The following is a 164,277-nucleotide window of genomic DNA, read 5'->3' as shown; positions in this document are numbered from 1 at the left end:
CCCGAAAAAGAAGTAGCCCCGGCCGCGTGACGGGCCGGGGCTACGCAGGATGAACCCGCAGGCTCTCCTCAAACGAGCCCCAAGGTAAAAAACTGCTCCTGTTTCTTGCTTTCCATCACAGTATCTAACCCCTCTTCGCGGAGGAAGGAAACTAACTGTAGCGCTAAACCGCTTTGCGCCGCTCGGCTAAGAAAACAAACGGGCCGCCCCAACCGGAGCGGCCCGCTGTTTCCCATAAACCGTAGGGCCGAAGCCTACTTCATAAAGCGCCGCATCACCGTCTGCCCGTCGCGGCTGACGACGGTGAGCGTATACACGCCGGCCGGCAGCTTGCTCACGTCCACCGTGCCTTCCGCCGCCAGCGGCCCGCTGGCCAGCGGCCGGCCGTGCTGGTTCAGGATGCGGTACTCGGCCCCGGCCAGGGCCACCTTGGTATCGAGGTGCAGGCGGTCCACTGCCGGGTTGGGGTACAGCCCCGCCGCCTGCAGGCTGGCCGGTTTCGCGTCGCCCAGAACGGCCGTTTCACCGGTAAACAGAGCCGCTGGCGCCGCCGCTGCTTCGCGGGCCGCATTGCGGGTGATGCGCACCCAGTTGATGTTCCAGCCGCCCGACTGGGCGTAGATGCCGAAGTTGTAGGTGCCCGCGTTGATGGTGACCGTGCGCGAGACGGTGGTCCAGGTTTGCCAGCCGCCGGTGCCGGGAATGGCCGTATTGCCGAACTGGATGGTGCCCGCGTTCAAATCGGAGGAAATGGTGCCGCCGCTGCCGCCGCTGGCCACCCGGTACTCGATGGTGTAGCTACCCGTTGAGGGGAAGTTGATGTTGTTCCACACCAGATAGTCGCCCGCGTCCACGTAGCCCATGTTCTGGCCGCCGCCCGCGTCGGTGCAGGTTTCCACCGTCATACCGTTGTTCACGTTGGCCGCCTCCGCCTGCAAGGTCACGCTAAAGGCCGAGCCGCCGGCCGCCCGCACCCGCAGCGAGGTAGCCTTGTCGTTCCAGTTGCTGGTGCCCAGGGCGTTATTGACCAGGCAGCTGTTGCCGGCGCTGCCCACCGTGAGCGAGCCGCCCGTGAAGTTGTCATTCTCGTAGAGCACCACCTCGTAGCCGCTGTTCACGCGCAGCGAGGAAATGTCGTCGTTCAGGATGCCGCGGCTCTGCAGGGCGGCCAGGTTGTAGTCGCCCGCCGGCAGGGCCGTGGCGGTGCCGGTGTAGTTGCAGTCTTTGTACATGGTGGCTACGCCGGTGGGCTGGGGCTGCCCGATGCCCGCGAAGCCCCCAAAGGTGGCCACCACCTTGGTCGGCTGCGGCGTGTGCAGGCTCGACGACTGGTCGTTCACGTCGTCGTAGGCAAAGCCGTAGTTCAGGTTATCCACGCTGATGCCGCCCTGGTGCCAGAAGCGGGCGTAGTAGTTGGCCGGCGCGGTCAGGTAGTACTGGCTGGCGTTGTACCAGTTCTGCTGCCCGGGGTTGGTGGTCGTCGTATTCACCACGTGCCGGTTGATGGCCGCGCACAGCTGCGACTGGATTACCAGGTCCAGGTCCCCGTCGCCCACGCGCTGGTCGAGCACGCCCTTGCCTTCCAGCACTTCCTGCGTCGTCGGTTTGCGCGACACGATGCCCGTGCGCCCCGTGAAGCCCCCCGACTGGCCCACCACCGTCAGCCGTCCGTTGCTGATGCGGCCCTTGAATACGCCCGCGTCGCCGGCGTAGAAAATCAAATCCTCGTTGACGTACTTGTTCCAGATGGCGTCGATGTACGAGCCGAAGTAGTTCACGTACGCCCCGCCCGTCTGAAACTGCGGCGACTTACCCGGGCAGGTGATGGTGCCCAGCGTGGCGTTGCGCAGGCCCTGAAACTCCGTCGGGGCGAAGCTCTGGTAGGCGGCCAGGATGTCGGCGTGGCTTTTCAGCTCGCCGGCCCGCTTGTAGTAGCCGCCGTTGCCCCATAGCTCCAGGCCCATGGGGTAGTGGTAGGAGTCCACGCGGGTGTGGTTGCCAAAGAAGCCGTACTGGTTGTTGGTCAGCTCGATGAACTCGTAGCGGATGCCCTTGTTCGGGTCGTTCGGGTTCTGAAAGTCCGGCGCCGCGTAGCCCTGCGGCGCCCCCGAGGCCCCGAAGAAGTACAGGTACAGCTGCTGCCCCTGCGAAATAAACACCCGGCAGCCCGCAATGTAGGGCAGCGTAAACGTCTTGTTCGGAATGTTGCTCAGCCGCGTGAAGCAGGCCGCGTACTTCGAGTTCTGCCCCGGCCCGGTGTTGCCGTTGTAGGTCGGCCCCGTCACCGTGTTGTACGACGAGGACATGGGCAGCACCTGCCCGTTGGCGGCGTTGATCCACAGGTGGTTGCCATTCGCGTCCTTGCCCACGATGGCCACGTACAGGTCCGAGTCGGGGAAGGGCGAGTTGTTGGCAATGGTAAACGGCACGCTGCCCTGCGCCCAGGCGCCGAGCGGCAGCACCGCCAGCAGCAGCAAGGTCAGCACCGACCAGAGAGTAAGCTTTTTCATAAAAGGAGTTGGTTGTGGTGGGAAATGGACACCCGCCGGAAACCCGGCGGAAACGAGCAGACGCAGCCAGCCGCTTGGCCGCCCAAAGGGGCCGCCGAGCAGGAGTAAGCCAGGAAAAACAAGGAGCCGCGGCGGCGCAAATGGGGGCGAGAAAGAAGGGAAATGCCCGCCCGGCCACGGCTTCGGAGCCTAAGCTAAAAGGCTTTCAACCAGAAATAAAAGTCCTATTCGTCCGCAGATAGTACCACGGCCCACCCGTTTGCACGCTTAGCGCACACGTAGCGTCCACGGTTGCCCGTCCCGCCAGCAGCAGCTTTTAGGGGCCCGTAAGTCCCTTGCTCGCCAACGCTGCCCGCTTAGCGCACACCCCGCGCCCGGATAAAAAACAACGCCCGGCCACCAACTTTTTTGGGGTCTACCGCCCCGGCTGCGGTGGAAACGCAAACGCCCGCGTAGCCGTGCTCATTTCGTCGCTGCCATAAGAGCAGCCGCTACAGGTGTTGATGCGGCCGCGTTTGCGTTTGATAAACAGAATGAGCCGCAACTGGCCCGGCGTGAGGCGCAGGCCCTGCTGCCGGAGCTGGTAAAAGCCCTCCACCCCGTACACCTGCTTCTCGGCGGTGGCCGAGCGTAGCCAGTCCCGCAGCAGCGTCGCCGTGTCGCGCCGCGCCACCAGTTCGCGCACGGTGCGCCGCTCCCGCGGCCCGCTTCCCGACAGGCTGCAGCCTGCCCCGTAAGTAGCGGTGCGGTCGAACAGCGCCGCCAGGTCGGGCGCCACGCCGAAGGTGCCCCGGTAAGCGGACGTCAGGCGAGCAAAGGCCGCCTCGTCCTGGTATTGTTTCACCGGCTCGTGGTACGGCTGCCACCCATCGGCGACGCGCTTGTTGCGCTGCGCCGCCAGCACGTAATAGATAATCTTGTCGCCCTCGGTAATCAGCGTCACGCGGTAGGGGTACAGCACGCCGGATTCGGGATGGTCGGCAGTCGGTACCGTTACCCTAAATCCGAAAACGTACTCCCGAAAGCCCCGCACCACGTCCCGGCCCGAACCTTCCGTCGTTTGGGCCTGGGGATGCTGCCGCGAAAGGTTCGCGTGAAACTGCTGGAAGCTGGAGAGCCGCCGTTGCGTCAGCACCCGGCTGGCATCGTCCACCACCGGATACGACTCGGGCGGAAATAGCAGCAGCGCAGCAAGCAGTAGGTGCATCTGGGAAAGGGGCGTAGATGGCTCTAAAAATACCCGCCCACCGCCTGGGGTGCAAGGCCGCCGGCTGAGCTGCCGGATAACGCAAAAGGCCAGCCCGGAATTACCGGGCTGGCCTTCGTAAGTGCTGAGCTTCCGGCGTTTACTCCGCCGCCGGAGCAGCCGGGGCCGCAGGCGCAGCCGGCGCCTCGTAGCGGCGCACCGATACGGCGTTCAGGCCCTTGGGCCCGCGCGTCACTTCAAAGTTGACCTTGTCGCCCTCGCGCACCTTGTCGATGAGCGCGTTGACGTGCACGAAGATGCTTTCCCCGCTCTGCTGGTCCTTGATAAAGCCGTAGCCCTTGGCCGTGTTGAAGTTGGTAACCATACCAGTGCGCACGTTGTCGGCGGCGGCATCGTCATCGTCGCGGCGGCGGGCTCCCAGCTGAATGTCCTCCAGGTTTACTTCCGCGCGCTTTTTCGTGGGGTCGGGCGGGGTGGAGGTGATGTTGCCGAACTCGTCGACGTAGGCAAGCATGTCCTCCAGGTTCTGGCCTTTCTTGGCGTTGGCCTGGCGTTCCTCGCGCTTCTCCTCCTTCTCCTTGCGTTTCTGCTGTTTACGTTTCTCGTTATCCTTTTTGCCGAAGCTTTCGGGTCTGGCCATTGTGTTGTTAGCGGTGATATCCGCGCCGCTGATGGGGCCAGCCGGCACGGACGAATGGGTTGAGCTACGCTAAAGCTACAGAAAATTAAGCGGGTATTCGCAGGGGTGCCCGGTTTGGGGCCGCCCGGGCCTACCAGCTGCTGCCCGCGCCACCCCCGCCCGAGGAGCCCCCGCTGCTGCTCGAAGAGGAGGAGCTGGACGACGAGGACGATGAGGACGAGCCCGACGACGAGCTGCCCGACGACTCGGAAATGCGCGGAATGGTGTACCGCTCTTTTTCCTCGTGGCCGCAGTGCTGGCAGCACTTCCGCTCCCAGCCCCAGCCCGAGGCGTGCTTGGTGGCCGCCTCCATCACCTGCACGCCGATGTCCTTGAAGGTGAGGTAGTGGCAGCTGGGGCAGGGCTGCAGGTCGGTGGCGTGGTTGCGGTAGTCGAGCTGCAGGGTGTGGTGGCAGGCCTCGCAGCGCCACACGTCGTAGTCGACGCTGCGCAGGCGCTCCTCCGTTTGCTGGCCTTGGTCGAGGAAGGCGGTTTCCTCGTCTGTGCCCAGGCGGCGCATGGGCTGCCCGCAGTGGGGGCAGGGGTAGGGCGCCTCGCGCAGCTGCTGCATGCGCTTGTGGTGCCAGGGCCAGTACCACACCAGCGGCAGCGCAAACAGCCAGGCCGTGAAGCCCAGCCCGTGGTGGGCCCGTTGCAGGTAGGTGTGCTGGGCGTGCCGGCTCTGGGCGGCGTACTCCTGCCGGAACGTGCGGCCCACCTGCCCGAAATAGCCCAGCACGTACAGCAGCGGCAGCCCGTACGCCACCGCGGCCAGCACCCAGCCGCTGCCGCCCGCCCCCGAGAGGCTGAGCGTGTACACCGTGGCGCCCACCGGCAGCAGCAGGGCCATTAGCAAAAACGGCCGCAGCGGGTGGTCGGTGGTGGTGTAGTGCCAGAGCACCGCGTAGAGCACCACGCCCAGCAGCCCGGCCAGCAGCACCGCCACCAGCCCCAGAAACGAGTCGTTCGACTCGGCCGCCAGGGGCACGGCTTCGATGGCCGCCGCCGCCTCGGGCACCACCAAACCGGCGGCCGAGTCGGCGGCGCTTAGCTCGATGCTGCCGGTGGCGAGCTGGCGCATGAGGGCCGCCACGCCCTGGCGCACGGCTTCGTCGGTGCGGTCTTGGCGCAGCAGGGGCACCATGTAGCGCTGCTGAATGCGGAAGCAGACCACGTCGGGTACGTCGGCTTCCAGCCCGTAGCCGGTTTCAAATTCCACCCGGCGCTGGTCCATCACCAGCAGCATGAGCAGGCCGTTGTCCTTGCCCTTCGCCCCGATTTTCCAGCGGTTGAACAAGGCCGTGGCCGCCGTCTTGGGCACCGCCTCGCCGATGCTGCGGGCCACTACCACGTCGATGTGGGCCCGGCCGCTCTGGTCGAGGGCGCGCAGCGTGGTGTTGAGGTCCTGCACGGTGCCGGCGTCGAGCACGCCGTCGGGGTTGCTCACGTAGGCTTCGCCCAGGCGCTTGGGGTCGGGGATGCGCGTGAGGTAAGCGTCGGCGGGTTGGGCCAGCAGCGGCAGGTGCAGCAGCAGCGCGGGCAAAAGCAGCAGCCACCAGGGGCAGGAGCGACGACGAAGCAGCATAGGCGACGAATAAATGGCGGCAAGGTAAACTTCGGCCGCCGCCTGCATCTTTACGGACGGGCTCGGCCTCAGTCGCGCCGCCCACCCTATTCCATCCGCTTTAGCCTAGCCGTGCGCCCTGTTCCGTTACTTTTTCTGGCCGCCGGCCTGCTCGGCGCCTGCACATCCGCCAGCCGCGAATCAGCTGCCGAGTCACCTCAGGCTCCGCCGGCCGCCGCCCGGCCCCCGCGCCGCCCGCCGGTAGCGCCGCCGCCTGACTCCGCCGCCCGCGCTACTGCCGCAACTTCCGATTCTGTTTCGGCCCCCGCCGGGCCCGGGCGCCTCGTGCGGCTGCCCGTTGGGCCCGATATCGGCCCGCACCCGCTGGAATGCCCGGGCTTCAACCAATCGGAGCTGCCCCGCGCAAAGGATGGTCAGCTGCGTGGCACCTTCTATTGGGGCGGCCGGCTGCTGCTCACCCGCCTCGACGACTACGAAGACGCCCTGCTGCTGCGCGACACGCCCCGCGACACCACCTGGCTGCACCTGCCCGTCGATGTGCCCGCGGGCTTCGAGTGCAGCGCGCCGGAAGAGGCGCAGGTGCAGCTGGTCAACCTCGACCGGCAGGGCCCGCCCGAGGTGCTGTTCTATTTCAAGAACGATGCGCACGGGGCCGGCGGCGGTACCACGTTGCGGGTGCTGAACGTGTTCAGCCTCGCCGGCGAGCAGCCCCAATTGCTGCTGCGGACGCTGCAGTGGCAGGAAGTGGAAAGCTGGTCGGGCGGCACGGAAAAGAACGGGAATGCCGAACCGACCCTGCACCAAGCCCGCACCGAGCGTCGCGTCCGGCTCCGGGGCCGCGACATCGAGCTGGGAGCCTTTGCCTCTGAATACGGCGCAGGAATAGGCGTGGACAGGAAAACCCTACCCGGCCCGCTGCCCGGTCGTTACCGCTACCAGGGCGGCCGCCTGTACCGCGTGGAAGCCAGCCGCTGACCGGGGCATCAGTTAGCCCAACGCCCCAAAATCGGCTACTTCGCGCACCTCCCCCGGGGCCAGCTCGCCCAGGTGCACCTCCCCGATGCGCACGCGCACCAGGCGCAGGGTGGGGTGACCCACGGCGGCCGTCATCTTGCGCACCTGCCGGAATTTACCCTCGGTGAGCGTGATGGACACCCAGCTGGTGGGGCCGTGGCGCGCGTCGCGGATGCGGCGGCCGGGCGGCAGCGCGGGCGGCTCATTCAGGCGCCGGGCCCGGCAGGTATCGGTCTGGTATTTTACCTCCCGCAGGCCGATCTGCACGCCCTGCTGTAGCTGCTGCACCGCCGCATCCGTTATCAGCCCGTCGACCTGGGCGTAGTATTCCTTCTCCACGCCCCCGTTGCGGATTTGCTCGCTCAGGCGGCCGTCGGTGGTCAGCAGCAATAGCCCTTCGCTGTCCTCGTCGAGGCGGCCGATGGCCATGGTGCCGGCCGGAAAGGCGTGCAACTCGCCCAGGAAGCGTTTTTTGCGGGCCTCACGGGCGTCGTCGCTGCGAAACTGGCTGAGGTAGCCGCAGGGCTTGTACAGGATGAAGTGCCGGTGGGCGGGGCGGGCCGATTCGGGCGGGAGCATGCCGCGGAAGCTGGGTGAACGGGCGCAAAGGTAGGCTGGGCCGCCGGCTCAGGCTTCGGCCCAGCCGCCGGTGAAGCGGAAGGTGCGCACGATGGCGGCCATTTCGGTGAGCTGCTGGTGCGGGTCGGAAACCAGGGTACTGCGCCCGATGCCAAACCAGAGCTGCTCGTGCAGAATCTTGTAGAAGCGCAGCCGCACCGCGCCTTCGGGCCGCTCGTAGGGCGTTAGCTCGTAGTCGATGTACAGGGCGGGCCGGCCGGCAAAGGTGGTTTTGCGCACGGACAGGATGCGGGTCCGGGCCTCTGGCATCTGCTCGAACTCGGCCCGGAAGCGCGCTTCGCCGATGGTGTCGTAAGCGTGCCAGGCGTCGGTGTAGGGCATTGGAACCGGGTCGGTGGGCAGCAGGCAGCGCTGAGCGCCCACGGTAATAAACGCGAAGGCCGGGCCGTTGTAGCGGGCTTTAAACTTGGTGACGAACTTATTGGCCGGCACCACGTCCCAGTCGGCGGGCAACTCGAAGGTAAAGGCGGGCCAGCGGTGGGCCGCGGCGCTGACGGGCGCGGGCGCCGGGGCCGGGCGGCCCAGCAGGCGGGCGAAAAATGAGGAGAGGCTCATGCGGGGCGAAGCAACTCAGCGCGGCGAGGTAATGCGCCGAAACCCGCCCTCGGGCGTGACCTGGTAGCGCAGCCGGCCCACGTCGAGGGTGGCGCCGGGGGCCAGCTCGCTGAGGTTGGTCAGATCAAGCTCCAGGGTGTGCAGGGAGTAGCCGAAGTGGCGGGCCAGGGCCAGGTATTTGGGGTTGATGTAGTCGGCGGCGCCGCAGAGGATGATGCGCACCGGCAGGCGGGTGCCCACCAGCAGGCGGGTGTCGCGGGGGAAAGTGTGGTTGTCGGCAATGAGGATGAGCTCCTGGGCGTCGGGGGCCAGCTGTTGGGCGCGCAGCAGGGCTTCGCAGTCGTTTTCGGGGGCGTCGCCGCCGCCGCCGGCCAGCATGGCTTCCAGCACTTTGCCGCGCACCTGCTCGTAGTCGTTGGTGCGCACCTCGTACAGCCCGCCGGTGCGCCCGATGGCTTTGTCGCGGTCGGGCAAATCGTTGCCGTCGTTGAAGAATACAAAGGTTTTCTCTTCGGCGCCGGTGCTCAGCTGCAGCCAGGTCAGCAGGTCGGCCGTGTAGGGGTACATGCTGCCGGTCACGTCGGCCACTACCACCGAGCGGCGCCAGGCGGGGTGCCGGTCGAGCACGCGGGCCACGGCGCGGGCGTCGGGCGTGGGAATGGGGTCGTCCTCGGCCGGGTCGCCGGGGCGCAGCAGGCGGGCCTGGCAGCCGTCTTTGTTCAGCTTGATGCGGTGCTTGCGCATGAGCGAGTCGGTCAGAAAATAGCCCGTCACGCGCAGGCTGCCGGCGCGCACCGGCAGGGTCACGAGGCCCGTCACGGTGAAGGGGTAGCGGTTTTTACCCAGCGCGAAGCCCGAGGCAAAGGCAAACCCCTCGCGCACGGCCGCGGCCAGGTCGTCGGGGCAGGGCGGCAGCTGGCCGGTGGAGTCGGGCAGCAGCTGCACCGTCTGCAGGGCGCCGGTCTGGGTCACGTCGGCGCGGAAGGCTACGGTCTGGGCGGCTTTGTCGGGGCAGCGGTAGCCCTTGCGGATGCGGCGGGCCAGCTGGCGCAGCTTGTAGTAGCTGCGCGGGTAGCTGCAGCTGAGCGGCACGCCGGGCTTTTTGCGCAGGGTGCGCACCTTATCGATTTTCTTGTCGGCCGCACTGAGCAGGGCGGTGAGGCGGGCTACTTCACCGCGGCTGTCGGCCTTGGTGTAGCGCTTTTCGATGTAGAGCACGAAGCCGTGGAAGTACCCTTCGCACTCCGCGGGGCTGTTGCAGCCGGTTTGCTCGATGAGGTTCCAGCTCAGCGTTTCGTCGCGCAGGATACCGGGCATGAGGTTTTCCAGGTTGCGCAGGCGGCCCAGGTTCAGCTGCCGCTGGTCGAATTTGGGGTCGAAGCGGTAGGCCGAGTACACCAAATCGACGCGCACCAGCTGCCGCTCCCGCAGCTTCAGGGCGGCCAGCTCGGGCCCCGAGAAGGTGGAGGGCAGCGTGAGAATCTGGTAGCCGCTGTCGGGGCGGTAGCGGCTGAGCTGGTAAGCGCTGAGTTGGTCGTAAAACGACTCCAGGGCCCGCTCAGACACGGGTGCCTGGGCGCGGCCGGGCAGGGCCAGCAGGCTCAGCAGCAACAGAAGTAGCAGTGGACGCACGCGCAGCGGGGCTAGGGAAGGGCGGGTAATATACCCAACGCGGCCCGGGGTGGTTGGCGTATGCGGGTTCGAAGAGCGGATCTGGTAAGAACGTCATCCTGACGAAGGAACCGAAGGTCGACGTAGTCAAGGACCTTCGGTTCCTGCGTCAGGATGACGTGCTATTTCCTCGTTCTTTTTTCGCTTCTGCTATTTCAGCCGGGCGTTGCCTTTGTAGTGCACGTCGCTGGCGCCGGAGCGGTGGGCGGTCAGCTCCCCGTCGACGTACACGAAGGCGTCGCTGGCGCCGGAGGCCTGCACGTCGGCCTGCTGGCTGCGCAGCTCGTAGGCGCGGTAGTCGCTGGCGCCGCTCACGTGCACCTGCTGGCTTTCCACGCGGCCGGTGAGGCGGATGTCGCTGGCGCCGGAAGCCGTGGCGGTGAGCTGCTTGGCGGTGAGCTGCAGCGTCACGTCGCTGGCGCCGCTGGCCTTGATGCTAAAGGCGTCGGCCGTCAGCGGCGATTCGCCCTTCACGTCGCTGGCCCCGCTCACGCTCAGGCCCGTCAGGCGCGGGCAGGTCACGTACACGGTCACTTTCTCGGCCTTGCCCATACCGGTAACGCGGCCTTTCTGCCGCTCGCGGTAGAGCTTCAGGGTGCCGCCCTCCACCTCGGTGCGCACGCGGGCCAGCACCTCGGGCTGGGCTTCCACTTTCACTTCGGTGGTAGCGCCCTGGCGCAGCACCACGTTGATGGCGCCGCTGGCTTCCACGCGCTCGAAGCTGCCGACAGGGCGCAGCTGGCCATCCTGGGCCCAGGCGGCGGTGGCGGATACGGTCAGCAGGGCTGCGGCGGCAAACGTGCGGCGGAGGGTAGTGAGGGTGTTCATAGCGTCAGAAAGGGTTCAGTGGGGTGTCTGAGGCGCTAGATGCGGGCCGCAGCGGCACCGTTGCCCGGACTTTTATAATTAATAATTAACAATTAAGAATGAATAATTGGGGTGGTTGCGCCAGTAGGCAGGCGTCGTCTCACGGCTGTAATTATTAATTACTAATTGTTAATTATTAATTCATCCATGCCGCCGCTCGTCCAGCCAGCGTAGCATCACGGTCATGAAGTCGAAGTTCAGCGGGGCATTGCCGGTTTCGTCCAGGCGCATGGCTTCGTGCATGTCGCGGGCGCGGTTGAAGTGGTGGTCCACCTCGGGCAGCAGCACGAAGCTGGCGCGGCCGGGGTGGCGCTGGTTCACGATGTCGGCAATGAGCTGGTGGTCGACGGAGTAGGAAATGTAGTCGGAGGCGCCGCGCAGGGCCAGCACGGGCGCTTCCACGTGCTGCCAGGCGGCGGCCAGGTTGGTGGCCTGCCACTGCTGCATGTAGCGGTAGTGCTGCGGAAAGCGGAGCACGGGCCGGGCCTGCGGGTATTGCTGCAAGACCTGCTCGGGCGTCTGCCGCTGCTCCAGCAGCAGGTGCAGGGCGGCCGCGTAGGTGCGCATCAGGCTGTTGAGCGAGTCGTAGGGCAGGCCGGCCAGCTGGCTCTGGTTGCGCTTGTTTTCCAGTAGGTACTCAATAAAGGTGCGGCTGACCGTGCCGTACACCACCACGCCCTTCACCGCCTCGCCGCGGGCCACCAGCGGCGCCATCACCCCGCCGATGCTGAAGCCGGCAATGAACACGTTCTGCTGGTCCACGAAGTCGAGGCGGCGGATGGCAGCCAGCCCGGCCCGGTAGCCGGCTGCCTCGCTCTCGAAGTCGGCCTGCAGGCAGGGCGTGCCCCGACTGTCGCCCATGCCGGTTTTGTCGACGCGCAGGGTGGCGTAGCCGTGGCGGGAAAGGGAGTCGATGATGCGGTTGGTGGGCTCGGCCCGGCTCAGCGGGTTGTCGACGGAAAAGCACCCTACGCCCTGGATGAACAGCACCATCGGCACCTTGCCCTGGGCGCCGCGCGGCCGCGTGACGATGGTGCGCAGCTGGTTGCCGGCCGCCGTGACCGAGGCGTACGTGGCTTCGTAGTACGGGCTCTGGTCCTTGGGAAAGGGCATGAAGGTGAGCCGGCGACGCAGCTGCTTGCCGTTGCGCAGCACCAGAAACGTGGCCTGGTCGCCCACCTGGTGCTGCTTGAGCAAACTCACGAACGGCCCCACTTCCGGCCCCAGCACCGTCTTATCCACCTGGCGGATAACGTCGCCGGGCTGCAGACCGGCGGCCTGGGCCGAAGACTGCGCCCGCACGCCCTGCACGAGGATACCGTTCTGGTCGGGCAGGTGGTGGCGCTGCTGAATGCTGTCGTTGATGGCGCGCAAGTCGATGCCCACGTAGGGCCGGCGCGGCAGCTCCTGGGCCGGGGCGGCAGTTGGGGTGGCGCCGAGCAGCGTCAGCAGCACCCCGAGCAGGGGAAGGCTGGTTTTCATAGCGGAGTCAGTAAATCCTAAAGACCGTGCGGGCGGCCCAAAAAACGCCCAATAGATGCCCGGGAAGCCGGTTCGTTGCACTGCGGCGGGCCGGGGCGGCATCACATATTTGGGTGATGCCGCCGGGCCGCTGACTGGCAAAGCTGCCCGGCGAATCGTAGGTTGCGGCCCCGCGCCAACCTGCCCGTGCCGTGAACCTCCGCCGCTACCTGCCCGCTTTGCTGCTCCTCGTCGGCCCGCTGTCGGCCAGCCGGCACACCCCGCCGGCCGCCGGCCCGTTCCGGGAGGACGCGGCGTTTTTCTGGCAGACGGTGCACGACGACTACGCCTACTTCGACCAGAAGCAGACCGACTGGGACCGGGTGCGGGCCCGCTACTTGCCCCAGGCCGACACCGTGCGCAGCCGCCGGGCCCTGGTGCGCCTGCTCGAACAGATGCTGCAGGAGCTCTACGACCACCACGCCGCCCTGGGCACCAACCGCCCCGACTCGCCCCGCCTCGTGCCCTCGGGCGCCGACGTGTACGCCGAGTGGGAGGGCGGCCGGGCCGTGGTGCGGGAGCTGCGCCCCGGCTTCGGAGCCGAGCGGGCGGGCCTGCGACCCGGCGTCGAAATTCTCAGCGTGGGGGGCGTGCCGGTAGCCCAGGCCCGGCAGCCCTACCAGCCCCAGTGCCTGCGCGCCCCCGATGCGGCGGCCGATAATTACGCGCTGAACACCCTGCTAGCCGGCCGCCACGACCAGGAGCGGCGCTGGCGCATCCGCAGCGGCGGCGCCGAAACCGACGTGCAGCCCGACCAGCCCCGCAACCTGCTGGAAAATCCGCCGCCCCGCCGCCGCCTCGACAGCCGCCGCCTCGGCCGCGTGGGCTACATCCGCATCAACAACTGCCTGTTCGACCACGGCCTCATCCCGGCTTTCGACAGCACGCTCACGGCCCTGGCCGACACGAAAGGGCTGGTGCTGGACTTGCGCGACACGCCCAGCGGCGGCAATACCACCGTGGCCCGCGCCCTGCTCGGCCGCTTCATCACGCAGGAGCAGGGCTACCAGCGCCACGAGCTGGTGAACGAGCAGCGGCAGTACGGCATCCGGCGCTTCTGGCTGGAAATGGTAGCCCCGCGCCCCGCCGCCTACCGCCGCCCCGTGGTGGTGCTGGCCGGGCGCTGGACGGGCAGCATGGGGGAGGGCATTACCACGGCCTTCGACGGCATGAAACGCGCCACGGTGGTGGGCAGCCCGCTGGCCCGGCTGCGCGGCGGCATCTATTCCTACCGCCTGCCCGCCTCCGGCATCAGCTTCAGCATCCCGGTGGAAAAGCTCTATCAGCTCGACGGCACGCCCCGGGAGCAGTTTGAGCCCAAAGTCACGGTGAAGCCCGCCGCCGACCCCGCCCAGGACCCGGCGCTGGACAAGGCCCTGCAGCTGCTGCGGTAGGGGAGGGCAGGAATGGGATGAAAAAGAACGTCATCCTGAGCGCAGCGAAGGACCTTCCTCTAACCCTGCACCGCCGCCACAGTCATGGCTCAGACGCTATATTAGCCGGACATTACTTCTGAACTTATGTACTACATCTACATCGTTACCAACCCTGCCAAAACCGTCCTATACATCGGCGTGACGAATAACCTGCGCCAACGCACCGAGCAGCATTACGCCAACCGTGGGCAGCGCGGCACCTTCGCCGGGCGTTACTACTGCTACAACCTGATCTACTACGAATCCTTCCCGGATGCTACGGCCGCTATTGTCCGGGAAAAAGAGCTAAAGGGCTGGACCCGGGCGAAGAAGGAGGAATTGATTGCCATGATGAACCCGACGTGGCTGAGCTACAATTATAGCGTCTGAGCATTGGTATCAGCGGCGGTGCAGGGTTCGAGGAAGGTCCTTGGCTACGCCTTCCTTCGGTTCGCTTTGCTCAGGATGACGTTCTGTTATTCAACGTCAACTATAACCCCGGCCGGAGCCGGTCCGTTAGGCTTTAGCTCACAACCAATCGTTTGAGCCATGTCCGACGACAACAAGCCGACCCTCTTTCCGCCCCAGCACCAGGACCAGCAGCCGGGGCTGGAAAGCGAAATGACGCCCCAACCCGAATACATCCGCCCGGGTTACAAGGGCGCCGACAAGCTGCTCGATAAAGTAGCCCTGATTACCGGCGGCGACTCCGGCATCGGCCGGGCCGTGGCCGTGCACTTCGCCCGCGAGGGCGCCGACGTGGCCATCAGCTACATGCCCGCCGAGCAGGAAGACGCCGAGAAGGTGCAGGAGCTGGTAACCGGCCACGGCCGCCGCTGCCTGCTGCTGCCCGGCGACCTGCGCGACCCGGAGTTCTGCAAGCAAATCGTGGAGCGCACCGTGCAGGAGCTGGGCCGGCTGAACATCCTGGTGAACAACGCCGCCGAGCAGCACTGGCACGACTCGCTGACGGAAATACCCGACGAGGAGCTGGAATCGGTGTTTCAGGTGAACATCCTCTCGTTTTTCCGCGTGACGCGCGCCGCCCTGGCCCATCTGGGCGAGGGCGACAGTATCATCAACACCTCCTCCGTCAACGCCTTCCGTGGCAACGAGCAGCTTATCGACTACAGCTCCACCAAGGGCGCCATTACGGCCTTCACCCGCTCCCTGGCCCTGCAGCTGGCCGACAAGAAAATCCGCGTCAACTCGGTGGCGCCGGGCCCGATCTGGACGCCCTTCATCCCCAGCACCGCCAGCGCCCTGAAAGTGGCCACCTTCGGCCGCGACTCCACCATGGGCCGTGCCGGCCAGCCCTCCGAGGTGGCCCCGGCCTACGTGTTCCTGGCCTCCGAAGACGGCTCCTACTTCACCGGCCAGAGCCTGCACCCCAACGGCGGCGCCGTGGTGAATGCGTAAGACGACTGGACAAATAGGACGGAAAACCCGAACGTCATCCTGAGCGCAGCGAAGGACCTTCCTCGCCCCCTGCACCGCCGCCACCTACGAAGTGCGGACGCTTTTTCGGTATTGCGCAAAAGAAGCGCAGCTACCACCGGGTTTCGGTTGGTGGCTGCGCTTCGGTGTTTCTACCGTGGCCTGAAAAGGCGTTTGCTCATTGGCATCAGCGGCGGTGCGGGGTGCGAGGAAGGTCCTTCGCTGCGCTCAGGATGACGTTCGGGTCTTCCCACGCTCTGGCAACGTTGCCGACAACGTTTGCGCAAATAAAGCCCGGGGCAAAAGCGGCCTTCCGGCGAGCGGCGCGCTAATATCAAGCTGCCGCCCGCCCGCTCCACCCGTTCTGCCGATGCTTTTGCGCCCCGCGTTTTCCTCTTTTTGCCTGGCCCTGCTGGGCCTGGCCAGCCTGCCCGCCGCCGCCCAGCAACTGGCTTTTCCGGGCGCCGAAGGGGCTGGGCGCTTTACTACCGGCGGACGGGGCACCGCGGCCCAGCCCACCACCGTCTTCGAAGTCACCAACCTGAGCGACGACGGGCAGCCCGGCTCCTTGCGCCACGCCCTCACGGCCCCGGCCGCGGCCCGCACGGTGGTGTTCCGCGTCTCGGGCACGATTCACCTGAGCAAGCCGCTGAGCATCAGCAAGCCCAACACCACCGTGGCGGGGCAGACCGCGCCCGGCGACGGTATCTGCCTGGCCGACTACCCCGTGGGCGTCAGCGCCAACAACGTGGTGGTGCGCTTTGTGCGCCTGCGCATGGGCGACAAAAACCAGAACCAGGGCATGGTCGACGGGGCCGGCGGCGACGACGCATTCAGCAGCATCGGCCGCCGGCGCATCATCCTCGACCACTGCTCCATGAGCTGGAGCACCGACGAGGTGTGCTCCTTCTACAACGGCGACTCGCTGACGGTGCAGTGGTGCCTGATGAGCGAGCCGCTGAACTACTCCTACCACTTCGAGAAGGGCGACAAGGACTTCGAGCGGCACGGCTACGGCGGTATCTGGGGCGGGCAGCGCGCCTCGTTTCACCACAACCTGGTGGCCCACTGCAACTCCCGCACCCCGCGCTTCAACGGCAGCCGGCAGGCCAAGCAGGCGGGCTGGGAAAACACCGACCTGCGCAACAACGTGTTCTACAACTGGGGCGAAAACAACGTGTACGGCGGCGAAGGCGGCAACTACAACGTGGTGGGCAACTACTACAAGGCCGGCCCGAGCACCAAGGCCTCGGTGCGCTACCGCGTGGCGAATCCCTACAAATCGGGCACGCTGCCCTACGGCAAGTATTATCTGACGGGCAACTACGTGGACGGCTCGCCCGAGCGCACGGCCGACAACTGGCGCGGCGTAGACTTGCAGGGGGGCACTGACGCCGACTTGCCCCAGGCCCGCGCCGACAAGCCCTTCGACATCGGCCCCGTAACCACCCAGCCCGCCGCCGAAGCCTACGAAGCCGTGCTGCGCGGCGCCGGCGCCACCCGCCCCCGCCGCGACACCCTGGATGAGCGTATCGTCCGCGACGTGCGCCAGGGCCGCGGCCGCCTCATCGACGTGCAGGGCGGCTACCCCCACGGCACCCCGTACGAGGTGTCGCAGCGGGCCTGGCCGGTGCTGAAAGCTGCCCCTGCCCCCGCCGATACCGACCACGACGGCATGCCCGACGCCTGGGAAAAAGCCCACGGCCTGAACCTGAACGATGCGGCTGACCGCGCCAAAGTGGGCAAGGACGGCTACACCATGCTGGAAGCGTACCTGAACGAGCTGGCGGCGGGGAAGTAGGGTTGTCGGGGTGGATTGGGCGTGGTAAAACAGAACGTCATCCTGAGCGCAGCGAAGGACCTTCCTCGTACCCTGCACCGCCGCTGATGCCAACGTGCCGACGTTCTTTGCAGACCACCGTAGAGACACCGAAGCGCAGCCACCAACCGAAACCCGGAGGTAGCTGCGCTTCTTGTGTGCAGTAGCAGAAAAGCGTCCGCGCTTCGTAGGCTGCGGCGGTGCGGGGTGCGAGGAAGGTCCTTCGCTGCGCTCAGGATGACGTTCTGTTTTACCCAGTCGACACAACCCCGACTATACCCGGCCCGTACCTATGCCCCATAACATAGCCGCCGGGCTATGCTGCATTCCCCCTCCTACGAACCACACTCACACCATGAAACGCAACTTCCTGTTGCTCGCCGCTGCCGCCAGCTTCGCGCTGACCACGGCCTGCAACCAAGATAAGCCGGCCGCCGTCGACGCGGCCACCACGCCCTCGGCCGATACGGCCGTGGTCGTTGATAACGACGGGGCTGATACCACCGTGTACCAGGACCAGGCCTACCGCACCGCCGATCAGGTGGCCGCCGACCTGGGCTACACCAGCGACACGATGCGCGTGCGTCGCCTGCGCACCACCTACTACACCCGCGCCCAGCGCCTCGGCGACCTGGATGAGGCTACCGACACCGTCGGCCGCTACGCCACCGTGCGCCAGATTAATACCGACACCGACGAGGAGGTACGCACCATCGTGAACGACGACGCGAAGTACCGCACCTACGAAACCAACCGCTCGCGCTACTACGGCGACGGGTACGTGACGACGACCACCACCACGACCACCGAAACCGCCAGCCGGCCGCGCCGCCGCGGTCCGCGCATCGTGAAGTACGAGCGTAAGGGCGGCGACGTGAAAATCGTGTACTCGAACGGCACCACCGTCAAAATCGACAAGGACGGCGACCGGAAAGTGGAGTACGCCGACGGCACCAAAGTGAAGCGCGACGCCGACGACGGGCAGGTGAAAATCAAAGACTAGCCCCGGCTCTGACCAAATTAGACCGCCCCGGTTTCCGCAAGGAAGCCGGGGCGGTTTGTTGGTGGGAGGTTCTCTGTCCAAAACCGTACGCCGGCCGCATTCGGGGGGCGCCGGTCGGGCCGGGAAAGTTCTAAGGGGCACCACAGCTGTTGCGCAGCACCCGAAAAGCTCCGGTCATGCCGGCAGAGGTCTGTTGGGGCAACCGAAGTTTTCACGTTGCTCCAACAGACCTCTGCCGGCATGAGCGGGGTTTTCAGGTCGGCCTGATATGGTTGTTGGGTCCGCCGGGGTATCAATAGGTTGAAGCAGCCTGTTTGTGGGGGACACCACCCGCCCAGCCGGGCAGCTGACGGCCAGGCGGCCGGCTTGGGCCGGCTGCCCGGTGCCAGACCCGACAACGGAACCGATTCAGGCTACCAGTCCCGCGGGCCCGGCTACTCCAGTACCAGGGGCGTAGGCTCCGGTTTGGCCGGCGCCGCGGTGGGTTCCGGCCGGGGCAGGCGGCTCACCAGCGCGTACAGGGCCAGGCCCAGTGTGGCCATCAGCCCGAAGGCCCAGCGCAGGCTGGCCGCCTCGGCCACGAAGCCCACCAGCGGCGGCACGATGAGAAACCCGAAGTAGCCCACCGTGGATACTGCCGCAATGGCCGGGCCGCCGCTCAGCCGGGCCGAGCGCCCCGCCATGCTGAACACCAGCGGCACCACGCAGGCCACGCCCAGCCCCACCAGCGCGAAGCCCAGAGCCGCCACCAGGGGCCGGGGCACCAGGGCGGCCAGCAGCAAGCCGCCGCTCATCAGCAGTCCGCTGCCGCGCAGCAGCGTGGGCACGCCGAAGCGGTTAGTCAGCGCGTCGCCCAGGAAGCGGCCCGTTGTCATGGCCACCATGTACACCGCAAAGCCCACCGTGCCCACCGGCACCCCGGCCGCCTTGGCGAAATAAATGGCGCTCCAGTCGTACATGGTGCCTTCGCAGGCCATGGAAGTAAAGGCCATGAGTCCGAACTTGACCAACTCCCGGTCGGGCCACACGAAGCCGGGGCGGGCCGCCGTACCGGCCGCGGGCTGCAGCGGGAGGGTGCCGGGGTAGAAAGCCAGGGCCAGCACCGTCAGCAGCAGGGCCACCCCGAGAAAGTGCCCGCCCGGGGCCACGCCCAGGGCCACCAGGCCCGCGCCCACGGCCGCCGCCGCGAAGCCCGCCACGCTCCACACCCCGTGGAAACGGGCAATGATGGCGCGCGGGTACAGCGCCTGCACGCCCACCGACTGCGCATTCACCGAAATGTTGAGCAGGTTGCGCGAGGAGCCGAAGCAGAACAGCAGCAGCACCAGCTGCCAGGTGTGCTCGGCAAAGCCCAGCAGGGCCAGGGCTACGTTGTAAAGCACCGCCCCCACCAGCATCACCTGCCGGGAGCTGAAGCGCTGCAGCAGCAGCCCGGTCACGGGCAAGGTCAGCATCAGCCCGGCCGGCAAGGCCAGCAGCACCGAGCCCAGGGCCGCTTCGCTCAGCCCGAGCTGCTGCTGAATGGTGGGAATGCGCGAGGCCCAGGTAGAAAACCCAAAGCCCGATACCAGAAAAAACAGCGTCACCGCCACCCGCGCCCGCCCGGCCGCGGCCGTATCCGTCGTTACAGTACCCATAAGTCGATTTGCCCCCGCAAAGCTAGCCCGCACTGCTGGCGTCGTCCGCATCGTAGCGCGAAGTTGTACTTCGCGTATCGTGGCACGAGCGGCAACGGCCGTCATGTTAAGCCTCAAGCATAGAAAATAGCTGCGCACTCGCTCGGCTATTGCCGAGTGAGGCCTATTATAGCTCGGCTATGCCGAGCGCGGTACCGCGCCGTCTGCGCGCTGATAAATCAGCTTGCTCGCGCAGGTAGGGCTGGGACGAAGCCTTCGGGCGTAGCTGTTACAAATCCATCTTCGCGGCGCGGGCCGGTGCTCGGCGCAGCCGAGCGACGCAGGCCTCACTCGGCAGTAGCCGAGCGAGTGCGCAGTGGGCATGCCCGCTGAACCAGTTCGCCTTACCGCACTCCGTAGCGGCGCAGCTCGGCCTCGATGCGCTGGTCCCAGCGCTGCTGGGCGGCCTGGTCGCGGCCGTGGTTGGTTTCGGCGTCGTACTGCTCCTGCAGGGCGGTCATTTCGCGCCAGGACTGCAGAAACTGGAACTGCATGCGCGCGTCGTAGTTGTCGAGCGTGAGGCTGTCGGGGGTGACTTTGCGCTTAAACCGCTCGGCCACCAGCTTTACCACGTCGAAGTGCCGCTGCTCGTGGTTGAGGGTGTACGCGTCGCGGGCGGCGGGCAGCACCCAGGAGGAGCTGCGCACCACGAACACTTTGGTTTGCACGGCCAGGTGCAGCACGCCCGCCCGCAGCTGCGCTTCGGCCGTGTAGGCGAAGCTCGGAAACACCGAACCGGCAAAGCCGCTGGCCGGGCGCGGGGCGGCGTGGAAATCGGCCAGCGTGAGCGGGTGGGCGGGGGAGTAGAACAGCGTGTCGGGCTCGGGCACGTACGGAAAATCGGCGTGCTGTACCCGCAGGGCGGTGGCCAGCTTCACGTTGGCGGCGGCTTCGCGACTCATCCAGTGGTTGAGAAACTTCAGTCCTTCCACCAGCGCCTGCCGCAGCACCGGCTCGGCCGCGTCGAAGCGGCTGTTGAGCGGCCGTTGGTAGCGCGCCGCCCCGGTGTAGGTGGTCAGCTGAATGCGGCGCCCGTCGCGCTGCCAGTCGAAGCTCAGGGCCAGGGCCAGCTGCCCGTTGGCCCAGCCGGGCGCCCCGTTGGTTTCCTGAATGCGGCACTCGCGCAGCCGGATGGTGAGCGGGCGCAGGCGGCGGTTGGCGGGCACGCTCTGCTGCACAAACTGCTGCAGGGCCGCCGGCACCCCGCCCTGCAAATCCACCGCCTGCACGGTGTTCGAGGTCAGGCCCCCCGGGGCCGGGCGCGTGAGCAAGAATGCCACGGGACGGCGGTCGGCCCGCTCGTCGCGCACGGCGGCTACGTAAAACTGCGTGGGCACGATGGCCGCGGGCACGGGCTGCAGGCTCAGCGTTGGAGCAGGTGTTGAGGCTGCCGGGCGGGGCGTCTGGGCCGGTAGGGGAGAGGTCAGCAGCAAGGCCGCCCCGAGGGCGCCGCGCAGCAGCCAGCCAGGAAAAAAGCGTAACACCGGAATGCGGAAAGGAATCGGGTAGAACGTCGGGCGGCACTACCCAACGCCGGCTGGGGGCCAGCAAGTTCAGGCCGGGGCGGCTTAGCCTCGCGGTTGGGTCAGCAGCCAGGCTTCGGCCTCGGGGCGCTGCTCGAAGCGCCGGAATTGCATACCGGCCGGCGCGGCGGCCAGCACGCCCTGCGTTGAGAGCCGGTGCACCGGATTCTGCCCCTCCACGATGGCAACGTGGTGCACCCCGGCCAGCCGGATGGCCCGCGGAATCCAATCGGTGACCAGCCACTGCTGGGCGGCCACCGACAGGGGCTGGCGCTGGCCGTGCTCGGAGAGGATGCGGCCCACGCCCACGCCGATGAGCAAAGTCAGGGCCTGCTCGTAGAACGCCTGCAGCTCGGGCAGAGTGATGCGCTCGGCCGACCAGGCCAGCCGCACGTAGCCCACCGAATGAAACACAACGCTCCCTACGGTATTGCGGAAATAGACCGTCTCGCGGTCCGTCGGCGGTGGCGTCATCAGGGCAAGAGGGCGCACGGGGCGACTCGGATGGATAGATTCAGGGCTTCGGGGCGGCGGAACGCGCCAAAACGGCCCGGCAAGGGCCCAGGCCGAATAACCCAACAAACATAAGCGCGCCGCGGCAGAATACCGACGCCGAAAACCGGCTGCTGACCGGGAAATACACAGTCTGTGGAAAACTTTGTGGATAACCGGGCCCGCTACACCGGCCGCTGCCGCTCCATGTGCAGCCAGCGCACCTGGTTGTGGGTAACCTCGCGGGCCAGTCGGAAGCCGGCCTTCTCGTAGGTGCGCACGGCGCGGGTATTGGAAGCCGCCGGCACGATGGTGCACAGCTCCACGCCGAGCTGGGCAAACAAGTAGTCGACCAGGGTATTCAGCGCATCGGTGCCGTAGCCGCGGCTGGTATCGGTGCGGCTGGCAATCCAGATGTCCAGCTCGGTGGAGTTGTCGAGCGGATCGATGCTGTCGTAGTTGACCTGCCCGATGGGCTGCCCGTTCACCACGATGCCGAAGGACTGGCCCAGGGCCGGGTCAGAGCCGTCGAAGTAATGGGGCTGGTAATCGGCAAACAGCTGCTCCCAGGTGGGCAGCGCGGCCCCGCCTTCGCCCTCGAAGATGAACGGCGTGGCGTCGGAGCGCACGGCCCACTGGTAAAACAACTCCTTGTCGGCCGGGGTCAGCGGGCGAAGCGTCACCAGGCTGCCCTGCAGCAGCGGCGGATTGGTAGTCATGCGCAAAGGAAAGCGGAGAGAGGAGCGGATGAAGGCGTAAGATACGCCGGCGGGGGCCTAAATACCGCCTTTGCCCGGCAGCGGTAGCCGGCTATTTCCGCGTACTTTAGCCAGGAGCCGCCGCCGCGGCTTCGTCCGTGCCCCCTATGCCTGACCCTGCCGTGCCGCTCCCGCCCGCCCCGCTCCCCGCCACCACCGAGTCCCTGGCCGACCTGCTGCGTCGCCAGCAGGCCCGCAGCGCCGTGCTGCGCCGCGAAACCGTGACCGAGCGGGCCGCCCGCCTGCGGCGCCTGCACGAGTGGATAACCCGCAACCGCGCCGCCATTCAGGAGGCCCTGCGCCAGGATTTCGGCAAGCCCGCCCTGGAAACCGACGTGACCGAGGTGTACGCCACCCAGGCCGAAATCCGCCACGCCCTCAAGCACCTGAAGCAGTGGATGGCCCCGCGCCGGGTGGGCACCCCGCTGGCCTTGCTGGGCACCACCTCCTGGGTGCAGTACGAGCCCAAGGGCGTGGCCCTCATCATCGCGCCCTGGAACTACCCCTTTTACCTGGCGGTGGGCCCGCTGGCCTCGGCCCTGGCTGCCGGCAACTGCTGCGTGCTCAAGCCCTCCGAAATGACGCCCGCCGTGGCCGCCCTGCTCGCGCGCATGGTCGGGGAGCTGTTCGACCCGGCCGAGGTGGCCGTGGTACCCGGCGACAAGGAAGTAGCCACCGCGCTGCTCGCGCTGCCCTTCGACCACATTTTCTTCACCGGCTCGCCGCAGGTGGGCAAGGTGGTGATGCGCGCCGCCGCCGAGCACCTGACCAGCGTGACGCTGGAGCTGGGCGGCAAAAGCCCGGCCGTGGTGGATGCCTCCGCCGATTTGCGCGACGCGGCCGAAAAGCTGGTGTGGGGCAAGTGCGTCAATGCCGGCCAGACCTGCGTAGCCCCCGATTACCTGCTGGTGCACGAAAGCATCCGCGAGGCGCTGGTAGCCGAAATCCGCGCCGTGCTCAGCCGCTTCTACGACGCCGAAGGCGCCGGCGTAGCGGCGTCGAAGTCGTTTGCGCGCATCGTCAACGGGCAGCATTTTCAGCGCCTGGCCGGCCTGCTCGAAGACGCCCAGCAGCGCGGCGCCACCGTGGCCCTGGGCGGCGGCGTCGACCAGGCCCAGTGCTTTATCGAGCCCACCGTGCTCGTCGACGTGCCCCTGGACGCGCGGCTGATGCAGGAGGAAATCTTCGGGCCGCTGCTGCCCGTCGTCACCTGCGCCAACCTGATGGAAGCGGCCGACTTCATCAACGCCCGGCCCCGGCCCCTGGCCCTGTACCTGTTTGCCCGCAGCACGGAAGCCCAGCGCTACCTGCTGGCGCGGGTGCCCGCCGGCGGCGCCTGCCTGAACGATACGCTGATTCACCTGGGCCACCCGGAGCTGCCCTTCGGCGGCTCCGGCAACAGCGGCATCGGGCGGGCGCACGGGCACTACGGCTTCGTGGCCTTCTCCAACGAAAAAGCCGTGCTGCGCCAGCGCACCGGCCGCACCGGCATCAAGCTGTTCTACCCGCCCTACACGCCCAAAGTGCAGGGCCTGGTGGACGTGCTGCTGAAGTACCTGGGTTGAGGTAGAACGAGTCGGAAAGCCCGCTTTATCAGGCATCATGGCGGCCCTACAGCCGCAGCGCGGCGCCATGTTGGTAGCATTTCAAAGTCGAACACGGACTTGAGCTGCAGCGCAGCGGCATGGCCGTGCTGAGGTTGCTGATGTTGCACAGCCGTTGACGCGCACGCGGCGCCGGTACCATGCCGCTGCCCTGCAGCTCTGATTTCTTCTGTCCGTTCGGTTCTACCAATATGGCGCCGCGCTGCGGCTGTGGACGAAACCCAGCATCAGCAGGCGAGTACGCCTCACTAACTCACTAACTCACTAACTCACTAACTCACTAACTCACTAACTCACTAACTACTCGGCATGCCGACTTTATTTGGGGAAATGCTTACCTTTTCTGACCCGTAGCGGCCCGCGGCAGAATGCCCGCCGCGCTCCGGTCCGAACCGCCCCGCATGAACCTCACCGCCTCCCACCGGCAGCTCTTGCTGCAGCTCGCCGATACCTTCATTCCCAGCCTCTCTGAGCCCACTGGTGCCCCCGAGTTCTGGCGGCGCGCCGGCTCCGAGGGCCTGCGGCTGGAGCTGCTCGAAGCGGCCCTGGCGGCCCAGCCCGCCGCCGCGCAGGCCCAGTTCGGGCAGTTGCTCACCTTGCTTGAAAACCCGCTGCTGGGCCTGAGCTGGCTCGGGCCGCTCAAGTCCTTCGGCCAGCTGACGGCGGCCCAGCGGGAGCAGCTGCTGCAGAGCTGGGCCGACAGCCCGCTGCCGCCGCTGCGCCAGGGCTTCCAGGCCCTGCGCAAGCTGCTCACCTTCCTCTACTACGCCGATTCGCCCGCCGGCGAGGCCAACCCGGCCTGGGCCGCCGCCGGCTACCCCGGCCCTACCGGCCTCACCGACGGCCAGCCCGTCGATACCGTGCGGCCCCTGCCCACGCTGCAGCCCACCGCCGACGTGACCTACACCTGCGAGGTGCTGGTCATTGGCAGCGGGGCCGGCGGGGGCGTGGTGGCCGGCGAGCTGGCCGAAGCGGGCCACGACGTGCTGGTGCTCGACAAAGGCCCCTACTGCCACGGCTGCGACTTTACCCAGCGCGAGGCCGACATGATTGGCCGCCTCTACGACGCCCGCGGCACCCTCGGCACCACCGACGGCGGCGTGACTTTGCTGGCCGGCTCCTGCCTGGGCGGCGGCACCACCGTCAACTGGGCCGGCTCCTTCCGCACCCCCGATTACGTGCTCGAAGAGTGGGCGCGGGAGCACGACGCCCCGCATTTCACCCAGCCCGCCTTCCAGGCCAGCCTCGACGCCGTGGCCCGGGCCCTGCACGTCAACATCGACTACGGGCGGCACAACGGGCAGAACCAGGCCCTGCTCGACGGCTCCCGGCGCCTGGGCCAGCATACGCGCCTGATTCCGCGCAATGAGCTGGGCCTCGACGACTCCGATGCGCACTTCCGCGGCTTGGGCTTCAGCACCTTCGGCGACCGGTACGGCGTGAAGCAGGGTACGCTGAACACCTACCTGAAAACCGCCGCCCGGCACGGGGCCCGCCTGCTGCCCGACACCGAGGTGACGCGCCTCACCCAACAGGCCGGCCGCGCCACCGGCGCCGAAGCCTGGCATACCAGCGCCGACGGCCGCCGCCTGCGCATCATGGTGCAGGCCAAGCGCGTGGTGGTAGCTGGCGGGGCCATTCAGACGCCCACGTTGCTCTTGCGCAGCGGCCTGAGCCACGCGCACCTGGGCCGGCACCTGCACCTGCACCCCACCGTGGCCGTCACGGGCATTTACCCGGAGTTGATTGAGCCCTGGTACGGCCCGAGTATGTCGGTGGTAAACGACAGCTGCACCCGGCTGCACGGCACCAACTTCGGCGCCAAAATCGAGACGCCGCCGGCCCACCTGGGGCTGATGGCCATGACCCTGCCCTGGACCTCCGGCACCGAGCACAAGCAGCTCATGCAGCAGGCCGCCCACCTGGGCTCCTTCATCGTGCTGACCCGCGACCGGGACGGCGGCCGGGTACGCCCCGATGCCCAGGGCCAGCCGCTGATTGACTACCGCCTCAGCCGCTTCGACCGCGGCAGCCTGCTGGCCGGGGTGCGCACCGCCGCCGAAATCCACGCCGCCGCCGGAGCCCATACCGTGCTGCTGCCCCACGGCACGCTGCCCCGGCTGCGGGCGCAGGACGGCCGCATCCTGAACCCAGCCGTGCTCGACGGCCTGCCCGCGCTGAACTGGGGCCCGAACCGCTTCAACCTCTACAGCGCCCACCAGATGAGCACCTGCCGCATGGGCGGCCGCCGCCACGACCACCCCACCAGTCCCACAGGCGAAACCTACGAGCTGCGCGGCCTCTACGTGGCCGACGGCTCGGCCTTCCCGGCCTGCAGCGGCGTCAACCCCATGCTCACCATCATGGCGTTGGCCCACCACACCGCCCAGCACCTGAAAGCCGACCTGGCCGCCGACCGTCCCGACCGCGCCCCGGTCGGGCTGGGGCAGGATGTGGTAGGAGCGCGGCCTTAGCGGGGCGGGTTACGCGGAAACCTTCCTGGCCAGGCTATTCTGCGGTTCGGCGTGGCGCCGCGGGCGCCAATCCGGTGCCGGGTGGGCCCTCATGCCCGCCTCGGTGCGGCGCGAAACCGCAGAACGGCGCGGCCAGGCAGGCTTTCGAGCGTCGGTTGCCCGGGGCTGCCGACCCCGCTCACCCGGTAGTCCGCCAATACCGGGCCCGGCCTTATTGATTGCGTAGTAGTTTCTTTGCGGGCTTTTGCCGCTTTCCCCTCGCTCCGATGCCCGACAGCTTGCCCGCCTCCGCCGAATTTCGTACCGATACCCTCGTCATCGGGGCCGGGCAGGCCGGGCTGGCGGCGGCCTACTACCTGCAGCGGGCCGGCGTGGCCTGCATCGTGCTGGAGCGGGCCGGGGCCGTGGGCCAGCAGTGGGCCACGCGCTACGACTCGCTGCGGCTGTTTTCGCCCGCCTGGGCCAGCGGGCTGCCAGGGCTGCCCTGGCCCGGCCCGCCGCGCCGCTACCCCACCAAGGACGAGGCCGCCGACTACCTGCGCCGGTACGCCGCGCATTTTGCCTTCGATATCCGCCTGAACCAGCCGGTGGTGCGCCTCGGCGGCATCGGCGGCAGCGGCTTCGAGGTGCTGACGGCCGACGGCACGCGCTACATTGCCCGGCGGGTGGTGGTGTGCACGGGCGGCTTTGCGGCGGCCAAGGTGCCCGCCTGGGCTGCCACGCTGCCGCCCGAGGTGCAGCAGCTGCACAGCAGCGTCTATCAGCGGCCCGAGCAGCTGCCGGGTGCGGGACCGGTGGCCGTGGTGGGCAGCGGCAATTCCGCCGTGCAGATTGCCGCCGAGCTGGCCGCCACCGGCCGCCCGGTGTACGTAGCCTTCGATGAGCGCATCAAGGCCGTGCCCAACAACATGGCTATGTGGACCACCATGAGCCTGCTGGGCCTGTTTCGGGCTTCGCGGCACGGGCTGGTGGGGGGCTTCATGCACCGGCAGCCCGAGCCCGTGGTAGCCGGCCCTTACTACGCCCTGCGCCGGCTGCCCACTGCCCATTTCATCGGGCGGGCCCGGCAGGTGCGGGGCGCGGCGCTGGAAGGCCTCCGGGCTACCACGCCGCCGCTGCAGGCCGTGGTGTGGGCCACCGGCTTCCGCCCCGATTACGGCTGGATTGATCTGCCCGTGCTCGACGCCCAAGGCCACCCCCGCCACCACCGCGGCCTGAGCGAGGTGCCCGGCCTGGCTTTCCTCGGTTTGCCCTGGCTCGACAGCCGCGGCTCGGCCCTGATGGGCGGCGTGGCGCGCGACGCTCAACGAGTAATAAAGCAGCTTCTGACGGCGCCAGCTACGGTTGAGCGAAAAAAAGGAAACCAGAGTTAGCCCCGATGGGTTAAACTACGTACTTTGGTCTGTAGGCTTTCACTTTTTTTGTACTCTTCCATGACGCTGAATTCGCTCGCCGAACAACTGGCTGCGCTGCTGAACCGCCTCCTGGGCGGCCGCAAACCTCAGCTCCAGCCGGTACCGGTTCGCGCCCGTCGCTAATCCCGGGTTTTCGTTTCGCACTGTCAGCCCTTCCGGTTCGCCGGAAGGGCTTTTTTGCGCCCGGCGGGTTCGGGGCGGCTGTCCCATGGCTCCGGCGAGTCTGGAGCCCGGGCCCGCGGCCGTCGAGCCAGCCGCTATCAAACGAAGCGGGCGGCCTCCCCAGAAGGAAGCCGCCCGCGCGGTAAGCTAGAAGTCGGAATTGCTAGCGAATTACCAGCTTGCGCATCACGCTGTTGTTGTCCGCGTCGATTTTGACGTAGTACAGGCCGCTGGCGAAGCGGCTCAAATCGAGCGTGCGGGTGAAGCGGTTATCCAGCTCCGTAATGGTTTCGCGGTACACCACCGTGCCGATGACGTTGAGCACGCGCAGCTCCGTTTTGCGGCCTTCGAAGCCAGTAACGGAGATGTGTACCACGCCCGAGCTGGGATTGGGGTACACCACGATGTTTTTCTCTTCAGATGCCACGGCCGGGCGCGGCGCCGACTGGCGCGCGGCAGCGGTAGCGGGTAAACTGCTTGGCAGGGCGCATAGGCTAACAGCAGTCACCAGAACAGCGTAAAGTAGTCGTTTGTACATAAGCAGGATGCAGGTAGGTCGGGCGTCGTGTGTGGGAGGGTGATGCGGACGCCGCGTGACAGCGCAAATCGTCAGCAAAATTAACGGCTTATTCTGAAATAAGTTATCAAAATATAGGGCTTGTCTGGTAGCTTTCCGATAATCGTATACTAAATGCCCGCCAATGGGCGTTTTTTCTCGCTTAATCACCCGATTGTGTGACCCTCGCCGCCCGCGCTGATTGTGATATTCTGATTATTGGCGGCGGCCTGGCCGGCCTCACGGCGGCGCTGGATCTGGCCGGGCGCGGCCGGCGGGTGACGCTGGTGGAGCGGCGGCACTACCCCTTCCACCGCGTTTGCGGCGAGTACGTGTCGAACGAGGTGCTGCCCTACCTGCGCCGGCTCGGGGCCGACCCGGAACCGCTCAGTCCGGCTCGCATCCGGCGTTTCCTGCTTTCGGCACCGGGCGGGCGCACGCTCACGGCCCCGCTGGACCTGGGCGGTTTCGGCGTGAGCCGCTACGCCCTCGACGAGTTCTTGTACCAGCGGGCCCGGGCGCGGGGCGTGCAGTTTCGGCTGGGCGCTACGGTGGCCGGGGTGCAGTTTGAGGCGGCTGCCGACCAGTTTCGGGTGCGCCTGGCCGGGGGCGAGGAGCTGACGGCCCGCGTGGTGCTGGGCACCCACGGCAAGCGCGCCACCCTCGACCGGCAGCTGGGCCGGGCGTTTTTCCGGCAACGCTCCCCATACGTGGGCGTCAAGTACCACCTGCGCCTCGACTTTCCGCCCGACCTGATTGCCCTGCACAACTTCCCGGACGGCTACGCGGGCCTCTCGGCGGTGGAACACGGGCGCTACTGCTTCTGCTACCTCACCACCCGGGAGCAGCTGCGCGGGGCGGGCAGCATTCCGGCCCTGGAAGCCGACGTGCTGGGCCAGAATCCGCACCTGCGACGCATTCTGGCCGAATCGGAGCGGCTGTACGCGGCGCCGGAGGTCATCAACGAAATTTCCTTCGCCCCGAAAACCTGTGTGGAGCAGCACGTGCTCATGTGCGGCGACGCGGCCGGCCTCATCACCCCGCTCTGCGGCAACGGCATGGCCATGGCCATGCACGGCGCTGCCCTGGCCGCCGGCCACATCGACGCTTTTCTGGGCGGGCAGCTCCCGCGCCCGGCCCTGGAAGCGGCCTACACCCGGGCCTGGCAGCGCGAGTTTGCCGGGCGGCTGCGGGTAGGGCGCTGGGTGCAGGGCTTGTTCGGCGGCCCCCGGCTCACCAATGCCGTGGTGGGCACCCTGCGCCACGCCCCGGCCGTGGTACAGGCCCTGATGCGCCAGACGCACGGGAAGGCGTTCTAGAAAAAAAGAAATCAGAACGTCATCCTGAGGCGTAGCCGAAGGACCTTCCTCGAACCCTGCACCGCCGACACAGTCCAAGCGCAGACGCTTCTTTGCAGGTGTCGACATGAACAGTTACCCCAATGGCCAGACGTTAGAGTAACTATTATATCATTCTGGCTGGATAGCGTTGGCATTTCATAGGCAGTGGCAGTGCAGGGGGCGAGGAAGGTCCTTCGGCTGCGCCTCAGGATGACGTTCTTTTTATTCCTCCCTCCTCATTCTTCATTCCTCCTTCCCGATTTCCGTATACTGCCCCTGCATGACCACCAGCTTTATCAGCGCCATCGGCACGGCAACGCCGGCGCACCGGCTGCCGCAGCCGCAAATTGCCGATTTTATGGCCCGCGCCCACGGCATGGATGAGGCTGGCACCCGCAAGCTCCGGGCTATTTACCGCATGTCGGGCATCGGCTACCGCCACACGGTGCTGCCCGACTACGGCCGCGCGGAGGGGGCCTTTACCTTCTTCCCGAATACGGTCGATTTGGAGCCGTTCCCGACCGTCGGGGCCCGGATGCGGGTGTACCGGCGCGAGGCCCTGCCGCTGGCCGCCGAGGCCGTGCTGGACTGCCTGCACCAGGCCCCCGACATCGACCCGCTGAGCATCACGCACCTCGTGTCGGTGAGCTGCACGGGCATGTACGCCCCGGGGCTCGACATTGAGCTGGTGCAGCACCTGGGCCTGCGCCCCGACGTGCAGCGCACCTGCGTGAACTTCATGGGCTGCTACGCGGCCTTCAACGCCCTAAAGTTGGCCGACGCTTTCTGCCGCGCCGACCCCGGCAGCCGGGTGCTCATCGTGTGCACCGAGCTGTGCACCCTGCACTTTCAGAAGCGCACCGAGGAGGACCACTTGGTGGCCAACGCCCTGTTTGGCGACGGGGCCTCGGCGGCGCTGGTGCTGGGCCAGCCCGCGCCCGGCCGGCCCAACCTGGAGCTGACGGCCTTTCACTGCGGGCTGGAGCCCGACGGGCAGGCCGACATGGCCTGGCACGTCAACGACTTCGGCTTCGAAATGACCCTGTCGAGCTACGTGCCGCGGCTGGTGAAGCAGGGCATCCGCAAGCTCACCGACGGGCTGCTGCGCCAGCTGCCCGTGCGCCTGCCCGACGTGCGCCACTTCGCCATTCACCCCGGCGGCCGGCGCATTCTGGAGGCCATCGAGCAGGAGCTGGGCCTCACCCCGGCCGACAACCGCCACGCCTACCGCGTGCTGCACGAAGTCGGCAACCTCTCCTCGGCCACGGTGCTGTTTGTGCTGCGGGAGCTGCAGCGTCACCTGCAGCCCACCGACGACGGCGCGCCCGTGCTCAGCTTCGCCTTCGGCCCCGGCCTGACGCTGGAAGCCATGCTGCTGCGGGTGGTGTATTAATAGAAGGGCTAAATGGTTGAATGGCTAAATGGCTGGTCGTTCAACATCAGCAACGGTCAGTCATTTGACCATCCAGCCATTTAACCATTTAAACCATGCCCGACTTTGCGCGCCGCTCCGATGCGCCGGAGCTGATGGACGATTTGACCTTGGCCTCCGATGCGCTGCGCCGGAACCTGGACGAGCTGGAAATCATCAACACCCGGCTGGGCGGCTACTCGGTGGTGACGCAGGCGCTGGGGCGGCTGGTGGGGCGGCGGCAGCGGCCCCTGCAGGTGCTGGACGTGGGCAGCGGCGGCGGCGACACGCTGCGCTACCTGGCCCGCTGGGCGCGGCGGCGCCGGCTGCCGGTAGAGCTGGTGGGCGTCGATGCCAACGCCTTCATGGTGGAGTACGCCGCGGGCCGCAGCCGGGAGTATGCCGAAATCAGCTTCGAGCAGCAGGATATCTTTTCCGCCGATTTTGCCGCCCGCCGGCCCGACGTGATTACCAGCAGCCTGTTCTGCCACCACTTCACCGACGAGCAGCTGGTGCAGATGCTGCGCCAGTGGCAGCGGCAGGCACGAGTGGCCGTGGTGGTCAACGACCTGCACCGGCACCCGCTGGCCTACCACAGCATCCGCTGGCTCACGCGGCTGCTCGGCGGCTCCCACCTGGTGCAGCACGACGCCCCGCTGTCGGTGCTGCGGGCCTTCCGCCGCCGCGACTGGCAGCGGTTGCTGCGGCAGGCCGGTATCGGCCGCTACCGGCTGCGCTGGCGCTGGGCCTTCCGCTGGCAGCTGGTACTGCCCGCCGATTCGGCCGCCGGCTGATACTTTTGGGCTCCGCCACCCGCTTCCGTTATGAAAAATACCCTCGCTGCCTTAGGCCTCACCCTGCTCAGCCTCACCGCCTGCCGCCCCGACAAAACCCCGCAGGGCGAAATCGTCAGCCGCCAGACGCCCGAAGGCCCCGTACTGGGTTTGAGCGCCGACTGGTTGTTTGAGGATGGCCGGCCGGAGCTGAAGCCCACGGCCGAGCCCGCGCTGCAACAGCTGGCCCAGCGGGTGCGCGCGCAGCCCCGCACTCTGCTGCTGGTGCGCTGCTACACCGACAGCCGCGGCGACGACAACGAAAACGCCCAGCTCGCGCAGGTGCGGGCCGAAGCCGTGGCCGGCTGGCTGCGGCAGCACCAGGTGACGGTGCCCATGGAAGTGCAGGGCCTGGGCGAAGCCGATCCGCTGGTACCCAACGCCAGGCCCGACGGCTCCGACGACCCCGAAGCCCGCGCCCGGAACCGGCGCGTGGAAATAGTGCTACGCTAAAAACGACCCGTAGCCGCTTCAGCCCCACAGGTCGGCCGCTACGCGGAAGGTGTTGGCGTGGGCTTCCACGATGTCGGCCACCCGCTCGGAGTAGCCGCCGCCCATGCACACTACTACTGGCAGCCGGTGGCGGTGGCACAGCTCCAGCACCAGCTGGTCGCGCCGGCGGCAGCCTTCGCGCGTGAGGGCCAGGTGGCCGAGCTTGTCGGTAGCCAGCACATCGACGCCCGATAGGTAAAACACGAACTCGGGCTGCACCTCGTCGAGCAGGCGGGGCAGGGTGGCGCCGAGCAGCTGCAGGTAGGTCGCGTCGTCGGTGCCGTCGGGTAGGGGCAGGTCGAGGTCGGAGTGCTCCTTGCGGGCGGGGTAGTTGCGGGCGCCGTGCACGGAGAAGGTGAATACCCGCGGCTCGTCGCGAAACAGCGCCGCCGTGCCGTTGCCTTGGTGCACGTCCAGATCCACGATGAGCACCCGGCCGATGCCTTCGTGGCGCAGCAGGTAGTTGGCCGCCACGGCCTGGTCGTTGAGCAGGCAGAACCCCTCGCCGCGGTCGGCAAAGGCGTGGTGGGTGCCGCCGGCCACGTTCAGGGCCACGCCGGTGTGCAGGGCCAGCTTGGCGCACTGCACCGTGCCGCCCAGGATGGTCACCTCGCGCTGCACCAGCTGCTCCGACCACGGAAAGCCCGTGGCCCGCTCCTCCTGCCGCGTAAGCTGCCCCGCCACAAGCCGCTGGTAGTAGCCCGCGTCGTGGGTTTCGAGGATGTATTTCTCGGGCAGGGGCATAGGGGCGAAAAGGCTTTCCTCCGGAATGGTGCCCTCGCGCACCAGTTGCTCGGGCAGCAGCTCGTACTTGAGCATGGGGAAGCGGTGGCCCAGCGGCAGGGGGTGGGCGTACAGCGGGGCCCAGGCCACGGGCAAGTAGTGCGAATGAAGGGGAGCAGGCAGCGTCACAAGGGCAGTCAACCGCAAAAAGCGGCGCGGGGTTGCGCTAGGCGCAGCTTAGCAGCCAGGCGGTGGCGGCCGCCTCGTCGTCGAAGTAGCGGTAGGTCATCTTGCTGTTGCGCGCCTGGGTGAGCACCGTGGCGGTGGCCAGGCGGGCAAATACGTCCTGGGCCTGCACCACGGCCCCGTAGCGGTAGCCGTTTTCCTCGATGGCCAGCGGCAGCCACTCCTGGCGCACCAGTTGCTGCTCGACCGGCGAGTAAGGCTGCATCAGGCGCTGATCCACCAGCATGCGGCCGTGGTGGCGGGCCAGCAGGTGGCGGGAGTGGGTCAGCAGGGCGCCCTCGGCGCGCGGGCCGGGCTTGTAAACGAGGCGGGCGAAACCGGCCGGATCGGCGTACACGCCGCCGGCGCGATTTTCAAAGTACAGGCGCACAATGAAAACGGGGCAATCGGTGAAGGGCAAGCCGGCCGGGCCCCGGCGGCCGGACAAAAAGAAAGCTCCTGCAGGCGCTGCAGGAGCTTGGGCTTGTGAAGCGTACTGGACTCGAACCAGTGGCCTCCACCGTGTCAAGGTGGTGCTCTAAACCAACTGAGCTAACGCTCCGGACTGGCTAATGCCGGAAGTGACAAAGCTAATCCAGCAATATAATCTGTAGCAAGCACTGCGTCAAGTTTTTTTTCGGAGAAGGCCGGCCGGGGCGTAACCCGGGGCGGGCTGCCTTAGTATAGAACCCTGCTAATGCCGCTGTAATCTTCCCCTGCAAAACCGCGGCAAGGCCTAACCCTCAAGTCTTTTCGTCATGAAAAAAATTGCACTCATCCTTTCGTTGCTGGCCGTGTGCGGCGGCAGCGCCTACGCCCAGCGCGGCGTCGAAGGCATTCGTAAGTCCTCGGATTACCAGACCACGCCCGACTCGCGCAACAATGGTTTCGGCATCAAGGGCGGCTGGAACGCCTCCAATATCCGCGGCAACGACAAAGCCAACTACAGCGACGTGTCGGCCCGCAACAACTTCCACGCCGGTGTATACGGCCAATTTGGCTTCTCGCCCCAGACCTCGCTGCAGGTAGAAGCCCTCTACAGCCGCCAGGGCTACAAAGCCGCCTCGGCGCTGCGCCCCGCAGGCATGCAGAGCACCTACGAAACCCAGCTCGACTACGTGCAGGTGCCGGTGCTCTTCGTCTACAACTTCGTCGACAACGTGAGCATCCACGTGGGGCCGCAGGTGTCGCTGCTGGTGAATGCCAAGGAAAACAAGCGCGCCGTGAACCTGTCGAACAACAACTACAACTCGCTGGACTACGGCGCCGTGGGCGGCATTGAAGCCCGCGTGGGGCCGGCCCGCATCGGGGGGCGCTACGTGCTGAGCCTGGCCGACATCTACAACGACCCGAAGATGGAAAACGGGGTGATGACGCCCAACAGCGGCCTGGACAACATCAAGAACAGCGTGGTGCAGGTATACGTGGGCTTCGGCTTCTCGCAGTAGTCCGCCCCGCCCGTTCGCTTTTGCTGACGCCAGGAAGCCAGTCCTCCCCATGGGCTGGCTTCCCTGTTTTTTGGCCATTCTGCCATTCCCCGCTTACTTCGCCGCTCCACCCCGTTTTGCCGCCCCAGCCATGCCCGCCGCCTTCCAGCCCGCCCTCGATGCCCTCAATCAGCAACGCGAGCTGCTGGCCCAGCAGGGCATGGGCGTGCTGGGCGCCTGGGCGCTGCTGAACCTGCTGCTAAGCGGCTGGCTGGTGACGCGCACTCCGCGGCAGCTGGCCCGGCACCACTTCCACCAGATGAACATCGGCTGGGGTGCCATCAACGCCGGGCTGGCCACCTGGGGCCTCATTCAGGCCCAGCCCCTGCACGCGGCGGGCTTCACCCTGGCCGCCAGCCTGCAGGCCCAGTTCGATTTCGAGAAGCTGCTGCTCGTCAACGCCGGCCTCGACGTGGCCTACCTGGTGGTGGGTGCCTGGCTGCGGGCCCGGGCCGCCGCGGCCCTCGACCCCGAGCAGCGGCCCGAGCGGCTGCTGGGCTTCGGGCAGTCGGTGGCGGTGCAGGGGGCGTTTCTGCTGGCGTTTGACGCGGGGCTGTACCTGCTGTACCACCGCTTCGCAGCGCAGCTGTTGGCGCTGGTGGGCTGAGAAAGTAAAAATTATCCCGGGGTCGAAAAATTACTCAAAACGAATATCTTAGAAGCGCGCTCCGCCTTTTCTGCTTACACACCTATTAATGTTGTCATGATTCCCTTCACCAAACCATATTGCCCATGTTGTCATTCTACTCCGGCCGGGTGTGCGCACCCTGCTTCCTTTACCTGTTGGCTGCTCTGCTGCTGTTGAGTCGCCCAGCCGTTGCCCAGGAGCACCCCATCTCAACGGTGCATCCGGCGTTTTTCAATCAGTTTGACTGCTTCCCGTACGGCGTGCCCCGCACCCAGAGCACTGCTGCCGCACTACCGGGCGGCGGTACGGGCAGTCCTACGCCAAAATCATTCAACGGCAATTGCTTTACCCCGAAAGGAGTGCTGAAGGTGCTGGTGGTGTATGCCGGGTTTGATAATGATAATGTACTTACTCCACAAAGTGACAATTGATTTATCGGTACCCAATAGCAACAACTTGCCAAGTAACTCTTGGCCGCAAGGCACCCCGGGAGTTGATTATGGCTTAACTCTACCCCGCAATTCCGCTACCAGCTTCTATACCAGCTTGTCCCAATTTAGCGCTACCGCTACCGACCGTACGCTGTCGAACTTCTACTACCAAATGTCCCAGCACAACGGGGCGCCGCTGAAAATGATGGCGGTAAACTTCCCGGTGCGGGTTAATATCCCTTTCGCCAGCGCGGATACGATGCTAGGTTGGTGGGGCCTCACCGAGCGAGTATTCAACCGCATCCGCACCAGCTACCAAGCTGAGCTGCAGAGCCTGAACTGGACTGACATCGATGCCCGGACCAATCAACCCGGCTACCTTCGGGACAACTCCAACTCGGCGCCGGACGGGCAGATAGACTACACGGTTGTTATCTGGCGCTACGCGGGCGGCAGCCCGGCCGGAACAAGGGGGCTGGATAACGTTCTGGGCAGCGGCGGCGGTTATGCTTCCGTACCGTACGCACAACTCGCCGCGCCTGCTGGCACCTCATTGGGACTGGACGTGACCAATGGCTTTACCCAGTGCCTGGGCTATGGCGGCGTCGATAAGGAGCTGTTTACGCACGAGGTAGGCCACACGCTGTATGGTGCGCCGCACTACCTGGGAGCCAACGGCGTGGTGGGCAGTCATTTTTACCTCGTCAACGGCTACGGCATGATTGGCGGGCCCATGCGCATGTGCGCCAACGGCTGGGAGCGGTGGTACCTGGGCTGGATACCCACGCTGCAGGCCAGCGGCGTGGGCGCCGACCTGGCCGACGCCGCGTCGCTGACCAACGGCGGCGAATACACCCTGCGCGACTTCATCACTACCGGCGACGCCGTGCGCATCCGGCTGCCCAACACCTACGAGCCGGCCACCGGCACCTGGCAGTATCTGTGGCTGGAAAACCACCAGGGCCGCAGCGTGTGGGACCGGGGGGCCTACACGGTGGACGGGCGCACGCCGCCGCAGCCGTTTCCAACGATTCCCAACGGTATTCAGGCCTACGTGGAGAACATGCGGGCCACCCGGGCCAAGCTGACAAACTACCAAGACGGAGCCGGCGGCATTCAGTTCCTGTCGGCCCACGGCAACTTCGATGCAGCGTGGGACGGCACTTCTTCCTTGTTTGGAATGCATTTGTGGCGCCCGCAGAACCTCATCTACAACTTCGTGAACGAGCGGGCTAATCCCACGGGCGGGCACAACGACCTGGCGGCTTTTCGCGGCGACAAGAACAGCAACGGCGTAATCGGCTACACGGATTACTGGAACAACACCAACTGGCAAACGGAGGGCTTCGATTTCTGGAGTCAGAACGGTCAGCTGGTCGACGGCTTCCTGGGGACGCGCTCCGTGTTCAATCAGGTGGAGCAGAAAATCGGCTGGAACGAGAAGTCGCCGCCGCTGCCCTTACAGGACTACAACCAGTACACGTATCAGCTGTCGCCCATACCCCTGAGCGGCGTGTCGGTTACGGTCACGCACGTAGCCCCCAACGGCGACATCACGGTGCGGGTGCGGTTCGATGATTTGATCATCGGCCGCAATACCCGCTGGACGGGCAATCTGGAGCTGCATCCCGGTCCGAGCGCTGCTACGGGCTATTCGCTGGATGTCTTCGAGAATACCGAACTGCTGCTCGACAAGAGTGGCACTCCCAACCGCCATACACTTACCGCGACGGGAGACTTTATCAACCCCACCGTTTTACGCTGCCGAACCGGGGCCACCATTCGTGTAAAGCCCACCGGTAAAATACTGGTTGCTCCTACCTCGACGCTGTTCATCGAGGCGGATGGGCAGTTGCTACCGGAGCCAGGCTCGGAAATCGTAGTGGACAACGGCGGTTTGGTGAGCGTGCAGACGCAAGCCGATGCCGACCAGCTCAGGTACGCCGGGCAACTCACGCTGAAGCAAGGCGGACGCCTGGAAATCCGCGAAACCGGCACCGTCATCGTCGGCCGGCCAGCACCAAACCCGCTATTGAGTGTGTACCCTAATCCAGCCAATGGGCCGGCCAGCTTCGTGCTTGCGGCAGCCGGCAACCCGGAAGCGAGGTACCAGTACCGGCTGCTGAACCTGTACGGCCGCCCGGTGCGCGAAGGGAGCTGCACGGCCGCCGAGGCACAAACCGGCGTGCGGCTGCCGCAGCTACCGGCCGGCCAATACGTATTGGAAGTGCTCGGGGCTGATGGCAAGCAGCGCAGCACCCGGCAAGTAGTCGTAAATCCTTAAATCCCCGGCGTATGCTTCGCTTCGCACTTCTTGGCTGGTGGCTGGTTACGCTGCTGGTCAGCGCCCCGGCTGCCCGGGCGCAAATCTTATGGCAGCGCGCTTACGGCACCGCCACCACCAACGACTTCTGCTCCGACATGCTGCCGCTGCGCGCCGGGGGGTATCTGCTCGTCGGTCGGCAGGAAGCACCGGCCCGGGTCTTGCTCATCCGCACCAACACGCAGGGCGACACTTTGTGGACTCGTAAGTACGCCATCCGGGGGTTTGGCCTTCTATACACGGGTCGCGCCTGTGAGGACAACGCTGGTCGAGTGCTGGTTACTGGAAATGGGCTCCTGGATTTGAATAACCCATTCGACTCGGATGCATTTCTGCTGATGATAAATACGAACAGCCGCGGAGATTCCCTGTGGAGCAAGAAATTTCGTGGCCCTACCAATGATAGATTCTACGACATGACATTGGGTGTGAGCAACGATTTTGTCTTAACAGGCGAGATAAATACACACTGCCAGATGTTGCGCCTCACTGCAAACGGGCAAACGCTGCAGCAAAGCATTACAGCCTTCTGCGCGCAGACAATCTTGAAAGTGCCTGGGGGATTCTGGTTGGGTTCCCCGAGTTATAATCCAGCAACATCCAAGATCTATTTCATGGATGATACAGGGAATATTATACGTTTTAAGCAATGCCCCGCAAACATCACCGGGTTTTACTCCCTCTCACTAGCTGAGCCTGGCTATATCTTAGCCTGCGGCGGACGCTTAGCCAAGTTCGACCTGAACATGGATACGGTCTGGACGCGGCAGCTGCGCTACTACCAGCTGCTGCCCACGGCCCGGCTGGTGCGCCTGACTACCGACAACCACTACGTAATGCTGGGCGAGAACTACACCAACGGGGCCCGGGAAATATCGGTGCACAAGCTGGACCCGCAGGGGCGGCAGCTGCGCGACACCCTGCTGCAGCGCGGCTACCACACCGATATCGGCGGACTGGCCGTAGATGCTGCCACTGGTGCCTACGTAGTGGCCGCCTCGGCCTGGCAGGGACCCATCGGACGCACCGACGTGGGACTACTGGCCCTGCGGCCCTGGGCCACCGTAACGGCGACATCGGCGCCGCGGCGCCCGGCAGTGGGCCCGCTGCAAGCCTGGCCCAACCCTGCGGGAGCGGGCCAGATGCTGCTGCGCGTACGGCCGCCCCACCCTTCGGCTACCACCGCCGAACTGCTGGACTTGACCGGGCGCCTGGTGCGGCGCTGGCCCGCCACGGCTACGGTGGCCGGGGCAGCCACCTGGGAACTGCCGCTGGCCGGCGTCGCGCCGGGAGTGTACCTGCTCACCGTGTACGACCGGGCCGGGCAACGGTACGTGGCCCGGCTGGGCCGGGAATAAACTACTGTCTGGCAAGATGTCTCGCAGGGCTATAACGTTCGGAGGACCTCCTGAACAGCCCCAAAACACAACCGCCCGGTCGCTAAAGGGCGGCCGGGCGGTTGCTTTACAGAGTGAGGCGCTCGGGGCAAGGGTTACTGGCCGCCGATCTTCTCGATCAGTTTATTGTTGAACGCGGGGATGTCGCTAGGGTTGCGGCTGGTAATCAGGTTGCCGTCGACGACGACCTCCGCGTCTTCCCAGCGGCCGCCGGCGTTTTTGATGTCGGTCTTGAGGCTGGACCAGCTGGTGACGTTTTTGCCGCGCACCACGTCGGCCTCCACCAGCAGCCAGGGGCCGTGGCAGATGGCGCCCACCACTTTGCCGGCCCTCACGAAATCGGCGGCGAACTGCACGGCCTTGGGCTCGGTGCGCAGGATGTCGGGGTTCATCTGGCCGCCGGGCAGCACCAGCGCGTCGTAGTCGGCGGGGCGGGCTTCGTCCAGGGTTTTGTCAACCTGCACTTTGTCGCCCCAGTCTTTCTGGTCCCAGCCCTTGATGGAGCCGCTTTTCAGGGACACGATGTGGACGTCGGCGCCGGCGTCTTTCAGGGCCTTGACGGGTTTTTCCAGCTCGGATTGCTCGAAGCCGTCGGTGGCCAGCACGGCCACGTGTTTGCCTTTCAGCGGGTCATTGCCGAAGATGCTCATGGTAACGGGGTGTTTTGGGGTGGTGTGGAAACGAAAAACCGGAACCACCCGCGGGGGGTGGTTCCGGTTCTGGCTTAACGGCGGCCGCGGCCGCGGGGTTATCGGCAAAAGGCTATTCTTCGACCTGCCCGGCGGCCCGGCGCTGCTGCTTGAAGTGGCGGCGCAGCTCGGCGCTGCGCTCATCGAAGCCGTCGGGGTGGTAGTCCACGTCGTCCACGTCGACTTGCTCCAGCAGGTCCATCAGGGCGTCGGAGTGCTCGGCGCGCTTGCCAGTGGTCAGGTCCACGAAGGCCATTTCCGACCACAACAGGGCTTTCAGGCGCAGGCCGTCGGCGTCGAGCATCTGCATTTCCACCACCAGGCGGGAGTTGTCGAAGTGAATGAGCTGGGTACGGATGAGCACCTGCTCGCCGTGGTTAGCGGGCTTGAGGTAGCTCAGGTGGTGCTTGGTGATAACCCAGGCGGCGCGCTGCTCCCGGGCCAGCTGCCCCATATTCAGCGCGTAGTGGCGGATGACGTGGTCCTCGCGGGCGTTGAGGAAGTAGTCGAGGTAGCGGACGTTGTTGAGGTGGCCCAGCTGGTCGCAGTCCTGAAAATAGATGCGGTGCCGGGACTCCGGGGTGCGAACCAAAGCGGTATCGGCCATAACGAAAGGCAGTAGGTGTGGGCCGAAAGGTACGCGAAACGCCGCCGTTCGGGCCGGCCTAGCCCTTCTGCCCGCTGCACTGCCGCCGCACCGCGCCCAGGCGGCGCACCACGTCGGCTACGGCTTTTTCGTCCTGGGTGTAGAGCGGCAGCGAAATGGCGTCGAGGCCCGAGGAGTTGCCGCCCGCGGCGGCCGGGCGGCGCAGCAGCTTCAGCTCGTAGTACGGCCGGCCCGATTCCTCGTCGGTCCTGGGCTGGTAGCTCACCGCCCCGATTTCGCTCCAGTCGAGGCCCAGGTTCAACTCCAGCTCCACCTTGTCGTTGGATTTCACCCCCCAGTTGCTGCCGTTTTTGCTGTTGCTCACCGAAATGTTCAGGCTGCCGTCGGTGCCGGGGCTGCGGTACTTGCGCACCGTCTGCCGCACGCCGCAATCGGCCAGCGACACCAGCACTTCGGTGTGCTCCTTGGCATTCGGGTCGCGTAGCAGCTCGTTGAGGCGCTTGGTAAGGGCCTGGACCTCGGCGGCCGGGGCCTGGGCGCTGGCCGGGGCGGCCGTCAGCAGCGCGCCGGCCAGCAGCAGGGCGGGGAGGGGTTGTTTGATCATAGCGGTGGCGAAACCGTGCAGGGAAGGCAACAGCAGCCGCCGCGCACGAAGCAGCGGCCACGCTGCGCCAGATGCCGGGGCAGCGGCAAGCGTTGCCTGACACGCCGAAATTCCCGCGCCGCCGGGGCTGGTGCAATTATTCCAGACCGTCCTTCGGGTCTTCGCTGCGCTCTGAAGGACGTTCAAGTACAGTATGCTACCGGCCGCTCATGGTGTACACGTCGGCCACCACGGCGTCGGCGGTGGGTTTGCGCGTGTCGGCGGGCGAGTCGAACACCAGCAGCAGGTGGTGGGCATCCAGTACGGCCATACCCTCGGCTTTGTCGCGGCCGGGGCGGTGGGGCACGTCGAACAGCCGTTTCAGGCTGTTGGGCGGGTGCAGCACGTGGTCGGTGTGCGAGCGGGTGGCCCCGGCCCAGCGGTACACGGCAATGGTGCCGTCGAGGTCCATGGTGGGGCCGGCCAGCAGGTACAGGTCGGGCCCGACGAGGCGCAGCTCGCGCAGACCCATGCCGTGCAGGTCGAGGAAGTGCTTGTGGTAGCGGTTGGGGGTGCCGGGCAGCTTGGCCAGGCGCAGGCGGCCGTGCTTGTCTTCGCGCAGCTTGATTTCCAGCACCACCGCCCAGCCCCGCAGCACCGGCCCGCGCAGGCCCAGAAACAGCCGCCCGTCGGGGGCCGCGGCCAGCCCTTCGATGTCGAAACCGTTGTCCTTGCCCGGAATACTCAGGAAGGGGCCCAGGTGCTCGTCGCGGCGGAGCAGGCGCAGCAGGTCGTTGGTGGCCGCGTCGCCGCGCAGCTGGGCAGCGCGCAGGGTGTGGCCGGGGCGGGTGGGGTGCGGGGCGTGGCGGTGCAGCTCGTAGTTGCCGGTGGCCGGGTCGGGCAGCAGCGGAATGCGGGCCAGCAGGTAGCGGTTGGCGTCGGACTCCACCTGGGCCAGCTTCTGCAGCTGCTTGGCCGGGTCGGGGTGCTCGGGCTTGGGCTGCCGGCGCTTGCGGCTGTGCGAGCCGACCACCCAGAGGTAGTGGTCGGCCTCGGCAATGCCCTCGATGTCGACTTCCGCGTCGGGGCCGGCGGGCAGGTCCAGGAATTCGCCCAGGGCAAAGGTGACGTGCTGCCCGAAGGAGCCATCGGGCTGCCGGCGCAGGCGTTCCAGGGAGGCGCACTCGTCGCCGGCCAGCCAGAGGTTGTCGCCCACGCGCAGCACCGACGACAGCGCGTCGCGCACGTGGGTGCCGGAGGCGCCGGTGCTGTGGGCCGGCTCGAAGCGCAGCAGGCAGGGCGTAGGGCGTTTCATGGCCGGAGCGCGGTTAGTTGGTGGCCCGCTGCTCGCGCAGCTTCTGCTGAATCTGGGGCTTGCGCTGCTGGTAGAGCTGGTACTGAGCCGGGGTCATGATCTGCCGGAGCTGGGCTTCCGAGGCGGCGTTGATGCGCTTGAGGGCGGTGGTCAGGGCCGCTTTGTCGGTGCCAGCCTTGGTCTGGGCGGCGTTGACCTGCTCCACGGTGGCGGCCAGCACCCGGCGGATGCGGGAGGTCTGGTCGTCGGTCAGCTTCAGCTCCTCGGCCATGACGGAGGCCAGGTCGCGCACGTTTTCGCGGCGGATTTCCTCGGGCGTGCGGGTTTCGGTGGGCGTGCTGACGGCGGTATCGGCCTTGGCGCGGCGCCGCCGGGCGCAGCTGCTGGCCAGGGTGGCTACCAGCAGCAGGGCCAGCAGCCAGAATCGGGGGGAAGACATAGGAACGAGCAAAGGAGTGTGGCCCTGCATACGCGAAAACGGCGTCGGGGTGGCAGGCCCGGTACGCAGGCCCGCCCAACCCCGAAACCCCAGCTCAGCTCAGGTACTCGCGGCGCATCTGCTCGACGGCCTGGGCAAATACCCCGCCGACCTGCTCCACCAGCGGGCGAAGCTGGGCCGCATCGGGCGCGGCCCCCGACTGGCCGGCGGCTTCCAGCTGGCGCAGGCTGGGCAGCAGCGCCTGCAGCCCGATGCCGCCCACCGAGCTTTTCAGGAAGTGGGCGTCGGCCGACAGTGCGGACCAGTTCTGCTCGTCCAGGTGCCGGCGCATCTTTTCCAGCGTAGGCGGGGTGGTACGCACAAACAGCTCGGCCAGCTTGCGCAGAAAGCCCGGGTCGTCGTCGGCCAGGCGGCGTAGCGGGGCCAGGTCCAGGGGCGGCGGCTCGGCGGCGGCGGAGGCCGGGGCGGGTGGCGCGGCCGGGTAGGGAGCGGGAGGGGCCGGCACGTCGACGGAGGGCGTGAGCACCTGCTGCAGCACGCTGAGCAGCTTTTCCTCCTGGAAGGGCTTCGACACGTAGCCCACGAAGCCGGCCTGCCGGGCGCGGGCTGCCTCGCCGGGCAGGGCGTGGGCCGTGAGGGCCACCACGGGCGTGCGGGCGCGGGTAGGGTCGGGGTGGCTGCGCATCTGCCGGGCGGCCGTAATGCCGTCCATGCCCGGCATCTGAATGTCCATCAGCACCACGTCATAGTGCTGCTCGTCGAAGCACTCCAGGGCCTGCAGGCCGTTGACGGCGGTGTCGACCTGGGCGCCCCAACTGCGCAGCAGCGTGGCCGCCAGCAGCTGGTTGACGGGGTTGTCTTCGGCCAGCAGCACCCGGCAGGGCGGCAGGTGCGGCGCCAGGGCGGGCGTGGCGGGGGCGGCGAGGGCCACGTTCTGGGCGGGCGGCAGCGGCAGCTCCACGTGGAAGGTGCTGCCCGCACCCGGGGCGCTTTCGGCCCAGATGTGGCCGCCCAGCAGCTCCACCAGCCCCCGGCTGATGCTCAGGCCCAGCCCCGAGCCGCCGTACTCGCGCGCCGTGCTGGCCGAGGCCTGGGTAAACGGCTCGAAGATGGTGGCCAGCTGCTGCGGGTTGATGCCGATGCCGGTGTCCTGCACGGCCAGGTGAAAGGTGACGGCCGCGTGCCCGTCCGTCACCCAGTGGCCGCTGAGCGTGACGTGGCCCTCGGCGGTGAACTTGATGGCGTTGCCGAGCAGGTTCAGCACAATCTGGCGCAGGCGGTGCGGGTCGCCCAGCACCAGGGGCGGGGCATCCGGGGTGGCGGGCAGCTCCAGGTGCAGGCTGATGTGCTTTTCGGCGGCGCGCAGCTGCTGGGCCTCCAGCGTGTCGCGCAGCAGGGCGTACAGGTCGAAGGGAATGTACTCCAGGCGCAGCTTGCCCGAGCCCAGCTGGGCCGCCGCCAGCACGTCGTTGATGACCACCAGCAGGTGGTCGGCCGACTGGCGGATGAGCGTAAGGTAGTGGCCCTGGGTGTCGTCGAGCGGACTTTTGGCCAGCAGCCCGGCCATGCCCAGGATGCCGTTGAGCGGGGTGCGCACCTCGTGGCTCATGTTGGCCAGGAATTCCTGCTTGACGCGGGCGTTTTCCTCGGCCGCCTCCTTGGCCGTGTGCAGGGCCTGCTGCACCCGCTTCAGCTCGGTGATGTTGCTGTCGACGCCGAGCACCAGCACCTGCCCGTCGTCCTGCACGAAGGGCCGCTTGATGCTGTGGAAGCAGAGCACCTCCCCGTCGGTGCGCACGAAGGTTTCTTCCAGCGCCAGGTGGCGGCCGGTACGGATAACTTCCTGGTCCTGGCGGCGGTAGCGCTCCACGTCCACCGGCATACGGTGCAACTCCTCCAGGCGCCGCCCGATGAGGTCTTCCACCGAAATACCGAACAGGTCGGCCGTGGCCTGATTGGCCAGGATGTAGCGCCCGGCCACGTCCTTGAGGTACACCAGGTGCGGCACCGAGTCGATAACCTGGCGCACGAGGCGGCTCTGCTCGGCGGTGCGGGCGCGGGCGCGTTGGCGCTCGGCCTCGTCGAGCTTCTGCTGGGTCACGTCTTCGGCCGAGCCGATGATGTCGCGGGGGCGGCCCTCCTCGTCGCGGGCAAACACGCTTTCGCGCAGCCGCAGCCAGCGCCAGGAGCCATTTTGGTGCTGCACACGGTACTCGGTGGTGTGCAGCACCCCGGGCTGGGCCCGGCGCAGCCGGTCCTGGTGAGCCTGCAGCACGGGCTGGTCATCGGGGGCTACTATTCTGCCGAACATAGCGGTGCCCATGGCCTGTATCTCGCTGACTTCGTAGCCCAGCAGGGCGTGCAGCTGCTGGTTGCAGTAGAGGTTCTGCCCTTGCTGGATGTCGTAGAGGTAAATCAGGTTGGGCACCGTATCCGATACCTGGGCCAGGAAGCGGCGGCTGTGGGCCAGCTCCTCCACGGCCTGGTGGCGCTCCGTAATGTCCTCGGCCGAGCCTACCACCTGCCGCACCCGCCCGAGGTCGTCGCGGTCGAACACGGTAATTTTCAGCAGCAGCCAGCGCCAAGTGCCGTCGCGGTGCTGCAGGCGGGCCTCGGCTTCGAGCAGGCTGCCATCGGCCAGCTGGGGGTACTGGCGGAAGCGGGCGAGCAGGCCGGGCAAATCGTCGGGGTGCACCAGCTGGCGCAGGGTGGCCGCGTCGCGGTGCTGCAGCTCGGCAGGCAGGTAGCCCAGCACGGCTTCCACCTGGTCGTTGCAGTAGAGCAGGCGCTGCTGCAGGGTGTCGCTCAGAAATACCAGCGTGGGCAGCGTATCGTTGATGCGGGCCAGCAGGTGCTGGCTGCGGCGCAGCTCGGCTTCGGCCCGGCGCCGCACGCTGATGTCGGTCAGGTACACGTTGGCCTGGCCCTGGGCGGGCAGCGGCACCACCGTCCAGATGTAGAAGTGCCCGTCGATGGGGTACTCGGTGGTGCGGGGGCGCTGCGCGGCCACGGCCTCGGCGATGATGCGGCGCAGAAAGTCGGCCGATTCCCGGTTGCCGGGCGCGGTCAGGGCCTGCCACACCGGGCCGGCGGCGGTGTTGGCGTACTGCAGCCGGCCCTGCGCGTCGGCCGTCAGAATGGGGTTGGGGCTTTGCGCGGAGAGGTTGGAGAGCTGCCGGATGCGGCGCTGGGCCAGCTGCTGCTCGGTCACGTCCTCGAAGTTCCACAGGTGCAGGGCCACGGCCGGGCCCTGGTGCAGCGGCAGATAGTGGGGCTGCACGATGCGGCCGTCGGGCAGCTCGAAGGTGGGCAGGTCGGGGCTAGGCTGGCCAGCCACGGTCTGCTCCATCCAGGCGGCAAAAGCGGCCGCGTCGTGGGGGGCATTGGCGGCGCGGGCCAGCACGGCGGCGGTGTGCTGGCCGGGCAGCGTCAGCGGCGCCTCGGGCAGGCCCAGCAGGTCGCAGAACAGCTGGTTGACGAGCACCACCTGGCGCTGGGGCGTCTCGGCCAGCACGGCCGAGGGCAGGGTTTGCAGCAGCAGGTTGAGCTGGGCGGCCGTGGCGGCGCGCTGCTGCTCCATCTGCTGCTGCAGCGCCCCGAATTCGGCCTGCACGGCGGTAAGTTGGTGCTCGGCCGCGCGGCGGCCCTGGCGGTCCAGCAGCCAGCGGCGCGTGCGCGCCGACTGGTGCCGGTCGTGTCTTGCTACTTCAGAACTCATAAGTCACGCGTAAAAAAAGCCACCCGGGCGGGGCGCCTCAGCGTACGCGCACCTCCTGGCTCTGAATCATACGGTAAATGGTCGACTTTCCGATTTTCAGCAGCTTGGCTACGTGCAAAATATTGCCGTTGTGGGCGTCCAGGTGAGTTTGCACAATGCGGGCTATCTGCTCGCGCAAGGACTCCGGCTCGGTGCTTTCGCCCTCGGGCACGATGCTGTTGCGCAAGGACAAATCCTTGGGCTGCACCGTTTCGCCGTCCGACAGCACGGCGGCCAAATCCATCACGGCTTTCAGCTCGCGCACGTTGCCGGGGAAGGTGTACTGCAGCAGCTTCTGGCGGGCCGCTTCGGACAGGCGCATCTGGGGCAGGGAGTTTTGCACGCAGAACTCGCGCAGAAAGGCCTCGGCCAGCAGCACCGTGTCGGCACCCCGCTCGCGCAGGGGCGGCAGCACGATGGGCAGGCCCAGCAGGCGGTAGTATAAGTCTTGGCGGAAGCGGCCCTGCTTGGCTTCCTCGCCCAAGTCGCGGTGGGTAGCCACCATCAGGCGGGCGTCGAACTCGATGGTTTTGCTGCCGCCCACGCGCGTCAGCTCCCGCTCCTGCAGCACCCGCAGCAGCTTGGCCTGCAGGTTCAGGTCCAGCTCGGCAATTTCGTCGAGAAACAAGGTGCCGCCGTGGGCCTGCTCGAAGTAGCCGATGCGCCGGTTGGTGGCCCCGGTAAAAGCCCCCTTCTCGTGCCCGAATAAGTCCGACTCAATCAGCTCGCGCGGAATAGCGGCCACGTTCACGGCCACAAACGGCCCGTTGCGCCGCGCCGACTGGAAGTGAATGGCTTTGGCGGCCAGCTCCTTGCCGGTGCCCGTCTCGCCGCTGAGCGACACGGTAATATTGGTGCGGGCAGCTTTTTCGATCAGGGCCAGCAGCTCTCTCACTTTGGGACTGGCCCCAATGATGGAGCGGGCCGGGTCGAATTTCTGCTCCACCTGCTGGCGCAGCTGGGCGTTTTCGCGGCGCAGGGCCAGCTGCTCGCGCACCTTCTGGGCGCTGAACCAGAGTCGCTCGGCTGTTTCCTCGTCTTTCACGAAGTAGTCGTAGGCACCCTTCTTGAGCATGCCGATGGCCGTGCCAACGTCTTCCTGGGCCGAAATAACGATGATAGGCACCTCCGGCAGCCGCTCGCGCAGTTGGGCCATTATCTGCTCGCCCGAGCCATCGGGCAGGGAGTAGTCCAGCGTTATCAGGTCCGGGGTTTCCTCGGTCAGGTGCTTGAGGCAGTCCCGGCCCGAGGCGAACTGCCGGACTGCGTAGTCCGGGTTCTGGGAAAGCTTATACGCCAGGATTTCGCTGTACCAGGCGTTGTCTTCGACAATGAAAACGGTGAGGGAAGGCAAGGGCATCGGGGAGAAAAATTCGGCCGGTTGCTTGGTCAAAGACCAAACCGCGGGCATGGGAATTGGCATTCCCGGTGTGGTTTGTTTTCGAAGGTTGCAATAGGAGCAGAGCGGCGCGTGCCGCTAGTATAGGGCATTGTAAGATGGTACACAACTATTCCCAAAATGGGACAATAATTCCTGGCTTGGGAACATATTGCAAAAGTTATATGATGGTAATTATCTGATAGACAACGCTAAAAGTGCCGTTGGCACGACTGGGCCAAAGAATTGCCTAAGGTGAGTTGGTCGGCGGAAAGTCGTCGGCAACACACCTGCGCAATTATGAAACACATTGTCTCACTGCTGACTACCTCGGCCCAAAGCCTGCTACTGGGAGTAGTAATGGGCTTGCCCTGTCTGAGCCTGGATGCCGCCGCTCAGACTGCCCCGAATCCGGCATATTCCAAATTTGCGACGCCCACTAGCCCCGATCAATACAGCGTGCAGCGTAACGGAGTCGTGTGCGTGGGCTGCGGCGTCGACAATGCCGTACGGGCCGCCGATAACACCCTGACCAACTACGCCACGGTGCAGCAAACCGTGGGCGTGGGCAACCGCGCCGCCCTGCGCCTGACCCTGAATACCCCGGCCCCGGCCAACTACCGCGTGGGCGTGGTGGTGAGCAACGGCCGCACCCTCGACGCATCAGCCCTCAGCGCCATTGTGCTGCGCACCTACGCGGGCGGCGTGCTGCAGGAAACCCGCTTGGCCAACGCCACCGGCGTAACCGCGGCGGGCCTGGAAGACGGCCGCACCCAGATCAGCTTTATTGCCGACCGGCCCCTGGACCAGATTGAGGTGGAAGCTACCATTACGGCCAGCGTGCTGACCACCCTCGACGTGTACTACGCCTACGCCGTGCCGGCCAACGTGGTAACCACCGCCACCGGCTACCTCTCGCGGCTGAGCAGCCCCTCGGCTGCCGATTACACCACCTCGGCCTCCACGGGCGGGCTGTGCCTGAACTCGGGCGTGGCCAATCCGCTCAACGCCGTCACGGCCGGCCTCACCGATTACGCCACCATGCACGTGACGGGCGTGGGCTGCACCACCTCCCTGCAGGTGAAGCTGGAAGGCAGCTCCCCGGCGGGCTACCACGCCGGCTTCGTTATCGGCAGCAGTAGCTTGCTCGATGCGAGCGTGCTCAATAGTCTTAAAATTAAGACCTACAAGAACGGCGTGCTGCAGGAAACCGGTTCGGCGGCCAACCTGCTGGAGCTGCAGCTGCTGCCCGACGGCAAGTACCAGGTGAGCTTCAAAACCAGCCAGGCCTTCGACCACGTGGAGCTGGAGAAAACCGGCGTCTTGGGCCTGCTCGACGATTTGAACGTGTACTACGGCTTCGGTATCGAGCCGCGGGCGTTTGAAGATCAGGAACCGCTGCTGTCGGACTTCGCCGCCAATCAAACCAGCGGCAACTACCAGGTGAGCGGTACCTGCAACAGCAGCAGCTGCGTGGCCAACCCCAGCTTCGCCGCCGATGCCACGCTGAACAACTACGCCCAGATGAATTTCTCGCTGCTGGGTGGCACGCGTCGCCTGAAGCTGCGCGTGAACGGTGACGCCAACGCCGGCAACCGCGCCGGCGTGGCCCTGACGTACAACAATGGCCTGCTCAGCACCAGTCTGCTCTCCAACGTGACCATCCGCACGTACGCCGCCGATGGCACCACCGTGCTGGAAAGTGCCAGCGGCGCCAGCCTGCTGGCCACCGGCCTGCTGGGCAGCAGCGTGCAGGAAATCGGCTTCATGACCACGCAGGACTTCGAGTGGATTGAGGTGGAAATCGACAACGGCATCGGTCTGGGCAGCAACGCCCAGATTTACTACGCCTTTGCCGACGACCCGGTGCAGGGTTTCCCCACCACCATCAACGCGCCCACGCCGCTGCCGGTGGAGCTGGTGAACTTTCAGGCCAAAGCCGTGGCCTCGGCTGTGGAGCTGAGCTGGGCTACGGCTATGGAGAAAAACAGCGCCTACTTTGCCGTGGAGCGCGCCCTAGCCGCCGAAGCAGGCTTCACGGAAGTTAGCCGCGTGCAGGCCGCCGGCACCAGCACCGTCACGCGCCGCTACGCCGCCCGCGACGCCGAAGCCGCCCAGCTACCGGCCGGCACGCTCTACTACCGCCTGCGCCAGGTCGACCAGGACGGCACGACTACCTATTCCGAAGTGCAGGCCGTGCGCTGGCAGCCCAAGGGTGAACTGGCCCTGAATGTGTATCCCAACCCCGCCACCGAGCAGGCCACCGTGCTGCTGGGTACGCCCACCGCCGGTAGCGTGCTGCGCGTGTACACCACGCGTGGGCAACTGGTGCGCAGCCAGGCTCTGGCCCCCAAAGCCGAAAAGCTGACCCTGCAGGGCTTGGCCGCCGGCCTGTACCAGGTGGTGCTGTTCGATGCTCAGGGCCAGCGCCTGGCTAGCCAGCGCCTGAGCGTAACCCGCTAATCCACCGTTTGCAGCTCACATAAACAGGCAACGGCCCCGGTTTCCACTACGGAAGCCGGGGCCGTTGCCTGTCAGGGCGTAGCCTATGCCGCTAAGGCGCCACGCGCACGAGTCGGACGGTGTGCTGTCCGTCGGCAAAGCGGGCGGAGTAGATGCCGGCGGGCACGCTGGCGGCGGGCGTCCAGGTGAGCTGGGCCTCGGTGCCGGCCGCGGCGGGCACGGCGAGGCGGTCGACGAGGCGGCCGACCTGGTCGAAGACGAGCACCTGCGCGGCCCCGGCTTTCGGGCGGGGCAGGGCGAAGCGCACTTCATCCGTGAAGGGCGTGGGGTAGGCCGTCAGCTGCTGGCGCTTGGCGGCCGTGTGCGTGGCCGTGACGTTGCGCGGCAGGGCCTGCAGCACCAGCACGTAGTACTGGGCCCCTTTGATGGGGCAGGCGTTGTCCTCCACTTTCACCGGGATGCGGTAGGTGCGGCCGGCCAGGTACGGGTCCGGGCGCAGGCGCACCTTCAGGGACGGGGTGGCCGTGCCGTTGTTCAGCACCGTCACCGGCGCGGCGGGCGCGTTCAGGTTGATGTGCATGTCCGCGTACGCCGGGTCCGTGGGCGGTACGATGGACACGGTCAGGCGGTCGGCCGGATTCGGGTCAGTGAAGAAGTATTCCGTTTCGGCGTAGGTGCCGGCCACGGTCGACAGCTGCAGCGAGCGGACGCTGGTGGTGGGGTTGCCGGCCGTGGTGGTCGGGCTGGCGGGCAGGGCATTGGGGCCGCAGTCGATAACGATAACCAGCATCTCGCGGCGCACCGTGCCGATTTTGTAGTACTGCCCGTTGATTTTGCGGTACTCCGTCACTTTGCCTACCAGGGCGTACTTGTTGTCGCCATCAGCCGAGGGAGTGGTAGCGTAAACGGCCGGCGTAAACGTGACGCTGCCCACGAACGGGTCGAAGGTGAAATCCGGCACGGCCGTCTTCACCGGGCAGGAGCCGGTAACGGTATAAGAAGGCAGCGGATACGTAGGCGAGTACGCCGTCGGGAACCCGGTTTGCATGTTAATCACGCAGGGGTTGGTCGGCGTGTTGCTCGGGTCAAGAATGACGGGCACATTCTGGTTAATGGCGGCGTAGGTCGAGTACTGGTTGCAGGCTTCCAGTGGCCGGTCCAGCGAGTATACCAGCGAGTCGCCGTCGGGCTCGAAAGTGGAGAAAGTCAGGGTGTTCTGCTGCTTCCAGCCCGCAAAAGGCACTGGCGAATCCTGGTCCTGGTACTGGGGCGAGGTGTTCTGCGCCACGTATTGGGTGCCGTTGGACAAGGTAACCTGATTGTTCAGAGTAGCCTCGAAGCGCAGGGTAGTGTTGCCGCCGATGTTTTCAACGGACGGCCGGGCGTTGATTTCCACGCTCAGCGTCCACTCGGCGGCCGGGGGCAGAGTGATGTCGGCGGTGTACTTGGCCGTTTCGTAGTTGGCGTACGGGCTGGTGGTGTTACACGTGTTGGCACCGGGGACGCTGGGGCAGTAGGGGCTGCCCATTACCAGTATGCCGCGTACCAGGGTGGTGGTGAAGTTGCGCGCGTCGTTGCTGTTGCACGAGGTGGTGGGCGTACCCACCCGGCAGTTGAGCGTGAGCGAGGTTTCAGCCGCGATGCCCGAGCAGTCCCGGAAGTAGCGGCAGGTCACCCGGTAGCGGTTGTTGCCGAGGGCCTCGTAGGTGAGCTGCCCGCCCTGGGCGTGCGAGGCCCGGACGGGACGGCTGCCAAGCAGCAGCAAGCTGGCCAGCAACAGGAGTAAACAACGGTTCATAGGCATTTGGTAAGATGAAAAGGTGAAAAAGAATGAAAGCGGGAAAAGGTACGAAGAGTAGGCTACGGATGTAGCAGGTTGTGTGGCAGTTTGTAGGCCGACACAAAGATTAGGCGCTGCCTGGCTGTCAACCCGGAGCTTGACGTCGGCATGCTTACGCGGCCGCTTGCTAACCGAGTAGCGGGAAAAGCGGTGCCGACGCAGTCGTAGGGTAAGCGCACCCGAACCTGGGAGGGACTAAAAAAATTATAGGTTGACCCCTTCCCTAGGCTTTGCGCAAGCGCGGCCAAGGGAAGAAGCCAACCAGGCATAAGCAGCCGAAGCCAACGGGGTAGGGTTGGGGGCATGCAGTAAGGATTAAAGAAGCAGGATAAAAGAAGGCTGCACCGGGGCTACGGGGGGAGGATATTGCCCGTTACCGAGGTGCATTTCTCAGCTAGCAAATCACAGGCCAAAAAGACCTCGGATTAGTTTAAATTTTAACATTTGGATATTTCTTAGATACTCGCTTGCTTAACAGCACGGTAACAGTAACACAATCTGGGAATAACACCCTGCGGTGCGGCTCTTACCAATTTTGCTCCCCAATTCTCCACCAACAACACCTACTGCTTCGATGAAAGCAACCCTTACCCGCCTCGGGACCCTGCTCGTGCTGGGCGCCCTCGTCTTCTCCTGCGCCAAGCACGAGGACATCCAGCCCGACGCCTCGCTGGAAGCCACCAGCCAGAGCGCCGACGCCACCCGCGACAGTCACCTGACCATGGGCAACCCCAGCGGCGCCGTGGCCAGTACCTCGTACCCCACCAACTACCTGCTGAGTAAGTCGCAGTACGCCATGTCGTACCACCGCGACCGGGGCATTCCGAACTGGGTGTCGTGGCACCTGAGCTCGGCCTGGGTGGGCAGCACCCCGCGCCAGGACAACTTCGCCGCCGACGCTACCCTGCCCTCGGGCTGGTACCGCGTAACCAGCAGCAGCTACACCGGCTCGGGCTTCGACCGCGGCCACAACTGCCCTTCGGCCGACCGCACCGGCTCGGTGGCTGATAACTCGGCCACTTTCCTGATGACCAACATGATGCCCCAGGCGCCCTACAACAACCAGCGCGCCTGGGCCAACCTCGAAAACTACTGCCGCACGCTCATCAACGCCGGCAACGAGCTGTACATCATCTGCGGCTCGTACGGCACCGGCGGCACCGGCTCGGCCGGCTACAAAACCACCCTCGACGCTGGCCGCGTCACCGTGCCGCGTCGCTGCTGGAAGGTCATCGTGGTGCTGCCCGAAGGCTCCTCCGACGCCAGCCGCGTGACGACCAGCACCCGCGTCATTGCCATCGATACGCCCAACGACCAGAGCGTGGGCACTACCTGGGGCTCCTACCGCACCTCGGTCGACGCCATCGAGTCGGCCACGGGCTACAACATCCTCTCCGCCGTGTCGTCTACCGTGCAGAGCACCATCGAGGCCCGCGTCGACAACGGCCCGACCAGCTGAGCCGGCGGCTAATGACCCGGTTAACAACGGAAAAGGCTGCCCTCAGACGAGGGCAGCCTTTTCTATGAACGTTTATGTGAGCGAGTGAAGAAATAAGGGAACGGTAACGCGGCAACTTTAGCGTGCGGGGCACTAGAAAGTGTAGTTCAGGGAGGCCTTGATGACGCGGTTCTGGGCGTCGAAATTGTTGTTTTTGTCGAGCGACGAGAGGCCGTAGTCGTAACCGGCGCTCAGGCCCAATCCGTTCCCGAACTGGTAGCCCGCGCCGCCCGTCAGCCCGAAGTCCAGCTCCCGGAAGTACTCCTTCACGTCGAAATCCTGCTTGTAGGCGCTGAAGCCCAGGGCGCCGGCCTCCAGCCGGGCCTTGCCCGACACCAGGTAGGAGGCCTGCGGGCCGGCGTACAGGTACAGGCCGCGCGTGAGGTAGCCCTTCAGCAGCACCGGCACGTCGATGTAGCTCATGCGGGCCGTGGCGGTGGCTTGGGCGTTGAGGAAATCCAGGGCTTCGATGGGCAGCTTACCGCTCATCACCATGCCCTTCTCGGAGTACTGCACGCCCGGCTCGATGGTAAAGCGCGGCCCCAGCGGCAAGCTCACGTAGGCCCCGGCGTGGAAGCCCGGCCGCTGCTGCCGCGTCACGGCGCCGTCGGTTAGGTCGAGCAGGCTTTGCAGGCTCTGCACCGCGTCGCCCGACCAGTCGGCCACGTTCACGCCGGCCCGCAGGCCGAACCGGACGCCGTCGGCGCCGTTGGCGGCCACGGCGGAGCCAGTGTTGGAAGGAGCCGGCACGTAGGTGCGGGAGTAGGCCGGGCGCTGGGCCTGGGCCACGGAGGTAGTAGATGCGCCGAGCAGCAGGGCGGCGGAAAAGGCAATAGCGAGGGTAGCGCGGTTCGTCAGCATGACCACGGGAGGTTGAAAATCGGAAGGGAATGGAAGGGACGAGGCAGCCACTCACGCGTCCGTCGGCGCATCGTCGGGAAGGGCTAAAACAAAACCGTGCCAAACCGCTCGGGCGGTGATTGATGCTGCGGCTTGTGGTAAGATTATGAATGTATTATGATTGAAAATTTCCTCATCTGGTAGAGAAATATGCGCTACTTTTGTGGCGGTGAGTGAGTGAAGAATCACCAAAAGTGAGTGTCAAAGGACCGTGCTTCGGCGCGGTTTTTTGCGTTTGGGGCGCCTTGGTGAAAAGTCAGACGAGGGGCGGTTTTGGTTTGAGGGCGCCTGGATTTCGGGCCTACTTCGGCAGCAGATAACGATATGATAATCCGGTCATAACGCCGGACTAACCTCTGCGCCCGATGTTTGAACAACTGCCCACCGCTGCGGCCCCTGGCCCCTTCGCGCTGCTTGATATGATTTCCGCCAACCTTCCGCTGCCCGCCGGTTTCGGGGCCCGCTCCCGGGCCGCCCTGCGCCCCGTGCTGCAGCGCTTCACCCACCTGCGCGAGCTGCAGCAGCTCTACGAGCAGGCCGCCGACCTGACGGGCCTGGAGTTCGTGGCCGCCATTCTGGAGCGCCTGCAGATAACGGTGGAATACGACGCGGCCGAGCTGCGCCGGGTGCCCGCCAGCGGCGCCTTTATTGCTGTGGCCAACCACCCCAGCGGCATGCTCGACGGGCTGGTGCTGCTGCACGTACTGGGCCAGGCCCGCCCCGAGCTGCGCACCGTGGCCAACGAGCTGCTGGCCCCGCTGCTGCCCCAGCTGCACCAGCAGTTCGTGCTGGTGCGCCCCGACGCCACCGACGGCCCGCGCAACGTGCCCGGCCTGCGCCGCCTGCTGCAGTTCTTGCACAACGACGTGCCCCTGCTGCTGTTTCCGGCCGGCGAAGTGGCCCACCGCCCGGCCCCGTTCCGGCGGGTAGAGGAATCGGCCTGGCACCCCACGGCGGGGCGGCTGATTCAGGCGGCGCGGCTGCCGGTGCTGCCGGTGTGGGTGAGCGGCAAGAACAGCACTTCCTTTAACTGGCTGGGCCTCGTGCACCCGCTGCTGCGCACGGCCCGCCTGCCGGTGGAGCTGCTCAACAAGCGCGGCCAGACGGTGCAGGTGCGCATCGGGGCGGCGGTGGCGCCGGCCGAGCTGCATCAGCTGCCCGCCGCCGAGCAGATGCCCTACCTGCGGGCCCGCGTGCACGCCCTCAGCCCGCTGGAAGTGCGCAGCAAAACCGAGCGGTTCGTGGCCCCGCTGCTGCAGGCGCCGGCCGCTGCGCCCGTGCCGGTTATCGGCGAGACGCCCGCTGAATTGCTGGAAGCCGATCTGGCCGCCCTGCGCCCGGCCCGGAAACTGGTGCAGACGCGGCAGTGGGAAGTGTACGTGGCCAAGAAATCAGAAGTGCCCCACGTGCTGCGCGAAATCGGGCGGCTGCGGGAGCTGACCTTCCGCCGCGAGGGCGAAGGCACCCTGCAGGCCACCGACCTCGACCAGTTCGATGACTACTACCGCCACCTGTTCCTCTACGACCGCGCCGCCCGCAAGCTGGTGGCCGCCTACCGCATCGGGCCGGGGCGGGCCATTCTGCGCCAGCACGGCCGCCGGGGCTTCTACCTGAACTCGCTGTTCCGGCTGCGGCGCGGGCTGAAGCCCCTGCTGCGCCAGTCGCTGGAGCTGGGCCGGGCCTTCGTGCGCGAGGAGTACCAGCGCCAGCCGCTGCCGCTGGCTTTGCTCTGGAAGGGCATTGCCGCCTACCTCGACGCCCACCCCGAGTACCGCTACCTCATCGGGCCGGTGAGCATCAGCAACCGGTTTTCGCCGGCGTCCAAGGCGGCCATGCTGGAGTACGTCACCCGCCACTGCTTCGACGCGGAGCTGGCCGCCCAGGTGCGCCCGCGTAAGCGCTACCGCTACCGCCCCCTCGACGCCCACGAGCAGCCCGGCGTGCTGCAGGCCGGCGTCGACAGCCTGGAGGCGCTGAACCGGCTGGTAGCCAGCATCGAGCCCCGGGGGCTGGGCATTCCCACGCTGCTGCGCCAGTACGTGCGCCTGAACGCCCGCTTCATCGGCTTCAACCTCGACCCGGCGTTCTGCAACTCCCTCGACGGCTTCATCGTGCTCGACGCCCGCGAATTGCCCGAGCGCACCCACCGTTTGCTGGACCGGGTGCAGGGCAAAGGGTAGGTGGCGTGGTAATACTGCAATTGTAGAGAAGTCATCAGCCCGTCGTGTCGAGCGAAATCGAGACATCTCGCGTGCTGATGACAGGTAGTAACTCTATCGTTCAACGAGAAGAATACTATCGAGCGAGATGACTCGACTTCGCTCGACATGACGGGCTTACCCAAAATTATCCCCGATACCATGTGCTGAATAGCTGGTTTGCTGATAATTAAGCAAGAAAAAAGGCGGCTTGTGGGAAGCCGCCTTTTTCGTTTATGGGGGTGCCGGAGCCTAGTTGCCGGCACTGCTGCCCGCGGGCAGGCCCACGCTGCCGTCCTCGGCCGTCGGAATCTGGCTCATGTAGCCGCGGAAGCTCATGGCAATTTCGCTGGCCAGGGAGTTGGCCTGGGCGCGCACGCGCTTGTCGTTCTTGGTTTTGTCGACGTTCTTCTCCGCGGCGAGCTGGGCCAGGTAGGCCTCCATCGGCACCAGCTGGTCGAGCTGCTGCGGATCGGCAATGACCTGGAAGTGGCCCACCGAGTAGTTGTAGCCCTGGTCGGTGGCGGTGAACGTGAATTCGAAGCGGGCGGTGCGCTCCAGGTTCTGGCCCTTGTTGTCGACGGGCTTCACCTTCACGGTGCCCTGCACGCTCACGGTGCCGGCTTCGGCGTTGGTCTTCAGGTTGGTTTTGGGGCCGTAGGCGAAGTGGTGCTCCACCCAGTCGGCGGCCCGGGCCTGCAGGGTTTGGCGGCTGAAGTTTTCCGTGGGCACGCGCTCGGCGTACTCCACCGCGTCCTGCGCGGCGGCCGTGAAGCCGGACAGCAGCGCTACCATCAACCAGAGCAAGGGTAGTGTTTTCTTCATAGCGCAGAAAGGCAAGGGTGAAGGCTTGGAAATGTGCTGTGCAAAGTTCTGGCAGGCAATTGACGCTGGCGTTACGAATCTGTTACCGAAACAGCACCAAATGCCGGGCTTACGTTGGCAAACTGCATTAGTTTCAAGGAAAGTTAAGAAGCGGTTTTGGATTATTCTAATCAATGTAAACTTTCAGAAAACTATCCAGTTCTATCCTTGATAAATAAAAAATGCAATCCATTGCGGAACTGAAGCCGCAGGCCTGATAAGCTGGCTAATAGCTTAATGCGTTGGCCTACAAAGCAATGTAAAGGTCATGCTGGGCCACTTGTGCGTTCTTTAATAATATAAGAGCCGGGTTGGCATAACATTTTCCCAGCAGAAAAAATCTTGCGGCGGGTGCTTGTGCTGTGTCCGGACTTGGATACTTTTGCGACGTGCTTCTCCACAATCAACATAAGATGAAGCGCAGAACCGCGGCTCCGCCGGTTCTGCATCAGGGTCGCAGCCCGTTCATTGCCGTTGATTTCGTTTCGTTTTCCTGCCTTTCCCCTTGCCTGCCGCCCGGTTGTTACCGGAGCGGTTTTTTTGTGCCCGCTCCCGGCGGATGCCAGGGCAAACCACGGGCTTAGCTACCACTTCAAACTCTCGTAAACCCTGCCTTCATCAGTGATGGAACACTCTCTGGCACCCGCCAAAGCGCAGCGCTCCAACCCGGTCATGACGCCCGGGCGCCCGGCCGTGGTTGGAGCAATGCGCCGCTGCGTGCCCTTCCTGATCAACCACCACAACGCTATTTAAGGTAGCGCCCCGCGGAGGGCCCGGTGCATTGCCGGGCCTTTTGTTTTTACCGGGCGGCCGACTGGTTGCGGCGCCCCAAACGACGTGGCCCGGCTGTGCCAGCCGAGGCATCTTTACCGAAAGTAGCTCAGCTGCCGTTGCGTTGGTGAGTGAATGGTGGCCGATGAAACGGTAAAGGTGCTTCGGCCGGCGCAGCCGGCCGCCGGGCGACGGAACAACTCCGGCCACCCGTTTTCAAGAATTCCACAGCGAACCGGAAAACAGACTCTTTTATGCAAATCGGACCCTCGCTGACGCTGCAAACCCCCGTGTGCCTGGCCGCCGCCCCCTGGCAGCTGCCCGACGGCCTGGGGTACGAGCGCCTCGGCGCCATCTTCACCAAGACGGTCATCATGGAGCCCCGCCCCGGCCGGGGCGAAGGCATTATCCGCGTGGCCGACGCCTCCCTGCTGAACACCACCGACCGCCGCACCGACGGCGCCGAGCAGCTGGTGCAGGAACACCTGCCGCAGCTGCGCCGCCACAACGTGCCCGTGCTGGTGAGCATCACCGCCCCCGGCATCCCCGGCTTCCGCAAAATTGCCCGCTACCTGGCCCGCGAAGCCGCCGGGCAGATTGCCGGGGTGGAGGTGTACATCAGCAGCGCCACCACCGAAAAGGGCTTCGAGCTGACCCCGCGCTTCGTGCGCGAGGCCGTGGAAGCCGTGCGCAACGAGCTGGGCCCCGACGCGGCCCTGGTGGTGAAGCTGCCCCCGTGGCCCGACCACGTGCGCGCCCTGGCCCTGGCCGCCCAAGACGCCGGCGCCACCGCCCTGGCCGCCTCCAACACCCTGAAAGCCCTGCACCTGCCCGAAACCGGGGAACCGCTGCTCGGCGGCCTGTCGGGCGAGGCGCTGCGGCCCATTGCGCTGCGCTGCGTGTACGAGCTGGCCCACGACGAAAACATCAAGCTGCCCGTCATCGGTACCGGCGGCATCTTCACCGCCCAGCACGTGCGCGACTACCTGCGCTGCGGCGCCACGGCCGTGCAGGTAGCCACCGGTGAATGGCTGGAACCGGGCCTGACCGGCCGCCTGGCCGCCGAATGGGAAGAATCTGCTTCGCTAACTGAAAACCAAGCCGCCGCATGGAACAGCTAACCCGCCGCGCCCAAACGGCCAACTCCCTGCTCTGCGTGGGCCTCGACCCCGTTGAGTCAGCCCAATGGGGCAACGTGGAAGCCCGCCTGCAGCAGGTGGTGGAACAAACCGCCGAATACGCCGCCGGCTTCAAGCCCAACCTGGCCTTCTTCCTGGCCCGCCCCGACGGCGTAGCCCTGCTGCAGCGCCTGCGCCAGTGGATTCCGGCCGATGTACCGATGATTCTCGACGGTAAGTTCGGCGACATTGCCAACACCGCCGAGCGGTACGCCGCCTTCGCCTACGACGTCATCGGGGCCGACGGCGTGACGGTGAACCCATACATGGGCGAAGACGCTATTCTGCCCTTTGCCCGGCCCGGCAAGGCCGTGTTCGTACTGGCCAAAACCTCGAACAAGCCCACGCACTCCTGGCAGGATCAGGAACTGGTAAGCGGCGGCACCGTCAGCGACTATTCGGCCGACGTGGTGCAGACGCTCACCTACGAACACCCCGGCCTCGGCCTGGTGGTGGGCGCCACCAACCCCACGGCCCTGGGCCACCTGCGGCAGCGCTGCCCCGAGCTGTGGTTTCTGGTGCCCGGCGTGGGCGCGCAGGGCGGCGACCTGGCCGCCACCGTGCAGGCCGGCTGCCGCGCCTCCGACGGCCTGGGCGTGCTCATCAATACTTCCCGTGCAATCTGGCAGGCCGCCGACGCCGGCGCCGCTGCCCGAGAACTTACCCAACAAATCAATGCCCTACGCTCCGAGCGACTTTCAGCAGCAATTTGAGCAGCAGCTGCGCGGCGAAGACGCCCTGCTCAGCGGCCACTTCCGCCTTTCCTCCGGCCTGCACTCCGATACCTACGTGCAGTGCGCCCGTTTCCTGCGCCGCCCCGACTTGGCCGCTCCGGCCCTCGGTGTACTGGCTGACCTGATCCGCGAAGCCGGCCTGCAGCCCGACGTGGTAGTCGGCCCGGCTATGGGCGGCGTGGTGGTCAGCTACGAGCTGGCCCGGCAGCTGCAGGTGCCCGGCATCTTCACCGAGCGCGACGCCGACACCAAAATGACCCTGCGCCGCGGCTTCACCCTGGAGCCTGGCCAGAAGGTTATTATCGCCGAGGACGTGGTGACGACTGGCAAATCGACGATGGAGGTGGCCGTGGTGCTGCGCCAGATGGGCGTGGAAGTGCTCGGCGTGGCCTGCCTCATCGACCGCACCGGCGGGCAGCACGGGCTGGACTTCCCGCTGTTTGCCCTGCTGCCGGTGCAGGCGGCCACCTATCAGCCGGAAAATTGCCCGCTGTGCGCCAAGGGTATTCCGGCCGTGAAGCCCGGCAGCCGGCCCGATGCGGTGCCCGCCGTTGGGTAAGGTCCGCCGGAGTCCTTACCTTTGCATCTCCTTCGCTACTCTGTGCAACGAAGTCTCTCCCATACCAACCCCTCGCTGACCCGAACGACGCTGCTGGCCGACTTCGACAGCATGTGGCGCGGCAGCGCGCTCTTCAGCATTGCCGCGGGCCATCGGCTCGACGTGCTGCGGGGCGAGGCGGAAGAGCGAATAGCCGAGCGGCAGACGCAGCAACGCGCTGCCCTGCAACCCGGGCACAGCGAATCTGCGGCGGGCATCTCCGACTTACGAAAGCAGCTGCGAAAACCCGTAGCCGCGCCGTTCGGGACGCCACTGGACTGCATTTGCGAAGACCATTCTGCTGATTCTGACCGGAGCCAAGCTCCGCAACCTCGTGTAAGCCGCCTCGTGGCCCGCAAGTCGGGCGCGGGGCGGCTTACCGCGTTTTTGGGCCGTAGCGCGGGCCTGGCCGATGCCTTCCTTCGGTTTAGCCCGCGTCCTTCTGATAGCAACTCTAATCCTCCGTGCGGCCGTCGTTCTGCGGCCGTCGTGCGGGCACACGCGGGCTGAAGCCCGCGCTACACGCTTTGAGTAACACCGCCTCCCATACCATCCAGTTGATTCCGCGCCCCGGCCAGCACGACGGCGAAGGCGCCCGCGTGGCCGAGGCCGCCCGGCGGCATCTGCACCTGCATACCGGCGCGGTGCAAACCAGTGCCGTGTACACCGTGCGCTACCCGCTGACGGCCGAGCAGCTCGAAAGCTTCGCCGCCCAATGCCTGCAGGACCCGCTGCTCAACGACGCCGCGCTGGACCAGTGGGCTATAGCTCCGGAGTTCAAGAGCTACATCCTCGTCGCCAAAGGCCCCGGTGTGACCGACGACGAAGGCACCTCGGCCCAGAACGCGCTGCAGGACTTCCTCGGGCTACAGCTGGACATCCGCACCCAGCACATCTTCAGCAAGCGGCTGTATTTGCTGGAAAACGAGCTGCCCGAGGCTGACCTGCGCCACCTGGCCGAAGAGCTGCTGGGCAACAAGCTCATCAACCGCTTCGTGGTGGGCCACACCGCCCAGGGCATCCGCGACTTCACGCCCCAGCCCGGCGGCGGCGCCGACTCGACCACGCATACCATCCGCCTGGAAAACCTGACCGACGAGGAGCTGCTGCAACTGTCGAAGGAAAACGTGTACGCGCTGAACCTAGAGGAAATGCGCGCCATCCGGGACTACTACTATGCGCCCGAAACGCAGATTAGCCGCGCCGAGGCTGGCCTGACGCCTGACCCCACGGACTGCGAGCTGGAAATCCTGGCCCAGACCTGGTCGGAGCACTGCAAGCACAAGGAATTCGCGGCCGTCATCCGCTACCGCAACGGCGTGACCGGCGAGCAGAAGGAAATCGACGGGCTGTTCAAGACCTACATTAAAGGCGCCACATCGGAAGTTGACCGGCTGCTGCGCGAGAACGGCAACGACTGGCTGATCAAGGTGTTTTCGGACAACGCCGGCGCGGTGCGCATCAACGAGGAGTCGTTGTTTGTCTGGAAGGTCGAAACCCACAACTCGCCCTCGGCCATCGACCCCTACGGCGGGGCCATTACCGGCATCCTGGGCAACAACCGCGACCCGCTGGCTACCGGCATCGGCGGCGCCCGGCTGCTCTTCAATACCAACGTGCTCTGCTTCGGCCCGCCGAACTGGCAGGGGCCGCTGCTGACCGGGCAGCTGCACCCGCGCCGGGTGTTCGAGGGCGTGCGCAAGGGTATCGAGGACGGCGGCAACAAGTCGGGCGTACCGACGGTGAACGGCGCCATCGTGTTCGATGAGCGTTACCGCGGCAAGCCCCTGGTGTACTGCGGCACCGGCGCCGTGCTGCCCATGCAGCTGGCCGGCCAGGACGCCTGGGAAAAGAAAATTGACGCCGGGGACCGGATCATCATGGCCGGCGGGCGCGTCGGCAAGGACGGCATCCACGGCGCTACCTTCTCGAGCATCGAGCTGGACGAAGCCGCGCCGGCTACGGCCGTGCAAATCGGCTCCCCGATTACCCAGAAGCTGGCCATGGATTTCCTGCTGCTGGCGACCCGCCGCGGCCTGATCAAGTGCAGCACCGACAACGGCGCGGGCGGCTTGTCCTCCTCGGTGGGCGAACTGGCCGGCATCAGCGGCGGCGCCACGGTGGAGCTGGAGAAAGTACCCTTGAAGTACCCCGGCCTGCGCCCCTGGGAGATTTTCCTGTCGGAGTCGCAGGAGCGGTTTACGCTGGTGGTGGAGCCGAGCAAGCTGGCCGAGCTGAACGCCCTGGCCGCCGAGATGGAAGTGGAGCTGTCGGACATCGGGCAGTTCACCGACAACGGCCGCCTCGACGTGACCTTCGACGGGCAGCCGGTGGCTTCCCTGTCGCTGGAGTTCCTGCACGAGGGCGTACCGCGCAAGGTGCTCGACGCCGAGTGGCAGCTGCCGACCCTGCACGAGCCCAAGCTGCCCGCTTCGCTCGACGCCACCGACCTGCTCATCAAGCTGCTCGGGGCGCTGAACATCTGCTCCCGCGAGGCGGTGATTCGGCAGTACGACCACGAGGTGAAGGGCCGCACGGTGGTCAAGCCGCTGATGGGCCGCACGGGCCAGGCCCCGCAGGACGCGGCCGTGGTGCAGTTCAATTTCGAGTCGTGGGAAGGCGTGGCCGTCAGCAACGGCATCCTGCCCCGCTACGGCGACATCGACCCCTACCAGATGTCGGCGGGCGCCTTCGACGAGGCCGTGCGCCAGATTGTGTCGGTGGGCGGCAAGCTGCCCAACCTGACGCCCGGCGACGGGATTTTCTGGTCGGTCAACGACAACTTCTGCGTGCCCGACTCGGTGTACGACCCCGTCACCAACCCCGACGGCAAGCAGAAGCTGGCGGCCCTGGTGCAGCTCTGCGAGGCCCTGCGCGACATGTGCGTGGCCTACCACATCCCGCTGACCTCGGGCAAGGACTCGATGAAAAACGACTTCAAGGCCGACGGGCAGAAGATTTCGGTGCCGCCCACGGTGCTGTACTCGATGACCGCCCTGATGCCCGACGTGCGCCGCGCCGTGACGTCGGACTTCAAAGCTGCCGGCGACGTGGTCTACCTGCTCGGCGACACCTACGACGAGCTGGGCGGCTCGGAGCTCTACCACCTCTTCGGCGAGCTGGGCCAGAACGTGCCCCGCGTGCGCCCCACCGAAGCCAAAGACCTGTACCAGAAAGTCGGCCGCGCCCACGAGCAGAACCTCATCCTGTCCTGCCACGACCTTTCTGACGGCGGCCTGGCCGTAGCCGTGGCCGAAAGCCTGTTCGGCGACGACAACCTGGGCGCCGAGCTGGCCCTGGAAGGTGAGCTGCCGGCCCTGACGGAGCTGTTTTCGGAAAGCCACTCGCGCTTCGTAGCCACCGTGGCCCCGGAGGACGTGGTAGCCTTCGAGGCGCTGATGGCCGGCCGTGCCACCCGCCTCGGCGTGGTGACGGACGGCGGCCGTTTGGTGATTCGTCACCAGGACAAAACGGTGGTGGACGCCGCCACCGCTGACCTGCGCGAAGCGTGGTCGAACGGCCCGGTGAACCGCGTAATGGCCGGCGAAGAACTAACCCTGCAAGCTTAGGAGAGTGGAGACGATGAGCAATCAAGCAGAAAACCTGACGACGCAGATGGCCGACAGCACCGCTGCCGAACAACGAGAAACGAATAACGAAAAACGCGTTCATGCCCTGGTCCTGACGGGCTTCGGCATCAACTGCGAAGAAGAACTGGCCGCCGCCTACCGCTTGGCAGGCGGCGAAGCCACCATCGTGCACTTCAACCAGGTGCTCAATGGTGAAACCAGCATCCACGACTACGACGTGCTCAACTTTCCCGGGGGCTTCTCCTTCGGCGACGACCTGGGCTCGGGCGTGGTCATGGCCAACAAGGTGCGCTTCCGCAAGCTACCCTCGGGCCGCACGCTGCTGGAGGAAATCGGCGCCTTCATCAAGGCCGGCGGCTACGTGGTGGGCATCTGCAACGGCTTCCAGATGCTGGTGAAAATGGGTTTGCTGCCCGATTTCGCCGGCCAGCAGGAGCGCGAAGTGACGCTGACCCACAACGCCTCGGGCCGCTACGAGGACCGGTGGGTGCGCCTGGCGGTGAACCCCAACAACCGCTCCCCCTTCCTCAAGGGCCTGACTTCGCTCGAAGTGCCCGTGCGCCACGGCGAAGGCCGCCTGGTTATCCGCGATGAGGCCATCCGCAGCCGCATCCTGGCCGAAGGGCTGAATTGCCTGACCTACTGCGACAGCACCGGCTGCGAAACGGCCGAGTACCCGCTGAACCCCAACGGCGCCGAGCTGAACTGCGCCGGCCTCACTGACACCACCGGCCACGTCTTCGGCCTGATGCCGCACCCCGAGGCGTTCCTGTCGCTCTACAACCACCCCGACTGGGCCCGGCGCAAGCGCCTGGACCCCACTCTGTCGGAGGAAGGCGACGGGCTGAAGCTGTTCCGCAACATCGTGGAGCACATCAGCCAGCGCCGCGAACCTCACCCCCCGGCCCCCTCTCCAAAAGAGAGGGGGAGCCTGACACACTGGACTTCTAACGAGTTTGTGGAGGCGGGGCAGGTGACAGCGCAAGGGTACGTGTTTACGACTGATGCGGAGCGGTGGAAAACTTCCAAAGGCTTTGCGCGGGAGAACCGGCAGAACCCGACGCCGGCGGAAGACCACTTGTGGCAGGAGCTACGCAACAGCAAGCTGGGCGCCAAATTCCGCCGCCAGCACGCCATTTCGCAGTTCATCGTCGACTTCGTTTCCATTGCCGACAAGCTGGTGATTGAAGTCGATGGCAGCGTACACAATCAGCCGGAGCAGGCTGAGTACGACGGCGGCCGCACCTACGAGTTGGAGCAGATTGGCTACCGCGTCCTGCGTTTCAGCAACGAGCAAGTGCTCAACGATACCGAGTCCGTGCTGGCCACCATCCGTCAGCACGTGCAGCCCACCGAAACAGCAACCCCCAACTCCTGAATAATGCCGCCTGGCTCCCCCTCTCTTTGGGAGAGGGGGCCGGGGGGTGAGGTTTTCGTATGAACACGCTCCCGCAATTCAACACGCCCCAGCTTGAGCTGCTGCACCGCGGCAAAGTCCGCGACTCGTACCGCGTCCCCTCGGGCGAGCGGCTTATCGTCGTGACGGACCGCCTCTCGGCCTTCGACTCGGTGCTGGAAACCGCCATTCCCTACAAAGGCGCCGTGCTCAACGGCCTGGCCGATTTCTGGTTCGACAAGACCCGCGACATCGTGCCCAACCACGTCATTCGGGTGGTCGACCCGAACGCCATGCTGGTGAAGGAGGCCGAGCCGATTCGGGTGGAAATGGTGGTGCGCGGCTACCTCACCGGCTCCATGCTGCGCGGCTACCTCAGCGGCCAGCGCACCTTCTCGGGCGTTTCGGTGCCCGACGGGCTGACCAAGCACCAGCGCTTCCCCGAGCCCATCGTGACGCCGACTACCAAGGAGGAGTCGGACCGCGAAATCACCCCGGAAAACCTCGTTTCCGAGGGCTGGGTGTCGGCCGAGCTGTACGAGCAGATGCGCGTGGTGGCCTTGCAGCTGTTCAACTTCGCTTCGGCGTGGATGGCGGAGCGTGGCATCATCCTGGTCGACACCAAGTACGAGTTTGGCCTGCTGAACGGGGAGCTGATTCTCATCGACGAAATCCACACGCCGGACTCCTCGCGCTTCTGGGACGCGGCCGACTACGCCGCCAACCCCGAAGGTGCCGCCCAGATGGACAAGGAGTACATCCGCCAGTGGCTGATTGCCCACAAAGTCGACGGCAAGTACCCCACGGCCCTCACGCCGGAAGTAACCGCCGAAGCCAGCCGCCGCTACCTCGACATCTACCAGCGCATTACCGGGCAGCCCCTGGCCGGCGCCGCCGACGAGGGCGTGAACGTGCCCGCCCGCCTGGTGCAGAACCTGGTGAAGGAAGGCTACATGCAGGATGAGCCGGTAGAGCAGCTGAACGGTTAAATTTGGAAGCGCCCGGAAGCCGATGCACGCCTAAGCTGATAGCTGAATGGAAATAGAAGTGGCCGGTGTGAAGTATGCTCTCTACACTGGGGAGGTACACGCCATCGAGCTGGACCTACGCTACGGTACGCCGGCCACCTCTACTGCTTTCGTGCAGCTGAACGTGCGCAAGCGAATAGCGTCCGGTGCGTACGAAAGCTGCCGCTTGAATCTGACGTTTGGTGGAGTTACGAAGGCTGTAGTGCAGGAAGAATTCATTGGTGGCACCAGCTATGCGTCCATCGTGCTGAATAAGCGGCCCGATAACTCCTACTACTTTGCCATCGGCACCATCGGAGATACCCACAACCCTGCTTACGACTACGACAACCTAGTACTGGTAGCCCAAAACCTCACTCTCCACGAAGAATGACCCGCCCGCTGACCCTAGTCGCCTCGCACCCCGCCGCCCCACAGGCCCGGCCGCTGCTCGATGAGCTGTCGGCCCAGCTCGGCGCGCGTTTCGGCGGCGACGGGCGCGACTCGTTTCAGGACTGGTCCGACGACGAGCGGCACATCTTCCTGCTGGCGCAACACGGTGACGAAGTTGTGGGCTGCGGGGCCGTTCGACCGATTACTGACGCGGTAGGGGAGGTGAAGCGCATGTATGCCAAGCACCCCGGCCAGGGCATCGGCCGGGCGGTGTTGGCCGGGTTGGAAGCTTCGGCGCGGGCGGCCGGCTACGACGAATTGTGGCTGGAAACCCGCGTGGCCAACGCGGAAGCCTGCCGCTTCTACCAGCGGCACGGCTACCAGCGAATCGACAACTACGGCCGCTACGTCGGCCGCGACAATGCCGCCTGCTTCGGCAAGCAACTTGGCCCGGTGCCAGCCACTTTTCCCAACTAGCACCCCTCGACCCTTGGCAACTCCTCAGACCAATATCGTCCTTCTCGGCAGCGGCGCCCGCGAACATGCCCTAGCCTGGAAAATGACCCAGGACGGCGCCCGCGTGCACGTGCTGCCCGGCAACGCCGGCATTCCCGGCTCGGTGCCCGGCATCAGCGCCACCGATTTTCCGGCCATCCAGCAGTTCTGCCAGGAGCAGCAGGTGAAGCTCATCGTGGTGGGCCCCGAGGCCCCGCTGGCCGCCGGCGTGGCCGACTACTTCGAGGGCTCCGACATCCGCGTGTTCGGTCCGCGCAAGGCTGCGGCGGTGCTGGAAAGCTCGAAGGTGTGGTCGAAAGACTTCATGCGCCGCCACGGCGTAGCTACTGCCCGCGCCTGGACGTTCCGCTCCGATCAGCTCGAGCAGGCCCGCGCCGCCGCCGCCGAGCTGCAGGGCCACGCCGTGCTGAAATACGACGGCCTGGCCGCCGGCAAAGGCGTGTGGGTATGCGCTTCGGAAGCCGAATTCGACGCCGCCCTAACGGAAATGCAGGCGCTGGCCCCGGTCGGCCACCAGTGGTACTCCTTCCTGGTGGAGGAAAAGCTGACCGGCCCCGAAATCAGCATTATCGGCCTGACCGACGGCAAAACGATGCGCCTGCTCAGCCCTTCGCAGGACCACAAGCAGCTGCTGGCCGGCGACCAGGGCCCCAACACCGGCGGTATGGGCGCCTACTGCCCCGTGCCCTTCGCCGACGACAACGTGCTGGCGCTGGTGCGCGAGGTCATCATCGAACCCACGCTGCGCGGCCTGCGCACCGAAGGACTGCCCTTCCTGGGCTTCCTCTACTTCGGCATCATGCTCACGCCCACCGGCCCGAAGCTGCTGGAATACAACGTGCGCCTCGGCGACCCGGAAGCCCAGGTGCTGCTGGCTTCGATGAGCAGCAGCCTGGTCGAGCTGATTACCGCCGCGCTGGATGGCCGCCTGGCCGAAGTGGGCGTGCGGCAGAAGCCCGGCGCCTTCGTGGGCGTGGTGCTGGCCTCCGGCGGCTACCCCGCCGCCCAGTTCCCGACGGGCTTTGCCATCGAAGGCATCGACGCCGTGGCGCCGGCTACGCTGGTGTTCCAGGGCGGCACCAAGCGCGACGAGGCCGGGCAGCTGGTGACCAGCGGCGGCCGGGTGCTGACCGTAGTAGCCGGCGGCCCCGACCTGGAAGTGGCGGTGGAGCGGGCCTACGCCGAAATCAAAAAGGTAACGTTCCAGGACGCCTATTACCGCACCGACATCGGCCAGCGCCCCGCCCCGGAGCTGGTCGGCCAAGCTTACTAATGATGACCGACGTAGCCCAGCGCGAATCGTTGAACAACGGTGGTGCCGTATCCGCATCGTCTGGCTCCCCCTCTCCCACGGAGAGGGGGCCGGGGGGTGAGGCGCAATCGTCCGCGCCGAAAGCCCGCCTCGCCATCCTGCTCTCGGGCCGCGGCTCCAACATGCTGGCCCTGACCCGCGAGGTGCGCGAAGGCGTGCTGCAAGGGCTGGCCGAGGTAGCCGTGGTGTTCAGCAACATCCCCGAAGTCGCCGGCCTGCAAGCCGCCGCCGAGCTGGGCTACCCCACCGCCAGCATCGACTCGCGCGGCCGGAAGCGCGCCGAGTTTGATGCCGACGTGGTAGCCAAGCTGCAGGAGTTTCGGCCCGACTACATCGTGCTGGCCGGCTACATGCGCATTCTGTCGCCGACGTTCATCCGCGCTTTTGCGGGTCGGATCATCAATATTCACCCGGCCGACACCCACCAGCACCAGGGCCTGCACGCCTACGACTGGGCCTGGGAAAACCGCCTGCCCGAAACCAAAATCACCGTGCACCTGGTTGACGAGGGGCTCGACACCGGCCCCGTGCTGGCCCAGGCGCCCGTCGACCTGCGCGGTGCCGACTCGCTCCCGGAAGTGGAGCGCCGCGGCCTGGCCGTGGAGCACCGCTTCTACGCCGACACCCTGGCCCGCTTGCTTCGCAAGGAATTAAAAATTGAGAATTAAAAATTAAAAATGGGCGCGCCATCGGAGCGTGTTCGGTTTTGATTTTGCCTGACTCTCAAATTTTTAATTCTTCATTTTTAATTTTTAATTCCCTCCCACTCATGTGCGGAATCGTTGGTTTTTTCGGCCCGGATGACGTCGTCGGCGACATCGTAATCGGCCTGACCGCCCTGCAGCACCGCGGGCAGGACGCGGCCGGCATTGCCTCCTTCGACGGCAATTTCCATTTGCACAAGGGCAACGGGCTGATCAACGACGTGTTCAAGCCCAAGCACCTGAAGAAGCTCAAGGGCAACATCGGCATCGGCCACGCGCGCTACACCACCCAGGGCTCCGGCGACGCCGAGCTGGCCCAGCCCTTCACCACCAGCTACCCCTTCGGCTTGGCCATGGTGCACAACGGCAACGTCATCAACTTCCGCTCGGCCGCCAAGCGCCTGCACGAGAAGTACCACGTGCTGCCCAAGACCAGCAACGACCTGGAGCTGATCATGTACACCTTCGCCTCGGAGCTGCGCCTCAAAAACCTGGACGCGCTGTCGGTGGTGGACATTTTCGACGCCGTGGAGACGACGCAGGAGCTGGTGAAGGGGGCCTACGCCACCATCACCATCATTGCCGGCCACGGCCTGCTGGCCTTCAACGACCCGCACGGCATCCGTCCGCTCGTGATGGGCCGCCGCGACACCCCCGACGGGCCGGTTTTCGCCTTCGCCTCCGAGTCGACCTGCTTCGACTACCTCGAATTCGACCTGATTGAAAACATCGGCCCCGGACAGGCGGTGTTTATCGACCAGAACTTCCAGGTGCACCACAAGAACCCGCCGGCCAAGCCCAAGGCCTTCTGCGTGTTCGAGCACATCTACTTCGCCCGCGAAGACTCCGTTATCCACGGCCGCCTGGTGGCCCGGGAGCGGGTGCGCCTGGGCAAGATCCTGGCCCGCAAAGTGCGTGAGGCTGGCCTGGAGCCAGATATGGTTATCGACGTGCCCTCCTCGGGCTACTTTGCTGCTTCGGGCCTGGCCGAAGCCATCGGCGTGCCCTACCGCCGCGCTTTGGTGAAAAACAACCATATGGGCCGCTCCTTTATCGTGAGCAGCCAGGCCGGGCGCGAAGACGTGGTGAAGAAGAAGCTGAACCCCATCCGCGAGTTTGTGGCGGGCAAGAAGATTGCCGTCGTGGACGACAGCATCGTGCGCGGCACCACCTCGCGGCGCATCGTGCGCATTCTGCGCGAGGCGGGGGCCAAAGAGGTGTACTTCATTTCCTCGGCCCCGCCCATCATCTCGCCCTGCATCTACGGCATCGACATGGCCATGAGCACCGAGCTGATTGCGGCCAACTACTCGGAGGAGGAAATCTGCCGCTACATCGAGGCCGATAAGGTGATTTACCAGTCCTTGGAAGATTTGCAGGCGCTGTTCGGCGAGGACAAAGGCCACGGCGGCAGCTGCTTCGCCTGCTTCTCGGGCAAGTACCCAACGGGTGACGTGACCAAGTACCTGCGCCACATTCAGGAGGAGCGCACCAGCCACCGCAAGGAGGAAAAAACCACTTCCGTCAGCGCCAAAGCCCCGGCCCCGACGGAGCACTAACGCACGACCACTCCCCTCCTCAGTTGAGGAGGGGACGCTTTGGCGTCAGCCAAAGCTGGGGTGCTTGCGTCGTTGCTGATGTCAGATAGTAACTTCTGATTATCGCACGAATCAGCGCCATCCGCGAAACCTCACCGTCATCGGCGGTCCAAACAACGTCAGCAACGACGCAACCACCCCAGCCAAGCCTGCGGCTTGGCATCCCCTCCTCACCTGAGGAGGGGAGTTTCGTTCAACCACTCGCATGAGCCAGACTACCGCCGCTTCCGACCTCAAAGCAACCGCCGGCTACTCCATCGAAGAAGGCAACGCCGCCTCGCGCAACGCCTACAACTGGGCCAAGAAAACCTTCAGCACCCGCGCCGGCAAGCCGGGTGAGCCGGCCCAGGACCTGGAAGGCGGCTTTTCCAACGAAATCCGCTTCGGGGCGGAGCGCCTGGGCATCGGTTCCGACGGCATCGGTACCAAAATCGAGGTGGCCGAGCGCGTGGACCGCTACGACACCCTGGGCCATGACCTGATTGCCATGGTGGCCGACGATTTGGTGGTGGCCGGCTTCATTCCGACTAACCTCTCGAACATCATCGACGTGAACACGCTGAACTACGAGGTGGTCGATGAGCTCATGCGCGGCCTGCACGACGCGGCGCAGTTCAGCTCCATTGCCGTGACGGGCGGGGAAATTGCCGAGCTGGGCAACCGCATCGGCGGCTACCCCGGCGCCCGTATGAACTTCAACTGGTGCTCCACCGCCGTGGGTGTATTGCACCCCAGCCTGAAGCGGCCGCTCAGCGGCGCCAACGTGCGCTCCGGGCAGGCCGTGGTGGCGCTTCGCTCGCCCTCGTTCCGTTCCAACGGCTACTCCCTGGCCCGCCGCACCCTCACCAAAGCCTTCGGCGAAGAGTGGCACAAAGCCCCCTACACCGGCGCCGACGCCGCCGAAATGGGCTCGACCTGGGGCGACGTAATGCTGGCGCCCTCGCTCATCTTCGCCCCCGGCGTCACGGCCATTCTCGATGCGGGCCTGCCCCTGCACGCGGCCGCGCACATCACCGGCGGCGGCGTGGCCGACAACTTCAAGCGCGTGCTGAAATCGGGCGTCGGGGCCGAGCTGGACAACCTCTTTGCACCGCTACCGGCCATGAGCCAGCTGGCCGAGCTGGGCGGCATCAGCCCCGCCGATGCCTACCTGTACTGGAACATGGGCAACGGTATGCTGCTCGTCACCGACGCCGAGCAGGCCGAAGCCGTAGCCGCCGAGCTGACTGCTAAAGGCTACCAAGCCCAAGTGGCCGGCCGCATCATCAGCGAGCCGACGATTACGCTGAAAGTGGGCGCTGGGGAGTTGAAATACGAGTTGTAGCGCGGGCTTCAGCCCGCGTCCGTCCGATAGTAATTTCACTCGTTGAACGACAGTTGTTCTGGTAGAGAAATTACTATCTAGCGGACGCGGGCTTAAGCCCGCGCTACATGCTCGTGCCCGATTCTGTTTTCTACCAGCGAAACCTGCCGCACCGCTTGGTGCCCGATGAATATTTATTCATCACTTTTCGCCTCGCGGGTACGCTGCCGCGCACGGTAGCTGAGCAGCTACGTGCTCAGTTGCAACAGCTGGAAACCGCCGAGAAGCGCAGCGGGCCTGACGAACTTAGCCTCCGCCGCCGCCGGTATTTCAAGCACTTCGACCAGTTTCTGGACGATGCGCGTACCGGTCCGACCTGGCTGGCGCGGCCTGAAGTAGCTGGGGTGGTCAAAGCGGTTCTACACGAGCTTGATGGAACGGCGTTTGACGTGGTTTGCTACTGCCTGATGCCGAACCATGTCCATCTGTTGGTGTACCTGCCGCAGTCGGCGCCGCCGATGGTTCAGGCATTGCGCACCGTGAAAGGCCGCTCGGCCCGGGAGGCTAACTTGTTATTGGGTCGCGAAGGAGCATTTTGGCAAGCCGAGAGCTACGACCATGTAGTGCGCAATGCGGAGGAGATGCAACGCATCATTGCCTACATTCTCGAAAACCCGGTGAAAGCCGGACTTGCTGCTGATTGGCAACAGTGGCCGCATACCTACTGGCGTGATAAGTAGCGCGGGCTTCAGCCCGCGTCCGCTAGATAGTAATTTCACTCGTTGAACGCCAGACGTTCTGGTAGAGAAATTACTATCTGGCGGACGCGGGCTGAAGCCCGCGCTACATTATGGCCTTACGCCGGCCGTTGCGGGCGCCGCTCCAGAATCAGCTGGGTGCGGAAGTCGTGCAGGCCTTTTTCCAGGCCCACCGGGTAGGTGTGCGGGTTCAGGAAACGGCGGATACTCGGGTCGAGGCTGGTGACTTCCTGCCGGGCTTTTTGGCGGCTTTCCTGCAGGGGGGGCAGCTCCAGCACCCGCCGGCCCTGCCGGAACAGCGGCTCCAGCAGCTCCCGGAACTCCGCCGACTGCACCGGGCGGCGGCGGGTGGCGTCGAGCGGGTCGACGATGGTGAGCTGCTCGGGCAGGGGCTCGGCGGTGTTGTAGAGCATGTCGGCTACGGGCTTGCCGTCGTGGTAGAAGCGCCGTACTTGCAGGATGCCGGGGATGCTGGTCTTGGCCAGCTGCTCGGAAAGCTTGATGGTGTAGTCCCAGCCCCCGGAGCCGTCGGTTTTGCGCATGGCGGCCAGCTTGTACACGCCACCGAGCGCCGGCTGGTCGTAGGCCGTGACGAGCTTGGTGCCGATGCCCCAGGTGTCGATGCGCGCCCCTTCGAGCTTGAGGGCGGTGACGAGCTGCTCGTCCAGGTCGTTGCTGGCCACGATGCGGACCTTGGGGAAGCCGGCCTCGTCGAGCAGCTTGCGGGCCTGCACGCTCAGGTAGGTCAGGTCGCCGGAGTCGAGGCGGATGCCGCCCAACTCGTGGCCCTGGCTGCGCAGGCGCCGGGCCACCTTGATGGCGTTGCGCACGCCTTCCAGCGTATCGTAGGTGTCGACCAGGAACACCGAGTCGTCGGGGAAGGCAGCGGCGTACTTCTCGAAGGCCTCCTCCTCGTCGTCGAAGGCCATAACCCAGCTGTGGGCGTGGGTGCCCTTGACGGGAATGCCGAACTGCTGCCCGGCCAGCACGTTGGAGGTGCCGTCGGCGCCGCCGAGGTAGGCGGCGCGGGTGGCCGAGAGGCCGCCGTCGAAGCCCTGGGCGCGGCGCAGGCCGAACTCCAGAATCTGGTCATTCGGCCCCACGGCTTCGCGGATGCGGGCGGCTTTGGTGGCAATAAGCGTCTGGAAGTTCACCAGCGTGAGCAGGGCCGTTTCCACCAGCTGGGCCTGAATCAGCGGGCCCTGAATGCGCATCAGCGGCTCGTTGCCGAACACCACCGTGCCCTCGGCCACCGCGTCCACGTCGCAGGTAAAGCGCAAGTCGCGCAGGTAGTCCAGGAAGCCTTGCTCAAACAGCACGCCGCCCTTGCTGCCGCGCAGGGAGCCGAGGTACGTGAGGTCGTCCTCCGAGAAGCGCAGGTTTTCCAGCCAGTCGACGGCGTAGGCCAGGCCGGCGGCCACGGCGTAGCCGCCCTGGAACGGGGCCTTGCGGAAGTAGAGGTGAAACACGGCCTCCTGATCCTGCATGCCCTGCCGCCAGTAGCCGTAGGCCATGGTCAGCTGATACAGGTCGGTGAGCAGGGTGAGGGAGGGGCGGTACAGGGCCGAAAGCGGCTGCTGGGGCTGTTGGGACATAAGGCAGAATAGTGGCTGCGGACGCGGTAAGGTACGCTGACCAGCCTGGACGGTTCTTAAACAAGCCCGGGCTTGCATTAGCCGCGCCGAATACAGTATTTTTTACCTGCGCACCGCCCGCCGGTCGGCCGGTCGCATCGGCCCGCCGCCCGGGCCGGACGTTATCCGGCCCCTAACCCCCCTCCCGCTTATGCTCCGACTGCTCCTCCCGCTGCTGCTAAGCGGCCTGCTGCTGGCTCCCGGCCTGCGTGCCCAAACGACACCCGCCACCCCTTCGGCCCAGGAATTGGAGCAGCAGCGGCTGCGCTGGAACCGCAGCCTCGTGCACGACACGACCTATAAGTTCAACCGCCAGCCCAACGCTCTGCTGGTAGAAACGGTGAAGGGCCGTAAGCCCGGCCGGGCGCTGGACATCGGGATGGGCCAGGGCCGCAACGCGCTGTTTCTGGCCCGGCAGGGCTGGCAGGTCACCGGCCTCGATGTGGCCGACCAGGCCGTGGCCGTGGCCCGGCAGCAGGCCCAGCGCGAAAAGCTGCAGCTCGACGCCCAGGTGGTCCCCATGGAAACCTTCGACTTCGGCACGGCCCGCTACGATTTGATTACCTACGTCTACGAGGGCTGCTTCGAGGAGCGCAACGGGGTGCTGGACAAGATCAAAACCGGCCTGAAGCCCGGCGGCCTGCTGGTGTTCGAGTTCTTCCACCGCGAAGCCGGCCAGGAAATGAACCGCCCGGACTTCGGCTGCCCCAACGGTGCCATCAAAGCCCTGTTCGAGGGCGACAAACGGTTCCGCATCCTGCGCTACGAGGAAAAGCCCGGCCGCCCGGACTTCGGCGGCACCCAGAACGGGCAGATGAAGCCCCAGAAGCTAGTGTATTGCGTGGTGCAGAAGCTGTAGCCGGGGCGCTACGACGCGGACGATGGGCTGCAGGTGTGCAACGCTCCGCGCCGCATCCGCTACTTTGCGCCTATGAAACGACTCCTCCTGGGACTACTGCTGGCCGGGGCCACGCAGGCCGCCATCGGGCAAAAAGCGGCCAAGCCCGCCAAAACGAAGATTGACGCCAAAACCATTGAGCGCGTCGAGAAGACGCTGGCCGACGACAAGCTGCGCGGCCGGGCCCTGAACACCGGTGCGGCCGAAGCGGCGCAGTTTCTGGCCGGCGAGTTTCAGCGCATCGGGCTGCAGCCGCTGCCGGGGCTGACTTCGTTCGAGCAGAAATTTCCGGCCTGGGAAGTGCGCGTGGGCCGCGTGCAGGCCACCCTGAACGGCGCCCCCGTAGCGGCCGAAAACGTGGTGGTGATTTCGGGGCAGGAGCAGGTGAGCTGGGCCAGCGGGCAGGCCGGCGCCCCGCGCGTGGTGGTGATTGGGCCGCAGGCGGATTTCCGCAAGGAAGTCGGGCCGCTGCTCTGGGCCAAGGACAACGTGCTCATTCTCATCGACCCAGCCCACGCCCAGCGGTTTAAGTCCTTGGCGCACCGCTTCGGCGAGGGCAGCCAGTTTCACCCCGAGCGGCCCGCGGCCAACACCATTGCCGCCATTCTGGCCCCGGGCACGCCCGCCGAAACGGCCACTTACCAGCTCAGTGCCGCTACCAGCATCAAGCAGCTGGAAATCAAAAACATCGTGGGCGTGCTGCCGGGCCGGGATAAGGATAAAGCCGCCGAGCAGGTCATTTTCTCCGCGCACTACGACCACATCGGCATCCTGCCCGCCGTGGCCGGCGACTCCATTGCCAACGGCGCCGACGACGACGCCTCCGGCACCACGGCCGTGGTGGCCCTGGCCGAGCACTTCAAGAAAACCAAGCAGAACGCCCGCACGCTCATCTTCGTGGCCTTCACGGCCGAGGAAATCGGCGGCTTCGGCTCCCAGCACTTCAGCAAGCAGCTCGACGCGGCCAAGGTCGTGGCCATGTTCAACATCGAGATGATCGGCAAGGTGTCGAAGTTCGGCCCCGGCGCCGCTTTCATCACCGGCTTCGACAAATCCGACTTCGGCCCCATCCTGCAGCGCAACCTGCAGGGCAGTACCTTCAAGTTCGAGCCCGACCCCTACCCCGAGCAGCAGCTGTTCTACCGCTCCGACAACGCCACCCTGGCCCGCCTGGGCGTGCCCGCCCACAGCATCAGCACCGACCAGATTCCCACCGACAAGCTCTACCACAGCGTCGACGACGAGGTGGAAAGCCTGGACCTGAAGAACATGACGGCCGTTATCGAAGCCATTGCCGTCAGCTCTCGGGGCATTGTCGCCGGCACCGATACGCCCACGCGCATCAAGGACGCGGGGGAGCGGAAGTAGTTTTTGGGGGGCAGGGGCCCGGAAACAAATCGTCTGTCATCCTGAGCAGAGCGAAGGACCTTCCTCGCACCTTGCACCAATTGAAAAGCGCAGCCACCAACGCCCATTCGTCCGGGCATGGTGGCTGCGCTTTGCTGCTTTAGCCGATTAGCGTTGGCATCGGCGGCGGTGCAGGGTAAGAGTAAGGTCCTTCGCTCTGCTCAGGATGACGTTCTTTACTTACCCGCTCAGCCGTTCATATCCTCATCCAACATCAGCTCTTGATCTGCCGGGTAATAGTTTCGTCGGTGATTTTATCGTCGTCGGCCAGCATGAGGGCTTTGCTGAGAATGATGCTCAGGATGGCGTCGCCCTCGAAGGGCAGGAACACGTCGGTAGCGCCGGCCTGCTTGGGGCTGCGGTCGGGCACGATGCAGAGGTACTGGTCGTTGGGCTCCATCAGGATGTTGCCCGAGCCCATGTGAATCTTGTAGGTGCGCAGCTTGCCTTTCACGACCAGGAACTTGTCCTGCACCTCGGCCACCTTGGCAATGCGCAGCCGCGGCACCAGCCGCTGCAGGGCCAGCTTGCGCGTCTTGGCCACCTCCGACAGCTCCCCGAACGAGTAACTCTCCCAGTAGTTGCGGTACTGCACCAGCCCGCCGCCGTCGCGCCAGAGCGGGTCGTTGCCCACCGAGGCCACGCCCACGAACAAATCCACGTCGCGCATGACTTCCGAGAAAACCAGCGGCGGAATGCTGGTCAGCTCCAGGGCTTCGTCGCCCTGCAGGCGGGTGAAGCGCAGCTGGTCGGTGCTGACGTAAAACCAGATGCCGGTGTCGTTGAAGGCGTGGTCGGCGTTGACTTCGCTCACCCAGAACTCGGCCCGCAAATCGTGCGCGGGCAGGCTGAGCTGGGCCGCGTCCGACTCGTAGCCCTTGTCGTAGGCGCCCATCAGGGAGTAGCGCCAGCCGCGCAGCTTAGCCAGGGAGTTGAACTGGTGCTGCTTGAGGATGTGGGCGGCCATGCGGTTGGAGTAGGTGCGGGTGCGCTCCTCGGGCGGCGTGAGCAGGTACACTTCGCGGAAGGCCTGCTTGAGCGGCTGCCGCAGCTCCCGGCGCTCCAGCAGGGCCCGCCAGGCCAGCACTTCATCGGTAGAGGCCAGCACCGGGTGCCAGAGCTGCACCTGCGCCTCGTCGGCGGGCGGGGCTACGGGCCGCTCCTGGGCGTCGTGCCAGCTGCCGGCCAGCCAGAGGGCGTCCTGGTGCGTGCCGTCGGCGTGGTAGAAGCGCCAGATCAGCCGCTCGGCCAGCTGACTGACCAGGCCGTGCTCCAGGTAGTATTGGCGAAACCAGCGGTAGGGCAGGCGGCGGCCCTCCACGAAGCTGCGGTCGAGCCGGTCGCGCTGGGTGGTGTAGGTTTGCTGGGCCTGGGTTTGGTCGGCTTTCAGCTCTTTCAGCTCCTCGGCGTGGCTTTGCTTCAGCGCCGCCGGGGCCGATTTCAGCGCCTTGTCGCCCTTGTGCCATCTCACCTCGGCCTTGCCGTCGACGAGCTGCAGCACCACGTGGTAGTCGCCGTAGTCGTAGTCGGCGCGGCCGTTGGTCAGCCCCGCCGTGGGCACGGCCATGTCCTCGATTTCGGCCGGCGTGACGCCCAGCTTCTCGGCACCCTTCTCAATGTAGCGGCCGATCAGCTCCTGGGTGTTGGCCTGCCGCACTTTGGGGCGCAGGCGCGAGAGCTGGGCCACGCCGGGCAGCCCGCCCTGCGAGAGGGCCAGCAGGCAGGCGTTGCCCAGGCCCACCGCCAGCGGCCCGCGGCCCGGAATCTTGCGGTAGCACTTCTCCGTGAGGGCCGCCAGGTGCAGCAGCACGGCCGTGTCGGCCAGCGGGCCGAGCGTCCAGGCCAGGGCCTTGCCCACGTTCAGGCTGGGCTCCTGCAGAAAATCCCAGCTGGAATAGGTGTAGGTATCGTTGTCGTTGTAGTGGTGCGTGTGCTGCCGCTCCTCCACGGGTATGGCGGCCAGCAGCTTCAGCCACTCGTCGCCCTGCCGGCGTACCTCGTCGGGGCCGATGGCCGTGACGGCGGCGTCGACCTCCTTCAGGTACTTGGCCGAGGGCTGCCCGCCGCTGGCTTTCTGCCAGATTTGGAGTAGCTGCAGCCAGGGCAGGGTGCGGGCATCGTCGGGGGCCAGGCCGTCCACGAATTCGTTGAGCGCCCGGCCGAGGGCGTCGCCGTCGGGGAAGCGCACGGTGGGCAGATCGGAGCCGCCCGCGCCGGTACCCAGCAGCTCCTGCAGCTTCACCTGAATCTTGACGGCCTGCGCGCTACCGTAGCCGCTGGTCTGGTCCTCGGTGGCATCTAGAATCTGGTGCAGGTACTGGCCCAGCTGCTCGTCGACGCCGTGCTTTTTCAGGTGCTTTTCCAGTTGATTAAGCGTCAGAAGGACGGGCATGGTGCGTAGCGCGTCGCCGATGTAGCCTTCCTTTTTGAATTCCAGCCCGTAACTCTGCAGCAGCCGCTGCCAGTCGGCGGGGCCCAGCTCCAGCGTGGAGCGCAGCAGTTGCTGCAGCAGGGCTTCGAGCAGGTAGCGCACCTGGTAATCCACCTGGCCGTGGTTGTCGCGGCAGAAGCGGATGGCCCCGGCCGTGGCCAGCGCCAGGCGGCCTTTGTAGGCGGCGTCCTGGTCCCGGATGCCCTGGGCGTAGGCCGGCACGTCCAGCAGCTTCAGGTTGTAGTAGCTCATGTGGCGCTCCTCGATGTCGGTGAGCAGCTGGCTGAGCACGGGCTTCATTTCCTGGGCTTCGGCGCTGCCGCCGTTCAGGGCTTTTTCAAACTGACGGGCTTTCTTCTGGGTAGCGGGCATGGGGGAGGGGTTGGGAGAAACATCGGCAAACAGCCGGGCCGCGGCGTCCTGCGCGCGTTGCCAGAGCTCAGTCCAGGCACTCATCGTTGGAGCCCCTGAAATCAGCCCCCGACCAGCGGGGTAAGCTTCACGAAGCTGGCCGTGGCGCCGGGCCCCAGCCAGATCTGCTCGTCGAGGCTTTCCACCTGCCGGTCGTTGACGAGGATAAAGTAGCCGTTCTGCTGAAAAGCCTCTAGCGCCCGGTACAGCTGCTTTTCGGCGTCGATGTGGTGGCGCTTGTTTAGCCGGTAGCCGTTGAGCACCCGCTCCGAATCGGTGGGCTGCACCAGGCCCGAGAAAACGTCGCCGTTGCGCTGGTTGTAGGCCGCCACTTCCTGGCGCACGCGCTGCTCAATCAGCTCGCGCACGGTAATGGTTTCCTGGCTCAGCTCCAGCGCCAGACGGTGCAGCACGGCCCCGGTGGCCGTTTCGTCCTGAATCAGCAGGGTGTTTGTCATGGCAGGTTTTGCTAAATGGGTTAGCTTGCTCTAAAATACGCAACGGCGGCTGGTTTTGATATATTTTTGGCTAAATTATTTAGTATTATCTGCTCATGCGAATGGCCTCATGTGCAAGAAATGTCAGCCTTACGCCTTTGCAATCGGGCCTGCAGCCGCGTAGCGGCGCCACGTCAATGGCTCCGAAGAACCGGAATAGAACCTAAGCTCCGTAGGAGCGGCACCCTGATTGCACAGTCGCAGTACCGCTCCGCCGGAGCTCCGCCGTTCTACGGCGGTTCGGGCAGGCTAGTGATGTGGCGCCGCTACGCGGCTGGGGTGGATTTAGCAACGAAGACCCTGGCGAATGGTCCTGCTCACCTCGCCTGTCCGATTCCAGAATTGCACCCCGGCAGAACCGAACACAGTGTCCAAAACCGGACAGCATTTGCCGAAGCTGATTTCAACAATCGGCAATCAACAATTTAACAATCAGCAATTTAAAACTTTGGCATTCGGCTTGGCTAGGCTAGGGCAGAACCGACCCCAAGCCGAACGAAAATGGACAGAGCTATATCCTCCGCCACCCACGCGCAGCGCCGCCGCCGCCGCTGGCTGCTGGCCGCCGCCGCCCTGCTGCTGGTAGCCGCCGGGCTGTGGGCCTTCCGCAGCGCGTTGCGGCCCAGCATTTCGCGCCAGGAATTGCTGACGGCCGTGGTGGAAACCGGCGACGTGGAAGCTTCCCTCACCGCCGCCGGCCTCGTCATTCCGGCGCACGAGGCGGTGGTGACCAGCCCTATCCAGTCGACCATCCGGCGGGTGCTGCTCACGGCCGGCGCCAAGGTGCAGCCGGGCCAGACCATCCTGGAGCTGGACAAGGAGCTGACCGGCACGGCCCTGGCCAAGCTGCAGGACGAGCAGCTGCAGAACCGGAACAAAAGCTCGGTGCTGCAACTCTCGCTGGAGCGCAGCCTGAACGATTTGGAGTCGCAGGAGCAGGTGCAGCAGGAGAAGGTGCGCAGCCTGCAGTCGGGCCTGCGCGACGAGCAGCACCTGCTCAGCATCGGCTCGGGGACACCGGAGGGCGTGCGGCAGGCCGAGCTGAACCTGAAGATTGCCGAGCTGGAATTGCAGCGGGTGCGCCGGCAGATTCGCAACCAGCGGCAGGCCAACCAGGCCGATGAGCGGGGCCTGGGCTACACCATGCAGATTCAGCAGCGCAGCATCCAGGAACTGGCCGGCAAGCTGCGCCAGGCCAACATCAGCGCCGACCAGGCCGGGGTGCTGACCTGGGTCAACGAGGACATCGGCGCCACGGTAAGCCAGGGCGCGGTGGTGGCCCGCGTGGCCGACCTCTCGGCCTTCCGCGTGCGCGGCACCATTGCCGACTCCTACGCCGATTCCCTGCACGTGGGCGACCCGGTGATTGTGCGCCTAAGCGGGACGGATTTGCGCGGCTCCATCAGCAGCATCAGCCCGGCCGTGGAAAAGGGCGTGGTAACGTTCTTCGCCCGCCTCGACCAGCCCGGCCACCCGGCCCTGCGCCCCAACCTGCGCGCCGACGTGTTCGTGGTGACCCGGGCCCACCGCCAGGTGCTGCGCGTGAAGAACGGCCCCTTCTTCCAGGGCGGCCGCGAGCAGACGGTGTTCGTGGTGCAGGACGGGCAGGCCCGGCGCCGCCTCGCGCGCCTGGGCGACTCCAACTTCGACTACGTGCAGGTCATCAGCGGCCTGCGCCCGGGCGAGGAGCTGGTCATCGGCGACATGAAGGAGTACGAAGCCGTGCCCGTGCTGACGGTGAAAGACTGACGGCAGTAATAGCTGGCGCCGGTTTAGCCGGCGCAAGTGGCGTAACCGGTGCCCCCCCATAAAGCAGGTTTTCAACCTGCGTGAAACGTTGCCGCAGCCGGTCCAGCACCAGTCGCCCGGGTGCCCTACGCAGGCTGAAAGCCTGCCTGATTTTAGGCACCGGTTACGCCCCCTGCGGCGGCTAAACCGGCGCCAGCTCCCCCGCTTCCTCTCTGCTCCCCATGCTTGCCCTTCGCCCCAACCTGTCTTTCTGCGCTATGAAAACCACGCTTACGTTCTACTGGGAAGTGCTCCGCCTCTGGCTGCTGATGGTCAGCATCGTGGCTCTGCTGCTGCTGATTTTTGCCCCGCGGGTGCTGGTGGCCCAGCCGTTGCCGGTCGGCCGGCCGCAGTCGGGGCTGAACCTGCCGCAGGTGATTGAGCTGACGCTGGTGCAGTCGTCGGTGGCCCGGCAGGCGGTGACCAACCGCGAAACGAGCTACTGGCAGTACCGCTCGTTCCGGGCCGACTATAAGCCCCTGCTGGCCGTGGAAGGCGTGCTGCCCGACTACTCGCGCACCATCCTGGCCGTGCAGCAGCCCGACGGCACCACCAACTTCCGCTACGTGCGCATCAACTCCTCCTACGTGGGCACCACCGTCACCCAAGGCATCGGGCTGACGGGCGGCAAAGTCACCGTGGGCTCGACGCTGCAGCGCTTCGACAACTTCGACGCCGGCGGGCAGCGGCTCTACAACAGCAACCCCATTGCCGTGGGGCTGACGCAACCCATTGGGGGCTTCAACCAGCTACGCTGGAACAAGCGCATCGAGCCGCTGCGCTACCAGGAGTCGCAGCGTCAGTACGCGGAGGAGCGCGAAACCATTGCCCGGCGCGTCACGGAGCTGTACTTCGACGTGCTGCTGCAGCAGGTAAATGCCCGGGTAGCCCGCCAGAACCTGCAGGCCAGCGAGGAGCTGCTGCGCACCGGCCGCGAAAAAGCCCGGCTCGGCCGCCTCTCCGAAAACGACCTGCTGCTGCTGGAGCTGAACCTGCTGGGCGCCCGCCAGGCCGAGGTGCAGGCCGGCGTCGACGCCCAGAACGCGGCCGTGCAGCTTAAGGGCTACACCGGCCTCACCCTCGACCCCGCCCAGCCCCTGGCCGTGCCCGCCGCCGCCCCGCTGCCGCGCGTGACGCCCGAAGTGGCCCTGCAGCAGGCCCGCCAGTACCGCCGCGAAACGCTCATGTTTCAGCGCCGCCTGCTGGAGGCCGACCGCGGCGTGGCCCAGGCCAAAGGCACCACCGGCTTCCAGGCCAACCTGACGGCTTCCTTCGGCCTGACCAGCAGCGCCGACCAGCTGCGCGGCTCCTACATCAGCCCCAACGACCAGCAGCAGGTGCGCCTGGGCTTCGCCGTGCCCATCGTGGACTGGGGCAAGACCCGCGCCGTGGTCAAAACCGCCGAGCTGACCCGCCAGCAAACCCGCCAGAACGTGGAGCAGGAGCAGCTGACCTTCGAGCAGTCGGTGCTCAGCCAGGCCGCCCAGCTGGCGGCCCTCGACCAGCAGCTGCGCCTCACCCAGCGCGCCGATTCCCTGGCCCAGCGCCGCTACGACATTGCCCAGGCTACCTACAAAGTGGGCCGCATCAGCCTCAACGACCTCAACATCGCCCAGGGCGAAAAGGACCGGGCCAAGCGCGCCTACATTGCCGCCCTGCGCGCCTGCTGGGTGGCCTACTACCAGCTGCGCACCCTCACGCTCTACGACTTCGAGCGGGAGCAGCCGCTGCTGGCGGCGGAGTAGGAGAGAAGCCGGCGTACCGCACAGCAGCCGTACACCCCGCGCCGCCCGCGCAGTCGCGCGGCTGTGCCGCGTGACGACCAGGTGGCTCGGCTGTGCCGAGCACGGCGGCGCACCGTCGGGCGGGGGCGTTCGGGCGGCGCGGCCGACTGCTCGGCATAGCCGAGCCACGTACGGCTCACTCGGCATAGCCGAGCGAGTGCGGGGAGCCCCGACGCGGATGCGCTATTGACAGCCCATCCGCGCCGGGGCCTCTGTTGTTTGTGGCCTTTGGTCGTAGTAGATGCTTAGGCGGCGCTGTTTGGCATAACAACGCCTACATTTGACTGTTTTCCTGCAAATACCTGCCTTATGTTGATCAGTTTCAGCGTCCGAAACTTCCGCACCTTCCGCGACAAAGTGGAGTGGAGCCTTATTGCTTCGCCGGACAAGACCAGGGAAGAGGATAACGTGATAGACGTGCCTGAATTTGGGCTGCGACTGTTGAAGAGTGCGGTGGTGTATGGGGCTAATGCTAGTGGCAAGAGTAAGTTAATAAAGGCGTTAGGCTATATGCAATGGTTTGTGATGGATTCATCAAAGAATACCCAGATTGGTGAATCAACCGGTGTTGAACCTTTTATGCTAAACGATATTTCTGTGTATGAATCATCAGAGTTTGAAATACAGTTTATGTGTAAAAATAAACTGTATCGTTATGGCTTTGAAGTATCAGCGCTGCATGTAGAAGCGGAATGGCTTTTTATGCGTAGTGCTAAAACTGTACGTAATAAGCCCGAAGTAGAGCTATTCTATCGTTCTGGGCAGGAGATAAACTTTAATTCGAAACAATTCGGAGGTATTGTAGGGGAACTAGTGAAAAATAATGCAGTCCGTGACAATGCATTGTTGCTATCAGTTGCAGCCCAGTTTAATCAAGTTCAAGCCAAGGTTATATTGGATTGGTTTTTCGGTATAACAATTCTTTCAGGTGATGACGAAGATTGGGAAAAAGCACTTACTCTTTTGTTAATCCGTAATCCTGATCAAAAACCAAGAATACTGGATTTTCTATCAAGCGCTGATTTGGATATTGAAGATGTGCGTCAAGGTAAACAAAAGCATCCTGATGATGGAAAGCCTGATGAAACAGGTGAGCGTTTTAGAAGATGGGCTAAGCGCGAACAATCAGATGTTAAGGTTCAACGTCGGCTATATTCGGATAATCGTGAATCTGTAGGATTTATTGATTTTAATTTGAACTGGCATGAATCGGCTGGTACAAGAAAAATGCTTGATTTGGCGGGGCCAGTCCTAAGTTCACTTAGATTAGGTTGGGTGTTAGTAATCGACGAACTAGACGCCCGCCTGCACCCCAACCTGGTCAGCAAAATTGTTCAGCTGTTCAACTCCAAAGAAACCAACCCCAACAACGCCCAGCTCCTTTTCAATACCCACGATACCAACCTGCTGACCTCCGGTAATTTCCGGCGCGACCAAATCTGGTTTACCGAGAAAAACCGCTACGGCGAGGCGACGCTGTACTCCTTGGCCGACTTCAAGACGGACGTAGTCAAGAAGAACGACGACTTCGAGGCCAACTACGTGCGCGGCAAGTACGGCGCGGTGCCCTACCTGGGCGACTTCAACGCCTTGCCCAAAGCCAACTCGGAAGCGGAACCCAAGCCGCAGGCCAGCCATGAGTAAGAAGCAGGAGGCAGAACAGCGGAAGCGGGACGAGCACAAGGCCCAGATGCAGGCCGCCAAGGAGCGGCGCCGGCAGGCCCCCGCGCTGCAGCGCGCGGCCCCCACGCGGGAAGAGCGGCCGGTGCTGCTCATTGTCTGCCAGGGTACGGTGACGGAGGTGGAGTACTTCAACCAGTTTGAGCTGGCCACCGCCGATATCAAGGCCCTGGGCCGCGCGTACGACCCAGAGAAGCTGGTGCAGGAAGCCCTGGACTGGCGCGAAGCAGCCCGGCGCGGAAAGCAGCCCTATGAACAGGTCTGGTGTGTGTTCGACAAGGACGACACGGAGCCGGGGCCCTTCCATGCGGCCATCGAAAGGGCCCGGGCGCACGGATTGCGTGTGGCCTATTCCAATCAAGCGTTTGAGTTCTGGTTTCTGCTGCACTTCGACGAGCACCAGGGTGGCGGCATGGACCGGCAGCAGTGCGGGCAGCGCGTGGAAGCGCTGATCCGGGAAGCCAATCCGCGCGTCAGCTACGACTCGCACAAAGGCAAGCACGTGAGCCGGGAGTTATTTGACCTGCTGGAGGGGCCATACCCCGGCCTGCCCGGGCGGCCCTCTCGCCGGGCAGTAGCGGTACGCCGGGCTAAGCGGATTGCCAAGGACTGGGCCGAATCAGGACACCCGCCCGCTGCGCAAGAATCCACGACGCTGGTTTATCAACTGGTGGAGGTGCTGCAACAGTACTTGCCGTAGGCAGCCGCGCTCTGAGGCGTGCGCCTGTTGGTTGGGTGAACAGGCTATACCTGTAGTAAGAAACTCGGGCGGGGGCGGCAGAAACTTACTAAGTTGTGGTAAGTTTCTGCCGCCCCCGCCCGAGTTTCTTACTAAGCTATTCTGCGTATGCCCCGCGCCCTTCCAACTGGTCTTACCCTGATGGCCCGCGTGCGCCGATATTACGGCCTACGCCAAGCCGAGCTAGCCGCCCTGCTGGGCCTGAGCGGAGCGCAGCTTAGCCGTCTAGAAGCCGCTCAGCAGAGTATTACCCCCGCCGTACGCGAGCGGCTGGCCCCATTCCTAGCCGTAATGGAAGCCGCTCCCGACACCCCGCCTCCAGCCGAAGACCCCGACACCCCACCGCCCGGCCCCGTAGCCCCCGGCCCGTTGGAGCGTCGCCGCCGCACCTGCCTCTACGAGGCCCACAACCTGCGCTGGCAGCTGCGGGAGCTGCCCGAGCGGGCCGCGGTGGCCGCCCGCTGGGCCGCGGCCCTGCCCCGGCTGCGCGCCGCGCTGCCGCCCCCGCCGCCCGCAGGCGAGGCCCCGGCTACCCCGGAGGCCGTGCGCCTGCGCTACGTGCACAGCTGGCTCGATACGGTGCCCCTGGCCCTGGAGCCCGAGCAGCTGGCCCAGTGGCATCTGCGCCACCAGCGCGCCCGCGCCCTGGAGGCCGAAGCCGCGGCCCTGGCCGCCCTGCTGGCCGGGGCCGCGCCGCCCGCCGGGTAAGGGGCAGTCGGGGCGTCGGATTGAAAAAATAGTTGGCTTCGGGGCTGAATCGTTGTTGCTATTGTATTGTCGGGCTTCTATGTTTAGTGGAAACCTAATTTCCACCTTCAAACCCCATTACGCTTATGGCAGACGTAAGAATGCTCAAGACCAAGGCCGACTGCGAGGCCGCCCTGACCGCCCTGCGCAAGGAGCGCGGCACCTACGCCCACCGCGACTACAACCAGTCGTACTCGGAGACGCAGAACTCCGACCGGGCCAGCACCCTGGCCGCCCAGCACGCCAAGGCCGTCGATGACGTGACGCGCTACACCGCCGACGCGGCCCGCACCGACCTCACCAAGCAGGAGATGACCACCGCCCGGCGCAACCTCATCACGGCCACTGCCCGCCGCGACAGCCTGGCCCTGAGCATGGAGGGCGTCAGCGGGGCCGACGCCTACCTGGCCGGCGTGGATGCCGACCAAGTCGACGCCCAGATTGCTACGCTCGACCGGGCCATTGCGGAAGTAACCGCCCACCGCGACACCCTGCCGGCTTAAACGCCGGCTGCCGACCCCACGACGCTACCACACCTGCTGCAACCGAAGCCAGTCCGTCAGGGCTGGCTTTGCTGTTTTGGGGGCTACTGCTGCGTCAGCCGCTGCTTGGCGGCCTGGTACCGCGCCGGGGTGTAGACGAGCACGGCGAGGTTGCCCTCCGGCCCGTGCGACACGATGACGCCGCAGTCGGGGCCGGTGTAAAACCGGTAGTGGTGCTTGAGCGGGCTTCGGACCCTGATGTTGCCGTCGGCCACGAAGCCGGCGGTATGCTGCACCTGGTCGAGCAGGGTGCGGAAGCGGCGGTTCGGCTTGCGGGGGCAATAGTCGACGCGGTTGATGCCGGGGCTGCCGGCGAGGGAATAGGTGAGGACGCTGGTCAGGCCGTTGTCGCGGCCAAACCAGCGGATTTTGTCACCGCTGACTTGGCCGTACGGGAAGTCCCGGCTGACCATGAACGGGTCTTCGTCGGCCAACGTGCGGCCCAGCAGGCTGCGCATATCCTGTAAGGATAGACACTGCGCGCGGGCGGCCAGACTTAGCGGCCAGAGGATGAGTAAGAGGATAAAGCGCATCGGGCGGGAAAGTAGGAGAGAAGGTAGTAGGATGGGAGGCCTAAGAATGCCAGAAAAAAGCTGGCAGCTAAAGCTAAAAGTTAGCTCCCCTCCTCAGATGATTCCGCGCATCAAGCGGCGTGGGGTTGGGGGTGGTTGAAGAGCTAGAGTTAGAAAAGCTAGAGCTAATAAGTAGTGCTGGCGCAAGGTCAACCACCCCCAACCCCTCCCTAGCTCTAGCTTTAGCTGTCTGGCTTTCACGGCGTAGCTCGGGCTGGCCGAAACGCTTGAAAATAAGCCGCGCTACCCAGCGGCGGCGGTAGCTCGGCCGTATCCGTACCGCCGGGTTCTGCGTACGCACCACTCGCCGCTTGCTTACCCTTCTTGTTACTCACCGCTCACCAACCCAAGCACCCCATGAAACTCACTTCCTCCTGGACACTGCGCGCCCTGGCCCTGGCCTTCTGCGCCGGCAGCGTCCTGTCGGCCTGCTCCAGCACCAGCACCGACTCGCCCGCCAACAACAGCGGCACCACCACCGACGGCTCGGAGCAGCCCATCGGCTCGAAGGCCGGCACCACCACCTCGGGCGTCAACGGCATCAACCAGTCGGGCAGCACCACCTCCACCTCGGGCGGGGCTACGGCCGGCACCACGGCCGGCAGCAGCACCGTGGGCACCGGTACCACTGGCACCACCGCCGGCTCCACCACCAGCGGCAGCACCACGCGCTAAGCGCCGCGGCTGCTTCGCCGAATTGATAACCCGCCGTCAGCAAGACTGACGGCGGGTTTTTTCGTGTCTGGCCGCCCGGCTATTTCCGAACACCGTGTCCGGTTATGGACAATATTTTCGGGCGGGCTTTTGCGGAATAGTTTATTACAAAACTGAATATTAGGGCGTTATCTGAATGGCACGCGGCTTGGCTACTACTACCCGGCCCGGTGCTGCTGCCGCACGGAAACGGACACCGCGCCCCGGCCCGAAACTCTCATCAGCCCAAGCTTCCGCAACCCTATGGAAACGACCCTGCCCGCCGCTACCGCCGCCCCGGCCCCAACCTCGCTGAAAAACGACCCGATGATTCGCCTCGTCGACATCGAGAAGGTGTACCAGACCGATACCATCGAGACGGTGGCCCTGAACCGGGTAAACCTGACCATCAACCGCGGCGAGTTCGTGTCGGTGATGGGGCCCTCGGGCTGCGGCAAATCCACCCTGCTAAGCCTGATGGGCCTCTTGGACGAGCCCACCCACGGCCGCATCGAACTAGCCGGCCGGCCCGTGACCAGCTACTCCGACCGGGAGCTGGCCCGGCTGCGCAACCACAAAATCGGCTTCATCTTCCAGAGCTTCCACCTCATCAACGACCTCTCGGTGCTCGACAACGTGGAGCTGCCGCTGCTGTACCGCGCCGGCCTCTCGGGCAAGGAGCGGCAGCAGCGCGCCCTGGCGGCGCTGGAGCGGGTGGGCCTGAGCGCCCGCACCCGGCACTTTCCTTCGCAGCTGTCGGGCGGGCAGCGGCAGCGCGTGGCCATTGCCCGGGCCCTGGCCGGCGCCCCCGAAATCATCCTGGCCGACGAGCCCACCGGCAACCTCGACTCGGTGATGGGCGAGGAAATCATGGACATCCTGCTGGGCCTGCACCGCCAGGAGGGCACCACCATCGTCATGGTCACCCACGACGAGCACATGGCCCACAAAACCGAGCGCCTCATCCGCTTCTTCGACGGCAGCCAGGTCAGCTAAGTGGTGAGATGGTGAGGTGGTGAACTGGTGAGTGCCGTTCCAGCTGCGCGAAATGCGCGGTGCCGGCCTCCCGAACATCAAAACTCACCATTTCACCACTTCACCATCTCACCGATATGAAGCGCGTTCTGCACACGGCCGGCCTGTTGCTGGCGCTGGTCCTGCTGCCGCTGCTCGGCGCCGGGCTCTACGATTTGACGGCCCCGGCGGCCCCGCACCCGGCTCCGGCGGCTCCCCGGCCGCTGCTGCGCCCGGCCTTGCTGCGCACTGCGCCTTCTCCCACGTCTTCTGCTCCCCAAGTCTATGCTGCTTAGCTATCTGAAACTCGCCTGGAAGGTGCTGCTGCGCCGCAAGTTTTTCACCTTCATCAGCTTGTTCGGCATCAGCTTCACGCTGATGATTCTGCTGGTGCTGGTGGCCGCCGTCGACCACGTCAGCGGCGCCCACGCCCCGGAAAAACGCCTCGACCGGATGGTGTTCGTCAATACCCTGCGCCAGTACTTCAAGGACGGCGGCACGATGAGTACCCCGGTCAGCCCCTACTTCATCGACACCTACGTGCGCCCCATGAAGACGCCCGAAAAGGTGGCCCTCTCGTCGGTGACCAGCAGCGCCACGGCCTTTGCCGGCGGCCAGAGCCTGACGCTCGACGTGCGCTACACCGACGGCAACTTCTGGCAGGTGATGGACTTTGATTTCCTCAACGGGCGTGCCTTTACGGGTGCCGAGGTGGCCCAGGGCGCCCGCGTGTGCGTGCTGAACGAGCATTCGGCCCTAGCCTTTTTCGGCACGACGCAGGGCGTGGCGGGCCGCGAGGTCGAAATCGGGCCCTACCGCTACCGCATTGCCGGCGTGGTGCCCGACGTGCCCGTCATCCGCCTCTACAGCAGCGCCGACGTGTGGCTGCCCTACACCCTGGGCAACACCGACTTCAAGGACCGGCGCTACGACGGCGAAATGATTGCCATTCTGCTGGCCTCCGAGGCCGGCGCCGTGCCCGGGATGCGGCAGGAGTTTGAGCAGCTGATGAAGCGCGTGCCCCTGGCCGACCCCAAGCGCTACAACCGCCTGTCTTCCCACGCCGACCCGGCCCTGGCCAGCCTGGTGCGCCAGCTGACCAACCAGCACGACAAGGAAAGCGACGGGATGCCCTTGTTTCTGACGGCCTGCACGGTGCTGGCCCTGCTCTTTATGCTGCTGCCGGCCCTGAACCTGGTGAACCTGAACGTGACGCGCATCATGGAGCGCAGCGGCGAAATCGGGGTGCGCAAGGCCTTCGGCGCCTCGCGGCGGGTGCTGGTGGGGCAGTTTATCGTCGAGAACCTGGTGCTGGCCCTGCTGGGCGGGCTGCTGGGCCTGGGCCTGGCCGCCGTGGTACTCACGCTGCTCAACGAGTCGCAGTTTGTGGCCTACTCGCACTTTGGGCTGAGCTGGCGGGCGTTCGGGCTGGGCCTGGGCCTCACGGTGGCCTTCGGGCTGATGAGCGGGGTGTACCCGGCCTGGAAAATGGCCCGCCTCAACCCCGTGGACGCCCTGCGCGGCAGCGGCGGCGGCCCGCAATAAGTTTTGGGCGACACCTGACAGGCAACACGTGACAAGTGATGGACAACAAGCGAACAGGCTGAGCCTGTCGGACTGCCCCGTCGCCTCATCACCTAAAACCTGTCACCTGTTCCGCGCCACCTGTCACCTGTTACCTCATCACCCAAACGCCATGCTGCGCCATCTGTTTCGCCTGATCTGGAACCGCAAGCGGAGTAATCTGCTGCTGCTGACCGAAATCTTCTTCTCCTTCGTCGTGCTCTTCGGCGTGGGCGCCCTGCTCATCAACTTCGGCCGCAACTACATTCTGCCCCGGGGCTTCACCCACGAGCAGGTGTGGCGCCTCAACATCGCCGCCGGCCAGGGCGAGAAAATGCCCCGCCCGGTACTCGACGACGTGCTGCGCCAGGTGCGCGCCCTGCCCGGGGTGCAGGACCTCTCGCTGGGCAGCCCCAACACGCCCTTCCGCTTTATCAACATGACCAGCGGCTTCGCCGCCGGCCAGCAGCGCATCGACGAGGTGGACCGCTACGACTCCGACGACCGGTACGCCGCCACCCTGGGCCTGCACCTGCGCGAGGGCCGCTGGTTCCGCAGCAGCGACGACGCCTCCACCCGCCGGCCGGTGGTCATCAGCCAGGACGTGCGCGAGCAGCTGTTTCCCGGCCAGACGGCCCTGGGCAAGGTCATTCGCTACGACAACGGCCCGGTAGACGGTACCACCCCCGAGGAGTTTGTGGTGCTGGGCGTAACCGACAACGTGCGCCCCCACGGCGACTTCGACGGCAACGCCCCCTCCATGTGGATGCGCCTGGAGCCCCACGACACCACCCGCTGGGAGGGCGCGGCCGTGCTGGTGCGCGTGGCCCCGGGCTCGGGCGCCGAGCTGCAGCAGAAAATCGTGCGCACGGTGGCCGGCGTCACCCGCAAGTGGAGCACCCAGGTATACGCCCTCGAAACCGACCGCATCGACAAGCTGAAAGTAACCCTGGCCCCGCTGGCGGCCCTGGCGGTGATTGGCCTGTTTCTGATTGTGAACGTGGCCCTGGGCCTGTTCGGGGTGCTGTGGTACAACATCAACCAGCGCCGCACCGAAATCGGGCTGCGCCGGGCCCTGGGCGCCACCGGCCGCGGCATCAGCTGGCAGTTTCTGGCCGAAATGCTGGTGCTCACGACGCTGGGCGTGGCGGCCGGGCTGCTGCTGGCCGCGCAGTTCCCCTTGCTCAGCGCCTTCGGCCTCGACCCGCAGGTGTACCTGGGCGCCATGCTGCTGGCCACGGTGGTGATTTTTCTGCTCACCGCCATCTGCGCCTGGCAGCCCAGCCGCCTGGCCGCCGGCATTCAGCCCGCCGTGGCCCTGCGCGACGAGTAAGGCCAGAGCTGGCGCCGGTTTAGCGAAACGAAGCGAGTGTAACCGGTGCCGAAAATAAGGAAGGCTTTCAGCCTGCGTGCCGAATCCTGCCGACGAGCGGCCCCGGCCAATACAACACCGTCCCACGCAGGTGGAAAACCTGCTCTATACCGGGCTCCGGTCTCGCCGCTTGCAGCGGCTAAACCGGCGCCAGCCTACCGCCCCGGCTTCCCTTTCCGCCCCGAAATTCCGTCCTTCGCCTACTCTCTCCCCCAACCATGATTCTCATTGTCGACGACGACGTAGCGGTGCGCACCTCGCTGGGGCTGCTGCTCAAGCAGGCCGGCTACGCCACCAAGGCCGTGGGCACCCCGGAGGAGGCCCTGCGCGTGGTGCGCGAGGCCGCGCCCCGACTGGTGCTCATGGACATGAACTACTCCCTGGCCACCACCGGCGAGGACGGCCTGCGCCTGCTCGGGCAAGTAAAGGAAGTGGCCCCGCAGCTGCCCGTCATCCTCATTACCGGCTGGGGCTCCATCAGCCTGGCGGTGGAGGGCATGAAGGCCGGCGCGGCCGAGTTCGTGACCAAGCCCTGGAACAACGACGCCCTGCTGCAAACCATCCGCACCGCCCTCAGCCTGGCCGAAAACGCCGGTCCGGCGCCCGAGTCGGCCGAGGTCAGCCCCACGCGCCGGCAGCTCGACAAGCAGTACAACTTCACCAATATCGTGGGGCAGGACGCGCAGCTGCTGCACGTGCTGCGCAGCGTGGGCCAGGTGGCCGCTACCGACGCCTCGGTGCTCATCGAGGGCGAATCGGGCACGGGCAAGGAGCTGATTGCAGAGGCCATTCATCTGAACTCCAACCGGCGCAGCAAGCCCTTCGTGAAGGTGAACCTGGGCGGCATTTCGGCCTCCTTGTTCGAGAGTGAGATGTTCGGGCACCGCCGCGGAGCCTTCACCGACGCCAAAGCCGACCGGCAGGGCCGCTTCGAGCTGGCCAACGGCGGTACCATCTTCCTCGACGAAATCGGGGAGCTGGATTTGGGCTCCCAGGTGAAGCTGCTGCGCGTGCTGCAGGACCGCACCTACGAGGTGCTCGGCGACTCGCGCAGCCGCTCCCTCGACATCCGCGTCATCTGCGCCACCAACCGCGACCTGGCCCAGGAAGTGCGCGAGGGCCGCTTCCGCGAAGACCTGTTTTACCGCATCAACCTGATAACGGTGCGCCTGCCCGCCCTGCGCGAGCGGCCCGACGACGTGCCCCTGCTGGCCCAGCACTTCGTGCAGAACCTGCGCGCGGCCTACCACCGCCCGGCCCTGAAGGTGAACACCCGCGCCCTGCACTGGCTGCGCGAACAGCCGCTGCCCGGCAACATCCGCGAGCTGAAAAACCTGGTGGAGCGGGCTGTGCTCGTCAGCGGCAAGGACGAGCTGGGGCCCGAGGACTTCCAGGCCCAGGCCCAGCGCCTGCCGGTGAAAGCCGAGCCCGGCGCCCTGCCCGAAGTCGGGCTGATGACCCTGGACGAAATGGAGGCGCAGATGATCCGCAAGACGGTGGATTTCTACGCCGGCAACCTCTCGCGCGTGGCCAAAGCGCTGGGTTTGAGCCGGGGCGCCCTGTACCGCCGCCTGGAGAAGTTCAACATCCCGTTCGATGCGGCGCAGTAAGGCAGTAGCGCGGGCTTGAGCCCGCGTCCGGCAGATAGTAATCTACAATCGTCCGGGCCTTCGTTGTGCAACGACAACCGCACGGACGGACGCGGGCTGAAGCCCGCGCTACATCCCGCATGACCCTTCGCACCCAGTACATCCTTTTCGTCGTCCTCATCCACGCGGCCATTGCGGGGCTGGCGTTCCAGTTTCGCGCCTCCAACCTGTACCTGTTCGTGGCGACGGAGGCGCTGCTCATCGTCACGGCCGTTATCAGCCTGCAGCTGTACCGCGGCTTCGTGCGGCCCCTGAACCTGATTGCGGCCGGCACCGAGGCCATCCGCGACCGGGACTTCACCATGAAATTTCTGCCCGTGGGCCAGACCGAAATGGACCAGCTCATCGACACCTACAACACTATGATTGACGAGCTGCGGCAGGAGCGCGTGAGCCAGCACGAGAAAAGCTTTTTGCTGGAGCGGCTGATTGATGCCTCGCCCGCGGGCATTCTGCTGCTCGATTTTGAGGGCCGTATTCAGGGAGCCAACCCGGCGGCCGAGAAGTGCCTGCAGCAGGCGGCGCCGCAGCTGCTCGGGCTGGCGCCGGCCGCCCTGCCCGGCGAGTGGGGCCGGGTGCTGGGCGGGCTGGAGCCGGGGCAGCCGCAGACGGTGCAGCTGTCGGGCCTGCAGACCTACCGGGCCAGCGCCTCGCACTTCCTCGACCGCGGCTTCACCCGGCGCTTCATAGTGCTGGAAGAGCTGACGCAGGAACTGATTCGGCAGGAAAAGCAGGCCTACGAGAAGCTCATCCGCATGATGTCGCACGAAATCAACAACTCCATCGGCGCCGTCAACTCCATTCTGCAGTCCTTCCGCTACTACGCCGGGCAGCTGACCCAGGACGACCAGGCCGACTTCACCGAGGCCCTTGACGTGTCGGTGCAGCGCAACACGCACCTGGCCAACTTCATTGCCGGCTTTGCCAACCTGGTGCGCCTGCCCCCGCCCCAGCCCCGCCCCGTGGACGTGCACGAGCAGCTGCGCGCCATCTGCCGCCTCCTGCAGGTGCAGAGCGAGAAGCGCCGGATCAAGTGGCACTGGCAGCTGGCGCCCGGGCCGCTGTTCGTGGCCCTCGACGCGCAGCAAATGGAGCAGGCCCTGCTCAACATCTGCAAAAACGCCCTCGAAGCCATCGACCACGACGGCAACCTGTGGGTGCGCACCACGGCCGAGCCCGCCGAAATCAGCATCGAAAACGACGGCCCCGGTATTGCGCCCGAGGTGCAGCCGTACCTGTTCACGCCCTTTTTCAGCACCAAGCGCGACGGGCAGGGCATCGGCCTGACCATGATTCGCGACATTCTGCTGCAGCACGGCTTCGCCTTCAGCCTGGCCACCGACGCGGCCACCGGGCGCACGGCCTTCCGCATCCGGCTGAGCCCGGCCGCGGGGCCGGCGTAGCACGCAGCAGCCCTTGGCGGCGCGTATCTTGGCAGCCGGTCCGCACCTGCGCGGGCCGGCTGCCGCGTTTATGCCCGCTTCTGCTTCTGCTTTCTGGTTTCGGCTGCTGCACCGCCTGGGCAGCCTGCCGGCCCTGCTGCGCCTGCTGGTAGCCGCCGCGCTGGCGGCCGTCACCTATGGCCTGCTGCCCGCCGGGCCGCACCTGCTCACCCGCGTGGTAGCCGGCTGGGACGCCTTTGCCCTTGTGTCGCTGCTGCTCTTGTGGGCCGCCATCGTCACGGCCGACGCCGACCATATCCGGGCCGTGGTGCGCGTCGAAGACCCTGGCCGGCGCTGGTCGTTCGTGTTTATCCTGCTGGCTTCGCTGGCCAGCCTGCTGGCCGTGGTGGCCCTGCTCGACGTGCTGCGCGCCCGCACCACCGGGCCGCTGGGGCCGTACGCGCTGCTGTCGGTAACGGGCGTCATGGCGGCCTGGCTGCTGGTGCACACCCTGTTTACCCTGCGCTACGCCCACCTGTACTACGACCCCGACCTCGACGGCGGCGAAGGCGGCCTGCTGTTTCCCGGCGCCGCCGCCGCCCCCGACTACCTCGACTTTGCCTACTTCGCCTTCGTCATCGGCATGACGGCCCAGACGGCCGACATCAGCATCAGCGGCCGGCTGCTGCGGCGCCTGGCCCTGCTGCACGGGCTGATTTCCTTCGGCTTCAACACGGCCGTGGTGGCCCTGACGGTGGGCGCCGTGGCGGGCGTGCTGTGAGGCGCGGCGCTGAGCAACCAAATAGCGGGAGAATAGTGGTGTTAAAGCAGTGAAAAGTTAGCTGGAATAAGTCCAGAGTCGTTTTAAATTCGCTCGCCTAACTCACGGGCGGCCAGCTGCGCGTACCGGGTGCCAAGCCCGGGCTGATGATGCATTGATCCAGCGGTTTTCGTCCATCAGCTTCCTACCCATCACCTTTCTTTTATGCAACATTCCTACCATCCCTGGGCGACGTTTCGCGCCCGCCTGCCGCTGCTGACCCTGGCGGCGGGCCTCTTCATCGGTGCTCCGGCGGCGGCGCAGCAGGCCGGTACGCTGGACGCAAGCTTCGGCACCGGCGGCCGCGTGCTCGGCACCTTTCTATCCACCAGCGGCTCCGACGTGGCCAAGGACGTCATCGTGCAGCCCGACGGCAAAATCGTGGTGGCCGGGCAAACCAACGCCGGGGCCGAACTGGCCCGCTTCAACGCCGACGGCACGCCCGATACTTCCTTCGGTACCGGCGGCAAAGCCTCCTACGCGTTCGGGGCTGTAACCGTCGGGAGCCTGACCAGCACGCTGCCCTCGCGGCCGCGCACCCTGCAGCGCCTCGCCAACGGGCAATACTACCTGGTGGGCCGCACGGGCTCGGCCGGCTTTGTGGCCCGCATTCAGCCCGACGGCACCCTCGATGCCACGTTCGGCACCGGCGGCGTGGTGAAGATGCAGCCCGGCTCGCACGGCCAGACCACCTACGACCTGGGCCTGCAATCCAGCGGCAAGGTGGTGCTGTTCAACACCGTGGCCAACAACAGCTCTTATTCGGCAACGATTAACCGGCACAATACCAACGGCAGCCAGGACCTGGGCTTTGGACCCACCGGCTCGGTTTTCATCACTTTTCTCAGCAATCAGCCCGCTATTGGTGGTTTGCACGACGCGGGCCTGACGGCCGGCAAAGTCCTGGACAACGACCAGCTGCTGGTGGCGGGCATGCAGTTTAACGCCGCCTACGGCTACTGCGTGGGCCTGGCGCGCCTGCAGGCCAACGGCGCCCTCGATACTTCCTTTGACACGGACGGCATTGCCACCCTGCCCCGCACGGTGGGCGGCTCCACCGTCAGCACCATTACCTACGCCCTGGCCGTGCAGCCCGATGGCAAGGCCCTGGTAGCCGGCTCGTACGCCGTCGACGGGTCGAATTTCGGGCAGTGCATGGTGGCCCGCTTCGGCACCGACGGCGCCCTGGATACTTCCTTCGGCACCGGCGGCATCGTCACGCTGAGCTTCCCTGGGAAAGTGGGGCAGACGTTTACCAGCCTGGCCCTGCAGCCCGACGGGAAGATGGTAGCGGCGGGCTACGTGCAAAACAGCGCCTCCAACAACTCCGACACGGATTTCCTGCTGGTGCGCCTGAACGCGGACGGCACCCCGGATAGCGGCTTCGGCACCAACGGGGCCGCCCTACTGAACGAAAATACCCAGGACATTTTCCGCACCGTGGCCCTGCAGGCCAACGGCGCCATTGTGGCCGTCGGCTACGCGGCCAGCGGGGGCGGCACGCTCAGCCAGGGCCTTTCGGATGGGGGCAGCAACGGCAGCTACTTCAACATCAACGACGACTATTTCAACAACCCGCAGAATAGCCAGTTTGGGGTGTACCGCTTCCGGGGTGCCGCCACGCCGCTGCCGCCGTTTACCTGGACTGGAGCGGCGTCCGCCGTCTGGACTGATCCGGCCAACTGGAGCAGCAACCAAGTGCCCGGCGCCGCCGACGACGCCACTATTCCCGGCGGCCTGACGCGCTACCCGGTGCTGAGCGGCAACCAGGCCGTGCGCGGGCTGAACCTGCAAACCACCGCCACGCTCACGCAGAACGCGGGCACGCTGACGGTCAACGGGGCATTTGTGAGTGCGGGCACGTTTACCCAAGCGGGCGGCACGCTGGCCCTGGCCGGCAGCTCCGCCCAGACGCTGGGCGCCGCCGCGCGCACCACTTCCCTGCTCAACCTGCAGGTGGGCGCCGCCGGGGCCGCCCTCAGCGGGCCGGTGCAGGTGCGCGGCCTGCTCACGCTGCAGGGCAATCTGACGGCTACCTTCCAGCAGCCCCTGACCCTGGTTTCCGACGCCAATGGCACAGCTTCGGTGTACAACAACGGCGGGGCCGTGCTCGGCCCCGTGACGGTGCAGCGCTACCTCAGCCCGGGCCTCAATCCTGGTCCGGGCTACCGGCACCTGAGCAGCCCGGTGGCAGTGGGCGGCCGCGTGGCCAACCTGGCCCCGGGCACGGCCGTCATCAACCCGACCTATAACTCGTCGGCCAACCCGGCCTTGGTCACGCCCTTCCCCACGGTGTTCACCTACAACGAGCAGCGGCTGACCGGCTCGGGCGCTACGGCCAGCTTCGACTACGGCTGGGAGTCGCCGTCGGCGCTGAGCGAGGCGCTGGTGCCCGGCCGGGGCTACACCTCGAACACGGCCCCGGCCACGCTGACCTTCGATGGGCAGCTCACCAACGGCCCGGTGAATATTCCGCTGGTGCGCAGTGCCGCCGGTCAGGGCTGGAACCTGGTGGGCAACCCCTACCCCTCGCCGCTGGACTGGGACCAGGTAGTGCTGCCCGCCACCATCGACGGCGCCGCGTACGTGTACCGTTCCACCGGCCCCTACACCGGCGGCTACCAGGCCTACGTGAATGGGGTAGGAGCCCCGGGCGCCCGCGTGCTGGCCATGGGGCAGGCCTTCTTCGTGCGCGCCAACACGGGCACCCCGACGCTGGCCCTGACCAACGCCGCCCGCCCCACGACCCTGCTGAATCCGGCCCTGAACCGCACCCTCGAAACGCGGCCCCTGCTGGCCCTGACGGTGCGCGGCGCGGGCAGCAGCCCCGCTGCGGATGACGTCTTCTTTGTCTACCAGCAAGCCGGCGCCACGCCGGGCTTCGACGGCCGCTTCGACGCGCTGAAAGTGCAGCTCAACGGTGGGCAGCAGCCCAGCCTCTACCAGCAGGTCGGGGCCGAGGGGCTGAGCATTCAGGGCCTGCCGACCGGAAACCAGCCCCTGAGCCTGCCGCTGACGGTGTATGCTCCCCAGGCCGGCACCTACGCGTTTGAGGCGACGCAGCTGCTCAACTTGCCCGCGGCTGGTACCTACCTGGAAGACCGACAGACTGGTGCCTGGCACGAGCTGAGCCAGGGAGCCTACAGCGCCCAGCTGGCTCAGGGCCTGACGGCCACGCGCTTCGTGCTGCACCTGCACGCGGCCCGCCCCCTGGCCACCGCCAAGCAGCTCAGCGCTGCCCTGGCTGTGTACCCCAACCCTGCCAGCGGCCGCCAAGCCACGGTGGAGGCCTCCGGCCTGCCCGCGGGCCCGGCCACGCTGCGCCTGCTCAATAGTCTGGGCCAGGTAGTGCGCGCAGAAACGCTGCAGGTGCGTGGTATCCTGCGTCACGAACTGCTGCTGACCGGCCTGGCCGAGGGCGTGTATTCGCTGCAGCTGAGCACGGCGGCCGGCACGGCTACCCAGCGCCTGGTCGTGCAATAAACCAGTCTTCCGAGCGGAAAACGGGCCGCTACGCCGCGCAGCGTAGCGGCCCGTTTTTGTTAGGGCCCGGCGCGTCCGTTAGCGGGCCAGTACCTGGTCGAGCACGTGCAGGGTGCCGTTGCTGGCGACTAAATCGGCGGTTGAAATGGTGGCCTGCCGGCCGGCTTCGTCGGTCAGCACCACGTTGCCGCCGCTGCGGCTTACCTGCAGCTTGGCGCCGGTGATGGTGCGCAGCACGCGCCCGTGGCTGAGGTCGGCCTCGCGCAGGTTCAGCGGCACGATGTGGGCCCCGAGCAGGGCGTATAGTTGAGCGCGGTTGGCCGGCTTCCACAGCTCATCGAGGGCGCCGGCGGGCAGCTGGGCGAAAGCCGCGTCGCCGGGCACAAATACCGTGTGGGGGCTGCTGCCCTGCAGCCGCTGCACCAGCACCGCCCGCTCAGCCGACTGCACGAAGGCTTTAAAACCAAGATCTTCCAGGTTTTCGATGATGGTGCGGTGGGGCGAGGCGTTGGGCCCGTTCACGACGCCCGGCAGCGTTATCGGGCCGGGCGTTGGGGTGCCCGGCTGCCGGGCCAGGGCGGCCGCCTTCACGTGCGCTACGGATTTGCGGAAAGGGCTGGTCGAGGGGCTTTGCTGGGCGAAGCTGGCCACGGGGGTGACTAGGGCAAGGAGGAGCAGAATGCGCTTGAACATGGGAGTCGGAGAATCAGAAGATGAGACAAAGAGGGCGGGCCGCAAAGGCCGGTCCAGCGGCCGGAAACGCCCCGTCGGGCTGGGCTGGCTGGGGAGGTAGTAGCTACAGCACAAAGGTAGATTGGTATTATTCCGGTTGTTAATGTGTATTATCGCATGATAATGTGCTGCCAGCCTCGCATAAGCATGTGGCAAACCCATACAACCAAGCGCCGCCGCGCCGCCACGCGCCGAGCCCTGGGACGATGGCGAATGGGCCCGGGGCGGGCAAAAACGCGGTTGCTGATGGCACCAAGGCCGCGGCTCCGGGCGCCGGACGCGGCGGGGCGGGGGCGGCTTTATCCCCCAAATAGGGTACACGCCAGGTTTGGCGCGTTCGGGCTGAAGTAGGATGTTTGTGCCGGGAAGTGGCTGCCGCCGGCCGTTCACTTACCCTTTTCTGTCGTTCACTTACCTAATCCGGCCGCTCCGCCCCGGAAAAGTGCAGACAGATATAGAATATGTGTCGGCTTACCTTACCTTCGTAAGGCTTAATGCTTTGGCTATGAAACACGCGTACGCACTTTGCACCCTGGGTCTGCTCGGCCTGGCAGCTTCCGCTTCGGCCCAAACCCTGACCAACAACGGCGCTACGCTGACCGTGGGCAGCGGGGCCACGCTCTACGTAAGCGGGGGCTTCGAAAACAAGAGCGGCAGCACCCTGCTCAACAACGGCACCCTGCAGGTCACCGGCGACGTAACCAACGCCGGGACCGTGGACGCCGCCGGCACGGGCACACTCAGCCTCACCGGCACCACCAACCAAGCCTTGAACACGGCCGGCGCTTCGTTTGCCAACATCACGGTGGATAAGGCCACCGCCGGCAGCAACGAGGTGACCGTGCCCACCGACGTTACCGTGACCGGGCAGCTGCTGCTGACCAACGGCGTGGTGCGCACCGCGCAGGCGGCGAAAGTGGTGCTGGGTACCAGCGCCACGCTGACGGGCGAAACCGCCGGCCGCTACGTGAAGGGCAACCTGCAGATGCAGCGCACCGGCGTCAGTGGCAACACCCTGGTGACCTTCCCCGACGGCACCCGGCTGGCGCCCAACAGCAACAACCTGGGAACCATCACCCTCACGCGCACGGCTGGCCTGAACATTCCGGACGTGAGCTACGGCACCAACAACAACGGCAACAAGGGCATCGACCGCATCTGGCGCTTCGTGGCCGATGGCACCCAGCCTTCGGCGTCCAGGCCCGTCACCATCACGCTGGGCTGGGTGTCGGACGACGACAACGGCAATACCAACCTCACCCAGTCGCGCGTGTGGCGCCGCGCGACGGTGCCCCTGACCGGACCCTGGGTAACGCAGCAGACGCCCGTCGACGCGAGCAGCCGGAGCATCAGCAGCCCGGCCGACGAGCTGGGCTACTTCTCCGTTTCGAACATTGCCAACCCGCTGCCGGTAGAGCTGCTCAGCTTTACGGCCGAGCGCCGCGGCACCGACGGCCTGTTGCGCTGGGCCACGGCCCAGGAAAAAGACAACGCCCGCTTTGAGGTGGAAGTCAGCACCGACGGTCAGCAGTTCCGCCGCCTGGGCACGGTGGCCGGGCAGGGCACCAGCACCACGCGCCACGACTACGAGTACCTGGATGCCCGCCTGGCCCGCTACGGCGCGCCCCTGCTTTACTACCGCCTGCGCCAGGTAGACACCAACGGCAAGGAAACCCTCTCGCCGGTGCGCACGCTCAGCGTCGAAGCCGGTAGCTTTGCCGCCCAGGCCCTGCCCAACCCCTTCGGCGGCGACGGCCTGAAAGTGACGGTGCGTACCGCGGAAGCCGGCCCCGCCACGCTGAGCCTGCACGATGCCGTGGGCCGCGTGCTTATCAGCCAGCAGAGCGAGCTGCCCGTAGGCGGCGCTACCCTGAGCCTGCAGGAAGCCGGTAAGCTGTCCATCGGCGTATACTTCCTGACGGTGCGCCAGGGCAAGCAGCAAGCCACCCTGAAAGTGGTGCGCGAGTAGTCAGCTGCTTAACTTCTGACGGTATATCGAAACCGCCCGGCTCGTCAGCCGGGCGGTTTTTGTTGGGGGCCGGCGCGGCAGGCGAAGGTGTGAGGGCGCGCAGCGCGCGGGACGGAGGGCTATTGTCACTATATTGGGTAGTTAGTTTCCGTTCCATCCGTTCTTCGTCCGATGACTTCCGCTCCCGATACCCTCGTGCCCCCGGCCGCCCCGGTTCACTTCGCCGCCGCGCCCAAACCCCGCAAGCGCGACCGGGTGAAGGAAGCCTTCTTCATGACCCAGAACGTGGTGCGCGGCAACCTGATTCACAACACCGGCGGGGCCCTGCACGTGATGCGGCTGCTCTCGATTCACCGCATGCCGGCCGGCCTGCTGAGCGCCGAGCACCCCTGGGTGACCGGCCTGATGCCCGGCACCGAGGAGCCGGTGTGGGCCCGCAACATTGCTTTCCGCACGCCGGTGGGCACCGAGTGGGCCCGGCCCGGCTACGCGCCCGAGTCCGACGAGGCCATTGTGGGCAAGGTGGGACGGTTTCTGGCCGCCATGGTGCGCAAATCGGTGCCGACGCCGGAAATAGCCCACGGCCCGCAGCGGCGCATGCCCCACGCCATCAACTACCTGCACGGCGCGGTGCACTACAATGGGCTGGTGCTGCTGTTCAACACCTTCGCCGAGGCCATGCACTACCTGGCCGATACGCGCTTCCGCAAGGAGCTGCGCCGCCTGATCCGCACGGAGCGGCGGGAGGTGACGCTGGTGTTCCGGGAGCGGAACTACGACCCGGCCGAGTTTGCCTACTTCTCGGCCTTCGTGATGTCGCACCTGCCCTGGTTTGCCAACGTGAATGGGGCCGGCCGCAAGGTCATGTGGGGCAACCCCTCGCCCTACCCGGCCTCCAACATCATCAACGGCGCCTGGGTGGCCGATATCAGCCGCCTGCGCCACGGCGACGCGGCCAGTATCGTGCGGCCGCCGCTCACGCCGGGCCTGTACTTCCAGGGCGACTACGGCGTGCCCACCCGCGGCTTTCACTCCCTGGAGCGGCTGCACGCGTTTCTGATCAACAACTGGGTGCGGCGGCGCGGCTTCCGCGGTGGCCTGTTCTTCGTCGACCGCCGCCGCATCGAGCCGGAGCGTTACCAGCAGTACCAGCAAACCCAGGGCGCCGACTGGACCGGCAACCTGCCCCTGGACAACCCGCTGCGCCGCCGCTGGACGCGCCGCCGCTCGGCCCCGCGCCCGTAAGCGGGCGTAGAGCCGAAGGTCGGCGTAGCCAACGATATTGTCAGCGAAACTGTGGGCTATGAATCAGCCCCAGCGAATCAGGGCGCGGTACACCTGCACCAGCCGCGGCTGCGAGGCGCCCAGGCGGTAAAGCACGCAGAGCAGCGCGAATATTCCCTGCAGCCGGAATACGCCGTTGACCAGGTACTTGCGCGCCGAGGTCGTCACCGTGGCTGGTAGCACCACGAAGCGGCCGTGGCGCCGCAGCCGCCCGATGATTTCCTGGTCTTCGAGCACGAGCATATCGGTGCGGAAGCCGCCGGCCCGCTCAAACACGGCGCGGTGCACGAACAGGCTTTGGTCGCCGAAGCGGATGATGTCGGCCGGGAAGCGCGTAAACCAGGCGTTCAGCCGCAGAAACCAGTGCGGGTGGTCGAAGCGCAGGCGGAAGCAGCCGCTGCCGTAGCCCTGGGCCGCGGCCCGGCGGATGCGCGCCAGAAAGTCGGCGGGCGGGAAGGTGTCGGCGTGCAGGAAGTACAGCAGCTCCCCGCGGGCCTGGGCGGCGCCGTGGTTCATCTGGGCGGCCCGGCCGCGCTGCGGGCACGGCAGCACCCGGGCGCCGGCCGCGGCGGCTTCGGCGGCGGTGGCGTCGGTGCTCTGCCCGTCGGCCACCAGGATTTCCAGCCCCTGCTCGTCCGGCCCCGCCGCCTCACGCAGGTAGCGCAGCAGCGGGCCGATGTGGCCGGCCTCGTTGTAGGCGGGGATGATGATGCTGACGGAAAGCAGACTCATGGCGGGCAGGGCGGGTAAGCGGGCATACGGAGGGCGCCACCGGCCGGCGAAAATAAAAAAGCCAACCAGCCCCAGGGCTGGTTGGCTTTTCTTCCACTAGAACGTTAGTGCACTAGACCGTCATGTCGAGCGAAGTCGAGACATCTCGCGTGCGGATGGCAGATAGCAACTCAATCGTTCAACGAGAGAATTACTATACAGCGAGATGTCTCGACAAGCTCGACATGACGTTCCTTTTGCTTTCAACGTCAGCCGAATGGACTACCAGATGCGGACCCGGGCCGAATCGGCGCGGTAGAGCTGCTGGCCGGGCTGCACGTTGAAGGCCTCGTAGAAAGCGGGCACGTCGGCCATGGGGCCGTTCACGCGGTACTTGGCCGGGGAGTGCACGTCGGTCATGATGCGCTGGGCCAGCTGCTCGTCGCGCTGGTGGCTTTGCCAGCCCAGGGCGTAGCCCAGGAAGTAGCGCTGCTGGGGCGTGAGGCCACCGATTTTCTCGCCCTTCTTGAACTGCTCGGTCTTTTTGAACGCGTCGTAGGCAATGACGATGCCGCCCAGGTCGGCAATGTTTTCGCCCGCCGTGGCCTGCCCGTTGATGTGCAGGGAGTCGAGCACGGTGTAGCCGTTGAACTGGCGCACAATCTGGTTGACGCGCTTCTTAAACTCGGCCCGGTCCTGCTTGGTCCACCAGTCGCGCAGGTTGCCCTTCTCGTCGAACTGGCTGCCCTCGTCGTCGAAGCCGTGGGTCAGCTCGTGGCCGATGGTGCTGGCCCCGGCGTAGCCGTAGATGGTCGCGTCGTCGGCGTCCTCATCCTTCACGCCCGGAATGGCAAAAATGGCCGCCGGCAGCACAATCTCGTTGTTCGAGGGGTTGTAATAGGCGTTGTAGGTCTGCGGCGTCATGTCCCACTCGGTGCGGTCCACGGGCTTGCCCAGCTTGCTGATGTTGTAGCGGTACTTCCACTCGTTGGCGCGCATCACGTTCTGCGCGTACGAGTCGCGCTTCACGTCCAGCGAGGAGTAGTCCTTCCACTTATCCGGGTAGCCGACTTTCTTGGTAATGCTGTTGAGCTTCACCAGGGCCTTCTGCTTGGTGGCGGGGCTCATCCAGTCGAGCTGCTGAATATGCTCGCGGAAGGCCACCACCACGTTTTCGGTGAGCTGCTCGTAGCGCTGCTTGGTGGCCGGCGTGAAGTACTCCTTCACGAACAGCTGCCCCAGCGCCTCGCCCATAGCCGATTCCTCGGCGTCGAGCACGCGCTTCCAGCGGGGGCGCTGCTGCTTGCTGCCCTGCAGGATGGAGCCGTAGAAGCGGAAGTTTTCCTGGTCGAAGTCCTGGCTGAGCGTGGGGGCGTAGGCGTGCACCAGTTGCCACTGCAGGTAAGCGCGCCAGTCCTCCGCCGGCGCCGACTTCAGCAGCTGGCCCACCGTGCGGTAGAACTCCGGCTGGCCCACGATGACCGTGTCCACCTTGCCCAGCTGCATCTGCCCGAGCACCGGGCGCCAGTCGAGGCCCGGCGTGAGCTTGGGCAGCTCGGCCACGGCCATCTTGTTGTAGTTGGCGTACGGGTCGCGCAGGGCTTCGAGCTTGCGCGAGGAGGCAGCCAGCTTGGTTTCCAGCGCCAGCACCCGGGCCGCGTTCTGCTTGGCCGTGAGGGAGTCCTGGCCCAGCAGCTGCAGCATGCGCTGCACGTGGCGGGGGTAGGCGCGGCGGATGCCGGCCGTGCGGGCGTCCTTGTTGAAGTAGTAGTCGCGGTTGGGCAAACCCAGGCCGCTTTGATACAGGTACAGCGCCATTTTCTCGCTGTTCTTGGCGTCCTGCGCCACGCCGGGGCCGATGAGGGCGTCGACGCCAATCATCTGGAGGCGGGCCACCACGGCCGGCACGTCGGCGCCGGAGCGGATGGCGGCAATGCGGTCCAGCTCGGCCTTGAGCGGGGCGGCGCCCTGCTTGTCGATGGCGGCGGAGTCCATGCCGGTGGCCCAGAAGTCGCCGATTTTCTGCTGGGTGCTGCCATCGGCCGCTTTGGCCTTCGCGGCGTCTTCGCTCAGGGCGCGCAGGCGGGCGTACACCTCGTTCTGCACCTCCTTGCCGATGCCCCAGTTGCTTTCCGAAGCCGGAATGGGGTGCTGCTTGAGCCAGGTGCCGTTGGCGTACTGGAAAAAGTCGTCGCCGGGGCGGGCGGTGGTGTCGAGGCTGGCCTGCAGCACGTCGGGCTTGGCGGCGGCGGAGCCGCCCGACTGGCAGCCGACGAGCAGGGCGGAACCAGCCAGGGGTGCGGCCAGCAGCCAGCGGCCGATGGCGGAAAGCTGAGTCATGGGGTAAAGGGTAGGGGAGTAGAAAGGTTGGGCCGAAAGACGGCGCGGTCGGGCTTAGGCTGCAAGGTAAGCGGCGCGTTGCGGCTAGCTGCGCAAGGTGTCTGCGGCGCGGCGCCGTGCCTCAGGGCTAGAAGCTAATCCGGTGCGGTGCCCTCCTGAATATACCCTCCTCCTGCCAGCACCGCAAAGGCCTGATCAGAGCTCCTGCGCTGAACTATTGGCAGCCACAGTCTATCCACAGGCCCACAAAACATAGTTTCGCTCATATGCTTTTCAGGTACCAAATATTCCCATTATGAGAATATTTAGCGGATGTGATTATCTCGACAATAATTTTGCTTAAACTTGAACGCCGGCCCGCTTTCCGGGCCGTTGCGCCGCTCCCGCTCCCTCTCACACACCTGTCCTGCAACTACTGGCTTCCCTTGCCGCCCTGCCCCTGAGCAGGCCGACGAGGCGGGCCGACGATAAGCCGTTTCCGCTGCCCTGGGCCGCGCCGAAACGCAGGCAGGTGTTTTGAGCCGGCCGGGGTTGCAGCCCCGCTGCCCATCAAAATTACTTCGCCGGCCTTGCCGCCCTGGCTGATTCACCTGCAGCCGGTGGGTCGGGCTATGCTTATCGTCGGGCCGACGCGCCCCGGCGCAGACCTGCCATACCGGTGGCGGGTCTGGCGCCGGTGGCCAGGAAGCTGATAGTGCCTGAAGCTGTCCTTCCCAAACCCTAGCTCCACGCTATGCCCGCCCCCACGGCCTTTATGGCCTTTTCCAGTGCCCTGACCGGCTTTTCGCTGGTCGAGCTATTCGGCACCGGCGTCGCCGATACCTACTACGACGCCCTGGTCCACATCCTGAGTCAAGCTACCGTCGACGAGCTGCTGGCCGCTTACGAGCCGGGCGGCGAGGCCGGGCTGCCGCGGCTGCTGGCCCACCCGCTCTACGGCCCGCTGGCCCGCAATGTCATCAAGCTCTGGTACACCGGCAGCTGGGAGCAGTTGCCGCCGGCCGTGGTGCTGCGCCTGCCCGTGGCCCCCGTCGACAACGTGCCGCGCGTCATCAGCGCCGAGACTTACCTCGAAGGGCTGATGTGGAAGGCCATCGGCGCGCACCCCATGGGCGGCAAGCCCCTGGGCTACGGCGTGTGGGCCGAGGCCCCGGCCGGGCATACTCACTAAGCATCGTCTCCTCCCGCAGCCTGTTCCCCTATGCACAAACTCGAACACTACGACGTGGTCATCGTCGGCGGCGGCATTGCCGGCGCCATCATGGCCAAGCAGCTCAGCCACCAGCAGCAGCGGGTGCTGGTGCTGGAAGCCGGCGCCGGCGACCCGACGCTGCCCTACGACAGCTACCTGGCCTACCTCGACGAGTATTACCGGGCCAACATCAAGGTGCCCAACGCGCCCTACCCCGACAACCCCAACGCCCCGCAGCCCTCGGTGCTCGACACGGCGCCCATCGCGCCGCCGGTGCCCAACACCGCCGGCTACTTCGTGCAGCGCGGCCCCAACTCCTACGGCAGCGACTACACCCGCGCCCTGGGCGGCACCACCCTGCACTGGCTGGGCACCACCCTGCGCATGCTGCCCGAGGATTTTGAGCTGCACTCGCGCTACGGCCGCGGCGTCGACTGGCCCATTTCCTACGACGATTTGCTGCCCTACTACGAAATGGCGGAGCGCGAAATCGGCGTGTCGGCCGACGTGGAGGACCAGCAGTTTCTGGGTCTGCACTTCAGCCCGGGCTACGTGTTTCCGATGCACAAAATCCCGCAGAGCTACCTCGATATGTGGCTCACGGAGAAGCTGGCCGACCTGCAGGTGGAGCGCGACGGGCAGGCTTACCCGGTGCGGGTAGTCAGCACGCCGCAGGGCCGCAACGGCATGCCCAACCCGGCCTACAACAACGGGGAAGGCTACGTGCCGGTGGGCGCCGTGGGCCGGCCCGACCTCGGGCAGCGCTGCCAGGGCAACTCCAGCTGCGTGCCCATCTGCCCGGTGCAGGCCAAATACAACGCCTGGAAAACCCTGGCCGCCGCCAACCCCGCGTACGTGGAAGTGCAAACCCAGTGCGTAGCCAGCCGGGTACTCGTCGACGGCAGCAGCGGCTACATCACTGGCATCGAGTACAAGCACTACGACAGCCAGAACTCGGGCGCCTACACCACCCACGTGGCCCGCGGCACCCGCTACGTGCTGGCCGCCCACGCCATCGAAAACGCCAAGCTGCTGCTGGCCTCGAACGTGGCCAACCGCAGCGGGCAGGTGGGCCGCAACCTCATGGACCACCCCGTGCTGCTGACCTGGGCCCTGTTGCCGGAGGCCACCGGGCCCTTCCGCGGGCCGGGCTCCACCTCGGGCATTCCGTCGTTGCGCGGCGGGGAGTTTCGCGCCAACGGGGCCGCCTGGCGCGTCGAAATCGACAACTGGGGCTGGAACTGGCCCACCGGCGCGCCCTACAGCTCGGTGGATCAGCTGGTCGACGGTGAGGGGCGCTACGGGGCCGATCTGCGCCAGCGCCTGAACGCCATTATCCAGGGCCAGGTGCGCCTGGGCTTCCTGGTGGAGCAGCTGCCCGACCCATTCAACCGCGTCACCATCGACCCGGACTACATGGACCGGCTGGGCAACTACCGCCCCGTCATCGACTACACCATCACCGACTACACCAGCGCCGGCTTTGCGGCCGCCAAGCAGGTGTCGGATGCCATCTACGACCACCTCTGGGCCACCGACTACACCAGCTACAGCCCCGCCGACGCCGGCCACGTGACCTACCGCGGCCAGGGCTACTCCTACCGCGGCGCCGGGCACTACGTGGGCACCCACCGCATGGGCACCGACCCCGATACCTCGGTGGTGGACCCGCGGCAGCGCAGCTGGGACCACCCGAACCTGTACCTGGTCGGCTGCGGCAACATGCCCACCATTGCCACCTCCAACCCCACGCTCACCATGGCCGCGCTGACCTTCTGGGCCGCCCGGAACCTGCTGGAGGACATTGCCGCCGACAAGGTGCTGGCCGGGGCTGAATTGAGCGCCTTGGCTGAGTAGTATCCGTTCCCCTATTCGCTTATTCCCTATGCTGGACCAAGCCCTGAAACACCTGCACGACGAACTGCAGAAGGCCATTGAGCTGGAATTCTCCACGATTCCGCCCTACCTCACGGCCATGTATTCCATCAAGCCCGGCACCAACCAGGCGGCCTACGACGTCATCCGCAGCGTGGTGATGGAGGAGATGCTGCACCTGACGCTGGCCGCCAACGTGCTCAACGCCATCGGTGGGCGGCCCGCGCTGAACGTGGCCGAGCTGCTGCCGGAGTACCCCATCAAGCTCAAGTTTACCGACCGGCAGTTTCCCATCGGCCTGCTCAAGTTCTCGCCCGAGGCCGTTGATACCTTCCTCAAAATCGAGATGCCCGCCCGGCTGATACCGAGCGGCCGGCTGGCCGGGCGCCCCGACCGTATGCTGCTCGGCGGCTTCCGCGACGTGGATTTGACCGGCCGCACCATCGGCGAGTTCTACGCCGATTTGATCCTGGCCCTGGAGGACGCCTGCGCCCAGTACGGCGAGGAACAGGTGTTCTGCGGCGACGCGACCCGGCAGGTCGACACCCGCTACTACTACAACGGCGGCGGCGAGGCCCTGTTCATCAACTCCCTGAAAACGGCCAAGCAGGCCCTGGGCCTCATCGTGGATCAGGGCGAAGCGGGCGGCGACTCCCTCTCCGACGGCGACACCACTTTCGGGCAGGCCTACGAGGTGGCGCACTACTACCGCTTCAACGAAATCAGGCAGCGGCGCTACTACGCCCCCACCGACAAATTCGGCGACCAGCCTTCCGGCCCGGAAATGCTGGTTGACTACGAGCAGGTGTACGATATGCGGCCCAACCCGCGGCAGCAGGACCTGCCCGCCGGCTCGGAGCTGGCCGGGCTGATGAGCGAGTTCAACGAGCTGTACTCCGGCTTTATGAACGTGCTGCACGAGGCCTTCAACGGCCGCCCCGACGCGCTGCTGCAGGCCGTCACGCTCATGTTCAGCCTGAAGTACAAAGCCATTGAGCTGCTGAAAAACCCCATTCCTGACGGCAGCGGGCAGCACGCCGGCCCCGGCTTCGAGTTCGTGGGCGCGCCCGTAGCCGCCCGAATGCTGATGGCCGACGGCCCGGCCACTGCCGAAGCCGCCCCCGCCCGGGAGCCGGTGTACGACTCGGTGTAGGGCTGAGCCACGGGGCTGTCATGTCGAGCAACGCGAGACATCTGGGGTAGCACTATCGTGCAACGTCTTTACCCAGATGTCTCGCTGCCGCTCGACATGACAGCGCGCATGTAACGCTCCGACTTCGCCCGGCACGACAGCTTGACGACTGCCGGGCAAGCTTCTCCAGATTCCTTTTTCCTCCCCAACTCCTTCCCAAAACACTATGCAAACCTCGACTCCGGAAGCGCGCGTCATGGGGCAGCCGCTTCCTTCTATTCCGGCCGGCTTCGGGCTGCCGTTTTACTATTCCTCGCTCTTCAACGTGGGCGTATTCTACCAGGTGGACGTGGAGCGCGTGCGGCCCTACCTGGAAGGCAGCGGCCTGGTGCCGGCCCTGCTCGACGGGCAGGCGGTGGTGTCGTACAACTACCAGCTGTACACCGGGCAGTTTCCGCAGGGCAGCAGCGTGACGCAGGAAGTGGAGCTGAACATTCTGGCCGTGCCCGAAAACAGCCAGCAGCTCGTGGCCATCGTGTCCTTCGAGGAGTACATGCGCGGCGAGGAGCAGACCAAGCTCATGGGCAACCACCGCGTGTGGGTGCCCTGTGACAACGAAAACGCCATCCAGGCCGGTGTGCAGCTGTTCGGGGAGCCGAAGTTCAAGACCACCTTCCAGGTGCTGTTGGCCTCGCTCAACGACCCGAGCCAGCAAACCTGGATGTTCTCCGTGCAGGACCCCAGCCTCGACAACGAGTTCATCTACCGCGTCACCGTCGACATGACCGGGCTGCAGGCCTTCCCCGGCAATTTCTCGCCCATCACCGAATACGGCCGCCACGAAGGCCAGCTCATCGGCTGCCGCTGGAACATGCTGCAGCCGGTGCAGACCTACTTCCTGCAGCCCGACGCCGCCGACCGCGTGAAGCTGGAGCTGGGCCCGAGCACCCACCCGATGAAAACCGACGTGCAGCAGCTTATCGGCGACGCCCGCCCCGGCGCGGTACGCCTGACGCAGTCGGCCCCGGCGGCCATTCAGAGCCGCGCCTACTACCCTTCGCCCATCAACTAAGCCGTGCACCGGCTCGGGCTACGCCAGCGGCTCCCAGCGGGGCCGTCTGGCCGCTCCTATGCCTTTTGCTTCCTAATCAGCCCATGTCAACCCCCGCCAAATCCCGCGTGCAGGTGCTGCCGCCCACGGTCACCTTCGAGCAGAGCTGGCAGTTTCCGGCCGCGCTGCAGAGCGAAGTAGCCGCCTACGCCTGCCAGTTCTACCAGCCGTTCTGGGGCCAGTTTACCTTCCACGGCAACCAGCGCACGGCCACGCTGCCGCCCTTCGCCGGCTCCGCGGTCATCACCGAGACGCTGGTGGAGCAAACCGCCACCGGCAACAGCTACACCCTCGTGGGCCTGCCCGGCATCACCGATTACGTGGGCTCCTTCGAGCTGACGCCGCAGCGCGGCGGCAAGCACGTGCGCCTGCGCTGGCGGGTGCGCTGCCGCTACCAGAGCACCGACGCGCTGACCGTGGTGGCCCAGGTTTTTGCCGGTGGCAGCGGCCTGATGACGACGGCCCTGCAGCAGCAGTTCGACGCGCAACCGGCCGCGCATCCAGTTTAAGACAGCAAGCAAAAAGAGCGTCCTGCAGGGTGCAGCGAAGCATTTCACTTGCTGGTAGCTGATAGAAATTACTATCCGGCGAGATGCTTCGCCTTCGGCTCTGCATGACGGGCTTCTATGGGCAAACAACCCAGCCAGCCTGATTCAACCCCGACTTTCCTCGCTCCTTTTTCACTTTCCAACCCTCTTACCAAGCATGATCAACTTTACTCCCCGACTACGCGCGCTGGCCGTGGGCTGCGCCGGCCTGGCTTTCGGCGGCGCGGTGCTCTTCAGCCAGGGCTGCGTGCAGCAGAATGATTCGGCCAACGGCGAAAAAGCTGCCGACGGCACCCCGGTTAAGCTGGCCTCGCTGCCGCCCGGCAAGCTGCTGCCCCGCTTCCCCGATTTCGGCCACATGCCCGCGCCCGGGCAGTACACCGGCCGCATCTTCAAGCTCAGCCAGGAGTACCCGCAGGACAAGCCAACCATCGGCGCGGCAGAGCGCAAATTCCTCGACATCGACTTCTACAAGGACTGGAACGCCTACATCCTGGCCGTGCGGGACTACATCTACGAGGGCAACATCGAGCACGACGGGGTGGCCAACGACTTCTACCTCGAAGACAACAAGGTGCGCCGCTGGTACCACGTGCCCTGGCAGCACTACGGCCCCCACGGCCGCGAAGGCATTCACGGCCTGACCAAGGAAGGCCCGGTAAACCCGCTCACCCTGAACCCGGCCCAGAAAGACCAGTGGCAGACCTACGCCGTGGGCTTCTACAACGCCCCCGGCGGCTACACCATCGGCCGCACCTGGGCCGACGCCGAAAACCCCGACGTAACCATTACCCAGTCGGAAGGCTTCCCCGAGGGCACGGTGGTAGGTAAGGTGCTCTTTACCACCGCCCCCGTCAACCAGGTGCCCTTCCTGCAGAACCCCATCGAGTGGGACGCCTACACGGCCCTGAGCTACGCCAACGACAGCGTGCGGCAGATGAGCAAGGTGCGCTTCATCCAAATGGACATCATGGTGCGCGACTCCCGCGCGGCGGCCACCGGCGGCTGGGTGTTCGGCACCTTCGTCTACAACGGCGCGCTGAACAACAGCAACCCCTGGCTGAACGTGGTGCCCGTGGGCCTGATGTGGGGCAACGACCCGACGGTGACGGACAACATCGTCAACGCCGCGCCGGTGAAGACCATCACCAACCCCAACCTGAAGCAGACCATCATCAACACCTCGGCCCAGATGCCGCCCATGCACCTGGGCTGGGGCATGCGCCTGAACGGCCCGGTCGACAACGTGAAGTCCTCGTGCATGTCGTGCCACTCCACGGCGGAATTCCCCGAAATTTCGCCCATCATGCCCACCATGGCCACGCCGGCGCCCCAGCCCGGCACCCCGGCCTGGATGCGCTGGTTCCGCAACGTGCCCTGCGCCAAGCCCTTCGATGCGCAAGCCACCTCGGCCGACTACTCCCTGCAGCTGGCGGCCAGCATCCAGAACTTCCTGATTGCCCGCTCGGCCACCAACGGCGGCAGCTACAGCGTGCAGTACTGGAAAGGCCAGGCCATCAAGCCCATCCTGGGCATGCGCGGCACCTCGGAGCCCCAGCAGAAGCAGGAGGTGAAAGAGCTGCAGATGGTGCTGCGCCGCAAATAGGCGCTCCGCTGGGCTGAAAAACCCGAACGGCCCCGTCGGCAATTGCCGGCGGGGCCGTTTTGTTGGGGTTGGGCTGGGCGAAGCCGCTGAACGAGCGGCGGGGCTACTCCGGCAGCCGGCGCTGGGAGGAGCCGCGCACCAGCAGCTCGGGCTGCAGCACAATCTGGCGCGGGGCCAGGCGGCGGGGCTGCTCGGCCACCATATCCAGCAGCAGGCGCACGGCGGTGCGGCCCATTTCCTCGCAGCGCTGGTCCACGGTGGTCAGGTGGGGCTCGGTAAGCAGGGTGAACAGCTCGTTGCTGAAGCCGGCCAGGGCCACGTCCTCGGGAATGCGGCGGCCGGCGGCGCGCAGCACCTGCATGGCCCCGGCCACGGCCAAGTCGTTGGCCGAAAACACCGCGTCGAGGCCGGGGTTCTGGCGCAGCAGCACTTCCATGGCCTCGTGGCCCTCGGGCAAGGTCAGGTCGCAGAAGTGCACCAGCGTGGGGTCGTAGGGCAAGTCATGGTCGCGCAGGGCGTCGACGTAGGCGCGGTAGCGGTTTTTGCAGATGTTCAGGTGCTGGGGCCCGCCGATGTGGGCAATACGCGTGCAGCCCTGCCCGATGAGGTGCTTCATGGCCTGGTAGGCGCCCTGGTAGTCGTCGAGCACCACCGCGCTGACCTCCGGCGACTCCAGAATCCGGTCGAAAAACACCAGCGGAAGGTCGCGGCGGCGCACGTCCTCGAAGTGGCGCACGTCCTTGGTGGTGAGCGAGAGCGACACCAGAATGCCCTCCACCTGGGCGTTGAGCAGGGTTTCCAGATTTTTCTTCTCGTGCACCGCGTTTTCATTCGACTGGCAGATCATCACGTTGAAGCCGGCCTGGTTGGCCCCGTTCTCGATGCCCTTGAGCACCAGCGCGAAGAAATGGCCGTCGATGTGGGGCACGATGACGCCGAGCGTGTTGCTGCGGCCTTTGCGCAGGGCGGCGGCCAGCTGGTTGGGCTGGTAGTTGAGCTGCCGGGCCAGGTCCCACACCCGGCGCTTGGTGGCGTCGCTGATGCTGGCGTGGTCACTGAGGGCCCGCGAAATAGTCGACACGGACAGGTTCAGCTGAGCGGCCAGGTCGGAAATAGAAGCGCGGTGCGTGGACACGGAAGCGAAGTAAAAGCGGAAGAAGAGGCAAGTTCGGATAAATCGGGCGGTTGCCGAGCGGCCGCCGGCCCGAGTAAGCACAATGCGGCCGCGTTTCTGGTTCAACGCCCCGGTTGCCTGTCCGGATTCGGACAGTGCAAACGGTTGCACTGCCGCGCCGCCCGACCTCTCGCGCCGAACGGTCGGTAGGGGCTGAGCGCCGCGGGCCGGGGCGTTTTTGGGCAGGCAGAAAAAAATCGGCGGGCCGTCGGGTTTTTCAAGTAAGCCGCTGGTTCAGTAGTGAATAGGGCTTGCGGGCCTCAAAAAGCGGCTTTGAGCAGAAAAAACCCGGGGAGGCGCGACCTTATCGGCAGGCTTCGGCTGAAGCACGCCGCCCCAAAAACGTTCCGGCAACTTTAGCGAAATTTATGCAAACGTTTGCGCAATTCTGGTCGACTTGCTACATTCGAACCGTCAATCGTTGGTGGCGGGTGCGCAGCCCTCGGCGTCAACGGTCCTTGAATCAGATTCTTGCCCCGGTTTCGCCCGTCCGTTCCACAGCTCCTTTTCCATCTACCTTCCTCATGGGTCGTCAGCGCCACTCCTTGCAGTTAACCCGGAAGCAACAAGCTTACCTCTCCGATTTCATCAACTCCGAAACCATTTCGCGCCAGCAGCGCAACCGCGCCCAAGTGTTGCAGCACTGGCTGCTGGATATGCCGGCTCAGGAATCGGGGGAGCTGCTGGGCCTGAGCATCGACCGCGTGTACAGCATGCGCCGCTCGTTTAGCCAGCAGGGCTTCAACGACTACCTGCACGCCGTGCCGCGCTGCGGCGCCCCCACCAAGCTCACGCCCAAGCTGGAGTCGTTGCTGCGCCGCCTGATGCGCGGCCCGGCCCCGGCGGCGCACCGCCGCTGGACGCTGCCCCTGCTGGCCCAGCGCGTGGTCGAAATGGGCTACGCCGAGCGCATCTGCACCATCACGGTGCAAAAGGCCCTGAAGCAGATGAGCGCCACCACGCTGCGCGGCGGCTCGGCCCTGAAAGCGGCCGAAGCCCCCTGCGCGCTGAAGCAGGCCTCCTAATTTCCCCGAATCGACGCGGACCAGCCGGGGCCGCGCTGATGCCACCTACCCGGTGCCCGGCTAGCTGCTGCTGGGCGTTTAATCTGATTGGTCTGAAAAAGGGAAAGCCCGATTCCAGCTGGAATCGGGCTTTTTTATGGCCGTGCGGATTACTTCTTGCCCGCCGTCAGGCCCGGCCACTGGTCGGTGCGGAAGGGCGGGGCGGGCAGCCCTTCGCGGTTGTAGAGGTTGAGGAAGGGCATGTTGCCCCAGGCGTAGCGCACGGCCACCGGCCGGGGCACCTGCGGGCTATGCAGCACGATAACGTTGCCCTGCAGCTCGCCCTGGGCCCACACGAACTTCTGGTCGGCGCCGGCCAGGGCGAAGCCTTTCAGGTACGGACCACCGGCGTCGCGGAGCACCAGCTCGTGGCCGGGATTGTGGAAGGTCGCGCTTTTCCCAGATTTTGAGGAAGCACTCCTGTACGATTTCCTCCGCCTCGGGCCGGTCCTTGAGGTAGCTGTAGGCGAAGCGGTAAACCAGGGCGCTATAGTGCCGGAACAGCGCGTCGAAGGCCCGCTCGTCGCCCAGCCGCAGGCGGCGCAGGCAGTCCAGCTCGGAAAAGTCGCGCGCTATGTCCACGGCGGAAAAACCAATGAAAAGGGCATTAAAACTAGCAAAAAAACGTGGTGGCAGTCAGCCCCGCAGGCCCCGGGCGGCCCCGGCCGTGGGGAAAGTCGGGGGCGGGGCGGTATCTTGGCGCGGTGCTGCGCCGGGGCGGCTGCCGGGCGCGTCGGGGTTAAGCTAAACCCGGCGGGGTCGTGGTGGTTTAAGCCGGAGCCGCAAAACTTAACGAACCATAATCATGCAGCGGGTTTCCCTGACGGAGCTGGCCAAACGCCTCAACCTGTCGCCGTCTACCGTGTCGCGCGCCCTGGCCGACCACAACGAGGTGAGCGAGGCAACCAAGCAGCGGGTGCGGCAGCTGGCCCGGGAGCTTAACTACCAGCCCAATCAGCTGGCCGCGGCGTTGCGCCGGGGCCGCAGCGGCACGCTGGGCGTGCTGGTGCCGCACATCACCGGGCACTTCTTCCCGCAGGTGGTCCACGGCATTGCCACCGAAGCCAGCCGGGCGGGTTTTACGGTCATGATCTGCCAGTCGAACGAGGACGCGCAGCAGGAGCGGCGCAACATCGAGCTGCTGCGCCACAACCAGGTGGAGGGCATCCTGGTGTCGCTGGCCAACACCACCCAGGACATCAGCCACTTCGAGGAGCTGCGGCAGCAGGGCGTGCCGCTGGTGTTTTTCGACCGCGTGGTGGAGGATTTCCGCGGCACCAACGTCAGCGCCGTGGTGCTCGATGACTACCAGGGCGCCTACCAGGTGGTGGCGCACCTGGTGGCCCAGGGCTGCCGCCGCATTGCCCACTTCAGCGGCCCGCTGCACCTGAGCATCCACAAAAACCGCCACCAGGGCTACCGCGACGCCCTGCTGGCCCACAACCTGCCGGTGGATGAGGACCTCATTGTGTTCTGCCCGCAGACGCAGGCCGGCGGCGCGGAGGCCATGCAGCAGCTGCTCCGCACCCTGCCCGCGCCGCCCGACGCGGTGTTTGCCTCCAACGACCTGGCGGCCGTAGGGGCCATGCGCGTGGCCAAGCAGGCCGGACTGCGCGTGCCCGAGGACCTGGCCGTGGCCGGCTTCAGCAACGAAACCTTCACCACCCTCACCGAGCCCAACCTGACCACCGTGGACCAGGGCTGCGAAACGATGGGTATTTCGGCCGTGCGCCTGCTGGTGCAGATGCTGCACACCACCGCCGAGCAGCGCAAGCCCCAGCCCCGCAACGTGGTGCTCAAGCCCCAGCTGCTGGTGCGCGAATCGTCGTTGCGCAAGCCGCGGGACTAGGCAACCCGACGCAAAAAGCAAGCGGCGGCTACCCGGGAGGGTAGCCGCCGTTTTTGCTGACGGGCGCGACACTCCCCTCCTCAGTTGAGGAGGGGACGCCGCCGCTTTAGCGGTGGCTGGGGTGGTTGCGTCGTTGCTGATGTTGTTTGGCCGGCACGTCAATCGGCCGCCGATGGGGCGGCGGTGAACCAGCGCGGCTAAGCGGGGACCAGTAGTAAAAGGCACTCGTTCTTGTTCAATCAGGAAGTTACTACCTGGTGTCAGCAACGGTGGTCAACCACCCCCGTTGCCGCTAAAGCGGCAACATCCCCTCCTCATCTGAGGAGGGGAGTTGGTCGTTCTACCGGTCCTGCTTCACCAGGCGCTTGTGAATCGTTTCGCCGTCGAGCTGCAGCACCAGGGAGTATACACCGGCGGGCAGTTGGGCTACGCTCAGGCGGTTATTGCGCACCGTGGTGGTCAGCACGCGGCGGCCGGCTAGGTCGTACAGCGTCACGGGGCGGCCTTCCAGGCGCAGGGGGGCCTGCAGGCGCAGCTCGCCGGTGCTGGGGTTGGGGTAGAGGCTGACGAGGGCGGAGTGGGCGCTTTCGCGCACGGCTAAAGGGCTGCTCACGCGGCTCAGGGTGTTCAGGCTCTGGGCCAGGTTCACGAGGGAGTCGGTGCTGACGACGCGGCGGCCGTCGAGGGGGGCGTACAGCTCCAGGCTGGACTTGAGCAGCGAATCGGCGGCCAGGGCCCAGATTTCGTCCTGGTTCATGCCCGAGCGGTAGAACAGCCAGTCGCGCAGCTGCACGCGGGCCGGGGCCTGGTTGCCGCCCAGATCAAGGCGGGTAGGGCGCAGGCGCTCCTGCACCGTGCCTTCCCGCACGCTGTCGACGTAGAGCTGGGTGGCGCCGCGGGCGTAGTAGTGGGTCAGCAGCAGCTGGTGCCAGCGGTTGTCGTTGACGGTGACCGAGCCCGTAATCGTGCGCCCTTTGGCCGACTGGTACACCAGCTTGCCGTTCGAGTCGATGCGGACGGTGCCCGCGCTCAGGCCGGCGCTGTCCTGCACCTCTACCAGGCGGCCGCTGCCGCTGGTGCGGAAGCGCACGGTGGTGGTGAAGGGGTGTACTACTTCCTCGGGCGTGAGCCGGATAAGCGGGGCCGGAGTGGTGGCGCCATTGCGCAGCGTAATTCCGGCGCTGCTGCGGCGGGCGGGCAGGGGCTTATTGGCATTCAGCGCATCGAGGAGCGAGGGCACCAGGGCGTAGGACATTTCGGCGTGGCCCCGGTCGTTGGGGTGCAGTGCGTCCCACCAGTAACCCTCGGCCCAGCGCCCGTTGCCGTCGTCGACGGCGCCGAGCAGGTTCACGCTGGGTACGTTCCAGCCGGCGAAGTTCAGGCCCGTGCCGGCCCAGTCGCCCACGGCCGCCGCGGCGGGGCTGATGAGCAGGTTGTAGTTGCTGCTGGCCGCCGGCCAGTTCGTGGTGCTGGCCGTGCCCAGGGCGTAGGCGGCGCTGCCGGTGGCGGCGGGGCGGCCGTTGTAGAGCAGGTTGTTGCGCAGCTCCACCGCGGCGGGCGTGGCGGTGGCGCTGCGCCAAAAGGCGTAGCTGCTGGCTGCGGCGGCCGGGGCCGGCGGCAGGTACACCGAGTTGTAGTAGTAGGCGTTGGTGCCGCCGGTCGAGAGGTCCAGGATGCCGTAGCTGAGCTGGGTGCTCGTGCCGGCCGCCAGGCTCAGCTGGTTGTTGGCAAACGTGGCCGCCGAGGCGCCCAGCACGGCCAGGGCGCGCACCCGGTCGGCGTTGGCGCCGGTGCCGGCCGAGCCGCCGTACACGTTCCCGACGCGGTTGCGCTCCACCACCGAGCCCGCGCCCAGGGCCCCGCACTGCAGGCCCGTCACCACGTTGGTACTGCCGGTGGCCGCGCCATTCACCGTGCCCACGTTGCCGATGCGGTTGTCGCGCACGGTGGCCGCGCCCATCACGCCCGAGGTCGGCCCGACGAAGATGCCAATGCTCTGCACGTCGGAGCCGGTGGTGCTGTTGAGCACGCCCGTCACCTGGTTGCCCGTCACGGTGGGCGCGGCGCCGGTGCCGCCCACGTAGATGCCGCGCAGGTTGGCCTTGCTCGTGCCGGTGGCCTGCACCGTCGTCACCTGGTTGCCCGCGATGGTGCTGTTGCCGCCGGCCCAGATGCCGTACACCGTGTTGCCGGTGCTGGTGCCCGAGTAAGTCACGTTCGACACCTGGTTGCCCGTCACATTGGAGCCGGCCGTGAAGTTGTTCTGAATGCCGTAGAGGTTGCTGGTCAGCCCGCTCTGGCTGAGGTTGCTGATAACGTTGTCGGTGAGGCTGACCGCGCCCGAGCCCGTCGACTGAATGCCGGCCAGCTGGGCGGCCGTGGTCAGGTTGCTGCTCAGCCCCGTGATGGTGTTGGCGGCTACCGCAGAGGCCCCGTTGCCGCTCAAATACACGGCCGTCAGCAGGCCCGCCGTGGTGCTCAGGCCGCCGAAGCTGTTGTTCTGAATGGTGGCCGTGGCGGCGTTTTCGACCTGAATGGCGTACAGCGGCCCGGCCGCCGCGAGGCCCTGCCCGCTGCCCGTGCCGCCAAAGGTATTGGGCGTCACGGTGCCGATAACGGCCGCCCCGTTCTGCAGATCAACGCCGTAGAGCACGCCCGTCGAGGCCGAGCTGATGTTGCGGATGGTGTTGCCCTGCACGCTGCAGGGCGCGGTGGTGCCCACCGACAGAAAAATCGGGTACACCACGGCCGTGCCCGTAAAGGCCATGGCCGCGCCCGTGGCGCCGGGGGCCGCCCCGCCGATGCTGTTGCCGCTGACTTCCACCCCGCTGGCGCCGTTGGCCACCACAATGCCGTAGAACACGCTGGCCGTGGTGCCGGCCGTCTGGTAGATGTGGTTGTTGCGCACGGCGTGGCCGCTGCCGAACGTCACCCGGATGGTGCGGATGCCCGCGGCCGCCCGCGTGGCCGTCTGGTACAGCTGGTTGCCGCTGATCAGCCAGTTGCCGCCGCTGCCGGTGTCGCTGAGGAACACCCCGCCGGCGGTGAAGTTGTAGATGTTGCAGTCCTGCACGGCGTTGTCGCTGTTGGCCGTAGCGGCCGGCACCCCGCCGCTGGCCGCGCCGGTGCCCAGCGAGTAAATGGCGTTGGCCGGTACCGTGCCGGGGGCCACGCCCAGCTCGCGCACGTCGCAGCCGAGCAGGGTATTAAAGTCGTTGCCGGTGCTGCCCGTGGTGGTGCCGAACAGCACCGTGCCGCTGTTGCCGCCGGTGTTGGCCGATTCCAGGGTGAGGTAGCGCAACCCGTTGTAGGTGGCGTCGTTGCGCAGCACCACGGCCGGGCCGTTGGCGGTGTTGCGCACCGTAATGGTGCGGGCCGCCGAGCTGCCGTTGGAGCCGTCGAGGCTGAAGTAGTCGGTGCCGTCGAGCACCAGCAGGCCGGTGGCCACGCTGCCCGTAATAAGCGGCGTGACGCCCGCGGCGGGCACTACGCGCACGGTGTTGGTGGCGCTGCTGCCCCCGATGGCGGGCACCGTCAGCGCGCCGGTGAGGGAGTAGCTGGCGTCGAGCAGCTGCAGCGTCACCGGGCCGCCGATGCCCGCGCCCAGGGCCGCTACGGCGTCGGGCAGGGTGGGGTAGGTGCGGGCCGCATCGGGCGAGGGGCTGGTGCCCACGTAGTAGGTGCCGCTGAGCTGGGCCCAGGCGGCGGGGCCGCTCAGCAGCAGCCCCAGCAGCAGCAGGTGCCGGCCCAGGCGGGCGGGGTGGGAGTAGGGGTGGGACATAGAAGGCAGGTAGGAGGCGCGGGAAGGGGCCGGCAGCAGTGGCTGCGGCAGACGTTGGCGCTGATTTTCCGCAAACGTTTGGGGTACTACACCGCTACGCCCCCGCACCCTTACTCACCCGCGAAGAAATTTGCCCCGGCCACCCGGTCCGCTGCCGGGTCGGAGTTAGACGAATCAGACAAAAAATGGACGGATGGGGCTCAAAACCCGCGAAATAACCCCGCAACTTAAATTTTTTCGGGGTTGGGCATAGGGTGTAAGGCGAGTTGGGTGTAATACTGCAAACGATTGTGGCTGCCGGCTTGGCTGAGGGCAGCGCGTCGTTTGGTCCGCGCTGCTCTTTCCGCCCCAATCGGGGGGCATTTCCACAACCCAAACCCCAACGCTTATGCGCACCCTTACCCGCCCCTGGCTGGCGAGTCTGCTGGCCGCCGCCCTGGCCCACCCGGCCGCGGCCCAGACCGTCAATCTGTGGATGACCACCGGCGACCAGACCAAGCTGCTGCAGCCCCAGGCCGCTACCAGCTTCGGCGCCAACACCGGCACGGCCGGCACCACTATTACCGTCAATGACGGCACCACGTACCAGACCATCGACGGCTTCGGGGCCTCGATGACGGGCTCCTCGGCCTACTTGCTGAACCAGAAGATGTCGGCCAGCCAGCGCGACGCGCTGCTCAACGACCTGTTTACCGGCTCGGGCATCCGGCTCACCTTCCTGCGCCACAGCATGGGCGCCTCCGACTTCTCGGCCTACGGCAACTACACCTACGACGACAGGCCCAGCGGGCAGACCGACCCGAACCTGACCGCGTTCAGCCTCGGCCCCGACCTCACCGACGTGGTGCCCATGCTCAAGGCCGCCCGCACCAAGAACGGCGCCATCAAGGTGATGGGCACCCCCTGGACGGCCCCGCCCTGGATGAAGGAGCAGTACCAGTGGGCCGGCGGCTGGCTGAGCACCGCCTGGTACCAGACCTACGCCAACTACTTCGTGAAGTACGTGCAGGCCATGCAGGCCCAGGGCGTGCCCGTGTACGCGGTGACGTTGCAGAACGAGCCGTTGTACGCCGCCCCCTACGTGTCGATGCGCATGGACGCGGGCAACCAGGCGGCGTTTCTGAAAAACAACATCGGGCCGGCCTTCCAGAACGTGGGCATCACGACCAAGCTGGTGGTGTACGACCACAACTGGGACAACCCCAACAACTACGTGCAGAACGTGTTTGCCGACGCGGGGGCGGCCCAGTACGCGGCCGGCTCGGCCTGGCACGGCTACTCGCCCACCAGCGGCATTCCGAACCAGACGGCCGTGCACGACGCCTACCCCACCAAGGACGTGTGGTTTACGGAAGTCACCGGCTCGGCAGGCTCCAGCTTCTCGGGCGACTTGCGCTGGCACCTCTCCAACATCATCATCGGCACCACGCGCAACTGGGCCAAGGCGGCGCTGGAGTGGAACCTGGCCCTGGACCAGGGCAACGGCCCCACCAACAACGGCCCCGCCACCTGCCGCGGGGTGGTGACCATCAATAATTCCAACGGCGCCGTGACGCGCAACGTGGAGTACTACGCCCTCGGGCACGCCAGCAAGTTTGTGGACCCGGGCGCGGTGCGCATTGCCTCCAACTCGGTGGCCGGCGGCATCGAAAACGTGGCCTTCCGCAACCCCGACGGCACCCGGGTGCTCATCGCGCTGAACAACGCCAACTCCGCGCAGACCTTCAAGGTGGTGTGGAACAACCAGGCCTTCACTTACTCGCTGCCGGCCGGGGCCGTGGCTACCTACAAGTGGAGCGGCACCAGCACCCCGAGCAGCGGCCCGCAGATCGGGCGCATCTACCAGATCAGCTCCAAGAACGGGGGTAAGACCATGGAAGTGTCGGCCAACTCCACCGCCAACGGCGGCCGGGTGCAGCAGTGGGGCTGGGCTGGTGCGGCCAGCCAGAAGTGGCGGCTGGTGGACGCGGGCGGCGGCTACGTGCGCATCGTGAACCTGAACAGCAACAAGAGCCTGGACATTGCCGGCCCCAGCACCGCCGACGGGGCGCTGGTGCACCAGTGGGACTGGGCCTCGGCCGACAACCAGTATTGGCAGATTCTCGACAACGGCGACGGCACCTACCGCATCATTAGCAAGTACAGCGGCAAGGCCCTGGACGTGCAGAACAACTCGACCGCCGACGGGGCCGCCATTCAGCAGTGGACTTACGGCGGCGGCAACAACCAGCGCTGGTACTTCTCCGACCAGGGCGCGGCCCGCGCCGCCGCGGCTCTGGCTGATGCGCCGCTGGCCGCCAGCCTGGCCGTCTTCCCCAACCCCGTCGACCAGCAACTCACCATAGCCTACACTGCGCCCGAAACCCAGGCCGTGAGTTTGCAGCTGCTCGACGGGCTGGGCCGCACGGTGCTGCGCCACCCCATCCGGGAAGCCCACGCCGGGCAGAACCGCCTCACGCTGGACGTGGCCGGGCTGGCGGCCGGCATCTACACGCTGCGCCTCGACACGCCCGCCGGGCCGCGGCTGCAGCGCCTCAGCATCAGTCACTAATGCCTAGTCCGAAACCTCAATTCCACGCCGCCGCGGGCGGTTGAACGACGAATCCTGGTCGGCCCTGCGGGGGCGGCCAGGATTGTCTGTTCCCGGCCCCACCGCTTCTAACCCCGATTTCCGATGAGCCAACTACTTACCCGCGCCCTGCGCCCCTTGCCACTGCTAGCTGCCGCCGCGTTGGGGCTGAGCCGGCCGGCCGCCGCCCAGAGCTTTCTGCACGCCGACGGCGGGCGCATCGTCAACGCCAGCAACCAGGAAGTGCTGCTCAACGGGGTGAACCTGGGCGGCTGGGCCCTGCAGGAAGGCTACATCGTGAAGCCGGGCTGGCCGGGCTTCAATGGCAAGCAGACCCAGGGCACCGTGAAGCAGGCCCTCTACCAGGCGGGCATGAGCGACGCGGACGTGGAGGCGTTCTACCAGAGCTACCGCAACAACTTCATTACCAAGCCCGACATCGACTTTCTGGCCTCCAAGGGCTTCAACTGCCTGCGCCTGCCGCTGCACTACGACCTGTTTCTGACCCCGCAGCAGCGGGCGGTGCGCAACGCGGTGCTGCGCGGCACCACCACCTACGCGGCCTACGTGCAGAGCCTCACGGGCTGGTACCAGCAGAACCAGCTGTTCGTGGACCCCGCCAATATGGAGGCTTACCGGCTCATCGACAACGTGCTGGACTGGGCCGCGGCCAACAACATGTACGTGGTGCTGGATTTGCACGCCGCGCCCGGGTCCCAGGGCACCGACGCCAACATTGCCGACTCGCTCACGCCCCTGGATTTGTGGAACCAGCCCATCTACCAGGACATTACCGAGCGGCTGTGGAGCAACCTGGCCGCGCGCTACCGCCAGGACGCGCGCATTGCCATGTACGACCTCATCAACGAGCCCAACAACGTGCCCTCGAACCAGCAGATCCGGGGGCTGCTGCAGCGGCTCATCAACGCGGTGCGGGCCCAGAACGACCAGCACCTGCTGCTGCTGGAAGGCAACGGCTGGGGCAATGACTACAACTACATGGAGCGGCGCAACTTCGCCAACAACGCCAACCTGGTGTACAGCTCGCACCGCTACAGCGGCGCCACCTACCCGCTCGACAACAACGTGAACTCCGCCGACCCGGGCAACGCCAACAACCTGCGCACCATCGGCAACCTCACCCGCTTCCGCACCGACAACTCGGCCCCCATCTGGGTGGGCGAGACGGGCGAAAACACCGACCAGTGGATGCACGACGCGGCCGTGGCCCTGAACTCGGTGCGCATCGGCTGGTGCCACTGGACCTACAAGCGCTTCGACGCGGTGGGCAACGCGGCCCTGATGCGCATTCCGCCGCCCTACATCGTGGACGGGCCGGCCGGGCTGCCGCAGGTGCTGCAGAACATTCGCTTCGGCGGGGCGCTGGCCAACTCCGCCCTCGACGCCATTGCGCCCAACCAGAACGGCATCGTGAACTACCCCGGCGGCGGCTCCTACAACGGCCTGACCGCCCCGCCGCTGCAGCGCATCGTGTGGCTGCAGGGCTCCAACGGCAAATACGTGTCGAGCGAGGGCGGCTACCAGCCCATGACCTGCGTGCGGCCGACCTATGGCCTGTGGGAGCAGTTTGCGGTGGAGCCGGCCGGCGCCGCGGGCCAGGTGGCCCTGCGCAGCCGCGCTACCAATGGCTACGTGTCGGTGCCCGGCCTCACGGCCCCGCTCACCTGCACCAGTCCGAGCGTGGGCGCGGCCGAAACCTTCGAGTGGCTCATCAACGCCGACGGCAGCATTTCCTTGCGCGGCAGCAACGGGCGCTACGTGTCCTCGGAGTTCGGGGCGGCGCCCATTACCTGCAACCGGCAGAGCATCGGGCCCACCGAGAAATTCACCTTCGGCATCAGCGGCAGCACCGCCCTGAGCAGCCGGGCGCCCCGGCGCGAGGCTGTCAGTTTCTTCCCGAACCCGGTGTCGACCACCCTGACCTATGAGCTGCCCGGCGGCGCGGCCCACCAGCTGCGCGTGCTCGATGCGGCCGGCCGCGTGGTGCTGCGCCGCCCGGTGCCCGCCGCCGCCAGTCCGGCCCGTACCCTCGACCTCACCGGGCTGCGCCCCGGGCTGTATCGGGTGGAGCTGCGCGGGGCTGATTTTCACAACTCGTTCAACGTCAGCAAGCAGTAAAGCGGTAAATCGTCTGTCATCCTGACGAAGGAAGGACCTTCCTCCAACCCCGCACCACCGTTGATGCCAACGTGCCAATGCTCATCCACACCAATGATTGAACACAACCGCCCTGACACCAGAACGTCTGCAGCTAGGACTCGACCCGCCGTGCAAGGTTCGAGGAAGGTCCTTCCTTCGTCAGGATGACGTTCTGATTTCCACCCGCCAACACATTCATTTCCTCTTTTTCCGCTTATGAGTACTGCCACCTCCACCTGGGCCGCCGGCCTGCTGCTGGGCGCCGCGCTGCTGACCGGCCCGGCCTCCGAGGCTCAGACCACCAAAACCAAAGTCAAAACCAAGTCGGCCGCGACGAAGACCACTGCCGCTCCGGCGGCTACCGGCACCTACTCCGCCGCCGGCCGGCAGGCCCAGGTGTACCTCACGGCTCAGGGCACCAACAGCCGGATGGCCGCCACCGAGAAGCTGAGCTTCCGGGAGGTGGGGCAGCCGCTGGAAACCCAGCCCACGGTGTTTGTCGACCCCACGCACCAGTACCAGACGCTGGTGGGCATTGGCGGGGCGCTGACCGATGCCGCGGCCGAAACCTTCGCCAAGCTGCCCAAAGCCCAGCAGCAGGAGCTGCTGCGCGCCTACTACAGCCCCACCGAGGGCATCGGCTACACGCTGGCGCGCACCAACATCAACAGCTGCGACTTTTCGAGCGACACCTACACCTACGTGGCCGACGGCGACCGGGAGCTGAAGACGTTCAACCTGCAGCACGACGAGAAATTCAAGATTCCCTTCATCAAGCAGGCCACCGCGGCGGCCGGCGGCAAGCTGCCCCTGTACGTGAGCCCCTGGAGCCCGCCCGCCTGGATGAAGGACAGCGGCTCCATGCTGCAGGGCGGCAAGCTCCGGCCCGAATTCCGCCAGGCCTGGGCCAACTACTACGTCAAGTTCATCCAGGGCTACGAGAAGCTGGGCCTGCCGGTGTGGGGCCTCACGGTGCAGAACGAGCCCATGGCCAAGCAGAAGTGGGAGTCCTGCATCTTCACGGCCGAGGAGGAGCGCGACTTCGTGAAAAACTTCCTCGGGCCCACCCTGCACAAGAGCGGCATGGCCGACAAAAAGCTCATCGGCTGGGACCACAACCGCGACCTGGCCTTCCAGCGCGCCGCCACCCTCTTCGACGACCCCGAGGCCAGCAAATACTACTGGGGCCTGGGCTACCACTGGTACGAGACGTGGACCGGCTCCGCCATGCAGTTCGACAACCTGCGCCGGGTGCACGAAACCTACCCCACGAAGAACCTCATCTTCACCGAGGGCTGCGTGGAAAACTTCAAGCTCGACCAGGTAAACGACTGGAAGCTGGGCGAGAAGTACGGCAACTCGCTCATCAACGACTTCAACGCCGGCACTGTGGCCTGGACCGACTGGAACGTGCTGCTCGACGAAACCGGCGGGCCCAACCACGTCGGCAACTTCTGCTACGCCCCGGTCATTGCCGATACCAAGGCTGGCAAGCTCATCTACACCAACATCTACTACTACCTCGGGCACTTCTCCAAGTTCGTGCGGCCCGGCGCCCGGCGCATTGCCACCGCCAGCTCCCGCGACGTGCTCCAAACCACCGCCTTCCGCAACGTGGACGGCTCGGTGGCCGTGGTGGTGATGAACCAGACCGACCAGGAAATGCCCTTCCAGCTCTGGATCAAGGGCCAGGCCGCCCCGGTCACCAGCCCCGCCCACTCCATCATGACGCTGGTGCTGTAGGGTGATTCAGCAGAGCGGCAAACAGAACGTCATATCGAGCATGTCGCGCATCAAGCGAGGATCGAGACATCTCGCGTGCTGATGCCGGATAGTATTCTTCCCGTTGAGGTTGCTGTCAGTCAGCAGCAGGCGAGATGCTTCGCTGCGCTCTGCATGACGTTCTGGTCGTTCAACGGATTCACGCGGATGTCTCGATCCTCGCTTGATGCGCGACATGCTCGACATGACCAGGTGCCCCTGCATTATGCTTTTTTCCCTCTTCCTGCTGCTCCTGGCTGCGCTGCTTTGGCGGTCTGCGGCGGCCCAAACGGGCACAACCCAAACGGCCCCGCCGAAGGGCATTGTCGTTCAACGATACGCGAACTAAAAGTTTGCGCTACGGCGCGGACAGTCCCCATCATCCTCCCGCTTTACCCATGCCCGCATGAACCGCCACTTCCGCCTGCTCGGCCTGGGCCTGCTGCTGAGTGCCGCCGGGCCCGCCGCGGCCCAACAGCTCGACGCTAGAAAAGCCCTGAAAGCGGCCGAAAAGCAGTACCGGGTGCTGCAAGTAGAAACCGACAAGGCCCGGCGCAGCGCCAAGCCCGGGCAGCTGACGCCCCGCACCGGGGAAAACGGCCAGCTCAAGCTGGTCGGCACGCCCGACTGGACCAGCGGCTTCTACCCGGCCAGCCTGTGGTACCTCTACGAGTTGACCCGTAAGCCCGCCTGGCTGCGCGCCGCCCGGGCTGAAACCCAGTGCATCGAGCCGGAGCAGCACAACACCACCACCCACGACTTGGGCTTCATGGTGTACGGGCCCGCGGGCCACGCGCTGCGCCTGACCCAGGACGCGCACTACCGCGCCGTTATCATCCAGGCCGCCCGCTCGCTCAGCACGCGCTTCAACCCGCGGGCCGGCGTTATCCGCTCCTGGGACCAGCACAAGGACAGCTGGCAGTTTCCGGTTATCATCGACAACATGATGAACCTGGAGCTGCTCTTCGAAGCCACCCGCCTCAGCGGCGACTCCACCTTCTGGCGCGTGGCCGTGACGCACGCCAACACCACGCTGCGCCACCACTTCCGGCCCGATAACAGCTCCTGCCACGTCGTCGACTACGACCCGCAGACCGGGGCCGTGCGCGGGCGCCACACCGCCCAGGGCTACGCCGACGAGTCGGCCTGGGCGCGGGGCCAGGCCTGGGGGCTGTACGGCTACACCCTCTGCTACCGCTACACCCGCCACCCCGCCTACCTGGCCCAGGCCGAACGCATTGCCGCCTTCATCCTGCGCCACCCCAACCTGCCCGCCGACCGGGTGCCCTACTGGGACTACAACGCCCCCGACCTGCCCACCGCCCCGCGCGACGCCTCCGCTGCCGCCATTGCCGCCTCGGCCCTGTACGAGCTGGCCGGCTACGCCCCCGCCCAGGCCGCCTACTACCGCCAGCAGGCCGACGCCACACTGCGCAGCCTGAGCCGCCAGTATACCGCGCCCGCCGGGCAGCACCACGGCTTTCTGCTGCTGCACAGCACCGGCCACAAGCCCGCCGGCAGCGAAATCGACGTGCCCATCTGCTACGCCGATTACTACTACCTCGAAGCGCTGCTGCGCGCCCGGCAGCCGCGCCCCTGAACGACAACTCCCCTCCTCAGATGATTCTGCGCATCAAGCAGAGGCGGGACGCCGCGCCGCCGGCGTGGCTGGGGTGGTTGACCGTCGTTGCTGACGCCAGCCAGTAACTTCCGACGCCTGCGCAAAGCCAACCCGTTTGCACAGCCTGACTATGGGCCGCTCGTCAGATAACGGAGTCGCCAAAGCCGGGCTCTACCCCCCCAGCATCAGCCCACCGCGCCGCTTTTTGCCGCGCCCGGTTTGGCGCTTCCACCCTCGTTCCCGAAATTGGAAGGCCGCTTTGCCGGCCGCCGGCCTGGTGGCCGATGGTTGTCCTTTTCGCCGGGCCCCCGGGCCGCTATGCTCAATCGTCATGACTGAAAACCGGGTGCGGGTGCTGATAGTGGAGGACGAGGCCGTGCTGGCCCTCGACCTGGGCGACATGCTCGAAGCCGAGGGCTACACCGTGGTGGGGCCGGCCCGCAACGGCCGCCGGGCCCTGGAGCTGTTTCAGCAAAACCCGGTGGACCTGGTGCTCTGCGACATCCACATCCAGGGCGACTGGGACGGCATCGAGACGGCGCAGCAGCTGCGGGCGCAGCGGCAGGTGCCCATTATCTACCTCACGGCGCTGTCGGACAAAGAAACGCTGGACCGGGCCCTGCTCACCACGCCGGCCGCCTACCTCACCAAGCCTGCCACCGCCCCCGGCCTGCGCGCCGCCATCGAGCTGGCCCTGCACTCCTTTGCCCGGCAGGTGCTGCCCATTGCCCCGGCCACCGGCGTCACCGCCACCGACCGGGAGCCGCTCTCGCGCGAGTCTATTCTGCAGCTCGACGACCACGTATTCATCAAGCACAACTACCAGTTTGTGCGCGTGCCCATCGGCGACATTCTGCTGCTGGAGGCCGACAACACCTACACCACGCTCATCACGGCCCAGCGCAAGTACGCCCTGCGCCTGACGCTGAGCACCGTGCTGGAGCGCCTGAGCGTGCCGCAGCTGGTGCGCGTGCACCGCTCCTACGCCGTCAATATTCAGCGCGTGGAAGCCTTCGGCGAAACCGAGGCCACCGTGGCCGGGCAGCTGGTGCCGCTGGGCCGGCAGTACAAGGACGCCTTCCTGCAGCACTTTCAGTTTCGGTAAGAGGGTCAGGGTATGAGGATGTGGGGGTAGGAGGGTAGGAGTTGTTGAGTTTAAGGGTTATTGCGGTTGGGAGTTTGAGAGGGAAGGGGTCTGGGAGGCTGCCGCCCTGCTTTTTCCACGCCCCGCGCCGGTTAGCTCCTCAGCCCTGCTCAACTCCTGGATTCCCAGCCGCAACAACTCTTGCCCTCCTACCCCCATACCCGCACACCCTACCCCCCTGCCGCTTACCAAAATAGCCCGTTCACACCCGGCCGCCAGTCGTTGGCCGAATAGGGGCGGTGGGGGCGGCGCGGGCGGTTACCTTGCGGGCCTAATCTGATTCCCGCGCCGGGCCGGCTTTGGTACTCATGCCCAGACGTTCGTTGTTGCTGCTGTGTCTTGCGTTGCTGGGGCTGCCCGTGCTGGCCCGCGCCGCCGCGCCCGCCGATACCAGCGGGCTGCGGCAGCAGTGGCGCACGGGCTTCCGCCTGCTGCTCACCGACAACGATGCCGCCTTGCAGCTGGGCCGCACGGTGCTGAACCGCGCCCGGCAGGCGCACTACGCCCCCGGCGTGGCCCAGGGCAACCTGCTGATAGCCGGGGTTTGGCGCAACAAGACGGAGTTCGACTCGGCCCTGTACTACGGGCAGCGGGCCCTGACGCTGTTTGAGCAGCAGCGCGACGACGCGGGCCGCGCCGCGACTTACACCATGATGGCCCAGGTCTACAAGCGCCTGGGCGACGCGCAGGGCGTGCGCCTGTTTACGCGCAAGGGCCTGGCCTTTGGCCGGCAGGCCCGCGCCCTGGCCCGCGCTGGCCGCCACTACGAGCAGTGGTGCTGGGCCTCCAACGTGATAGGCATCATCCACCGCGACCTGGGCCGCCTCGACTCGGCCGGGGTGTACTACCGCGAATCCATGCAGCAGGCAAAAGCTCATCCCTTCGAGCCCAGCAGTCTGCCCGTCACCTATGCCAACTACGGGCAGATGCTGATGAACCTGGGCCTGGACCTGAACGAGGCCATCGGCTACATGCGGCGGGCCATTCCCTTGTACCGCCAGCAGGGCCACCGCAACGGGCTGGAACACGCCTACCGCAACCTCAGCGCTGCCTACCGCCTGCAGGGCAATCTGCCCCGGGCCCTGGCCACCGCCGACTCGTCCCTGGCGCTGGGCCGCAGTATCGGCGACCCGCACCGGCTCATCAACTCCCTGCAGATGGCCTACGAGGCCAACCGTGCCGCCGGTCGATACGAGCGGGCCGTCGAGCTGCTGGAGGAGTGGAAAAACCGCGCCGATACCCTGGCCGACGTGGAAGTGACCCGCGCCGTAGCCAAGGTCGACGCCGCCTACGAGGCCGGCAAAAAACAGGAGCACATCCGGCAGCTGGCCGCCGACAACGCCCGCAAGCGCCAGCAGCTGTGGCTGCTCGGGGCCGGGGCCGGGGCCCTGCTGCTGCTGCTGGCCGTTAGCATCGGGCAGCACTGGGTGATTCGGCGCAACAACGCCCAGCTGCGCCTCACCAACCAGCTGATTTCCGACAACCACCAGCGCATCACCGAGCAGGCCGACCGCCTGCGCGTGCTGATGAAGGAGCTGCACCACCGCGTCAAGAACAACCTGGCCATCGTCTCGGGCCTGCTGCGGCTGCAGGCCAAGCGCCTGCACGACGAGGGCGCCGTGCGGGCCGTGCGCGAGGGGCAACAGCGCGTGGAAGCCATGGCCCTGGTGCACCAGCGCCTCTACCAGACCGACAACGTGAGCACCGTGGACATGCAGCGCTACGTCACCGATCTGGTGGAAAGCCTGATGACTGCCTACGGCTACGACCCGGCCGACTTCGATTTGACCCTCACCGTGCAGCTGCCCGCCCTCGACGTGGAGCAGGCCGTACCTCTTGGCCTGATCCTGAACGAGCTGCTCACCAACGCCTTTAAGCACGCCTTCCCGGCCGTGGAGCAGCCCAGCTTGCGCATTTACCTGGCCCGCACCCGCCAGGGCCTGCTGCTGGAAGTGCACGACAACGGCCCCGGCTTCGACACGAGCAGCTGGCAGCAGAAAGCCGGCTCCTTCGGCCGCCAGCTCATCGTCTCGCTCAGCGAGCAGGTGGGCGGCACCGTCACCTGCACGGCGCACAAGGGCACGCTCTGCCGCTTGCTGATTCCGGCCGAACCCGAACAGCCACCCGTGGGGCAGGCCGCGCAGAAAGCCCGCCCGGCCTGAGTCGAAGCTGGCCCGGGGGCTACCGGGGATGGCCGGTGCCCAGCGCGGCTCGGCCGTGTAAACCGCGGGCGGCGGTGGGGCGTAAAGCCAGGGCATACGCGCCGGCCGGTTGGCGTCGTTAAGCCGGTACGCCGTTTCCCATCTTCCTCAAGCCTCCATCCCGATGCATCCTCCCCGTCGTCCCAACCGCATGCTGCCCCCGGCTCCCACCAAATACATCGTCTGGGCAATGGTCGGGGCCATCGTCCTGATTGCCCTGGCCGAGTGGCTGCTGGAGTAGCCGGGCCAGCCAGCGGCCCGAGGCAGTTGCGGCGGGCATGCAACCGTTGGGCGCTCTGCCGGCTCTTCTGAATACGCCCGGCTTGTGGCGTTGTCTTACACCCTGCATCCCGCTATGAAACTCCCGAAAGCAGTACTCGGCGCCGTCTTGGTAGGGCTGGCCGTACAAACGACCAGCTGCATCAAAAAAGACGAGGTAAAACCCAACGGCGAGAAAACCGGCCAGAAAGGCGGCAAAACCATCGACAGCTGCCCCGCCTGCGGCATGGGCTAAGCCCCGGTCTGTCCCGCGCTTCGCATGGAAACCGCGCCCCGCATCTGCTCGGCCGTAGCCTGCAACCTCGACGCCGATATCCTCGCCGCCGTGTACCCGCTGCTGGAAGAAGGCCGCGTGGAGGCGCTGGAATGGGCCTTCGATGCGCTGTACTGGGCCGAGCAGGTGCCGGAGTGGTTTGAGGCCCTGCTGCAGGCCTACGCCCAGGCGGGTCGGCTCATCGGCCACGGGGTGTTCTTTTCCCTGCTCTCGGGCCGCTGGACGCCCGAGCAGCAGCAGTGGCTGCAGGATTTGCGGCAGGTGGCCAGCCGCTACCAGTTCGACCACATTACCGAGCACTTCGGGTTTTTCACCGGCCAGAACTTCCACCACGGCGCCCCGCTGCCCATTCCGTACTCGGCCGCGGCCCTGCGCATCGGGCAGGATAGGCTGCTGCGCATTGCCGACGCCTGCCGCTGCCCGGTAGGCCTGGAAAACCTGGCCTTCGCCTACGCCCTCGACGAGGTGCGGCGCCACGGCGAGTTTCTGGACCAGCTGCTGCAGCCCGTCAACGGCTTCATCATCCTCGACCTGCACAACCTCTACTGCCAGCTCCACAACTTCGAGGTGCCCTACGAGGAGCTGATTGCCCTGTACCCGCTGGACAGGGTGCGCGAAATCCACATTTCGGGCGGCAGCTGGGAGGATTCGGCGCTGACGCCCGCCCGCCGCATCCGCCGCGACACCCACGACGAGGCCGTGCCCGACGAGGTGTTCGAGCTGCTGCGCCTGACTTTGCCGCGCTGCCCCAACCTCAAGTACGTGGTGCTGGAACAGCTCGGTCCCGGCCTGCGCACCGAAGCCAGTCGCCTCCGCTTCCAGGCCGATTTCGGCCGCATGGAGGCGCTGGTGCAGCCGCAGCGCGCCGGCCTGGCCGCTGGCCCCGGCAATGCCTTCCGGCCGCCGCTGGCCCCGCTCACCGCCCCGGCCGCCGAGGATGGGCAGCTGCACGCCCAGCAGCGGCAGCTCTCCGACATCCTCGAAACCGCCGGCAGCTACGAGGAAGTCCAGCGGCGCCTGCACGCCTCCGCCCTGGCCGGCACCGACTGGCGGGTGGAAAGCTGGGCGCCGCACATGCTGGAAACGGCCGTGAACATTGCCCGCAAGTGGAAGCAGTGAAGCCGCGCCCAAGGCCAGCCAGCACACAGTCTATCCTTTGAAAACCTCGCTTCTGCCCCGGAAGCGAGGTTTTTTTATGGCTCAGCCCGAAGCTCGGTTGTGGCCCGGGGCGGCAAAAGGCGGCGGAATAATTCATATCCGCTTCATGCCCTTGTGCCGTGGTTTGTGTCCGCAATCCACCGCAGCCGCCACGCAGCGTCGACCCGGGGCCCCGGTTCTGGCCCGGCAGTCCGCGCAAAGGCGCTGCTCCACTCACTTCCGCTAGCCCATCATTCAGGTTCCGATGAAACGCACGTTCCTGCTCACGGCCATGAGCCTGAGCGGTCTGGTTTTCTTCACCAGCTGCTCCAAACACGAAAAGGAAAAGGAAGAAAAAATCAAGTTTCTGGTCACCAGCCCGCTGCAGCAGGACACGACCATCACCAAGGAGTACGTCTCGCAGATTCGCTCTATCCAGCACATCGAGGTGCGGGCCCTGGAGAAGGGCTACCTGCAGAAGATTTTCGTGGACGAGGGGCAGCAGATTAAGGAGGGCCAGGTGATGTTCCAGATTATGCCCCTGCTCTACCAGGCCGAGCTGAAAAAGGCCGAGGCCGAGGCCAAGTTTGTCAACATCGAGTACCAGAACACCAAGAAGCTGGCCGATGGCAACGTGGTGTCGCCCAACGAGCTGGCCCTCTCGCAGGCCAAGCTGGAAAAAGCCAAAGCTGAGGTAGCCCTGGCCCAGACGCACCTGGGCTTCACCACCATCCGGGCGCCGTTCAGCGGCATCATGGACCACTTCCAGGCCCGGCTGGGCTCCTTGGTGGACGAGGGCGACCTGCTCACCACCTTGTCGGACAACAGCAAGATGTGGGTGTACTACAACGTGCCCGAGGCCGAATACCTCTCCTACAAGCAGCACGCCCAGGCCTCGGACCGGCCCATGCAGGTGCAGCTGCGCATGGCCAACAACGAGGTGTTCGACCAGCCCGGCGTGGTGCAGACCATCGAGGCTGACTTCAACAACGAAACCGGCAACATCGCCTTCCGGGCCACTTTCCCCAACCCCAAGGGCCTGCTGCGCAACGGCGAAACCGGCTCGGTGCTGATGACCGTGCCGATGAAACACGCCCTCATCATCCCGCAGAAAGCCACCTTCGAGGTGCTGGAGAAGAAGTTCGTCTACGTGGTGGACAGCAAGAACCGGGTGCACCAGACGGAAATCACCGTGGGCGCCGAAATGCCGGACTTGTTCATCGTGTCGGGGGGGCTGAAGCCGGGGGATAAGATCATGCTGGAAGGCATCCGCAAGGTGAAAGACGGCGACAAAATCCGCTTCGATTACCAGGACCCGAAGCAGGTCATTGCCCACTTGAAAGTGTATTCGGAGTAGGGGCCACCGATCTGAAAAAGAACGTCATTCCGAGCGAAGTCGAGGAATCTCGCTGGATAGTAATCTTCTCGTTGACAGAAGTTGCTATCTGACATCAGCACGCGAGATGTCTCGACTACTCTCGACATGACGGCCCTTCTGGCTTCAATAAGCGCATAAACATGTTCAGCAGATTCCTTCGCCGGCCCGTGTTTGCCATCGTCATTTCGGTGGTCATCATGTTCATGGGCGTCCTGGCCATCAAGACCCTCCCGAACTCCCAGTTCCCGGAAATTTCGCCGCCCATGGTGATGGTGAGCACCGCCTACCCCGGCGCCAGCGCCAAGGTGCTGACCGAGTCGGTGCTCATCCCGCTGGAGCAGGCCATCAACGGCGTGCCCGGCATGAAGTACATGACCTCCGACGCCGTATCGGCCGGCGAGGCCAACATCCAGATTGTGTTCAACCTCGGCACCGACCCAGAGCAGGCGGTGGTGAACGTGAACACGCGCATTGCCCAGATTCTGAACCGCTTGCCGGTGCTGGTGCAGCGCGAGGGCGTGGTGGTAAACCGCGTGGTGCCCAACATGCTCATGTACGTGAACCTCTACAGCAAGGACAAGAATACCGACATGCGGTACCTCTTCAACTTTGCCGGGGTGAACATGCTGCCCGAAATCCAGCGCATCGACGGCATCGGACGGGCCAGCATTCTGGGCTCCCGGCAGTACGCCATGCGCATCTGGCTCAAGCCCGACCGAATGCGCGCTTACAACCTGTCGGTCGACGACGTGATGGAGGCGCTCAACGACCAGAGCGTTATCGGCTCCCCCGGCCGCATCGGCCGCTCCGACGGCAAGCAGGCCTCGGCCCTGGAATACGTGCTGACCTACCAGGGCCGCTTCAACGACGTGGAGCAGTACAAAAATGTGATTATCAAGGCCAACGCCAACGGCGAGACGCTGCGCCTCAAGGACGTGGCAGGCGTGGAGCTGGGCTCGGAGTTCTACGACATCTACTCCAACCTCGACGGCTACCCCTCCGCGGCCATCGTACTCAAGCAAACCTACGGCTCGAACGCCTCCGACGTGATTAAGAGCGTGAAAGCCAAGCTGGAAGAGCTAAAGAAGACCATGCCGCCGGGCATGGACTACAAAATCAGCTACGACGTGTCGAACTTCCTCGACGCCTCCACCGAAAACGTGGTGCACACCCTGCGCGACGCCTTTATTCTGGTGGCCCTGGTGGTGTTCCTGTTCCTGGGCGACTGGCGCAGCACCCTCATTCCCATCATTGCCGTGCCGGTGTCCTTGGTGGGGGCCTTCATTGCCATGCAGGCCTTCGGCATGACCATCAACATGATAACCCTGTTTGCCCTGGTGCTGGCCATTGGCATCGTGGTCGACGACGCCATCGTGGTGGTGGAGGCGGTGCACGCCAAGATGGAGGAGAAGCACCTGTCGCCCTACGGGGCGGTGCGCGAGGTTATCGGCGAAATTAGCGGGGCCATCATTGCCATTACCGTGCTGATGACCGCCGTGTTCGTGCCGGTGGCTTTTATGAGCGGGCCGGTGGGCATTTTCTACCGGCAGTTCTCCATCACCATGGCCTCTAGCATCGTCATTTCGGGTATCGTGGCCCTGACGCTGACGCCGGTGCTCTGCGCGATGATTCTGAAGAACACCCACGGGCAGCCGCGCAAGAAAACGCCCATCAACCGCTTCATCGACTGGTTTAACCGCGGCTTCGAGCAGCTGACCGGGCGCTACACCAACGTGCTGGAGAAAGTGGTGGACCGCCGCCTCGTCACTTTCCTGCTGCTGGCGGGCTTCGGGCTGGGCATCTTCGGCATCTCGTCCACGCTGCCCTCGGGCTTTATCCCGGCCGAGGACCAGGGCATGCTCTACGCCATCATTCAGACGCCGCCCGGCTCCACGCTGGAGCGCACCAACGCCCTCTCGCAGCAGCTCACCAAGCTGGCCAAGGAAGTGCCCGGGGTGGAAAGCATTTCCTCGCTGGCCGGCTACGAGGTGCTGACCGAGGGCCGCGGCTCCAACGCCGGCACCCTGCTCATCGACCTGAAGCCCTGGGCCAAGCGCAAGCAGTCGATCCACGACATTGTGGAGGACCTGGAGAAAAAAGCCCAGGAAATTCCCGGCGCGACCATCGAGTTCTTCGAGCCGCCGGCGGTACCGGGCTACGGCGCGGCGGGCGGCTTCCAGCTGCAGCTGCTCGACAAAACCAGCACCGGCGACTACAAGGCGCTGGAAAAGGTGAACGACGAGTTTATGCACGAGCTGAAAAAGCGCAAGGAGCTGGCCGGCCTGTTTACCTTCTTCTCGGCCAACTACCCGCAGTACGAGCTGCAGATTGACAACCAGCTGGCCATGCAGAAGGGCGTGAGCATCGGCAACGCCATGAACACGCTCAGCATCATGATTGGCTCGACCTACGAGCTGGGCTTCATCAAGTACCAGCGCTTCTTCAAGGTGTTTGTGCAGGCCTCGCCCGAGTACCGCCGCCTGCCCTCCGACATCCTGGACCTGTGGGTGAAAAACGACAAGGGCGAGATGGTGCCGTTTTCGGCCTTCATGAAAATCGTGAAGTCGCAGGGCGCCAACGAAATCAACCGCTACAACATGTACCCCACCGCCTCCATCCGCGGCGACGCGGCCCCGGGCTACAGTTCGGGCGAGGCCATCAAGGCGGTGCAGGAAGTGGCCGCCAAGACCCTGCCCCGCGGCTACGACATCGACTGGGGCGGGCTGTCGAAGGATGAGGTGAGCCGGGGCAACGAGGCCATCTACATCTTCCTCATCGTGCTCGGCTTCGTGTACCTGGTGCTGGCCGCCCAGTACGAAAGCTTCCTGCTGCCGCTGGCCGTTATTTTCTCCCTGCCGGCGGGCATCTTCGGCTCTTTCCTACTCATCAAGGGCTTCGGGCTGGCCAACAACATCTACGCCCAGGTGGGGCTGGTGATGCTGGTGGGCCTGCTGGGCAAGAACGCGGTGCTCATCGTGGAGTTTGCGGTGCAGAAGCACCAGGAGGGCATGTCGGTGCGCGACGCGGCCATCGAGGGCGCCAAGGTGCGCTTCCGCCCCATCCTGATGACCTCGTTTGCCTTCATTGCCGGCCTGATTCCACTGGTGCTGGCCACCGGGGCCGGGGCCATCGGCAACCGCACCATCGGCACCTCGGCCTTGGGCGGCATGCTGTTCGGGACCATTTTCGGCGTCGTCATCGTGCCCGGGCTGTACTACATCTTCGGCACCCTGGCCGAGGGCCGGCAGCTGATCCGGGACGAAAACGAGCACCCGCTGTCGGAGTTCGAGCCCCACGTTTTAGTTGAAGAAGTTCAAGCTCATGCTTAAGAAACGCATCTGCCAGGGCCTGAGCGCCGTGGGCCTGGCCCTGGCCGTGGGCGCCTGCAAGACGCCGGCCCTGGTGCAGAAAACCGAAAACCGCACCGTACCGGCCAGCTACGTGGGCGCCCCGTCGGACTCCACCAACGCGGCCCGGGTGCAGTGGCGGCAGTTTTTCACCGACCCCAACCTGGTGGCCCTCATCGACACGGCCCTGCAGCACAACCAGGAGCTGAACATCACCCGCCAGGAAATCGACATTGCCCAGCAGGAGGTGCGCGCCCGCAAGGGCGAGTACCTACCCACCGTGGGCCTGGGCGCCGGGGCCGGGGTGGAGAAAGTGGGCCGCTACACCATTCAGGGGGCCACCGAGGAAAACGTGGACATCCGCCCCGCCCGCCGCACCCCCGACCCGCTCACCGACTTTCAGGTGGGCGCCTTTGCCAGCTGGGAGGTGGATATCTGGCACAAGCTGCGCAACGCCAAGAAGGCCGCGGCCCTGCGCTACCTGGCCTCGGTGGAGGGCCGCAACTTCACCGTCACCAACCTGGTGGCCGAAATTGCCAGCTCCTACTACGAGCTGCTGGCCCTGGACAACCAGCTGGCCATTGTGCGCCAGAATATTGACCTGCAGAGCAATGCCCTGAAAGCCGTGCGCCTGCAGAAGGACGCGGCCCGGGTGACGGAGCTGGCCGTGCGCCGCTTCGAGGCCCAGGTGCACCACACCCAGGCCATTCAGTACGGCATTCAGCAGCGCATTACGGAGACGGAAAACCGCCTCAACTTCCTGGTGGGCCGCTTCCCGCAGCCCGTGGTGCGCGACGACGCGGCCTTCAACAACTTGGTGCCCAGGGCCGTGCAGGCCGGCGTGCCCGCCCAGCTGCTCCAGAACCGCCCCGACATCCGGCAGGCCGAGCAGGAGCTGGCCGCCGCCAAGCTCGACGTGCAGGTGGCCCGCGCCAACTTCTACCCCGCGCTACGCATCACCGGGGCGCTGGGCGCGGCGGCCTTCCAGCCCGGGCTGCTGACCACCCTGCCTGAGTCGCTGCTGCTGGGCCTGGCCGGGGACCTGGCCGCCCCGCTCATCAACAAGAACGGCATCAAGGCCCAGTACTACGCCTCGAATGCCCGCCAGACCCAGGCCGTGTACCGCTACCAGCGCACCGTGCTCAACGCCTACGTGGAGGTGGCCAACCAGCTGGCCAACGTGGGCAACCTGGAAAAAAGCTACGGCGAGAAGGCCAAGGAAGTGCAGGCCCTGAGCGAGTCGAGCACCATTTCGAACAGCCTGTTCAGCTCGGCCCGCGCCGACTACACCGAAGTGCTTTTCACCCAGCGCGACGCCCTCGAATCCCGCTTCGACCTGATCGAAACCCGCATGCAGCAGCTCAATGCCACGGTGAACGTGTACCGGGCGCTGGGCGGCGGCTGGAACTGACGCTGGCACCGGCCGGGCCGCCGCCCGTAGCCGCGAAACGGATTTTCGCGGCTACGGGCTGGCTACGGCGCGGCGCAGGATTTACTACTTTTGACGAGGCCCGGACCGGGCCTTTGTCATTCCTGCCGGTGAAGTTTCTGTTTCTGCTTTGGGGGTTGCTGCTAAGCGCCGGGGCTTGCCGAGCCGCTGCCAGCCCGGCCGACAGCCTGCTGGCGGAGCTGAAACGGGCCCTGGCGCAGAAAAAGCAGTACGACGCCCAGCGCTGGAACCGCATTGCGGTGCTCACGGCCGCCTACGGGGCCAACGCCGGCAACGATAACGCCCGCTTCGACCTCGGCCTGCGCATCTACGACGAGTACAAGGCCTTCAAGTACGACTCGGCTTTCGTGTACAGCCGGAAGCTAGTGCAGCTGGCCGGGCGCCTGGGCAGCCCCGAAAAGCAGGAGGTGGCCAATCTGCGCCTGGCGTTTATCCTGCTGTCTTCGGGCATGTTCAAGGAGACGTTCGAGACGCTGGACCAGATAAACCCCGCCCGCCTGAGCCGGCCCGACCAGCTCGACTTCTACTTCCTCAAGGCCCGCGCCTACCACGACCTCGGCGCCTTCAACCAGGACCAGGTGTACCGGCCGCGCTACTACGCCCAGGCCCTGGCCTACGCCGACACGGCCCTGCAGTTCAGCCGGCCCGGCTCTTACGACCAGCTGTCCATCCGGCAGTTTCGGGCCATCAAGACCGGGCAGCTGCGCGAAGGGGCGGCGCTCTACGAGCAGATTCGGCGGCTGCCGCGGCTGTCCTTGCACCAGCTGGCCGTCAGCGCCAGTACGGCGGCCTACATCTGCGCCCTGCTGGGGCAGGACGACCGCGCCTTCGAGCTGCTGCTCACCTCGGCCATTGCCGACGTGAAATCGGCCACCAAGGAGACGGTGGCCATCTACCAGCTGTCGGACTACTGCTACCGCCGCGGCGACCTGGAAAACGCCTACGCCTTCATCCGGGAGGCCCGGGCGCAGGCCGCTTTCTACAAGGCCCGGCAGCGGCAGATTGAAATCAGCCACATTTCCTCGGTGATTGAGGGGCAGAAAATCACCATCATCGAGCAGCAGCGCAAGGCCCTGAAAACCTACGCCATCGGCCTGACGCTGCTGGCCCTGGGCATCGTGGGCTTCGCGGTTATCGTCTTCAAGCAGCTGCGGCGCTTGCAGAAGGCCGACCGGCTGATTTCGGCCGCCAACCAGGAGCTGCTGGAGCGCAACGCCGAGCTGCAGCAGCTCAACCGGGGCCTGAACGAGGCCAACAAAATCAAGGAGGAGTACGTGGGCTACTACTTCCACAACAACTCCCAGTACATCGACAAGCTGGAGGCGCTGAAAAAGGCCCTGGACACCCAGCTGGCCGGCAAAAACTACGCGGGCGTGCAGAAGCTGGCCGACAGCCTCAACATCAAGAAGGAGCGCAACGAGCTGTTCCGCGGCTTCGACACGGTGTTTCTGCGCTTGTTCCCGAACTTCATCGGCCAGTTCAACGCCCTGTTTCGGGAGGAAGACCGCGTGCCGCTGCCCGACGACCAACTGCTGACCACCGAGCTGCGCATCTTCGCCCTCATTCGCCTCGGCATCGTCGACAGTGAGCAGATCAGCCGCCTGCTGGGCTACTCCATCAACACCATCTACACCTACAAAACCCGGGTGAAGAACCGCTCCATCGTACCCAACGAGGAGTTTGAGGAGCGTGTCCAGGCCATTCAGGCCGTGTGAGGCCGGGCATTTCATCTAGTAGCTACAAGCTGGTTCCTCTCCTCAGCTGATTCCGCGCATCAAGCGGCGGGGGGCTAGGGGTGGTTGACCTTACGGCAGCACGTCATTCTGCGCTTCAAGCAAAGATGAAGAATCTTACGTGCTGACGCCGGATGGTAACTTCTAGCTCTCGTTTTTCAACCACCTATAATCTTGGATTCACTATCCTGTCTGGACGACCCGTTGCGGCCCTCCGCTGATGCGGATGAAACTCCTTTCGCTTCAGTCTGACAGCTCTGCAAGACAAGGCAATCAGGACAGGAAGTAGAGTTGTAATAATAGTTTGCTTATATATTCTGGTTGGCCTGTAAATGGTGGTTATATAGGCTAATCCATGCACGAAATGCGCAGTATTCCGGTCATACTGCTTCTATATTTTCAAGCTGTGTAAAACGGTTAAAATGCTGATATACAGTTTTATTTGTGGCTGTATCATTTATATTTTCTTGATCGGGGTTAGATAAGTTTTGCTTGCGGGCGGGCGAGTCTTGATTTGTAGCATTCGATGCCGCCGAGGAAGCCGCAAACGTTTGGGGCCGCCGCGCTGCGGCGGGCCCGCAGCTGCCCGGGCGGCGTTGGTCGATGCCAGCATTCTGTCGACGGGGAGCTGCCGGCATCGGCCGGGGCAGCCCCAGTCTTACCCTGCAGGCCTGCCAGTACCTGGTGCTGCGCAAGCAGCCCGGCGGCGCACCGCAGCGCTGAGTTTTACCGCGGCCGCCGGCAGCCCGGGCTAAGCCGGCGCGGCGCCGCTTTTTTCGCTTACCCTTCACCCCATGAAACACGCTTTTCTGCTAGCCTGGCTGCTCACCTTTGGCCTGCGGGCCGCGGCGCAGCCGGCTACGGCGCTGACGGCCCGCCTGGACCAGGTCAGCCTCACGTTTGCCCTCAATGCGGCCGGGCAGCCCACTTACGCCGTGCAGCTGGGTGGCCGGCCGGTGGTGCTGCCCTCGCGCCTGGGCGTGGCCCTGGCCGACGGCCGCGGCTTCGAGGGCGCGCTGACCTTGCTGGGCGCCGAAACCAAGGACGTGGACGAAACCTGGCAGCCGGTGTGGGGCGAGGTCCGGAGCATCCGCAACCGCTACCAGCAGCTGACGGTGCACCTGCAGCAGCCCGCCGCCCCCGGCCGCCGGCTCGACGTGGTGTTCCGCGTGTTTGCCGACGGCGTGGGCTTCCGCTACGAGTGGCCGCGGCAGCCCCAGCTGCAGTACTTCACCGTGACGGACGAGCATACCGAGTTCAACCTGCCCGCCGACCATAAGGCCTTCTGGATTCCGGGCGACTACGACTCCAACGAGTACGCCTACACCAGCTCGCGCCTGAGCGAAGTGGACACCACGCCCATCAAGGCCATCGAGAAGAAGGCCGCCCCGCAGCGGGTGCAGACGCCGCTGATGCTCAAATCGGCCGACGGGCTGTACGTGAACATCCACGAGGCGGCGCTGGTGAACTACCCGGCTATGATGCTCAACGTGGACCGCCAAACCTTCCGCCTGAGCAGCCAGCTGGTGCCCGACGGCACCGGCACCGGGGCCAAGGCCTACCTGCAGGCGCCCGAGCATACGCCCTGGCGCACCATCGTGGTGGCCGACAACGCCCCGGCCATCCTGGCCTCCAAGCTGATTCTGAACCTGAACGAGCCGAGCAAGCTTCAGGACACCGGCTGGATTCGGCCGCAGAAATACGTGGGCGTGTGGTGGGAAATGCAGGTGGGCCGCGCCAGCTGGAGTTACGCCGACAGCAGCAATATCAAGCTGGCCGGCACCGACTGGACCAAGCTCAAGCCCAACGGCCGCCACGGGGCCAACACCCAGAACGTGAAGCGCTACATCGACTTTGCGGCCCAGCACCGCATTCCGGGCGTGCTGGTGGAGGGCTGGAACGTGGGCTGGGAAGACTGGGTGGGCAACTGGAAGGAGGACGTGTTCGACTTCGTGACGCCCTACCCCGACTTCAACGTGGCCGAGCTGCAGCAGTACGCCGCCGCCAAGGGCGTGCAGCTCATCATGCACCATGAAACGGCCGGCTCGGCCACCAACTACGAGCGGCGCCAGGACGCGGCCTACCGCTTCATGCAGCAGCACGGCTACGCGGCGGTAAAAACCGGCTACGTGGGCCGCATCATCCCGCGCGGGGAGCACCACGACGGGCAGTGGATGGTGAACCACTATGTGCGCACCGCCCAGAAAACCGCCGACAGCCGCCTGATGGTGAACATGCACGAGGCCGTACGGCCCACCGGCTTGCACCGCACCTACCCCAACTGGCTGGCCAACGAGGCGGCCCGCGGCAACGAGTTCAACGCCTTCGCCGAGGGCAGCCCGCCCGAACACGAAACCATCCTGCCCTTCACCCGCCTCATGGGCGGCCCCATGGACTACACCCCCGGCATCTTCAAGCTGCAGGGCTACGCCGCTGGCGCGCCGCAGCGGCAGCTGCACAGCACCCTGGCCAAGCAGCTGGCCCTGTACGTGACGCTGTACTCGCCCCTGCAGATGGCCGCCGACCTGCCCGAAAACTACAACGAGCACCTCGACGCCTTCCAGTTTATCGAGGACGTGCCCGTAGACTGGGACGACACCCGCATCCTGCAGGCCGAGCCCGGCGACTACCTCACCATTGCCCGTCAGGGCAAAGGCACGCAGGAGTGGTACCTGGGCGCCATTACCGATGAAAACGCCCGCCAGCAGACCGTAAAGCTGGATTTTCTGCCCGCCGGCCGCAAGTACCAGGCCGTCATCTACGCCGACGCCCCGGGCGCTTCCTGGGACAAGAACCCCGCCGCCTACCGCATCAGCCGGCAGACGGTGACTAGCCGCTCCACGCTGAAGCTGCCGCTGGCCCCCGGCGGCGGGGCGGCCGTCAGCCTCAAACCTCTGGCCCAGTAGGCCACCTCCGCAGGCCCGGCGTGGGGACGCCGGGCCTGCTGCCGCCCGTGGGGAAGTGGGAACTACCGCCGGCGGCATTGCAGGGGAAGCCGGCGGCCCGGCCGCCGGCTTTATCCTGATTCTCGCTGCTTAACCTTTCTGAACTATGTCTTTTCTGAGTACGACGCTGAACACATCCGCCGCCTGGCTGCTGGCCGCCGGCCTGCTAGCCGCCTGCGGCAAGGAGCGGCCCGTGGCCCCGGTGGTGCCGCCCACCGAAACCACTACGCCCGAGCAGTACGGCACGCCCTTCGCTGGGGTGCCCGAGCGCCAGGACGCGGTCATTTACCAGGTGAACATGCGCGCCTTCAGCCAGAGCGGCAGCTTCGCCGGCGTCACGGCCCGGCTGGACTCCATCCGGGCCCTGGGCGCGAACGTGGTGTACCTGATGCCTATTTTCCCCATCGGCGCCGTGCGCGGCGTCAACTCGCCCTACGCCGTGCGCGACTACCGCGCCGTCAGCACCGAGTTTGGCACCCTGGCCAGCTTGCGGGCTTTGGTCGACGGGGCGCACCAGCGCAACATGGCCGTGGTGCTCGACTGGGTGGCCAACCACACCAGCTGGGACCACGCCTGGATAGCCGCCCACCCCGACTGGTACCTGCGCGACGCTGCCGGCAACATCCTCAGCCCGCCGAACACCACCTACACCGACGTGGCCCAGCTGAACTTCAACAGCCCGGCCATGCGCCTGGAAATGATTTCGGCCATGAAATCGTGGGTGTACACGGCCAACGTCGACGGCTTCCGCTTCGACTACGCCGACGCCCCGCCCGTGGACTTCTGGCAGCAGGCCACCGACACGCTGCGGGCCATCCGCACCCACCGCCTGCTGCTGCTGGCCGAAGGCTCGCGCAACGCCAACTTCAACGCCCGCTTCGACTACAACTTCGGCTTCGGCTTCTACGAGGCCCTCAAGCGGGTGTACCGCGGCGGCGCCGCCACCCAGCTCGACGCCACCCACGCCACCGAGTACAGCGGCGCCACCGGCACCCAGCAGGTGGTGCGCTACACTACCAACCACGACGTGAACGGCTCCGACGGGCCGCCGGTGAACCTGTTTGGCGGGCACGCAGGCGCCATGTCGGCCTTCGTTATTGCGGCCTGCTACCGCGGCGTGCCCATGATTTACAACGGGCAGGAAGCGGGCATGACGGCGGCCATTCCTTTCCCCTTTACCGGCGTGAAAGTGCAGTGGGGCGCCCGCCCCGACGTGACGCGGGCCTACCAGCGGCTGCTGGCCACCCGGGCCGGCAGCACGGCCCTGCGCACCGGCACGCCCACCTCGTACAGCTCGGCCGACGTGTGCGCCCTGCACAAAACCGCCGGCACCGAGCAGGCCCTGGTGCTGGTGAACGTGCGCAGCACCGCCGTGCAGTACACCCTGCCCGCCGCCCTCAGCAACAGCAGCTGGACCGACGCCGAGCGGGGCAGCAGCGTGGCGCTGGGCACGCAGGTGAGCTTGCCGCCCTACGGCTACCTGCTGCTGAAGCGCTAAAGGCCAGCCTGTAAAAGCGGCCGCAAAGCCGGCCCTTGCCCGAGTAGGGTAGGGGCCGGCTTTTGTTTTGGGCTAAGCTGAAACCAAGGCCACTCAAAACGGCTTTGGTAACAAACCCTGGTGGCAGAGCGTGGTTAGAGAAACTAAGGGTACAAGCTAGTTCCCTTCCTCAGATGATTCCGCGCATCAAGCGGCGTGGGGTTAGGGGTGGTTGATTCGCCGTTGGAACGACCTCTTTAGCTTTTACTAGCTCTAGTTTTTCAACCACCCCTAGCCCCACGCCGCTTGATGCGCGGAATCATCTGAGGAGGGGAACTAGCTTATAACTTCTAGCTGGCTCTTACAGCCAACGCTACCAACCAAGCAGTGCCTCTGGTTTCTTTTCATTTCCCGCGTGCTTGCGTCATTTCCGAGCCGCGGGCTGCTTTCTTTGTTTGCATGAACAACTTTCTTCCGCAGATGGCCCGGCGGGGCGCCCTGGCTGCCCTGCTGCTGACGCCGGCCGTGGCCGCCTGGGCCCAACAGCCGCGCCAGGAGGTGCTGCTGACTACCGACTGGAAATTCTCCAAGGGCGACGTGCCCGACGCGGCCCGGCCCGACTTCAAGGACGCCAAGTGGCAAACCGTGCAGGTGCCCCACGACTGGGCCATCTACGGCCCCTTCAGCGCCCAAAACGACCTGCAGACGGTCAAAATTGAGCAGAACAACGAGAAGGAGGCCAAGACCAAGGCCGGGCGTACCGGCGGGCTGCCCTTCATCGGCACGGGCTGGTACCGGCGCCGGCTGACGGTGCCCGGCTTCGGGGCCGGCAAGCGGGCAGTGCTGGTCTTCGACGGGGCCATGAGCGACGCCCACGTGTTCGTCAACGGCCGGGAAATGGGCGCCTGGCCCTACGGCTACAACTCCTTCGCCGTCGATATTACCGACGCGGTGAAGCCCGCGGGTGACAACGTGCTGGCCGTGCGCCTGCAGAACCTGCCGGAACAGTCGCGCTGGTACCCCGGCGCGGGCCTCTACCGCAACGTGCACCTGCTCGTGACCAACGACGTGCACATCCCGGTGTGGGGCACCTACCTGACCACGCCCACCATCACCGCCGACTACGCCAAAGTCAGGCTGCGCACCCGGGTGGAAACGCCCGGCCAGGCCTTCCAGGCCCTGCGCCTCGACACCGAAATCCGCGACGCGAAGGGCACGGTGGTGGCCACGCTCAGCACTCCGCTCACGGCCACCGACGGGCTGGAGTTTGAGCAGAACCTGGTGGTGCCGCGGCCGCAGCTTTGGTCGCCCGAAACGCCCACGCTCTACTCGGCCACTTCCAAGCTCTACGCCGGCGAGGTGCTCAAGGACGAGTACCAGACCAGCTTCGGCGTCCGCAGCATCAGCGTGGAGGCGGGCAAGGGCTTCGTGCTGAACGGGCAGCCGCGCAAGTTCCGGGGCGTGTGCAACCACCACGACCTCGGGCCGCTGGGCGCCGCCGTCAACACCGCGGCCCTGCGCCGGCAGCTGGTGCTGCTCAAGGACCTGGGCTGCGACGCCATTCGGACCACCCACAACATGCCCGCGCCGGAGCTGGTGCAGCTCTGCGACGAAATGGGCTTTATGCTGATGGTGGAGCCGTTCGACGAGTGGAAAACGCCCAAGGTCAAAAACGGCTACAGCCGCCTCTTCGACGAGTGGGCCGAGAAGGACATCGTCAGCATGGTGCGCCACTACCGCAACAACCCCTCGGTGGTGATGTGGAGCATCGGCAACGAGGTGCCCGACCAGTGGGCGCCGGGCGGCAGCAAGCTGGCCAAGCGCCTGCAGGACATCGTGCACCGCGAAGACCCCACCCGCCCCGTCACGGCCGGCATGGACCAGTTCGACGCGGCCGTCAACAACGGCTTCGCGGCTCTGCTCGACGTGGCGGGCTTCAACTACAAGCCCCACCGCTACCCCGAGGCCTACACCAAGCTGCCCCAGGGCCTGATTCTGGGCACCGAAACGGCCTCCACCGTGAGCAGCCGCGGCGCGTACAAATTCCCCGTCGAGAAGGCCAAGGACAAGCGCTACCCCGACAACCAGTCCTCGTCGTACGACCTGGAGGCCAGCAACTGGTCGCAGACGCCCGACGAGGAATTTGCCGCCCAGGACGATTTGCCCTACACCCTGGGCGAGTTCGTGTGGACGGGCTTCGACTACCTCGGGGAGCCGTGGCCCTACGACGAAAGCTGGCCCTCGCACAGCTCCTACTTCGGCATCCTGGACCTGGCCGGCCTGCCCAAGGACCGGTTTTACCTCTACCGCTCGCGCTGGAACCCCACCCAGCCGACGCTGCACCTGCTGCCCCATTGGACCTGGCCCGGCCGCGAAGGCCAGACCACGCCCGTCTTCGCCTACACCAACTACCCCGCGGCCGAGCTGTTCGTGAACGGGGTGAGCCAGGGCCGGCAGACCAAGGGCAAGTCGGACCAGCCCCAGACGCGCTACCGCCTCATGTGGAACGACGTGAAGTACCAGCCCGGCAGCATCAAAGTGGTGGCCTACGACGCCAGCGGTAAGGCCGTGGCCGAGGAAGAAGTGCGCACCGCCGGCCAGCCCCACCACCTCAAGCTCACGGCCGACCGCAGCACCCTCAGCGCCGACGGCCAGGATCTGGCCTTCGTGACGGCCCGGGTGGAGGACGCCCAGGGCAACCTCTGCCCCGAGGCCACGCAGCAGCTGCAGTTTGAGGTGAAGGGCGCCGGCCGCTTCCGCGCCGTGGCCAACGGCGACCCGACCAACCTGCAGCCCTTCCACCAGCCCCGCATGCAGGCCTTCCACGGTCAGCTGGTAGCCCTGGTGCAAACCACCACCCAGGCCGGCACCGTGGAGCTGAAGGCTACCGCCAAAGGCCTGAAAGGCGCCACCTTGCGTCTGACGACGGCGAAGTAACCGCCCCACGGCTGCCCCCGAACCACTGCGCCGCGCACACCGAGCCCCGGGCCCGACGTACGCGGCGCAGTGGCTTACCGACCCCGTGCTGATGCTGTTGCTGCCAGAGTTGCTCGGGGGCGTTGGTGCCGGGCTAACAGCTCTATTGCGCTTTCGCGGGAGAAACGCCCCCCATTTCAGCGCCTGTCAGCCGACTAGCGGCAGATGGATGGCGTGCCTGCGGCCCGGAAAAAACAAAACCGCGCTTCCGGGTAGGAAACGCGGTTTTTGTAGCCGCGACGGGAATCGAACCCATATCAAGCGTTTAGGAAACGCCTATTCTATCCGTTGAACTACGCAGCCGGCTTAGGGAGTACCGACAAAAATACACCGAATACCCGGCGTGCCCAAATGCCGCTGCGGCCTCCGGCGGCGCCCCGCCCGGCTACCTCAACGCGGCGGTATCCGGGCGGGCGGCGGGTGCGTATAGGCGGCAAGGCCTGCTGTTCCCCGCCTTCCTCCCCGCATGGGCCTCCTCGATGACTTGCGCGCCGCCCGCCGGGCTGCCGGCCGCCGACAGCCGCTGCTGCCCGGCACCCCGGCGGCCGACGATACCCAGCCCGCCCTGCTGCTGATTCCCGATATCAGCGGCTTTACGCGCTTTATTGCCGAAACCAGCCACCCGCAGGCCCCGCATCTGGTGGCCGACTTGCTCGAAATTCTCATCGAAGCCAACTGCCTGGAGCTGCAGGTAGCCGAAATTCAGGGCGACGCCATTCTGTTCTACCGCCTTGGGCCGCCGCCGCCGGTGGATGCGCTGGTGCAGCAGTGCCGCCGCATCTTCCTCGATTTTCAGAACTACCTGCAGCTGGTCGCCCGCGACACTTCCTCCGAGCTGGCCGCGGCCCTGCACGAGGCCGGCCTGACGCTGAAAATCATCGGGCACTACGGGCGGGTGAGCGTGGCCGACATCCGCCAGTTTACCAAGCTGCTCGGGCGCGACGTGATAGTGGCCCACCGCCTGCTCAAAAACAACGTGGCCGGCGCGGAGTACGTGCTGCTGACCGAGGGCTACCTCAGCACCCAGCAGCCCGCCGAAGTGGCCCGTTGCTTTGCCTGGACGCGCCTGCAGCGCAGCGCTACCGTCTACGAATACCTGGGCGAGGTGCCCTACTTCTACGCCTACCTCACGCCCCTGCGCCTGCTGGTGCAGGCCGAAATCGATGCGGGCAAGCTGCCGGTGACCTGCCGCGTGAAGCAGCAGCACCTGGTGGCCGCGCCCCTGGCTCAGGCGCTGGGCGTGGTAAGTAACCTGCGCCTGCGCCCCCGCTGGCTGACTGGCACCACCGCCGTGCACTACGACGCCACCAAGGCCCACCGCCCCGGGGCCAACTACAAGCTGGACCTCTACCACGGCCAGATTGACCTGCAGGTGGTGCAGCGCCTGCAGCCCGACGAGCACACGGCCGAGTACGTGGAGAAAATTGCCCACTGGCGCCTGTTTCCCAACGCCCTGCTCTTCTTCCGCCTCGAAGCCGTGGACGAAGCCCACTGCCTCGTAACCATGGAGGTGCGCTACGGCCACATTGCCAGCGGCCACCGCCTCATCCGCCGCGGCCAGCTCCTGCGCCTGCGCCGCTGGCTGGGGCAGTCGGTGCGGCAGCTGGCTGAATTGTTGAACGGTTAAATGGCTCGATGGCTAAATGGCTGGTCGTTCTGAACTGCACACGTCAGAACGACCAGCCATTTAGCCATCGAGCCATTTAACCATCTAGGCCTTGTACAGCATCACAATGCCAAACGCCAGGGCGGTCAGAATCAGGCCGACCATGAAGATGGTGTAGCTCACGCGCAGCAGGCGGTACTTGCGCGACAACACTTCGCCGAGGTAGTAGATGTCGGTTATCATGTTGTTGTAGAGCAGGTCCTTGTCCTTCATCAGCTCGTGCATGCCGTCCTGAAAGTGGTCGAGGCTGAGCTTGGTGAAGTTGCCGAAGAACAGGATGTTGACGCGGCGGTTGGTGGCAATCTGCGGGGAGCGGCGCAGCCACTTGAAGCTGGTCACATCGGGCTGCGCCGACAGGATGGCGGTGACGACGGAGCCCAGAGCCGTGGCCACCAGCAAGCCCATGGGCACGGCCAGCACCGGGTTCTTGGTGAAGGCCGGGCCAATCTGCGAGGTTTTGGCGCCGAGGTAGGTGATGATAACCGACAGCAACACCGTGTTCAGGCTGATCATCATGTTGGCCTTTTGGTCGGCCATCTGCGAAAGGCGCTGGTGCTGGCTGTAGGTCGAGCGGAACATGGTTTCGACCCCGCGCTTGCCTTCGGCGTAGCCCTCGGCCTCTTCCTCCTTCTTTTTGGCCTTTTTCTCCTGCTTTTTCAGGGCCTTGCGCTGCTCCTTGATGTTGTCCTTGAGCTGGGCTTTGTAGCGGTCCTTGCCGGCTTCGGTCAGGTACTTGTGCTGCAGCAGGAAATCCAGCTGAAACTCGGCCCACTCGATGTTGGAGTACACCTTGCCCTGGGTGGCTTCCCACTCGGTGCGCAGCAGCTCGGCGTCGGCCATGCAGTCTTCGCGGCCGAGGTTGCTCATGTCGGCATCTACCAGCAGCTTTTGCAGCTCCGTGTCGCGCTTTTCGTCGCGGTGCGTGGCCCGGATGATTTCCTTCACCACCCCGATGCGTTCCTGCGGGTAGCCTTGCTGCGTGAGCCACTGCTCGGCCAGCTCCATGCTGCGGTACTCATGGCCGTCGTAGCGGTCGATGTAGCCGGCGTCGTGAAACCAGGCGGCCAGGGTCAGCGCCTCCTGATCGGGGGCGGCGAGGCCGGCGGCCTGGCCCAGGGCGGCGGCCTCCTTGGCCACGGTGTTGGTGTGCTTGAAGGTGTGGTAGACCAGCTGGCGGGGCAGCTGCTCGTCGAACAGCTTTTCCACGTAGGCCTTGGCCTGCTTGACGATTTCGGACTTGGCCGGCTTGGGAAGGGTAGGAGTCGTTTCCATTGAGAAAGGGGAGGCAGGCGCGGGCGGCAACGGCCGCGCCAACGGGATTACAACGCAACTTGGCCCTTCAGGTTGGCACTGCCGCGGCCGATGCCCCAACGCGGGCGGCGTACCCTGCGTATCGGGCAGTGACGAGCCGCCGCCGCTGGCCGGCGCGCTTCGTTTACCGCACCTTCTCTCACCTCTCCGCTGCTTTATGAGCCGACTTCTTCTGACTAGCTTCCTGATGCTGGTCGGCAGCCTGGCACCGTGGCTTTCTGCCCACGCCCAGGGTACCAAAACCCAGACCGCCCACCCCGAACGCCCCAATTACCGCGGCATCGGCCAGGACTGGGAAAAAACCACCCCGCCCGACAGCTCCAAGCTGCGCTACACCGTGTTCCTCATCGGCGACGTGGGCAAGCCCGCCCCGCAGGCCCAGGGCGGCGAACCGTCGTTGAACTTCCTGCGCCGGCAGATTATGAAGGAAGGCGAACGGAGCACCACCATCTACCTCGGCGACAACATCTACGAGTACGGCCTGCCGCCCGTCGGGGCCCTGGACCGCAAGGTGTCCGAGGAGCGCCTGGTGGACCAGATCAACGTGCTGCGCGGCTACAAGGGCGAGAAGTACATGATTCCGGGCAACCACGACTGGAAGCAGGGCCTGCGCGGCGGGCTCGACCAGGTGATTCGGGCCCAGGTGTTCAGCGAGGAGTACATGAACCGCGACTCGGCCGCCTTCGCCAAGACCGGCCCCTTCTACGTGCCGGCCAACGGCTGCCCCGGCCCCTACGAAATCCTGGTGCAGGACAACCTGGCCATCATTGCCATCAACTCGCAGTGGTTCTTGCAAGGCCAGGAGCGGCCCTACGGGGCCAACAGCGGCTGCGGCGTAGCCAACGAGGCCGACTTCTTCGTGCAGCTGGAGGATTTGATGGCCAAGCACCGCAACAAGAACGTCATCGTGGTAGCCCACCACCCCATCTTCTCCGACGGCATCCACGGCGGCTACTTCACCCTGGCCGACCACCTGTTTCCGCTCAGCATCGTCTACAAGTACGCCTTCATCCCGTTCCCGATTATCGGCTCGGTGTACCCGTTTGCGCGCAAGTACGGCGGCATTTCCCAGGACATTCCGCACCCCCTGTACCAGCAGTACAAGAAGGGGCTGATGGACATCTTCGCCAAGTACCCGAATACCATCTACGCCGCCGGCCACGAGCACAACCTGCAGTATTTCAAGGTGGAAGACCTGCACCACATCGTGTCGGGCTCGGGCTGCAAAACCCAGCACGTGCGCGTGGGCCGCGACGGGGACGCCCTGTTCTCGGACAAGGAGAAGGGCTGGGCCCGGGTGAACTACTACAACAACGGCGAAGTGTGGCTGGAATACTGGATTCCGAACGAACAGGGCGAGACGGGTCGGCTGGTGTTCCGCCACTCGCTCTACGCCAAGCAGGCCCAGGCCGGCGACGCCACCACCGCCCCCGACCCCTTCAACATCGACCTGAAAGGCCGCCCCAACTTCAAGGACTCTACCGTGACGGTGGCCGTGAACCCGCGCTACGCCAAGCGCAGCGGCCTGCACCAGGCCTTCTTTGGCAAGCACTACCGCGCTGAGTGGGCCACGCCGGTGAAATTCCCGGTGCTGGACCTGGCCACCGAGAAAGGCGGACTGGAGCCCTACAAAATCGGCGGGGGCAAGCAGACGGCTTCGCTGAAAGTGCGCAACGAGGAGGGCCGCAACTACACCATCCGCGGGCTCGATAAGGACCCCTCGGCCGTGCTGCCCGAGGCCCTGCGCGAAACGGCCGCCAAGGACATTCTGCAGGACCAGATTTCGGCCCAGCATCCCTACGCCTCCATCGTGCTGCCGCCGCTGGCTACGGCCGCCGGCATTCTGCACACCAACCCCGAGTTGCGCTACATTCCCCGCGACCCGCTGCTGGGCCAGTACCTGGCCCGCTTCCAGGACACGCCCGCCGCGCTGGAGGAAGACGCCAAGGACGACCAAAGCAACGTGGAATCGTTGGGCAACGCCAAGAACCTGGTGGGCACCGACCGCGTGCTGGAGCGCATGCGCCAGGACAACGACAACCACATCCGGCCCAAGGCCTTCGTCCGCTCCCGCCTGTTTGATATGTGGATTGGCGACTGGGACCGGCACGAGGACCAGTGGCGCTGGGCCGAAAGCAAGGACGAGGACGGCGACCGGACCTTCACGGCCGTGCCCGAAGACCGCGACATTGCCTTCTTCAAGGGCGACGGGTTCTTCCCCTGGCTGGCGCGCCGCAAATGGGCCATCCGCAACTTCCAGAACTTCGGCGAAGACTACGACGACTGGAAGGGCCTGAACCTGACGGCGCTGAGCAATGACCGGGTATTCCTGGGCGAGGTGTCGAAGGAAGACTGGGTGAAAACGGCCGAGGACATGAAAAAGCGCCTCACCGACCAGGTTATTGACGACGCGCTGCGCACCCGCTGGCCGGAGCAGATTTACAAGCTCCACGGCGCCGAAATTGCCCAGAAGCTGAAGAAGCGCCGCGACCTGCTGCCCGAGCTGGCCGCCGACTACTACGAGCTGGTAGCCCAGAAAGTAGAGGTAAAAGGCAGCGACAAGCAGGAACGCTTCGTGGTGCAGCGCCTCGAAGGCGACAAGACCCGCGTGCTGGTGAAGAAGGTCAACAAGGAGGGCAAGGCCTCCAAGACCCTCTGGGACCAGACCTACGACGGCGAGACGACCAAGGAAATCCGCCTCTACGGCTTCGCCGGCAACGACTCCTACCGCGTCACCGGCGACCAGCCTAGCAGCATCCGCCTGCGCATCATCGGCGGCATCGACCGCGACACCATCACGGACCTCTCCACCAAGGGCGGCTCCTTCCTGCGCCCGCACTCGGTGCAGGTGTACGACGCCGACTCGGGCAACGTGATTACGCCGGGCAAGGAAACGCGCCTGCGCCTGGAGCCGGGCACCGAGGTGAGCGAGTACGACTACCCCTCGCGCACCAACAAGCGCGACTACAAGCTGCCCTACTTCGGCCCGGCCGTGTTCTTCGGCTACAACGTGGACGACGGCGTGTTCATCGGCGGCGGCGGCACGCTGCGCACCTACGGCTTCCGGCGCGAGCCTTTCGCCACGGAGCAGACGCTGGTGGCCAACTACGCCCCGGCCCGGCAGGCCTACAACATCCGCTACGCCGGCGTATTCACCGACGTGCTGGGCAAGTACGACCTGCGCATCGACTCGCGCCTGTTCGGGCCGCAGCTGCTCTACAACTACTTCGGCAAGGGCAACGACACGGAGAACAAGACCAAGAACTCGGCCGGCGGCAACCCGCTGGGCAACCGCGTCATCAACGACGCCTACCGCATCCGCTTCTCGCGCTTCAACTTCCAGCCCACGCTGGAAACGGACGTGTTCAGCTTCCTCAAGTTCGGTATCGGGCCGCAGTACGACCAGTGGCTGATCAGCCGCGAGGACATTGGCAACGAAATCCGCCAGGGCCTCGACGAAGACGGCAACGGCGTGAGCGGGGCCGCCACCGGCATCCGCGCCTCCGATTTCGGCATGAACCGCTACCTCGGCGGCCGGGCCTACCTGAACCTCGACGCCAGCTCCTCGCCCAAGAACCCGCGCATCGGCATCCGCTGGTACAACTCGGCCGAGTACAACTCGCAGATCAACGGGGAGAAGCTCAAATACGGCCGCCTAGCCTCGGAGCTGCGCTTCTACGTGTCGCCGAACTTCCCTTTCCAGCTCACCTGGGCCGGCCGCCTGGGCGCCGCCCGCAACATCGGCGACTACCGCTTCTACCAGGCCAACACGCTGGGCGGCACCACCAACCTGCGCGGCTACCGCCGCACCCGCTACGCCGGCCGCGCCATGACCTACGCCAACGCCGAGGTGCGCGTGCAGCTGTTCACCTTCAACGCCTACCTGCTGCCGGGCAAGTTCGGCATCATGGGCCTGGCCGACGCCGGCCGCGTGTACAGCGCCCAAGACGTGGAAACCGGCTTCAAGGCCTACCACACCGGCCTCGGCGGCGGCATCTGGATCGACGTGCTCAAGCAGGCCGTCATCAATGCCACCTACACCGTGGGCGAGGAGCGGCTCATCAACGTGGGCTTCGACTTCCTGTTCTAACGGCCGCAGCTGGCTGTAAACTCCGAAAAAAGCGCGTGGCACTTGGTGTCACGCGCTTTTTTGCGTCCGGGCGGAAGGCGTCGTGAGGTAAGCATAGCGGATTCATGAACAGTGCGCCCTGCCTGTAGCGCGGGCTTGAGCCCGCGTCCGCCTGTACGACCCCGTTGGGTGATGTTCGAGCGGCACGGACGGACGCGGGCTAAAGCCCGCGCTACAGGCCGGCTGTCCACGAATCCGCGATAGTAACGGGGCCGAGCGTAGCCTTTTTGGCCCGTTCACGTTTAGGCATCATCAGCCCTGCCGCATCCACTCACCGAACCTTTTTCGGCCATGCCGAACACTTCTACTTTCGCCCGTTTCCGCGCCCCCTTGCTGGCCGGTACCATTAGCCTGCTGACGCTGGCCGCCCAGGCCCAGGACCAGCCGCCCACCCGCCCCATCTACCCGCCGCCCGCCCCGCTGCCCTCCGACACTGCCGCCGCCGACCAGGTGGGCCAGAGCCAGGAATTTGCCGTGCCTTCAGTTATCGGTGGCGGCCCGAGCAAGGGCGTGGTGTTTCACTACGAGCGGCTCGGCAACTTCAAAATCGACACCAAGCTGCGGGACCGGGAGCCGGAGGCCCAGGCCAGCACCACCGTCACCAAGAACGCCCGGGCCTTTATCAAGGCCTATGCCCCGCTGATCAACCACCCCCACCTCAAGCTCATTCTGGGCCTGAACTACGACCGGGAGGAGTTTCAATTCAAGGACCCCAACGCCTCCAACTTCTATCGTAACCTCGAAGACAAGGGCCTCAAGGTGCTCGGCGCGCAGCTGGCCGCCATCCGCCCCATCGACAACGTGCACTGGTACATTGCCCGGGTGAAGGGCGAGCTGAACGGCGACTACACCTCCGGGGAGCTGTCGGCGCCCAAGGACTACCTGAAGATGTCGGCCGAGTTTATCTACGGCTGGAAGCGCAGCCCAAGCTTTGCCTGGGGCATCGGCGGGCAGCTGGGCTACACCTTCGGGCGGCAGAGCATCTACCCGGTTATTCTGTACAACCGCACCTGGAACAAGCACTGGGGCGTGGAGTCGCTGTTTCCGGCCCGCGTGACGGTGCGCTACAACGTGTCGCCGGCCACGCTGCTCTTCGCCGGCTACACCGTCGACGGCTACAACTACAACATCAAGCTGCGCCAGCCCCTCGACAACCGCCTGGAAACCCTCATCCTGCGCCAGACCGAACTAAAGCCCCGGGTGCGCCTGGAGCGGGAAATCTATGACTTCATCTGGTTCGGCCTCGAAGCCGGCTACCGCTACAACGCCTCCTTCAACGCCCTCGACGAGGACGGCAACAAGGGCTTCAGCCTGTTCCGCGGCAGCCCCCGCCCCCGCATCATCGACAACACCCTGGGCGGCGCCCCTTACGCCAGCGTGGAGGTGTTCCTGGTGCCCCCGCGCAAGTTTTTGAAGAAAACGGCCAGCCAGTAGGGGCCTCACCCCCCGCCCCTCTCCCGTGGAGAGGGGGAGCCTGGAGTCAGCAACGACAGCGGGAGCGATAAGCATAGGCTCATGGCTCCCGCTTTTTGTTTCCGCGCTGCTTACCGCCAGAGAATAATTTACGCTTATTTGGCTAGTGCCTCCGCGGCGGGCAGCGGAGGCGCTAGCCGAAGCTGCCCGCGTCATTGCTGACTCCAGGCTCCCCCTCTCCACGGGAGAGGGGGCGGGGGGTGAGGCCCCCTACTTCCGCCGCTTCTTGCGCAGGTACTCGTAGGTGGCCTGCTGGGCGCGCACGGGCTTGTCGTCGGCGCCGTCGCGCAGGTACTGGTTTTGCCAGTCGCGGGACTTCTGGTTGTCCTGCCGCTGCAAGTCGAGCAGGTGGCGCACCTCGCGGCGCACGTCCGCGTCGTAGAGCGGGAAGGCCACTTCCACGCGGCGGTCCAGGTTGCGGGCCATCCAGTCGGCGGAGGCCACGTACACGCGCTCCTGCCCGCCGTTGCCAAACACGTACACCCGGGCGTGCTCCAGGTAGCGGTCCACCAGCCCGCGCTGCTGAATATTTTCGCTCTGCCCCGCCACGCCCGGAATCAGGCACGAGATGCCGCGGATCAGCAGCTCTACCCGCACGCCGGCCCGGCTGGCTTCGTAGAGCTTGCGTACCATGCCCTCGTCCTGCAGCGCGTTCAGCTTCAGGATGATGTAGGCCTCCTGCCCCAGCCGCGCGTGCTCGATTTCCACGTCGATGAGGTGGTTCAGCCGGTTGCGCAGCTCGAAGGGGGCCACCAGCAGGTGCCCAAACGGCGCGGGCGTCTCGCGGGAGCGGAAGAAGTCGAAGATGCGGGCCACTTCGGTGGTCAGCCGCTCGTCGGCCGTAAACAGGCCGTGGTCGGCGTACACGTGGGCGGTGGCCTCGTTGAAGTTGCCGGTGCTCAGGTAGGCGTAGTGCCGCGGCTGCCCTTCTTCCTGCCGCGCGACGAGCAGCAGCTTGGCGTGCACCTTCAGCTCGGGCACCCCGTAGATGACCACCGCGCCGGCCCGCTCCAGCTTCTCGGCCCAGCGGATGTTGGATTCCTCGTCGAAGCGGGCTTTCAGTTCCACTACCACCGTCACGCGCTTGCCGTTTTTGGCGGCTTTGAGCAGGGCCTTGGCCACTTCGCTCTTACCCGCCACCCGGTACAGCGTGATGCTCACCTCGGTTACGGCCGGGTCCTTGGCCGCTTCCTTGATCAGCCGCGTCACGTAGTCGAACGACTGGTAGGGGTAATGGATCAGATGGTCGCGCTGGCTGATGGCGGCCAGCATACTCTCGTCCTTGCTGCGCGGCAGCGAGGGGTGGGGCAGGGCGTTCTGCGGCGCGTACTGCAGCTCCTTGCGCCCGAAGCCCGGGAAGCCGAAAAAGTCGCGGAAGTTGTGGTAGCGGCTGCCCTCCACCAGCTCCTCCTTGCCGATGCCGGTTTTCTGCATCACCGCCCGCAGCGCCGGTTTGGGCATGGCCGGGTCGTAGAGCAGGCGGGCCGGGTAGCCGGTTTCGCGCTTCTGCAGGCTGCTCTTAATCTTGGCCAGCATATTGCCCGATACCTCCTCCTGAATGTCCAGCTCCGCGTCGCGCGAGATTTTGATGCTGCTCACGTCCAGGTGCTCGTACTTCGGAAACAGCTCCTGGGCGCAGCAGCGCACCACGTCGTCGAGGAACATCACGTAGTGCTCCGAACCTTGGTCGGGCAGCTGCACGAAACGGCCGCCGTGGCGCTTGGTGGGCAGCTCCATCACCAGCACGCGCTCCTCGTCTTCGGCCTTTTTGCCCTTCACGTGCCCCGTGAGGTAGAGCACCAGGTAGGTGGTCTGGTCCTTCAGGAACAGGTGGTGCAGGTTGTCATCGAGGACAATCGGCGACAACAGATCCTGCACTTTCTCGCGGAAGTACTGCTGCACCCAGCGGCGCTGCTCCCCGGTCAAATCGTGCTCCGACACGAGGTGAATGTGCTGGCGGCGCAGCTCGGGCAGGATGTGGTTGCGGAAGGTGTCGCCGAACAGCTCCTGCTGCCGGCTTACCTCGGCCAGCACCTGCTGCAGCTGGGTGGCGGGGTCTTCGCCCAGCTTCTCGCGGGTTTTGCGCTTGAGGTTCTGCAGGCGGCGCAGCGTGGCCACGCGCACCTTGAAGTACTCGTCGAGGTTGGAGGAGAAGATGGCCAGAAACTTCAGCCGCTCCAGCAGCGGTACCTCGGGGCTCTGCGCTTCCTGCAGCACCCGGGCGTTGAAAGTCAGCCAGCTTTGCTCCCGGTTCAGCAGCGTCGGCTCCGGGGCCGGGGGTGTGGTAGCGGTTTCGTGCGGCATATGTAGTGAAATGGTGAGGTGGTGAAATGGTGAGGTGATGTACAGGAGGCCGGCACCGCGCAGCTTGCGCAAGCAGAACGACACTCACTATTTCACCACCTCACCATTTCACCGTTAGTCCTCGTGGTTCTTCGGCGAGTCGACGAAGTACAGCTCGGCGTTTTGGCGGCTGACTTCGGCCCAGCTGTTGGCCTGGAAATGCAGGCACACCACGGCGGCGGTGCTCATTTCGTTGATCAGGCTCGGCGAGAGGGCGTTGACGGTGTCGGTTATGGTGGGGTTGTGGCCCACCAGCAGCACCGAGCCGGCCTCGTCGGGCAGCCCGTGCACGACGTCGACCAGCCGGTCGAGGTCGGCCTCGTAGATGCCGTCGACTACCTGAATGCGCTCGGGCGGGTAGCCCATTTCCTTGGCTACCAGGGCCGCCGTGCTCAGGGCACGCACGGCCGGGCTGCTCACCAGCAAATCCAGCTGAATATTACGCTCGGCCAGGGCCTGGCCCATCTGGGGCGCGTCGGTGCGGCCGCGGTTGTTCAGGGGCCGTTCTTGGTCGCTCAGGCCGTCGAAGTTCCAGCTCGACTTGGCGTGGCGCATCAGGTACAGGATTTTCATTGGGGGAGGGGGCTTGGAGTCGCGCGCTTCTTTACTGGGGTGCCCCCAAAATAGTTATCCACCTCGACCGGTACCAACGAAAAAACCCGCCCTGCCGGTAGCAGGACGGGTTTTACGGTGGTGAGTGAGTGAGTGAGTGTAGCGGGGAGCGAAGAGGCCGCGCCTGGCGGGGCCTCTTCGCTCCCTGTCGGAGCAGAGGCGGTTATTGCTTCACGAAGCGCTGGTGCACCACCAGGTCGCCGTCCTTGAGGCGCAGGGTGTACACGCCGGCGGGCAGGTTCTGCACTTCCAGCATGCCCGAGCCGTCGTAGCGTACCTGCTTCATTTCCACGCCGCGCACGTCGTAAATCTGCACCTGCACGTCGCCGGCTTTGTGCTCGGCCGGCAGTACCAGGTTCACTACGTCGCTGGTCGGGTTCGGGAACAGCTTGTAGTCAGCTGCGGTAGCCTTGGCGGCTTCCGACTGGCGCAGGCCGCCCGAAATAGTGATGGAGTAGTCTTCCGTCTCGCCGTAGCTGAAGGAGCCGCAGCTGGTGGTGGCCGAGTTGTCGCTCATCACCACGCGCAGGCGGGTTTTGCCGTTTTTGGCCGTGGT

Annotated in this window: 121 protein-coding genes and 2 tRNA genes (1 of these 123 only partly in view); 80 read left to right on the top strand and 43 right to left on the bottom strand. The window is 65.8% G+C overall.

What is annotated here, in order from left to right; genetic code table 11:
• Nucleotides 1-254 precede the first annotated feature (254 nt).
• The 4 genes from EJV47_RS13300 to EJV47_RS13285 form a co-directional block, all read right to left on the bottom strand.
• Entirely contained in the window at nucleotides 255-2,510 is a 2,256-nt protein-coding gene (locus EJV47_RS13300; protein ID WP_126693637.1) for a beta-1,3-glucanase family protein, read from the bottom strand.
• 415 nt (nucleotides 2,511-2,925) lie between these two features.
• A complete protein-coding gene (locus EJV47_RS13295) occupies nucleotides 2,926-3,717 on the bottom strand; it encodes a hypothetical protein (protein WP_126693636.1) in 792 nt (263 codons plus the stop codon).
• 139 nt (nucleotides 3,718-3,856) lie between these two features.
• Complete coding sequence (locus tag EJV47_RS13290; protein ID WP_126693635.1) at nucleotides 3,857-4,357, bottom strand: cold-shock protein; 501 nt, start codon at nucleotides 4,355-4,357, stop codon at nucleotides 3,857-3,859.
• Between the two features lie 130 nt (nucleotides 4,358-4,487).
• A complete protein-coding gene (locus EJV47_RS13285) occupies nucleotides 4,488-5,981 on the bottom strand; it encodes a TPM domain-containing protein (RefSeq protein WP_165903747.1) in 1,494 nt (497 codons plus the stop codon).
• A 111-nt stretch (nucleotides 5,982-6,092) separates the two neighbouring features.
• On the opposite strand from EJV47_RS13285, the gene EJV47_RS13280 reads away from it, so the two are divergent.
• Complete coding sequence (locus EJV47_RS13280; RefSeq protein ID WP_126693633.1) at nucleotides 6,093-6,956, top strand: hypothetical protein; 864 nt, start codon at nucleotides 6,093-6,095, stop codon at nucleotides 6,954-6,956.
• Between the two features lie 12 nt (nucleotides 6,957-6,968).
• On the opposite strand, the gene EJV47_RS13275 is transcribed toward EJV47_RS13280, so the two are convergent.
• The 5 genes from EJV47_RS13275 to EJV47_RS13255 all read right to left on the bottom strand — a co-directional run bounded on the left by EJV47_RS13275 (nucleotide 6,969) and on the right by EJV47_RS13255 (nucleotide 12,209).
• Nucleotides 6,969-7,574, bottom strand: a complete 606-nt coding sequence (locus EJV47_RS13275) for a pseudouridine synthase (RefSeq protein ID WP_126693632.1) — start codon at nucleotides 7,572-7,574, stop codon at nucleotides 6,969-6,971.
• A gap of 48 nt (nucleotides 7,575-7,622) precedes the next feature.
• Nucleotides 7,623-8,189, bottom strand: a complete 567-nt coding sequence (locus EJV47_RS13270) for a hypothetical protein (protein ID WP_126693631.1) — start codon at nucleotides 8,187-8,189, stop codon at nucleotides 7,623-7,625.
• 15 nt (nucleotides 8,190-8,204) lie between these two features.
• The gene (locus EJV47_RS13265) at nucleotides 8,205-9,821 is read right to left on the bottom strand and encodes a hypothetical protein (RefSeq protein WP_126693630.1); all 1,617 of its coding nucleotides are present in this window, start codon (nucleotides 9,819-9,821) and stop codon (nucleotides 8,205-8,207) included.
• Nucleotides 9,822-10,010: 189 nt separating this feature from the next.
• Nucleotides 10,011-10,688 (bottom strand): head GIN domain-containing protein, encoded by a 678-nt coding sequence (locus tag EJV47_RS13260; protein ID WP_126693629.1) that lies wholly within the window; start codon nucleotides 10,686-10,688, stop codon nucleotides 10,011-10,013.
• A gap of 180 nt (nucleotides 10,689-10,868) precedes the next feature.
• Entirely contained in the window at nucleotides 10,869-12,209 is a 1,341-nt protein-coding gene (locus EJV47_RS13255; protein WP_165903746.1) for an alpha/beta fold hydrolase, read from the bottom strand.
• A gap of 191 nt (nucleotides 12,210-12,400) precedes the next feature.
• On the opposite strand from EJV47_RS13255, the gene EJV47_RS13250 reads away from it, so the two are divergent.
• From EJV47_RS13250 to EJV47_RS13230, 5 genes are all read left to right on the top strand, one after another.
• Nucleotides 12,401-13,642 (top strand): S41 family peptidase, encoded by a 1,242-nt coding sequence (locus tag EJV47_RS13250; RefSeq protein ID WP_126693627.1) that lies wholly within the window; start codon nucleotides 12,401-12,403, stop codon nucleotides 13,640-13,642.
• Between the two features lie 126 nt (nucleotides 13,643-13,768).
• Complete coding sequence (locus EJV47_RS13245) at nucleotides 13,769-14,053, top strand: GIY-YIG nuclease family protein (RefSeq protein ID WP_126693626.1); 285 nt, start codon at nucleotides 13,769-13,771, stop codon at nucleotides 14,051-14,053.
• A gap of 159 nt (nucleotides 14,054-14,212) precedes the next feature.
• Nucleotides 14,213-15,082, top strand: coding sequence for an SDR family oxidoreductase (locus tag EJV47_RS13240; RefSeq protein WP_126693625.1), 870 nt, complete (start codon nucleotides 14,213-14,215; stop codon nucleotides 15,080-15,082).
• Between the two features lie 388 nt (nucleotides 15,083-15,470).
• Nucleotides 15,471-16,901 carry a pectate lyase family protein gene (locus EJV47_RS13235; protein ID WP_243651143.1) on the top strand — a complete coding sequence of 477 codons (1,431 nt, stop codon included), beginning with the start codon at nucleotides 15,471-15,473 and terminating at the stop codon, nucleotides 16,899-16,901.
• A gap of 373 nt (nucleotides 16,902-17,274) precedes the next feature.
• Complete coding sequence (locus tag EJV47_RS13230) at nucleotides 17,275-17,922, top strand: T-complex 10 C-terminal domain-containing protein (protein WP_126693624.1); 648 nt, start codon at nucleotides 17,275-17,277, stop codon at nucleotides 17,920-17,922.
• 434 nt (nucleotides 17,923-18,356) lie between these two features.
• On the opposite strand, the gene EJV47_RS13225 is transcribed toward EJV47_RS13230, so the two are convergent.
• From EJV47_RS13225 to EJV47_RS13210, 4 genes are all read right to left on the bottom strand, one after another.
• Nucleotides 18,357-19,559, bottom strand: coding sequence for an MFS transporter (locus tag EJV47_RS13225; protein ID WP_126693623.1), 1,203 nt, complete (start codon nucleotides 19,557-19,559; stop codon nucleotides 18,357-18,359).
• 383 nt (nucleotides 19,560-19,942) lie between these two features.
• Entirely contained in the window at nucleotides 19,943-21,082 is a 1,140-nt protein-coding gene (locus EJV47_RS13220; RefSeq protein WP_126693622.1) for a hypothetical protein, read from the bottom strand.
• Between the two features lie 84 nt (nucleotides 21,083-21,166).
• A complete protein-coding gene (locus EJV47_RS13215) occupies nucleotides 21,167-21,613 on the bottom strand; it encodes an STAS/SEC14 domain-containing protein (RefSeq protein WP_126693621.1) in 447 nt (148 codons plus the stop codon).
• Between the two features lie 185 nt (nucleotides 21,614-21,798).
• On the bottom strand, nucleotides 21,799-22,332 hold the full coding sequence (locus EJV47_RS13210; RefSeq protein ID WP_126693620.1) for a GNAT family N-acetyltransferase: 534 nt from the start codon (nucleotides 22,330-22,332) through the stop codon (nucleotides 21,799-21,801).
• A 146-nt stretch (nucleotides 22,333-22,478) separates the two neighbouring features.
• On the opposite strand from EJV47_RS13210, the gene EJV47_RS13205 reads away from it, so the two are divergent.
• The 3 genes from EJV47_RS13205 (at nucleotide 22,479) to EJV47_RS13195 (ending at nucleotide 27,822) form a co-directional block, all read left to right on the top strand.
• On the top strand, nucleotides 22,479-23,936 hold the full coding sequence (locus tag EJV47_RS13205) for an aldehyde dehydrogenase family protein (RefSeq protein WP_126693619.1): 1,458 nt from the start codon (nucleotides 22,479-22,481) through the stop codon (nucleotides 23,934-23,936).
• Between the two features lie 440 nt (nucleotides 23,937-24,376).
• Entirely contained in the window at nucleotides 24,377-26,449 is a 2,073-nt protein-coding gene (locus tag EJV47_RS13200) for an FAD-dependent oxidoreductase (protein ID WP_126693618.1), read from the top strand.
• 266 nt (nucleotides 26,450-26,715) lie between these two features.
• Complete coding sequence (locus EJV47_RS13195) at nucleotides 26,716-27,822, top strand: flavin-containing monooxygenase (RefSeq protein WP_126693617.1); 1,107 nt, start codon at nucleotides 26,716-26,718, stop codon at nucleotides 27,820-27,822.
• A 367-nt stretch (nucleotides 27,823-28,189) separates the two neighbouring features.
• On the opposite strand, the gene EJV47_RS13190 is transcribed toward EJV47_RS13195, so the two are convergent.
• Nucleotides 28,190-28,453 (bottom strand): T9SS type A sorting domain-containing protein, encoded by a 264-nt coding sequence (locus EJV47_RS13190; protein WP_165903745.1) that lies wholly within the window; start codon nucleotides 28,451-28,453, stop codon nucleotides 28,190-28,192.
• A 308-nt stretch (nucleotides 28,454-28,761) separates the two neighbouring features.
• Between EJV47_RS13190 and EJV47_RS13185 the strand changes: the two genes are divergently transcribed.
• The 4 genes from EJV47_RS13185 to EJV47_RS13170 all read left to right on the top strand — a co-directional run bounded on the left by EJV47_RS13185 (nucleotide 28,762) and on the right by EJV47_RS13170 (nucleotide 32,619).
• Nucleotides 28,762-29,901: an NAD(P)/FAD-dependent oxidoreductase gene (locus tag EJV47_RS13185; RefSeq protein ID WP_126693615.1), complete on the top strand. Its 1,140-nt coding sequence runs from the start codon at nucleotides 28,762-28,764 to the stop codon at nucleotides 29,899-29,901.
• A gap of 301 nt (nucleotides 29,902-30,202) precedes the next feature.
• Nucleotides 30,203-31,315 carry a type III polyketide synthase gene (locus EJV47_RS13180; RefSeq protein WP_126693614.1) on the top strand — a complete coding sequence of 371 codons (1,113 nt, stop codon included), beginning with the start codon at nucleotides 30,203-30,205 and terminating at the stop codon, nucleotides 31,313-31,315.
• 95 nt (nucleotides 31,316-31,410) lie between these two features.
• Entirely contained in the window at nucleotides 31,411-32,127 is a 717-nt protein-coding gene (locus tag EJV47_RS13175) for a methyltransferase domain-containing protein (protein WP_243651142.1), read from the top strand.
• A 30-nt stretch (nucleotides 32,128-32,157) separates the two neighbouring features.
• Complete coding sequence (locus tag EJV47_RS13170) at nucleotides 32,158-32,619, top strand: OmpA family protein (RefSeq protein ID WP_126693613.1); 462 nt, start codon at nucleotides 32,158-32,160, stop codon at nucleotides 32,617-32,619.
• 18 nt (nucleotides 32,620-32,637) lie between these two features.
• Here the strand turns inward: EJV47_RS13170 and EJV47_RS13165 are convergent, their stop codons facing one another.
• From EJV47_RS13165 to EJV47_RS13155, 3 genes are all read right to left on the bottom strand, one after another.
• The gene (locus EJV47_RS13165) at nucleotides 32,638-33,570 is read right to left on the bottom strand and encodes a histone deacetylase family protein (protein ID WP_243651141.1); all 933 of its coding nucleotides are present in this window, start codon (nucleotides 33,568-33,570) and stop codon (nucleotides 32,638-32,640) included.
• 37 nt (nucleotides 33,571-33,607) lie between these two features.
• The gene (locus EJV47_RS13160) at nucleotides 33,608-33,997 is read right to left on the bottom strand and encodes a hypothetical protein (protein WP_126693612.1); all 390 of its coding nucleotides are present in this window, start codon (nucleotides 33,995-33,997) and stop codon (nucleotides 33,608-33,610) included.
• 96 nt (nucleotides 33,998-34,093) lie between these two features.
• A tRNA-Val gene (locus EJV47_RS13155) sits at nucleotides 34,094-34,168 on the bottom strand.
• A gap of 196 nt (nucleotides 34,169-34,364) precedes the next feature.
• Here EJV47_RS13155 and EJV47_RS13150 point away from each other — a divergent pair.
• From EJV47_RS13150 to EJV47_RS28055, 5 genes are all read left to right on the top strand, one after another.
• On the top strand, nucleotides 34,365-35,054 hold the full coding sequence (locus EJV47_RS13150) for a porin family protein (protein WP_126693611.1): 690 nt from the start codon (nucleotides 34,365-34,367) through the stop codon (nucleotides 35,052-35,054).
• 130 nt (nucleotides 35,055-35,184) lie between these two features.
• A complete protein-coding gene (locus tag EJV47_RS13145) occupies nucleotides 35,185-35,700 on the top strand; it encodes a DUF6992 family protein (RefSeq protein WP_126693610.1) in 516 nt (171 codons plus the stop codon).
• A gap of 176 nt (nucleotides 35,701-35,876) precedes the next feature.
• Nucleotides 35,877-36,152 (top strand): hypothetical protein, encoded by a 276-nt coding sequence (locus EJV47_RS13140; RefSeq protein WP_165903744.1) that lies wholly within the window; start codon nucleotides 35,877-35,879, stop codon nucleotides 36,150-36,152.
• Nucleotides 36,153-36,267: 115 nt separating this feature from the next.
• A complete protein-coding gene (locus EJV47_RS13135; protein ID WP_126693608.1) occupies nucleotides 36,268-38,436 on the top strand; it encodes a hypothetical protein in 2,169 nt (722 codons plus the stop codon).
• 785 nt (nucleotides 38,437-39,221) lie between these two features.
• On the top strand, nucleotides 39,222-39,833 hold the full coding sequence (locus EJV47_RS28055) for a T9SS type A sorting domain-containing protein (RefSeq protein WP_165903743.1): 612 nt from the start codon (nucleotides 39,222-39,224) through the stop codon (nucleotides 39,831-39,833).
• Nucleotides 39,834-39,967: 134 nt separating this feature from the next.
• On the opposite strand, the gene EJV47_RS13125 is transcribed toward EJV47_RS28055, so the two are convergent.
• The 7 genes from EJV47_RS13125 to EJV47_RS13095 all read right to left on the bottom strand — a co-directional run bounded on the left by EJV47_RS13125 (nucleotide 39,968) and on the right by EJV47_RS13095 (nucleotide 48,622).
• On the bottom strand, nucleotides 39,968-40,522 hold the full coding sequence (locus tag EJV47_RS13125; RefSeq protein ID WP_126693606.1) for a type 1 glutamine amidotransferase domain-containing protein: 555 nt from the start codon (nucleotides 40,520-40,522) through the stop codon (nucleotides 39,968-39,970).
• A 112-nt stretch (nucleotides 40,523-40,634) separates the two neighbouring features.
• Complete coding sequence (locus EJV47_RS13120; protein ID WP_126693605.1) at nucleotides 40,635-41,168, bottom strand: acyl-CoA thioesterase; 534 nt, start codon at nucleotides 41,166-41,168, stop codon at nucleotides 40,635-40,637.
• 58 nt (nucleotides 41,169-41,226) lie between these two features.
• Complete coding sequence (locus EJV47_RS13115; RefSeq protein ID WP_126693604.1) at nucleotides 41,227-41,772, bottom strand: hypothetical protein; 546 nt, start codon at nucleotides 41,770-41,772, stop codon at nucleotides 41,227-41,229.
• A 196-nt stretch (nucleotides 41,773-41,968) separates the two neighbouring features.
• A complete protein-coding gene (locus tag EJV47_RS13110) occupies nucleotides 41,969-43,066 on the bottom strand; it encodes a DUF3616 domain-containing protein (RefSeq protein WP_126693603.1) in 1,098 nt (365 codons plus the stop codon).
• A gap of 13 nt (nucleotides 43,067-43,079) precedes the next feature.
• On the bottom strand, nucleotides 43,080-43,505 hold the full coding sequence (locus tag EJV47_RS13105; protein WP_126693602.1) for a hypothetical protein: 426 nt from the start codon (nucleotides 43,503-43,505) through the stop codon (nucleotides 43,080-43,082).
• A gap of 94 nt (nucleotides 43,506-43,599) precedes the next feature.
• Nucleotides 43,600-47,223 carry a PAS domain S-box protein gene (locus tag EJV47_RS13100; protein ID WP_126693601.1) on the bottom strand — a complete coding sequence of 1,208 codons (3,624 nt, stop codon included), beginning with the start codon at nucleotides 47,221-47,223 and terminating at the stop codon, nucleotides 43,600-43,602.
• Between the two features lie 37 nt (nucleotides 47,224-47,260).
• Nucleotides 47,261-48,622, bottom strand: a complete 1,362-nt coding sequence (locus EJV47_RS13095; protein WP_126693600.1) for a sigma-54-dependent transcriptional regulator — start codon at nucleotides 48,620-48,622, stop codon at nucleotides 47,261-47,263.
• A gap of 318 nt (nucleotides 48,623-48,940) precedes the next feature.
• Here EJV47_RS13095 and EJV47_RS13090 point away from each other — a divergent pair, with 318 nt between their 5' ends.
• The gene (locus EJV47_RS13090) at nucleotides 48,941-51,103 is read left to right on the top strand and encodes a T9SS type A sorting domain-containing protein (RefSeq protein WP_126693599.1); all 2,163 of its coding nucleotides are present in this window, start codon (nucleotides 48,941-48,943) and stop codon (nucleotides 51,101-51,103) included.
• A 91-nt stretch (nucleotides 51,104-51,194) separates the two neighbouring features.
• Here EJV47_RS13090 and EJV47_RS13085 read toward each other — a convergent pair whose 3' ends face one another.
• Nucleotides 51,195-52,901 carry a hypothetical protein gene (locus EJV47_RS13085; protein WP_126693598.1) on the bottom strand — a complete coding sequence of 569 codons (1,707 nt, stop codon included), beginning with the start codon at nucleotides 52,899-52,901 and terminating at the stop codon, nucleotides 51,195-51,197.
• Between the two features lie 616 nt (nucleotides 52,902-53,517).
• On the opposite strand from EJV47_RS13085, the gene EJV47_RS13080 reads away from it, so the two are divergent.
• Entirely contained in the window at nucleotides 53,518-54,402 is an 885-nt protein-coding gene (locus EJV47_RS13080) for a DNA/RNA non-specific endonuclease (protein WP_126693597.1), read from the top strand.
• Nucleotides 54,403-54,534: 132 nt separating this feature from the next.
• Here EJV47_RS13080 and EJV47_RS13075 read toward each other — a convergent pair whose 3' ends face one another.
• Entirely contained in the window at nucleotides 54,535-55,302 is a 768-nt protein-coding gene (locus tag EJV47_RS13075) for a porin family protein (RefSeq protein WP_126693596.1), read from the bottom strand.
• A gap of 404 nt (nucleotides 55,303-55,706) precedes the next feature.
• Here EJV47_RS13075 and EJV47_RS13070 point away from each other — a divergent pair, with 404 nt between their 5' ends.
• Nucleotides 55,707-57,521, top strand: a complete 1,815-nt coding sequence (locus EJV47_RS13070) for a lysophospholipid acyltransferase family protein (protein ID WP_126693595.1) — start codon at nucleotides 55,707-55,709, stop codon at nucleotides 57,519-57,521.
• A gap of 270 nt (nucleotides 57,522-57,791) precedes the next feature.
• Here EJV47_RS13070 and EJV47_RS13065 read toward each other — a convergent pair whose 3' ends face one another.
• On the bottom strand, nucleotides 57,792-58,364 hold the full coding sequence (locus EJV47_RS13065; RefSeq protein ID WP_126693594.1) for a DUF4468 domain-containing protein: 573 nt from the start codon (nucleotides 58,362-58,364) through the stop codon (nucleotides 57,792-57,794).
• A gap of 663 nt (nucleotides 58,365-59,027) precedes the next feature.
• Here EJV47_RS13065 and EJV47_RS28895 point away from each other — a divergent pair.
• The 14 genes from EJV47_RS28895 (at nucleotide 59,028) to EJV47_RS13000 (ending at nucleotide 74,243) form a co-directional block, all read left to right on the top strand.
• Nucleotides 59,028-59,156: a hypothetical protein gene (locus EJV47_RS28895; protein WP_279389061.1), complete on the top strand. Its 129-nt coding sequence runs from the start codon at nucleotides 59,028-59,030 to the stop codon at nucleotides 59,154-59,156.
• A gap of 272 nt (nucleotides 59,157-59,428) precedes the next feature.
• The gene (locus tag EJV47_RS13060) at nucleotides 59,429-60,295 is read left to right on the top strand and encodes a dihydroorotate dehydrogenase (protein ID WP_126693593.1); all 867 of its coding nucleotides are present in this window, start codon (nucleotides 59,429-59,431) and stop codon (nucleotides 60,293-60,295) included.
• Nucleotides 60,283-61,065: an orotidine-5'-phosphate decarboxylase gene (gene pyrF, locus EJV47_RS13055; protein WP_126693592.1), complete on the top strand. Its 783-nt coding sequence runs from the start codon at nucleotides 60,283-60,285 to the stop codon at nucleotides 61,063-61,065. The genes EJV47_RS13060 and pyrF overlap by 13 nt, the downstream gene beginning before the upstream one ends.
• On the top strand, nucleotides 61,028-61,645 hold the full coding sequence (pyrE, locus tag EJV47_RS13050) for an orotate phosphoribosyltransferase (protein WP_126693591.1): 618 nt from the start codon (nucleotides 61,028-61,030) through the stop codon (nucleotides 61,643-61,645). The genes pyrF and pyrE overlap by 38 nt, the downstream gene beginning before the upstream one ends.
• Nucleotides 61,646-62,211: 566 nt before the next feature.
• Nucleotides 62,212-65,253 (top strand): phosphoribosylformylglycinamidine synthase subunit PurL, encoded by a 3,042-nt coding sequence (locus tag EJV47_RS13045; RefSeq protein ID WP_126693590.1) that lies wholly within the window; start codon nucleotides 62,212-62,214, stop codon nucleotides 65,251-65,253.
• 13 nt (nucleotides 65,254-65,266) lie between these two features.
• A complete protein-coding gene (locus EJV47_RS28425) occupies nucleotides 65,267-66,652 on the top strand; it encodes a phosphoribosylformylglycinamidine synthase subunit PurQ (RefSeq protein WP_126693589.1) in 1,386 nt (461 codons plus the stop codon).
• A 59-nt stretch (nucleotides 66,653-66,711) separates the two neighbouring features.
• Nucleotides 66,712-67,659, top strand: a complete 948-nt coding sequence (locus EJV47_RS13035; protein ID WP_126693588.1) for a phosphoribosylaminoimidazolesuccinocarboxamide synthase — start codon at nucleotides 66,712-66,714, stop codon at nucleotides 67,657-67,659.
• A gap of 46 nt (nucleotides 67,660-67,705) precedes the next feature.
• Nucleotides 67,706-68,071, top strand: coding sequence for a hypothetical protein (locus tag EJV47_RS13030; RefSeq protein ID WP_126693587.1), 366 nt, complete (start codon nucleotides 67,706-67,708; stop codon nucleotides 68,069-68,071).
• Entirely contained in the window at nucleotides 68,068-68,547 is a 480-nt protein-coding gene (locus tag EJV47_RS13025; protein ID WP_126693586.1) for a GNAT family N-acetyltransferase, read from the top strand. The genes EJV47_RS13030 and EJV47_RS13025 overlap by 4 nt, the downstream gene beginning before the upstream one ends.
• Nucleotides 68,548-68,560: 13 nt before the next feature.
• Nucleotides 68,561-69,859, top strand: a complete 1,299-nt coding sequence (gene purD / locus EJV47_RS13020; protein ID WP_207895884.1) for a phosphoribosylamine--glycine ligase — start codon at nucleotides 68,561-68,563, stop codon at nucleotides 69,857-69,859.
• A complete protein-coding gene (purN, locus tag EJV47_RS13015; RefSeq protein ID WP_243651140.1) occupies nucleotides 69,859-70,566 on the top strand; it encodes a phosphoribosylglycinamide formyltransferase in 708 nt (235 codons plus the stop codon). Before purD ends, purN begins: the two co-directional genes overlap by 1 nt.
• Before the next feature lie 101 nt (nucleotides 70,567-70,667).
• Entirely contained in the window at nucleotides 70,668-72,161 is a 1,494-nt protein-coding gene (gene purF / locus EJV47_RS13010) for an amidophosphoribosyltransferase (RefSeq protein ID WP_126693584.1), read from the top strand.
• 244 nt (nucleotides 72,162-72,405) lie between these two features.
• A complete protein-coding gene (locus EJV47_RS13005; RefSeq protein ID WP_126693583.1) occupies nucleotides 72,406-73,524 on the top strand; it encodes an AIR synthase-related protein in 1,119 nt (372 codons plus the stop codon).
• 107 nt (nucleotides 73,525-73,631) lie between these two features.
• Nucleotides 73,632-74,243, top strand: a complete 612-nt coding sequence (locus EJV47_RS13000; protein WP_126693582.1) for an REP-associated tyrosine transposase — start codon at nucleotides 73,632-73,634, stop codon at nucleotides 74,241-74,243.
• 116 nt (nucleotides 74,244-74,359) lie between these two features.
• Here EJV47_RS13000 and EJV47_RS12995 read toward each other — a convergent pair whose 3' ends face one another.
• Nucleotides 74,360-75,856, bottom strand: a complete 1,497-nt coding sequence (locus EJV47_RS12995) for a nicotinate phosphoribosyltransferase (protein ID WP_126693581.1) — start codon at nucleotides 75,854-75,856, stop codon at nucleotides 74,360-74,362.
• 190 nt (nucleotides 75,857-76,046) lie between these two features.
• On the opposite strand from EJV47_RS12995, the gene EJV47_RS12990 reads away from it, so the two are divergent.
• Nucleotides 76,047-76,754 (top strand): class I SAM-dependent methyltransferase, encoded by a 708-nt coding sequence (locus EJV47_RS12990; RefSeq protein WP_126693580.1) that lies wholly within the window; start codon nucleotides 76,047-76,049, stop codon nucleotides 76,752-76,754.
• 72 nt (nucleotides 76,755-76,826) lie between these two features.
• Nucleotides 76,827-78,161 (top strand): M20/M25/M40 family metallo-hydrolase, encoded by a 1,335-nt coding sequence (locus tag EJV47_RS12985; protein ID WP_126693579.1) that lies wholly within the window; start codon nucleotides 76,827-76,829, stop codon nucleotides 78,159-78,161.
• 253 nt (nucleotides 78,162-78,414) lie between these two features.
• Here the strand turns inward: EJV47_RS12985 and EJV47_RS12980 are convergent, their stop codons facing one another.
• Together EJV47_RS12980 and EJV47_RS12975 are read right to left on the bottom strand one after the other, a co-directional pair.
• Nucleotides 78,415-81,003 carry a DUF4132 domain-containing protein gene (locus EJV47_RS12980; RefSeq protein WP_165903742.1) on the bottom strand — a complete coding sequence of 863 codons (2,589 nt, stop codon included), beginning with the start codon at nucleotides 81,001-81,003 and terminating at the stop codon, nucleotides 78,415-78,417.
• Between the two features lie 101 nt (nucleotides 81,004-81,104).
• Nucleotides 81,105-81,500, bottom strand: a complete 396-nt coding sequence (locus EJV47_RS12975; RefSeq protein ID WP_126693577.1) for a hypothetical protein — start codon at nucleotides 81,498-81,500, stop codon at nucleotides 81,105-81,107.
• Between the two features lie 540 nt (nucleotides 81,501-82,040).
• On the opposite strand from EJV47_RS12975, the gene EJV47_RS12970 reads away from it, so the two are divergent.
• The 6 genes from EJV47_RS12970 to EJV47_RS12945 all read left to right on the top strand — a co-directional run bounded on the left by EJV47_RS12970 (nucleotide 82,041) and on the right by EJV47_RS12945 (nucleotide 88,780).
• Nucleotides 82,041-83,288 (top strand): efflux RND transporter periplasmic adaptor subunit, encoded by a 1,248-nt coding sequence (locus EJV47_RS12970; protein WP_126693576.1) that lies wholly within the window; start codon nucleotides 82,041-82,043, stop codon nucleotides 83,286-83,288.
• A gap of 257 nt (nucleotides 83,289-83,545) precedes the next feature.
• A complete protein-coding gene (locus EJV47_RS12965; RefSeq protein WP_243651139.1) occupies nucleotides 83,546-85,072 on the top strand; it encodes a TolC family protein in 1,527 nt (508 codons plus the stop codon).
• A 348-nt stretch (nucleotides 85,073-85,420) separates the two neighbouring features.
• A complete protein-coding gene (locus EJV47_RS12960; RefSeq protein ID WP_126693575.1) occupies nucleotides 85,421-86,755 on the top strand; it encodes an AAA family ATPase in 1,335 nt (444 codons plus the stop codon).
• A complete protein-coding gene (locus tag EJV47_RS12955) occupies nucleotides 86,748-87,491 on the top strand; it encodes an RloB family protein (RefSeq protein ID WP_126693574.1) in 744 nt (247 codons plus the stop codon). The genes EJV47_RS12960 and EJV47_RS12955 overlap by 8 nt, the downstream gene beginning before the upstream one ends.
• 147 nt (nucleotides 87,492-87,638) lie before the next feature.
• On the top strand, nucleotides 87,639-88,238 hold the full coding sequence (locus EJV47_RS12950; RefSeq protein WP_126693573.1) for a helix-turn-helix domain-containing protein: 600 nt from the start codon (nucleotides 87,639-87,641) through the stop codon (nucleotides 88,236-88,238).
• Between the two features lie 125 nt (nucleotides 88,239-88,363).
• Nucleotides 88,364-88,780: a hypothetical protein gene (locus EJV47_RS12945; protein WP_126693572.1), complete on the top strand. Its 417-nt coding sequence runs from the start codon at nucleotides 88,364-88,366 to the stop codon at nucleotides 88,778-88,780.
• Nucleotides 88,781-88,863: 83 nt separating this feature from the next.
• On the opposite strand, the gene EJV47_RS12940 is transcribed toward EJV47_RS12945, so the two are convergent.
• The gene (locus tag EJV47_RS12940; protein WP_126693571.1) at nucleotides 88,864-89,352 is read right to left on the bottom strand and encodes a hypothetical protein; all 489 of its coding nucleotides are present in this window, start codon (nucleotides 89,350-89,352) and stop codon (nucleotides 88,864-88,866) included.
• Nucleotides 89,353-89,748: 396 nt separating this feature from the next.
• Between EJV47_RS12940 and EJV47_RS12935 the strand changes: the two genes are divergently transcribed.
• The 9 genes from EJV47_RS12935 (at nucleotide 89,749) to EJV47_RS12895 (ending at nucleotide 101,367) form a co-directional block, all read left to right on the top strand.
• The gene (locus EJV47_RS12935) at nucleotides 89,749-90,066 is read left to right on the top strand and encodes a hypothetical protein (protein ID WP_126693570.1); all 318 of its coding nucleotides are present in this window, start codon (nucleotides 89,749-89,751) and stop codon (nucleotides 90,064-90,066) included.
• A 345-nt stretch (nucleotides 90,067-90,411) separates the two neighbouring features.
• Nucleotides 90,412-91,080 (top strand): ABC transporter ATP-binding protein, encoded by a 669-nt coding sequence (locus EJV47_RS12930; protein WP_126693647.1) that lies wholly within the window; start codon nucleotides 90,412-90,414, stop codon nucleotides 91,078-91,080.
• A gap of 116 nt (nucleotides 91,081-91,196) precedes the next feature.
• On the top strand, nucleotides 91,197-91,394 hold the full coding sequence (locus EJV47_RS12925) for a hypothetical protein (protein ID WP_126693569.1): 198 nt from the start codon (nucleotides 91,197-91,199) through the stop codon (nucleotides 91,392-91,394).
• Entirely contained in the window at nucleotides 91,384-92,643 is a 1,260-nt protein-coding gene (locus tag EJV47_RS12920) for an ABC transporter permease (protein ID WP_126693568.1), read from the top strand. The genes EJV47_RS12925 and EJV47_RS12920 overlap by 11 nt, the downstream gene beginning before the upstream one ends.
• A gap of 151 nt (nucleotides 92,644-92,794) precedes the next feature.
• A complete protein-coding gene (locus EJV47_RS12915) occupies nucleotides 92,795-93,994 on the top strand; it encodes an FtsX-like permease family protein (RefSeq protein WP_126693567.1) in 1,200 nt (399 codons plus the stop codon).
• 257 nt (nucleotides 93,995-94,251) lie between these two features.
• Nucleotides 94,252-95,643 (top strand): sigma-54-dependent transcriptional regulator, encoded by a 1,392-nt coding sequence (locus tag EJV47_RS12910; protein ID WP_126693566.1) that lies wholly within the window; start codon nucleotides 94,252-94,254, stop codon nucleotides 95,641-95,643.
• A 119-nt stretch (nucleotides 95,644-95,762) separates the two neighbouring features.
• Nucleotides 95,763-97,085 (top strand): sensor histidine kinase, encoded by a 1,323-nt coding sequence (locus EJV47_RS12905; RefSeq protein WP_126693565.1) that lies wholly within the window; start codon nucleotides 95,763-95,765, stop codon nucleotides 97,083-97,085.
• A 70-nt stretch (nucleotides 97,086-97,155) separates the two neighbouring features.
• A complete protein-coding gene (locus EJV47_RS12900) occupies nucleotides 97,156-97,845 on the top strand; it encodes a DUF1345 domain-containing protein (protein ID WP_126693564.1) in 690 nt (229 codons plus the stop codon).
• A gap of 204 nt (nucleotides 97,846-98,049) precedes the next feature.
• Nucleotides 98,050-101,367 carry a T9SS type A sorting domain-containing protein gene (locus EJV47_RS12895; protein WP_126693563.1) on the top strand — a complete coding sequence of 1,106 codons (3,318 nt, stop codon included), beginning with the start codon at nucleotides 98,050-98,052 and terminating at the stop codon, nucleotides 101,365-101,367.
• A 78-nt stretch (nucleotides 101,368-101,445) separates the two neighbouring features.
• On the opposite strand, the gene EJV47_RS12890 is transcribed toward EJV47_RS12895, so the two are convergent.
• A complete protein-coding gene (locus EJV47_RS12890; protein ID WP_165903741.1) occupies nucleotides 101,446-102,060 on the bottom strand; it encodes a fasciclin domain-containing protein in 615 nt (204 codons plus the stop codon).
• 544 nt (nucleotides 102,061-102,604) lie between these two features.
• On the opposite strand from EJV47_RS12890, the gene EJV47_RS12885 reads away from it, so the two are divergent.
• Nucleotides 102,605-104,068 (top strand): T9SS type A sorting domain-containing protein, encoded by a 1,464-nt coding sequence (locus EJV47_RS12885; protein WP_165903740.1) that lies wholly within the window; start codon nucleotides 102,605-102,607, stop codon nucleotides 104,066-104,068.
• Nucleotides 104,069-104,239: 171 nt separating this feature from the next.
• Complete coding sequence (locus EJV47_RS12880) at nucleotides 104,240-105,313, top strand: hypothetical protein (protein WP_126693560.1); 1,074 nt, start codon at nucleotides 104,240-104,242, stop codon at nucleotides 105,311-105,313.
• Between the two features lie 63 nt (nucleotides 105,314-105,376).
• Here the strand turns inward: EJV47_RS12880 and EJV47_RS12875 are convergent, their stop codons facing one another.
• Nucleotides 105,377-106,084: a TIGR04283 family arsenosugar biosynthesis glycosyltransferase gene (locus EJV47_RS12875; protein WP_126693559.1), complete on the bottom strand. Its 708-nt coding sequence runs from the start codon at nucleotides 106,082-106,084 to the stop codon at nucleotides 105,377-105,379.
• Nucleotides 106,085-106,345: 261 nt separating this feature from the next.
• Nucleotides 106,346-108,403, bottom strand: coding sequence for a M13 family metallopeptidase (locus EJV47_RS12870; RefSeq protein WP_126693558.1), 2,058 nt, complete (start codon nucleotides 108,401-108,403; stop codon nucleotides 106,346-106,348).
• 733 nt (nucleotides 108,404-109,136) lie between these two features.
• Here EJV47_RS12870 and EJV47_RS12865 point away from each other — a divergent pair.
• The 6 genes from EJV47_RS12865 (at nucleotide 109,137) to EJV47_RS12840 (ending at nucleotide 115,867) form a co-directional block, all read left to right on the top strand.
• Nucleotides 109,137-109,574, top strand: coding sequence for a hypothetical protein (locus EJV47_RS12865; RefSeq protein WP_126693557.1), 438 nt, complete (start codon nucleotides 109,137-109,139; stop codon nucleotides 109,572-109,574).
• A gap of 30 nt (nucleotides 109,575-109,604) precedes the next feature.
• The gene (locus tag EJV47_RS12860; protein ID WP_126693556.1) at nucleotides 109,605-111,452 is read left to right on the top strand and encodes a GMC family oxidoreductase; all 1,848 of its coding nucleotides are present in this window, start codon (nucleotides 109,605-109,607) and stop codon (nucleotides 111,450-111,452) included.
• Between the two features lie 28 nt (nucleotides 111,453-111,480).
• Nucleotides 111,481-112,623 carry a ferritin-like domain-containing protein gene (locus EJV47_RS12855; protein WP_126693555.1) on the top strand — a complete coding sequence of 381 codons (1,143 nt, stop codon included), beginning with the start codon at nucleotides 111,481-111,483 and terminating at the stop codon, nucleotides 112,621-112,623.
• Nucleotides 112,624-112,828: 205 nt separating this feature from the next.
• The gene (locus EJV47_RS12850) at nucleotides 112,829-113,674 is read left to right on the top strand and encodes a hypothetical protein (protein ID WP_126693554.1); all 846 of its coding nucleotides are present in this window, start codon (nucleotides 112,829-112,831) and stop codon (nucleotides 113,672-113,674) included.
• An 83-nt stretch (nucleotides 113,675-113,757) separates the two neighbouring features.
• Nucleotides 113,758-114,222 carry an SRPBCC family protein gene (locus tag EJV47_RS12845; RefSeq protein ID WP_126693553.1) on the top strand — a complete coding sequence of 155 codons (465 nt, stop codon included), beginning with the start codon at nucleotides 113,758-113,760 and terminating at the stop codon, nucleotides 114,220-114,222.
• 196 nt (nucleotides 114,223-114,418) lie between these two features.
• Complete coding sequence (locus tag EJV47_RS12840; protein ID WP_126693552.1) at nucleotides 114,419-115,867, top strand: hypothetical protein; 1,449 nt, start codon at nucleotides 114,419-114,421, stop codon at nucleotides 115,865-115,867.
• A gap of 103 nt (nucleotides 115,868-115,970) precedes the next feature.
• Here the strand turns inward: EJV47_RS12840 and EJV47_RS12835 are convergent, their stop codons facing one another.
• Nucleotides 115,971-117,002, bottom strand: coding sequence for a LacI family DNA-binding transcriptional regulator (locus EJV47_RS12835; protein WP_126693551.1), 1,032 nt, complete (start codon nucleotides 117,000-117,002; stop codon nucleotides 115,971-115,973).
• Between the two features lie 563 nt (nucleotides 117,003-117,565).
• Between EJV47_RS12835 and EJV47_RS12830 the strand changes: the two genes are divergently transcribed.
• Nucleotides 117,566-118,066 (top strand): helix-turn-helix domain-containing protein, encoded by a 501-nt coding sequence (locus EJV47_RS12830; protein WP_126693550.1) that lies wholly within the window; start codon nucleotides 117,566-117,568, stop codon nucleotides 118,064-118,066.
• 149 nt (nucleotides 118,067-118,215) lie between these two features.
• Here EJV47_RS12830 and EJV47_RS12825 read toward each other — a convergent pair whose 3' ends face one another.
• Together EJV47_RS12825 and EJV47_RS29140 are read right to left on the bottom strand one after the other, a co-directional pair.
• On the bottom strand, nucleotides 118,216-118,467 hold the full coding sequence (locus EJV47_RS12825) for a hypothetical protein (protein ID WP_126693549.1): 252 nt from the start codon (nucleotides 118,465-118,467) through the stop codon (nucleotides 118,216-118,218).
• Nucleotides 118,355-118,687 carry a sigma factor gene (locus EJV47_RS29140; protein ID WP_165903739.1) on the bottom strand — a complete coding sequence of 111 codons (333 nt, stop codon included), beginning with the start codon at nucleotides 118,685-118,687 and terminating at the stop codon, nucleotides 118,355-118,357. The genes EJV47_RS12825 and EJV47_RS29140 overlap by 113 nt, the downstream gene beginning before the upstream one ends.
• 223 nt (nucleotides 118,688-118,910) lie before the next feature.
• Here EJV47_RS29140 and EJV47_RS12815 point away from each other — a divergent pair, with 223 nt between their 5' ends.
• Nucleotides 118,911-119,954 carry a LacI family DNA-binding transcriptional regulator gene (locus EJV47_RS12815; RefSeq protein ID WP_126693548.1) on the top strand — a complete coding sequence of 348 codons (1,044 nt, stop codon included), beginning with the start codon at nucleotides 118,911-118,913 and terminating at the stop codon, nucleotides 119,952-119,954.
• A 340-nt stretch (nucleotides 119,955-120,294) separates the two neighbouring features.
• On the opposite strand, the gene EJV47_RS12810 is transcribed toward EJV47_RS12815, so the two are convergent.
• On the bottom strand, nucleotides 120,295-123,735 hold the full coding sequence (locus EJV47_RS12810; RefSeq protein ID WP_126693547.1) for a T9SS type A sorting domain-containing protein: 3,441 nt from the start codon (nucleotides 123,733-123,735) through the stop codon (nucleotides 120,295-120,297).
• 388 nt (nucleotides 123,736-124,123) lie between these two features.
• Between EJV47_RS12810 and EJV47_RS12805 the strand changes: the two genes are divergently transcribed.
• From EJV47_RS12805 to galB, 15 genes are all read left to right on the top strand, one after another.
• On the top strand, nucleotides 124,124-126,286 hold the full coding sequence (locus tag EJV47_RS12805) for an RICIN domain-containing protein (RefSeq protein ID WP_126693546.1): 2,163 nt from the start codon (nucleotides 124,124-124,126) through the stop codon (nucleotides 126,284-126,286).
• 123 nt (nucleotides 126,287-126,409) lie between these two features.
• Complete coding sequence (locus tag EJV47_RS12800; protein WP_126693545.1) at nucleotides 126,410-128,443, top strand: cellulase family glycosylhydrolase; 2,034 nt, start codon at nucleotides 126,410-126,412, stop codon at nucleotides 128,441-128,443.
• A gap of 237 nt (nucleotides 128,444-128,680) precedes the next feature.
• Nucleotides 128,681-130,207: a glycoside hydrolase family 30 protein gene (locus EJV47_RS12795; protein WP_126693544.1), complete on the top strand. Its 1,527-nt coding sequence runs from the start codon at nucleotides 128,681-128,683 to the stop codon at nucleotides 130,205-130,207.
• Between the two features lie 424 nt (nucleotides 130,208-130,631).
• The gene (locus tag EJV47_RS12790) at nucleotides 130,632-131,825 is read left to right on the top strand and encodes a glycoside hydrolase family 88 protein (RefSeq protein WP_126693543.1); all 1,194 of its coding nucleotides are present in this window, start codon (nucleotides 130,632-130,634) and stop codon (nucleotides 131,823-131,825) included.
• A gap of 352 nt (nucleotides 131,826-132,177) precedes the next feature.
• Nucleotides 132,178-132,951 carry a response regulator gene (locus EJV47_RS12785; RefSeq protein ID WP_126693542.1) on the top strand — a complete coding sequence of 258 codons (774 nt, stop codon included), beginning with the start codon at nucleotides 132,178-132,180 and terminating at the stop codon, nucleotides 132,949-132,951.
• 347 nt (nucleotides 132,952-133,298) lie between these two features.
• Nucleotides 133,299-135,152, top strand: coding sequence for a sensor histidine kinase (locus tag EJV47_RS12780; RefSeq protein ID WP_126693541.1), 1,854 nt, complete (start codon nucleotides 133,299-133,301; stop codon nucleotides 135,150-135,152).
• Between the two features lie 394 nt (nucleotides 135,153-135,546).
• Nucleotides 135,547-135,705 (top strand): chryseobasin-related MNIO class RiPP peptide, encoded by a 159-nt coding sequence (locus EJV47_RS28040; RefSeq protein WP_165903738.1) that lies wholly within the window; start codon nucleotides 135,547-135,549, stop codon nucleotides 135,703-135,705.
• Between the two features lie 24 nt (nucleotides 135,706-135,729).
• Entirely contained in the window at nucleotides 135,730-136,863 is a 1,134-nt protein-coding gene (locus EJV47_RS12775; protein WP_126693540.1) for a multinuclear nonheme iron-dependent oxidase, read from the top strand.
• Nucleotides 136,864-137,146: 283 nt separating this feature from the next.
• Nucleotides 137,147-138,238, top strand: coding sequence for an efflux RND transporter periplasmic adaptor subunit (locus EJV47_RS12770; RefSeq protein WP_126693539.1), 1,092 nt, complete (start codon nucleotides 137,147-137,149; stop codon nucleotides 138,236-138,238).
• 161 nt (nucleotides 138,239-138,399) lie between these two features.
• On the top strand, nucleotides 138,400-141,588 hold the full coding sequence (locus EJV47_RS12765; protein WP_126693538.1) for an efflux RND transporter permease subunit: 3,189 nt from the start codon (nucleotides 138,400-138,402) through the stop codon (nucleotides 141,586-141,588).
• Nucleotides 141,581-143,017, top strand: coding sequence for a TolC family protein (locus EJV47_RS12760; RefSeq protein ID WP_126693537.1), 1,437 nt, complete (start codon nucleotides 141,581-141,583; stop codon nucleotides 143,015-143,017). The genes EJV47_RS12765 and EJV47_RS12760 overlap by 8 nt, the downstream gene beginning before the upstream one ends.
• 128 nt (nucleotides 143,018-143,145) lie before the next feature.
• Nucleotides 143,146-144,771: a DUF6377 domain-containing protein gene (locus tag EJV47_RS12755; RefSeq protein ID WP_126693536.1), complete on the top strand. Its 1,626-nt coding sequence runs from the start codon at nucleotides 143,146-143,148 to the stop codon at nucleotides 144,769-144,771.
• Between the two features lie 812 nt (nucleotides 144,772-145,583).
• The gene (locus EJV47_RS12750) at nucleotides 145,584-147,695 is read left to right on the top strand and encodes a glycoside hydrolase family 97 protein (RefSeq protein WP_126693535.1); all 2,112 of its coding nucleotides are present in this window, start codon (nucleotides 145,584-145,586) and stop codon (nucleotides 147,693-147,695) included.
• Between the two features lie 145 nt (nucleotides 147,696-147,840).
• A complete protein-coding gene (locus EJV47_RS12745; RefSeq protein WP_126693534.1) occupies nucleotides 147,841-149,232 on the top strand; it encodes an alpha-amylase family glycosyl hydrolase in 1,392 nt (463 codons plus the stop codon).
• A 438-nt stretch (nucleotides 149,233-149,670) separates the two neighbouring features.
• Nucleotides 149,671-152,148 carry a beta-galactosidase GalB gene (gene galB / locus EJV47_RS12740; RefSeq protein ID WP_243651138.1) on the top strand — a complete coding sequence of 826 codons (2,478 nt, stop codon included), beginning with the start codon at nucleotides 149,671-149,673 and terminating at the stop codon, nucleotides 152,146-152,148.
• A 270-nt stretch (nucleotides 152,149-152,418) separates the two neighbouring features.
• Here galB and EJV47_RS12735 read toward each other — a convergent pair.
• Nucleotides 152,419-152,490, bottom strand: a tRNA-Arg gene (locus tag EJV47_RS12735).
• A gap of 163 nt (nucleotides 152,491-152,653) precedes the next feature.
• On the opposite strand from EJV47_RS12735, the gene EJV47_RS12730 reads away from it, so the two are divergent.
• Nucleotides 152,654-153,814, top strand: a complete 1,161-nt coding sequence (locus tag EJV47_RS12730) for a DUF2652 domain-containing protein (protein WP_126693533.1) — start codon at nucleotides 152,654-152,656, stop codon at nucleotides 153,812-153,814.
• A gap of 84 nt (nucleotides 153,815-153,898) precedes the next feature.
• On the opposite strand, the gene EJV47_RS12725 is transcribed toward EJV47_RS12730, so the two are convergent.
• The gene (locus EJV47_RS12725; protein WP_126693532.1) at nucleotides 153,899-155,125 is read right to left on the bottom strand and encodes a Pycsar system effector family protein; all 1,227 of its coding nucleotides are present in this window, start codon (nucleotides 155,123-155,125) and stop codon (nucleotides 153,899-153,901) included.
• A gap of 196 nt (nucleotides 155,126-155,321) precedes the next feature.
• On the opposite strand from EJV47_RS12725, the gene EJV47_RS12720 reads away from it, so the two are divergent.
• Entirely contained in the window at nucleotides 155,322-159,254 is a 3,933-nt protein-coding gene (locus tag EJV47_RS12720) for a metallophosphoesterase (protein WP_126693531.1), read from the top strand.
• 330 nt (nucleotides 159,255-159,584) lie between these two features.
• On the top strand, nucleotides 159,585-160,727 hold the full coding sequence (locus EJV47_RS12715; RefSeq protein ID WP_126693530.1) for a DUF6268 family outer membrane beta-barrel protein: 1,143 nt from the start codon (nucleotides 159,585-159,587) through the stop codon (nucleotides 160,725-160,727).
• Between the two features lie 249 nt (nucleotides 160,728-160,976).
• Here the strand turns inward: EJV47_RS12715 and ppk1 are convergent, their stop codons facing one another.
• The 3 genes from ppk1 to EJV47_RS28035 form a co-directional block, all read right to left on the bottom strand.
• A complete protein-coding gene (gene ppk1 / locus EJV47_RS12710; protein WP_126693529.1) occupies nucleotides 160,977-163,070 on the bottom strand; it encodes a polyphosphate kinase 1 in 2,094 nt (697 codons plus the stop codon).
• A 114-nt stretch (nucleotides 163,071-163,184) separates the two neighbouring features.
• Complete coding sequence (locus EJV47_RS12705) at nucleotides 163,185-163,682, bottom strand: SixA phosphatase family protein (protein WP_126693528.1); 498 nt, start codon at nucleotides 163,680-163,682, stop codon at nucleotides 163,185-163,187.
• A gap of 202 nt (nucleotides 163,683-163,884) precedes the next feature.
• Nucleotides 163,885-164,277, bottom strand: partial view of a GEVED domain-containing protein gene (locus EJV47_RS28035; protein ID WP_165903737.1) — the 3' end only. It continues 1,314 nt past the right edge of the window; only the last 393 of its 1,707 coding nucleotides appear in the window; its start codon lies beyond the right edge, outside the window; it ends in the stop codon at nucleotides 163,885-163,887.

This window comes from Hymenobacter gummosus, from assembly GCF_003970915.1.
Taxonomy (GTDB): Bacteria; Bacteroidota; Bacteroidia; order Cytophagales; family Hymenobacteraceae; genus Solirubrum; species Solirubrum gummosum.
Note: the sequence above shows the minus strand (reverse complement) of the source record. Positions and strands in the feature narration are given on the sequence as shown.

Coding starts and splice junctions, on each gene's coding strand:
- EJV47_RS13145 (WP_126693610.1), top strand. CDS start 35,185: ATGCCCGCCGCCTTCCAGCCCGCCCTCGATGCCCTCAATCAGCAACGC.
- EJV47_RS12995 (WP_126693581.1), bottom strand. CDS start 75,856: ATGTCCCAACAGCCCCAGCAGCCGCTTTCGGCCCTGTACCGCCCCTCC.
- EJV47_RS28895 (WP_279389061.1), top strand. CDS start 59,028: ATGGAACACTCTCTGGCACCCGCCAAAGCGCAGCGCTCCAACCCGGTC.
- EJV47_RS12930 (WP_126693647.1), top strand. CDS start 90,412: ATGATTCGCCTCGTCGACATCGAGAAGGTGTACCAGACCGATACCATC.
- EJV47_RS12900 (WP_126693564.1), top strand. CDS start 97,156: ATGCCCGCTTCTGCTTCTGCTTTCTGGTTTCGGCTGCTGCACCGCCTG.
- EJV47_RS12805 (WP_126693546.1), top strand. CDS start 124,124: ATGCGCACCCTTACCCGCCCCTGGCTGGCGAGTCTGCTGGCCGCCGCC.
- EJV47_RS12760 (WP_126693537.1), top strand. CDS start 141,581: ATGCTTAAGAAACGCATCTGCCAGGGCCTGAGCGCCGTGGGCCTGGCC.
- EJV47_RS12855 (WP_126693555.1), top strand. CDS start 111,481: ATGCTGGACCAAGCCCTGAAACACCTGCACGACGAACTGCAGAAGGCC.
- EJV47_RS13095 (WP_126693600.1), bottom strand. CDS start 48,622: ATGCCCTTGCCTTCCCTCACCGTTTTCATTGTCGAAGACAACGCCTGG.
- EJV47_RS12885 (WP_165903740.1), top strand. CDS start 102,605: ATGAAACACGCGTACGCACTTTGCACCCTGGGTCTGCTCGGCCTGGCA.
- EJV47_RS13290 (WP_126693635.1), bottom strand. CDS start 4,357: ATGGCCAGACCCGAAAGCTTCGGCAAAAAGGATAACGAGAAACGTAAA.
- EJV47_RS13005 (WP_126693583.1), top strand. CDS start 72,406: ATGAGCCAGACTACCGCCGCTTCCGACCTCAAAGCAACCGCCGGCTAC.
- EJV47_RS12990 (WP_126693580.1), top strand. CDS start 76,047: ATGCTCCGACTGCTCCTCCCGCTGCTGCTAAGCGGCCTGCTGCTGGCT.
- EJV47_RS12890 (WP_165903741.1), bottom strand. CDS start 102,060: ATGTTCAAGCGCATTCTGCTCCTCCTTGCCCTAGTCACCCCCGTGGCC.
- EJV47_RS12765 (WP_126693538.1), top strand. CDS start 138,400: ATGTTCAGCAGATTCCTTCGCCGGCCCGTGTTTGCCATCGTCATTTCG.
- EJV47_RS12810 (WP_126693547.1), bottom strand. CDS start 123,735: ATGTCCCACCCCTACTCCCACCCCGCCCGCCTGGGCCGGCACCTGCTG.
- EJV47_RS12960 (WP_126693575.1), top strand. CDS start 85,421: ATGTTGATCAGTTTCAGCGTCCGAAACTTCCGCACCTTCCGCGACAAA.
- EJV47_RS12785 (WP_126693542.1), top strand. CDS start 132,178: ATGACTGAAAACCGGGTGCGGGTGCTGATAGTGGAGGACGAGGCCGTG.
- EJV47_RS12795 (WP_126693544.1), top strand. CDS start 128,681: ATGAGTACTGCCACCTCCACCTGGGCCGCCGGCCTGCTGCTGGGCGCC.
- purN (WP_243651140.1), top strand. CDS start 69,859: ATGATGACCGACGTAGCCCAGCGCGAATCGTTGAACAACGGTGGTGCC.
- EJV47_RS13210 (WP_126693620.1), bottom strand. CDS start 22,332: ATGACTACCAATCCGCCGCTGCTGCAGGGCAGCCTGGTGACGCTTCGC.
- EJV47_RS12850 (WP_126693554.1), top strand. CDS start 112,829: ATGCAAACCTCGACTCCGGAAGCGCGCGTCATGGGGCAGCCGCTTCCT.
- EJV47_RS13240 (WP_126693625.1), top strand. CDS start 14,213: ATGTCCGACGACAACAAGCCGACCCTCTTTCCGCCCCAGCACCAGGAC.
- EJV47_RS28425 (WP_126693589.1), top strand. CDS start 65,267: ATGAGCAATCAAGCAGAAAACCTGACGACGCAGATGGCCGACAGCACC.
- ppk1 (WP_126693529.1), bottom strand. CDS start 163,070: ATGCCGCACGAAACCGCTACCACACCCCCGGCCCCGGAGCCGACGCTG.
- EJV47_RS12830 (WP_126693550.1), top strand. CDS start 117,566: ATGGGTCGTCAGCGCCACTCCTTGCAGTTAACCCGGAAGCAACAAGCT.
- EJV47_RS12925 (WP_126693569.1), top strand. CDS start 91,197: ATGAAGCGCGTTCTGCACACGGCCGGCCTGTTGCTGGCGCTGGTCCTG.
- EJV47_RS13100 (WP_126693601.1), bottom strand. CDS start 47,223: ATGAGTTCTGAAGTAGCAAGACACGACCGGCACCAGTCGGCGCGCACG.
- EJV47_RS12975 (WP_126693577.1), bottom strand. CDS start 81,500: ATGACAAACACCCTGCTGATTCAGGACGAAACGGCCACCGGGGCCGTG.
- EJV47_RS13270 (WP_126693631.1), bottom strand. CDS start 8,189: ATGAGCCTCTCCTCATTTTTCGCCCGCCTGCTGGGCCGCCCGGCCCCG.
- EJV47_RS12935 (WP_126693570.1), top strand. CDS start 89,749: ATGAAACTCACTTCCTCCTGGACACTGCGCGCCCTGGCCCTGGCCTTC.
- EJV47_RS12800 (WP_126693545.1), top strand. CDS start 126,410: ATGAGCCAACTACTTACCCGCGCCCTGCGCCCCTTGCCACTGCTAGCT.
- EJV47_RS12730 (WP_126693533.1), top strand. CDS start 152,654: ATGGGCCTCCTCGATGACTTGCGCGCCGCCCGCCGGGCTGCCGGCCGC.
- EJV47_RS13295 (WP_126693636.1), bottom strand. CDS start 3,717: ATGCACCTACTGCTTGCTGCGCTGCTGCTATTTCCGCCCGAGTCGTAT.
- EJV47_RS13065 (WP_126693594.1), bottom strand. CDS start 58,364: ATGAAGAAAACACTACCCTTGCTCTGGTTGATGGTAGCGCTGCTGTCC.
- EJV47_RS13070 (WP_126693595.1), top strand. CDS start 55,707: ATGTTTGAACAACTGCCCACCGCTGCGGCCCCTGGCCCCTTCGCGCTG.
- EJV47_RS13150 (WP_126693611.1), top strand. CDS start 34,365: ATGAAAAAAATTGCACTCATCCTTTCGTTGCTGGCCGTGTGCGGCGGC.
- EJV47_RS13060 (WP_126693593.1), top strand. CDS start 59,429: ATGCAAATCGGACCCTCGCTGACGCTGCAAACCCCCGTGTGCCTGGCC.
- EJV47_RS13255 (WP_165903746.1), bottom strand. CDS start 12,209: ATGAAAACCAGCCTTCCCCTGCTCGGGGTGCTGCTGACGCTGCTCGGC.
- EJV47_RS12770 (WP_126693539.1), top strand. CDS start 137,147: ATGAAACGCACGTTCCTGCTCACGGCCATGAGCCTGAGCGGTCTGGTT.
- EJV47_RS13205 (WP_126693619.1), top strand. CDS start 22,479: ATGCCTGACCCTGCCGTGCCGCTCCCGCCCGCCCCGCTCCCCGCCACC.
- EJV47_RS12745 (WP_126693534.1), top strand. CDS start 147,841: ATGTCTTTTCTGAGTACGACGCTGAACACATCCGCCGCCTGGCTGCTG.
- EJV47_RS12725 (WP_126693532.1), bottom strand. CDS start 155,125: ATGGAAACGACTCCTACCCTTCCCAAGCCGGCCAAGTCCGAAATCGTC.
- EJV47_RS13120 (WP_126693605.1), bottom strand. CDS start 41,168: ATGGCCGATACCGCTTTGGTTCGCACCCCGGAGTCCCGGCACCGCATC.
- EJV47_RS12865 (WP_126693557.1), top strand. CDS start 109,137: ATGCCCGCCCCCACGGCCTTTATGGCCTTTTCCAGTGCCCTGACCGGC.
- pyrE (WP_126693591.1), top strand. CDS start 61,028: ATGCCCTACGCTCCGAGCGACTTTCAGCAGCAATTTGAGCAGCAGCTG.
- EJV47_RS13260 (WP_126693629.1), bottom strand. CDS start 10,688: ATGAACACCCTCACTACCCTCCGCCGCACGTTTGCCGCCGCAGCCCTG.
- EJV47_RS13225 (WP_126693623.1), bottom strand. CDS start 19,559: ATGGGTACTGTAACGACGGATACGGCCGCGGCCGGGCGGGCGCGGGTG.
- EJV47_RS13245 (WP_126693626.1), top strand. CDS start 13,769: ATGTACTACATCTACATCGTTACCAACCCTGCCAAAACCGTCCTATAC.
- EJV47_RS12880 (WP_126693560.1), top strand. CDS start 104,240: ATGACTTCCGCTCCCGATACCCTCGTGCCCCCGGCCGCCCCGGTTCAC.
- EJV47_RS28040 (WP_165903738.1), top strand. CDS start 135,547: ATGAAACTCCCGAAAGCAGTACTCGGCGCCGTCTTGGTAGGGCTGGCC.
- EJV47_RS13085 (WP_126693598.1), bottom strand. CDS start 52,901: ATGAACCGTTGTTTACTCCTGTTGCTGGCCAGCTTGCTGCTGCTTGGC.
- EJV47_RS13170 (WP_126693613.1), top strand. CDS start 32,158: ATGAAAAATACCCTCGCTGCCTTAGGCCTCACCCTGCTCAGCCTCACC.
- galB (WP_243651138.1), top strand. CDS start 149,671: ATGAACAACTTTCTTCCGCAGATGGCCCGGCGGGGCGCCCTGGCTGCC.
- EJV47_RS12790 (WP_126693543.1), top strand. CDS start 130,632: ATGAACCGCCACTTCCGCCTGCTCGGCCTGGGCCTGCTGCTGAGTGCC.
- EJV47_RS12940 (WP_126693571.1), bottom strand. CDS start 89,352: ATGCGCTTTATCCTCTTACTCATCCTCTGGCCGCTAAGTCTGGCCGCC.
- EJV47_RS12980 (WP_165903742.1), bottom strand. CDS start 81,003: ATGCCCGCTACCCAGAAGAAAGCCCGTCAGTTTGAAAAAGCCCTGAAC.
- EJV47_RS13235 (WP_243651143.1), top strand. CDS start 15,471: ATGCTTTTGCGCCCCGCGTTTTCCTCTTTTTGCCTGGCCCTGCTGGGC.
- EJV47_RS13075 (WP_126693596.1), bottom strand. CDS start 55,302: ATGCTGACGAACCGCGCTACCCTCGCTATTGCCTTTTCCGCCGCCCTG.
- EJV47_RS12715 (WP_126693530.1), top strand. CDS start 159,585: ATGCCGAACACTTCTACTTTCGCCCGTTTCCGCGCCCCCTTGCTGGCC.
- EJV47_RS12705 (WP_126693528.1), bottom strand. CDS start 163,682: ATGAAAATCCTGTACCTGATGCGCCACGCCAAGTCGAGCTGGAACTTC.
- EJV47_RS13090 (WP_126693599.1), top strand. CDS start 48,941: ATGAAACACATTGTCTCACTGCTGACTACCTCGGCCCAAAGCCTGCTA.
- EJV47_RS12860 (WP_126693556.1), top strand. CDS start 109,605: ATGCACAAACTCGAACACTACGACGTGGTCATCGTCGGCGGCGGCATT.
- EJV47_RS12870 (WP_126693558.1), bottom strand. CDS start 108,403: ATGACTCAGCTTTCCGCCATCGGCCGCTGGCTGCTGGCCGCACCCCTG.
- EJV47_RS12945 (WP_126693572.1), top strand. CDS start 88,364: ATGGCAGACGTAAGAATGCTCAAGACCAAGGCCGACTGCGAGGCCGCC.
- EJV47_RS13285 (WP_165903747.1), bottom strand. CDS start 5,981: ATGCTGCTTCGTCGTCGCTCCTGCCCCTGGTGGCTGCTGCTTTTGCCC.
- EJV47_RS13035 (WP_126693588.1), top strand. CDS start 66,712: ATGAACACGCTCCCGCAATTCAACACGCCCCAGCTTGAGCTGCTGCAC.
- EJV47_RS13195 (WP_126693617.1), top strand. CDS start 26,716: ATGCCCGACAGCTTGCCCGCCTCCGCCGAATTTCGTACCGATACCCTC.
- EJV47_RS13300 (WP_126693637.1), bottom strand. CDS start 2,510: ATGAAAAAGCTTACTCTCTGGTCGGTGCTGACCTTGCTGCTGCTGGCG.
- EJV47_RS13200 (WP_126693618.1), top strand. CDS start 24,377: ATGAACCTCACCGCCTCCCACCGGCAGCTCTTGCTGCAGCTCGCCGAT.
- EJV47_RS12840 (WP_126693552.1), top strand. CDS start 114,419: ATGATCAACTTTACTCCCCGACTACGCGCGCTGGCCGTGGGCTGCGCC.
- EJV47_RS12750 (WP_126693535.1), top strand. CDS start 145,584: ATGAAACACGCTTTTCTGCTAGCCTGGCTGCTCACCTTTGGCCTGCGG.
- EJV47_RS28055 (WP_165903743.1), top strand. CDS start 39,222: ATGGATACGGTCTGGACGCGGCAGCTGCGCTACTACCAGCTGCTGCCC.
- EJV47_RS12970 (WP_126693576.1), top strand. CDS start 82,041: ATGGACAGAGCTATATCCTCCGCCACCCACGCGCAGCGCCGCCGCCGC.
- pyrF (WP_126693592.1), top strand. CDS start 60,283: ATGGAACAGCTAACCCGCCGCGCCCAAACGGCCAACTCCCTGCTCTGC.
- EJV47_RS12815 (WP_126693548.1), top strand. CDS start 118,911: ATGCAGCGGGTTTCCCTGACGGAGCTGGCCAAACGCCTCAACCTGTCG.
- EJV47_RS12910 (WP_126693566.1), top strand. CDS start 94,252: ATGATTCTCATTGTCGACGACGACGTAGCGGTGCGCACCTCGCTGGGG.
- EJV47_RS13125 (WP_126693606.1), bottom strand. CDS start 40,522: ATGAGCATCTTCGGCAATGACCCGCTGAAAGGCAAACACGTGGCCGTG.
- EJV47_RS12905 (WP_126693565.1), top strand. CDS start 95,763: ATGACCCTTCGCACCCAGTACATCCTTTTCGTCGTCCTCATCCACGCG.
- EJV47_RS13110 (WP_126693603.1), bottom strand. CDS start 43,066: ATGAAACGCCCTACGCCCTGCCTGCTGCGCTTCGAGCCGGCCCACAGC.
- EJV47_RS13030 (WP_126693587.1), top strand. CDS start 67,706: ATGGAAATAGAAGTGGCCGGTGTGAAGTATGCTCTCTACACTGGGGAG.
- EJV47_RS13080 (WP_126693597.1), top strand. CDS start 53,518: ATGAAAGCAACCCTTACCCGCCTCGGGACCCTGCTCGTGCTGGGCGCC.
- EJV47_RS13275 (WP_126693632.1), bottom strand. CDS start 7,574: ATGCTCCCGCCCGAATCGGCCCGCCCCGCCCACCGGCACTTCATCCTG.
- EJV47_RS13230 (WP_126693624.1), top strand. CDS start 17,275: ATGAAACGCAACTTCCTGTTGCTCGCCGCTGCCGCCAGCTTCGCGCTG.
- EJV47_RS12775 (WP_126693540.1), top strand. CDS start 135,730: ATGGAAACCGCGCCCCGCATCTGCTCGGCCGTAGCCTGCAACCTCGAC.
- EJV47_RS12920 (WP_126693568.1), top strand. CDS start 91,384: ATGCTGCTTAGCTATCTGAAACTCGCCTGGAAGGTGCTGCTGCGCCGC.
- EJV47_RS12845 (WP_126693553.1), top strand. CDS start 113,758: ATGTCAACCCCCGCCAAATCCCGCGTGCAGGTGCTGCCGCCCACGGTC.
- EJV47_RS12895 (WP_126693563.1), top strand. CDS start 98,050: ATGCAACATTCCTACCATCCCTGGGCGACGTTTCGCGCCCGCCTGCCG.
- EJV47_RS12985 (WP_126693579.1), top strand. CDS start 76,827: ATGAAACGACTCCTCCTGGGACTACTGCTGGCCGGGGCCACGCAGGCC.
- EJV47_RS12720 (WP_126693531.1), top strand. CDS start 155,322: ATGAGCCGACTTCTTCTGACTAGCTTCCTGATGCTGGTCGGCAGCCTG.
- EJV47_RS12875 (WP_126693559.1), bottom strand. CDS start 106,084: ATGAGTCTGCTTTCCGTCAGCATCATCATCCCCGCCTACAACGAGGCC.
- EJV47_RS12915 (WP_126693567.1), top strand. CDS start 92,795: ATGCTGCGCCATCTGTTTCGCCTGATCTGGAACCGCAAGCGGAGTAAT.
- EJV47_RS12950 (WP_126693573.1), top strand. CDS start 87,639: ATGCCCCGCGCCCTTCCAACTGGTCTTACCCTGATGGCCCGCGTGCGC.
- EJV47_RS13000 (WP_126693582.1), top strand. CDS start 73,632: ATGCTCGTGCCCGATTCTGTTTTCTACCAGCGAAACCTGCCGCACCGC.
- EJV47_RS13025 (WP_126693586.1), top strand. CDS start 68,068: ATGACCCGCCCGCTGACCCTAGTCGCCTCGCACCCCGCCGCCCCACAG.
- EJV47_RS12955 (WP_126693574.1), top strand. CDS start 86,748: ATGAGTAAGAAGCAGGAGGCAGAACAGCGGAAGCGGGACGAGCACAAG.
- EJV47_RS12780 (WP_126693541.1), top strand. CDS start 133,299: ATGCCCAGACGTTCGTTGTTGCTGCTGTGTCTTGCGTTGCTGGGGCTG.
- EJV47_RS13180 (WP_126693614.1), top strand. CDS start 30,203: ATGACCACCAGCTTTATCAGCGCCATCGGCACGGCAACGCCGGCGCAC.
- purF (WP_126693584.1), top strand. CDS start 70,668: ATGTGCGGAATCGTTGGTTTTTTCGGCCCGGATGACGTCGTCGGCGAC.
- EJV47_RS13115 (WP_126693604.1), bottom strand. CDS start 41,772: ATGATCAAACAACCCCTCCCCGCCCTGCTGCTGGCCGGCGCGCTGCTG.
- EJV47_RS13105 (WP_126693602.1), bottom strand. CDS start 43,505: ATGTCTTCCCCCCGATTCTGGCTGCTGGCCCTGCTGCTGGTAGCCACC.
- EJV47_RS12965 (WP_243651139.1), top strand. CDS start 83,546: ATGAAAACCACGCTTACGTTCTACTGGGAAGTGCTCCGCCTCTGGCTG.
- EJV47_RS13175 (WP_243651142.1), top strand. CDS start 31,411: ATGCCCGACTTTGCGCGCCGCTCCGATGCGCCGGAGCTGATGGACGAT.